Consider the following 227,890-nt stretch of genomic DNA (forward strand, 5'->3'; position numbering starts at 1 on the left):
GTCGCTCCCTGCCGTCTGAACGGAGATCCGTTGATCGACAGCCAGCCATACGAACCGACGGTCAGGAATGCCCTTCGATCGCCGAAGCTGCTGCGCGTTGAGGTACTGGCGGGCCTGGTGGTTGCTTTGGCGCTGATCCCGGAGGCAATTTCGTTCTCGATCATCGCTGGCGTCGACCCCCGGGTGGGGCTGTTTGCCGCTTTCACGATGGCTGTGTCGATTTCATTCCTTGGCGGCCGTCCAGCGATGATCTCGGCCGCGACCGGTGCCGTCGCGTTGGTCATCGCGCCGGTCATGCGTGATCATGGTTTGGATTATTTGATTGCGACCGTGCTGCTGGGTGGTGTGATTCAGATGCTGCTGGCGGCCGCTGGGGTAGCCAAGCTGATGCGGTTTATCCCGCGCTCGGTCATGATCGGGTTCGTCAATGCATTGGCGATCTTGATCTTTTTGGCTCAGGTCCCCTACCTGATCGACGTGCCATTCCTGGTCTATCCGATGATCGTGGTTGGGATCGGGGTGATGGTGCTCCTACCCAAACTGACCGATGTCGTACCCGCGCCGCTGGTCGCGATCGTCCTGCTGACCGCCTTCACACTGATTGCAGCGCTGAACGTCCCGAACGTTGGCGATGAGGGCAAACTGCCGGACAGCCTTCCCACGCTGCAGTTGCCGGCCGTGCCGTTTTCCTTGGAGACCTTCAAGATCATCGCCCCCTACGCATTAGCGATGGCGCTGGTCGGCCTGCTTGAGTCCCTCATGACGGCAAAGTTCGTCGATGACATCACCGACACCCATTCGAATAAGGTCCGCGAGGCTTGGGGACAGGGCGCGGCCAACCTCATCACCGGATTCTTCGGCGGTATGGGCGGCTGCGCCATGATCGGTCAGACCATGATCAACGTGAAAGTCGCCGGCGCGCGGACCCGTATCTCCACGTTCCTGGCTGGCACGTTTTTGCTGATCTTGGTTGTCGGTTTCGGCGACGCGGTGGCCGTGATCCCGATGGCGGCCCTCGTTGCGGTCATGGTCATGGTGTCAGTCGGCACCTTCGATTGGCACAGCATCAAACCGTCGACCCTTCGGCGGATGCCTAAGAGCGAGACGACGGTGATGGTGTCGACCGTTGCGGTCGTGGTCGCGACCCACAACCTGGCAATCGGTGTGGGCGTCGGTGTTCTTGTTGCGATGACGTTATTCGCCCGCCGGGTGGCACACCTCGCAACGGTCGAACGGGAGCTTGTCGGTCTAGCCGACGGCACCGAGACCGCCGTGTACACGGTGTATGGGGAACTGTTTTTCGCCTCCAGCAACGACCTCTATACGCAGTTCGATTATGCCGGTGATCCAGAGCGAGTCGTCATCGACCTCACCGGCTCACATGTTTGGGACGCCTCGACGGTTGCCGCATTGGACAGCATCACCACTAAATACGAAGGCAAGGACAAGAGCGTCGAGATCATCGGCCTCAACGCCGCCAGCGCGACGATGCATGCCCGTCTCACCGGCCAACTTTCCGCACCTTGATGGGTGGCCACGTAATTTCACCTGTGGGAATCCGATTGCGCGGGCGAAGACAAACTGATCTGTGGATTCTTACCCAGACTTCTGGATTGGGCAGTAACGTAGACACTTATCCACCACATGTACTACCGAAACTCTGGGAGACCCCCGATGCCGGCGCCCTTGGACTCTCGTCTTCGTGACGATCAAGCACTGACCGAAATTGAATTGACAAGCGATCTCATGATTGCCGTGAGCGGCTACGACAAGCATTTGACCGAGGTCGAAGTCGACCAGATCCTCGGTGTCGAGGCGATCTGAAAGCTGCCGTAGTAGGACGGCGATTAACAGCCGTCGATGTTGACCCCCTAGCATGGTTCTGGCCATCTCAATGTCGACAGGAGTTCGTCGTGCGGTTTCGCATACGACCGGTTGAAACAACGTTTTACGATCTGTTCTCCGAAGCAGCCGCACATCTCGTGGATGGGTCTAACCTGCTGGCGCTGATGCTTGCGACCGATGCGGACCGGGCTGAGATCGGTGTGAAGATGCGTGAGGCCGAACATCAGGCCGACGAAACGACACACAAGATCGTCCGGCGAGTTAATAGCACGTTCATCACGCCATTCGACCGTGAAGACATCTATCGATTGGCCAGCAGCCTCGACGATGTCATGGACTTCATGGAAGAGACCGTCGATCTGATCAACCTGTATGAGGTTGATGAGTTGCCCAAGGAATTCGCCGCCCAGGTTGAGGTGCTCCAGCGCGCCACCGAACTCACCGCAGATGCGATGCCCGGGCTGCGGACGATGAAGGGTCTCGAGGAATATTGGATCGAGATCAATCGCCTGGAGAACCAGGGCGATCACATCTACCGGCGAATTGTCGCCAAGCTCTTCAGCGGCAGCTATAAGTCGCTCGAGGTACTCAAACTCAAGGACATCGTCGACTCGCTCGAACATGCCATAGATGCATTGGAAACGGTCGCGAATACGGTCGAACAGATCGCCGTCAAGGAGTCCTGAGTAGTGAGTCTCACAACGGCGCTGGTGATCACGGTTGTCGCCATTGCACTGTTTTTTGATTATACCAACGGCTTCCACGACGCCGCCAACGCGATTGCCACCTCGATTTCGACGCGGGCGTTGACCCCCCGGATCGCGCTCGCCATGGCGGCCTTCTTCAACTTCGTCGGCGCCTTTCTTGGACTCGGTGTCGCTAAAACGATCAAGGAAATCTTGGTCGGTTTCAATCCCGATAACCTCGGCTCCGAACATGCTTTGACGATCGTGCTCGCGGCCCTGGTGGGGGCAATAATTTGGAACCTCATCACCTGGTATTTCGGCATACCTTCTTCTTCTTCGCACGCGCTGATCGGTGGTCTGATCGGTGTCGGGCTTGTCTCCGGTGTGCGCGTCGACTGGGACAAGGTCGTCGACAAGGTTGCGATCCCGATGATCGCCAGCCCGCTCATTGGTTTCGTTGGTGCTTTCGGTGTCATGACCGCGATTATGTGGCTCTTTCGCAAGGGCCGACCAGAGCGGGTGAATCGTGGCTTCCGGCATGCGCAAATTGCCTCGGCCGCCGGGCTCTCGCTCGGCCACGGCCTGCAGGACGCACAAAAGACGATGGGCGTCATTGTCTTGGCGCTGATCGCCGGTGGCTACAACGATCCAGATCAGTCGATCCCGTGGTGGGTTGTTGCGGCGGCCGCCTCGGCCATCTCGCTCGGCACGCTTTCGGGCGGTATGCGCATTATGCGTACGCTTGGCCGCCGCATCATCGCGCTCGACCCGCCACGCGGCTTCGCTGCCGAGGCAACGGCGGCGGTCGTCCTGTATGGAATGGCAATCGGTCTGCACGCACCGGTGTCGACAACCCACACGATGACCTCGGCGATCATGGGCGCCGGTGCGACCAAGCGATTCAGCGCCGTACGGTGGGGCGTCGCGCGGGGGATTATCACCGCCTGGGTGCTGACGATTCCGGCTGCGGCCGCGATGTCCGCGATCACCTATCTTTTGGTCAGTAACCTCATCCCGCAATAGTCGCATTTGGGCGACCCGTCATGTCTCGCCCACCGATTGCGCAATGACATCGATGACGGTCCGCACGCCGGGCTGTGGTTCGGGCTGGCTCCGGTAGGCGAGCACCAGTTCGCGTCGCACGTCCTCGCGTAAAGCCACGGTATGAATGCCTTTCCCGCGCAGCGCCAACATCAGGTCGGTCACCGGCGCAATGCCGAGATTGCCGGCAACCATTGCGAGCGACGACGCCGTGTCCGTGACCTCATGTTCGACAAGTGGCTCAAAGCCGGCACGCCGACAGGCATGCCGCATCGCCAGACCATATTGCGTATTCGCCGGTGGCAGGATCCAGCCCGCGCTGGCGAATTGTTTCAGTGCCACCGGGCTGTCGAGGACTGGTAGCCGACCCGAGACGGCGATCAGGAAGCGTTCGCTCTTGAGCGGTTGAAGCTCTACCATCGGCCGGCGTGGAATTGGTGCATCGGAATAGTCGACCCCAAAGGCTAGGTGAACCGCGCCCGATTCGACCGCCGATGTTGCTTCGTCGACGTCCACTTCGAGGGTGCGAATTGTCAGACCGGTGTGGAGTTTCTGCAGTCGTTCGAGTGCTGGCGGTAGCAGTTCGGCCGCGGCCGTACCGAAAACACCGATGCGTACGTGTGCCACGAGCGCACGATCATTGGCTTGTAGGGCTTCTTGGGCTTCCTGTTCGAGCGCGAGGATGCGTCCGGCGTACTCAAATAGAACCGTGCCAGCATCGGTGAGTTGAACTCGTCGGCCGATCTGTTCGAACAGGTCGACCTTCACTGTCTTCTCGAGCGCGGCCATCTGTTGGGAGACAGCACCGGTCGTGTAGCCGAGCGCCGCCGCGGCCGCCGTCATGCTGCCGAGCAGGTGGACGGCTTCGAGCGTGCGGAGTTTTGCGGTGTCGAGATGCATATAGCAATCCTAAACGGTTGGACGAAGAAAGTTTCGATAGTGCAAAACGATCTACGGGGGCAGGATTGCTATGAGACGTGGACCACATTCGATGCGGAGGAAGCTATGGCACGATCGGGCCGAACATTGCCTACTAAGGCCTCGGTGGTCATCATCGGTGGCGGGGCGATGGGTGTGAGCATTGCTTATCAGCTCGCACGAACGGGTATCACCGATGTCGTGCTGCTTGAAAAGGATGCACTCGGCGAAGGCTCGACGTGCAAGGCCGCCGGTGGCGTGCGGGCGCAGTTCTCCGATGAACTGAACATCCAGATTGGCCACAAAAGTCTAGAAGTCTTCGAGAACTTTGGGAAGATCTTCGACCAAGAGATCGATCTTCATCAGGTTGGCTACCTGTTCCTGCTGGACACACCCGAGAGCGTTGAGACCTTCGAACGCAATGTCGCCCTGCAGAACTCACTCGGTGTGTCGACCCGCATGATCAGTGTCGCCGAGGCGAAGAAACTATCACCGCACATCAGTACCGACGGCCTGCTCGCGGCGGCGTATTCGCCCCGCGACGGACATTGCACACCCGAATCAGTTGTGTTGGGTTATGCCGCTGCAGCACGCCGGCTGGGTGCCCGGCTGGTCACCGGCTGCGAGGTGACCAATATTCGGACCGTTGACGACCGAATCGTCGGCGTCGAGACGGCCGGGGGCACGATCGAGACTGACACGGTTATCTGTGTTGCTGGCGCGTGGTCACAACGGATTGGCGAGTTCGTCGGTGTCGACCTGCCTGTGACGCCGGTACGCCGGCAGATCCTGGTGACTGCCGAGGCGCCGACCTTGCAGGCCGAGATGCCGTTCACGATCGACTTTTCCACCAGCTATTACTTTCACAACGAGGGCCGCGGCTTGTTGATGGGAATGTCCGACCCGGATGAGACACCGGGCTTCAAATTGTCCCGTGACGACGCGTGGCTGCCGCGCTTCGGTGACGCGATCGCCCGTCGGACGCCGGACTTCACCGACATTGGCATCGCCAGCGGGTGGGCCGGACTGTATGAGATGACGCCCGATCACAATGCGCTGATTGGTGAGGCTCCCGGTGTCTCGCGCTTCTTGTATGCGACCGGCTTCTCCGGACACGGTTTCCTGATGGCGCCGGCAGTCGGGGAGATCATCCGCGACCTGTATCTCAACACGACGCCGGAACTGGATGTGAGCGGCCTTGATGCCCGTCGCTTCGCCGGCGCTGAAATCCGCCCCGAACTCAACATTGTCTAACATCCCATGCGCGACCAATCAAGGAGACCTTCATGACTGATATTTCCAGCACCCATATTCCCAGCGCCCGAGACCTCATCGAGCAGGCCAGCGCTACCGCAGAACGCGTCGGCGTCGATCTCAATGCGGTGAAGGGCGATACGAAGACGACGTCGCCGATCAATGGTGAGGAGTTGTTCTCGATCAATTGGGCCGACGCTGCCACCGTGGACACCGCAGTCGGGCGCGCTCAGGAAGCATTCCTCGAATGGCGGAAGGTGCCGGCCCCCTTGCGCGGCAACATCGTGAACCGGCTCGGTCAGTTGCTGCGTGAACACAAGAACGACATTGGCGATCTCATCAGCCTCGAAGTTGGCAAAATTACCTCCGAGGCACGCGGTGAAGTTCAGGAAATGATCGACATCTGCGATTTCGCGGTGGGGCTGTCACGCCAGCTGTATGGACGGACTATGACCTCCGAGCGGCCCGGCCACCGGCTGATGGAGACCTGGCATCCGCTGGGTGTCGTCGCTGTGATCAGCGCCTTCAACTTCCCGGCTGCCGTGTGGTCGTGGAACACCGCGATTGCCCTCGTGTGCGGCGATCCGGTCATCTGGAAGCCGTCCGAGGCCGCGCCGCTTACCGCATTGGCGTGTGGCCGGCTGCTGGATCAGGCAATCGCCGAGGCCGAGGCGCCGCGCTACTTGAGCCAGATCATCATCGGCGGCCCGGAGGTCGGGCAGGCGTTGGTCGACCATCCCGGCGTCGCGCTTGTCAGCGCCACCGGATCGACCCGTATGGGTAAGGTCGTCGGACCGCGCGTCGCCGACCGCTTCGGACGTTCTCTGCTCGAACTGGGTGGCAATAACGCTGCCATCATCGCGCCGTCGGCCGATCTCGAACTCGCAACGCGTGGGATCGTCTTTTCGGCCGCTGGAACCGCCGGTCAGCGCTGCACCACGATGCGCCGCGTCATCGCTCACACCGATGTCGTCGACGAACTGGTCGACCGGGTCGCGAAGGCATACGGCCGGCTCCCGATTGGCAATCCAATGACCGACGGAAACCTTGTCGGTCCGCTGATCCACGGCGGCGCCTTCTCCACCATGCAGAACTCACTACGTGCCGCCGAAGACCAAGGCGGCTCCGTTGTGGCCGGCGGCGGGCGGCGTTTCGAAGCCGAGGCGGCGAATGCGTTCTATGCCGAGCCCTCCCTCGTACAGATCGGCTCACAGACTGACATTGTCCGGCAGGAGACGTTCGCGCCGATTCTGTATGTCATGCCCTACTCGGACTTTGACGAAGCGGTAGCCCTCAATAATGGGGTTCCGCAGGGACTCTCCTCGAGCATCTTCACTCGCGACCAGGGCGAGGCCGAACGGTTTGTATCGGCCGAGGGCTCGGACTGCGGCATCATCAACGTCAACATCGGTACGTCCGGTGCCGAGATTGGTGGCGCCTTCGGTGGCGAGAAAGAGACCGGCGGCGGCCGCGAATCGGGTTCGGATGCATGGCGGAGCTACATGCGCCGGGCCACCAACACGATCAACTTCTCCGGTGAACTTCCGCTCGCGCAAGGCGTCGATTTCACGGTATAAAAACCGTGTGAGGACGATATAAGAGTTGCTTTGCAGGGCCGCACTTACGAGTGCGGCCCTGCAACTGTTTGCTTAACCCCAGGCCGTAATGGACTGAGCATTTTCGACGCCGAACACGCTGCGGACAAAGGCCTTGCCGGCGGCTTCACCGCTGATCGCGGCAAAGCCAGGGAATGCTGCTCCGTAGCCGGCCGCTGATTCTTCGACAACGGTCGCGCTGACCGCATTCATCCGAATTCCTGGGAGTTCGGGAGTGGCGGTGCGGACAAAGGCGTCGATCCCTTGATTGACAACTGCGCTGGCTGAGCCGCCGGGGAAGGCGAAGTTGCCGACGATGCCGCTCGTGAGCGTGATCGAGCCGCCGGGACTCACATGGTCACGTGCTGCGAGCGCGATCCGCAGTTGGCTGATGAGCTTGCCTTCGATCGTTGCCGTGTAGGTGTCGAGGGTCGCATCGACTGCTGAGTCCCAGCGGGCTGTCCCGATCACGCTCACTACAGCGTCGACCATACCGACGCTCTCGAAGAGTGCTGCGACACTCGCATCATCGAGCGCGTCGACCGGGTGATCGGCGGACGCGCGATGCGCCTCGATGACTTCTAACTCGCCATCGCAATAGGCGGCGTGGTGCTTGCGCAACTCAGCGACCGCATGTTTGCCGATCGTTCCGGTGGCGCCGAATACGAGAATCTTCATGGGCGGGATCCTTCTGTGGAAATCTCTCTGGCGAAATAACTGGCGAAATAACTGGGGAAATAACTGGGGAAATAACTGGGGAAATAACTGGGGAAATGACTGCGGGCGGATCCGGTGGAAGCCGTGGATCCGCCCGCGATCGGGGTGGTGAGGATCTACTTGATCAAACGCGGTGCTCCGGTGTCAGCCGCGCTGGCGTCCAATCCGTTCGCGACCAAGATTTTCTTGATCATGCCGTTTGAGTGCATTTTGGCGATATCGGCGTTGACTGCAGCCAGCAGTTTCTTATTTGACAGCGGGATAGGGAAGGACGCTTGCGCGCCTTCCTGCGATGCCGCCACCTCTGGGTTCGAGCCAGCTACCTCAACCTTCATATCCTTATTGTTGAACTTGCCCGAACCGAAACTGTCGATGCCGACCTCAATGCGCCCGGCCTTGAGGTCCTGGTTCATGTTGAGCGTTGTCGAGTAGACCTTGAGGCTGCTACCGAGGAACTTCTTCATGTCAGCAACCCACAGGTAGCCGTCGACAGTGCCGACCTTCTTGCCCTTGAGCGCGGCGATGTCGCTGATTCCGTCCTTGGAGATGATCGCCATCTGATCGGTGTAGAGCGGGTCCGACAGCGAGACGATCTTGGCCCGCTCGGCGGTGCGATACCAGTCCGCGGCTGCCAGGTCGGCGCGACCGGCCTGCACCATCGGGATGACGGCAGCGGTGGCGGCCGGCTTCGCGGTGATGGTCAGGCATTCCATCTTGGCAATCTCCTTGACCAGGTCACCGTCGACTCCGGTGATGGTCTTACCGTCGAGCTTTGAGAACGGCGGGAGGTCGTAGAGGGCAACGGTGAGCGTGCCCTTCTTGACCGTCGAGAACTCGTGGGCGGGGGTGCAATCTGAGGCGACCGTTGAGCTTGAGCCGCCGCCGCACGCTGCCATGGTGCTGGCCATAGCCACCGCAGCAGCGCAAACGAGTGTTTTACGTAGATACATGGTTTCTCCTTGGATGGGTCGTGCGGTAGGTCAGAGGTGACGGGCGAGTCGGTGCTCGACGCGCTCGGTGAGGAAGCTGGTGGGAATTGTGACCGCGAGGTAGAGCAGCGCGGCGAGAACGAAGACGCTCGTGTAGCGGAAACTCGAGGAACCGATCGAGTAGGCCTGGCTGGTGAGCTCGGGCAAGGCGATCGTGTAAGCCAACGACGTGACCTGGAAGATGAGAATGGCAAATCCCATCAATGGTGGGATGGCGATCCGAATTCCCTGCGGGATGACGATAAAGCGGAGGGTGTCGTGGCGCGCCATTCCGAGCGCTTCGGCGGCCTCGACTTCGCCCGGCGGAACGGCTTGAAGCCCGCCGCGAAGAATCTCACTCGTATAGGCCGCGGTGGTCAACGCGAATGCGAGTGCGGCCGACAGGAGCGCCGACAGGGTAAGCCCCGCGCTGGGCAGGCCGAAATAGACGATCTGCAGCATGACGAGTGCGGGCATGCCGCGGCCAAGTTCTACGAGGCCAATGACGACCCAGCGCACTGGGCGACGTTTTGTGTTCGATCCCAGCGCCAACAACAGGCCCGCTGGTAGTCCGAGCAGGAGGCTCAGACCGGCTACCCGAACGCTTACCCACAACCCGGTGAGGAGGGTCGGAAGCCAGCTGCCCCAATCAGCGAAAAAGCTCATCGGGCGACTCGTTTCTTCAGTCGGGAATCGAGTAAGCGAGATCCCCAAGCGCACGGGATGGTGATGATCACGTAGACGATTCCGGCGATGATGAACGGTGTCAGCGCATCTCGAGTTTGGTGCGACTGCTGGGTGGCCCTGAACATGATGTCGGTGACGCCAATCGTGAAGGCGACTGAGGAATCTTTCAGCAGCCCGATTCCGTAGGTTGCGGCGGCGGGTATCGAAACCCGGAAGACCTGCGGCCCGATCACCTTTGCGAGCACGGATCGGTGATTCATGCCGAGCGCTTCGGCTGCCTCCCATTGGCCGGCCGAGATGGCTGAAAGCCCGCCACGATAAATCTCGGCCATGTAAGCACAGGAGATCAGACCGAGGCCGAAGATCGATGCCATGAGGGCGGTCATCCAGGTCATGGAGGCGCCGAAGCCGAAGAAAATGAGGAACAGCCAAACCAGCGGCGGAATGCCGCGCAGAGTTTCGATGAGGAAACGCGATACGAGTCGAACTAGGAAGAATCGTGACCGCCGACCCAGGACGAGCGGGATGCCACCAAGCGCCCCAAGCGCAAGCGCCGCGACCGTCATCAACACGGTTGTTGGCACGCCAGCGAAAATGGTCAGAAACATGTGCATGCTCAGCGCTCCAGCACCGCGCGCAAGAACTGCCGGGTTCGGGCATGACTGGGCGCTGAGAAGATGTCCTCGGGTGCGCCCTCCTCGAGAATGGCGCCCTCGGCCATCACGATGAGGTGATCACAGACGTCGCGCGCAAATTGCATTTCGTGGGTGACGACAACCATCGTCATTCCTTCGAGCGCGAGCTCCTTCATGACTGCCAGCACTTCGAGCCCGAGTTCAGGGTCAAGCGCCGAGGTCGGTTCATCAAACAGCATGACTTGGGGCTCAAGAGCCAGGGCTCGGGCGATGGCGATTCGCTGCTGCTGGCCGCCAGAGCAGCGGTTTGGATATTGCTTGGCTTTGTCAGCCAAGCCGACGCGTTCGAGCAAGCCGGCAGAGACTTTATCGGCTTCCTTGCGGCCGCGGCCGAGAACGCGTTCCTGCGCGAGACTCACATTGCGCAGGACGGTCAGATGCGGGAACAGATTGAAAGACTGGAACACCATTCCGGCGTTCCGTCGCAGCAATGCAAGATCCTTCGCGCCGACGCGTTCGCCGGCGGTGATGAGAGTGTCGCCGACGGTGATGCGGCCGCTGTCAGGATCTTCCAAGAGATTGATGCAGCGCAGCAGAGTGCTCTTGCCGGCGCCACTCGGGCCAATGATGGCTGCGACTTCACCCTCACCTACGGTCAACGACACGTTATCGACGACGGTGTTGTCACCGAAACGCTTGACCACGTTCTGCAGTTGGATAACTGGCTTCTTGTCGCGAACGGTATCGGTCATGGTGTTGGCGCTCCTGATCGGTGCGGGTTGAACTTTGTCTTGCTGGCGGCCTTGCGATGTGCGGTAATTCGAACGTGACCCGCATCACGGGATTTTGGTCAGACTATGCCCGGAGCAGTGTTGGTTGAAAGGGTTACAGCGTCACTGATTGTGTCCCTGCACTAAGCAGTCCTTGCCCTGTGGTCAACCGTGTTTGTTCTGCACCGGGTCCATCGCAGTTGGAAGGAAATTCAACGGCGCCCGTATTGCTAGCGGATCGGGTCGTTCTGTGACAATCTGAGAAGAAACCAGCGAGGGGTTAATTTGCTTATGCTGAATCCAGTGCATCTGCGCACCCTTGCGATGGTTGTTTTGACCGGTTCGTTCGCCGATGCCGCGCGTCGGTTGGGTTATACCGCGTCGGCAGTTTCGCAGCAGATTGCGGCGCTCGAGCGGACCGTACGCATACCGTTGTTCGATCGGGATGCGCACAGCGTGCGCCCGACCCCGGCAGCGGAATTTCTGGTCAATCGTTCGCATGAGGTGCTGGCGGCGCTCGGCGCACTTGAAGGCGATGTGCGCGCGATGGCAGAAGGCACAATGGGCCGTCTGCGGCTTGGCAGTTTCCCCACGGCCAACGAACAGTTGTTACCGCGAACCTTGCCGAAGTTGATCTCAGACCGCTCGCAATTGGAAGTTCATCTGGACGAGGGCGAGCCAGATGAGCTGGTGCCGATGCTCATCGACCAGGAGCTCGATATCGCTGTTGTCTATCGCTATGACCTGGTGCCGCGTCGTTGGCCCAGGGGACTGCAGGCGGTCAAGCTGCTAGATGAGAGTTTGTTCTTGCTATTGCCCTCAAACCATCGGCTGGTCGGAAAACCAGTCTCATTGCGCGACTTAGAGGGTGAAAAGTGGATTTCGACGCGCGAACGCTCCGCCGGAGCAACCTCATTGCGGCGAGCATGCGCTCAGGCTGATTTCAATCCAGTCGTCGATTTTCGTAGCAATGATTACGACGTCGTGCGCGGTTTCGTTCGCTCCGGCCTCGGCATTGCTCTGGTCCCGGCGCTCGGTCACGAGGCCAGCGAGGGGGTCGAAGCAGTTTTGATCGAAGATTTGGCAGTCCGGCGCCATGTCATGGCATTGCACCGGCCAGCCAGATCCACCGGAGCCGTTCGTTCCGCAATCGTCGCGTTGCAGTCTGCTGCCGGCTCACTGGCCGACGACCTCCCCGGTCTCGACGCCTTCACAAGCTGATGCGCTGCCCCATGCCGTCGGCTTGGGCGGCTTCGAGGACAGCCTGGGCGGCTGCCGCATCTTGGATCCCGACGCCGACGCTGTTGTAGTAGATCACCTGTGTGGGGCTCGTGCGTGCCTGCTGGCGACCGATGAGGACGTCGCCAAGTTCAATGAGGTCTTCGGGCTTGCGGATCCCCGCAGCGATTGCATCGACAATCGGTCCAGCGTGCTCGATCGCGGTCGGACGGTGATCGATCACGACTGCGGCCGCCCGTTCGACAATCGCACGCGGGATCTCGAAATGGTCGGGTGCGAATGATCCAACGCTGATAATCGTTGCCCCGTCATCGATCCAACTGCTCTCCAGTACGGGTTCGAAACTTGTTGTGCAGGTCGCGATGACATCGGCCCCGCTGACTGCGGCCGCCGCGGAGTCGGCGGCGTGGACAGCAAAGTCGTATTCAGCGTCGAGGACATCGGCTAATCCTTTGCAGTTGCCCGCATCGGGGCTCCAAATGCTGACCTGAGCGAGGTCGAGCACGCGCGCAATCGCACGCACGTGGGCGGCGGCCTGAACTCCTGAACCAATCACCGCAAGTCGATTGGCGCCGGGCTTGGCCAGCGCCTCGACGGCGACCGCACTTGCCGCTGAGGTGCGGATTGTGGTGACGCTCGTACCGTCCATGATCGCTAACGGTCGACCAGTCTTGGCGTCGAGCACGGTTACCAGCGCCGAGATCACCGGCATCCCTTGTTCGCTATTGCCTGGGTTGACACTGCCGAACTTGCAGACCGCGCCGCTAAGCGGATCCAGTCGGGCGGCGTAGCAGAAGGACACCGAGTCCTCGGTACCTTCCAGCAGTAGTCGTTCGGCCAGGAGGGCGTCACCGGAAGCGAGATTGCTGAACGCTTTGCGTTGGGATTCGATCGCAAGGTCGACGGTCAGCAGCGTGCTGACATCGGTGGCGGATAAAGCGAGAAATTCGAGCGCGGAAGACATGGGACCTTGCGATCTGCTAGGCGGCTGGACCATCTCAGAATGTCTCAGCCAGCCAACAATAGCCATGGGCGGGAGCCACAGCACCTCTAATGCCAGAGCAAAATACCGCTGTGCCTTTGCCTCTGGCGCGCGGATCGAGGAGCGATGATGCTGGGTTGCATACCTACACCGAGCAAGAATCGAGCAGACCTGTGAGCCCAGACGTGTTGACACTCATCGATGAGTGGGGACCGGAGAAAATCGTATGCGTATCGGATCAAAAGACCGGTATGCGTGGAGTTTTGGTGCTCGATAACACCGCTCGCGGAATGGGCAAGGGCGGCACCCGTATGAGTCCCAGCCTGACGGTTCACGAAGTCGCCCGGCTGGCCCGGACCATGACGTGGAAATGGGCTGCGGTCGATCTGTATCACGGTGGCGCAAAAGCGGGCATTCTCGGCGATCCCAATGATCCAAACAAGGAAGCGATCCTCCGGGCATTCGCCCGCGCCTTGGTCAAAGAGGTCCCGTCCGACTATGTGTTCGGCCTCGATATGGGCCTCGCCGAACATGATGCTGCGATCTTCGTCGACGAGTTGCGCGATCACGGTGCGGCCGTCGGGCTTCCGCGATCACTCGGCGGTGTGCCGTACGACCAGCTCGGTGTGACCGGTTTCGGTGTGGCCGAAGCTGCGGACGCAGCCGCATCGACGATTGACCTCGATATGGCCGGCGCTCGCGTGGTGATTCAAGGTTTCGGTGCGGTCGGCCAGGCGGCCGCCACGCGGTTCGTCGAGCTCGGTGCTGCGGTGGTCAGCGTCTCGACTGCAGAGGGTGCTGTGCACGATGCTGATGGTCTTGATATCGCCAAACTGATTGCGCTTCGTGCTGAGCTCGGGGATGCGTGTGTTCGCGATTATGGGACGTCGTGGTCCGCCGCCGAGGATGCATTATGGCTTGACACCGATATTTTAGTGCCAGCCGCCCGCGAGGATGTCATCGGACAAGACGTCGCCAACGCGACCAAGGCGCGGCTGGTCGTCGAGGGCGCGAACATGCCAACGACCGCCGAGGCCAAGAGCATCTTGCACCGCCGTGGCGTCACGGTCGTGCCCGATTTTATTGCCAATGCCGGCGGGGTTGTCGCGGCTGCGCACTCGATGGATATGCGCTATTCGCCGTTCACGGTCGATCCGAAGGATATCTTCACGATGATTTCTGATCGGCTCCGCGCCAACACGATTGCGGTCCTTAACGATGCGCTCGCGACCGGTACGACGCCACACGAAGCGGCGCAAGCCTTGGCCCGAAAGCGAGTGTTCGAGGCCATGGTGTTGCGCGGACAGCGTTCCCGCACGGTCATCAACGCGTGAGGTCACAATGACTGAGGCAATTGATCAGCACTTTTTGGACTGGCTGAGCTTGGAAAAGCTGAGCTTGGACCGGCTCAATGGGCTGGATGATGGCACCTCGACCGCCGGCACTGCGGCCGAAGACGATGTCTCTGACGCGACGTATCTGGACTATTTTGACGCGCAATTACAGAGCCGCCATCTCGACTTCGCATCCCGATGGTTGCAACGCCAGGGTCAGGGTTTCTACACGATTGGCTCCGCTGGACACGAGAGCAATGCCGCAGTCGCGATGGCGTTGCGGCCGACTGATCCAGCGCTGTTGCACTACCGATCGGGCGGGTTCTTCGCTGCCCGGGCCGCCCAGGTGGATGGAACGAACCCGATCCGCGATGTCCTGCAAAGCATGGCTGCTGCGGTAGACGACCAGATCTCTGGTGGCCGGCATAAGGTTTTCGGGCACCATGGGTTGGCGATCATTCCGCAAACCTCGACAATCGGTTCGCACCTGCCCCGAGCGGTTGGCGTCGCCTTCGCGCTCGAGCGGTCGGCACGGATCGGCTATCAACTCAACTGGCCCGGGGATGCTGTCGTCGTCACGAGTTTCGGCGATGCGTCGGCCAACCACTCGACCGTCGTCGGAGCGATCAACGCTGCCGCCTACTGCACCCACCGCGGCTTGAAACTGCCGATCTTGTTCGTCTGCGAGGACAACGGCATCGGTATCAGCACAAAATCCCCCAAGGGGTGGATTGAATCGCTGCTATCGAGTCAGCCGGGCATTGGCTATGTGTCGGCCGACGGATCTGATCCCGCCGCAGCATTGCTCACCGCCCGCCGGGCAGCCGAAGCCGTACGAAACACGCGTCAACCGACCATCTTGCATTTGAAGACGGTCCGGTTCATGGGCCATGCGGGTTCCGATGCCGAAGTCGCCTATCGAACACCGTCGGAGATTCTGCGCGACTACGACCGTGATCCCTTGCTGGCGACCGCGAAGACCCTCATTGACCGTCAGATTCTGACCGTCGACGAGATCGGTGATCGCTATGAGTCGATGCGCGAACGTGTCATGACTGAGGCGCAAACCGTCTGCGTTTCACAGCATTTGACGACCGCCACGGCAGTGATGGAACCCCTTACCTACAGCAATCCTGAGGCTGTTCGCACCGCCGCGCTAACGACGCCATCGCCCGAAGATCGCCAGATCGTTAAGAAAGCACCGGAGGACCAGGGCCAACTGACACTTGCCCAGTCGATCAACGCGGCCCTGGCCGATGTGCTCGCCACCTGGCCGCAAGCATTAGCATTCGGTGAGGACATTGCCCTCAAGGGCGGCGTTTATGGCGTGACCCGGACGCTGAGCAAACGCTTCGGTATCGCCCGGGTTTTCGACACGATTCTGGACGAACAAACCATCCTGGGGACCGCATTGGGTGCGGCGGTCAGCGGATTGTTGCCGATTGCCGAGATCCAGTACCTCGCCTATCTGCACAACGCGGAGGACCAGTTGCGCGGCGAAGCGGCAACATTGCGCTTTTTTTCCAACGCCCAATACACCAACGGGATGGTGGTACGGGTTGCCGGTTTGGCGTACCAGCGGGGCTTCGGCGGCCATTTCCACAACGATAATTCGGTCGCTGTTCTGCGCGACATACCCGGATTGATCCTTGCTGTGCCGAGTCATCCGCAGGATGCGCCGGCGCTGCTGCGGGCGTGCGTCGCACTCGCCAAGGAAGAAGGCCGAGTGTGCGTTTTCCTTGAGCCGATCGCGCTCTACCATCGGCGTGATCTTTACTCGGCCGGCGATGAACTGTGGACGGCAGAGTATGCCGCGCCAGCCACCTGGGCCGCGGCGGCAGAAATCATTGGCCGGGTCGCCGCCCATCTCGACGGACCCGACCTGTTGATCGTCACCTTCGGCAATGGGGTCGCGATGAGTCTGCGCGCCGCGGCCGAGCTGAAGACGGCGGGAATTGATTGCACCGTGGTGGACCTGCGTTGGCTGAGTCCACTACCGGTCGATGACCTGTTGCGCTACGTACGAAAGTTCGATCGCGTCCTCGTTGTCGACGAGACCCGACGGACCGGCGGCGTCTCCGAAGGTGTCATCACGGCGCTGTCCGATGCAGATTATCGCGGTGCGGTGCGCCGGGTCGCGAGCCAAGACAGCATCATCCCGTTGGGTCCTGCCGCCGATGTTGTCCTTCTGTCCGAGGCAGACATCGTTGCGGCTGCCCATGAGTTTTTTCCCACTAACGTACCCACCAACGTGCCCACGATCAGCTTAGAAGAGGCAGCACAGTGACTACCAAAACAGTGACTATCAAAACAGCGGATACCAAAACAGGCAAAGGCAAACCCGCCTTCGAACCGCTCGATCCGGCCGGGATCGACTTGGTACTCAGCGATCAGGAGATCGCCGTTCGGGCTTCGGTGCGCAAACTTTGCGCGAGCGCGATCGACCCGCACGTCGCCGAATGGTTTGAGGCCGGCACGATCCCCGACATCCGTGGCCTCGCCAAGGAGCTCGGCTCGCTCGGCCTGCTTGGTATGCACCTTGAGGGCTATGGCTGCGCAGGCATGACCGCGACCGAATATGGCCTGGCCTGCCTTGAACTCGAAGCCTCCGATTCGGGCATCCGCTCGCTCGTTTCGGTTCAGGGCTCGCTTGCCATGTTCGCGATCTGGAAGTGGGGCAGCGAGGAGCAGAAAACCACCTGGCTTCCACGGATGGCCAGCGGGGATGCCATCGGCTGCTTCGGTCTGACCGAGCCCGATGTCGGCTCCGATCCGGGCAACATGAAGAGCCGAGCGCGGCGTGACGGTTCCGACTGGGTGCTCGACGCTCGCAAGATGTGGATCACCAACGGATCCGTGGCCGATGTTGCCGTCGTGTGGGCAATGACCGATGAGGGCGTTCGTGGCTTCGTCGTGCCAACCGACACACCCGGTTTCAGCGCGCCACTGATCAAACACAAAATGTCATTACGCGCCTCGGTCACAAGCGAACTCGTTCTTGACGGCGTACGGTTGCCGGCCGATGCAGTTCTGCCGGAGGTGACCGGCCTGAAAGGGCCACTGTCGTGTCTCAATGAGGCCCGTTACGGAATTGTCTGGGGAGCGATGGGCGCTGCGCGCTCATCCTTCCAAACAGCGTTGGACTATTCGCTGACACGCGAGCAGTTTGGCCGGCCGATCGCCGGATTCCAATTGACTCAGCAGAAGCTTGCCGACATGGCGCTCGAACTCACAAAAGGCACGCTGCTCGCGCTGCACCTCGGACGTGCGAAAGATCGCGGCACCCTGCTCCCACCGCAGGTCAGTCTCGGCAAGCTCAACAATGTTCGCGAAGCGCTCGAGATCTGCCGAACCGCCCGCACGATCCTGGGGGCAAACGGTATTTCGCTCGAATATCCGATCATCCGGCACATGAACAATCTTGAGTCGGTGCTGACGTATGAGGGCACCGTCGAGATGCACACGTTGATCATTGGCCAGGCGCTCACCGGGGAGAATGCATTTAGCTGATCCCCCGTCACGGGTTTACCACGGTCTCCCGGAGAGTTGAACCTCTCCACGGCATACTTGCCGCGTCCGGATGAGGTTTGCCGTGTGACCGTGGTAAACCAAGGTTCAGCCAAACCGTCCTTGGATGTAGGCCTCGGTGGCGGCGTCTTCGGGATTGGAGAAGATCTTCTCGGTCCGATCGAACTCGACCAGCCGGCCCGCCTTGCCAACCCCGGCGAGGTTGAAGAACGCGGTCTCATCAGACACCCGCGCCGCCTGCTGCATGTTGTGTGTGACGATCACGATCGTGTAGGACTCCTTGAGCTCCTGGATCAGATCCTCGATGACACTTGTTGAGATCGGATCGAGCGCCGAGCAGGGCTCGTCCATCAACAGGACTTCGGGTTCTACCGAGATTGCACGCGCGATGCACAGCCGCTGTTGCTGCCCACCAGACAGACCCGAACCGGGTCGCCCGAGCCGGTCTTTGACCTCCGACCACAGTCCCGCGCTGCGCAAGGACCGTTCGACGATGACATCGGCGTCGAGCTTTTTCATCCTTTTGGAGTTGAGCTTTTGGCCGGCGAGAACGTTGTCATAGATCGACATTGTCGGGAACGGATTGGGGCGCTGGAAGACCATACCGATCGCGCGGCGCACACTGACCGGATCCATGTCGCGGCCATAGAGATCCTGGCCATCGATGAGCACTTTGCCTTCGACACGCGCGCCGGGAATGACCTCATGCATACGGTTCAACGACCGCAAGAAGGTCGACTTGCCACAACCGGACGGCCCGATTATCGCGGTGACCGAACGCGCCGCGATCGCGATACTGACATCCTCGACGGCGAGGAAATCGCCGTAATAGATGTCGAGTCCGGAAACGTCGATATTTTTTGCCATGCTGAATCCTTCGCTGGTGAGCGGGTTAGCGCTCGTCCTTGGGGGAGAAGAAGTGCGCGACGAGACGCGCAATGAGATTGAGCAGCATCACGATGATCAGGAGCACGAGCGCCGCACCCCAGGCTCGGTCGATGCTGGGGCCCGGCGGGATGCCGGGATTGGTCACCGATGAATAGGCGAATACCGGCAGGGTTGCCATTCGGCCCTCGAACAGGTTGAAGTTGACCGAGTCGCTGATGCCGGCGATGACCAGCAGCGGTGCGGTTTCGCCGATTACTCGGGCGATCGCGAGCGTGACGCCGGTGACGATTCCGGCGAGCGCGGTGGGGAGCACGACCTTGAGGACTGTCCGCCACTTCGGCACGCCCAACGCGTATGCCGCCTCGCGCAGCTCGTTCGGGACCAGCTTGAGCATCTCCTCCGATGACCGTACGACGATCGGGATCATCAGCACTGACAGGGCGACCGAGCCGCCGATGCCCAGCCGGACGCCGGGCCCGAAGAAGATCACAAACAGTGCGTAAGCGAATAGCCCCGCAACGATCGACGGGATGCCAGTCATCACATCGACCAGAAAGATTATTGAGCGGGCGAGTTTGCCGTTGTTGCCATATTCGACCACATAGATCGCGGTGAGCAGCCCGATTGGCACCGAGATGAGCGTCGCGGCGAACGTAATCAATAGCGTGCCGGCCAGCGCGTGATAGATGCCGCCACCGGGGCCGACGACATTGCGCATCGAGTTGTTGAAGAAATCGACCGACAAGACTGCGGCGCCCTTGCTGATGACGGTCCACAGGATGCTGAACAGTGGGAGTAGCGCGAGCACGAATGAGCTGGTAACCAGCACAGTGACGAGCCGGTCGGTGGCTTTGCGGCGACCTTCGACGATGCGCGACCAGATCGGCAGACCCGCACCGACGAGCAACCAGCCGAGCAAGACCGACATGACCGGACCGACACCGGCGAAGTAGGCAGCGCCGCCAGCGATGATGGCGATGCCGAGCGCGGCGGCGCCAGCCCAATTGGGTAACTGGGCGCCGCGCAGGCTCTGGCCGAGATCCAGATTAGACGGCGGCGGTGGTGGTTGCGGTGTGGGCGCTAATGGCGCGAGGGTTGTGGTCATCAGTTGGCTCCGGAGAACTCTTTGCGGCGGTTGACGATTGCGCGCGCCGCGAAGTTGACGATGAAGGTGATCACGAACAGCACGAGTCCGCTGGCGATCAGGGCATTGACGCTGAGCCCGCTGGACTCCTTGAACCCGAGTGCGATGTTGGCCGCGATTGTGCTCGGGTTGGTGCTGCTGATCAGGTTGAGGGTGACGACGCCGGAGGCGGACAGCACCATCGCGACGGCCATCGTTTCGCCGAGTGCGCGGCCGAGACCGAGCATTGCCGACGAGACGATGCCTGAGCGCGCATACGGGAAAACGGTCAAGCGGATCATTTCCCAGCGGGTGGCGCCGAGGGCGAGGGCGGCCTCTTGGTGCAGGCGTGGTGTCTGCAGGAAGATCTCCCGGCAGATCGCGGTCATGATCGGCAGGATCATCACCGCGAGCACGATGCAGGCGGTGAAGACAGTCCGGCCGGTCACCGAGGCGGGGCCGGCGAAGAACGGTATGAAGCTCAGATGCGCGGCGAGGTTTTCATACAGCGGGACCATGTGACCGGCGAGGAATTGGATGCCCCACAGGCCATAGACAACGCTCGGGACTGCGGCTAACAGGTCAATCAGGTAGCCGAGGACGTGGCCCAGGCGACGTGGCGCGTAGTGCGAGATGAACAGCGCCACCCCGACCGCGACTGGCAACGCGAGCAAGAGCGCGAGGAAGCCGGACAGGAGCGTGCCGAAGACGAGCGGCCAAACGTATGGCAGGAAGTGCTGCTTGCTCTGGACTTCGGACGGATCGGCCAGGATGCCGGGGATTCCTTCGACGATGAGGAAGGCGGCCACGCCAGCGAGGATCACCAAGATCGAAACGCCAGCGCCGGTTGTGAGGCCAGCGAAAACCCGGTCACCGCGGCGGCGCACGGGGCGTTCGCTTCGTGGGGTGCGGGTTATGGTCACTTCGGCGGCCTCTCTACGGGAACATTGTGGCGAGTGGATGATGACGAGGTGGCCGCCCGGATAAGGCGGCCACCAACGTCATCAAGCAGCCGAGATCAGATCGATCGCGGCGGCAACCTTGGCGCTCAGGTCGGGGGATAGCGGAGCCGAACCGGCGTCCTTGGCCGCATCGGCCTGTCCCTCGGTGCTTGCGATGAACGTCAACCAGCTCTTGACGAGGTCAGCGGTCGCCTTGTCGGAGTACTTCTCGCAGGCGATCTGGTAGGACACCAGCACGATCGGGTAGACCCCATCGGTCTTGACCTTGCGGTCAACCGTGATCGCGATATCGCTGACGCCTCGATCCGGAACGATTGTGGAGGCGTCGAGGACGGCGGCTGCCGCCTCGGGCGAATACTCGACGAATGTCGAGCCGACCTTGACCTTGGCGACCGACAACGCCCCGGCCTGGCTGGCATCGGCATAGCCGATCGTGCCCTTGCCGCTGTTCACGGCCGAGATGACTCCCGACGTTCCTTCGGCTGCTTCGCCGCGCTTGATTGGCCAACTCTTGGTGGTGCCGCCCTTCCAAGCGCCTTCACCGGCCTGATCAAGATAATCGGTGAAGTTTTCGGTCGTACCCGAATCATCGGAGCGGTGTACCGGCGAGATCTTTGTCGCGGGCAGCGTGGCCTTCGGGTTGTCGGCGGCGATCGCTGGATCGTTCCACTTCGTGATCGTGCCTTGGAAGATCGCGCCGATCGTCTTCGGGTCGAGGTTCAGTTCCTTGACGCCGTCGAGGTTGAACACGACCGCGATCGGGCTGACATACACGGGGACTTCGACGACATCGCTCTTGCACTGGGCTTTGGCTTTTGCGAGTTCGGCGTCATCGAGGTAGGCATCGGAGCCGGCGAGCTGGAGGCCGCCGGCGATGAACTGCTCGCGGCCGCCGCCCGAACCGACCGGATCGTAGTTGACGGTCACATCGGGATTGCTGGTCTGGAACGCTTTCTTCCACGACGCAACGGCTGATTCCTGCGCGCTGGAGCCGCCGCCGTTGAGCGTTCCGGAGACGGTGTCCGAGGAGGCGCTGGTCGTACTGGCATTTTCATTTGCTGCACCACAGGCGCTGAGGCCGAGTGCGAGTGCGAGCGCTGCTGCAGCCGGAACGGCCATTCGATTGCGTTTCACTGTTAATCCCTCTCTAGGGTTTCATGACTTTTGGTTTCACTCAGACGCTAAACAGCGGAGGTGTACCAACGTGTCGAGAGAGATGAACGGAGCGTGAACGATCCTCTAACAGCTGCGAACCGGTATGTGCTCGGTCGCACAGACGGTGCCCTTACGGTGATGGACAACGAAGGATTCGCCGGGTTTGAGCGCAACCGGACCGATGCCGAGTTCGGCGCAGATGGCCGGAAGATTTGGCCGGTGGCTACAGATGACGGTTGGCTTCTTTCGCTCCAGCAATGCCACCAACGACCGGCGCAGAAGCGACGTCTTGGTGTCCTCGCCCATCCGGTCGTCGATCTCGATGAACGTGTTGATGCTGTGGGCGTACGGTTCGACGGTTTGCGCGCAACGCAGTGCCGGGCTGCTCACGACATTGCGGATGCCATAACTGGCAAGGACCGGTATGAGCGTCTTCGCGGTCGCGAATCCCACCGGATCGAGCGGCCGATCGAGGTCCTCGCCCGCAAAGCCGAAGCGGTCGACCGCTTCGGCATGGCGCTGCACGATGAGCGTCCGAGTTTTGTGCCGTTTGGTCTCGCGCAGCGTGCGGAACTCCTCGATGACAGCGCGATCGTGCGGGTACGTCAGAAGGTCGCTGACCGCGGTGCCGCCGGGTGGCTGCCCATTGCCAAGCCGGATCCAGCGGATCGCGTCGACTTCTTGGTTGGGCGTGAATCGCTCCCCGGTGGTTTCGCCGATCGGCCGCGCCACCCAATAGTCGACGAGTTTAGGGCCGGCGGCGACCCGATATTCGACCTGTTGGAGGGGGATCCCCAGGCGTACGCGCAGGCCGGTCTCCTCGAGAATCTCCCGCACGGCGGTTTCGCGCAGCGACTCGCCGGGTTCGAGTTTGCCCTTGGGTAGGGTCCAGTCGTCATACTTGGGGCGATGGATTGCGAGGACTTCGATCGAGGTGCCGTTGCCTGAAGGGCTCGTGCCTTTGCGCCACACGACGCCACCGGCGGCCCGAATCGTCTGCTCTTGTGCCATACGTCGTATTGTCCCTGTCAGAGATGAAAACCGGGTTAAGGAGACATGTCCAGTATGCGTCTTCGGACCGGCGTCATTGCCATTATTGTCATCGTGGTCGCGCTGGCCAGCGGTTGGGCGATTTCACGCACGGTCGCCGATTCCCGCGGCCACCTGACTCAGGCGCTCGATGCGCTGCCGGCCAACACCCGAATCATCGGGTTCACCGACTGGGCCAAGATTCGCGATGGGTTGGGCGTTGACGCGTCGAGCCCGACCAATGATCTGGCCGATAAGGCGTTCACCCGAGGCTTGTCCGAACGGTCGGTCCTCGCCGATGCGGCGCCGGCCATGGTTGATGCCTTCGGGTGGTCGATCGCCGATCTGGATTGGGAGGCATACGGTCAGGCCGTCGGTGGTTCGGTTTCTGCGGCCGGTATGGGGCCTGATCTCGACCGGACGATTGTTGAGCGCGGATTGAAAAAGGCCAAGTATGTCGAGCGCCGCGGCATCTGGTCCGCGGACATGTCATCGACGGCTGTCGCTGGCGGGTCGTTGCCGGCCGCGGTGACCAACGCGGCGGTGTTCGACGGGCTTGTCTATTTCGGCTCGAGCCGTGACTATCTTGCTGATGTTGTTGCCGCGCATCGCGATCGCGGGCCGACCCTCGCCGGTGTCGTCGCCGTTCGACAGGCGGCTGATCCGTTGCGTGGCGCCGCCAGCGCTTACGTCGCCGACGGGAAGGATGAGTGCAAGTCGGCCGGATTCGGCGAGCAGGACGAATCAGTACGCAACCAGGCCCGCAGCGCGGTGCAACCCTATGGCGCACTGCGCGCCTATCGGTATGCCGGTCGGGCCATCTTCGACGATGGTGATGCGAGCCGGTTGGTCTTTTCGATGACATTCGATAGTGGCGCGATTGCCAGTCGGCAGGCAGCGCTGCGGTCGCACCTGACGACCGGTCAGTTCATCGGCCGAGCCGGGTCGATGGCTGACGTCCTGAAACTCGACGCTGCCCATACCGACGGGCCGACAGTCGCGCTCGACTTCCAGTTCAATCGTTCCTACTCAGACTTCATGACCGGGGTCGGGCCCGTGCTGTTTGCTGCTTGTTCGGCGTGAGTGTGCTTTAGGTGCGGTATGCGTCGCGGCGATGCCGGATGTTCACGACATGCACCATGACCGTGTCTTCGTGGATTGAATAGATGATCCGAAACTCGCCTCTGCGAGCTGAATACAGTCCCTCCAATGGGCCGCGTAATTGCTTCCCGACCCGTTGTGGATTTCCTGCAAGTGGCCCGCTGAGGAACTCTGCACAGGCAAACGCCGCCGCGACCGGAAGATCCTCGTTGAGGGCTCGCCGGGCTTGGTGCGACAACGTCACCTGATAGGTCACTGGGCAGCGCGTCCGCGCTCCCGCATCTCGACGAGCACATCGTCTAGATCATGGGTCGCACCGGTGGCCGCCTCTGTCAGCGCTGTGTTCAATTCTCGGACTAGTTCTTTGTCGGTCAGAATTTCGACCGTCTCCAACAGTGAGTCGTAGTCATCGACGCCGAGAAGTACTGCAGCACGAGAGCCGTTGCGAGTGATCTCGATTCGCTCATGTGTCTTCATGGCGGCGTCGACATATTGGGAGAGCTGTGCCCGAGCCACGGCTAGCGGGATAGTCGTCATGTACACAATTCTAGCGTCTTATTCGCGTATGTTAAAGGCTGTCAGCCCAGGACGCGCCGTCGCGCGTGGGAGCGTTCGATGAGTTCTTGCTGGATGTCGAACGGTCCGACGTGTCGCTGCCAGGTGCCATCGCTCTGCAGATGGAATGAGGTCGTTGAATCGTCCATCATGCGTTCAAGCAGTTCACCAAGCTCATCGGTATGCGCCCGGGTGGGGATGTTGACGAGCACTTCGACGCGGCGATCGAGGTTGCGGTGCATCAGATCGGCCGAGCCGATCCACGCCTCCGGATCGCCGGAGTTCGCGAACCAGAACACGCGGCTGTGCTCGAGGAAACGGCCCACCACACTGCGTACGTGGATGTTCTCCGACAGATCGGGGACGCCGGGACGCAGCCCACAAATCCCACGGACGACCAGATCGACCCGGACGCCAGCGCGCGATGCCGCATACAGCCGGTCGATCAATTCCTCGTCGACGATTGAGTTGACCTTGATCCGGATGAGCGCGGGGCGGCCGGCACGCTGATGCTCGATCTCGCGATCAATGCGTTCGAGCAGGCCGGCGCGGAGTTCCTCGGGCGCCACCATCAGCCGTCGGTAGGTCGAGCCCTGGGCGAAACCGGACAGATTGTTGAACAGATCGGTGAGATCTTTGACGATGTCGATGTTGCTGGTCAGCAGACCGAAGTCCTCATACAGGCGCGCCGTTTTGGGGTTGTAATTGCCGGTGCCGATGTGCGCGTAGCGGCGCAGTCCGTCGGGTTCATCGCGGATGACGAGGGCCAGTTTGCAATGGGTTTTGAGCCCGACCAGCCCATACACAACGTGGCAGCCAGCACGTTCCAATTTGCGCGCCCAGCGGATGTTGGCCTGCTCGTCGAAGCGAGCCTTGATTTCGACCAAGACCAGCACCTGTTTGCCAGCACGGGCCGCGTCGACGAGGGAATCGATGATGGGGGAGTCGCCCGACGTGCGATAGAGCGTCTGCTTGATCGCGAGAACGTGTGGATCGGCGGCGGCCTGCGCAAGGAAGCGTTGGACGCTCGTGGCAAAGGAATCGTATGGGTGATGGACCAGGACATCGCGTTTGCGTAGGGCGCTGAACAGGTCCGCCGGGCGGGCGGTTTCGACTTCGGCGATATCAGTATGCGTGCCTGGGACGAAGGGCTCGAATTTGAGCTCGGGCCGGTCGAGGTCGGCGATCTCGTTGAGGCTGCGTTGATCGAGCGGGCCTTCGAGTGCGAACACCTCATCGGTGGTGATCCCCAACTCGGAAACCAGCAGATCGAGAACTCCCGGATCCATTGTGGGTTCGACTTCGAGGCGTACTGGCGGGCCGAACTTGCGCCGCAACAGCTCCTGCTCGAGCGCTTTCAACAGGTTTTCGGCATCATCCTCCTCGACTTCGAGGTCCTCATTTCGGGTGACCCGGAACGGATGCTGCGCGATGACCTCCATACCCGGGAAGAGCATGTCGAGATGCGCGGCGATGACGTCTTCGAGCGGAACATAACGCCCCGGCGACGCTGCCATCCAGCGGTTGATGATTGGCGGAACCTTGACCCGGGCGAAGTGTTCCTTGCCGGTGGCGGGATTGCGCATCGTGAGTGCAAGATTGAGCGAAAGGCCCGAAATGTAGGGGAACGGGTGGGCCGGGTCGACCGCCAGCGGGGTCAAAACCGGGAAGACGCGTTCGCGGTACAGCGCCGTGATGCCGGCCTTCTCCTCGGCGCGCAGATCAGCCCAGTGCAGGAGTTCGATGCCTTCGTCCGCCAGCGCAGGAATGAGGGTGTCGGTGAGCGCACGGCCGTGGCGCTCCATTAGTTCGTGGCTGTAAGTCAGGCTCTGCTGCAGGACTTCACGTGGGTTGAGCCGGCTGGCCGAGGGGACCGCGACGCCGGCCGCGATACGCCGTTTGAGACCGGCGATCCGCACCATGAAGAATTCGTCGAGATTGCTTGCGAAGATCGCCGAGAACCGTACGCGTTCGAGTAGCGGCAGGCTTTCGTCGCGGCTCAACTCAAGAACCCGGGCGTTGAACGCGATCCAGGACAACTCGCGATCGAGGAACCGGTCGGCAGGGAGTTCGCCCGCGGTTGAGTCGAATGGCGGGTCGACATCGAACGAGTCCGGTGACGCCGGGGCTTCCAGCTCGGCGACGTCCAGATCTTGAGAATCCATAGTCTGAGGATGACAGGTAAAAGTGAACTTTGGGTGAATCGTTTGTTTCACGATTTCGTGTGTGCGCTACGTTTGCGGCCATGATCTCCTCCAAAGCGGTTGCCATGGCGGCTAAGAGCGGCGCCATTCGTACGATCATGGCCCTGCCGAAGCCTGTCGTCCGGCGAATGGCGGGCGAACCGGTCATCGTCGACGGCAAAACGCTCGATCCGCAGGTCCAGTTGATGCTCCGATTGGAGAAGGTTGAAGGGCCATCGATCGAGACGCTGCCGATCCCGCGCGGTCGCCAGCAGCTCGCGTCGTCGGCACAGCTGGCCGGCGGGAAGCAGCCGATCGGTGCGGTTGCGGATCGTACGATTGCTGGCCCTGGCGGGCCGCTCCCGTTGCGGATTTACACGCCGAGCGGCTTACACGGCAACCTGCCCGCGCTGTTCTTCATTCACGGTGGCGGTTGGATCTATGGAGATCTCGACAGCCATGATGCGACCTGCCGGTTCCTTGCCGAACATGCGCGCGTCCGAGTCATCGCGGTGGACTATCGGCTTGCCCCGGAGGCGCCGTTCCCGGCTGCCTTCGATGACACTTTGGCGGCGTGGAAGTGGATCGTCGCAAATGCCGAGGGCATTGGGGTCGATGTCGATCGGCTCGCGATTGGCGGTGACAGCGCCGGTGGAAATCTGGCCACGATCATCGCCCAGCACGCCGTAACGGAAGGCTTCCAGGCGCCGAAGTTTCAGCTGCTGATCTACCCGGCGGTCGATTTTGTCGAGCGGGCGCCGAGCCGTGACACCTTCGCCGAGGGGTTCTATCTGAGCAAGGCGTTCATGGATCTGGCCGAGGCAAACTATATGAGTGTCGATCAGGATCGGGCTGATCCGAGGCTCTCGCCGCTGCGCCACGATGTCACTGGCGTTGCGCCGGCTTATGTGGTCACGGCCGGCTTCGATCCGTTGCTCGATGAGGGCAAGGCCTATGCCGACATGCTTCGCGCTGCCGGGGTTGAGGTGGAGTATCACTGCGAAGAGTCGCTCATCCACAGCTTCGCCAATCTCATGGGCGTCAACGCAGCCGCAAGGAAGGCCATGGCGCATGCCGCTGCCGCCCTCCAAACAGCCCTCGCCTAACCCCTAACCCTTACGCCGACGAGTCACTCACGTGCGCCGAGGAGTCGCTCACGTGCGCCGACGAGTCACTCACGTACGAGGGGGCTGTGGATAACTGACGTCAGGCTCTGCGAATTTCGGCTTGTATGCCGGTATGAACAATTTGCTCAACAACGGACTACCGTTCTTGGCTGAGGACTGCGGCGTCGTCGGCATGACCGCCAACCAGCTGTATCAGGCGCGCCGTGAAGGTGTCGTGCGCCGAATTCTCGACCGGGTCTTTGTCGACGCAGCCGCTCCTGACACTCGCGAGCTCCGCATCCAAGCGATGAAATTGATTGCCCCGTCACATGCGCTCGTAGCCGATGATTGGGCGGCGTGGATTTATGGCATCGACACGTTCGCACCGGGCAAACGTCATTCGCTCCGCCCGACCCTCGTGGTTCCACACGGGCAGAGCCGCACCCGCGTTGACGGCCTCGCATGCCGGCAAGCCCTCATACCGCTTAAAGATATCGTCGAGATTGACGGCCTGCGAGTCACGACGCCGGTGCGTACGACCTCGGATTTCTTGCGTAAAAAGTGGCGTCCGTACGCGTTGTCAGCGGCCGACTCGATGGCGCGCGCGGGGCTCGTGACGCAGGAAGAAATGATGGAGTACGACGCCCGGCTCAAGGGTTATCGTGGCATCAGGCAGGCGCGCAGCTTGGCGTTGTTGATCGAACCGCAGTGTTCTTCGCCCGGTGAATCATGGACCCATCTGCGTATGTGTGATGCTGGCTTTCCGCTGCCAGAGCCGCAATGGGAGGTTATTGACCGCGATGGCAACACCCGCTTTCTCGATTTCGCCTATCCGCACCTTCTGATCGGGGTCGAGTTTGATGGGGCCGGTTTTCATACCGCCAAATTTGACCAGTCACGTGATGCTTATCGGCGCAGGCTGCTGGAGGCACTGGGATTCCGATTGATTCTCGCGGTGTATGCCGACATCTTCGGAACCGATCCCGCTTTCGAGCAGGGACTTGGTGAACTATTGGGCATGAAGCCGCTCGGCCGCCGTTGGTGAGTGACTCCTCAGCGCACGTGAGTGACTCGTCGGCGTACGTGAGTGACTCGTCGGCTTAAGCCGAGGGGATTTTCCGATTGATCAGGATCGTCAGGACGATGAACGCAAGGGCGATGGAGATCTGGGCGCCCAGCGTGGCCGATGCCAGCAACATCGGCGCGGTCAGGAGCAGCAGGACATCGAGCCCACGCAGAACATTGCCGAACAACGACGGCGGCACCGCGCCACTTGGCGAAGAAACCAATGGGCCGGAATAGTTCGGCGGGGGCGCCGTGACCCAACGGGCGATCGCGGTGAGCGCGGCGAGACCGACGGCGATGCCCACCAACACCGCTGCGCCGGCATTGCCTTCGGCCATGGAATTCAGGTATGCCGGTGCGGACGCGAGTCCCCAAATGATCAACACGACACCCGGCACGATGAGGCCGACCTGCCGTACCGATGATGCGGGCATCGGGAAGCAGCGGATCAACCCCGGCGTTCGTGTCAGCACTCGCAATCCCGAACACAGTCCGAGACCGGCGAGGAATGCGGTGAGCGCGCCAATCGCTGGCACTGCTTTGCCGAGGTCGAGCGTCGCGGCGACATACGGCACGACGAGCGCGGCGGCGAGAACAACGACGGTATGCGCCGAGCGTCGCAGCCGAATGACATCGCGCCAGACCAACGCCCAGTTGCCCGACGGCCCGCCACGAACGGGCCGCACGATTGACCGGCTGCGCCATTTGCGCGCCAGCAGGATGTCATAGACCAGACCCAGATCAAGACCGGCGAGCGCGCCCGACAGGCTCGACAGGAATGCTCCGCCGGCGGTCACCGTCTCTTTGCGGATGCTTTCGAGCGCCGTGTATGCGCGCCAGGCCAACGCGATCGCGGCCACGGCGACGGCCACCCAAACGACAACCCCGAGTGGACCAAAGTGCGGCCGTTCGGGCAAACCGGCGGGTACGTGTCCGGCAGCAACACCGATCAAGCCGGTCCAGATCACTGCACCGAGTAGCCACAACCCGAACTGTGCGACCTGTCGTTCCCGCGCTTGGTCGAGCGCGGCGGCCATCGCCATAGCGGCACAGCCCACCACGATAATCGCGGCGAAGACGACCCCGGTCGACACATCGAAGCCGGCGATCGTGGCATCAACCGCGCCAATCAGGATGCCAGCGATCAGCGCAAGTACGGCGGCCCGTGCCAACCGCGGACGAAGCAGGACCCGCCGGTCAGCAGGAGAAGAGAGCAGCCACGATCCTTCAGCCGGGGTCGCCATCAACGGCCCCAACAGCCGGGCGAGGAGAAGAACAACAGCAAGACCACCAGCGGCAAAAACCCAGGGAAGAGAAGCCCGCGCATCCGAACAGACCGCGGACGCACATGCATCGGTCGACTCGATCCGGATTTGGCGAATCGCGTTGAACGCCATCGCGCCGAGCATGATCGTCGCGAAAATGGCGATGTAGGCATCGGCCAGCACATCGATCATGCGGGTATCGACGCGCCCATCACGCCAGTCGTGGATCTGCCGTCGGAGCGCCCGTACCTCGATCTTGGCGGTACTCATACGGCGGCGAAAGTATGTGTTTTGTCGGCAACTGCGGCGACGAGGTCCGAGTCATGGCTGGCCAGAATGATCGACAGGCCCTGTTTCTTCTCGAGATTGAGGCGCTCCACGAGCCATTCAAGTCCGCTGGCGTCGAGGCGCTGCTCGGGTTCGTCGAGGACGAGTAGGCGGCGCGGCCGTACGAAGGCGCTGGCGAGCGCGAGTCGACGCTTCTGCCCGGACGACAGCGAGCCGGGCAATTGGGCCGAGCGCGACGTCAATCCGACATCGTCAAGAACTGCGTTGACGACCTCCTCGGCATCGGGTACGCGATGCGCCATTGCGAACAGATCGAGGTGCTCGACGACGCTGAGGTCGGGGAAGAAATCGAGGTCATCCATGACGACGGCCAGATCGGCGCGGATCTTGGGGGACCGTTCGTCCATCGCGTTGCCACACAATGTGATGGTGCCTTCTGACGGCTTGTCGACACCGGTGATGCAACGTAGTGCGGTGGATTTGCCCGACCCGTTGGGCCCGACCAGTGCGAGTGCGCGACCGGCGGCGAGGTCGAAGCTGAGTTCGCCGAACACATCGTATTTGCCGAAGCGTTTACGGAGACCGGCAACGCGGAGGACGGGCTCTGCTTTGGACTTCTTCGCCATGTTCACAACGTAGTCGTACGGTCCGACATAGCGCTGAGTGACTCGTCAGCGTACGTGAGTGACTCGTCAGCGTACCTGAGTGACTCGTCGGCGGGATTAGGCGGGATTAGTGGGGCTAGAGGGTGAAGAGGGTGTCTTTCTTGAAGTTCTTGAAGCCGAGTGTTCGGTAGACGGCTAGGGCGGGCGCGTTATCGCCTTCGACGTAAAGGATCACTTCGGCTACGCCCGCATCCTGTAGATGGCGCAGACCTCGGGCGGTCAGCGCCTTGCCCAGGCCGCCGCCCTGGGCAGCGGGATCGATACCGACGACATAAACCTCGCCACGGCGCTCACCATCGGGCAGCGCCTCAATCTTGGTCCAATGGAAGCCGACGATCACACCGTCTCGCTCAGCGACAAACAGTCCCGCCGGATCGAACCAGTCCGAACTCATCCGGCGGCGCAGATCGGCCAGATCCATCGCGCCCTGTTCGGGGTGCGACGCGAATGCCCGCCCGTTGACCGCAACGATCGCTTCGTCATCGCCAGCGGCATACGGGCGCAGTTCGACTCCGTCGGGCACGACCTCCGCAGCGATCGGACCGTCGAATTCGAGCCGCAGGATCAACAACGTACGGGCCGCGGTCAGCTTGAGCTTCGCGGCGAGTTTGACCGCGCCGGGCAGCTCGCCGTGCGCCCAGAATGAGGTTTCGCCCTCGTCCAGCGCCGCCTGAATGAGCCGGGTTCCGAACCCGCCGAGCCGAAAACGTGGATCGACCATCGCCTCGACCGGCGCATCGCCGAAGCCGACAGCGGCCGCCAACATGGTGCCGTCGGGCGCTTCGAAGCGGATGTCGACACGCGGCTTATCGCCAGCCGCCAAGGCCAGCAGGGTCGACTCGTTGAGGGGTTCGACATGGTCGAACGCGGTCACGCGCTCGGCAAGATCCAATACGCTCACGCCAACGAGCGTAGCTGCGCACCCACTTCGGCCGCGATCGCGCGTGCGAATGCTTCCGGGGTGTCGTCGTCATGCTCGGGGACGATGTGGTCGACGAGGCCGGACTCGAGCAGGTCGAAGGAGCGTATGCGTTGGGCATTCGCCATCTCGGGCGCATGCTCGATGTCGCCGTAGACGATCGCGCTGGCGCCCTCGGGCAGCAGCGGCGCAAGCCAAGAATGTTCAGCGGCAATCGTGCGGGCTGCCGGCAACAACGCGAGTGCGCCACCACCGCAACCTTCGCCGAGCAAGACCGACACCGTCGGAACCCGCATCGTGGACATGTTCGCGATGCAGCGCGCGATCTCACCGGCGATTGCGCCCTGCTCGGCCTCGGGGGAAAGCTCAGCGCCGGGCGTGTCGATGAAGGAGACAAGCGGGATCTGCAGCTCATTGGCCAACCGCATGCCGCGGCGCGCCTCACGTAGCGCGGCCGGGCCCATCGGAGTGGCGGGGGTCTGCGTCGTGCGGTCTTGGCCGATGACGACGCACGGTTGTCCGTCGAGTCGGGTCAGTGCCACGAGTAGCGCGCTGTCGCGCTCACCCTCGTCGGTGCCTTGGAGCCGAATCGTTCCGGTGCCGCCATAACGGATGACCTCGCGTACGCCGGCCCGCGTGTCGGTGCGGGTTCGCTGGATCGAGTCCCACGCGTCGCCGGTACGTTTGGCGGTTCCGGTGCGGTGTGCGAGTACGGGTTCTGATGGCGGATCGATGAGGATCGCGAGCGCCCGGTCGAGCATGCCCGGCAGTTCATCGGGGAGGACAACTGCGTCGATAATGCCGTGGCGGGTGAGGTTTTCCGAGGTCTGGATACCCGGCGGGAAGGCACGGTTGTTGAGCAGTTCATAGACCTTCGGGCCGAGAAACCCAACGAGCGCGGCGGGCTCGGCGACGGTGATGTGGCCGAGTGATCCCCACGACGCGAACACGCCGCCGGTGGTCGGATGGCGCAGATAAACGAGGTAAGGGAGTCCAGCGGCCTTGTGGTCCATCAACGCCCGGGAGATGTCTATCATCCGCACGAACGCGGGCGTGCCCTCCTGCATACGGGTGCCGCCCGATGCCGTGCCGGCAAGGATCGGCAGACCCTCGGCGGTAGCTCGGCGTACGGCCGCGGTGATGCGCAATGCGGCAGCCTGACCGATCGAGCCAGCCAGGAAGCGGAATTCGTTGGCGATCAGGGCTACCGGACGGCCGCGGATCAGCCCGCGGCCGGTGATGACCGATTCATCGGTGCCAGCGCGCTCGGCGGCACTGACAAGGGCGGCTTGATAGTCGGCCGAATGCCCCGAGATGTCTACCGGATCGTCCCAGGACTCGTAGGAATCGGTATCGAGGACTAGATCGAGCAGGTCGTGTGCCGATTGGCGGGTGTTCATGAATCCTCTTTCAACCAGTCGCGGATGATCGCGCCGTCTGAATTGAGTACCGGGAGCGTCAGTCGGCCCAGCGTCTCATGTTCGACTTCATTTAGTAGGTTTTGGCTCGTGGTCTGTTCCCCTGCGTAGACCTCGACGAGGTCCATCCCGGCCAGAGCCTGGGCGTCAGGCCGCGTACTCACGAGTCGTCCGCTCCCGAGTTCTGAACTGTCTCGACCTCATCCAGCCAGGCACGAACGCTGGCGTCGTGTTGCCCGAGGGTTGGCGGCGCAAGGTTTTGCTCGCGGCCCCCCGCGTAGGCGTTGTCGTCGAACCGCAACGGCGGTCCGGGCAGCCGGATCGGGCCAGCGGTCGGATGTTCGACCTCGATCAGCAGCCCTTGGGACAGGGTTTGCTCCCAAGCATAGACCTCGTCGAGCGACCGCACTTTTCCGGCGGGCACCCCGGCATCGTCGAGACGCTGCAGCCACACCTCGGCACCTTCGGACGCGAACACGTTTTCGATTTCGGCAATCAATTCGACCCGATGCGCCACCCGGAGCTCGTTGCTGGTGAACCGCGGGTCGGCTACGTCGAGCTCGGCTACTGGGGCGAACCGGCGCCAGAGCGCGTCGCTCCCGACGGCGAGTTGGACGGCTGCGTCGGCAGTTTGGAACAACCCGTACGGCGCTATCGAGGCATGCTGGTTGCCAATTGCCCGCGGGGTCTCGCCGGCAACGGTGTGGCGGGTGCCTTGGAACGCGTGGACACCGATAATGCTGGCAAGGAGGCTGGTGCGCACGACACGGCCCCGACCCGTCTGGTCGCGCTCGTGCAGCGCAGCGAGGACGCCGTACGCGCCATACATTCCTGCCAGTACGTCGCCTATTGGCAAGCCAACCTTAGTTGGCTCAGCGGGCCCCGAACCGGTGAGACTCATCAGTCCGGCCTCGCCCTGAGCGATCTGGTCGTAGCCGGCGCGACCGCCCTCAGGTCCGTCGTGACCGAAGCCGGTGATTGAGAGCACAACCAGCCGCGGGTTGATCGTGTGCAATTCCTCGACGGAGAAGCCAAGCCGGTCGAGGACTCCGGGCCGGAAATTCTCCATCAGCACATCGGCCTGACGCACCAGGCGGCGGAGGAAGTCTTTGCCCTCGTCGCTTTTGAGGTCCGCGGTTACCGATTCCTTGTTGCGGTTGCACGACATGAAGTACGTCGACTCGCGTTCGTCCGCCGCACCGATGAAAGGGGGTCCCCATGACCGCGTGTCGTCACCCGTACCGGGCAGCTCGACCTTGATGACGCGAGCCCCGAGGTCGCCCAGCATCATCGCCGCGTGCGGACCTGACAACGCGCGGGTGAGGTCAGCGACAAGTACATCGGATAGCAGTTCCATCGAACGAGTCTCCCTTGGCTCAGTGGCTGAGTCTCCTGAATACTGGACCTCCGTTACACTCATGTCAAATATGGCCGCCCAGCGAGCCGCCCGCGAGAAAGGAAGTCTCATGGAAGACCCACCTGCGCCGTCCAAGGGAGGCGACCCGGTCGCATTTGCGCTCCGGCCGATGCACCGGTCTCGGCTGTACGAACAGCTTGTGGAACGGCTGTTATTGCTGATTCGGGAGCTCCACTTGTCAGCCGGAGATTGGCTTCCTCCTGAACGTGAACTCGCAGCCGGACTCGGCGTCAGCCGCACTTCCGTGCGCCAAGCGTTAGTGGTGCTCGAGGTCCAGGGACTGGTCGAAGTTCGTCACGGCGAGGGCACGATTCTGATGGGTTCCCGCGCCGACTCGGCGGTTCTGTCGGCGGTCCAGGCGCACACCCGACGGCTACCGGAGATCATCGAAGCCCGCGAGGCGCTCGAGGTCAAGATTGCGAAGTTGGCCGCGATACAGCGCACCGACGAAGATTTGACGCGGATTGATGCCGCGTTGGCTGTCATGGAACGTGACATCGACGCAGGCGGGCGCGGCTTGGAGGGTGACGAGCTCTTCCACCGCGCGGTTACCGCGGCGGCGCGGTCGTCGTTGCTTACCGATCTGATGGCGGCGATCTCGACGGCTATTCACGAGAGTCGATTGGAGTCGTTGTCCCAGCCAGAGCGTCCGGAGCAATCCTTGGCCGGTCACCGGGAGATTGCGGATGCAATCCGCGCCCAGGACGAGGCGGTCGCGGGAGAAGCGATGGCTGAGCACCTTCGTATGGTGAGCGACGTTGCGCTCTTGAGAGACGCAACGCTGACCGGAGAGATAATTCGCGAACTAGATGAATGACGTCATCCTGCTGTTCGTCGCCGGTATCGCAGCTGGTTTGGCGAGCAGCATCGCTGGCCTTGCTTCTTTGTTCAGCTACCCGGCCCTCCTCAGCGTGGGATTGGCGCCCGTCGCTGCGAATGTGACCAACACCGTGGCCCTGCTTGGCGGCGGGGTCGGTGCCATCTTGGGGTCTCGACCCGAGTTGCGTGGGCAAGCTCCCCGGCTGCGGCGGCTTGGAACCTTGGCGGTCCTCGGTGGCGCCTCGGGTGCAGCGTTGCTTCTCGTGTTGCCCGGTGGATCGTTCGTCGTAGTGGTTCCCTGGCTCATTGGGTTTGCGTCGGTGATGATTTTAGTGCAACCACACCCCTCATTCCTCCGGACGCTCGCGCACGGCGGCGACAGCTTAGGGATGAGCGTGGGCATCTTTTTGGTGGCTATGTATGGGGGCTACTTTGGTGCTGCCGCAGGAGTGCTGATCCTGGCTCTGCTCGTCGCCGCCACCGACGGCAACCTTCCCCGTAGCAATGCGTTGAAAAATCTCCTGTTGATGCTCGCCAACGGAGTCGCCGCTCTGGCCTTCGTAGTACTCGCTCCGGTGGCCTGGGCCGCAGTGGTGCCGCTCGGTATTGGCAGCCTAATTGGCGGCCGCATCGGGCCGATCGTCGTACGTCACGTGTCCGCCCAACTGTTGCGTACGTTGATCGGACTCGCCGGCATCGCACTGGCAATCAAGCTCGGGATCGACGCGTACTTCTGATCAACACCCCAGCACATCGGCCAGTTCGAGCAGGCCGGTCACTTCCTGCGTAGGCCTCGGCCCACTGGAAGCCAACTGATGACCGGGCCGCAGCAGACGCACCGCGTCGATCCCCGCCGCTAAAGCTCCCCGTACGTCGCGCGCCGACGTCGCGATGTGCAAAAGGTCGCCAGCGCACGCTGCTTTAGCCCGCTCGTAAATCCTTCGATCTGGTTTGTAAGCTCCAAGCCGCTGCGAAGTAAGTATGAGCTCCGGGGGAACAACGCGGCTCCCCCGGTGCGGGAATCGGTCAGGGCACTGAATAGATCGAAGGTGATGACTGGCGCAGGCAAAGTCTCCAAGGCGGCGAACTGATCGCACTAATACAACATGTTCGGCAGCCAGGTAATGACCCCCGGGAAGATCGAGAAGAGCACGATCGCTGCGCCGAGTACGAACGTATAGGGCAGCGCGCCCATCAGGATGTCCTTGAGCGGGACGTCGCGTACGACCCCATGCAACACGAACAGGTTGAGCCCGACCGGCGGCGTGATCAAACCGATCTCCATATTGATCGACATGATGATGCCGAACCAGATCGGATCGAAGCCGAGTCCAATTATGAGCGGGTAGAGGATCGGCGTGACCATCACGATGATGGAGACGGGCGGCAGGAAGCATCCCATTACCAGCAACACAAGGTTGATGATCACCATGATGACCCATCGGTTCAGGTCCATATCGGTGACGATGCTCGCCAATTCCTGCGGCACACGAAGGAAGCTGAGCACGGTCGCGATTACGCCGGAGAAAGCCACAATCATCAGGATCATCGTGCTCTGGTTCGTGGTTTCCAAGAGCACCTGAGTCAACTGTTTGCGACCGATACCTCGGTAAACAACACCGATGAGGATCAGCACGAGGACGACGCCGACTGCAGCAGCCTCGCTGGGGGTAGCGACGCCCGCGTAGAGCACTCCCAAGACCGCCACGATGAGCAGCAAGAATGGGATTACTTTGACCAGCGAGAAGAACCGCTGTGGCCAAGTGAATTCCGGAGCTTCGACAACCGTGCTTCCGCCTGTCGCTGGGGGCATCGTCCCGTCACCGGCCGCAACTAGCTCGGCCTTGCGTGCGAGCCGACGATCCTCAAGTTGGGTGCCGAAGTAGATCCAGATGCAAAAAAGAATCGTGATGACAATGCCTGGCACGATGCCAGCCGCAAATAATTTGCCAATCGACTCTTCCGACGCAATGCCATAGAGAATCAATGTCACGCTGGGCGGGATGAGGATGCCCAGCGTGCCGCCGGCTGCGACCGCTCCGGTCGCGATCCGGGCTGACACACCGCGTTGCCGCATCTCTGGTACTGCGACGTGGCCGATCGCAGCAGCGGTGGCCGCGCTCGATCCGGTCAATGCCGCGAAGATAGAGGAGGCCATCACGCTGCTCATCGCAAGCCCGCCGCGGATCCGCGACAGCCAGGCTTCCCCTGCTTCAAAGAGGTGCCTGCTGACGACCGACCCGCCGAAGAGGTTGCCCATCAGTACGAACAGCGGGATCGCCAGCAGGCCGAAGTCATTGGTCGAGTCAAAGACGAACTTGGCGAACAGGTCGAATTGAGATGGCCCCAGGAAGATCAGGATCGAAAGGATTGAGGTCATGCCGAGCGCGAAAGCGATCGGCATGCCGATGAGGAAAAATATGAGGGCCATCGCGGCGATGATGGCGCCCTGAGCGAGCGGATCCACGTCAAATTCCTCGGTCAGTCAGGGTTGGTCGGGCAGTCGCCACACCAGAAGTCTCAGCTGCGGTTGGCTGGTCGTTTTCGAGCGCTTCATTGGCGCGCAATTCTGGATTCTGCTGTTTTAGCAGAGCGACCTGGTCCAGTGGTTTCTTACCCAGCAGACCAAGTACTCCCTCGATGATGAACGCGAGGTACTGGCAGGCGACCAGCAGCATGCCGAGCGGCAGGATCGCGTAGACGATCGATAGTGGGGCAGCCCAGACGGTGGACGTGGTCCACCCATTCTGGGCTGCCTCCCACCAGATTTTCGTCGCGGTCCACAGCACCACCAGCACAACGAAGAGCGAGAGAATGGCGGCGACCAAACGCATTATGAGCTGCGGTCGCACGGACAAAGCTTCCACCACGATGTCGACGCCGACGTGAGCGTGGTGGCGAAGGCCGTAGGCGCCGCCGACGAAGGTGACGAACAGCAATAGGTACACGCTCAGCTCGGTCTGCCAGATGGTCGGGTGTCCGAAGAAGTACCGGGACATCACGCCATGCACGGTTGAGAACGTCGCACCAAGAAGCGCCAGACCGCTCAGGTAGCCGGTGACCTCCGAGGTCAGATTCGCCCATCTGAAGCTCAGGAAATATTTTAACGCGGTCATGAGGCAGACGGGTCTACAGCTGTGGCCATGTCGAGCAGGTTCTGACCATCGTCAACCGATGAAGCGAACTTCTTCCACTGCTTCTTGGCGAGCTTCTCCCACTCAGCAAAGTCTGAATCGTCCATCTGTACGACGTCCACCCCCGCCTTGGAGAAGACCTTCTCGACGCGTACATCGTCAGCTGCGGATGCCTTGTTGGCGAAATCCTGCAGGCCCTCGCCGACCGACGTGACGGCTTCCTGCTGCTTGGGGCACAACTTGTCGAAGGACTTATTACTGATGATCAGCGGCTCGAACATGAACCAGAACGTGTTCTTGGTGGGTGATGTGTATGAGTCGACCTGCTCCTGCAAGTTATACGACGCAAACGAGCCTGTGGAGGTCACCGCAGCGTCAAGGACGTGCGTCTGCATCGCAGTATAAATCTCGCTCGAGGGAAGGCTGGTGATTCCGGCGCCGGCGTCCTTAAGCATTTTCTCGACGTAACTTCCGGCCGCTCGCATCGTCATACCGGAACGAACATCAGCGGGCGATTGGATCGGCTTGCCCTTGACGCCTACGGCACCTGCGTTCCAGATCCAGACGAGCGGCTTAGATCCGGCCTTGTCCATGATCTCTTCGACCTTCTTACCGATCTTGGCGTCCTTCCACGCCTGCGCCTGCTTGTGGTTGCGTACCAATGCGGGCATCAGCGTGATACCGAACGCGGGTACCCGCCCGGAGGCGTAGTCCAGCGGAAAGACCGACATGTCGATCGCACCCTGCTGCATAGCGTCGTACTGCTCGGTGGCCCCGACTAGTGAATTGTTGGGATAGATCTGCACCTTGACCGAACCGTCTGTCTCCTTTTCCACCCCGTCGGCGAATTTCTGGGCGACCTGAGAGCGAAAGTCTCCGCCGCCGCCGGAGGTGGCCTCGGGCCATTGGTGGGATAGACGCAGCGTTACGTCTTCGCAACCACCGGCGGCGGAACTGTTGCCGCTTCCCCCACCACATGCGGTGGCGGCGAGCAACGGCAGCACGGCAATGGCCATGACAGACAAGTGACGGCGGCGGATCATATTGAGTTCTCCTTGGTAGGGGACGTGGCAACTTAAGATCGATGAAGCAATGGTGCAGTGGCAGACTGGCTGGTCCACTGGTCCACAGTGTGACTACAGACACATGCCTGTGTCAAGAACACGAAGCGACTGATCAAAACGGTAAAGGCAGTTGCAATCGAGGAATCATTTTCGAATGCTGGCAACAAGCCGGTTATGCATTCACTGTGAGGTGGTTTCCGAAGTTTTCTGTGGCTTTTGGCAATAGGATGCTGCTATGAGTATTCAGTTGCCGTCACAGATTTACCCTGTGGCACGACCGCGTCTGTATGAACAGGTGGCTCAGCAGATCACGACGTGGATCGCTGAGAACCAACTCAAGCCTGGTGACAGGTTGATGCCGGAACGGGATATGGCGAAAAGACTAGGTGTCAGTCGGGCGACCCTGAGTCAGGCGCTGGTTGCGCTCGAGGTTATCGGCGTCGTAACTGTGCGCCATGGGGACGGAGCGGTTCTCACCGAGCGCCCGGGCTCGGCAAAGATCATGGAAAAATTGCGCGAACATGCCAACCGGATGCCCGAGATCATCGATGCGCGGGATGCCTTGGAAACCAAGCTCGCCGCACTTGCTGCGGATCGCCACACGGCGGCCGACATGGATCGGATTGACTCAGCATTGGCGGCGATGGCAACTGATCTTGAGGCTGGCGGGCGCGGCGTCGAGGCTGACGAACTGTTCCACGCAGCGATCACGGCGGCCGCGCATTCGAACCTGCTGGCAACGATGATGGCCGAGATCAGCCACCTCATCTTGGAGACGCGGATCGAATCGCTGTCCCAGCCGGGTCGTCCACGCATCTCGTTGGCATTGCACGCGCAGATTGCCGATTGCATCAGGGCACGTGACGCTCTTGGCGCTGCGCGGGCTATGCACGAGCACGTCGAAGTGGTCGGCAACGTAGTTGCGTTGCACAGCTGAGGTTCACCTAGGCGAGGCTCAAGCCTTGACGTCGGCATCGGCAGTAGGCTCTGTTTCCCGGGCGGACTCCTTGGTGGCGACGAAGCGGTAGCCGACGTTGCGCACCGTGCCGATCAGCGTCTCGTTCTCAACTCCGAGCTTGGCACGCAGGCGGCGTACGTGAACGTCGACCGTACGTGTGCCGCCGAAGTAGTCATAACCCCATACCTCGTGCAGCAACTGCTGACGGGTGAACACCCGGCCGGGATGCTGAGCCAGGAACTTGAGCAGCTCGAACTCCTTGAAAGTCAGATCGAGGCTGCGATTCTGCAGCTTGGCGGTATAGGCCGCATCGTCGACGACAAGTCCGCTGGTGGAGATGAGGTGGCTGTCATCCTCGCCATCGGCTGCGGCGGCGAGCCGGCCGGTGCAGAGCCGTAGCCGTGCTTCCAATTCGGCGGGCCCCGCAGTCGTAAGAATGATGTCGTCCATGCCCCAGTCGGTCGCGACAACGGCCAAGCCGCCCTCGGTAACGACCAGCAACACCGGGCATTCGACGCCGGTCGTGCGGATAACCCGGGTGAGGCTGCGCGCCTGAGCGAGGTCATGGCGACCGTCGATGATCACGGCATCACAAGGCGGCGCGTCGATCAGCGCCGCGGCCTCTGCAGGGAGGATTTTGACGTGGTGCGGAAGGAGCGCGAGCGCAGGCAGCACCTCGACCGAGGACTGCGTGCTTTTGGTGAGTAGGAGCAGGTGCGACACCGTGCTACCTCCAGGCGGTGATTACACGTTAAGGCCATGGTGAGTCCACCGTGGCCTCATTGCATAGGCCAGAATACTGCATATGGATGACGCGGCGGCAGGCATACTCAAAGACATGGGCAACGTCACAGTGCATTATTGGGCCTCGGCTAAGCAGGCCGCGGGCATCGCAGGCGAGCAGGTTGAGGCCACCACATTGGCTGAATTGCTCGATGAGATCGACCGTCGTCACGGCGGCCAGGGCCGCTTCCGCGATGTGATCAGCACCTGCTCGATCCTGATCGGCGAGACCCCGGTTGGCGCCCGCGAGCCCGCGACCGTTGAGCTCCAGGACGGCGACACGGTCGAGTTCTTGCCGCCATTTGCCGGTGGTTGATTTATCGTATGTGATAAAAGTATGATGGCTGCCGGTCTCGAGCCAACTTGTCCGGCAATTGGGAAATCCGCGGCCTGCGGACACGCGCACGCTCAAGAGTCTGAGCGGCTACAAAGGCCTGGATGAATATTGGCAGGACTGGGATCACGTCACTGTTGCGTGCCGACAGATTGCGGCGCTCATGGTGACGGCAAGCGGAAAGGAGTGAGCCGACGATGGCATTGGTGTTTCGCAATCTTGATGTTGCGCCGTCGGATCCGGTCGGAACCTGGGGATTCGAGGGTCTTCTTGCCGCCGTCGATCGGGGCGGTCTGCACGACTGGCGCCGGATCACCGCAGCGGTTCGTCACGAACCGTGGGGTGATGTGGCTCAGGCCCTGGCACAGGTGTTTGAGGTCGCCGAAGATTCTGGCGTTGTTGGCGCGCTTCGTCAGTCGGTGTCGAATATCCGTCGCGATGCTGAGCGTTCGGAGCGCGCCGAGGTCGTCGAGACGATTCAGCAGCTGGTCGCTGCGTCCGGACTGGGTAAGGCCGAATTCGCTCGGCGGGTAGGTACCTCGGCGTCTCGCATGTCGACCTACCTTTCGGGCAAGACCGTTCCATCGGCGGCTCTCGTCGTGCGCATGAGGCGTTTGGCGACGCGCGACACGGTCGAGTTCTTACCGCCATTTGCCGGTGGTTGATCGCTACTGGCACGATTCGCATGTGCCCCGTGTCCAGTCGACCGCCCTGTCAATCGCTCTTGCCGGCGTATTGACCCTCGCCGCCTACACCGGCGAGTACTTCGTGGCGGCCGTCGTGCTTGTCACGCAGTGCCTGGTCGCGGCCGCGCCGACCCCGGCCGACGCTACTGGCCATTCGACCAACTCGCCCCGCTTCGCCGCGGCCGCCGTGGCAGGTTTGATCGCGACCGTCATCACGATCCATCCACAGCTGTTGATCGGCGCCAAGGGTACGACGTCGGGCACGATCGGTGCGGTCGACTCGGGCGTTTTCGCCGGTATGCTGCCCGCTGTCGCCGCGGGTGTCATCATCACCTTGATCGCGCAGATACTCCGCAAAGACGGACGCAGTGCGTTGATCCTCACCACCGGGTATGCGGTCACGATCTGTGCTTTCTCGGCCGTAACAGTCGGCTGGATCGGCGCTGCGCAATCGGTGGGCAGTGCGCCGGCCGTTGCCGTGTGTGCGATCGCGTTGAGCGTTGCTCTTCTTGTCTGGCTACTGCCGTGGGACCGTTGGATCATCGGCTGCGCCGCAGTGTCAGCCGGAGGTATCAGCGCCGGAATCTCAGCCGAATTGATCAACCACGGCACGACCATGAATTGGGCCTACGGTGCGATCGTCGGCGTTGCCGTCGCGCTGTTCGCCATCTTGGGTCAGATCCTCGGGCGGGCCTGGGGCGAAGGTCGGCGGCATGCGTCGTCGGGTTGGGGCTTCCCCGGCGCGATGTCAATCGTCTTGGTCTCACCCGTCGTTTTCGTCGCGGCGCAGATGGTTGGTCTGACGATCACCTTGCAATGAGGTCCGTTGCCGGCGAGTCGTATTCTTCTGTTGTGACCGGTTTCTTCGTCCTCCTCGGAGCGCTTGCTGCAACCGGGCTGGTTGCGTGCGCGATGGCGAAGAAGAATGGCTCATTCAAACAGCGCGATGACGCCGAACGGTTGAGCGCTGAGGACATTGGTGGGGTCTTGGGGGAGCGGGCGACACTCGTCCAGTTCTCCAGTTCATTCTGCGCACCGTGCCGTGCGACGCGAATCCTGCTCAACGATGTCGCGGGCAAGGTCGACGGTGTCACCACGGTCGAGGTCAATGCCGAGTTGCAGATTGATCTGGTGCGCCGACTCAACATCATGCGTACGCCGACGGTCCTCGTCCTCGACAAGGATGGCATCATCGTCCAGCGCGGATCCGGTCTGCCGCGCAAGGACAATGTGTATGCCGCGCTCGGCGAAGCGATCCCCTGAGTCAGCTTTTGTGCTGACCGAATCGCTGGTAAGCCGCTTGCCGGGTCGTGTCCAGTGCCGCGCCGATTATGGTCCATGAATCACCATGTTGACGCGCTTCAGCCACCGCTTGTCGTAGCGCAGCTTCAGCTTCAACCACCTGTTCACGAGCGGCAATAATCCCGCGGAACGAGCTTGCGTCGCGGCCAGTGTCCACTGCGGGATCCAAAGCGTCCAGAGCATCCTCAAGCGGATGGGCCACGGATATTTTGCTCATTTTGTTCACCTCAGATAGTTGTAAAATTTGGGTCGCAGCCGGTCGGAATGAATGATCGTGATGGGACTTGAGCTGGGGACTGCTACAAGTTCCAACATTCGGCCACTACGGTCCGGGCCAATGACCAGTAGTCGTTGCTCATGGTCGTATTCGAATTCGATGATGCGGATCGCCTGGCGAAATGCATGCATGGTGTCTGCCGCCAACACCCCATGTTTGAAGGCTGAATGCCGCAACTCCATTCAGGACTCCCATGCCGTAAAGATTACCTTTACAAAGGCCGTTCGTAAAGGGGCCCTGCCGACCGCACGTTTGTGGTTTTGCAGTCCGAGTTCAGGCCTAATATCAATGGTGGCAGGAGGGTCTGACAGGCATCGCCGTGCCGCCTTTAACGGCGCTGTCGGGCAGCGGTGATCCCTCGTACTGGCGGGCGGGGAGCGCGTTTGTGCTGGTCACGCTGCCTTCGTCTGATTGGCCAGCCCGCGACGAACTCGGGCGCGTTCGGCAGGGGTGAGTAGGCCTTTGCGCCATGCTTCTAGTGCTCCGTCCCGGAGGCGTTCGCGCATGGCGATGCCGCGACAGTCGAGTAGGGCGCGGGCCACTGTGGTGCTTCGTAGTCCCTCATAGATTGTGATTTCGCTTTCGGGGACGTGAGCGTCGACAAGGTGGATGAAACTAGGGAGCTGGGTTCTGGTGCGATGTGGAGTGCCGACGCTGATGCTCCGCGGGTTGACCTGGGCGAGATCGTGCAGGGCAAGCACCGCATCGGCGACTAGGTAGGCGCCGTCCCCTACACGTAGGAGCGCTTCGGCGAACTGGTCACGCTCTGTTGGCGGCACGTCGTTGAACCGATAAAGACCGTAGGCGAGGTTGGTGAGCGCTCCGCGGGCGGCGAGTTTGCGGAGCTCCACGGCGGGAATGGCGGAGTCGGCTGCGTCTTTGGTGGTGACGTAGCCGTGCTGGTCGTACGCGATGTCGCGTACTTGGTCACGATAAGTCATTGATGGCCTCTTCGCTCTGTGACCCAAACGTACCGTTTTCGGTACGGTTCGACCATCATTTAGGCTTGGATAGATTGCATTGTGTATGCAAGGGACTATCAACGTTGTGACGGCCTAGATCAAATCGTCTACGGCGATATGTGGGTATCGCTGCAGAAGTAAAACTGTCCCTCTATGGCGAATCGGCGCGACAGGAGTGCTTCGAGCGGCTGCTACCCGCACTCGAGCGTGGTGAATGCGGCGACGACCCTGTGAATCGCCAGCCGACGAACATCTTCTCTGGCTACCGGACACGGTTTGCTATGCCGTGCGGCGTCAGGTCATCTCGAAGAAGGCGGATCTTTTCGCGGCAATCGAATCCAAGATTATGCGGGCCTAGAACAAAAGCAGCCCCAGGTTGCCGTGGCTACACCTGAGGCCAGGCCAGCAACATCGATCACTCGATATGGCCAGCGTCTTGCTCGTATAGAACTTTACCCAATTTCTCCCAGCCACGCCGAGCCGAAGATTTTTCTCTCTAGTTCCGCGTCACCCCGAGCCGAGAGATGACAGACTCTCCGACTGTGGCTGACTTCGGATCGTCGTTGTAGATGACCGACCTACTGACGGCCGAGACCGTGAATCTGCTCATGGTGAGTTTCGGCGTCGGCATCGTTATCGGCTTGACTGGCATTGGTGGCGGCGCGTTGATGACGCCGGCCTTGATCTTCCTCAACATTCCGCCCGCAGCTGCGGTTGCGAATGACCTGGTTGCCGCCGCAGTCAACAAGTCGGTAGGGGCATTAGTCCACTGGCGACAGGGCTCGCCCAACCTCCGCCTGGCCGGCTGGTTGATCGCCGGTTCGGTTCCGACGGCCTTCGCCGGTGCCTTCATCGTTGACGCGCTCGGTACGAAGGATGAGCAGGCATCCTTCCTGAAGGCTGCGATTGGCGTGGCACTCCTGTTGGCTGCCGCGACGTATGCACTCCGCGCCTACCTGTCACGCCGGCGGAACAACGACGAAGGGACGGCCGTCGACGTGACGGTCCGGCCGCTGCCGACCTTCCTGCTCGGTGCCGTCGGCGGGTTGCTCGTCGGCCTGACCTCGGTCGGCTCGGGCTCGGTCATCATGGTCGTGTTGTTGTTGATGCATCCGCGATTGTCGCCGGTGAAACTGGTTGGCACCGATCTCGTCCAAGCCGTCCCGCTGGTCGCCTCGGCGGCATTGGGTCACCTGATCGTTAGTGGCGCTGATCTGGCAATCCTCATTCCGTTGATCATTGGCGGCAGCCCGGGCACATTCCTCGGCGCCCGGCTGGCCAATCGGGTCCCGCAACAGATGATCAGGCGCGCGGTGGTGATTGTCCTCTTTCTAACCGGATTAGGACTACTCAAGGTGCCGCCGGTGGCAATCGCAATCATCGGTGTGGCGATGCTGATGCTCGAGTCGATACGCCACTCTATGAGACGAAAGTCCATATCCTGAGACCTGAGATAGGCCCTTCGGTAGGGGTCGTATTCTTGAGCCATGTTCCAAACGACACACCTCACGCGACGCCGGGCAGTGGACAACTGCCGTACGCGTTCCGCGCTGTGTCGAATGCGCTGATTCATCACATCCGCCCTTGTGGCACGTCCATGACCTTGTGAATTTCTGACTTCAGCGTTGGAGCAACCCCATGTCTCACCCCACTCACGTGGATCCTCGCGGCCTGCGTTTCGGTGCCGCCATCACCTCAGTCGTTCTGGCTGTCTCGTTGGTAGTACCGGTACGCATCGCCATATCGCTCCTGACAATCCAGGCGATCGTGTTTGCCCTCGGCGCGTTCGGCGGTCTGCACACCGCGCCGTATGGGTTGCTGTTCAAGCAGGTCATACGCCCACGAATCGGCGCGCCGACTGAGTTCGAAGATGCTCGGCCACCACGGTTCGCTCAGCTCGTCGGCCTGCTGTTCTTGGTCGTCGCACTGGCCGGATTTGCCGGTGGCGTGGACCTCATCGCCTACATCGCAACGGCATTCGCGCTCGTCGCGGCATTGCTCAACGCATCTGTCGGCTTCTGCCTCGGCTGCGAAACCTATCTCATCTTGCGCCGGCTAACCCCGGTCAAGGTTGCGGCATAACCCATACCCATCACTCATACGAACAACCGCCCACACGGGCACTAACCGGAGGTACACCATGAGTCGCGATACAGCGCTCGTCAGCACGGAATGGGCCGAGCAAAACCTCGGCACCGACAAGATTGTTTTCGTCGAGGTCGACGAGGACACCGAAGCGTACGACAAGGGCCACCTGCAGGGCGCCATCAAGCTCGACTGGCGCAAGGACCTGCAGGACCCGATCCGCTTCGACTTCATCAACAAGGACGACCTGGAAAAATTGCTGAGCGCGAAGGGTGTCGCGAATGACGACACGATCGTGTTCTACGGCGGCAACAACAACTGGTTCGCGGCCTACGCCTACTGGTACCTCAAGTTGTATGGCCACAAAAGCCTGCGCCTCGTCGATGGTGGCCGTAAGAAGTGGGAGCTCGAGAGCCGCCTGTTGACCGACGAGGCCACGATCCGTCCGGCCACGACCTACACCGCGCAGGAGCCGGATACCTCGATCCGCGCTTTCCGTGATGATGTTGTCGCGGCGATTGGCACGCAAAACCTGATCGACGTCCGTAGTCCCGATGAGTTCGCTGGTCGACTGTTGGCGCCAGCACATCTGCCGCAGGAGTCGGGCAAGATCGGTGGTCACGTACCCACCGCCGGCAACGTGCCGTGGTCCAAGGCAGCCAATGATGATGGCACCTTCAAGAGCGATGAAGAACTCAAGACTCTCTATGGGAATGCGGGCCTCGACGAAGGCAAGGACACGATCGCCTATTGCCGTATCGGTGAGCGCAGTTCGCACACCTGGTTCGTATTGTCCGAACTCCTCGGCCTCAAGAACGTCAAGAACTATGACGGCTCGTGGAGCGAGTACGGTTCGCTGCGCGGCGTCCCGGTTGCTATTGGCGACGAGCCGGGTGTCGCCTGATGTGCGGCGCGATCAAGGGCGGCCCGTCGCTCGACGGTGTCGATGTCGAGAATCAGGCAGTCATCCAAGGATTCGTGACTCGCGATGGCGAAGCGGTTGCAACGGCGTATGTGCGCCTGCTCGACCGCACCGGTGAATTCACCGCCGAAGTTCCAGTGTCGGTGACCGGCCAGTTCCGGTTCTTCGCAGGAGACGGGGAGTGGACGTTACGCACGCTCGCCCCCGGAGCCGACCCGACTGATCGCAAGGTCATCGCCAAGGTCGGCACCGTCGTCGACCTAGAGATCGAGATCGCGAAGCAACCCTCGCACGCCTAAACAGTGCACCAAAGACGCTGACGCCCAGATTTGTTCGAATCTTGCCCTTCCCATTTCCTTGAGTTCAAGGAGTCGACGCAACACTCTGAATTTTGGAGTGCTGTATGGGCCGTTTCCCTGATGTTGATCGTCAGCGTGGGTTTTGGATTCGGGTTCGTGAGGGCTTGTCGACCGCGGAGGCTGCTCGGGCTGCGGGTGTGTCGGTTGAAACGGCCAAGAAGTGGGTGCGCAAAGGTGGCGGTATGCCGCCAATGTCGCTGGTCCTGCCCGCAACGAGTCGTTATCTGAGTGTTGCCGATCGCGAGCGGATTCACGCCGGCCTGCATGCTGATGAATCGATCCGATCGATTGCCCGGTCGATCGGCCGGGCGCCCTCAACGGTGCTACGTGAATTGCGGGCGAACATGTATCACCAGCAGTACCGGTCCTTGGCTGCGTTGAACCCGTCAGTTGCGGGTCGTCCGAGAACCAAGGGCTGGAAATATTCCCCGTCGAAGGCCCACCGGCGTGGTGTTGCCAGACGGGCGCGTCCCAAGCCAGCGAAGTTGGCGACGAACCAACGGCTTCGTGATGAGGTCCAGTTCCGGCTCGAGAAGAAGAAGCACTCGCCCGCGCAGATTGCGAACCGGTTACGGTTGGATTTTCCCGATGAGGCGGAGATGTGGGTGTCACACGAGACGATCTACCAGTCGCTCTATGTCCAGGGCCGAGGTGCGCTCAAACGTGAGCTCACTACCTGCTTACGAACCGGTCGAGCGGTGCGCAAACCCCACCGCAAAGAAGGCCGGCGACAGACCCGGATCAAGGACATGGTCAACATCAGCGAACGACCTGCCGCAGTCGAAGACCGGGCTGTTCCGGGTCATTGGGAAGGCGATCTGATCACCGGTGAGCTGAACAAGTCCGCGATCGGAACGTTGGTCGAACGCAGCACAGGTTTCGTGATGTTGCTTCATCTGCCCGAGCGTCACGGCGCTGAGGAAGTTCAGGACCAGATGATCATCCAGATGGGAAAACTATCCACACAGTTACGCGGATCGGTGACCTGGGACCAAGGCATCGAAATGTCCAACCACAAGGCAATCTCCACCGCTTTGGACATCGACATCTTCTTCTGTGACCCACATTCACCATGGCAGCGGGGCTCGAATGAGAACACCAACGGGCTGCTGCGTCAGTACTTCCCCAAAAGCACCGATCTATCGGGCTACCACGCGGACTATCTCGAGTTCGTCGCGAACCAACTCAATGACCGGCCACGCAAACGCCACCAATGGCGCACCCCCAGAGAAGTCCTCGCCACACTAGTCTGGGACCACGCAAATCAACCCGGTGTTGCGCCGACCGATTGAATCCACCTTCATCAAACGGGCAGAATTTGAACAAATCTGGGCGTTTTGTTGTCACCGGTTTGAGCGACTTAAGCTTCCCGGTCCAATAACTCGAGTAGGTATCTCCCGTAGCCACTCTTGACTAGCGGCTCGGCGCGTTGGCGGAGTTCGTCGGTGCCGAGGAAACCTTGCCGCCACGCGATCTCTTCGGGACAGGCGATCTTGAGGCCTTGCCGGCGTTCGACGGTGCGGACGAAGTTGGAGGCATCATTGAGCGATTCAAATGTTCCCGTGTCGAGCCATGCTGTTCCACGCGGGAGGATCTCGACCGAAAGCTTGCCGGCGTCGAGATAGATCTGGTTGAGGTCGGTGATCTCCAATTCGCCACGATCGGACGGTTTCAGATCCGCGGCGTGAGCGACGACTGAGTTGTCGTAGAAATACAGCCCTGGCACTGCATAATTGCTGCGCGGCCGTTCCGGCTTTTCTTCTAGCGAGATCGCTTTGCCCGCGGCATTGAATTCGACGACGCCGTATTCGGTGGGATCGGCAACCCAATAGCCGAAGACTGCTGCGCCGTCGACGACTTTGAACCGTTGGAGTTGGTTGCCTAGCCCCGGACCGTAAAAAATGTTGTCGCCCAGTACGAGTGCAACCGAGTCGTCGCCGATGTGATCGGCGCCGAGAATGAACGCCTGCGCTAGGCCATCGGGCGACGGTTGTTCCCGATAGGTGATCGAGACACCGAACTGGGAGCCATCGCCGAGGAGATTTTCGAAATAGATCGCATCGTACGGCGTCGTGATGACGAGGATGTCGCGGATTCCGGCGAGCATCAGGGTCGAAAGCGGATAATAGATCATCGGCTTGTCATAGACCGGAACCAACTGTTTGCTGACGCCAAGCGTGACCGGATGCAGCCGTGAGCCGGTGCCACCGGCAAGAATGATTCCTCGCATGACTCTGATGATAGGGAGTTCGACTGAGCGATTGGTGGCAAACCCCTAAACTAGCGCCATGCGTAAACTTCTGGTGACCGGTGGTGCGGGCTTCATCGGCTCCAACTTCGTCCATTATGTTGTTGCCAACACCGAGGCGCAGGTGACAGTGCTCGACAAATTGACCTATGCGGGCAATCGGGCATCGCTGGCCGGTCTCCCAGCGGACCGAGTCAATCTCGTGGTTGGCGACATCTGCGACGCTGCGCTTGTCGATGGGCTTGTGGCTGATGCTGATGCGGTGGTGCACTATGCCGCCGAGTCGCACAACGACAATTCCCTCAACGATCCCAGTCCGTTTGTGCAGACGAATCTTGTCGGTACGTTCTGTCTACTGGAGGCGGTGCGTAAGCATGAGACGCGCTATCACCACATCTCGACCGATGAGGTTTATGGTGACCTTGAGCTCGATGACCCGCAACGGTTCACCGAGTCGACGCCCTACAGCCCGTCTAGTCCGTATTCGTCGACGAAGGCCGGCTCTGATCTTTTGGTACGCGCTTGGGTTCGATCCTTCGGCCTCAATGCGACGATCAGCAACTGCTCCAACAACTACGGGCACTTCCAACACGTCGAAAAATTTATCCCCCGCCAGATCACTAATCTGATCGACGGCATCCGGCCCAGACTGTATGGCGCAGGCCTCAACGTTCGCGATTGGATCCATGCCGACGATCACAGCGCTGCCGTCCTGACGATTCTCGACGCGGGTAAGCAGGGCGAGACCTATCTCATCGGCGCCGATGGCGAACATAGCAATCGCCAAGTAATCGAGTTGATCCTAGAATCCTTCGGTCGCCCGGCCGATGATTTCGATCATGTGAATGATCGACCGGGCCATGATCTGCGCTATGCGATCGACTCGACTAAACTGCGTCAGGAACTCCGCTGGTCGCCCCGCTACGGCGACTTCCAACGCGGACTGCTCGAAACAATCGATTGGTACAAGAACAACGAGGCGTGGTGGCGCCCACAAAAATCGGTCACCGAAGCGACCTACCAAAAGCAAGGGCAGTGAATCGGTGGTCAATGAGCTGAGCGTCACCGAAACACCAATTCCGGGACTCTTACAGATCACGCTTCCGGTTCACGGAGATCCGCGCGGCTGGTTCAAGGAGAACTGGCAGCGCGAAAAGATGATTGCGTTGGGTTTGCCAGACTTTCGTCCAGTCCAGAACAACATGTCGCTCAATGAATCGACCGGGGCGACCCGCGGCATTCACGCTGAGCCGTGGGACAAACTCGTCTCGGTCGCGAATGGCAAGGTCTTCGCTGCCTGGGTGGACCTGCGCGAGGGCGATTCATTTGGCACCGTATTCACCGCCGAGGTCGATCCAGGCACCACGATGTTTGTTCCGCGGGGGGTTGGCAATGCCTACCAAACGTTGGTCGACAACACCACTTACTCCTATTTGGTCAACGACCATTGGAGCGCCGACGCCGCCTACACGTTCCTCAATCTGGCTGACGAGACCGTCGCGATCGAGTGGCCCATCCCGCTCAGTCAGGCTGAACTATCGGATAAAGACCGTACTCATCCGCGCCTTGCGGACGTCATCCCGGTGAAGCCGCGCAAAACGTTGGTCCTCGGTGCGAACGGTCAGTTAGGGCGTGCTCTGGTCGAACGTCTCCCCAACGCGGTGGGGTGGGACCGGAAAGAATTCGATATCGCCGATCGTGGTGCTTACGCAGGCGTCAGTTGGTCCGACTTCGACACCATCATCAACGCTGCTGCCTACACGGCGGTCGACCTGGCCGAGACCGAGCAGGGCCGGCGCGATGCTTGGCGGATCAACGCACACGCAGTCGCGCTGCTGGCTGAGGCCGCACTCGCCCATAACCTGACCCTCGTCCACGTATCGAGTGACTACGTCTTCGACGGGGCCGAGGAGACCCATCGCACCGATGAACTCTTTTCACCGCTTGGCGTCTATGGCCAGAGCAAAGCCGCCGGCGATCTCGCGGTGAGCATTGTTTCCAAGCACTATGTCGTTCGGACCAGTTGGGTTATCGGCGATGGCAACAACTTCATCAAGACCATGCAGTCTTTGGCCGAAAAAGGTGTGAACCCGTCCGTCGTCGATGACCAGATCGGCCTGCTGACTTACACCGGTGACCTTGCCGACGGGATCATCAAGCTGCTTCATTCGAACGCACCATTTGGCACCCACAACATCACCAGCGGTGGAACGCCGCAAAGCTGGTACGAGATCGCCCGCGACGTTTTTGCGGCAGCAGGTCACGACCCTGATCGGGTCTCACCTATCTCAACCGAGAAGTATGGCGAAGGCAAAGACCTCGCCCCAAGGCCCAAGCACAGCACGCTTCAGCCGCCGCCGGTTGAGTAACCCGACCCCGCACAGAACAACACCATCATCCTCAATGTTGAGTAGACCGGGGTACGAGGGTGTATCGAAACCACATCTGGGCAGAGCCCTCTTGCTTATGCGGCCCAGGGGCTGGCGACGGGTATGCGTTGGTCATGCCGCAGGGGTTTCTGTTGCGGGTCGACGCGTCTTGGCGGGATGATCTCCACGACTCCGTCGACTCCCATGCGTGCGTCCCATTCACCGTCATGAAGAAGATGGTGATGGAAAAAACAGAACAGGGCACCGTTGGCTATAGTCGTCGGTCCGCCGCGTGTATGCCAGACAAGATGATGGGCTTCACACCAGGCTGGCGGCCGATTGCAATTTTTCCAACAACAGCCGCCGTCTCTTTTAGCAAGGGCGATGCGTTGGTGTTTGCTGTAGATCCGCTTTTCGGTGCCGTAATCAAGAACCTTCGACTCGCCATCCAGCACCAAGGGAATCAAATGGGCGTTGCAGGCGAACCTGCGGGCCTGGGAGGCCGACATTTCCTCGCCGGTCGACAGCGACACGGTGCCGATCTGGTCGCACAGTTGGTCGAGATCCATACTGATCGTGATTGACGCGGCCAGGCCGCCATGGCTGGGCATCGCATCGGATGGCAAATGCTCCAACAGCTCAAGAAACGCCCGCCCCATCCGTTCAGGGTGCGAAAGCCGGCCAACGGCGGCATCAGAATGCGCACCTTGTTCATTGCGTGAACCCAGTTGGAACGATTCCCGACGTGGTGAGGCGATCCCTTCGAGGCAGGCTTTCAAAATCGAGGCTTGTGCGGTGGGCAGTAGTCCGCGGATGCGGGTCATCCCATCACCACCATTAATAAGTTCAAGTTGGGTCGATCGCAGCGCTTTCTGTTCCTGCTTCTTGAGCTGTTCACCCAAATATTCATCGACACCATCGGGGTCGATGACTTCGAGGATCCGGTTCGCGAGTCGGGTGAGGTTCTTCAACCCAAACTGGCTAGCCAGCTCAAGTAGATGCTTTTCGGCGAGCGGCCGTTCAGCGCCGGCATAGTCAGGAAGATCGTTGACCGCGGTCGCAATAATCTCCGCCTGATCGGAATTGATCTCACCGGCCACCCAAGCCGCCTGCGTCGCCACCACGTTGGGTCCCAGCTGCTCGGCACGACGTACTGTCCTGCTGGCCGAATAGGGCGAGACCTTCGTCAGATTCGCGACCCACACACGCGGCGATGAATTGCCGGCCAGCCGAGGCAGACCCCGCTCCATCGCCAGGCCCGTCAACCGGGCAGCTTCAGCCTCGAGCCGAGCGATCTTGGTGAACACCTCAACGACACCAGAAGTGACCTGCTCATCGCTGAGCTGCCACCCTTCCGAATGCCTTGTGTCCACCATCATTCATCCCCCGATGCGATCCAAGTTTATATCGAACACCTGTTCGACCAACTACTTCTATCGTAGTCACAACCGGCGACAAAAACAACTACTTTTCCACAATAATCTGTTGAAATGACGGGGAATTATCGACGACACGCCTGACTGCATACAAGCCCCGTTTCAAGCCTAACCCCGGCCACTGACACCCGACATCAGCGCCGAAAACCTCGGGTCTCGATACGCCCTCGTGCCTCGGGCTACTCGACCACTGAGAGGCCCACGATGGTCGAGCGATTGCGACGACCGAGCAAATGCATCGATACCAATCGTTCCTCATTCGATTCGTCCACGCCGCCGCAGCGATCGCTGTATCGTTTTGATTTCTGCGGCAATGGCGGTGGCAAGCAGGGGGATTAAGCAGATGTCGGATCAGGAACACGTACCAAGGCTCCCGATTGGCAGGTGGGCCGGTTTCGCGTTCATCCTAATCGTCGGCCTGATTTCGCTGCTTGGTTTGATCGGCGATCCAAACGATTGGCCCAGTACTCCGTCAGCGCGGGCCCTAATCCTGCTGATCCTCGCGATTGCTTATGCGGGCCTTATTCATACTGGCGTCACGCTCCTCAGATCAGCACTTGCCGTTCATGACGCGCGGCGACGTGGCCTGTCGGAGCCGGTTTCGCACCGCTGGCTTCGCGGCTGGCTACTCGTGTATGCGGCTGTGTGCTTTCCGCTGATACCTCTCTATATCGTCGTGACAAAGCAAAAGAGTGGAGCGGCCACTATCATCGGGTGGCTCGTGTTCGCCTTTCTCTTTGCTGCCACTTGGGTTGGTTTGCAGATTTACCACGTAGTTCGCCATGACCCGAACGCGTTTGAGCGCGCACTTCACAAGCGCAGCGTGCAGCGGGCCGGCGTGATGTCAACGATCTTCGTCGTACTGCTTGGCGGCTACGTCGTATCCACACCGGCGGTTTTCGCGCAGGAGGCGAAAGTTGTGCGAGTTGTTGACGGCGACACCATCGACGTACGTGTAGACGCAGGGGTACGCAGGGTCCGTGTGCTCAACGTTGACACACCGGAGAGCGTGGATCCCAATAAGCCCGTTGAGTGTCTTAGCAAAGAAGCGACTGAGCTCACGAGGTCGCTGCTCGCCAAAGGGCAGACAATCAACCTCGCGTATGACGTCGATCGCAAAGATGACTATGGCCGCACGCTGGCGCACATTGAGTTTGGCAACGGTCGGATGCTTTCAACTGAGTTGGCAGCGGCCGGTCTCGGCGTACCGATCGTGGTCGGCCGTAACGACGCACGGATTGGCGAGATCCAGAAAGCATTCGATTCCGCTGCTAAGGCAAAGCGCGGCTTCTTTGATCCGAGTCAGAAATGCACCTTTGCGGCACGTACGACGAAAGTCGGCGAAGCGACAACCGAAGCGCTGGCCGTTGACAAGGGGATGTCTGCCGCAGAGGCGCTTGCAGCCGCAGCCACTCTTGCGGTTGTCGTGAAAACGTACGCAGTCTTGCGTAAGGAGATCGCCGCCAAGTCATCGCTGCCAGTGAGGGCCGTCCTTGCCTCGCCGGGCTCGAGCGCTGTCAGGCGGGTGGCTGCACAATTGCAATCGGTGGACGATCGCGAGGCCAAACTGCGCAGTGTGGCCGCCAAACGCAATGTCGCGGAGAAGAAGGCCCGGGTCAAGTTTGCTGAGCAGGCGGCAATCGCTGACAAGCGCAGGAAGGTCGAGGAAGTGCAGCGTAAGGCTGCTGCCAAGCTAGCGGCCCAAGAGGCTGCTCGACAGCGTGCTGCGAACGTGCCTAGACCCCGAGCCCCGAAGAAATCCGGCGGCAGCAAATCAGGCGGGAAGTCGACCCCGAGCAATCCCTATCCGGGATACACCGGGCCACGCTGTTATGCGCCGGGTGGCAAGACGTGGCGCCCTTGTTGAAGTAGTAGCAGGAACTTGGTGCGGAAGCTTCGGAGCGAATCGAGGGTACGCGCAAATCATCAGGATTTTGAACGGTAGGATCAGGGGCTGGAGCAGCTCGACCGGCCACCCGATAACGACGGGTGGGTTGCGGAGCCCGCTTCTTCTCAACTAGGAAAGTGACTGGCTTACTGCAATGACCTTGGACCTCGCGAATGCACGGATCGGCATCATTGGGCTGGGCTACGTGGGTCTTCCCCTCGCGGTCTCGTTTGCTAGCAAGTTCGACGTCATCGGTTGCGACATCAAAGAGTCGCGCGTCGCTGAGCTTTCCGAGGGTTACGACCGGACCCTTGAGGTTGAGGAAGCCGACCTTAAGCAGGCAGAGCGCCTTCAGTTCACGAGCGACTCCAATGACCTGAGCGATGTAAACGTCTACATCGTCACCACGCCAACGCCGATCGATGACCATAAGAATCCCGACATGGGCGCGGTCCTCTCAGCAACTCGGAGTATTGGCGCGACGCTGACCCGCGGTGACGTTGTTATCTATGAGTCCACGGTCTATCCGGGAGCCACTGAAGAGGAATGCGTTCCGGTCCTAGAAAAAGTCAGTGGATTGACCTTCAACGAAGATTTCTATGTTGGTTACAGCCCCGAACGGATCAATCCCGGCGACAAAGAGCACCGCTTCGAAAACATTCTAAAGGTCACTTCAGGTTCGACTCCCGAGGCCGCTCAGTTCGTTGACAGCCTCTACAACACGGTCGTGACCGCCGGAACTCATCTGGCTCCGTCCATCCGTGTCGCAGAGGCTGCCAAAGTCATTGAGAACACCCAACGCGACATCAATATCGCACTGATCAATGAGCTCGCCATCGTTTTTAACCGCCTGGGAATCGATACCCAGGATGTGCTGACGGCAGCCGGCACGAAGTGGAATTTTTTGAAGTTCCAGCCAGGCCTCGTCGGTGGCCATTGCATTGGTGTTGATCCCTATTACCTGACATATAAGGCAGAGACCATTGGTTACCATCCAGAATTGATTCTGGCCGGTCGGCGCCTGAACGATGGGATGGGCGCTTATGTTGCGTCGCAACTCATCAAAACCATGATTCACAAAGGCATTGACCTACGTGGGTCGCGTGTCTTGATCCTTGGCCTTGCCTTCAAGGAAAACACTCCCGACCTGCGAAACACTAGGGTCGTCGACATCATCTCCGAACTTGAGGGCTACGGAATCAGTGTTGATGTTTATGACCCATGGGTGGATTCAGCGGAAGCCAAACACGAGTACGGCTTGGACATGATCGAATCACCTGACTCAGGCATATACGACGGAATAGTCCTTGCGGTGAGTCACAGTGGTTATCGCGATCTTGGCGAGGCTGGCATTCGTAATTTCGGCAAGACGAGCCATGTCCTGTATGACCTTAAATGTGCTCTTGCGAAGGGCGAAGCAGACTTACGCCTCTGATGTTGGGCCACTTACCTGTGTGGGGCGGCCTTAGTTATTGGCGCACTGTCGCTGGTACTCCGGCGACAGTCGCGCCAGCCGCCACATGCTTAAGAACAACTGCTTGGGCCGCGACTGTCGCACGGTCACCGATGGTTATGTCGCCAAGAATTACGGCGCCCGCGCCGATTAGCACATCCGACCCGATCCGCGGATTTGCTCGCACTCCACTTCGGCCGCCGATAGTGACGTTCTGGAGCACCTTTGTTCTTGGGCCAATGACGGTGTCGTGACCGATTACGACACCGAGCCCACGATGCACGAAGATCACGGATGAGTCGATGTCAGCAGTATATGGGATTTCGCACGAGTAAAATAGACGCGTAATACGTCCTAGAATGCGCGGCAGAAGTGGAATTTTAGCTAGGTGCAACGATCGTGCCCAGTCGAGAGTCCGTATGTTCGTCATGCTTGCTTCCGCTCTAATCTTGATCTCATATCGTGAATGTCTTGACGACTAACCAGGATGACCTCCCGGATGCGTAGTCCTTTGATCCTGCTGAAGTAGATCACAAAAGCTCCGCCCGTCAGCGTGTATGAAACGACCGTGGCCCACGCCGCGCCGTCTGCACCAAATTTCGGGATAACGGCCAGGTTCACCGCGATATTCACCGACACTGCAATTGCCAAGATAGAGAAGTAAAAGAGCCGACGGCCTTCCACAAGCATCACCACTCCAAGAATTTTATAGTAGATCATGCTGACAACGCCTATCGACAAAATCGCGCAGAGCCGATATGAGGGTAGGAACTCTGCGCCAAAAAGCGCTTCGATTGCAAATCGGCCTCCAGCAACAACTAACCCGATGCTTCCGATACCAAGAACCACCGCTGCTTTTAGCGGCAGGAGGACTTGTCTGACGTCGTCCGATCGGGCGACGCGAGATACCAAAACTTCCTTGATCGCATCTGGAATCACCCACAGATAGACGGCAATCCCGGCCGCCACGGCGTAATAGCCGAGATCTAAAGGTTGACCGAGCCACTTCAGCATCAACGTATCGACGTTGTAGTTCGCAACAGTCAGCAGCGAAGTGAGCATCGGAAGCCAACTGAAACCAAAAATGGATCGAACCTGTTTACGCTGGAGCTGCCGTCGGGATACGCCGCCTAAGGCCACGAGGTAGGTGCAGACTGCCAGTGCCCACACTGCGCAGTAGATCAGCACCGGCCAAAGCAGGTTCGTAGGAAGCCAGACGAACATAAGTACATGCAGGAGCACACGCACTACGGAAATAACCAAGTTCGTAAGTATCTTCAGCCGTATTTTGTGCACGGCCATGAGACTTTCCATTTGTTGATACATCAGCGTGATGACAGCCAAGAGCATCAGGTACCGAATGGAAGTGTCGTCTACAAGTATCGCGAGCACAAGCGCGATTACCCCAAATATCGCGGACTGCAGCAAGACCAACTTGACAAAGACGTCGAGGATGTCCCTGTGGGGAGCTTGGCGGTAGAAGTATGGGAACGACTGATTCAGCCCGAGACCCATTATTATGGCCATGAGCCCTGCGGTCTGTGTTATGAAGGCTAATTCACCGCGAAGTGCGACTCCGAGATATCGGGCAATAATCACTGAAGCAATAAGCCCCGATATTGTTGATAGTCCCTTGTTGATGAGGTTGAGTCGGTAGTCTTTCACGCAGTTCCAACCAGATCGTGTGGGATTTCGCCTCGAGATAAGTGACGAAGCAGCCGGTTAGGATCGCATATTTCGGAGCCGTATTCTAGTTTTGCTTGCTCGCCGAGGCGCTGTCCCAGTGCTGGATCCAAGATCAGCCGCTCAATAGCGTCTGCGATACCAGAGGCGCTGATCTCGCAAACGATACCGGTTCTTCCATCTCTGACCTGCCCGGAAACGGTCTCGTAGGCCGTTGCGATAATTGGTTTGCCAAGTGATCGAGCCTCCTCCACCGCATTGGATCTGCCTTCGGCACGAGATGGATGAACGAACAAATCAACGGCTTTGAGATAGGGGGTCGTGTCGAGCACGCTCCCTGGGAATATGAATGATTGTTCAACCCCTTTCTCAAGCGCAAGTTTTTCTAGGTTGTCGCGCTCTGGCCCATCGCCCAATACGATCCAGCGGATTCGATAGTCGCGTGCCAGAAGTTCAGAACATGCCGCGATTGCAAGATCAATGCCTTTCAGACGATCAAGTCGCGAAACCGTAAGAATGGTCCACACCTCCGGGTCAACACGTAAAACGTCAAGATTACTGTCGTTAGCCAGTTCCAGACTCCGCGGGATATCGTTCTTGTAGACTGTCACCTTCCCTTGTGTGCTGGGGTACATCTCTTGGAAGATTGCCGAGCATTCGCCGGACACCGATATCGCTCCGCTGAGTTTTGTGAAGTAAATCTCTTCTATTCTTCGATCTCGATTCAACATTCGGGTATCGCTGCGGATCCAGTGATATCTGAACTTTGCATCAACGAGATCTACGACTGCGTAAGTCGAGAGTCCAAGAATGCCGATTGCTGCATCATATCGGTCGGGCAATCGTGGTAAGTCGGGACTGACGCATTGCCAGACTTGCTGACGGACAATTTGCCATCCATGCCGCGCGCGCAGCCCTTTCAGAATTTCCAGCATGAGTCTTGGCCGCTTGCGTCGCGTTACAGTGTGAAACAGTGTTCGTGCTGCACGAACAAAATGGTTGCGCGGCAAGGTTGCTGCAGCTAGTTCGCGGGAGGGTTGCAAAAGTCGGGGTCCGGCTGGAACCCAGGAATACAGGTCGCCGGCCTGCCCGTTGAGCACCAAAAGGTCGACCGAAAATGATGTGTAGTCTACTCGTTCCAGTAAGCCGATAAGGCTCTTCTGAGGACCTCCTATGTTCATGGAACTTACGACAAACAGGATCTTCTTGTGAGCCCGGTCAGGAACCATTGTGACCGTCCTTGCTCCGCTCACGCCGGCCACGAAACCTATTCGCGAACATTGAAACTAAAAGTGCAGGCAGCAGGATATAGCGAACGAGAAATGGCACTGTGAAGTTGAAGGAGCCACGAACTGAGAAGCCAAGCAGCGCAAACGAGGCCAAGCAAATCGCAGTCCGTAATGGCCATGAGGCCGATTGTCGGCTTGGCAGCCGTAGCAGCCAAGCAAAGCCTGCACCATAACTAAACATTGCGATACAACCTCCCCACCAACCGAAGTTCATGTACGCCTCCGCGAATGGGGTGAAGCCCGGTCCATATGAGAGCCCTAGGTAATGCATCAGCCATGTAGCCGGACTGCTGTAGACAGGGTCAGTGGCGAGGTTCAGCAGCGTGCCTGAAAAAATTGCTCTGGGAAACAAATGCAAAATGCCACTTGCATAGGTTCCGCCCATCGTGAATTGGACCGCATCCGGAACGGCTTGCATCACATTTACCAAGGGGAACAGGGTTCCGCCCATCGTGCGTAGTGTTCCCTGTATCGGACTCTGTTCGCTCAATGCCGCGCTGAAATCTAGACCATTGGCGCCAAAAGACTGGCGCAGGATCCCGATAGCAGGTATCGCGATTATTGCGAAAACAATGAGCAAAGCTGCGAGAAACCGCGGGGTTTTCTTGCTCTTGCCGAACTGTGACTTGAGCAGAAATGCGGTCAGCAGATAGATCAAGCCTTCACCGCGATCGCCTGCCACCAATCGCATTATCGCGATTGCAACGAAAGCTCCGGTCGCGAGTTGGTAGGCGGTCACGTTACCTGAACAAGCTACAAGGACCAACCCAGTGATGAAAAGGAACGAAAGGCTGAGCAACGGAGAGTCAAGGCGCGAGTCCCCGCTGTAGTAGCTTGAATATCCCTGACTAAAGATCACACGAAGGTTGTGAAAGTTAGTCACCATGAATGGGACCGCCCCGATCGTCAAACAGACAGCACCGACTGACAGCAGACTGCGACCCCACTCATGTTGGTTGGGTTGTGAATCGTGATGTGTCTGCGTCGTTCGAACGAATCGATTCGAGATCAAACAGCCTGAGCAGAAGAATGCAAAGGCTGTGAGGTAAAAGGCCGTCGCTGATGCGATGGACGAGTGGTCCTCTCTGAGCACAACATCGGCACCACTAGCCGTAATACCAAATGAAAATAAGATCAATTGACCTGTTGTGAATAGTGAGAGGAAGACTGCAAAGAGCACAATCGGTGAAAGGAGCGATCCAAATGATTTGCGTAACAGTAAAATTTCTGCGACCAGGAGAAAGTTATTGAGCCAACATAGCCGGAACAGGCTCTCACCAGATGTACCTTTTGGCGAGGCACCGATGAATATGTAGACGCTGACAATCACACCCAAAACAATCAACGCCTGAGTAAAAAGCATCCACGTTGTTGTACGCCGCGGGCCTGATTCGAGTAGGACAGTCTTCTCATCGCAAACTGGCTCGTTTTGGTTCTGACCACCGCGCGGATCGGGCCAATTCTGTGCACCGCCATCTGTAGGGCTCATCAAGCGCTTCCGGCTGCCATTGCAGAGTCAGTTCCGTGTTTCCGAAGCCAATACTTTGCTAGCAAGAAACCCGCAATGGATGTGAGGGGGCTCCCTCTCAGATGGTCATGCTGAGTCGTGAGGATGGCATTCTGCGCATAGGCGAGCCGTTGATAAGCCCGAAACATCGTCGAGTATTTCAAGCGCACGGGCAATGATTGAGCTTGCTCTAGTTGGAGTCGTGAATATTCCATCATTCCTAACGGGTTCCTCATTCGGAGCTGCCGTCCGCTTGATGTCAACCCCCCCGGTTGGTATTCAGCAATCCCAACGATGGAATCAGTGAAACTTATCTTGTACTGGGGCGCCATTCTTAGCTGCAGAACTGTCGGCCCCAGATACGTTTCTGCGGGATACTCGGGATATCGGTAGGAGAGGACTACGCGACTGAAGTAACCGACAGCACCGTCGTACTTGCCATGCTGAGCGTCGTGGTCGGCGCGTGTCATCACTAGGTCTTTCCCAAGGTGGCCAGAGGCGCCCAATACATGACCATCGCTGTCTTGGTAACTGAAAAAAATAGCGCCGACTTCCTCGTGCTGCCGGTATTGCTCAACTTTTGCGCGAACGAGTGCAAATCCATTCGATTTCAGTTGATCATCGCTATCGATGACTAGGTAGAAATCGCAATCGACCTCTGCAAATGCTCGGTTCAGAGAAGCACATTTGCCTCGATTTGTCTTGTTTTTTAGGACAATGATTGGGAACGGGCTGCGCCGGTTCTGTTGTTGCTGTGTTAACCAATCCAACGTGCCATCGGAGCTGTTGTCATCAACGACGATCCAAGAGAACTCTTGGTCCTGCTGTGCGGACAAACTGCTGTGCAGGCGACCGAGCAAGCCCACGCGGTTCCATGTAGTTGTGACGACTCCGACCCGTGGACGCTTGGAAATCTGAACTGATTCGTCACTGGCCACGATGATCGTCCCCTCGAGACCTTATAAATCGTGCGGGTGAACCTGCGACAAGGACTCCGGGTGCAACATCACTGGTCACTACAGAATTCGCGCCAATCACGCTCCCGTCGCCAACGTGGACTCCGGCGACGATCACTGACTGTGCCCCTATCCAGCAATTGTCGCCGATTACGGTTTTTGCCGCCGTTACACCCTGATCATTAATCGGCGCATCAAGTCGCTCAAAATTGTGCGAAGTAGACATGATGGTGGTGCCGTGTGCTACGGAAACGTTGTCGCCCAGGGCCACACCTCCGGAAGCATCAATATAACAGCGGGGATGCACGCTGACATTTCTCCCGATACTCAGACCACGGATATTCAGAAGGTAGACGTCTTCATGTACTGAGACATTGGGCTGATTGGTGATATCCAGAGATACCAACACTGCGTAACGAACACCTATGCCTAGCAGCCCCTTCCAGGTTCGCACGCTTAGAAGTATTCGTTTACGCACGGACCGCGGGGTAAAGCGCATGATTGTGGTCATAGCAATGAGCAGGGGTTCAACCCGATCAAATAGTGCGCGACCACGGATTCGCACAGCAGGCTGATGATCCGGCTCAGGCAACGTCATGAGGTATTCCTTGCAGATGTCGGGGGCATAGTGCTTACAGCGAGTCATCTAGCTTTCTCGAGATAGTCCCGCATCCACGCTACGGTGTTTGTCAGGCCTGTTTTCAACGAAACGGGGGACATGTCTGGAAACAAAGTCCGTAAAGCAGAGTTGTCTGCTTGAGAATGTTGAACGTCGCCGGGGCGCGGGTCTTTGAAAACCACGTGTGGATTATCTGATAGCTCGGCGCCGATGAGTTGAACCAACTCATTTAGCGTTGTTCGAGTTCCGAAGGCAAGGTTGGTGGGCGAGTTTGTGACACCGCCCAGAAGTGCCTGAGTGATCGTTTCAACGACTGTTCCCACGTACGTGAAGTCGCGGCTCTGCGTGCCATCCCCGTTGACTGGCAGCGCTTTACCGCTCAATGCGGCCTCAAGAAATACCGGAATAACCGCTGCATAGACGTGGCCCGGCATCTGTCCAGGGCCGAACACGTTGAAGAAGCGAAATGGGAGTACCGGAAGGTCGTAGCATTGTGCATAAGCCATTGCGTACTGCTCGGTCGCTACCTTTGAGACTGCGTACGGGCTCATTGGCATTAATTGAAGCGTCTCAACCTTGGGTATTGCGGGATTTGCGCCATACACCGAGGATGATGACGCGAGCACGACGTGAGCATTGTTATTGTTACGAGCTGCTTCGAGCACCATGATCGTGCCGGTTGCATTCGCGGTGTGGCTTGCCAGTGGATTCACGATACTGCGAGGCACGGAGCCCAACGCGGCTAAGTGCACGATGGCGTCGCAGCCGTCGGCTGCGTGACGGAGTGCCTCTTTGTTGAGGATGCTGGCCTCAACGAATTCCACCTTCAATCCCTCTAAAGCAGCCATGCGGCCGCTTGAGAGATCGTCAATAACCCGCACCTCCTCGACATCCGCTTCGTTCAATAGCCGTCGACAGAGATTGCCGCCGATGAAACCTGCTCCACCTGTAACCAAAACACGCATCAGATAAGTTCTTCCTCTTTATTAGCCAGACCCGCCTCATGACGAAAAAATTCGGCGGTTTGTGCCCACACGATCGTGCGCTCGAAGTTGACGGTGACATGCTCTCGGGCCAACCGGCCAGCTTCACTTCGCTGAGCTGGACTTTCTGTCACGAGACGCAATTTGTTTGCGAGATCATTGCTGTCGCCCATTTCGAATAGCCACCCAGTCTTGCCGTCGATCACTGAGTCAACTGCTCCGGTCACGTTCGAGACAAGCGCCGGAATTCCTTGTGCCGCGGCTTCCAAAACAACGTTCGGAAATCCCTCACGACGTGTTGGGAGACACAGCAGATCCATTAATTGGTAATACGGTCGGACGTCCGCGACGACTCCAATCCAGGTAATAGCGCCATTGTCTAAGCCGGACTTCGAGAGTGTTGCGCTCAGCGAACCAGCGGGTTCCTCGGGGCCTATTAAAAGCACTTGAATCTGAGATCCGCTTTCACGGATTTGACGCACAGCAAGTAATAGCGTGCGCAGGCCCTTGTCTTCGGTCAGACGGCCAACGAATCCTACGATAGGAATGTCGGGTTCCAGGCCGAGCAAACCTGCGGTGTCTGCGGGTAACTTTGTCATCTGAACAAGGTCGACACCGTTAGACGAGCCGTTTCCTAGGACGACAATCTTGTCAGGCGCGCACAAGCCTAGGTTGATGAATTCATCGCGAAGGCTGTTGCTAACGGATTGAACCCTCGTCGCCAAGCGAGCCGAAATCCATTCAGTTGCCCAGAGGATCCGGCGCTTGATCCCGTTTTCGGTCTCCAGCCGGAGCCCTCGAAGAAGGTAGACCCGTGTTGGAACCCTGACCGCAAACGCACTGATAGTGCCGAGGAGTCCCGCCTTTGGTGTCCCGACGGAAACCAGGTCGGGTTTCAACTTACGGACAATCCTGATCCATTCAATCAGTGCACACAGGTCATGGAGCGGAGAAGGTTGTCGTTTCATTTGGATCGGATGGGTCGTGACTCCTTGAAGTTCCGCTAGCTGCTGGAGTCTTGGGCCCGATCCACTGACCACGTGGACATCCCATCCACGGGACACAAGATACTCCGGGAAGCCGTTGAGAAACTGCAAAGAGTCGTCAATAGTGACGCCCAAGAGGATACGTTTAATGCGCATGGTTCAGCCTTTTGACACTGCGGGCGATTCCTACTTCTGCACTTTGTGCCGGGCTCCAGTCGAACTGCGGCGCATCTGACCCGACGTTAATTTCCAACGACGACACTAACCGGTCGATAGAATGCGTTTGTCCCAGTAAAAGAGCGAAGAATCTCAGGATAGGAACCGGGCAGGGAATTAATCGCGCCTTCTTTCCCAAGCCCTTGCTGATGGAGCGGATCAATTCGCCGGTCGAGAGGCTGTTGCTGTCACCTGCGAGGATGATTTGGATGCTTGTCGCTGGCCTATCTAGGAGATACGTTACGAGATCCGTGAGGTTCCAAATAGAAACCATCGTGCGCCGGTTCTTCACGCTCGCAAGTGGTAGAGGTACTCCCTTAGCTACGAGCTTGGTTAGTTTCAGGAAATTTCCGCCTGCGCCGGGGCCATAGACCAGCGGAGGGCGAATGATGCTGAATGAAGTATTCGAGGTCTTGGATATCTGAATGAGTCCAAGTTCTGCCTCGAATTTGGACACGGCATAGGGGTCGATTGGATCAGGGCGGCTCTGGACGCTGAATGGGTCAATGGCGGTGGTCTCACCGTTCACTTTGATTGAACTGAGGAATACGAAGTTTTGGATTCCTGCCTGATGGGAGGCGCGTGCGAGTACTAGTGTTCCCTCTGTGTTCACTCGCCGAAACTCTTGGAGTGGATCTGTCGCGGTGTCGTGCATAACGTGCACTCGCGCTGCTAGATGAACCACTGCTTCCTGATTCTGGAGCGCGTCAGTCCAAGTGGTTTCTGGTCCTATGTCCCCGATGAGGAACTCTTCAGTTCCAGTTGGAGCTGACCCCACAGTTCTGACAACCGCACGCACATGGTGGCCCCGATTCAGAAGCTCTGAGCAGATTGCGCTCCCGATGAATCCGTTGGCGCCAGTCACAAGAATCTTCATAGATCACCCTTAGCAAGAGATACCGGATTGCTGGATGCACCGATTCTGAAACGGCCAACGGTATAGATGATGACGGTGGAAATTCCAACAAGGATGAAGGGCGTGCGATGCCATCCGACGCCCTCTGATGCCGCGATTCCGGTTGCTGCCGCAAGAGTGCTTGCGGCAGCCACGATGGATGACACCGCCATATGTGACAGGCCTCGGCGGTTCATCCGTTGGTAGGTGTGATCTCGATGTGCTTCGTACCAGTTTTCGCCCGCGAGAACTCTTCCAACAAGCGTGACGCCGGTGTCAGCAACGTAGATAGCCATTGGCGCAGCGAGCGCATAGATTGCTATTCCCTGCATCCAGCCGAGCACAATGATGATTCCGATTGTGCCGCCGAGTAGGTAGCTGCCTACATCTCCTAGAAATATCGAGCCGTTGAAGTTCCAGGGCACGAACGCGGCGAAGGCTGAGGCGAGAATTGCGCCGGCCACCATCATCCAGATTGCATCGTTGAGGTTGCCGATCACGATAAACGAAACTCCCGCGACGATACCGTGGAAGGCGGAAATTTCGTTCACGCCATCCATGAAGTTGACGACGTTAATGAGGCCAATCAAGGCGATACCGCCAAGAAATCCCCAAAAGATGTTGTGACCTAAATGAGCAGCTAGAGCGCCTGTGACTATCGCGCCGATGGCGAACTGTGTTCCTGCGCGAACCCCGATCTTCACGCCTCGGAGGTCTTCGGCCCACCCAAGCGCGGCACTGGCCATGGCCGCCACAACCACGGCTATTAACCAAGGTCTTTCGTGGGAGTCGATTAAGGCCAGCGCAATTAGCAGTCCGATGGCGATGCCCGCAGTTTGCGCGATACCGCCTCCACGTACCGCTGGCACTTCGTGCGAAGACCGTTCATTCGGGATGTCGAGCATTGCGGCTTTTGTGAGAAACGGTTTCAACGCGAAGGGTGCAAGTGCCGCAACTATGAAGCCCACCAGCGATGGCAGCCAATAGACCAGACTCAAAGCACGCCTTCGTTCGCGAAGTTGACCGCCATCACTTCACACAAATCCTTGATGGCATCGGTGTTGGCCTCATTATCGCGACCACGCGGAAGGCTAGTCGCGATCTCGCTGGAGATCGGCATGACCTGGACATGGGACACAAGCGGGTGAGCAGGTCGTTCATCGACTTCATGCGCGCCGATCAACACCTCATGCATCTTCTCGCCTGGTTTGAGACCGGTGTAGATGATGCTGATTGGTTGGCCGGATTGTTCGATGACCTGGTGGGCGAGATCATCGATCTTGACTGGTGTGCCCATGTCGAGCACCAGCGCCTCGCCATCGCGGCCGATCGCGGCAGCCTGAATGACCAACTGCACGGCCTCTTGGATCGTCATGAAATAGCGCGTGACATTGGGATCTGTGACAGTGACCGGTCCACCCTTTTTGACCTGAGCGGCGAAGGTTTTGAGCACAGAGCCTCGAGTGCCAAGTACGTTGCCGAAGCGGACACTCAGGAACGTGCCACTTGTGGTTGAAGCGAAGGCTGAGGTCAGTCCCTCCGCGATGCGTTTGGTGTAACCCAGCACGTTTTCAGGGTCGGCGGCCTTGTCCGTCGAGATATTGACGAAGCGCTCGACCCCGACAGATGCGGCTGCCTGCAGGACATTCAGACTGCCAAGTACATTGGTTTGAATGCCCTCGGCAGCGTGGTTTTCGAGCATGTTGACATGTTTGAGCGCTGCGGTGTGGAACACAACATGAGGCTGATGATCCTCGAAGACCTGCAGCATACGGTCAGCTTCACGAATGTTGGCGAGGATGATGTTGGAGGACTCGAGATCGGCGCGACCATTGAGTGACAGCGTCAGTGCGTGGAGCGCTGACTCGTCGCGGTCCAGCAACAATAATTCGGCAGGGGCGAACTGAGCGATCTGCCGGCACAACTCGGAGCCGATCGAACCACCGGCGCCGGTTACCAAAACGCGTTTGCCGTGAAGGTAGCCAGCGATCGAGGCCAGATCGGTATCGATCGGTCGTCGGCCAAGCAAATCCTCAGGTGAGAGGTCACGGACTGCGGTGTAATCGATGCTGCCGAAAAGCTCGTGAACGCCGGGCAGCACTTTGACGCTGAGTTCTGCAGCACGGGCAATCCTATTGATCCGGTTCATTGTCTCGCCGCTGGCACTGGGCATAGCGATGACGATGGTGTCGACGCTCGTCTTGATTGCGGCTCGGCCGAGGTTGTCGATCCGGTCGATCATCGGAACGCCACAGAAGCGGAAGTGGCGCTTGCGCGTGTCGTCATCGACAAAGCCGACTGGTCGCCAGGTTTGGCGTGGATCGCGCTGCATTGACTGCACCAGCTGCCGGCCGCCTTCGCCGGCACCAACAATGAGAACCGGCGTGGAAACGATGCCAAAACGATTGGGTTTGGCCTGCTGCACGAGGATGCGCCACAGCCCGCGCGGCCAAGCGCAGAGCAGCAGTGCCATCGCGGCGGCTACGACTGGCGTGGTGCGCGGAAGATATGGCTCAGGCGCCATTATATTGGCGACCGTGATGACAGTGCCGACCACGAAGATGATGCTGACGAGGACGAAGATTTCTTCAAAGCTTCCGAGTTTGGAGCGCCCCTGATGCAGGCGAGTCACCCACGCCAGCAGACAATGCAGGACGACTGCCGCGCCAGCAACCGCCAACACCCCATAGATTGGAACGGAACCGGCGGAGTGGCTGAGAAATAATTCGGGGCTGAGATTAATGGTCGAGAGCCGCAGTGAGGCGGCAATGAACACCGCCGCTACCCAGGCCACCGTGTCGGTGAAGAGTAGGACGGGGACGCGATGCGCACGAAGAAAGCCAACAACAGCGGCGCGCAAGCGAGATACTCCAGACTCCGAGAGGGGTTCGATGAAAATGCAACCTCAGTGTAACTTTTCACAGACTCAGTTGTTGCCAAAATCCATACTTTGGTTATCGTAATTTTCGATGACAACCCAAGTTGAGCCTATACGGTTTCCTCGCAAGAGTTCTCACGCCTGGAATGGCGCAGCTGCAGCGCAAATTGCTTGCCGGCCGATACGATGAAGCGCACTCACTTGGGACCTAAGGACGGTAGGCGTGATCCAGCGGTTAAAGTTTGCGGCCTTTGCCGTGTTTGTGCTTGTCGATGTAGCACTTATCGCTTTACTGCTGCAGCACGTGAATCAAAACAAAGCCGCGCAAGATCAAACGTCGAATGTGACGCCGGCGGCCACCTCGGCAGCGCCCTCGACGGCCTCGACCGAGCAGCAGCCCAATGGCGCATGGTCACTGACCATGGCATCAGATGGCGCGCTGTTTCGGAGCGCACGCGGGTCCTGCAATGACAACGGTCGTCCCTATGTTGAAGTCTCGACCGATCGCGGGGCACACTTCTCTGAGCTCGCATTGCCGCTGCTGAAGGCCGCGGATGACACGCAGCCTAATTCTCGGTCGCAGACCGTAAAAACGGTGCTGCGCATTGCCGCCAAATCGTCCACCGAACTCACACTTGTAGGCAATGACGCCAACTGTGACGCCCATACCTACTCGACCAAAGATGGCGGCGAGAGCTGGACGACGGCTGCGTCCGACGCGCATTGGTATGTCAACGCCTCGGTCGCCGAGGTGGTCTCGCCCAGCCAGGCGAGTGAGCCCGGCTGCGATGTCATCAGCCTGTCGGAGCTCAGCGATCGCAATGTCAAGGTGGCGTGCACCGATGGCTCAATCCGCGGCACCGACGACAGCGGGGACGAGTGGGTCAGGCTTGGCGACCTTTCCGGTCTCGAAGCCGCGACCTTCGTTGACCTGCGACAAGGATTTGCCGTTGCTGCGACAGCAGATTGCAAAGCGCGTGCCTTTGTGACTGCAAATGCTGGGCTCGGTTGGACTGCTGCTGGTTGTCTGGGCAAGGCTCCAGCCGTGTCGATCGTGGGCACGGGCCCAGGCCAGCTCGCTGCGCTCCTGACGACCGATAACCGATCGGTCGTGAAGACCAGCGTTGATGGCGGCGCCAGTTGGAAGAACGCCGCCTAGTAACTAGGCGCGACGGTCTGGATTGTTCCTTGGTTTGTTCATCGCGTCCCTGCCGCGCTGCATCGACGTCTCAGCCGCAGCGCGAGCCTCGGAATAGGTAATGGGCCGCGGCGGGTTGGCCGGCATTGATGTGGTGTTTGGTTTGGCAACGGGTTGGACCGGGGCTGTCACGGGCTCGGTGGCCGGCTCGGAATGCTTATGATCGCGTTTACGTTGTTTCTGTTTCTGCTTCGGCGCTGTGTCCGAATCATCGGGCTTGTCCGAGCGCGCACGGCCCGGCTCAGGGGCGTAGCCGTAGCCGTATCCATAACCGTATCCATAGCCATAGCGGCCACGCTTGGGTTGCGGCGACATATTGACAATCGTGCCGACGAGACGTGCGTCGACCGATTCGAGCCGGCCCAGGCAGGAACGGATCTGATCTTCGGTGGTCTTGCCGTGGTGGATCACTAAGATTGCGCCATCGGACTCTGCCGCGAGGATCGCCGCATCGGTCACCGGCAGCAGGGGCGGCGCGTCGATGAGCACGACGTCAAAGTCATTGCGCAATTGATCGAGTAGCCGTTTCATGCCTGCCGACTGCAGGAGCTCGGCCGGGTTGGGCGGCGTGGAGCCACTTGCCAAGATCGAACCGCCTTGACCAATCGGCTGCAGCGCATCAGCCAGCGAGACCTTGCCGACCAACACCGTCGTCACACCAACGGTGTTGTCGAGATTGAAGAATGATGTTGCCTTCGGTCTGCGCAGATCGGCCTCGACCAGCACTACTTTTTGACCTGCCTCGGCCATCGACAATGCGAGGTTGGCCGCAGTCGTTGACTTGCCTTCGCCGGGGACCGCGCTCGTGATGACAAAAACGTTGCTCTTGGCGTCGACATCGACGAATTGAAGGTTGGTGCGCAGCACCCGGAAGGATTCGGCGCGTGGTGAGTGGGTGCTTAGCGAGGTGATCAGTGGGTGCTTCGGTGCACTCTTGTCGAAATGAATATTGCCCAAGACCGGTGCGTCGCCCGAGGCTTCGGCGAGCCGTTCGGCCGACGAGATTGACGTGTCCTGGGTGTCGCGGAGCACCGCTGCCCCGGCACCGAGTAGCAGACCGAGGATCGTGGCCAGCGCAATATTGCGCAGTGGCTGCGGTGACACCGGGGATCCTGATAGCGATGCGCTGTCAACGATCGATGCCTTGATCGGCGCGGTTGACTTGCCCGGCGGAGTTTCGAGCTCGGCCACATAGGAGACGAACACCTTTGCGACGGTCTGGGTCAGCAGCTGTGCTTGCTTGGCCGAAGGGTCGGTAACCGAGATTGATAGCACAACTGTGTCGGGCTGAACCGTCGCCGTGATGCGTTGGGCGAGTTCACGGGGGTCCTCATTGAGTTTTAACTCATCGACAACACGACGCGAAACTTCCTCGCCGGTCAGTAGATCAGCATACGACTTAACCCGCTGCTGAGAAAATGCGCCGCCCTGGAAAGCGTCGGCACCATCGCTTTGTGACGTGGTGACGAACAGCCGTGCCGAAGACTGATATTGCGGGGTCGCTTGCAGCGTCAACACAACACCGATCGCGATCGCGCCAAGCGTTGTCAGACCAATAAGTAGCCAACGCTGACGGAGAATCCGCAGATAGTCCTTCAGTTCCATGTGCCTACCGATCGCGTGATTTTGGGTGCTCTGAGGTTGCTCAGCCCTTGGGAGTCTAATCGTTGTGGGTCAGGAAACATTGTTATTGCCGCCCAAAAGCCACTTCGGATTGTTTTTGACGAACTGATCGATCGTGCCGTCCTTGATTGACTGCCACAACTCGGCGTCCTTGGTTGGATCGATCTTGACGATGCTGCCAGCAATCGGATCGCTCGCCGTTCCCTTGGTGGGGATCGTCATGAACGTGACGTCGCCGGGGCGCATTGAGCGCATCGACAAGGCGAGCGAACGCATCGCTCCGGCCGTCCAATCATCGTCGACCGCCATGCTGCCACTCATGGCATTGACGGTCTTGACCAGCTTGATTGGATTGGCCAGCGTGCCCTTGTCAGCGAGTTTGGTCATCACCGCGCGTAGGAAGTTCTGTTGCCGCTTGACGCGGTCGAAATCGCCGTTGGGCAGGTTGTGGCGCTCGCGCACATACTTCAGTGCTTCGGTGCCGTTCATATGGGTATCGGCCCGGCCGGCGATGCTGATGTCGACGCCACCAACCGCATTGGTGATGCTGGTGAAGTTGTCCCAGTCGATCATCGCGAGATGGTTGATCCGCAGCCCGGTGAGATTTTCCACTGTCGAGACTGCGCCGTTGGGTCCATACAACGACAGTGCGGCATTGATCTTGGTGTTGTCCCGCGCCGCGCCAGTGCTGTCGTAGACCTTCACATAGGAATCTCGTGGGATCGAGATGACGTAGGCCTTCTTCTTGTTCGCCGTGATGTGGACAAACATCGTCGCGTCGCTGCGATATTTGCCCGTCGGCCAGTTCTCGGAAGCCGCATCCTTGAGAATCGAGGTGCCCTTGCCATTGCGGGTGACACCTGCGTCCGCGCCAAGCATCAGAATGTTGAGTGCTTTGGTGTCGGTCTTGGCCGGTCGAGCGCTCTCGTTGATGGTGCTGGGGACCTTCGCGATATTGCCCAGGCTGTGGTTGATGACAAAGACGAAACCGATGATCGCGATCGCGAGGATCCCGATCAAACTGATGAAGGCGATAACGGCTGCGCGGTGGCGCCTGAAGAAGCGCGGTTTCTTTTCTGCTGGTTCCTGCAGGTCTTGATCGGTCGCCAGATAATCAGGGGTCGTTTTGCGACGTTTTCCCACAGGTATGAATCGCTTTCTAGTGAACGTTCTCGGGGGCTTTGAGGACCGAATCAGGGTACTTCTTCAGATAGCTCTTGACTGAATCATCGCGCAATGCGGTGAACAGTTCCTGCGATTTCATGGGATCAATGTTGACGACACTGCCATAGGTCGGGTCAGTGGAGGTGCCAAGGATCGGAACCGTCATGAAAGTTACGTTTTTAGCTTTGGTTCCACGTAGCGAGAGTGCGAGGCCACGCATGTCGCCAGGTGACCAGGCCGCATCGACTGTGAGATTGTGGGTAAGCGCCTCGAGCGTGTTGTTGAGCCGGATCGGGTTGTGCATCGTGCCGGCGTCGAGGATCTTCTCCATCAGCGCACGCAGGAAGTTCTGCTGCCGGGCGATGCGGTCGAAGTCGCCGTTCTGAAGGCCATGGCGCTGGCGAACATACTGCAGGGCCTTCTTGCCCTTGAGCACATAATTGCCCTTTTTCCATTGGACTTTCTGGGCTTCGTCGTAGGTGGAGTCAGGGATATAGACCGGAACCCCGCCGACTGCCGTCGAGAGGTCCTTGAAACCAGCCCAGTCGATGATGGCCAGATGCTTCATCCGCAGGTCGCTGATGTGTTCGAGCGTCGCGACGGCGCCGCTCGGGCCGAAGTAGGAGAAGGCGGCATTGACCTTTTCCTTATGCGTCGCATTGCCCTGCTCGTTATAGAGCGTCACAAAGCTGTCACGTGGGATCGAGACGAGATAGACATGCTTACGGTTAGCCGAGATGTGCACGATCATGATCGTGTCGCTGCGATATTTTCCAGCCGGCCACTTCGCCGCCTTGGCGTCCTCAGCGAGGTTGGTTTTCGCGCTCTGACCCGGTTGGGCTTCGCCCTTATCTGAGCCGAGCAGCATGATGTTGAGGGCATTGCCCTTGTCCGGATCGGGGCGGTCCTTGTTCTTGAGCTTGACGCTGACCTTGTCGATGTTCTTGAACTTCGAGTTCAGCATGTAGGCGTAGCCAGAGCCTGCGGCACCGATGACAAGAAGCGCGACCAGTGCGATTACGATGGGAAGACGGTGTCTACGATAGAACGATGGGCTGCGCCAGCGCCGTTTGCCCGCCTCCGGGTTTCGCGAGGTTTTGCCTGCCATCGTTCTCCAAAGCTGTTATAGACCGAAGGCTATTCTGCCCTGTGAACAGGGATGAGCCAACTTGAATTTGGTCACAAGTCCAGAATAAGGGTCGTTGGACCATCATTGGTGAGTTGAACTGCCATGTCAGCGCCGAAGCGGCCGCGGCCAACCGTGGCACCCAGAGTCTCGAGTTCGGTGCAGAACTTCTCATACAATGGCTCTGCGATCGGGCCCGGCGCGGCGTTCGACCAGGTAGGGCGGCGGCCCTTGCGAACATCGCCATAAAGCGTGAACTGGCTGATCACCAGGATGCCAGCGTTCAGGTCCTCGGCGGACTTTTCCTCGCGCATGATGCGCAGGCGCCAGATCTTGGCGGCGAGGGTTTTGGCCTTGGCCTCGGTGTCGTCGTGAGTGACGCCGAGCAGGACGACCAGGCCGGTGTCGATCGAGCTGATGATCTCGTCGTCGACCGTGACCGAGGCGTGGGTGACTCGTTGAATGACAGCGCGCATGTGATCAGTCTTTCAGGCGTTTGGGTTGGTCTCGATATTCCCGCTCGTGCCTCGCGGGAACTCGACCGGCGAGGGGGTTCGCAAACACTCGACCGGCGAAGGCTTGCCGATTGAGTAGCAGCGTTCTTAGCTGCGTATCGAAATTCCGGGCCGCTCAGTGTGGCGGGACGATGAGCGGGTGTTGTGCCCGACCGGTCGCTAATTCGTAGACGCGTTCATCAAGCTTGCCGATGTCTGACTTCAACTCGGTGCGGGTTGCTTCAAGTTTGCTGTCGATCTTGTCGATCCGGACGACGAGTTCGTCGCGGAGGCCGTTGATCCTGGTGCCAACTTTGTCGAACTTTTCGTCGACCTTTTCGAATTTCTTGTCGAGGTAGGTGAACAGCGCGATCGCGAAGACCGCCATGGTTGCGATCGACACCCACGTTTGCAGATCCACGGCGATCATCTTCCTATTGTGCACGGCTCGCTTGGCTAATGCCAACAATCTAGGGTGGATGTGGCGCCGCGATAAGAGGTGTTCGTCAATCTGTGGACAATGCGCAAGGCGCCGAGAGTCTCTCCTCAACGGGAGGTGCTGGCGGGTGCTGGTGGTAGCCGGGTGGAGATGTCGTAGGTGCGGGACTCGATTGCGGTCAGTCTGTCTTCGACTTTGCCGATGTCGGTCTTGAGATCGATGTGAGATGCGGCGATCTCGTTCCTGAGTTCGGTCCGCATTCCGTCGGTCTTGGTGTCGAGTGCAGCGATGTCGGTTTTGAGCTCGGCCTGTACACCGTCAATTTTGGTGTCGAGCCGGTATTCGACCTTGCCGATTGTGGTTATCAGGTCGCGCTTCATGCTGCCGAGGTATCCCAGCAGTACGAGGGCCAGGCTGGCGAGGCCAGCTAGCGTCGTCCACGTCTGATGGTCCACGGTGATCATCCTCCAAGTATGCACATCGGGTCTGACTGATGCCAATAATCTAGGGCGGATGGGGCGCCGACGTAAGGGGTGTTCGTAGATCTGTGGATAACGAGCGAGAGGTTAGGTGATTGAGTAGCAGCGGTCTTTGCTGGGTATCGAAATCCCGGGCCGCTCAGTGTGGCGGGACGATGAGCGGGTGTTGTGCCCGACCGGTCGCTAATTCGTAGACGCGTTCATCAAGCTTGCTGATGTCTGACTTCAACTCGGTGCGGGTTGCTTCGAGTTTGCTGTCGATCTTGTCGATCCTGGCGACGAGTTCGTCGCGGACGCCGTTGATTTTCATGTCAAATTTGTCGAACTTTTCGTCGACTTTGGTGAACCGTTCGTCGACCTTCTCGAATTTCTTGTCGAGGTAGGTAAACAGCGCGATCGCGAAGACCGCCATGGTTGCGATCGACACCCACGTTTGCAGATCCACTGTGACCATCTTCCTATTGTGCACGGCACGCTTGGCTAACACCAACAATCTAGGGTGGATGTGGCGCCGGGGTAAGGGGTGTTCGTCGATCTGTGGACAACTGGTGCTACTCGGGCGGGAGTGCGGACAGGTAGTCGGCGATGGTTTGTGTGATGGGGTATTCGGGCGACCAGCCGGTGTCGTCGCGCAATCGCGAGCTGTCACCCACGATGTCGAGCGGATCGGTCGGACGGATTCGATCCGGATCGGTTTCGGTGCTGATGTGATCGAGATCGAGGGCCTTGGCGAGTTCATCGAGGAGCTCTTGGCCGGACCGGCTTTGACCTGAACAAATGTTGTAGATCTCATGGTTGAGGGTTGGCTGGGTCGACAAGAGCCGATAGGCGCGGGCGACATCGCGTACATCGGTGTAATCGCGGCGAGTCGCGAGGTTGCCGGTTTTGATGGGGCTATCAGAACGGCTTCGACCGGCGACGGCTTGGGCGAGGTCGGGGAGCAGGAAGCCGGGGCCTTGGCCGGGACCGATGTGGTTGAACGGTCGGGCGACGACGATGTCGAGTCCACGACTGCGGTAGTAGGCCGCCTGGTGTTCATTGAGCAGCTTGCTGACCGCATACGGCGACGTCACGGCAATGGGGGAGTCCTCAGCGAATGGGAGCGGCGAAGAGCCGTCGTAGATCGCACCGCTGCTGATCAAGACAATTCGCGTCGACGTGCCAATCAGCGCTTCGCCAAGGTTCGTCACGATCGAACTGTTGACATTGAGATAGTGCTGCGGATCATCAAATGACGGCCCCACCGCGGCAAGCCCGGCCAGATGGATGACCGCATCGACGGACCCGATCGCCGGCCACGCCGCGACGAGATCGGCAGCGACATACGAGTCGAGGCTCACTGCGGCGTCAGTCTCCATGCCGATCCCGACGACCTCGATGTCGTGGCGTGCCAACTCGGCAGCAACGTGCCGCCCGACAAAGCCATTGACCCCAGTGACACAAATGCGCATGTGGGAGACCTCAGGACTCATGTGACTCGAGCGCGATGTCGTGCTCGACCATGCGTTTGACCAGTCCCTCGAAATTGAGCTCGGGAGTCCACCCCAACACGCGCCGAGCCTTGCTTGGGTCGCCCAACAGGATGTCGACCTCGGCGGGGCGCATGAACTCGGGGTCCTGACGAACGTAGGGTTTCCAGTCGTCGATACCGATCTCGCCGAACGCAGTGGTGAGGAAGTCCTCGATCGAGTGGGTCACGCCAGAGGCGAGCACGAAATCATCGGGCTCGTCCTGCTGCAACATCATCCACATGCCGCGGACATAGTCACCGGCATAACCCCAATCACGTTTGGGCCACAGATCGCCGAGCGTCACGGACTCCTGCTTGCCCAGGTGAATCCGAGCGACGGCGTTGGTGATCTTACGGGTCACGAACTCAAGGCCGCGCCGTTCACCCTCGTGATTGAACAGGATGCCGCAGGAGACATACATGCCATAGCTCTCGCGGTAGTTGCGCGCAATCCAATGGCCATAGAGCTTCGCGACACCGTAGGGGCTGCGTGGATGAAATGCCGAATCTTCGTTATAGCCCGCGCCTGGCCGGTTGTAGTCGAGGCCGCCGAACATCTCCGACGTCGAAGCCTGATAGAAACGTGTCGTTTCGGCCAAACCGTTGATGCGTACTGCCTCCAGCATGCCCAGAACGCCCTTGGCCGTGACATCGGCGGTCAGGATCGGGTTGCGGAAGGAATAGCCGACGTGGCTGATCGCAGCAAGGTTGTAGATCTCATCGGGCTGGGACGTCTCGATCGCCCGAATGAGCGAGGACTGGTCCATCAGGTCGGCCTCGATCAGCTGGACATACGGGAATTCGTTGAGGAGCGCTTCGCGCCGGGTGTTGCGCTGGCCGCGGAGCAATCCATAGATTTCGTAGCCCTTGGAGTGGAGAAGTTCAGTCATGTGGCCGCCGTCCTGCCCGGTGATCCCGGTGATGAACGCGCGCTTCTGCTCAGTCATATAGCTGCTTCCCGTCGAGGAGGTACGAGCCGAGCATATTAGGCAGAGATTGCTGCTAGCTGGCGCATGGGTGGCGTTTGCATTATTTGCCCTGAGGCCGCCCCGTTAGACTCCCAGTATGGCCTTTGAAATTCCCAGCGACCTGCACAGCGACATGATGCCCTTTGCGTGGCTCTTGGGCGCGTGGCATGGCGACGGCAAGGGCGATTATCCAACGATCGACGCGTTTTCCTTCGAGCAAGACATCGCGATCACCCACGATGGTCGACCCTTCTTCCACTATTTCAGCCAGGCTTGGATCACCAATCCCGCCGGCCAGCGGCTGCGACCAGGAGCGCTCGAAACTGGCTTCCTGCGGCCTACACCGGCGGCTGACGGGGTCGAAGGCGTCGGCGTGGAAATGGCGCTCGCGCATCCCACCGGCTACGCCGAAATTTGGTACGGCAACATCGACGGTCCACGTATGACGTTGGCCACCGACGTCGTCGCGCGTACTCAAACGGCCAAGGAATACACCGCCGGCCATCGCATGTATGGCCTCGTCGACGGCGACCTCATGTGGGCCTTTGACATGGCGGCCATGGGTCAACCACTTCAATCTCATCTTTGGGGGCAACTCAAACGTGTCTGACAAAAGTCCACTCCTCACCCTGCCCGGAGCAGTCGAAGCAGATGCGCCCGATCTCGGCGTCGCGGCGCACTACGGCAGCATCGCCGCCGAGCAGAAGCGCCTCATCGCTGGCGAGACGTTCGTCGACTTGTCGCATCGTGACGTCATCACGGTCAGCGGGGCGGATCGGCTTAGCTGGCTGCATTCGCTGACGACGCAATCACTCGAAGGTCTCGCGCCGGGCGTCACGACCGATGTGTTGATCCTTTCGCCACAGGGCCGCGTCGAGCACGCATTCACCGGCACTGATGACGGCGAAACGTTCTGGGCACACACCGAGCCCGGCGCGGGCGCCGCATTGACGACGTACCTCGACTCGATGCGCTTCATGATGCGGGTCGAGGTCACCCTCGCCACCGACGACTGGGCCGTGCTCGGCCTCGCCGAACACACCTATGAGCTCGTGCCGCGGGCCGAGCTGGCCAAACAGCCGGCATTGCACGGTGATCCCGTCGGCACCTGGGCATGGGAGGCGCTGCGCATCGAAGCCGGCCACCCACGGCTCTGGCTCGACACCGACGAGGTGTCGATCCCCAATGAGCTCGGCTGGATCGAGTCGGCGGTTCACATGAATAAGGGTTGCTACCGCGGACAAGAGACCGTCGCGCGCGTCCATACCCTCGGCAAGCCCCCGCGTCGATTGGTCCAATTGCTCCTCGACGGGGGCGAACGACTTCCCGAACATGGCGCAGACGTCATGCTGGGCGACAAACGAGTCGGCTTCGTCGGCTCGGTGGCCCGTCACTACGAGCTCGGCGCGATCGCCTTGGCCATGGTCAAGCGCAATACTCCCGTCGATGCCGTGCTGACCGCCGACGGCATCGCGGCAGCCCAGGAAGTCATCGTCGACCCCGATGCCGGACTGCATTTCCGTCCCAACCTCAAGGCCTGACTTGATGCAGCACCGGTTTGCGATCCTCGCCGTGTGTACGGCAAATATTTGCCGTTCGCCGCTGATGGAATTGCTGCTGCGACAACGCCTCGACCGCGACCGGTTCGAGGTCGCCAGCGCCGGAATTCGCGGCTGGAAGCGCGCTCCGATGGATTCGATGGCCGCGATGGAGGCCATGCGGCTCGGCGCTGACCCGAATCATTTTCGCGCCCATGCGATCGACAGCTATCTGATTGATTCAGCCCAACTCGTGCTGGTTGCGACCAGAGAACATCGCTCTGCTGTTCTTGAGATCAACCCGCAGGCACTGCGGAAGACGTTCACGCTGCTGGAGTTCGCCGGACTCGCATCAGTGGTCGATGCTGATGATCTGACCGATCTGGTCAGGCAAGCAGCGCTGATCCGGAGTCAGGGACCGGCTGAAGCCGATATCGGCGATCCTTACCGACGTGCGCCCGAAGTGCATCGCACAACCGCCGATCAGATCCTGGTTGCGGTGGAGTCGATCAGCAGCATCCTGAACCGGGTCGCCCACTCCGCGCCCACGCCGGTCGAATAACCCACCTGGTCTCGAGACCCGAGATTTCGTCGCTAATGTCGGGTGTCAGTGGTCGCGGTTAGGATTAGAACGAGGCTCGTATGCAGCCGGTCGTGTGGTCGATAATTTACTGTCTTTTCGGTGGATTGTTTCCGGACTTTGGGTTGTTGCTGTCGGTGGCTGCGCCTAGGATAGAAGCAGTTCATCGAACAGGTGCTCGATGAAAGATCTTGAGGGCATCGGGGGATGATGGTGGACACGAGGCATGTGGAGGGGTGGCAGCTCAGTGATGAGCAGGTCACCACCGGTGTCGTTGATGTCCGGATGCAGATCTCTCGCCTTGAGGCCGAGGAAGCCCGACTCGTAGGTGTCGCGATGGAGCGGGGTCTGCCTCGTTTGGCCGGCAATTCATCGCCGCGTGTGTGGGTCGCGAACCTGACGAAGATCTCGCCGTATGCGGCTTCCAGGACCGTTCGTCGGGCCGAGCAGTTGGGTCCGAACGTGGTGGCGACGCAGGCGGCTTGGGTGGCCGGTGAGATCAATTCCGATCAGGCGGAGAATTGCGACCGCGGTCAACGATCTTCCCGACTACGCGGCTGCTGAGCGGCCGCTCGCCGAGAAACATCTGTTGCAATTATCTGGCCAGTTTGGGTTGAAGAACCTCACACGCCTCGCGAATCGGATCCTCGAAGTCATCGACCCTGATGGTGTTGATGAGTATTTGGGCGAACAGCTCAAGAAGCAAGAACAGAAAGCGCTGCGATCGACCCAACTTGAACTCATTAATGGCGGCGATGGGATGACGCGGATCCGCGGACTCCTACCGACCGCGCAAGCCTCTATTTTGAAAGCCTGCCTCGAAGGGATCGCCTCACCACGGCGGGAATCGTTCCAACTGGGTTCACGCGATGAACAAGGCGCCCACTCTGATGCCGCCGTTGGACGCTTGTCGCACCCTGAACGGATGGGACGTGCGTTCCTCGAACTCTTGGAGCATCTGCCGTCCGATGCGATGCCCAGCCACGGCGGCCTGGCTGCATCAGTGACGATCAGCATGGACCTTGACCAACTGCGCGACCAGATCGGCACGGTGTCACTCTCGACCGGCACCGAAATGTCGGCCTCCCAGGCGCGCAGGTTCGCCTGCAACGCCCAACTGATCCCCATGGTTCTTGATGGCGAGTCCAAAATTCTTGATTGCGGCACCGAAAAGCGGATCTACAGCAAACACCAACGCATCGCCCTCGCCAAAAGAGACGGCGGCTGTTGTTGGAAAAATTGCAATCGGCCGCCAGCCTGGTGTGAAGCTCATCATCTGGTGTGGCATTCACACGGCGGCGAAACCACCCTCGACAACGGTGCACTCTTTTGCTACTTCCATCACCACCTGCTTCATGACGGCGAATGGGACGCCCGAATGGGCACCGACGGAGTCGTCGAAGTCATTCCACCACGACGGATCGACCCGTTCCAGAAACCCCTACGCCACGAAGAGCGAATACCCATCGCCAACCCCTGGGCAGCATAAGCAGGAGAGATCTGTCCGAATCTGCAAAACTGATGCATGCCCTACCGCCATATCGTTCTCTTTCGCATGTATGACAGCTGCCAGCCGGCCGATATTGCGGCGGCGGTTGAGGGCTTGGAAGCGTTAGGCGAACTGCCGGGAATCCTGGAATGGACGATCCGACGTTCTAAGGACGAACGCAAAGGGATCGTCATCGTCGAGAACGCGCTGTTCGATTCACGTGAGTCACTCGCAGCGTTCTCGGGTCACCCGGCACATCAGGTGTCGGCGGCACGCCTAGCCCAGTTAGCTGACTGGTCGATCGGCGATTATCGAGAAGAGTGACCGCTGATCAACGACCCGCGACCGACTAGTTGGAACTGCAGGCGCTGGGTGAAACCTTGACGTGGACGCCTGACTCAACGCTCGGCGTCGAACGAACCTTGATTGTCTCGGTCTGTCCGGGACCGGTATAGAACATGATGTCGATCCACGTTCGATCACCTGGTGCAAGCTCGGACGGGATGCTGAGTACGTCGTGGCCCTTGTGCCGGCGAGTCGTCGTCGGGAGTTTGACGTGAGGGGTTTTGGCGCTCATCAGGCTTGCGCCGGTTGGAAGGTAGAACTCTGTGTTGACGACCATGTTCCCCTTCTTAACGCCGTAAACGTCGGTCACGATCGACTGCGGCAATTTGGCGGCATCCTTGGGGGCGTAGGAGGCTAGATCGATCCGTGCCTCGACGAGTTGCGATCCGTCGTTGCGACACTGCAACGACCGAACGTTCGTTGCGTAGCGGAGGTAGTACTCCAATTTGGTGCCGGTCGCGTCATTGAGATAAATCCCCAGCGTCGGATGTGTATCGCTGTCGGATTTGAGCGCCCCGGCAACCGCCATCGAACTGAGTTTTGCCTGTTCGGCGGTTTTGTCCGACCAAACATAGATTCGCCGCTCCTTGGCAGCGCGAACGAATCCACGGATCGTCTGACCCGCGTCGCCATTCCCATCGGTGACGTAGTCGAACAGCTTCGCGGCCGCATCTTTGAAGAAATCATCGGATTCGTTCTGTTGCGGGAAGCGCAGATAGGACTGATTGAGCAGTTCACTCACTGCGTTCTGTGCAGTCAGCACCGTCCCGTCGGCCAACGTCACGGGCCCGGTGCCAGCTAAGAGGTAAGACATCGCAACCGGGTCGACGGAGACCACGCCGTCAACGTTCGTCCCGGTTTCGGATTTGATGATGGACTTCATGATCTGCGCAGTCCGCGGGAACTCGGGGGTCAGATTCGAGTCGATAAAGTACTTTGCCAGATCATCGGTGTAGATCTGTTTCTCTTCTTTGGTCAACGCGATCGCCGTGCTGGAACGTTTGCCGAAGTCGGAGCCCGTGCCTTGCTTCCCGCGGGTGATCTTGCCGTTGTCGACGTGCGCGATCAGGTAGGAGCCAGGGAGCCCACCGGTTGCCCGGATTTCAGCATTATTTTGAAACACGATCAAGTAGGTACGTTTTTGGTCGCCGAGCATGGTCGGTATCAACTCGAGCGCATCGTGGGCAATCTGGGCCGCGTCGGCCGCCGTATTGATCTTGTCGACGAGCAAAGTTACCGGGCTACGTACTGGACCGTTCAGCGACGACAGTTCGATTGAGTCGAGCATCTTTGCCTGCCGTGCGAGCAACGAATTAAATTCTTTGACCGGTGCATTGAGTCGGGCCAATCCTTTGAGATCAACCTTGCCGCTCTTTGGACTGAAGTGGTTGAGGTTCAGTTGCGTCGAGATGTCGACAACGGGCGGCAATGCATTGGCCGAGACCGTATCAAGAACCCTGGCTACCGTGCGGACAGCGGCTATGTCATCGCCGATGAACGGAACGAACGTGCCAAGCTTCCACAATGGACCATTGGTATGCCCGTGAGCGCTACTCGCGGAATCTTGCAATCGGTCAAGCGCTTTAGCTGCAAGCTCTTTGTTGCCGTCAGCGATAGCAGCTTCCAACGTGATTGCGCTCGACTTGGCCTGCTCAAGATTGTTGCGAGCCAGCCACGCCTGAATCGTTACGGTGAGGCCGATAACGACCGTGACGGTAAGCAGCGACCCAATAAGCAATTGTCGTCGTGGTGTGCGCCGCCACTTGCGCTGCAGGCGCCTTTTCCAGCGACGTGTCCGCTTGGACACATCAACTCAGAGCGACTTGTGGATGCTGCGACGTCCACGGGCCATCACGGTGATGCCAGCGCCCATCGCAAGCAGCGCCGCGCCGAGAACGATGTACCAAGCGTTGGTGCCACCGGTGTTCGGCAGCACGCCCGAAGCATTATCGCCATTGTTTGGACTGCAGCCAGGGTTCGCCGGGGCGAGTGTCACTGTCTTCGAAACCGAGTTGCTTTTGATTTTAGTGGCCAATGCTGAAGCGTCGAAACTTGCCGGCGTCACCTGAACCGCGCCAGTCGACAGCGGAGCGTTCGCGGGGCCAATTTTGGACTGCGGGTCGGGCACGAATGTCGCAGTGACCTTGAACTGGGTATTTTTGGTGACCTTGCTGGTCTGGTAAGTCGCCTTCAGATCGGTGCCGCGTTTGGTGTAGGTCTTGTCCGCGATCTTGATCGTCATCGTGCCCTGAAGCTTCAAATTGCCAGCAGCCGCATGAGCATGCACGGTGATCGGCGTGCCACCGATGTAGCAGTGGTTCACGTTCATGGAGATCTGCGGAGTGATCGGAGCGGGATAGGCGGACGCAGCCGACGGCAGTAAGCCGAGGCAAACGGTGGCTGCCGCCGCAATTGCGACGGATAGCTTGCGAAACCGCAACATGGAAGACCCTTATCTATTGGTGTTATCTACTACAACGATGCAGTAGTGATGAGGTTACCGCTGCCAGCGACTAATTTTATGCAGTTGTCCCTCAACGCGCTGCGAGCGCGCCATTGATGACGTCAACGAATTGGTCGGTGATTGGCTCGATACCGAATTTCTCCTCGGCCAGGGTTCGTGCCGCGAGACCGATGTGTTCGATCCGATCGGGATCGATTATCAACGTTTCGAGCCATTCGGCCGATTGCGCCACGCCCTGTTGGTCGGGCTTAGCAATGAACCCGCCGGTTGCCGTGATGTCGGCGGCTGCCGGGTTGTCCTGCGGCATGAGTCCCAGAATTGGCCGGCCAGCCGACAGATAGGACAACACCTTGCTCGGAATCGAGAATTTCGATGCCTCTGGTTCGAGGATCGCAACGAGTACATCGCCCGACCCCAACACAAGCGGCAGATCTGCGGCGCTCTGGAATGGCAGGACCGTGATGCTGGAATCGGCTCGATCGGCTGCGGCGGCACGGATGTGATCGGCGCCGTCGCCCTCGGAGACCACGATCAGTTCAGCTTTTGTTTCGGTTCCACGAAGTTGGTCGAGCAGGTCGATCAGGAGTTGTGGATTGTGTTTGCGGCCGAGCATTCCGGCATACACGAGCCGCAGATCGCTGCCGCCGGTGAGATGCTCCAATGCCCAAAGATTATTGCGTTCGAGTGGTTTGATGTCCTCGATCGGCGCCCAATTGGGAATGATGTCGATTGTGCTGGCCGGGATGTCCCAGTCGGCATACAGCCGACCAAATTCGTCGCCGATTGCGACGACATGCGAAGCCGATGCGACTGCTTTGCGTTCACGTGAGGTGAAATAGGTGCGCCCCAACCGCGCCAACGGTTTAGGAAAGCGTCGATCGAGCTCATCGCCCATTGCCCGGCTGAAGATGTCTTGGTGCCACAGAACCCACGGCTGTTTTTTGCGGCCGGCCCAACTGCGGAACCGATTGAGGGTCAACAGCGGAACATTGCAGGCGAATACGACATCGGGAGCAGTGACCGCGATGTGTCGGGTCCACGCCCTCGCATAGGCCAACTCAAAGCGCGCCCGCCCGGTGGTCGAATATTTGTCGAATTTGGCGTCGACCGTGATCGGGGTGAAGGTCAACGTGTCCGGGTCGCCCGGCTCGCGCTGGAGTCGACCTTTGCCACTTTGGTACTGACCGGCGAACACGTGGTCGACTCGAAAGCCGCGCCGGGCCAACTCACGCGAAAGATCCGCCTGGAATGGATGCCCTGCGAAGTCGTGGACCTGGATCCGGGCAGGCTCAGTGGCCATTGCTCTTGAGCTCGTTGTAAATCCATGAATAGGTCTTCTCAAGACCCTCATGCAAGCTGATCGATGGCTCCCAGCCATAGACGCTGTGGAACAAGGTGTTGTCGCTGTTGCGGCCGCGGACACCCTGCGGTGCATCAAGGTTGTATTTGCGTTCGACCGTGACGCCGGAGATGTCTTCGAGAATGTCGACCATCTGGTTGATCGACACCAACTCGGACGAGCCGAGGTTGACCGGCTCGACGAAGTCGCCAGCGAGGATCTCTTGCGAGCCGCGGATGCAGTCGTCGATGAACATGAAGCTGCGAGTCTGCTCACCGTCGCCCCAAATTTCGATCAGGTTGTCGCCGGTGAGGCCAGCCATCGCGATTTTGCGTGACAGCGCGGCGGGAGCCTTTTCGCGACCGCCGTCGTAGGTCCCTTCGGGGCCGTACACGTTGTGGAACCGGGCGATGCGGGTTTCGATGCCATAATCCTCGCGGAAGTGGCGCGCCATCCGCTCGCTGAACAGCTTCTCCCAGCCGTAGCCGTCCTCGGGGTCGGCGGGGTAGGCATCGGATTCCTTGAGTGCGGTCAGATGCGGATCAGTCTGCGCCGCACCGTTGTAGACACAGGCCGAACTGGAATAGAAGAAGCGTTTGATGGCATTGTCGCGGGCGGCAATCAGCATGTTGGTGCTGGTCAACACGGACAACATGCATTCGGCCTTGTTATTTTCGATGAAACCCATGCCGCCCATGTCGGCCGCATAGTTGAAGACCCCGTCCATGCCAGCCGAGATCGCGTGCGCTGTGGCCGGGTCGGAGCAATCTCCGACGATGTTCTCTGCCGCTCCATGCGCCTGGTGCCATTCGTCCTGCGGCTTGATGTCCACTGCGCGAACGGCCTGACCTTTCGCGAGCAGGTCTTTCACCATATGGCCGCCGATGAAGCCACCCGCTCCAGTCACCAGAATCGTCATGAGGTTCCCTTCATCTACTGATTCGCTCCTAGGCGCGTATGCGACTTCGTGTGGAGCACGTTCACAGAATTCAACGAGTGATGCTCATCGTAGTCACGGGCAATGTGGTTTGTCCTAGGTCTACCTCGCGCGGAAGGTCCGCGCAGCTGAACCGCAAAATTGATCGAATACCCATGCGTAACTTCCCAGCGCATATGTCGTTACTCTCAGTAACCATCTTATTGACCGCGGAGTAGACATGACCCAACTGCGAGTGCGCTGGAGCAGCGTTCTGTTCGGTTTTGGTATGACTTTTGTGGTGGCAATTATGCCGATCGTTTATATCCTCATCGCGAGTCCTACGCCGGACGGAAAAACGCGTGATATCGCCGCCAGCCCGGATGCGATGGGGATGTCGGTGAGCGGCATCAGCCCGATTGACGGAGTGCCGCTGGCGCTGCTCATCGGGGCGATCGCCATCATGGTGATCATCGGTGTGATCACCGTATTTTCGCGGTCACAACGCTACACTGTATGACCGTTCCCGATACGCTCAATGGTGTGACACTGCCCGCCGACCCGCATCTTGAATTCCCGCCGCGGCGTACCTCGTGGGCGCGGCGTTACAGCCGCAGATTATTGGTCAGCGATTTGGTCGTTTTGGTCTGGACCTTCACCGCCACCCACATCGTCTGTGCCAGCCTGCCCAGGTGGTCGGCCGATCATGCGCCGTACACCGCTCCATGGATCGCGGCGTCGATCATGGTCATTGCATTTTGGTTCCTAGCACTCACTGTCACGGACAGCCGCGAGACTCGAGTTGTGGGGGCTGGCCCGTCGGAGTACAAGCGCGTCATCAACGCGACCGTGACGACTTTCGCCTCGATCGCCTTCGTTGGGTATGTGTTCCAGTCGACCGCGCCGCGAAGTTATGTACTGGTCGCGATGGGCCTCGGCACAACCCTCCTTATTTTGAGCCGTTGGAGCTGGCGTCAATGGCTTAATGTGAATCGGCAGAGTGGCCGGATGACGACCAGCGCGGTTGCCGTCGGTAGCGAGTACTCATTGCGTGAACTGATTGCCAATCTCCATTCAGCGCCGCACGCGGGCTATCGAATCGTCGGCATCTGCCCCAGCTCTCCGCTCGAAGAACCCTCAATTGCCGGCATCCCGGTCATCGCGTCATTCGAAAATGTCGTGGCGGAGACCGCTCAGATTGGTGCTGAAGTCATCATCATTGCGGCCTCAGATGCCACCCATCCGGGAATGGTGCGGCGGCTGGGCTGGGAGCTCGAAGGCTATGACATCGACCTCATCCTTGCGCCAGCGCTGGCAAATATCGCCGGCCCGCGCGTGCACATTCGTCCGGTCGCCGGGCTCCCCTTGCTGCATGTCGAGCGGCCGGCATACAAAGGGGCGCAGCGCTGGGCCAAAGTGCTGTTCGACCGATTTGGTTCGCTCGCCTTGATCGTCCTGACCATGCCGATCATGATCCCGGCGGCAATCGCTGTCGCGGTGACCTCCAGAGGGTCGATCATCTATCGGCAGGAGCGCGCAGGCAGAGACCGACAGACGTTCCGCATGTTCAAGTTCCGCACGATGGTGGTCGGCGCTGACGAGATGATCGGTCAACTTGATCTGCAACCTGATGCCGGCAACGAGATGCTGTTTAAGATCCGGGACGATCCACGCGTGACAAAGGTCGGGTGCTTCTTACGCCGCTACTCGATCGATGAGTTGCCGCAATTGTTTAACGTGCTGATCGGCGAGATGAGTCTTGTCGGCCCGCGCCCGCCGCTGCTGCGCGAGGTGTCGGCCTATCAATATGAGGATCACCGCCGGTTGCTCGTACGGCCTGGCATCACCGGACTCTGGCAGGTCTCGGGACGATCGGATCTGAACTGGGAAGAAACCATCCGACTCGACCTCTATTACGTCGAGAATTGGTCCTTGATGGGGGACCTCGTGATCCTGTGGCGAACGGCACGTGCCGTGCTGAGCTCCCAGGGCGCATACTAGCGGCCCGAACCGGTAGTCTTAATCTCTTATGACTGACGAAAACCAGGTCACGTTTGCCGATCTCGGCATCGATGACCGCCTGCTTAGCGTGCTGCGCGACGTGGGATACGAAACCCCATCACCCATTCAAGCGGAAACGATCCCGCTGCTCATCGAAGGCAAGGATGTCGTCGGTCTTGCTCAGACCGGCACCGGCAAGACCGCCGCCTTTGCGCTCCCGATTCTCGGCCGGATCGACGTGTCCAGCAAAGACACGCAGGCACTTGTGCTCGCACCGACCCGTGAGCTCGCGCTCCAGGTCGCGGAGGCCTTTGCCTCGTATGCCGCCAACTTGCCCGGGCTCAACATCCTGCCGATCTATGGCGGCCAAAACTACGGCGTTCAGCTCGCCGGTCTGAAGCGTGGCGCGCACATTGTCGTCGGAACCCCCGGACGTGTCATCGACCACCTCGACAAGGGCAGCCTGCGACTGGGCAACCTCGAATATCTCGTCCTCGATGAGGCCGATGAGATGCTCAAGATGGGCTTCCAAGAAGACGTCGAACGAATCTTGTCCGACACCCCTGAATACAAGCAGGTGGCGCTGTTCTCGGCCACGATGCCGTCGTCGATCAGGCGGATCTCCAAGCAGTACATGCACGATCCGATCGAAATCCTGATCAAGAAGAAGACCATGACGGCGGCCAACACCCGCCAGCGCTGGCTCTCGGTGTCGCAGGGGCAAAAGCTCGATGCGCTGACCCGCATCCTCGAGGTCGAGGACGGTGACGGCATGATCATCTTCGTCCGCACCAAACAGGCCACCGAAGAGCTCGCCGAGAAACTTCGCGCTCGCGGCTATAACGCCGCCGCAATCAATGGCGACCTCGCCCAGCAGCAGCGTGAACGGACCATCAACCAGCTCAAGACGAGCAAACTCGACCTGCTGGTTGCCACCGATGTTGCCGCGCGCGGACTCGATGTCGACCGAATCAGCCACGTCATCAACTACGACATCCCGCACGACAGCGAGGCTTACATCCACCGCATCGGCCGTACCGGTCGCGCGGGACGCACCGGCGAGGCGATCCTGTTCGTCACTCCGCGTGAACGTCGACTGCTGTCGTCGATCGAGAAGATGACCCGTCAGCCGCTGACCGAAATGCCGCTTCCTTCGGTCGAGGATGTCAACGCCCAGCGCGCTTCCCGCTTCGCCGAGACGATCACTGCGAGCCTCGGTTCGCCGCAATTCCACCAGTTCCGTGGCCTGATTGAGCAGTATCACCGCGATAATGAGGTCCAGATGGAGGACATCGCGGCCGCGCTGGCTGTCATGAGCCAAGAGGACAAGGAATTCTTCCTCAGCCCCGAGGATCCCAAACGCGAACGTGCTCGCTCGGCAGAACGCAACCGCGAAAGCCGTGAGACCCGGTCGAATGGGCCGCGTGAGCGTCGCTCGAGCGAAGGCTTTGCCACCTATCGGCTGGCCGTCGGCAAACGGCATCACGTCGGCCCGGGCTCGATCGTGGGTGCCATCGCAAATGAGGGCGGGCTCAAACGCGCCGATTTCGGCAATATCAGCATCCGGCCCGATCACAGTTTGGTCGAACTCCCGCAGGATCTGCCGCAGCGCGTGTTCGATGCACTCAAGGCCACGCGGATCTCCGGGCAGCTGATCCACCTACAGCCCGACACCGGGCCGCAACCGCAGACCCGGGAGCGGAGCAGCCGCAAGCCGGACAAGTACAAGTCCGACAAGCCTAAGTTCGACAAGCCCAAGTCGGGCGGCTACAAGTCCGACGGTCGCAAATCCGAAGGGCGTAAGTCCGACAGCGCGCCGAGTTCGAATGGTCGCAAGCCGCGCCACCGCTGAATCCTCACCGGCCAATCATTACCGGCCAGTACAGTGAATGCGTTGTTGCACTCTGTCGAAGGACTGGTCCATGTTCCTATTGAACAACGCCACGCAGGCGTATGCCTGGGGATCGCGCTCGGCGATCCCGACCTTCCTCGGCCGAGACGGCGCTGACCGGCCGGTCGCGGAGATGTGGATGGGCACCCATCCGCTCGGACCGTCGAAGGTTGAGGCGGCGGTCGGCGTTGCCGTGCCGCTCACCGAAGTGGCCGGCGAGCTGCCGTTCATGATGAAGATTCTGGCCGCGGACCAGCCGTTGTCACTGCAGGTTCACCCGGGGCGCAAGGTTGCCGCTGCCGGTTTTGCTGATGAAGAGACCTCCGGTAAGCCGATCACCGCGCCGGATCGATCTTTCAAGGATGCCAATCACAAGCCGGAGATGGCTTACGCGCTAACCACGTTCGATACGCTCGTTGGCTTCCGCCCGACCGCGGAGATCTTGCGCATTCTGGCCGCAATCGACTCGCCATTCACCGAGGGCCTTGTGACCGCGCTTCGCGCCGAGCCTGGCTTCGACGGCATTGTGCACCTCGTCGAACAGCTGCTCTGCGATCCGCCAGCGGCCGATGAGATCGCGTCGATCGTGGCGGCCTGTGGGATCCTCGCCGAAGCTGGCCTGGACATTCGTCGGGCCTACGCCACGGCGGTGGAGATAGCCCAATATTTCCCCGACGATGTTGGTGTCGTGTTATCGATGTTCCTCAACCGCTTCACCCTCCAGCCGGGCGAAGCGATCTTCCTGAGCACCGGAATCATCCATGCGCACCTGCGCGGCATGTGCATCGAGGTGATGGCGGCGTCGGACAATGTGCTCCGCGCGGGTCTGACCTCGAAGTTTGTCGACCCGGCCGGAATGGTGCGTTGTCTCAGGCAGGGCATGTCGCGGGCAGCGCGTGTCACGCCGGACGCCTTGGGTCTGTCGACCGAGGTTTTCAGTCCCGATGTTGAGGAGTTTGCGCTCTCCATCACCCAGGCTTCCTACGCCGAGCCGGACGGAGCGGTGCTGCCCAATCAGGGTCAGCGGATCATCATCTGCACCGGCGGCGAGGTCGCCCTTGTTAATGAGCAGGGCAGTAGCTTCAAGCTCAGCCGGGGCGATTCGGTGTATGCCGGGCCCGAAGACGGCGTCTTACGAATCCTTGGATTGGGCGAGGTGGCTCAGGCGTACGAACCGACCAAGCGCACACCGCAAAGCAAGATGGTCGACCTCGTGCTCCCATTCGACGCTAGATCAGGTCTTCGCGGCCACGACGCTGCCACCCCGCAGGAGCTTCCTTGACCCGCTGAGCATGCTCACGGGTCGTCACGAGGAGCGCATCGCCAGTATCAATCACGACCGCATTGCGTATCCCAATGACGGTGACGGTCTTGCCTTCGAGATGGCGTACGAAGCCGGTGGCATCGATGAATAACGCATCATCGCCGTCAGTCAGATCGGCAAGCGCGGCAAAGTCGCCAAGATCGCTCCAGTCGAAGCGGCCAGGTACGACGGCCATGCCGCCACGATCGGCAACTGGCTCAGCAATTGCGTGGTCGATGGCAATTTTGGGCAACCCCGGCCATACCGATTCGAGCGTGGCAGCGCGATCATCGGCATCCCACGACCGGGCAATTGCCTCGAGGCCGGCGTGCATGGCCGGTTGCAGTTGGACGAGCTGGTTGAGCAGGACGTCAGTTCGGGTGACGAACATGCCGGCATTCCACAGGTAACTGCCGGTATCGACATACTGCTGGGCCGTGGCAGCATCGGGTTTTTCGACGAAGCGTACGACTTCCCGTGCGTCCGGAGCGCCGTCGGCTTCAAGCCGGTCGCCGGTCTGGATATAGCCGAAGGCAGTCGAAGCATCCTCGGGCGTGATGCCGATTGTGCAGATTTTGCCGGTCTGTGCGACGGCGACCGCTTGGCGTACATCGGCCCCGAACTGCGTGCTGTCCGCAATCACGTGATCGGCGGCGAAGGAACCGATGACGGCATCGGGATCTCGCTGAGCGATGATTGCTGCGGCCAGCCCGATCGCTGGCATCGAATCACGCGGCGACGGCTCGACGATCAAGTTGGTCAATTGGGGGAGCTGCGCGGCGACTGCCTCGGCATGGGCAGCTCCGGTCACCACGTGGATGTTGTTGGGTCCAACCAGCGGCACCAGCCGGTCCCACGTTTGTTGGATAAGGGTCCGGCCGCTGCCGGTCAGATCGAGCAAAAACTTGGGGCGCGTCGAGCGGGACAACGGCCACAGCCGGGTGCCGGCGCCGCCAGCAGGAATGACGGCGTGGAAGGACGCGAGCGGTGAGTCAGACACCCGGTCATCGTAGCCGGAGCTCCGCCGCCAATGCGGTGGTTGGCGGCCGGGTCGTAGGCTAATCGCGTGGAGATTCTTGCGGAGGTTGTACGTTCTGGATTCGTCGAGGGACGGCACTGCGGGGCGGTGGTGCGAACGAATCCCGCCGGCGAGGTCGCTTGGTCGATTGGCGACCCAGACACCGTTATTTTCCCGCGCTCATCGAATAAGCCCATTCAGGCGCTTGGGATGCTGCGCGCCGGTCTGCCGCTCGAGGGCTCGTTGCTTGCCTTGGCGTCGGCAAGTCATTCGGGCGAGGCCATCCATCTGGCCGGCGTACGCGAAATTCTTGACCTTGCTGGCTTGGACGAATCGGCATTGCAGACACCGCCGAGCTATCCCTATGACCCAGAGGTGCACGCCGACTGGCTGCGCGCGGGCGGTGCCCCGGCGCCAATTTTGATGGACTGCTCGGGCAAGCACGCCGCGATGCTGTTGACCTGCGTGACCAACGGCTGGCCGATCGAAAACTATCTCGACCCCGAACACCCGCTCCAGGTTGAGATTGACAAGACGTTCACGGAGTTGACTGGTGAGCCGGCGGCCGCGGTCGGCATCGACGGTTGTGGCGCGCCGCTCCTGGCGACCTCGCTGACCCGGCTAGCGCGGGCAATTGGCTCGTTTATGACGGCTCCGGCCGGCTCGCTTGAGCGCAGACTGGTCGACGCGATGGTCGGCTCACCTGAATTCGTGAGTGGCACAACCCGCGATGAGGTGTTCATGATGCGGGCGTTTCCCGGCGCGATTGCCAAGGCCGGTGCCGAAGCGGTCTATGTCGTCGGTATGCCCGACGGCACGGCGTTCGCACTTAAGCTTGCTGACGGCGGCGATCGGGCCCGGCCGGTAGTTATGGCCAGGGCGCTGACGCTCGCCGGCTACGAGCATGAGTTCCTCCAACAGGAGTCGCTGATCCTTGGCGGCGGGCTGCCAGTTGGCCGCATACGCGCGGCGTTTTAGCAGGTCAGGGGCAATATGTGATTCAAATCGCAAGCTGCTGGCTTGCATTTGCTAACTTTTGCAAGCACACTTGAGACATGGCAAAGCTCAACCTCAACAAGACCGCCGAAGCACTCGGCGAGTACTTGCGTGAACAGCGGAGCCTGGCGCAAATGTCGCTTCGACAACTGTCCGAATTGGCGGAGATTTCCAATCCGTATCTCAGCCAGATCGAACGCGGATTGCGCCGCCCGTCGGCCGAAGTCCTTCAGCAGATCGCGAAAGCGCTCCGGATTTCAGCCGAGTCGCTCTACGTACGCGCCGGGATTCTCGATTTGGATGAATCGCGAACCCGAATGGTCGAAGACGCGATCGACTTTGACCCGCTGCTGACGGAACGACAGAAGAGCGCACTTCTCGACATCTACCGATCATTTGTCGGAAGCGATGCGGTCTCAGTTGACGAACTTTCCACCGAGCACCCAGCGGTGCCAAAACCCAACCCAATGGAGAAAAAATGAGCATTACCGATTCCATCAACGCCCAGTTCAAGTCCATCGTCGAAGACGTTAAGGGCCTCCCCGCTTCGTTCAAGAAGGTCGACGTTAACGACCTCAAGAAGCAGGCCACCACGTTTGCGCAGGGCACTCTCGACCAGGCCACCAGCGTCTACACCGATCTCACCAAGAGGGGCGAAGGACTCGTCTCGAAGGCCAAGGGCCTCAAGGTTGACGACGTCAAAGCTGATGCCCTGAAGGTTGCTACTGACCTCTTGGAAAAGGCCGAAACTGTTGCCGATGACGCCAAGGACAAGGCCGAAGGCGTTATTGCTGAGGCCAAGGTGACCGTCAACAAGGTCACCAAGAAGGCTCCTGCTGCCAAGCCGGCCGCGAAGAAGAAGCCGGCCGCGGCGAAGAAGCCGGTTGCCAAGAAGGCTCCTGCCACCAAGACCGCTGCGGCGAAGAAGCCTGCTGCCAAGACCGCGACCAAGCCGGTCACCAAGAAGGCTCCTGCGACTAAGCCTGCTGCTGCCAACAACGCCTGAAGTTAGGCCACTCGAGCCGGGTTCTCTCCACGGAGGGGGCCCGGCTTTCGTGCGTCCACTATCCTTGAGCAGTGCTTGATCTCTTTTCTGCGCAGAATGGTGTTCTGCTGATTCTCGCGTTTGTCCTTTTCGGGATCAAGGCGATTGCGCTCATCGACTGCGCTCTCCGCAATGAGGGCAAATTTCATGCCGCTGGCTCGATGCCGAAGCGCTCGTGGCTGGTCCTGCTTGGCCTCGGGCTTGCAGTCAATTTGGTCAGTTGGTACCCGCTCGGGTTGCTCAACCTCGCCGGCACCGTACTCGCATTGGTGTATCTCGCCCAGTTGCGTGGCTCCGACTGACGTACGCCCCTTGGGTTCTCCTGTCGGGGTGGTGGGTCAGCCACCGTGCTGAGCGCCCATACGGTGGCTGAGGCACCACCCTGGGGGATTGGCGAGATATGCACAGGTGACGGCGCTCGGCCTGACCTCGCGCATTCTCGACAGTTATCGATTCCTGCGAATCTTCCCCGCGGTGTATGTCCTGCGCGGGGTGAAGCTGGATCAACTGGGCTGGATCGAGGCGGCGATGCTGGCAACTCCAAAGGACGCGTGTGTCAGCCATATAACCCGGATCCAGTTGCGCGGGATTGATCTGGGTCGCCGGCGGCCATTTCACTTCCTGATCGGTCGGGATCTGCACCGTGACATCGCCGAGATCCGGTTGCACCGCACGACCAGAATGCCGCAGAGTTTCGGGCGACTCGTGAGTGTCGAAGCGGCCTTCGCGGGTTCGGGTGCGTATGCACCGTTGCTCCACCTGGTCATGATCGGGGACTGGTTGTTGCGTGATGGCCATACGACGGTCGAAAATTGGCTGCTGAGGTCAGATCCGCGCCGGCCCGCCCGGGCGATCCCAATGTTGCGGATTGCTGCTGAATCGCCGAAGGAAACTGAGCTCCGTTGCGTCATTGTGAGCGCTGGACTGCCGGAGCCGCAGTTGAATGTTGACGGGGCGGACGCGCAGGGATGGGTCGAGCGAGGCTATCGGGGCCGGCCGCCCAATTTTGCCCAAGCATGGAGACTACTTTTCAGCTGAAGGGTGGTGCCTCAGCCACCGTGCTGACCGGCCATACGGCGGCTGAGGCACCACCCCGCCCGGGGGTTTAGGTTGGCTCAAACACCGGGTCGCGCTGGTCGCACATAGCGCGAGATGATGAGCCGCATCGTGGCGATCTCGGTGTCCGGGTCGAGGCTTGTATGCTTCGCGATCAGCGTGCGGTATGCGCACACGAGTGCAAGAATCCAGCGCGCGGTGGCCTCAATGTGGAGTTCACGGTCAATCAAGTCCGCATCAGAGGCTGCCATGATCAGGCTCGAGAACCCTGACTCGATATGGGCATCAATGTCGAGCTCGCGGTCCGTGGTCAGGTCATCGACGACCGACCAGATGGCAGCCCAAGGATCTGCCGCAGAGCGCGCTTTATCGATCACGGAATCATTCACAGACCCATTGTGCGTCAAAGCGTTTTGCTTTGGTCAGGTGCCGCTCAATCGGGCGCGTCCCGTATAGGTTGGATTGCATGACCGATGTGATTACGATCGCCGATCTACACAAGAGTTTTGGCACAACACGTGCCCTCGACGGGCTCAACCTCACCGTCGCTGCGGGTGAAGTACACGGTTTTGTCGGCCCCAACGGAGCGGGCAAGTCCACGGCGCTCCGAGTCCTGCTCGGACTACTGCGCGCCGACCGTGGCGAGGTGCAGCTGTTGGGTGGGGATCCTTGGACCGACGGTGCGGCGCTGCACAAACGGCTCGCGTATGTCCCGGGCGACGTCAACCTTTGGCCGAATCTGTCCGGCGGCGAAGTTATCGACCTGCTCGGCCGGCTGCGCGGTGGTCTCAACGAGTCGCGTCGCGCTGAACTGATCGAGCGCTTCGAGTTGGATCCGACCAAGAAGGGGCGCGCCTATTCCAAGGGTAACCGGCAGAAAGTCGCCCTTGTTGCCGCGCTTGCCAGTGATGTTGATCTGCTGATCCTCGATGAACCGACGTCGGGGCTCGATCCGATCATGGAGTCGGTGTTCCAGGACTACATCGACGATTTCAAAGACGAGGGGCATGCGGTCTTGTTGTCCAGTCACATCCTCGCCGAGGTTGAAGCGTTGTGTGATCGGGTCAGCATCATCCGGGTCGGCAAGGTCGTCGAGTCCGGCACATTGGCGGAGTTGCGACACCTGACCCGTACGTCGATCGCCGCCGAGTTGTCTCGCCCGCCGACCGATCTCGAGCGACTCGATGGCGTTCATGGCCTGATCGTCGAGGGCAATCGTGCGACCTTCGAGGTCGACACCGTTCGGTTGGGTGCTGCGCTGTCAAAACTGGGGGAGTTCGACATACAGAGTCTGACGAGTCAGCCGCCAACACTCGAGGAGCTCTTCCTGCGTAACTACGGCGATGAAATCGCGGCCGATCCCGCATGAGCTCATTCACCGGGACCGGGATTTTCGTCCGGTTCTTCATACGTCGCGACTGGTTCTCGTACGTGTGGTGGTTCCTCGGCACGGTCGTGCTCTATTGGTCGCAGGCGGTCAGCGTCAAAGGCCTGTATTCGACCCAGGCTGAGTTCGACCAGGCTGCTGCGTCGATGCAGGGCAACGCGGCCTTCATCGCGATGGCTGGGCCGGCCCGTGCGCTCAACACGATCGGCGGACAGGTGGCCTGGCAAGCGAGCGCATTCGGGGCGATCGTCGCAGGGCTGATGGCGATGTTCTTGATCGGCCGGCACACGCGTGTCGAGGAAGAGAGCGGGCGTGAGGAGCTCCTGCGTGCTGACGCTATTGGCCGGTATGCGACCGTCGCCGCTGCAGTCATTGTCGTTGGGCTGCTCGAACTTGGTCTCGGTGTGGGTATCGCAGTCGTATTGATCACGTACGGGCTGCCGGTTGTCGGCTCGGTGTCACTCGGCGTGGCATGTGCGCTAGCCGGGCTGGCGTTCATGGCGGTGGCTCTGCTCGCGGCACAACTCACCGAGAGCGCCCGCGGCATGTACGGCATCACAGGGGCCGTTATCGGCTTGGCGTACGTCTTGCGCGCGATCGGTGATATCGGCAATCCGTTGTTCTCGTGGTTGTCGCCGATCGGTTGGGGACAGGCAATGCGGGCCTACGCTGGCGAGATCTGGTGGCCGGCCCTGCTCTCGGTCGGCTTCGCTGTCGTCGTCGCATACGGCGCCATCCGCATCCTCGGTCGGCGCGATGTCGGCGCCGGTGTGTGGGCGACTCGCTCAGGTCCGGCGCGCGGGTCGTTGCGCAACTCGTACGGGCTTTCGTGGCGGCTGCAGCGCGGCAGCGTTATCGGCTGGACCGGCGGGATGTTCCTCATGGGTGTTGCCTACGGCTCGATCGGTAAGGACATCGGGGACGTGATCGGTGACTCGCAGTTCTCCAAAGACGTTTTCGCGCGCGGCGGTGGTGACCTCGTGGCGTCGTTCTATTCGACGACTGCGCTCATGCTGGCCTTGATAGGGACGAGTTTCGCGATCTCCTCGGCACTGCGAATGCGTTCGGAGGAGACGTCGGGGCGGGTTGAGCCGTTGCTGTCGACCGCGCTGACCCGGCGCACGTGGGCGTTGAGCCATCTCGCCGTCACGTTGTTGGGAACGGTCATGGTGGTCGTGGCGGCTGGGTTCGGCACCGGGCTCGCCTACGGCCTGATCTCCGGTGACGGGTCGCAACTTTGGCGACTGACACTGGCTGCGCTCGCGCATCTCCCGGCGATGATGATTCTGGCCGCCTTCGCTTATGTGCTGATCGGCTTCGTGCCACGGGCGGGGTTCTTGGCGTGGATCCCGCTTGCGTTCTGCTTCGTCGTGATGCTGCTCGGCGCGGCGTTGAGGCTGCCGACCTGGGTCATGAATCTCTCGCCGTTCACGCATGACCGGTTGTTGCCCGCGGCTGATTTTTCGGCGACTTCGTTTTTGGTTGAGTCCATTGTCGTTGTGGGGATGGTGTTGGCCGCATACGTCGGACTTAGGTCGCGGGACATCAGGCAATAGAACAGCTGTTCGAGTATGCTTGGTTGATGGAGTTCTTCCAGGGATCGCTGCTCGACGCTGAAGTGTCGCCCGAGTTGGGTGCGCTGCGGCCAGGCCGGACGGTGCTCGCGCATGGTGCGTGGGTCGATGTGCAGCCCGGCTGGGTCAGCGGATCGGACGAACTGTTTCTTCGGCTTCGTGATGAGGTGCCGTGGCGGGCTGAGCGGCGCGAAATGTGGGACAACATCGTGGATGTGCCTCGGTTGTTATGCCAATATGGCGCCGATGACATACTGCCCGATCAGGTTCTGGTCGACGCGCGCGAGCGGTTGTCCGAACATTATGCGGATGAGTTGGGGGAGCGGTTCGCGACCGCCGGGTTGTGCCACTACCGCGATGGGCGTGACAGCGTCGCATGGCACGGTGATCGCATCGGCCGGGGCCGCTCAAACGACACGATGGTCGCGATCATCTCACTCGGCGCAGCCCGTCGGTTGTCGTTGCGGCCTCGCGGTGGCGGCGACCAAGTCGGCTTCGCGCTCGGCCACGGCGACCTCATCGTCATGGGCGGTTCGTGTCAACGTACGTGGGATCACGCGATCTTGAAGACGGCACGACCAGTCGGCCCACGCATCAGCGTCCAGTTCCGTCCCCGCGGCGTCCTCTGACCAACCTCCCCTCACACTCCTCCCGCCGATGGGCGGTGCCTCAGCAACCTAATGAGGCACTTAGGTTGCTCAGCCACCGCCCGATGGGGATAAGCGGGTTGTCCACAGGATCTTTGGACGATGAATTGTCCACAGCCGACAAATTGGTCCCGGCGATCGAGGGTCGGCGGGATCAGGCTGGAGGAATGGCGCGACCTCCACGCATACCCAAACGACTCAGGAACACTCCATTCTCTCGAGAACAGGCGCTCGCCGAAGGTATGACAGCTCGTCAGCTTCAGAGCATGTGTTTGCTACGACTATTTCCTTGTGTGTACGTCCTGAGATCTCATGTTATGACCGATCTCGACTGGATCAAGGCCGCAACCCTCGCCATGCTGAACCGTGCGCGCTTGAGTCATATCAGCCGGATCCGCGCCCTGGGTTTGGATTATGGCCCAGCCTTTCCGGTCGAATTCACAATCCCGACCGATCTGCATCTGGAGATGGATTCGGTGTTTCTGCATCGGACCGAAGTCCTCCCGCCCGCCGACGACATCGCCGTTTCACCGGCCGCCGCGTTCATCGGTTACGCTGCGACGGCCCGACTGATTGACCTCATCAAGGTCGGTGACTGGCTGCTACATGAGGGCCACATGACCCGAAACGAATTGGCCGAATTGGCCCGTTTCCAATTGTGGCGACCGGGCGCGAAGCAGGTCCTAAGGGTGCTGCCACATCTCGACGGCCGGTCGAGATCGCTCAAGGAGTCTGAGACCCGGGCGATTCTGTGTTTCGCCGGGCTACCGCAGCCGGAGGTCAACGTCGACATCCACGAAGACGGCGTGTTCCTGGCTTGTGTTGACCTGTTGTACCGGGCATGGCGGCTCATTGTTGAGTACGAGGGCCGCCAGCACGCGCAGGATCCCCGCCAGTTCAACCACGACATCGGCCGATATGCGGGTTTACGAAGTGCCCGATGGGACTACTTTCAAGTCACCCAAGAACTGCTCGTCCATCCGCGGAGGTTAGCTCTCCGCATACACGCCAAACTCGTCGAACGGGGATACGACGGTCCTGAGCCCGAGTTCGGGGCCCGATGGCGTGCGCTCTTCGAACCCGTCAGAGTCGGTGGCTCAGCAACCTAACGCGCCGAGCGGCGGTGCCTCAGCAACCTAATGAGGTGGGATTAGGTTGCTGAGGCACCGCCCGGTCACGAGATAGGTTGCTCATCCACCGCCTGGTCGGTCGGGCGGGCTATTTTTTGCCGCGGCCGGCGCGGTTGCGCTCATTCGCGTCGAGGATGACCTTGCGGATACGCACCGCTGTCGGGGTGACCTCGACGCACTCATCTTCGCGGCAGAACTCAAGCGACTGCTCCAGCGACAACCTGCGCGGCGGGACCAGCTTCTCGAACAGATCCGAACTCGCGGCGCGGACGTTGCTCTGCTTCTTCTCGCGGACGATGTTGATGTCCATGTCATCGGAGCGGGAGTTTTCGCCGACGACCATACCTTCGTAGACCTCGGTGGTCGGTTCGACGAAGAGCGTGCCGCGTTCTTGGATGTTGGTCATCGCGTATGACGTAACAGCGCCGGCACGATCGGAGACCAGCGAGCCCGACGAGCGTGTGACGATCTCGCCGAACCACGGCTCGTACGCCTCAAACACGTGGTTGGAGATGCCGGTGCCGTGGGTATCGGTGAGGAACTGCGTGCGGAAACCGATCATGCCGCGGGCGGGAACAAGGAACTCCATCCGGACCCAGCCGGTGCCGTGGTTGACCATTTGTTCCATACGGCCCTTGCGGGCGGCCATGAGTTGGGTGATGGTGCCGAGGTACTGCTCGGGGGTATCGATTGTGAGACGTTCGACCGGCTCATGAAGCTTGCCGTTGATCTCACGGGTGACGACCTGGGGCTTGCCGATCGTCAGTTCATAACCCTCGCGGCGCATCTGCTCGACCAGAATCGCCAGCGCGAGCTCACCGCGGCCTTGGACTTCCCAAGTATCGGGGCGTTCGGTCGGGAGCACCTTCAGCGAGACATTGCCGATGAGCTCACGGTCAAGGCGTTCCTTGACGAGCCGCGCGGTGACCTTGGTGCCCTTTTCGCGACCCGACAGCGGGCCGGTGTTGGTGCCGATCGTCATCGAGATCGCCGGCTCATCGACCGTGATCAACGGCAGTGCGATCGGGTTGTCTGGATCGGCCAACGTCTCGCCGATGTTGATGTCGGGGATACCTGCGATGGCGACAATATCGCCGGGACCGGCGACTTCACCCGAAACGCGTTCGAGCTCTTCGGTGACGAGGAGTTCAGTGATTTTCACTTTTTCGACCGAACCGTCGCGCTTCATCCAAGCGACCTGCGCACCCTTGCGGAGCTCGCCTTCATGCACACGTACGAGCGCAAGCCGGCCGAGGAACGGCGAGGCGTCGAGGTTGGTGACGTGGGCCTGGAGCGGCGCGCCCTCGGTGTAGGTCGGGGCCGGGACGGTGTCCAAGATGGTCTGGAACAGCGGAATCAGGTTTTCGCCATCGGGCATTTCGCCATCATTTGGCTGCGTCAGCGAAGCACGGCCGGCTTTGCCGGAGGCGAACACGACCGGGAAGTCGAGGGCAGCATCGCCGTGGCTGTCGTCGATCAGGTCCATGAAGAGTTCGTAGGTTTCTTCGATGACCTCAGCGATGCGGGCGTCGGGACGGTCGACCTTGTTGATGACCAAGATGACCGGCATTTTGGCGTTGAGCGCCTTGCGCAGTACGAAGCGGGTCTGCGGCAGTGGGCCTTCAGATGCGTCAACGAGCAGGACGACGGCATCGACCATGGACAGGCCGCGTTCGACCTCGCCACCGAAGTCGGCGTGCCCAGGGGTGTCGATGATGTTGATGACGACGGTGCCGTCGGCGCCCGGGCCGGAATATTTGACCGCAGTGTTCTTGGCCAGGATCGTGATGCCTTTTTCGCGCTCCAGATCACCGGTGTCCATCGTGCGTTCTTGGAGCTGGTGATGTTCGTCGAAGTGGCCCTGCTGCTGGATCATGGCGTCAACGAGGGTGGTCTTGCCGTGGTCAACGTGAGCCACGATCGCGACATTTCGGCGGTCATTGCGGATGCTGGACATGAAGAAGTACGAGTCCTTGAAATTGAAAGAGGCGCCCGCGAAATGCGGGGCCGATCAATTCTATGGGAAACGCACCGTCTAGCGTGAATCGCACCCCTGAGTCCCACGTCACATTGGTCACATTTGTGCAATGGTTGCATGGAAGTTACTATTTTTCCCGTGCAAGAAATACATCCGGATCAGTTGGCCACGGCGCTTGGGGAATTCGTTAAGCGGCTGTTCAGCATGGCCGAATCCGAGAGTTTTGATGCCGTCACGGGTATGGATCTTTCGTTCTCACAAACGCGTACGATTTTCGTCCTCGCGTGTTCTACCGCGCCTGTCCCCATCAATGAAATCGCCGAAAGCCTCGGGCTTTCGGTCGCGGCAACCGGTCGCAACGTCGATCAACTCGTGCAGCTCGATCTAGTCGAGCGATATGAGAGTCCCACCGATCGACGGGTAAAACTCGTGTCGTTGTCCGAAAGCGGTGAGAAAATTGCTCTGTCCCATATGGAGACAAAACTCGCGGCAATCCGTGACTTTGCGGCTCAGCTTGAACCCGACGTAAGAAAACGTCTTTTCGACGCGCTTCAACCCATACTTGACGGGGACGCCTTGTGCCCCAAGAAGCTGGAGAATTCCATATGACCACCCCTGCAATGCAGGGCGAGTTGCCCGACAAGATCGACGGGACGGTCCTCAAGATCGCCGGCGTCGTCGTCATCGGATCGATCATGTCGATTCTGGACATCACTGTCGTCAATGTCGCACTGCCCACATTCCAACGAGTTTTTGCCACCGGTGGCGAGGAACTCGCATACTCCACCGTTGCCTGGACCGTTACCGGCTATACGTTGGCATTGGCCACCGTCATTCCGCTGACCGGTTGGGCTGCTGATCGCTTCGGCACCAAGCGGCTCTACATGGCTGCGATCGCGCTCTTCACACTCGGCTCGATTCTGTGTGCGACGGCTTGGGACATCAACTCATTGATCACGTTCCGCGTCATCCAAGGTCTTGGCGGCGGCATGCTCATGCCGCTCGGTATGACCATCATGACTCGCGCTGCGGGCCCGCACCGGATCGGCCGTCTCATGGCCATCCTTGGTATCCCCATGATGCTCGGCCCGATTCTCGGGCCGATTCTCGGTGGTTGGCTCATCGACGCCGCATCGTGGCACTGGATCTTCCTGATCAATGCTCCGCTTGGACTCATCGCGCTTATCTACGCGCGCTTCGTGTTGCCCAAGGACTCTCCGGTTCCCTCCGAGTCGTTCGACTTCCTCGGTATGTTGCTGCTGTCGCCAGGTCTTGCCGCGTTCCTTTATGGCATCTCCTCGATCCCCGGCGAAGGCACTGCGGCCTCGGTCAAGGTCTTGGTCCCGGCGATTCTCGGTCTCGCGCTGATTATCGCGTTCGTGTTCCATGCCTTCCGGCCCAAGCACCCGTTGCTTGACCTGCGGCTGTTCAAGAATCGCAACCTCACCGTTTCGATCATCACGATGTTCCTGTTTGCGGCTGCGTTCTTTGGCGGACTGCTGCTCGTGCCGACGTACTTCCAGCAGGTTCGGGGTGAATCGACCACGATGGCCGGTGTGCTCATGATCGCGCAGGGGCTCGGCGCAATAGTCACGATGCCGATTGCCGGTGCGCTGGTCGACCGTATTCCAGTTGGTCGCATCGTCCCGGTCGGGCTTGGGCTGATCATTGTGGGCATGTACCCCCTGACGCAGCTCACGGCCACGACGTCGTACGGGGTTATTGTCCCGGCGCTGTTCGTCATGGGCCTGGGTATGGGTGCCACGATGATGCCGTTGTTCACCGCCGCGCTCAAGACGCTGACCGATCATGAGGTGGCGCGCGGTTCGACGCTGCTCAACATCACGCAGCAGATCGCCAGCTCGATCGGTGTTGCGGTCATGTCGGTCATCCTGACCAATCACCTCAACAGCTCGCCGGTCGTCAGCGGAACGAAGGGTCTACCGGGCCTGCCCGACGGGCTCACCGAGGCCGCGTCGGCAATCGCCTCAACGACCAAGAGCGGCGCCGAGATGATCGCAAAGATTGGCATCCCGCAGCCGATTCTCGACAGCGGTTTCGTCCAAGCAGCGGATTCGTTTGCGTCGACCTTCTGGGTCGCGTGGTTGCTGGTCGTTCTGACCCTCGTACCGGCGTTCTTCCTTCAGCGTAAGCGCGAGGTATCGCACCTTCTTGATGATGAAGCGGACCCCAAGCCGCCCGTCATGGCCCACTAACGCCGAGGAGTCACTCACGTACGCCGAGGAGTCACTCACGTACGCCGAGGAGTCACTCACGCCCCGAATAATCGGTGGCCGGGTGGCTCCTTTGCCGTGTGTGAACGACTCGCGGGCGCACGTGAGTGACTCTTTCCCCCTACTCGCTGCGCTCGTGGGAGGACCCCCTGCGGGAGCGGTGGACCTTGTGGGCAGCGGCCTGGGCGATTGGCTTGACCACCAAAAGGTCAATGTTGACGTGCTGCGGACGCGTCACGACCCATGCAACTGCATCGGCGATGTCCTCGGCCAACAACGGTTCGTCGACCCCGGCATACACCGCATCGGCTTTGGCCTGATCGCCAAGTCGTACGAGCGAGAACTCCTCGGTGTGGACCATGCCGGGCGCAATCTCGGTGACGCGCACCGGCTTACCGTTGAGCTCGAGGCGAAGCGTTTCGGTGACCGCGACCAGTGCATGTTTGACCGCTGTGTAGCCACCCCCGCCCTCGTACGACACGTGTCCCGCGGTCGAACCGATGTTGACGAGCGTGCCAGCACCCGATGCGATCAACGCACCGATAAGCGCCTTGGTGACCTGCATCGTGCCGACGACATTGATGTCATACATGCGTCGCCATTGTTCGGGATCGCCCTCGATGACCGGATCCGAACCGAACGCGCCCCCGGCGTTGTTGACCAACACATCGAGTCGCGGACCGACTGCTTCGGCCAGCGCCTTGACGGCGGCGGCGTCGGTGATGTCGCAGGTCACCGCAGTGCCGTTGATCTCAGCAGCAAGCGCGGTGATGCGCTCGGTACGCCGCGCAGCGCAAAAGACGTGGAAGCCTTCGGCGGCGAGGGCGCGGGCGGTGGCGGCGCCGATGCCACTGCTGGCACCGGTTACAACAGCGATCTTGGAGGTCATGACTTCATGTTCCCAGATGCCCGGGCGCGTCCGCGCTTTGCCGTCAAGGTCATAATGGAGCAGGAAAGGCGCGGTGGTCATGCTTAAGCGAATCGCGATGCTCTCAGCACACACCTCACCGCTGGAGCAGCCGGGCAACGGCGACGCAGGCGGCATGAATGTGTATGTGCTCGAGTTGGCCAAACAACTCGCCACGCGCGGCATTGAGGTCGAGATCTTCACCCGCGCTACGTCCTCGCATCAGCCGCCGGTCGTCGACGCCTTCGACGGAATACTCGTCCATCATGTTGCGGCCGGACCTTTCGAGGGCTTGCAGAAAAATGACCTGCCCGCCCAGCTCTGCTCGTTCGTTCGCGATGTTTTGCGGGCCGAGGTCGAGCGCGAGCCAGGCTACTTCGACCTCGTCCATTCGCACTATTGGTTGTCGGGGCAGGTGGGTACGGTCGCGCGCGAACGGTGGCACGTCCCACTCGTCCACTCGATGCACACGATGGCGAAAGTCAAGAACGCCTCGCTCGCCGCAGGCGACACCCCCGAACCAATCGGCCGCATCCTCGGTGAAGACGAGATCGTTCGGCTCGCCGACATGCTGATCGCTAATACCGCGGAGGAGCGTAGCGATCTGATTGACCTGTACGACGCCGACCCTGACGGCGTGGCGATCGTGCACCCGGGCGTCGATCTCAGCGTGTTCCGACCTGATCGCCAAGCGGAGGCACGCGCAATGCTCGGCATCGATCCCGAGGCGCAGTTGTTGCTTTTCGCCGGCCGCATTCAGCCGCTCAAGGCTCCCGACATGCTGATTCGCGCGGCCGCTGAACTCCTTCGGCGCGATCCGGCGCTCCGCTCCCGGCTGGTCGTCGCGGTTGTTGGTGGCGCATCGGGCACCGGGCTGGACCACCCCGATTCGCTTGTCGATCTGACCCACCGACTCGGCCTGGACGGCGTCGTGCGGTTCGAGCCGACCCTCGATCAGGCTCATCTGGCCGATTGGTATGCCGCTGCGACTGTGGTGTGCGTGCCCTCATACAACGAATCCTTCGGGCTGGTCGCGATTGAGGCGCAGGCCTGCGGGACCCCGATCGTGGCTGCGCGGGTTGGTGGCTTGCCGACCGCGGTGTCTGATGGCGTGACCGGGATTCTTGTCGATGGGCATGTTCCCCACAGCTATGCCGATGCGCTAGCCAGGATCATCAATGACCCAGAGTTACGCGATGCGATGAGCCGCAAGGCGGTTCGCCATGCCGAATTATTTGGCTGGGATGTGACCGCCGACCGTACGCTCGAGGTTTATCGCCAAGCCGTCGAAGCCCACCGAAAGGCCCAAGCATGACCAATAACGATGTTCGCTCAACGATCATCGAGGCGCTCGAGGCATCCGAGATTGAGTACTCCGAACACGGCCCCACGGTCATCGAGGCGTCGCTGCCAGGGACCCGCAAACTCAAAACGGCATGCCGTCTTGAGATCGGCCGGCACGCGCTCGGCATCCACGCTTTCGTCGCCCGCAACCCCGATGAAAATCACGAGGGGGTCTACCGCTGGCTGCTCGAACGCAATCTCAAAATGTTCGGCGTAGCGTTCGCGGTCGACAGCAACGGCGACATCTATCTCGACGGGCGACTGCCGCTGCACGCCGTGACGGTTGAGGAGATCGACCGCATCCTCGGCGCGGTGCTTACCTACTCCGACGACTCGTTCAACACCATCCTCGAGTTGGGCTTTGCTTCGTCGATTCGTAAGGAATATGAATGGCGCAAGGAGCGGGGCGAGTCGTTGCGCAATCTTGACGCCTTCCGCGGTTGGCTCGACAAGGACGTCTGACCCCAGATCGGGAAGGAATCATTCCCGACCCGATACGGTTGTGGGCATCATGAAGGTCCTGATCTTTTCCGATGTCGTCTGCCCTTGGTGCTACCTCGGCGTCGTACGTTTTGAGCGCGCCGCGGCCCTGCATACGATTTTGACCGGCGAGGCCGTCGAGATCTCGCTGCGCGCGTTTCAACTCGATCCCGAGGCGCCGGCCGACGCGGTTCCGTTATTGCCGTATTACGAAACGAAGTTCGGCGGCCCCGAAAGCGCCAAGGCCATCGTCGACCGTATTGTCTCCGCGGGCCGTATCACCGGCCTCGAGTTCAATTTCGCTGAGGCGGTGCGCGGCAACACCATGGACGCACACCGTTTGCTGACCTGGGCCGACGGTCAAGGCGAAGGGATGCAGCGCGGCTTGGCGCACGAGTTGTGGCGGGCTTATTTCCTTGAAGGCGCGGACATCTCTGATCACGACACATTGGCCGCCCGTGCCGGCGTTGTGGGACTCGACCTGACCCGCGCCGATGAGATCCTCGCCGGCGATGAGTTCGCGGCCGAGGTGCAAACCCAACTTGATACCGCGCACGCCTTGGGGATTTCCTCGGTGCCCACAATCATCGTCGATGGAACGCATTCGATCAGCGGCACACAAAGTCAGGATGACTACGTTCAGGCGCTGGCGAACATACGGGCCGAATCGAGTGGAAGCGCAAGTAGCGGCCCCGAATCGACTGAGTAGGATCGCAGACATGAGCGCCCCTTACACCCTGATCCTGCTCCGCCATGGCCACAGCGAATGGAACGAGAAGAATCTGTTCACCGGCTGGGTCGATGTTGACCTCGCACCACAAGGCGTCGATGAAGCTGAGCGTGGCGCGACGCTGCTTGCCGACGCTGGCCTGCTGCCCGATGTCGTGCACACCTCGCTGTTGCGGCGAGCGATCCGGACTACCGAGATCGTGCTCGATGGGATCGACCGGCACTGGATTCCGGTGCGCCGGTCGTGGCGGCTGAACGAACGCCACTATGGCGCGCTGCAGGGCAAGGACAAAAAGGCGACGCTCGCGGAGTACGGCGAGGAGCAGTTTATGACTTGGCGCCGGTCTTTCGATGTGCCGCCGCCGCCGATTACTGCCGACGACGAGTTCAGCCAAGCTGGCGATGCACGGTATGCCGATCTGCCGCCGGAGCTCCAACCGGCCACGGAATGCTTGGCCGATGTCATCGACCGCATGCTGCCTTATTGGTATGACGCGATCGTTCCGGATCTGCGCGTCGGCAAGGTCGTCCTCGTTACCGCCCACGGCAACTCGTTACGCGCATTGGTCAAGCACCTCGACGGCATCAGCGACGACTTGATCACCGGCCTCAACATCCCCACCGGGATCCCGCTGCTCTACGAACTCGACGAACAGATGCGCCCGCTCACCAAGGGCGGAAAATACCTCGACCCAAAGGCAGCAAGCGACGCCATCGCCGCAGTAGCCAAACAAGGCCGCTAACCCCACGATTTGAAGCCTTGCGGCGGTTCCCTGCGACTGTTTAGCCACACAAGGCTTCAAATCGCGGGGTCAAGGCTTCATATCCACAGGCGGCTCGGCTGCGCGGTTGTCCACAGCTTGCGGATTTCATTCGTTCAGTTGGGCCTGCCACTGCGCAGGCTGGTTGGATGCCGAAGAAACGGATCATTCCTCCAGAGCTCATGTGCGGGCCCTTCACCGCCGTATTCGCAGCATCGCTCGGCGTCACAATCGCCGTTCTGCGCGGACCTCAGTTCGTCCGGTTGTTCCGCGGCGTCTATGTCTCCGCCAGCGTTCCGTTGACCTTGCGGGTCTGGATTGAGGGGGCGCTGCTCGTGCTGCCCAAGGATGCAGTCGTCAGTCATGTGAGCGCGTTGTGGCTCTACGGGATAGAGATTGGGCCGCAGTGGCCATTGCATTTTTCGACCAACACGGTGTTGGTCTCCAAGCACCGGCTGCTCGACCTGCACCGGCGGATCGGGCGGCTCACCGACCAGGGCCACGGCAAGATCCCGGTGCTCGGCCCCGACCGTACGTTTGTCGATGCCTCGCCAAGTCTCTCGATCGTGCAGATGTTGCAAGTGGCCGAAATGTTGCTCAACTTCAAGCTGACGACGCTTGAAACATTGTGGGAGTTCGTGCTGTCGCAGCATATCGATGGTGTCGTCCGCGCACGGAGAGTTCTCCTGTGGGTTCGCGAAGGGGTCGAGTCCCCGATGGAGACCGTCGTCCGTCTGATGATCGTGTTCGCGCGGCTGCCTGAGCCCGAATGCAATCCCAACATCTTCGACGCCAACGGGAACTTCGTCGCGCGTGGAGACATGGTCTATTTCCGCTGGAAGGTTGTCGTCGAGTATGACGGTTGGCAGCATGAACGCGACGCCAAACAGCGACAACGTGATCGTGAACGACGGGAGCTCCTCGAGGGTCTCGGCTGGCGGGTCATCGTGATCACCTCCGAGGACCTCAAAGACAAGCGGGAGGTCGTACGCCGGGTCCATCGGGCCATCGACGCCAGGGGCTACGCGGGATCCGAGCCGAGCTTCAACGACTCCTGGGATCGGTGGTTCGCCGCGATTTGAAGCCTTCCTCACTCGATTTGAAGCCTTGTGTGGCCAACGGCCCCGGGAAGCCCCATAAGGCTTCAGATCGCGGGCTCAGGGCCTACGGCCTCTAGTCCTCGTATTTGTAGCCGAGGCCTCGTACGGTTGTGAGTCGTTTGGGGTTGGCGGGATCGACTTCGACTTTGGTGCGGAGCCGTTTGACGTGAACGTCGAGAGTTTTCGTGTCCCCGACATAGTCCGCGCCCCACACCCGATCGATCAGCTGGCCGCGCGTGAGCACCCGGCCGGTGTTACGCAGGAAGAACTCGAGCAACTCGAACTCCTTGAGCGGCAGCCGCACCTCGGTCCCGTCGACAGTGACGAGATGCCGGTCGACATCCATCCGGACCGTGTCGACCTCAAGGGCAGCGAGATCATCGCCTAACTCAGCCGCACCACGGCGAAGCACAGCACGTATTCGGGCCACCAATTCACGCGGACTGTATGGCTTCGTGACGTAATCGTCGGCGCCGAGTTCGAGGCCCACAACCTTGTCGATCTCGGAGTCCTTTGCGCTGACCATGATGATCGGGACCTGCGAAGTCTGCCGGATCTGCCGGCATACTTCGGTTCCGGAGAGACCCGGCAACATCAGATCCAGCAGCACGATATCGGCGCCGCCGCGATCGAATTCGGTCAGCGCGTCGGGGCCAGTCTCGGCGATTGCAACCTCGAAGCCCTCCTTGCGCAGAACGTACGACAGGGCCTCGCTGTAACTTGTTTCGTCTTCGACTACCAGGACCTTGGTCACGGACTCTCCTCGGGTTCGGGGCGGAAGGCCGGCAGGATCAACGTGAAGGATGACCCTTCGCCCGGCTCACTCCATATGGAGACGCGGCCGCCATTGCTGGCCGCGACATGTTTGACAATCGACAACCCCAAGCCCGTGCCGCCGGTGGAGCGGGCCCGCGCGGGGTCGACGCGGTAGAACCGTTCGAAGATCCGATCGATCTCCTCAGTCGGTATGCCGACGCCGTGGTCGCTGACCGTGATGTGAATTTCGTCGTCAAGTGTTGTGGCTGTGATCGTCACCTTGGAACCCTCGGGGCTGTAGGTCACGGCGTTCTCGACGAGATTGGACACGGCGGCATGAACTTGAGCCCGGTCGCCCAGCAGGAACAGATCAGGTTCGGCCCGGCTGGTGACCTCGATCTGTTTGTCCTCGGCGTCGGTCCGGCTGTGCTCGCAGGCCTCGGCGACCAGGTCATCCACGTTGAGCACCGCGGTGTCGTCGCTGTTGACATCTTGTTGGAGACGCGACAGGTCGATTATTTGTTGGACCAACCGGGTAAGCCGTTCGCTTTCGGTGGTCATCCGTGCGGAGAACCGGGTGACGGCCGCTGGATCGTCACGCGCCTCACCGACGGCCTCAGCGAGCAGTTGAAGCGCACCGATCGGAGTCTTCAACTCATGGCTGACATTGGCGACGAAATCGCGGCGGATCGATTCGAGTCGATGCTCGCGCGTATGGTCGTCGGCCAGAATCACGATGAGGCGGGAGGTGAGCGGAGCGACCCGGGCGAAGATGTGCAGTGGCGCAGTCCGTTTCTTCGGAAGCGTGAACTCCAGCTCACGCACTTGACCGTCGCGGCGGACTTCGTGGACCAAAGTCAGCAACTCCTCGGGTGCTAATAACCGGTCGCCGCTGACGATGTCGAATGCGTATGCCTGAGCGGTTGCCTTTACGACAGTGTCTGAGTCGTCAATTAGCACGACCGCCGACGATAGGACTGAGAGGACTGCCTCGGCGCCGGCCGGAATAATCGATACTGGCAGTTCGGGCCGCTTGACCCGTTGCTTCTCGCTAAACATCCAATAGAACGTTATGGCAGCACCGGTGATGGCCCCGAACAGGCCGACGAGGAGAAGCTGCACGTTGAGTTCCACGACACTGATCGTACGCAGGACAACTGCCGGACATGGCATCCGCTCGTGCCATCTGCGCACAGATTCTTGTGCTGTTCACCATGCGTTCACAACAGGCCGCCTGCCGTTCACCTGAGTTGCCTAACGTGGGCGACATGCGAGATCAGTATTACGAGCAACTTGATGCCATTGTCACCGACTTGGTCGACCTCACCAACAAGGTCCGGCAGGCGGTTGGCGCGGCCACTACAGCGCTCCTTGAAGCCGATGGACAGCGTGCCGAAGCGGTTATCGCCGGCGATAAATTTATCGACGAGTCCACTGAACTGATCGAGGAGCGCACGCTCCTGCTATTGGCGACCCAACAACCGGTCGCGACCGATCTGCGCCAACTCGTTGCAACGCTGCGTATGGTGGCCGACCTTGACCGGATGGGCGACCTGGCCGTCCACATCGCGAAGGTTGCGCGCAGACGGATGCCCGATGTGGCGGTTCCTGAACCGTTACGACCGTCGATCCTGCAGATGGCGGTCGTGGCCGATCAGATGGTTGAGGCGGCAGCACGCATCGTGGCCAACCGGGATGTCGTTGCCGCTGCACGGCTGGAGGACGAAGACGACGAAATGGACCAACTCCGGCGGGGCCTGTTCCGTGTGCTGCTCAGCGACGATTGGGATCATGGCGTCGAGCCGGCGGTCGACATCGCTCTCATCGGGCGTTATTACGAACGTATCGGCGACCATGCCGTCTCAATGGCACGCCGGGTCGTCTACCTGGTGACTGGCGAACTCAGCGCCTGAAACCTTTGCATCAATGCCATCGGGCCCCTTCGCATACGCTGCGAAGGGGCCCGATGGCCGGTATGAGTTCAGGCCGCCGGTGTTGACTCGACCGGGCCGGGGCCGGCTGGTTTCGGGGTAGGCGTCCCGGTAACGATGCCGTCGTACATCGCGGTGCGGCGAACGACGGGCACGCTCATTGTGACCGGTGCAGCCTTGTCGAAATTGAAAGTGATTTTGACATTGTTGCCGACTTTGAAGTCGCCGGTTAGAACGATCTCGCCAGCGGTGCCGGGCATGTAAGACTTCGCCATCGTGAGGTCGACTGGGCCCAGGAATTTTGAGGCCAACGGTTGTCCCGATTGGGTTGTTGTCTCGACCGTGGTCAGTTTTTCCGGCGCTTTGAGTTGGTTGATCAAGGCTGCAGAGAGTGTCGCAGTGCTGTCGCCATTGTCAACGAAGAGGGCGCCGAGTACGTAGACCGAGGCGTCACGCTCGTCCGTTCCGATGCCAGCCTGGTACTGCTGATTCGTTTGGGTACCAAAACCGGTCGCACAACCGGTCAGGGCGAAGGTCGCTGCGACTGCGGTACCTACGGCCACAATGCGACGACGTCGAACTGAGCTCACAACATGCCTGCTTTCCTGCCGGTCGGATCAACATGCTGATCGTACCGAAACCCGATCGAGTTGGGTGTTTCGGCCCATGTCTACACCCTTTCGTCACAAAGGAGGGGCCAAGTGCTGTCAGTAAAACGTGTTAGACTGGTCACCTAAGAAAGGTACTTTTTATATGACTTTCGCTGTTGGCGAGACCGTTGTTTATCCCAATCACGGTGCTGCAGTAATAGAAGATATTGAGACCCGCAAGATCAAAGGCGAGGATCAAGATTATTTGGTTCTACGCATCGTTGCACAAAACGATTTGATCGTCCGGGTCCCTGCCTGCAACCTCGACCTAGTAGGTGTGCGTGACGTTGTTGACGAAGAAGGCCTCGAGAAGGTTTTCGGCGTCCTGCGAGCCGAGCACGTTGAGGAGCCGACCAACTGGTCGCGCCGCTACAAGGCCAATCTGGAGAAGTTGCATTCCGGCGACGTGATGAAGGTTGCTGAGGTCGTTCGCGATCTGTGGCGTCGCGATCACGAGCGCGGATTGTCCGCTGGCGAAAAGCGTATGCTCGCCAAGGCCCGACAGATCCTCGTCTCGGAGCTCGCGCTGGCTGAGCACACCAATGAGGATAAGGCCGAGATTCGGCTTGACGAAGTTCTCGCCTCCTGAATTGAATATGACCCTGAGTTGAATATGACCCTAGGTTCGATTTGACCCTAGGTTCGATTTGACCCTAGGTTCGATTTGACCCTAGGTTCGATTTGACCCTAGGTTCGATTTGACATAATGCCCCCGCAGCACGCCGGTCGGGGGCGTTGTCATGCCCGCCCCGGATGGGCGGGGTCTGAGCAACCTAACCCCTCAGGCGGCGGTGTCTGAGCGACCTAATGGCTCAACAATTAGGTTGCTGAGCCACCGCCCGCGGGGTTGGTCACAAGGGTATGAGTAGGGCAGTGGCAATCGCCGCGACGCCTTCGCCCCGACCGGTGAGGCCAAGGCCGTCGGTCGTGGTCGCGGACAGACTGACCGGGGCGCCGATGGCGGTGCCAAGAACCTGCTCGGCCTCATCGCGGCGCGGTCCAAGTTTTGGCCGGTTGCCGATCGCCTGCACGGAGACGTTGCCGATCTCAAAGCCGGCGGCCCGAACACGGGACGCGGCTGCCAGCAAGAAGGTGATCCCGGACGCGCCAGCGAACGCTGGATCGGCGGTCCCGAAATTGCTACCGATGTCACCGAGCCCGGCGGCACTCAGCAGGGCGTCGACGATCGCATGCGCGACGGCATCACCGTCAGAATGTCCTTCAAGTCCCTCGGCTGCATCGGGCCATTCGAGGCCAGCCAGCCACATCGGCCGACCGGCGACAAGGCGATGGACGTCGGTGCCGATCCCGATACGCGGTGTGTTCACGGTTCGATCATGCCTTATCGAGAGGCGGTATTTGTGAGCCCGGGAGACGATGGGGGAGTGATCCATAAGTATTCGCCGGCTTTCGCTGGCATCGTGGCAATTGGTGCTGGCCTCGCCAGCACCGAATTGCTTGCCGGCTTGCTTAAAGTCCGGGCCTCTCCCGTTGTGGCGTTGGGAGAAACCGTCATCGCCTGGACGCCCGGTGTGATCGCGCACAAGATTATTTCGCTTGTCGGTCACGCAGACAAAACGCTGGCGATTGCGAGCGTCGTCGTTGTGATCGGTCTCTTTGGGGCGTTACTGGGGACGCTCTGGATGCGCAGCCGAAAGCTGGCTCTGCTTGGAATACTCCTGCTTTCAGGCGCCGCTATGGCGATGGTGCTCAGCCGCCCGGACACGGGAACCCTGGTCGGTCTGCTCTGCCTAGTTGGTGGCGCGGTCACGATGGCTGGTTTGGATTCATTGACCTGGGGCCAGGCCCATGACCCCGATGGCCAGTCGCGCCGCAAATTTATCCGCAACGCCGGCATTGTTGCGGTGGGTTCAGTCGTGGCAGTCGGGATTGGCCGGTTGGCCGGTCATACCCGGGTGGTGGTCGAGAACGCCCGTGCCAAAATCAAGTTGCCGACCAGCAAGAGCGCGACACCGGCGGGCGCCGAGCTTGCCGTCGAGGGTCTGCAACCATGGCGCACTCCGCCCAAGGATTTCTACCGGATCGACACGGCACTCACGGTTCCGCTCATTGAGCCCGACAGCTGGCGGCTGCGAATCCACGGCATGGTCGACAAGGAATTGACACTCACCTATCAGGACCTGCTTGATCGCGGTTTGACCGACGCCTGGGTGACGTTGGCCTGTGTTTCGAACGAGGTCGGCGGCAACTTGATCGGCAACACGATGTGGAGCGGGGTTCCGATCAAATCGATCCTTGATGAGGTCGGCATCCAGGCCGGTGCCGACGCGCTCCTCTCGACCTCTCAGGACGGCTGGACCGCTGGCACCCCGCTCGCCGCACTGACCGACGGACGCAATGCTCTGCTTGCAGTCGCTATGGATGGCGAACCGCTGCCGCTCGAGCACGGTTTTCCGGTACGACAAGTGGTGCCTGGTCTGTATGGCTATGTGTCTGGGACCAAGTGGGTAACCGATTGGGAGATCACGAAGTTCTCCGACTTCAGGGCGTATTGGACCGACCGCGGCTGGTCAGCGAAGGGCCCGATCAAGACCGAGTCGCGGATCGACACCCCGGTCCGGCGGGCCAAGGCAGGCACCGTCAAAGTTGCCGGGTCCGCATGGGCGCAACACCGCGGAATCAATGCTGTCGAGGTGCGGGTTGATGGCGGGCCATGGTCGCAGGCAGAGCTCGCAAAGGTCCCGAATCTCGACACCTGGGTTCAGTGGGTATGGGACTGGGACGCGACTCCCGGTGATCATCGACTTGAGGTTCGCGCGACGGATGCGACCGGCACCCCGCAGACGTCACAACGTGCCGACGTCGTGCCCAATGGGGCAAGCGGCTACGACGGTCGAGTCGTGACGATCACGACCTGATTGGTCGCAGCTCGGCCGGAGGGTGCGACGCATGTTAAGGGTGCGGTATTTTTCCCGATACCCTTGACCTGTGACTCTGCGCCTCTACGACACCGCTTCGAAGGAAACCCGCGACTTCGTCCCGCTCCGTGCCGGACACGTGGGGATCTATCACTGCGGGCTCACGGTTCAAGGTCCGCCGCACATCGGCCACATCCGCAAGGAAGTCGTCTTCGACGTGCTGCGTCGCTGGTTCGAATCCAACGGCTTCGAAGTCACTCTTGTTGCCAATGTCACCGACATCGAGGACAAAATCCTCGCCAAGGCGGTCGAGCAGGACACTGAATGGTGGGCCATCGCTTATGCCAATGAGCTGGAACTCCACAGCGCATACGCGACGCTCGGCTGCAAACCGCCGACGTATGAACCGCGCGCGACCGGTCACATCCCAGAAATGATCGTAATGATCGAGACCCTGATCGATAGGGGGCATGCCTATCCGGCCGCGAACGACTCCGGTGACGTCTACTTCGATGTACGCTCCTGGCCCGCATACGGCGAGCTGTCACACCAATCGATCGACGACATGCTGCCGGCCGACGATGCACCCCCGGAGGGCAAGCGCGATGCTCGTGACTTTGCCCTATGGAAGGGGCACAAAGCCGGCGAACCCGAATCGGCTGCCTGGCCGACTCCGTGGGGGCGTGGCCGGCCCGGCTGGCATCTGGAATGCTCCGCGATGGCAGCCAAATATCTCGGTGTTGAGTTTGATATCCATGGCGGCGGACTCGATCTGCGTTTTCCGCACCACGAGAACGAACTCGCCCAGTCACGTGCCGCCGGGCAACCGTTCGCACGGTTGTGGATGCACAACGCGATGCTGAATCTGTCGGGACAGAAGATGGCCAAATCGGTCGGCAACACGATGATGGTCAGCGAAGTCGTCAAGCGGGTACGACCGATTGAATTGCGCTATTACCTGTTGGCCGCGCACTACCGCTCGATCATCGAATACTCCGAAGAATCGCTCAGCGAAGCGGCTGTGGCGTTCTCACGGATCGAAGGATTCGTGCAGCGGGCCACCGAGGTCACCGCAGATGTGGATGTCTCGCAGGGCATTCCGTGTGCCGATTTCGTTGCTGCGATGGACAATGATCTGGCCGTTCCAGCCGCTCTGGCGGCGATCCAAGAGGTGATCAGCGAGGGCAACAAACTCCTCGCGGCGGGTGACTCCCCGGCCCTTCGGGGTGCGCTCGGATCGGTTCGGGCAATGCTCGACATCCTCGGGATCGATCCGCTCGACCAGGTCTGGGCCGGCGCAGAGACCGACAACTCATACAAAGAATCGCTCGACGTCCTCATCGGGGGACTGCTCGAGCAGCGCCAGCAGGCGCGTGCCACCAAGGACTTCGAGTCCGCCGACCGCGTGCGTGACCAGTTGGTCGCCGCCGGCGTCGAGATCGAAGACACAGCACAGGGACCGCGTTGGTCCGTGGGAGGAAAGAACTGATGGCCGGCAATAGTCAGCGTCGTGGTGCGATCAAGAAGACCGGCAAGGGCAATCCAACTGCCGGTTCGGGTGGCCGCGTTCGTCGCGGTCTTGAGGGCAAGGGCCCCACGCCCAAGGCCCACGAGCGACCCAATCACAAGGTTTACAAGATGAAAACTGCCGCCGAGAAGCGCGAGGCGGCTAAGCCCAAACGCGGCAAAGGCGAGCAGGCTGAATGGGTCGCCGGACGCAACTCCGTCGTTGAGCTTTTGCGCGCCAACGTCCCAGTCCGCACGCTGTATGTCGCCGAGGGCACTGACCGTGATGAGCGGATTCGCGAGATCTTCCGGCTTGCCGCTGACCAGCACGTTTCACTGTTGGAGATTGGCCGGGTCGAGCTCGACAAACTCACCGGGGGAGCAGTTCACCAGGGCATCGCGGCCAAGATCGATCCGTACGAATATGCGCATCCCGATGAATTCATCAAGGCCGCACATGATCTCGAACAGGATCCACTGATTGTCGTACTCGATAGCGTGACCGATCCGCGTAACCTCGGCGCGATCATCCGCTCGGCAGCCGGTTTCGGCGCGCATGGCGTTGTGATTCCGGAGCGCCGGTCCGCCCAGATGACAGCGTCGGCTTGGAAGGCGTCGGCCGGTGCCGCGGTGCGGGTGCCGGTGGCGCGGGCGACCAATCTGGTCCGTCAGATCAAGGCTTATCAGGATCAGGGCCTCATGGTCATCGGCCTTGCCGCCGATGGCGAGGTGTCGTTGCCTGATCTGGATCTCGCCGATGGGCCGCTCGTGGTCGTCGTTGGCAGTGAGGGCAAGGGAATCGGCCGGCTGGTCTCAGAGAATTGCGATCTGCTGGTGTCGATCCCGATGGCTTCGACGCTCGAATCGCTCAACGCCGGTGTCGCGGCGGGAATCGCCCTCTACGCGATTGATCAAAAACGCCACTGACCCATCTCGTCGATGGGCGGTGCCTCAGCCTGAATCCACCGATGTTGATCTGGGGTTGAGTGCGTCGTAACACGAGAATGCCCTCGTGTTGCGGGAAAATTGGAGCTGCTTAAGGTTCCAAATTCCGCGACACGAAGGACATCTCGTAAATGCAACTCTCTCATAAACGCCACGCTGTTTCAGCCTCGTTCGATGATCCGAATCTCGTGTCGGCCGCAGGTCTGGTCCCGGTTGTCAGGTTGGCCGAATCGGCGGGGCTTCGTGATCTGGCTGACAAACATCTGAGTGTTCCCACCGACAAGGGCGCAAATGCGGGTCTGAAGGTCATGTCTTTGGTTGCGGGGATGGTCGCCGGGGCTGACTCGATCGATGACATGGGTGTCCTTCGCCACGGCGGCATGAGGCGCCTGTTCAAGCATGTCTATGCGCCGTCGACGTTGGGGTCGTTCCTGCGAACGTTCACCTTCGGTCATGTCCGCCAACTCGACGCGATTGCCTCCCGCTTCCTGAAGGCACTCGCCACGAAGACGCCGCTGATCGCTGGTCTCGACGATGGCGACGACTATGTGATGGTCGACATCGACGACACCATCGTCGAGGTCCACGGCTATACCAAGCAGGGTTCTGGTTACGGCTATTCCGGTGTCCGCGGGCTCAACGCAGCAATCGTGACAGTGTCGACGAAACTGGCCGCACCTGTGATCATCGCCCAACGCATGCGCAAAGGCGCCGCGAACTCTGCGCGGGGTGCATCCCAGTTGGTCGCCGAAGCCATGTCAACCCTGAAGAAGCTCCAGAGGGCAGACACTCCGGGCAAGGTTTTGCTGCGCGCCGATTCAGCATTCTATGGCCATCCGACAATCAGTGCAGCGATCAAAACCGGCGCCGATGTGTCGGTCACGGCCAGGCTGGACCCGGCCGTCAAGGCCGCGATCACGGCCATCGGTGAGACCAACTGGCAGAAAATCGAATACACCCACCCGGTCTTCGACCAAGACACCGGCGAATGGGTGTCGCGGGCTGAGGTCGCCGAAATCGAATTCATCGCTTTCGCGTCACAGAAGAAAGCCCGCCATATTGCCGGGCGGCTCGTGGTCCGCCGAACCCCCACCCTCAACACCCAGGCCAAGAACGGCCAGTCCACGCTGTTCGACAGTTGGCGGTTCCACGCCTTCTTCACCACCAGCGATCTGGGAACCGTGGACGCGGACAAGACCCACCGCCAGCACGCGATCATCGAGCAAGTCCACGCCGATCTGAAACACTCGTCGCTGGCTCATCTGCCGTCAAAATCGTTTCCCGCGAACAGCGCCTGGCTGGTCCTGGCCGTGATCACATTCAACCTCACCCGCGCATCCGCAACCCTCACCGGACCGGGCCTGGCGAAAGCGACCACCGCCACGATCCGACGCAAACTCATCACGGTTCCGGCCCGAATCGCTTCCTCGGCCCGACGGATCGTGCTGCATTTGCCCGAAGGTTGGCAGTGGGAAACGGCCTGGAACGAACTACACAATGCCATCGGCTGCGGACCGCCAACACCGGCCGCTGCCTGACCATCCAGCCAACCGGCGCGACACGAAAACCCAGTGGACAACACGGACAACGAGGTCCGCCAGCCCCTCCTGCCCAAACGTCGACCCCGTCACCAAAATCAGAACCGACCACTCAAACGATGGGCATCGGTGGATTCAGGCTCAGCAACCTAATCGATGCGAATTACGTTGCTGAGGCACCGCCCAGACGGGTTAGCCGAGGATTCGGTCGAGATAGGCGTTGCTGAATAGTCGCGTTGGATCCAATTGATCGCGGATGGCGACGAAATCGTCGAAGCGGGCATAGCGGTCACGGAAATAGTCGGCGCCGAGGGTATGCAGTTTGCCCCAATGCGGACGACCCTCATGCGCAGTGAAGATCGACTGGGCGGCATTGAAGTAGCGGGTGTAGTCCGAGCGGAAGTATTGGTGCACCGCGACATAGGCGTTATCGCGCTCGTGCCCGGCCGACATCCAGACATCATCGGCGGCAGTGAAGCGCACTTCGATCGGGAAGCTGATCTGTTCGTGGCCGGCATCGAGCCAGCTGCGTAATTCACTCAGCACGTCCACGAGCGAATAGCGCGGCACCGCGAACTCTGACTCGCGGAACTTGACCCGCCGTGGTGACACGAACACCTTGTAGGAGTCGTCGGTGTATTCGCGGGCCGACAACATCGACCCAGAAAAGTTGTTGATTTGCGGAATCAGTGTCGGCCGGTGGCGCCCAACCCGGTTGATGACATCGAAGGCTTCGTTGCTGAGGAATTCATCGTCGAGCCAATGCTTGAACCGGCCGATCGGCTGCCGCTCGGTCCCGCCGGGCACGCGGTTGTTGCGTTTGATGAGTGCCTTCTCCGTGTGCGGGAACCAATAGAACTCGAAATGATCATTGTCGGCGATGAGTTCATCGAGCCGGTCGAACACTTCGGGAAGCGCCATCGGTTCCTCGCGGGCATGCAGCAAGAACGCGGGTACGCATTGCAGCGTCACTTCGGTGATGATGCCGAGTGCGCCGAGCGTGACGCGGGAGGCGCCGAAGAACTCATGTGATTCGTCGATTTCCAGAACATCGCCGGTTGCGGTGACCAGTTGGACGCCGACGATGGCCTTGGCGATGCCGAACAGTTTACCGCCGGTGCCATGGGTCCCGGTGGAGACTGCGCCAGCGACTGATTGCGGATCGACATCGCCGAGATTGGGGAACGCCAACCCGTGGCCCTTCAAGATCGGGTTGAGATCGCGCAGCGAGATGCCGGCCTGCACTCGTACACGATTGTGCTCAAGGTCCCAGCCGATGACATTTCGCATGCGATCCAAATGCAGCAGCACACCATCGGTCACGCCGATCGGGGTGAATGAATGACTCGCCCCGACGGCTTTGACTTTGTGACCAGCGGCAGCCGCGGCGCGTATGAGCGCAACGACCTCGGCGGTGCTGGCCGGGTGGGCCTCTGAGACGGGGTTGGCGGTGGCGCATTGGCCCCAATTGGTCCAGCTGGTCATCCGAAATTTTTTCCTTCGCCGCGGTAGGTGGGAGTCGTCGTTCGCGTGCCAGCAGCATCGATCAACTCGACCGAGTTGAAACGCTCGCACATTTCGCCGGCCTTCGCGTAGCGCATCCAGACGTGATCGCCGATCGACAGGGCTTTTGCTGCCTTGCCTTTGACCGGGGTTTGGACCTCGCCGCCGCCCTCGGTGCCGATCAGTGTCAGCCCGGCGGGCCAGGTCGGTGCCGGTTGACGATTCTTGTTGGTCGGGCCAGAGGCGATGTAACCACCAGAGAACAGCGTTGCGATGTTTTTGGCCGGTTTGCGTACGACCGACAGCGCGTAGAAAGCGGCGGCGCGTGGTTCCCAAGCGTCATAACCGTCAAACAAAGTGGGGTTGAAGAAACCGGATCCGGCGGTGAGTTCGGTGATCACCGGATCGGCGCCGGTGACCTCGAGGCTGCCGGTCCCACCGGCATTGATGATCTCGAGATCGGCGTGTTCGCGGACCGCGGTGATGACCTTCGTACGACGTTCGAGCAGTTCGGCGCCGGAACGGGACTTGACCAGCTTCACGGCCTTCGACGAATCGGGGAGACCAGCGATCTGTGCGTCGTAGAACATGACGCCGATGAGGTCGAAGCCGGCCCGTTTGGCGATCGCGGTGGCCAGTTTGTTGACCTGTTTGACGCTGTGGACGGGGGAGCGGCGAACGCCCAGGTGGAGTGGGCCGATTTTGAGCGAGCAATCGACGTCGAGGCAGACTCGAATCGGCGGGTGATTCGCGCCGATCACACGGTCGATAAAGTCGAGCGAATCGAGGCTGTCGACCATGAGCGTGATGGCGGCCCGGCGCTGGTCAGTCGCGATCAGGTCCTGGAGTCCCGCGCGATGGGTGGTCGGATAGGCCAGCAGGATGTCGTCGATCCCGTTGTCGGCGAGCCAGATTGATTCGGCCAGTGAATAACTCATGACGCCAGCGAAACCGTCGCGCGCGAGCGCCCGCTCGATGATCGAGCGCACCCGTACCGACTTTGAGGCGATACGAATCGGCACGCCACCGGCACGTCGTACGAGATCGTCGGCATTGGCCCAGAGCGCTGGTTCGTCGATGACGGCGATTGGTGTGTCGAGGTCGGCGATGGCCTGGTCCAGGCGAGCGAATACGTCTTTCATATGGCCAGTATGCCGTGTGATGGGCGGTTTATGGGGCTATCTCCTGCTATGTTGGTCTTCTGACTAGGACAATTGACCAAGATCGTAAACCTAGCATGCGGCGGCCGGGTAGGGGAAGCATTTAGATGGCGCGGATGACCGTGGATGAGCGTCGTACCGAACTGGTCGAGGCCGCGTTTCGGGTTATGGCGCGGGAGGGTGTTTCGGCCGGTACAACGCGCGCCATCTGCGAAGAAGCCGGCATGGTGCTCGCCACCTTCCATTATTGTTTTCGTTCGCACACCGAAATGCTCCGCGAGCTCATGGCCATGCTCGCCGCGAAGGAACGCATTGCTGCCGAGGGTGCGATGCAGCCGGGCGCAGATCTGGTCTCGGCACTTCGCCAGGCCGCGCACGGCTATCTGGCTCATCTCGAGCTCGATCCGGGCCACGAACTCGTCCTATTCGAGCTCAATCACCATGCGCTCCGTACCCCGGAACTGCGCGACTTGGCCGACGAGCAGTACCGCCGCTACTACGAATCAGCGACCAATATTTTGCAGACCGCGGCGGACATCACAGGTTTTTCGTGGCAGCTTGAACTGCCGGCGCTGGCCCGACTCGCCGTGTCAATGATTGACGGGGTCACCACGACGTGGCTCGTTGATCATGATTCTGCTGCGTCACTTGAGGTCATCGATGGCTTTGTTTCATACCTCGCAACGATGGCGATTTCGAACCCGGCTGATCCTTCGTTAGGATGACTGCGCGGCTTCGGTCGCACGCCTCTGTAGCTCAGTTGGTAGAGCGCCATACTTGTAATATGGATGTCGCGGGTTCGAATCCTGTCGGAGGCTCCAAGTGGCTGGAACTCAAGCGCCGGGAATCGATCGTTCGTCCGTAATTGATCCATGCGCGGCCACATGCCGCCGGTGCCGATGCCACAGAAGCAGCCCGCCGACAATGAAGATCGCCAGCAGTGCGGAGCTGGACCGGCCCAGCCACGTGGCGGTCTGCTGGTAAGAGTTGCCGGCCTCGTAGCCGATCAGGGTGACACCGAGTCCCCAGATAAGCCCGCCGGCGGCGTTGAAAAGGAAAAAGCGCCGCCACGGCATACGGCTCAAGCCGGCAAGTCCAGGCATCACCGCACGCAGAAAAGCGGTGAAACGGCCAAGAAAGACTGCCCAACCGCCGCGCTCGCGCAGCCGTTCCTGTGCGGCAGTCAGCCGTTCGACATGCCGTCGGAGGATCCTAAAACGCAAGATCTGCGGGCCGAACTTCACGCCGATCCAGTAGCCGGCCCCGTCGCCAATGATGGCGGCGGCGACCACGATGAACCACAGCGTGGTGAGCGAAATCCCGCCCGTGGAGGCAAGCACGCCGCCAAGGAACACCGCGGTCTCGCCCGGCAGCACAAAGCCGACGAACAATGCCGCCTCGGAGAAAACGAGCAGCGCAATCAGCCCATAGGCGAGCGGAGCGGGTACCGATAGGAGCAGCGAGTGAACGCTGCTCATCAGGCGTCCACGCGAGCTCTGCTCATGTTCGCAATTCTAGGGCGCGGCACCTGAGTAAACGCTGCGAACGAAGCGCAATTCCATAATTAGTTGATTGCGGCAACTAAGTGATATGGTTGACTTCGGCAACCAATTGGGTTTTGACTCGTCGAGTTGCCAACCAATCTTTTGCAATGTCTTCCGAGGAAAACTCCGTATGAGCACTGAACTCCAAGAGCAAGCCGAGCCGCAATCGGCCACAGGCTCCGTGTCGATGACGCACCGCGAGGTGCTGTTGGCACTGTCTGGCCTGATGTTGGCAATGTTCGTCGGCATGCTGTCGTCGACCGTTGTCTCGACCGCACTTCCTAAGATTGTGGCCGATCTCCACGGCAGCGAATCTGGCTACACCTGGGTCGTGGTGGCTTCGTTATTGGCGATGTCGGCCACGACGCCGATCTGGGGCAAACTCGCCGATTTGTTCAGCAAGAAGGCACTCACCCAGGTCTCGCTGCTGGTGTATGTCGGCGGCTCGATCCTCGCCGGCCTCGCTCCGAACATGGGCGTCTTGATTGGTGCTCGGCTGCTCCAGGGTGTCGGTATGGGTGGCATCATGGCACTCGTACAAATCGTCATCGCCAGCATGGTCACCCCACGTGAACGCGGGCGCTACTTCGGCTACATCGGCGCAGTCTTCGCGGTCGCGACGGTCAGCGGGCCGCTCCTCGGCGGTCTCTTGGTTGATGCGACCTGGCTAGGCAAGATCCTGCCAGGATTTATGGCGGGTGACGCCTGGCGCTGGTGCTTCTATGTAGGCATTCCATTCGCAGTCGCCGCGTTTATCGTGCTTCAGAAGACGCTGCATTTGCCGACGATCAAGCGTGACGTCGCGATCGACTATGTCGGCGCCACCTTGATCACCAGTGGCGTGTCGGTGCTGTTGATTTGGGTCTCGCTCGCCGGCACGCAGTTCGGCTGGGGTTCGTTCACCACCGTGTGGATGCTTGCGCTGAGCGCAGCGCTGCTGGTCGGCTTCGTATTCGCCGAACTGCGGGTCAAAGAGCCCATCATCCCGATGCACCTGTTCAAAGACCGCACGATCAGCCTCGCGGTGTTTGCCTCGATCATGGTCGGCGTCGCGATGTTTGGTTCGACGGTGTTCCTCGTCCAGTACTTCCAGATCTCGCGCAGCATGTCGCCCACCCACGCTGGGCTCATGACCCTGGCATTGGTCGGTGGCCTACTCGTCTCCAGCATTGTCTCGGGCCGAATGATTGCCGCGACTGGCAAGTGGAAGCGCTACCTCGTCGGCGGCAGCACGTTGATGGTGATCGGCATTGCGCTGCTGAGCACGATCGATCCGCAGATTGGCCTGTTCCGTGTCGGCGTCTACATGGCGATCCTCGGAATCGGTCTCGGTTCGGTCAACCAGAACCTCGTCCTCGCGGTCCAGAACAATGCGGCTCAGGCAGACATTGGCGCGGCCAGCTCATTGGCGGCCTTCTTCCGTACGATGGGCGGTTCGATTGGCGTCTCGGCGATGGGCACAGCATTGGGTCACAAGGTCAGTTCCGGTACCGCTGAGGGCTTCGCTCGGCTCGGCATAACCCCGCCGAAGGGCACCGGTGGCAGCAAAATCCCGGATATGGAGACATTGCCAGACAAGGTCCGGCCCATCGTCGAGACCGCATTTGCTAATGCGACGGGACATATCTTCTTACTTGCCACGCCATTCGCCCTGCTCGCGTTGATCGCGATCCTGTTGATCCACGAGGTACCGCTGCGCGACACGATCGAACGTGCGGATGAACTCCAACCGCAGCGCGTCGACGTCACCGGCGAGCAGGCCACGAGCTGATCGGTATGACTGAGCTCATCGGTGTGACTGCAACGAAGGTCGAGACGATGCGCGGCCTCGAGCGTGAGGTTCGGGCGTTGATCGTGCGGATTCGGCGCAAATCGTTGGCGAATGCCCGAATTATCCATCCCGATTTGCAGGCTTCCGCCTATTCGGTCCTGCTCTTCATCGCCGAGAATCGGTTGACGCGGGCATCGGAAGTGGCCGAGGCGCTCGATTTGGATAAGGGTGCAGTCAGCCGCCAGATCGCGCACCTGCAGGAGTTGGGGCTCGTCGCACGTAACTGCGATCCAGCCGACCGTCGAGTTCAGACTCTGCAACTCACCGCCAGTGCGCAAACGCGAATAGATGCGATGACCGAGCACCGTAAGAGTGAGATTACACGTCGACTCGATGAGTGGCCCGCGGGCGATCTGGCCGATTTTGTCGTAAAGCTGGGCCGCTTCAACACCGCGTTCGAGCAGTAAGTGACCAGCCGCAGGCTCTGATTGCGTGCGGCCACATCCCAATGGCACACTAATACCAACCGTTCGTTCAGTAATTGAAGGATCGTTGCCGTTGGGGGCCGATGACTGTCACCGCCGAGTCTGAGTTGCACGACCATTTCGATGCGACGATTGCTCGCAGTCAGCGGATCGAGCCGCGTGATTGGATGCCTGAGGGCTATCGCAAGATGCTGAGTCGGCAGATCGCCCAGCATGCGCATTCGGAGATTATCGGGATGCAGCCTGAGGGGGCGTAGATCACCAGCGCGCCGTCGTTGCGGCGCAAGGCGATCTTGTTGGCGAAGGTGCAGGATGAGGCTGGCCACGGCATGTATCTCTATTCGGCCGCCGAAACCCTCGGCGGCTCGACGGCCTGCAAAGCGTTGTATCGCTGCGCCGGATGATCGATGGCCGCGACCATCGACGCAGCTATTCGATCTGTGCACCGGCAAGTCAGAGCCCGAGAATCGGTGTTCGCGAGGTCTCAGATGGAATGTCTTCCCGCTGGCTCGTCCGAGACCTCAAGGTCGGCGACGAAGTCGAGGTCCAACGACCGACCGGCGCCTTCCCCGCGGACCCGCAGCCGTCGGTCCGCCATGTCATGATCGCGGCCGGCTCCGGTGTCACCCCGATGCTCTCAATCGCGGCCTCAGTTCTGGCCAATGAAGGTACCCAGGCGACGCTGTTCTACGGCAACCGCAAGTCGAGCACGGTGATGTTCGCTGAGTCGCTGGCTGAACTTGGCGTGCCTGAAGAGCACATCCACCGGGAACTGTTCTACGTCGATGAGCCACCGCCCACGCTGCGCCACCAAGATGTGGCAATTAGCGGCGACACGAGCGATGTCACGATCATCCTCGAGGGCGAGGTTGACATGCGCCGCAACTATGCCCTTGAGAAGGCGGAGGTCGCCGAAGGCTTCATCCTGACCTGCCAGTCGTTTCCTTGCAGCAATAACGTCACCGTCGACTTTGACCGTTAATCGCGTGGGCTCGTCGTCGCTGTCAATCCGTCGAAGGCCAAAGCGGTCAGCGCTTTGGCCACCGAACGCGCATCCTGATCGCCGTTGGGGCGGTACCACTCCGCGAGTGAGTTGACGAGACCCAAGAGCAGTCGGGAGATAAGTTCGGGCTCGATATCGCTGCGTAACGACCCCTCATCAACAGCGGCCTTGACGAGCGTTGCGAGCTCGGCGTCGATTGCGCGGCGGCGACGAAGCGCGGTCAGTTCGACATCGCTATTGCCGCGGACCCGCAGCAGCAATGTCACCGACGGCAAATGTTCGATTAGCACTTCAACGCTTTCGGTGACGACCGTGCGCAGTCGTTCATACGCACTGGAAGCGTCGGCCGCTGAGCGTGCGGTCTCGACCAGCTGGGTCAAACCGTCGAGCGCATCGTCCAGCGCGGCTTCGAGTAGATGCTGCTTGCTGGGCACATGGTGGTAGATCGCCGACTTGGTGAAGCCGAGTTCCTTCGCGAGATCTTCCATGCTCGTACCGTCGTAGCCGCGCCGGTTGAACACCTCGATCGCGGCCTTGACCACGGACTCTTGGTCACGACCCGGACGTCCACGACGGGCGGGCGGTTTCTCGTCAGGACTCATGGGCCAAGAATCCCACACCGAACGATGCTCGTGCACATACTTACCAAATGGTCAGTAATCGGATTATGCTGGCGCCATGTATGACCTTGCGCCCAACCCCAGCGATCTTGAGCCGATCGAGACCGCATCGATCGATGAGTTGCGTTCGCTACAACTGGAACGCATGAAGTGGTCGCTGCACCATGCATACGATCATGTCGATCATTATCGGCGGGCGTTCGATGCGGCGGGAGTGCATCCAGATGACTGCCGCGAGCTCGCTGATCTGGCGAAGTTTCCCTTCACGACCAAGGCTGATTTGCGCGATAACTATCCGTTCGGGATGTTCGCGGTGCCGCAAGATCAGGTGGCGCGGATCCACGCGTCCTCGGGTACGACCGGCAAACCGACAGTCGTGGGCTACACCGCCGAGGACATTGCGACGTGGTCGAGCCTGATGGCGCGCAGCATCCGTGCTTCGGGCGGACGGCGCGGTGACACCGTTCAGGTGTCCTACGGCTACGGATTGTTCACCGGGGGACTTGGCGCGCATTACGGTGCGGAGGCATTGGGCTGCACGGTCATACCGGTCTCGGGCGGGATGACCGAACGGCAGGTGCAACTCATCACCGATTTCAAGCCGGACATCATCATGGTGACGCCGTCATACATGCTCAGCATCATCGACGAGATGGAGCGGCAAGGTGTCGACCCGCGGACGACCTCGTTGAAGGTGGGGATTTTTGGGGCTGAGCCGTGGACAAATGACATGCGGCTCGAGATTGAAGGGCGCCTCGACATGCATGCGGTCGACATTTACGGTCTGTCTGAAGTGATGGGCCCGGGGGTTGCAAATGAGTGCGTCGAGACGAAGGACGGCCTGCATATTTGGGAAGACCATTTCTATCCCGAGATCATCGATCCGGCCAGCGGTGACGTGGTGTCCGACGGTGCGGATGGTGAGTTGGTTTTCACCTCGCTGACGAAACAGGCGATGCCGATCATCCGCTATCGGACGCGTGATCTGACCCGGTTGCTGCCCGGAACGGCACGCACAATGCGCCGGATGGAGAAGGTCACCGGCCGCAGCGATGACATGATCATTCTGCGTGGCGTCAACCTCTTCCCGACGCAGATCGAGGAGTTGATTCTGCGAACGCCAGAGTTGTCGCCGCATTTCCAGTGCGTTTTGACGCGGACCGGCCGGATGGACGATCTGACGGTGCTGGTCGAACGGCGCGAATCGGTAGCAATGACCGCGGCTTCAGCGGCCGGCGAAAGGCTCCGGCGACTAGTCAAGAGTGCGATCGGCGTTACCGTGATAGTCGATGTTGTGGACGTCGGTTCGATTGAACGCTCCGTCGGCAAGATGAAACGCATCGTCGACAATCGGCAAGCTCGATGACCGGGGTCGGCCCCCGCGCCTGGCTGGTGCGCCGGTTCGCGTTCGGCTGGCGGGCATAGAATGGTTTGCGGGCTGGCCGATCCCCGCCCTATTTTATGACCGCGTCGGGAGGACAATTGTTACTCGGCAAGACAGTTGCCGCGATCTTCGCGACCGGAACTCTCATGGCGGCATGTAGCCTCGCCACCGGCAGTGATCTCGACATACAGGCCTCGACCCAGACCGTTGGTCCGGGGCAAGCAATTACCGGAAAAGTCCTCAACCCCAGCGGCAAGATCGTCGTTGCCATGCAGGATTTCGCTACCCACGAGATTCTGACCTGCAACTACCGCTCGAACAAGAAGACTTTTTCTTGCCCGACGCCAGCCAATCAGCAGGGGTTGTTTGTCATTGGCGCCACCGATACTGGGCAGCGGAAGCAGAAAACCGCGAAGGTTCCCGTCGCAGTAACGGCAATTCGGGACTATGCGCCGCAGGTATCTGTGCAGAGCAAGGCCAAAGCCGGTCAGGACGTGGTTGTTTCGCTGTTGATGTGGGGCCCACGTCGTGGCGTGACGGTTAAGGTCTTCGACGCATCGCACAACGAAGTCATCAATCGGCGGGTCACCACAGATGCCTCGGGAAAGGCGTCGGCAGCATTGGCCAATCTGGCCGCCGGCGACTATCAACTGGAAGTGAGCGACAGCCTCTGGACCGTGGGCGGAACGTTCGGCCCGAAGGTCAGCCTCAGCGTCGCCGGTTGACTCAGCCCACCGCGTCCACTTCGGCCGCAGTAGCGTCCTCATACGGCGCGTCCTTATCCACGCCGGCATCGATCCGTTCATTGATATAACGCAGCAATTCGGCGACCGACGCGGCGACGGGAACGGCTAAGAAAGCGCCGGTAATGCCGAATAGCGTGCCACCGGCAGTGACCGAAAGCAGGACGATCCCGGCATGCAGATTCATCGACTTGCCCTGCAGCCACGGCGACAAGACATTGCCTTCGAGTTGCTGCACGGCGATCACGACAAGCAGGACGATTATGGCGTCCTTGGGGTCATTTGTCACCAGCGTGACGAGCACCGCCAGCGCGCCGCTGACGAACGCGCCGACAATGGGAATGTAGCCACCGAAGAAGGTCACGACGGCTAGCGGAATCGCTAATGGGACGCCGACGATGACCATGCCTGTACCGATGATGAGCGCATCGATGAGAGCGACGAGTGATTGTGTGCGGATGAAGCCACCAAGCGTGTTCCATACCCGGCTGAACACCTCAACGGTATGGTCGCCGGCGCGCTGACCACTGAGGTTTCTGAGCCAGGGCAAGAACCTGTGGCCGTCCTTGATGAAGAAAAACGTCAGCATGAGGATCAGGACCAGGTTGACGATTGCGGACGTCGCGGCACCGATTGTGGAGAATACGCCAGTTCCGATCGTCGTGGCGCTGGACTGGATCTTGTCCTGCAGCGCGGTGATTGCGCTGCTGATCTGTCCGTCGGACAGGCCGAGCGGACCATCGGTGAGCCAGTCGCGGACTTTTTGCAGTCCGTCGGAAGCGCCGCTTGCGATCTCTGTGGACTGACCGGCGACCTGCGGGGTGAGAATCGCAATCACGCCGACGAGCATTCCGATGAAACCGAGGGCGACAGTTGTGGCAGCGACGGCGGAGGGCCAACCCTTTTTGCGCAACCAGGTGACCGGCGGGGCGAGCAGCGTTGACACGATCAAGGCCATAGCAACGGGAAAGAAGACCACCCACATGTGGCCAATGGCCCACGCGAGGATGAAGATCGCTGCCGCGATCGCCACGATCCGCAAACTCCAGCGCTGCATGTAGGCGAAGCCGTCGTCAATGACGACGGCCCGGTCGCGTGTCTTCTTCTGATCAGTCACACGGGTTAGCCTAACGAGTTTGCTCAACTTTTGATGCTTTGACGCCGACGTCGTTGGCGCTAATCAGAGTGCCCAGTCGATCGGCTGGGCGCCTTGCTCGACAAGGAGTTGGTTGGCGCGGCTGAACGGCCGCGACCCGAAGAACCCCTTGGTTGCCGACAGCGGACTGGGATGCGGCGATTCGATGCGCGGAGTGTTGCCGAGCATAGGTGCAAGACTTTGTGCATCACGGCCCCACAGAACCGCGACGAGCGGCTGCTTGCGGGCAACTAGGGCACGGATTGCCTGCTCGGTGATGGCCTCCCAACCCTTGCCGCGGTGGCTGGCTGCTGCGCCGGGGCGAACGGTGAGCACCCGGTTCAGCAACAAGACACCCTGCTTTGCCCACGGGGTCAGATCACCGCTGACCGCTGGCAGTAGGCCGAGATCGTCGTTCAATTCGCGGTAGATGTTGGTGAGACTTCGCGGTAGCGGTCGTACATCCGGCATTGTCGAAAATGACAAACCCATGGGGTGTCCCGGGGTGGGATACGGGTCCTGGCCGGTGATCAGAACTTTGACGTTAGCCATCGGCTCGGCAAAAGCACGCAAGATCGCCTCACCTGCTGGGAGATAGGCATTGCCGGCGGCGATCTCGGCGCGGAGAAATGCACCCATTTTGGTGATGCCGTCGGCTACCGGCGCGAGTGCTTCGGCCCAGTCAGGGGCGACGAGGTCGGGCAGATTCATACCGTCGTCTCCTTCGCCGCTCGGGGTCGCAATGCGGTTGGCGCAAGCAGACCACCGGCCAAGCAACAAATTATCGGTACAACGAAGGCAGTCGTTAACGGAACCCAATCGGTGAGAATGCCAATGATCGCTGGTCCGGCGAGCAAGCCGACATAGCCGAACCCGGCGACTCTGGCGAGGTATGTTCCCGAAGCTGATTGATCAAGGTTGCCGGCGGCGCTAAAGAACTGGGGGACACAGCCAGCCAGCCCGATACCGAACACCGCCCAAGCGGCAATCGCCAGCGGAGCGGTGGGGGACAACGCGACGCCGATCATGCCTGTGGCGCCGATCAGTGCGGCGATCTGGACATAACGCGCCGGGCCGATCCGGTGGACGATCCGGTCGGCGATCAATCGGATCACCGTCATGGTGATCGCGAAGGCGCCAAACGCCCAGGCCGCGATCGTCTTCGAGGCGTTGAGCGAATCGTGCAGATGGACCGTGCTCCAGTCGTATGCGACCCCTTCGGACAACATCAGCGCGAACGCGAGGAGGCCGAGGATGAGCACCCTGCTCGTCCACGGTGCCCGCAGTCCTTCGTGCTCGGGCGTAACCGTGCCGACCTGCAACAGCGAACTCTGTACCAGCAGGATCACGACGATCCCTGTGAGCGCCGCAGCCGATAGCGACACCCTGATGTCGACACCCAAGCCAATCATCACACCGCCGACGATTGCGGCGAGCAGATTGCCGAGGGAAAAGAAGGCGTGGAAGGCGCTCATGATCGGTCGAGCGAAGGTGCGTTCCACCTCAACCGCCTGCGCATTCTGGGCGATGTCGATCATGCCATTGCAGAAACCGAGTAGACCGAGCCCGATCGCCAACGGTATGAGGCTCTGTGCGAATGCGGGGCCCAACAGCGTGAGGCTCAACAACACCCCGGCGGCTGTCGAGACGGCGCGGCTGCCGAAACGGTCAGTCAGGCGGCCAGCCAACTGCATACCGACCAGCGCGCAGACCCCAATCAGCAATAACAGGTAGCCGAGAACGGTGGTGCTGATGTCGGCCCGCTCACGGATCTCGGGGATATTGACGACCCACATGCCGAGTACGAATCCGTTCAGGACGAATAGCGCAAAGGTCGCCTTTCTCGCTCTCGTGTTCGGCACAGGGTGAGCGTAACTCGCTGCGCGACTTGGCCACTAGACTGTCTCAAAGTGTCAGCCATTGCCTCCTACCGCGAACTCATGCGGATCACCGGACCCGCCTACATCGTCGTAGCTTTCCTCGGGCGGATTCCGCTTGCCATGAGCCAGATGGGCACACTTATTCTGCTCAGCACGACGACCGGCCGGTATGCGCTCGGCGGCGCTGCGGCCGGCGCATTAGCCGTCGCAAATGCCGTTGGTGCTCCGCTCGCCGGCGGGCTTGCCGACCGCATTGGGCAACGCCCGGTGGTGCTCGTTCAATCCATCCTCGGTGGGCTGGGACTGGTCGCGTTAGTTGTGTCGGCACATGAGTCTTCCGCGCCGGTGTCAATCGCGATTGCCGCTGCCGCGGGTTTCGCGATGCCGCAGGTTGGTCCGCTGGCACGCGTGCGTTGGCAACCGATCACGCGCGATGCTGGTGATCAACGGCGACTCGTCGATGCTGCATTCTCGTATGAGGGTGCAGCCGATGAGGCATCATTCGTGCTCGGCCCGGCGCTGGTCGGTGTCCTCGCAGTCCTCGCCGATCCGGGCGCTGCGCTCATCATCGCCGCGGTAATGGTGATCGCTTTCGGTTCGTGGTTCGCGATTCATCCGACTGCGGATCTGACGTATCAACAATCGAAGGGACAGATCAGCACAGGTGCGGTCGTCACGCTCGCTTTTGTGGTCCTGCTCTTCGCTCAAGTTTTCGTCGGCATGATTTTCGGTGCAACCCAGACCGGCGCGACGGTCCTGGCCACGAGCGAAGGGCAGCCGGGCCTCGCCGGCATCATCCATTCGACGCTGGGGATCGGGAGTGTGATTGCCGGGCTTGCCGTCGCCGGGCTGCCAGCTTCAATTGGCTATGAGAAGCGTGCGCTGGTGGCCGCCGCAGGGCTGTTCGTATTGTCATCGCCACTGCTTTTGGTCGACACGATCGGGCCGCTCATCGCGGCCGTCAGCTGCATGGGCTTCGCGGTGGCTCCATATATGATCAGCAACTTTGCGCTCGGCGGAGCCATCGTCCCGGCCTCTCGGGTCGGCACAGCGATGACCCTGTTGGCCGGAGCGACCGGGGTCGGGTACGCGCTGGGGTCTTCGATTGCCGGTCGATTGGCCGATGGCGGTGGGCATACTCCGGCTTTTGCCGTGACCGTCGTCGCCGGTGGCCTGGCCTTCTTCTCCTCGCTGGCATTTCAAAAGACCTTGCGGAAAGCCGCTCTCGCCTGCGTCAGCGCCTGAGCCTCAGCGCACCGCAGTCAGAGCCTCTTTCGCAGCTGGCCACTCGTCGTCGAGCATCGAGTAGGTGACGGTGTCGCGCCAACTCCCGTCGGGACGGATGCGGTGTTTGCGCAGGACGCCTTCGCGTTGAGCACCGAGGCGTTCGATCGCGGCCTGACTGCGGGTGTTGTTGATATCGGTGTGCCAGACCACGCGGGCGGCGTTGAGCGTCTCGAAGGCGCGGGTCAGGAGTAGCAACTTTGCCTCGGTGTTGAGACCGGTCCGCCAATAGTCGCGACCCAGCCAGGTGCTGCCGATCGCAACTGTGCGGAGTTCAGGACCGATGTCGTAGTAGGTCGTTAGGCCGGCCACCTGATTGCGTCTCTTATCGATTTGAGCCCAGACGATCGACTCCGGATTGGCGAGATAGTGCTCGACGAGAGCCTCGGCGGCGGCGAGGTCGTGCGGCCGACCAAATGGCAGCCAGTCGAAGACTGCATCGTCATCAGCCGCGGCAAGAACACCGACGGCATGGTCGGCGCGCAACGGGACGAGTCGGACTAGATTGCCGGACAATTCTGGTCGATCGAACCATTCGCTGTTGCGCATACCTAAAACGTAGTCGATGGCTCAGCGGGTCAGTCGATCGAGGAAAGCGATCAGCAGAGCCTCGCGCAGTTGCGGCGGCGCGACATCGAGCAGCGCGTTGACCGGTGCCATTCGCTCCGGTGCAGTCACCTCGCCACCGTCGCCACCTAATCCGGCCATGTGCAGCAGTCCGTCGAAGGCGGCATCGTCAAGCGTCGCCGGATCGATCGCCTGTGCCGCGGCGGCAAGTTCGGGCGCGACTTCGATCGGGCCGACGGTCACGGCGGCGGCAACCGATTCGGTCAGCGCATCCAAGAACTCCGGGACGCTATCGGCGGTTGCGGCGCATACGGTCAGGTGAAGTGAGGCCGGCATGCCGCGGAAACTCATTTGTGGTTGCACGAACCAGCCGCGGTCCAGCATCAGATCACTGATGGTGAAGACATCGCAGCTGGTATCGGCCGACAATGTGACAAGTGTTGTGTCGGGACGCACGACCAGTGCCACATGCTCAATCGCGGCGATTCCATCTGCGAGTTGGCGTGTGCCGCTGATCGTCTTGGCCACCAGACTGCGGTAGCCGTCGATGCCGATCAGATTGACCACGGCCCAAGCGGCCGCCAGCGGGCCGCCGGATTTGGTCGACTGCGTGGTGGCGTTGAGCATTGTGTAGCCGGGCCAGTCGGCGCTTGCGAAGAACTGCGACCGACGGAGTTCGGGCGATCGGTGCAACAGCAGGGATATGCCCTTGGGCGTGTAGGCGTACTTGTGTAAATCCGCCGAGATGCTGGTGACGCCGTCGACAGCGAAATCCCAAGCGGGCGCGCTGTCGACCCACGGCAACACCCAGCCGCCGATGCAGGCATCGACGTGGAAGCGAAGTCCGCGGGCCGAGGTCACAGCCGCCAGTTGTTCGATCGGGTCGATGACGCCTTGTGCGTATGAGGGTGCTGACGCCGCGACAAGGACAACGCGCCCCTCGTATGCGTTGATTGCCGTTGTCATGGCAGCGACATCGGCCCGATAGGTCACCGGATCGACATCGACGGAGATTCGCTCGACACCGAAATAATGTGCGGCCTTGTTGAAGGCTGCGTGGATGGTCGTCGGCACGATCATGACCGGGCTGGTGATGTCGGGATGGGCATCGCGCGCGGACTGGACCGCCAGCAGGATCGACTCGGTGCCGCCCGATGTCACGGTCCCCACGACGCCATCGGGGGAGTGGAACAGCGGACGAGCGAACGCAATGAGATCTTTTTCCATGGCCAACAGACTCGGAAAGGCAGTTGGGTCGAGACCGTTCGTTGATGAATACATCGCAAGCGCCTGCTTGCCGAGCGCATCGGCCTCGGCGAGCCCGGAGTCGTACACATACGCGAGCGTGCGGCCACCGTGCGTGGGTAGGTCGTTGGCACGCAGGGTTTCGAGGCGGGCGAGTAGGTCTTCAGTGCTCATTCGGTTCCCTCTGGAGTTCGGCGTCGAGTTGATAATTTCTTAATACGAGGAGGCTGAGCGCGATTAGGACGGCCGGCAGGATCGAAAAGCCGATACTGATCGCGGTCAATGCGCTGTCGGGTTGGGCGACCGCATCGCCGGTCGAGGAGACATAACCGCCCAGGGCCAGAATCAGTGCGAAAATACCTGGCCCAAGCGCCATACCGAGGGTTTCTCCTGCGGTCCAGACCCCGGTGAAGACGCCGATGCGGTTCTCGCCCGAACGGCGGGCGTCGTCGGCGGCCACATCGGGCAGCATGGCGAGCGGAAAAACCTGCGCACCTGCGTACCCGATACCGGCGAGGGCGGCCGCGACATACACGCCAGCGACGAAGCCGCCGTATGCGGAGAACAGCCCGAGGGCACCGGCCACCAGGAATCCCGACGACAAGAAATAGCCGGACCTCTTCCCACGAGTCTGGGCGAAACGCTCCCACAGCGGCGTGACCAAAAGCGCTGGTGCGATGAATGCGACGAACAGAATCGTCGATGCCGCTGCAGAATCAAGCAGATCTTTCGCGACGTAGGCAACGCCCGCGAGCATTGCACCGACACCGAGTGCCTGAAGGATGAACGTGCCGAGCAGCATGCGAAAGTGACGCGATGCCGACACAACGGACAACTGTTGGCGCAGGGAACCGGTTGCGGTCGGGGCGACGTGCTCGGGGGCTTTCGCCGTGCCGAAATAGGCGCCGAGCGTCCCGACGACGAGGAGCATGGCGATGTAGATCCCCATCAGCCGATAGCCGCGAGCAGTCGGATCGCCGCCGAATGCGTGCACGACGATTGGCGCGGTGGCGCCCGAGACCAGGATCGCCAGCGCCAAGATGACGACACGCCACGTCATGAGTTTCGTGCGTTCGGCGTAGTCAAGGGTCAGTTCGGCCGGCATCGCGACGTAGGGGACCTGAAAGAACGCGTATGCCGTCGCGCACGCCAGGAACAGGACGACCACCCAGATGCCGCCAGCGACGGGCGAGCCGGTCGGCCCCGCGAACAACAATGCAAAGCAGATGGCGAGCGCCAGTCCGCCGCGCAGCAGGAACGGTCGGCGTCGTCCTTGTGGCGACTCGCTTCGGTCGCTGATCCGGCCCGCTATCGGATTGAGGATGACGTCCCAGGCCTTGGGCACGAACACGATAAAGCCGGCAACGACGGCCGCGATGCCGAGGGTATCGGTCAGATAGGGCAGGAGCAGCAGGCCTGGAACGGTGCCGAAGGTTCCAGTCGCGACGCTGCCAAGGCCGTACCCACGCCGGACCCGGCCGGTCAGTTCTTCGCTCACCCGGTCACTCAATCACGTTCGCAGGTCTTTGTCGGCCGGAACTGGTCCCGACATGCCTATGGGAGTTGCTCCCGTGGGCGCAGGGCGGTCTGTTCAGCGGAGCTTAGACCGGGCGGAGACGCTTCTCGTGCGGGTCACGTTCGGCGGTCAGTTCGGAGAGGAAGTTATCGGCCCACCGGTCGATGTCATTTTCGATGACCTGCTTGCGCATCATTTTCATCCGCCGGCGGCGTTCGCGATCGTCCGAACGCATTGCCTGGAGCAGAGCACTCTTGGTGCCGTTGATGTCGTACGGGTTGACCATGTAGGCGCCCTTGAGTTCGGCCGCAGCGCCAGCGAACTCGGACAACACGAGGGCGCCGTCATTGTCATAACGGCAGGCGACGTACTCCTTCGCGACGAGGTTCATGCCGTCGCGCAGCGGGGTAACGACCATGACATCGGCGGCGCGGTAGAGCGCGGCCATCTCGTTGCGCGGATAGGAAGCGTGCAGATAGGTGATGGGCTGGCGGCCGATCGTGCCGACCTCCCCGTTGATGCGGCCGACAAGACGGTCGATGTCATCACGCAGGATCCGATATTGGTCGACTCGCTCACGTGACGGGGTTGCCACCTGGATGAATACCGCGTCTTCGACGTCGAGATGGCCATCTGCGATGAGTTCGCCGAACGCACGGAGCCGCTGGCGTAGGCCCTTTGTGTAGTCGAGCCGGTCGATCCCCAGGAGCACGTGCTTGGGGTTGCCAAGACTGCGTCGGATCTCGGCCGCGCGAGCATTCGTTTCGGGCCGGCGGGCCAACTCCTCGAAGCCCGAAGCATCGATCGAGATCGGATAGGCCTTGGCCAGAACCGATCGGCCGTCCGGCAGGTAGACCGTGTCGCGATGCGTCTTGTAGCCGACGCGTTGGCGTACGAGGCGCACGAAGTTCTGCGCTGCACCCGGCAACTGGAAACCGACGAGGTCCGCGCCGAGCAGTCCCTCAAGAATCTGGCGGCGCCATGGAAGTTGCTGGAAGAGTTCAGTTGGCGGAAACGGAATGTGTAGGAAGAAGCCAATCCGCAGGTCGGGCCGCAATTCGCGCAGCAGCTTCGGCACGAGTTGCAATTGGTAGTCCTGCACCCAGACGACGGCCCCCTTGGCAGCCACCTGCGCGGTGCGTTCAGCAAAGCGTTTGTTGACTCTGACGTAGGCATCCCACCACTCACGGTGGAACTCCGGGTGCGCCACGACATCGTGATAAAGCGGCCACAGCGTCGCGTTGGAAAATCCTTCGTAGTATTCCTCGATTTCAGACGCGGTCAGATGGACCGGTATGAGGTCGAGGCCATCGTACTGGAATGGCTCCAACTTCTCGTCGGGCTGACCGTGCCAGCCAATCCAAGCCCCACCGTTGCGTTGCATGACCGGTTCGAGCGCGGTGACCAGGCCGCCGGGTGACTTGCGCCATTGGACGGTGCCAGCTTCGCTGATGTCACGATCGACCGGAAGACGGTTGGCAACGACGACGAATGACGCACTGCGCGGCTTGGTCCGGCGACGTGATGATTTGCTCGCGGGCGTGGCGGCGGCCGGACTCATACTCCGATCCTAGTGGCAGCGCCGTGACAAGTGCGAAAAACCTGCCCGTGAGCGATGTGATCGATCAAAAGTGGGCACGAATTTCGTCCAGCTGTTCCATGATCGTGAGTGTGCCGTGCAGCGGCAGAAGAGGCGACTCCGTTCGGCCGGCACGTAAGCATTCGCCGACCTCAATGATCTCGTGCGCGTAACCACGGCCGATGATCGGATCGGCGAACTCGTCGAGTTCAGCGCCGTGGGCATAGGAGAATCCTTTAGCCTCATGGAAGCGCGAAGGAATTTCGATTCGGCCGGTGTCGCCGGAGATCGCGGCGCGGTTGTCCGACCAAGCGACCTGCGTCCAGGCAATGCTGGCGACCGATCCGCTCGGGTAGGTCAACGTGGCGCCACCGTTGATGTCGACCCCGCGATCTGAACACACGGCGCCTGCGCTGATTTTGCTTGGCGGACCGAGGATCAGATTGGCAAAAGTCAGCGGATAGATGCCGACGTCGAGGAGTGCGCTGGCACCGAGCGCTGGATCCCAGAGTCGTCCAGGTCCAGGCTCAGCGACGAAGCCGAGTTCGGCGCGCAGCTGGCCGACCGTGCCAAGCGCACCGGCCGCAACCATCGCTTGGATCCGTCGGACATTGGGATTGGTCCGCATCCACATCGCCTCGGCGAAGAACAATCCGCGTGACCGGGCCGCTTCGACCAGAGTTTTGCTGTCAGCCGCATTGAGCGTCAGCGCCTTCTCGCACAGGACTGCCTTGCCGGCCTCGAAACAGGTCATAACATCATCGAGATGGCGGCTGTGCGGCGTGGCAACATAGATGACATCGATATCGGGATCAGCGGCCAGTTCCGCATACGTCCCGTATGCGCGCTCGGCCCCGTGCTGGGCGGCAAATGACGCGGCGTTGCTGAGGTCGCGCGAGCCGACGGCGACGAGTTGTGCGGCCGGCACCAAAGCGAGATCGTCGGCGAATTTCTTCGCAATTTTGCCCGTGGCCAATATCCCCCAGCGAATCGGAGCGAGCGGCGCCAAAAGATTTTCCATGAATCCATCATCTCAAATGACATGTTTGTTATTCATGCTCTAGGATCCCTTGTATGAACGCTGTCGAGAAGCCGAAGTCGGGAACGGCCACCGCCGCAGAGTCCCTGTCCGAGCGCGATCGGGAGATCCTTTCACTTGAACGCCTTTGGTGGCAATACGCCGGCGCGAAGGAGCAGGCGATCCGCGACAAGTTCGACATGTCTTCGACTCGTTATTATCAGGTCCTCAACGCCCTGATCGACCGGGAAGAAGCACTTGCCTTCGACCCACTGTTGGTCAAACGCCTGCGTCGCCTGCGCGACAAACGTCAGCGCAGCCGATCGGCTCGCCGACTGGGCATCGAGCTCTGACCGGTCCGGCATTGTGGATCACCGCAGGACACCAGCTGGCAAGTCACTGACGCTGCCGGGCTGGGCGATCATCGTCAGCGCGCTCGTGTGCATTGCAGCTGCAGCGTTCTATGTCGTCTTGTTGATCGGGGGATCGGTCACCACCAGCACGACGGAAAGCGATAAGCCAACGGCGAAGCCCTCGGCGACCGTTGCACCAACCACCGCGGTGCCGTCAACGGCCCCGACCGCGACGCCATCTGCGCCGAAACCATCTGCGCCGAAACCATCAGCATCGGCGACGACCGGTCGGCCGGCCGATGATGTCGCACGAGACATTCCGATCGGGGTCTACAACAACACGTCAACTCCAGGCCTTGCCCGGACCGTGGCCGCCAAGGCAGAGGCGGTTGGCTGGCAGGTCAGCCGCACGACAAACTGGCGCGGCCAGATTCCGGCGAACACGGTCTACTACCCTGCGGGCTATGCAAAGCAGGCCGAACTCTTGGCGAAAGACCTTGGTTTCAACCGCGTGCGGCCAGCCACCGAGACGATGCAGGGCGACCAACTGACGCTCGTATTGTCCGGCCAGCAATAATCATGCCTATGCCGCAACAACTTGCTGTCCGTAATGCGATTATCGCCGAACCTGGCTCGACCCTTCTGGCCTTGGATTTCGACGGCACGCTGGCGCACATTGTCGATGATCCGACGCAGGCGTATGCCCATGAGCGCGCGGTTGAGGCACTCGGCCGATTGGGCAAACAGCTCGGCTACCTTGCGATCATCACCGGACGACCGGTCGAGCAGGCCCTTCAACTCGGCGGCTTTGCCGGGCGTGACGGATTGGAACGGCTGCAGATTTTTGGTCAGTACGGGCTTGAACACTGGGACGCCAGTTCCGGCACCGTGGTCAAGCCGCCCCGGCCTGATGTCATGGCCGAACTTGCCAGCGCGCTCCCTGTCTGGTTGGCCGACCACGAGGCTGCCGACGTACGAATCGAGGACAAGGGCCTTGCGATCGCTCTGCATACGCGCGGTCTCGACCCGGCCGTGCTGAATCGGTTATCGCCGGAGTTAGCGGCGCTGGCGGCGCATTTCGGTCTTGACCTCGAACCGGGGCGGCAGGTCGTTGAATTGCGTACGGCAGTGATCGACAAGGGTGATGTGTTGCGCCAGCTGGTTGTGTCGACAGGCGCCCGGCACGTCATCTTCGGCGGCGATGATCTCGGTGATCTGCCGGCGTTCCGCGCTGTTCGTGAGCTCGAAGACAGCGGCATCACCGGTTTGCTGCTGTGCTCGGCCTCGGGTGAGCAAGATGCGCTGATCGACCTGGCCGACATTGTCCTCGACGGGCCAGATGCCGTAGCCGTGTGGCTTGAGACCCTGGCCGATGAGCTTTAAATAGCGCCAAACGCCGCTTACGTCATAACGATTGAGGCCTATGGCCCGATGTCCACAGGGTTGAGACTTAGGGGTTTCGGTTCGGCTGAATCGTCGACACGATGAGAGTATGTCGGCCCGGATCCTACGCACCGTGCGCGAATTGGCTCATGCTCAGAGTGGCGTGGTCTCACGGCGCCAGGTCCTAGCCGCCGGTATGACCCGCTGGCAGATCCTGGCCCAACTCAATGCCGGCCGATGGAAGGCGCACGGCCGCCAGACGATCGCCGCGCACACCGGGGATCTCGATGCGGCCGCGATGCGCTGGTTTGCTGTCTTTGAGGCCGGGCCGCGTTCTGCTATCGACGGGGACAGCGCGTTGGTTGCGGCTGGTCTGGTCGGGTGGACGGCTGACCTGATCTGCGTATCGGTGCCACGCGGGGCTCCGGCCGTGCGGCGCAACCGACTCATGGTTCGACAGACGCGGCGGCTCCACCGCGATGACATTATCGGTGCAGGTGTTCCGCGCGTCCGGCCACCGGTCGCTGCGGTCAGAGCAGCACTGTGGGCGCGGAGCGATCGGCAGGCGGCAACAATCCTGGCGATGACGGTTCAGCAGCGCATCACGACCGCCGAATCGATCGGCGTCGCCTTGTTGGCGGTCAAGCGTCACAAGCGATTGAAAATGTTGCGCGCTGTGATCCTCGATCTGATGGGCGGCAGCGAGTCGCTTGGGGAGTTGGATTTCCTACGACTCTGTCGACGTAATGGCTTGCCGACACCAGATCGTCAAGTGATCAGGAAGGGCTCATCGGGAAGCTATTACCTCGACGTCTATTGGCTGGCATTTCGGCTGGTCGTCGAAATCGACGGGATTCACCACCTGTCGGCCGGGGCGGTCGTGGCCGATGCCATACGGCACAACGACATCACGCTCGATGCCGATGTGGTGCTCCGGATCCCGCTGCTCGGGATGCGCGTCGCCGAAGCTGAGTTCATGCGTCAGATCCGGCAAGGGCTTACAGCCGGCGGTTGGCGATCGTCGCTTGCGTCATAACGATTGAGGCCTATGGCCCTCGTTCTTTATGACGTAAGCGAGGGTGACCACGATGTGGACCGTGCAGATGCATCGTGAGACGACGGCTAATGTTGATCTTGCTCATCACGAGGGGTAGAGGGATACGGCCCGCTGAAACCCCAGCAACCAGTCCGAGACCACATGTTTCGGACAGCAGGTGCTAATTCCGTCCCGGACGATCGTCGATCCGGGGAAGATGACGAGGAGGCTTCGTGAGCATCAACACCACAGAACGCACATCGACCAAGTCCGCACCACGCACAGGCGCTTTCGGCAATGCCCGGTCACTTGTCTGTCGGGCCTGCGGAGCGCAGCAGCCGCTCGGCGCCTTTTATGCCTGTCTGGAGTGTTTCGGCCCGCTCGAGGTCGCGTACGACTTCCCGACCATTACGCGCGAACAGATCGAAGCTGGGCCGAAGAGCATTTGGCGTTACCAGCCGCTGCTCCCTGTCGCGGCCGACGTCGGGAGCATCCCCAACACTGACCCCGGCTTCACCCGGCTGGTCAAGGCCGACAATCTGGCCAAAGCGCTTGGGATGAAGAGTCTCTGGGTCAAGGACGACACCGGCAACCCGACCCACTCATTCAAAGACCGGGTAGTCGCGGTCGCACTCGCCGCCGCCCGTGAGCTCGGCTTCACAGTGCTGGCTTGCCCGTCGACCGGCAACCTTGCCAACGCGGTCGCTGCCGCCGCAGCCCGCGCCGGCATCCGCAGCGTGGTGTTTGTGCCGGAGAATCTCGAACCGGCAAAAATCATCACGACGGCCGTCTATGGCGGCACCCTCGTCGCGGTGCAAGGCAACTACGACGACGTCAACAAGCTTGCAAGCGAGATTGCTGGCGAACAGCCCGACTGGGCCTTCGTCAACGTTAATGTTCGGCCCTATTACGCGGAGGGCTCCAAGACGCTCGCCTATGAGACCGCCGAACAGCTCGGCTGGCGGATCCCGGCCCAGATCGTTATTCCAGTGGCTTCGGGCAGCCAGTTGACCAAAGTCGACAAGGGTTTTGGCGAGCTTGCTGAGCTCGGTCTGGTCGAAGCAAGTCCCTACAAGATCTTCGGCGCCCAAGCCACGGGTTGCTCGCCGGTGGCGGCAGCGTTCCGTGCGGGCTCCGATGTCGTACGGCCGGTTAAACCTGACACGATCGCCAAATCGCTTGCGATCGGCAATCCGGCCGACGGCCCGTACGTCCTCGACACTTGCCGACGTACCGGGGGAGCAGTCGAGGACGTCAGCGATGACGAAGTGCGCGACGGGATTCAGTTGCTCGCCCGGACCGAAGGCATTTTTGCTGAAACCGCGGGTGGCGTCACCGTCGCCAATCTTAAGAAACTCCTCGCTACGGGCCAACTCGATCCGGCGGCTGAGACGGTCATCTTCAACACCGGTGATGGCCTCAAGACACTTGATGCGATCTCGGGACGGGTGGGACCGACCGCCAATATCCCGCCCACCTACGATGCCTTCGTCGCCGCTGGCATCACGGCCTGAGCAGCCCGATTGAGTGTCGTAGTCCGCATCCCGGCGGTTGCCGGGGGCTGACGCCGAGAACCGACCGGGGTATAAGATCGAGATCAGCACGGTGGCCCGGGCCGGGGGTCGCCAGGAGCGCGCAGGAGTAATACATGGTGCAAGGCACCGTCAAATGGTTCAACGCTGACAAGGGCTACGGCTTCATCGAAGTCGAAGGCGAGGATGATGTCTTCGTCCACTGGTCGAAGATCAAGACCGAGGGCTACAAGACTCTTGACGACGGACAAAGCGTCCAGCTCGAGGTGATCGACGGGCCGAAGGGGCGCGAAGCGCAGGACGTCGTGTGACCCAAGACCGACGCTCAACAACTTTGAGCTGATCTTGCTGGCGTCCAAGGCGAACGTATGGTCGGGACATTCGGCCACGACCGCCCAGATTTCCAGTAGCATCGCGGCACAGGAAGCCCCGAGCTCAAAGGCAAAAATACTCACATGACCCCGGTCGGAGAACAACTGCTCGCCAACCATGCGGTGCTGCTCGCGATTCCGGCGTTCATTCCCGTCATCGTGGTCGTCGGGGTCGTCCTCTACATCGCCCGCAAGGATCGGCTCGATGAAGCACGCGAACAACCTGAGGCCGATTCGACGACCGAGGAGAATCAATGAAACGACTTGTTTTGGCCGCAGTAATGGTCCTCGCGCTCGCTGGCTGTGGCTCAACCGAGAAGATGTCGAACTCGCCGAGCGCGCCGCCCAAAGTGGTCAAGATCGTGATCAAAGATGGTGCAGTGACACCCCAGGGCAAGCGGATCAACGTTGAGGTCGGCCAGAACGTCACTTTGAATGTGACAAGTGATGCCGATGATGAGGTTCACGTCCACTCGACGCCCGAGCACGAGTTCGAGATTAAAGCAGGCACGGCCAGCAAAGACTTCACCTTCGTCGTCAAAAACCTTGGCCAAATTGCGGTCGAATCGCACCATCTCGAGGTCACAATTCTGCAGCTTGTCGTTCGCAAGTGAAGCTGCCCGCCGGGGACGATGAGCTCCTCGCGCATGGGCTGAGTGGCGCGACGGATCTGCCGATCCCGTTCGTATATGCGATGGTCGGCGCGACCTGGGCGCTGACGATCTCCTTCGCCGTACTCGCCTTGGCTTGGAAGGAACCCCGCTTCGGCGGGGAGCCAGACCCTGCACCCGAGCCGCCGCGTCGGCAGTGGTTGGCCGCGATCGGGGGCATTCTGGTTCTCTATACCCTCGTCGCGCTGTATGCCGGGCCGTCAACCAGCGCGAACGGCGGGCTCGGAGCGTTCTACGTCCTGATGTGGGTCGGGCTCGTGCCACTGGCACTGCTGTTCGGGCACGTGTGGCGGGATCTGTCGCCATGGCGGAGCCTCCAAGCGGTGTTCGGGCGGGTCGCCGGTCGACCGAATGGGTTTATCCCTTATCCGGCACGACTTGGCTACTGGCCGGCCGCAGTCGGGCTATTCGCCTTCGTTTGGCTGGAGCTTGCATCACCTGATCCGGGTTCGGTGTCGGCCGTACGCATCTGGGTGAGCGCATATGCGGCGGCCATGGTCGCCGGTGGCATGGTGTTCGGACCACGATGGTTCGATCGCGCCGATCCATTCGATGTCTACAGCGCTATCGTCGCCCGGCTGTCACCATTTGTGCGCGACGGCCGGTGGCAGCTGCACAATCCGCTTCGGTCGTTACCGTCAATTCCAGTTGATCGTGGACTGATTGCCGTACTCGCCACGTTATTGGGCTCAACCGCATACGACAGCTTCTCCGCGTCGGCGTTCTGGCAATCCAAGACGCTGTCAGGTTGGGTGCATTCGCTGACGCTCTTGTTGTTCGTTGGCGTCGTTGCCGGCTTGTTTGTGCTGGCGGCGCGATCGACCGGCGGGATGTCAGCGACGGAGCGCGCGCAATTGCCGGGTCTGATGGCGCATTCGCTCGTGCCGATTGTGGTTGGCTACATCTTTGCCCACTACCTGACCTACCTTGTCGAGAAGGGGCAAGCCACAGTTATCGCGCTCGGCGACCCCTTCGGACGTGGGTGGTATCCATTCGGCGATGCTGCGCCTGACCTCTGGCTGTCAAATCATTCGGGGATTCTTGCCGCGCTGAAAGTTGGCTTTGTGTTGGCCGGTCACGTAGTTGCAGTGATCGCCGCGCATGACCGAGCTCTGGTTCTGCTGCCGCGTGAACATCGACTCAGCGGACAGTTAGCAATGTTGCTGCTCATGGTGGGCTACACATTCACCGGCTTGTTCCTGCTGTTTTCGGTATGAGCCGGTTGTTGGCGCACTTGCACTCTCGCACCCCGAGTGCCAATATTTGATTAGCACTCGTAGTATGAGAGTGCTAGACAGCACCTTTAAAACACTGATCGGAACGATGAGGTTGTGTGCCGAGGCGAGAAGGGTTCGCCGAAGGCTTCAGCCGTCCGTCGCGGGCATCGCCCGATCGTCCAACTTCGACGCGAACGCGGAGAATCCCAAAACATGGCAAAACTTATTGCTTTTAATGAGGAAGCCCGTCGCGGCCTCGAGCGGGGTATGAACCAACTCGCCGATGCCGTCAAGGTCACCCTCGGCCCCAAGGGCCGAAATGTCGTCTTGGAGAAGAAGTGGGGAGCCCCCACGATCACCAATGACGGCGTCAGCATCGCCAAAGAAATCGAACTCGAAGACCCGTACGAGCGCATCGGCGCCGAACTGGTCAAGGAAGTCGCCAAGAAGACCGATGACGTTGCCGGTGACGGCACGACGACCGCCACGGTTCTCGCCCAGGCACTCGTACGCGAAGGCCTGCGCAATGTGGCTGCCGGCGCTAACCCGATGTCGCTCAAAAAGGGCATCGAAGCAGCGGTTTCGGCCATCAGCGAGCAGCTGCTTGCCTCGGCCAAGGACATCGAGACCAAGGAGCAGATTGCTTCGACCGCCTCGATTTCGGCCGCTGATCCCACGGTCGGCGAGATCATCGCCGAAGCCATGGACAAGGTTGGCAAGGAAGGCGTCATCACCGTCGAGGAGTCGAATACGTTCGGCATCGAGCTTGAGCTCACCGAGGGTATGCGTTTCGACAAGGGCTACATCTCGCCGTACTTCTGGACCGATCCAGAGCGTATGGAAGCAGTCCTCGAAGATCCTTACATCCTGATCGTCAACTCCAAGATCAGCAGCATCAAGGATCTTGTCCCCGTTCTCGAGAAGGTCATGCAGTCGGGCAAGTCGCTCGTCATCATCGCCGAGGACCTCGAGGGTGAAGCACTCGCAACACTGATCGTCAACAAGGTCAAGGGCACGTTCAAGTCAGTTGCCGTCAAGGCTCCGGGCTTCGGCGACCGTCGCAAGGCCATGCTGACCGACATCGCCATCCTCACCGGTGCCGAGGTCATCAGCGAAGAAGTCGGCCTCAGCCTCGAGAACACCGATCTGACTCTCCTCGGCACGGCCCGCAAGGTTGTCGTGACGAAGGATGAGACCACGATCGTCGAGGGTGCAGGAGACGCCGATCAGATCGCCGGACGGGTCAGCCAGATCCGCGCCGAGATCGAGAAGAGTGATTCGGACTACGACACCGAGAAGTTGCAGGAACGTCTGGCCAAGCTGGCCGGAGGCGTTGCTGTCATCAAGGTCGGTGCCGCAACCGAGGTTGAACTCAAGGAGCGCAAGCACCGCATTGAGGACGCTGTCCGCAACGCGAAGGCTGCTGTCGAAGAGGGCATCGTTGCAGGTGGTGGCGTCGCACTCGTGCAGGCGGCTGCCATTGCGTTCGAGAAGCTCGAGCTTGCAGGCGACGAAGCAACCGGTGTGGCAATCGTCCGCTCGGCTATCTCGGCTCCGCTCAAGCAGATCGCGATCAACGCGGGTCTCGAAGGTGGAGTTGTCGCTGAGAAGGTTGCCGGACTCGAAATCGGTTGGGGCCTCAACGCCGCAACCGGCGAGTACGTCGACATGATCGCCGCCGGCATCATTGATCCGGCCAAGGTCACGCGTTCGGCACTGCAGAATGCTGCGTCGATCGCCGCTCTGTTCCTGACTACCGAGGCTGTCGTCGCCGACAAGCCCGAACCGGCTGCGGCCGGCGGTGCTCCGGACATGGGTGACATGGGCGGCATGGGCTTCTAATCCCACGCACCAGCTGAAGTGAGGGCCCCGGATCGCGTCAGCGGACCGGGGCCCCTCTGCATCCCGACCAGTTCCGCCGAGTGGCGCAGATTCGGGGTTTCTTGCCTCCAAAAACCCCGAATTTGTGCCACTCGCTCACGAATTTGCGCCACTCGCGGGGGTGGGGTTGGGGGACTGGTGGGAGAGTTCGCGTATGGGTTCGGCAGTCGGATTGTTGTTGGCGGCAGGAGCAGGTCGCCGGATGGGTATGCCGAAGGCACTCGTCCGGGGAGAGAATGATGTCCCCTGGATCGTGTCCTCGGCCCGTACGCTGATCGCCGGTGGTTGCGCCGACCCGACCGTTGTCATCGGCGCCGAAGCGGACGCGGTACGACCGCTGTTGGCCGGTATGTCGGTCCAGATCATCGAGGCGACCGACTGGGCAACGGGCATGAGCGCCTCGCTGGCCGCCGGACTGAGTGCGATCACCGGCACTGATGCCGACGCCGTCCTGATTCACCTGGTCGACTTGCCCGATGTCGGTGCGGACGTGATCGCGCGGCTGCTGACCCACTCGACACCGGATGTGCTGGCCCGCGCGGCCTATGGGACTGGCCCCGGTCACCCGGTTCTGATCGGCCGTGAGCATTGGGCCGCGATCATCGCTGAATCCGGTGGCGACCGTGGTGCGCGTGGCTATCTCGGCCGGCATGCCCCAGTCGAGATCGATTGCTCTGATCTGTCAACCGGTCGCGACGTCGACACCCCCACACCTATGCTGGAACCATGACTGATGTGAGTGACGCCACAGAGGTCGCCAAGCGGCTGGCCGCGGTGGGCTATCTCGCCGACGAGGGTTTGGCGACGACCACCTATCTTGCGTTGTCGATGGAACGACCATTGCTACTTGAGGGCGAGCCAGGCACTGGCAAGACTGCCCTCGCCGAGGCGTTGGCCGAGTCTTTCGACATTCCGCTGATCCGGCTGCAGTGTTATGAGGGCATCGACTCGACTCAGGCGCTGTATGACTGGGACTTCACCCGGCAGATCCTTCACCTGCGCACCGTCGAGGCGACCGGTTCGAGCGAAGGTACCGATGCGCTCGAGCAATCCCTGTTCGACGAGCGGTTTCTGTTGGCCCGACCGATCCTGCGGGCATTGCAGGAGAGCCCTGCGGTACTCCTGATCGATGAGATCGATCGCGCTGATGACGAGTTCGAGGCATTCCTGTTGGAGGTGCTCTCAACCAATCAGGTGACGATCCCCGAGCTTGGGACGATCACCGCTAAGACAGCGCCGATCGTCATCCTGACCTCGAACCGAACTCGTGAACTTCACGACGCACTCAAACGACGCTGTCTCTATCATTGGATCGATCACCCGGGGTTGGCGCGCGAGATCGAGATCGTCCGTACCCGGCTCCCCGACGTCAGCGCCACGCTCGCCGAACAGGTCGTGACTGTTGTCCAACAATTGCGCGACGGCAATGAAATGCTTAAGCCGCCGGGCGTCGCCGAAACCCTCGACTGGGCGCGCGCGCTGGACCAACTGGGCCGTGAGGATCTGGATCTTGCCTCGGCCGCCGCGACAATCGGCGCAATTTGCAAATATCGGGAGGACACCGAACGCGTCAGGGCCGCACTCGACAAGATGTTGACCACGTGACATGAGCACTGCTGAGCTGAACGCGACCGGAATCTTCCTCGGGTTCACCCATGCCCTCCGGGCGGCGGGCCTCACGATTGGTCCCGATCGGGCGCAGGTGTTCTTAGCTGCGGTGGCCCAGCTCGATGCCGGTCAGCGCCGACAGGTTTACTGGGCTGGCCGATCCACGTTATGCACCGGACCGGATGATTTCGCGCCCTACAACAAAACCTTCGAACGTTGGTTCAGCGGTGAATTGCCGGGCACCGGAGCGCCACCAGCCGCGCAACGGAACATCACCCAGGCGTCGCTGGAAGGCGACGAGGGCGACTCATCTGGCGGCGATGGTGAGGAGCGCAACATCGCGGTGCTGGCCAGCGCGGAGGAGTCCTTGCGGCACCGAGATGTCGCGAGCCTGTCCGCGTCCGAACGGCGTCATCTCGCGCGAATTTTCGCCGGCCTTCAACTTGAAATTCCATTGCGCAGCAGCCGCCGCAAGCGGCCGCATCGCCATGGCGAGATTGACCGCGCGCGTACGATCCGCGACCAACTGCATCGGGCCGGTGAGCCGGGACCATTGCGTCATCGGCGGCCGCAACAGCGGCCGCGACGCATTGTCATGCTGATCGATATTTCCGGTTCGATGGAGTCGTATGCAGACAGTTTACTCCGGCTGGCGCATCGGATTGTCATGGCGGCACCGCATACGACCGAAGTGTTCACGCTCGGCACCAGGCTGACCCGGGTCACGGCCGCGATGCGAGTACGGGATCCGGAGCAGGCGCTGCGCGTCGCCGGTGAGACGGTGCCGGACTGGTCCGGTGGCACCCGGCTCGGCGAGGTTTTGCGTGCCTTCAACGACCGCTGGGGCCAACGTGGCGTCGCACGTGGCGCGGTCGTCGTCATCGCGAGTGACGGGTGGGAGCGCGGTAGCCCCGAGCTCTTGGGCGAACAGGTCCACCGATTGCAACGGCTCGCGCACTGCGTCATCTGGTCGAATCCGCATCGCGGCAAGGCCGGCTACGCCCCGATCCAGGGCGGCATCGTCGCCTCCCTGCCATACGTCGACCAATTGGTCGCAGGCCACTCATTGGCCACTTTCACCGAGTTGTTGGAGTTGATATCCGATGCGTGACATTCTGACCGAATTGGTTGAGTCGTGGGAGAACGGAGAGACGGTCGGGCTGGCAACAGTCGTCCAGGCGATCCGCTCGGCGCCACGGCCACCGGGAGCCTCAATGATGGTGGCGCCCGACGGTTCGGTTGCCGGTTCGGTTTCGGGTGGCTGCGTCGAGGGTGCGGTCTACGAAATGTCAGAGCAATCGGTCGCTGACGGCCTACCGGTCTTGCACCGCTTCGGCTTCAGCGACGATGAAGCATTCGCGGTCGGCCTCACCTGCGGGGGCATCATCGACGTCTTTGTCGAGCCGGTATCGCGACAAACTTTTCCTGACCTCGATGTGATTGCAGCGGATATCACCGCGGGTCGGCCAGTCGCGGTGGCGACCGTGATCGAACACACCGATCCCGAATGGCTGGGGCGCCGGTTGGTCATACGGCCCGATTCAGTCAGCGGGACGCTTGGACTCGAACGCGCCGACCATGCTGTCGGCGACGATGCTCGCGGGCTGCTCGAGTCCGGCAGCACAGCGATTCTGACCTTCGGGACCCAGGGCGAACGGATGGACACCGGTATGCGCGTGTTCGTTGCCTCCTATCAACCCAGGCCGCGGATGCTGGTATTTGGCGCGATCGACTTCGCGGCCGCGGTGGCCAAGCAGGGGCACTTCATCGGCTATCACGTGACGGTCTGCGATGCGCGTCCGGTTTTCACCACGCGAGCGCGCTTCCCGGTCGCCGATGATGTCGTCGTAGCGTGGCCGCATCACTACCTACAGAAAGAAGTTTCTGAGGGCCGCATCGACAACCGAACAGTGATCTGCGTCCTGACCCATGACCCCAAGTTCGATGTGCCGGTGCTTGACATCGCGTTGCGACTCGAAGGCACTACCAAGCCCTTTTACATCGGTGTCATGGGCTCGCGCAAAACTCACGAGGATCGACTCGTGCGGTTGCGGGAAGTTGGGCTGACCGATGAGTATCTGACGCACATGTCCAGCCCGATCGGGCTCGACCTCGGTGGCCGAACACCTGAGGAGACCGCCGTTTCGGTCGCTGCTGAGATCATCGCGCTGCGGTGGGGCGGCACGACGGCACGGTTGGTCGATACCGGCCGTGACGTCCATCAAAGTGGCGGTGGCGACGATGCGGATGCCTTCCCGCCGGAATCGGCCAGCGCGCGGTGAGCACCGCCGAGCGAGAACCTCAGCTGACCCTGATCGAGGGAGTCGTCCTCGGGCTGTTGGTTGAGGCGCCGCGCCACGGCTTCGTGATCGCCAAGGAGCTTGGCGCCGGTGGCTGGCTCGGCAACACGTTCACCGCTCATCGGCCGATGGTCTACCGCGCGATCCGCACGCTTACGGCTAAAGGATTCCTTGCCGACGGCCATATCGAGGTGACGGCCGCAGGTCCTGAGCGAGTTGTGGAGCGCGCCAATGCGAGCGGCCGCGCCGAGTTTTTGCGCTGGCTTGGGACACCACTCCCACACATGCGCGATATCCGTGTCGACTTCTTGGTCAAACTCGCGCTGCATAATCGTCTGGGTATGGACCCCGAGCCGTTGCTCCGGCGCCAGCGCGATGTGTTGGAGCCGATCTACAAATCGCTGCGTACTCCCGATGATCAAGCCGAAGGGTTTGACCGGACACTGGCGCTGTGGCGGGCAGAGAACTCTGAGTCGATTATGCGATTCCTCGACCGATTGACGTCGGAGGGCGGGCACTGAAATCGCGGTCAGTAGTCTCACTGATACTACCTGACCTGCGCAAATGCAACCTGCGTGCAACGTTCGCGACCGTATTGTGACCGGCATCACAGCGGTGTATACCTAGGGTCAGAGCACCTAGAGCGAATGGGAGAAATTCATGGCGGGCACGAGCATTTCGGTACGAGTCGATGATGTCGAATACAGCGATGACGTGGAGCCCCGAATGCTCCTGGTCCAGTATTTGCGTGAACGACTTGGCAAGACCGGCACCCTAATCGGCTGCGACACCAGCAACTGCGGTGCGTGCACGGTCCATGTCGACGGGGTGAGCGTCAAGTCCTGCACGATGCTCGCGGTTCAGGCCGATGGCCACGAGGTCACGACGATCGAAGGGCTTGCCCACGATGGTGAATTGCACCCAATGCAGGCCGCGTTCCACGAATGCCACGCATTGCAGTGCGGCTACTGCACACCGGGCATGATCATGCAGTCGATCGACGTCCTCAACGAGCACCCCGATCCGGACGAGCAGACCATCCGTGAAGGCCTCGAGGGCAATCTCTGCCGATGCACGGGATATCAGAACATCGTCAAGGCCGTGCAGACAGCGGCGAAAGCCTCGAACGAAGCAGGTGTGGCATGACCATCACCGAGAGCAGCCCAGAAATCGGTAGAGCTCGCCGGCGCAAGGAAGATCAACGGCTCATCACCGGCCGCAGCCGTTATACCGGCAACATGACGCCCAGCGGCACGCTACATCTGGCGCTCGTACGCAGCCCGTATGCGCATGCGACGATCACCGCGATCAATGTCGATGCGGCGAAGCGGTCGCCAGGCGTCCTCGCGGTGATGACCGGCAAAGATGTTGCCGAGATCCAGGGCAGCCTGCCCTGCGCTTGGCCAATCACCCCCGATCAGTTGGCGCCACCGCATCCATCGATCGCGGTCGACCACGTGGCGTTCTCCGGCGAAGTGGTGGCCTGCATCATTGCCCGCAGTCCGGCTGCGGCGCGCGATGCCGTCGAACTCGTCGATGTGGATTATGACGAATTGCCGATCGCACTGGACCTCGAAGAAGCCTATGACGACAAGATCCTCGCGCACCCCGAACTCGGTACCAACCGGTCGGCACGATGGATCTTCGATTCGGCCGAGGCGGGCACCGGTGGCGATGCGGTTAAGGCGATCGCCGACGGCGAAGTCGTCATCGAACGGACCTACTACCAACAGCGCGTCATCCCGGCGTTCATGGAGCCGCGTTCGGTGCTTGTCGATCCGACGGGAGACCAGATCACGATGTGGTCGGCCACCCAGATCCCGCACATCCTGCGGCTGATGCTGGCGCTGACGCTCAACCTGCCCGAAGCGAAGGTGCGGGTTATCGCCCCCGATGTCGGCGGCGGTTTTGGCGGCAAACTTCAGGTGACGCCCGAAGAAGTTATTACGATGCTGGCGGCACGCCAGACTGGCAAGCCATGCAAGTACACCGAGACCCGCAGCGAATCACTGATGGCAGCCCACCACGGTCGCGCTCAGGTCCAGCGGCTCAAGCTCTCTGCGACCAAAGATGGCATCCTCACCGGCCTCAGCGTCAACCTGATCGCTGACATGGGCGCCTACCTCGCACTCGTCGGACCGGGTGTCCCGATCCTCGGTGCGTTCATGTATCCCTCGATCTACAAGATCCCGGCCTACCGCTTTGAATGCAACAACGTGTTCACCAACAAGGCCTGGACCGACGCCTATCGCGGGGCTGGTCGGCCCGAGGCGACGTACGCGATCGAGCGGTTGATGGACGATCTGGCATACGAACTCAACATGGACCCGATCGAGTTGCGCGAGAAAAATTGGATCAAGCACGAAGAGTTCCCGTTCACGACCGTGGCTGGGCTTGAATATGACTCGGGCAACTATGAGGCTGCGACCACGAAGGCGCTCGAAATGTTTGGCTACGACGCACTGCGCGCCGAGCAGAAGCAGCGCCGAGACGCTGGCGATCGGGTTCAGCTCGGCATCGGCGTTTCGACGTTCACCGAGATGTGTGGCCTCGCACCATCGCGTGTACTCGGCTCGCTCGACTACGGTGCTGGTGGCTGGGAGTATGCGCAAGTGCGCGTCCTGCCGACCGGCAACGTCGAGGTCGTCACGGGCATCAGCCCACATGGGCAGGGCCACGAGACCTCTTTTAGCCAGATCGTCGCTGACCGATTGGGCGTGCCATACGAGAGCGTCGAGATCCTGCATGGCGACACCCAGGTCGCCCAGAAGGGCATGGACACCTACGGCTCACGCTCGCTCGTTGTCGGTGGCATGGCGATCGTCGCCGCAGCCGACAAGGTCATTGAGAAGGCTCGAACGGTCGCGGCACATCTGATGGAGGCCAATCGTGACGACATTGAATTCGCAGCGGGCACGTTCAGCGTGAAGGGCACTGACAAGGGCATGACGCTGGGCGAGATTTCGCTGGCGACCTTCGCGGCGCACAATCTGCCAGATGGCTTCGAACCGAGCCTCGACTGCGATGCGACGTTCGACCCGGTCAACTTCAACTTCCCGCATGGCACCCACCTAGCGGCGATGGAGATCGACACCGAGACCGGCGAGACGACCGTACGAAAGTATGCGTGCGTCGACGACATCGGCAATGTCATCAATCCGATGTTGGTTGATGGGCAGGTCCATGGCGGTCTGGCGCAGGGCATTTCGCAGGCGCTGTTCGAAGAGGCGATTTACGATGAGTCCGGCACGCTGGTGTCGGGATCATTCGTCGACTATTTGGTGCCGAGCGCACCGGATCTGCCGCATTACGACACCGACCGTACCGAGACGCCATGCACGACCAACGCACTCGGTGTGAAGGGCGTTGGCGAGGCCGGCACGATCGCGTCCACGCCCGCAATCGTCAACGGTGTGGTCGATGCGCTGCGCCACCTCGGGGTCCGCGACGTACGGATGCCATGCTCGCCGTTCCGCGTATGGAGCACCTTGCAGGAGGCCGCGGCGAGCGGTTCCTCAACTGGCGCGGCCGGTGATCCGCCGACTCAGGTACAGCCGACCACGGCGGCACAGGTCGACACAAATACTAGTGGTTCCCTTCCGACAGGAGATGCCTCATGATCCCCACAGCATTCGACTATGCGGCCCCCGCGACGATCGAGGAAGCATTGAATTTGCTGTCCCAGGCCGGCGATGAAGGCAAAATCTTGGCGGGTGGCCAGAGCCTCATCCCGGTGCTCAAACTGCGCCTTGCCGCGCCCGAGCACCTGATCGATCTGGGTAAGATCGACGGGCTGTCCGGGGTGAGTGAGGACGGTGACTTTGTCGTCATCGGCGCAATGACACCGCATCAAGTTGTTGCCAATGATCCACTGGTCGCAAAATATGCCAGCTTGATCAAGAAGGCGACCGATACCGTCGCCGATCCGCAAGTGCGGCATCGCGGGACGTTCGGCGGTGCGCTGGTCCACGCCGATCCTGCGGGTGATCTGCCGGCCCCGGCCTTGGCGCTTGACGCCGAGTTCGTGATCGCTGGCCCGGGGGGCACCCGCACAGTCGCGGCGGCCGATTTCTTCGTTGATTTGTTCACTACCGCGGTGGGGGAGGACGAGATTCTGACCCAAGTCCGCATACCCAAGCGGGAAGGTTGGGGGACGGATTATCAGAAATTCGTCCGCGCGGCTCAGCAGTGGTCGATCGTCGGGGTTGCGGCCGCGATCCGCACCGAAGGTGGCTCGATTGCCGAAGCTCGAATTGGTCTGACCAACATGGGTTCGGTGCCGATTCGTGCGACCGCCGTCGAACAGGCGCTGGTCGGTTGTGCTCTTGACGAAGCGGCGGTGAAGGCCGCGACCCTAAATATCGGTGATGGCACCAATCCGCCCAGCGATCCCAATGGTGATCCGGCCTACCGCCGACATCTTGCTGGTGTACTGGCCGCTCGTGCGGTCATGGCAGCGGGTGCAGCCTGATGGAACTCGTCCACAAGTTCAATGTGCCCTCGTCAATCGATGTCACGTGGGCTGCCTTCAACGATCTTGAGCGGGTCGCACCGTGCTTCCCTGGCGCGACAATCACCTCAATCGAGGGCGATAGCTTCGCTGGTTCGGTCAAGGTCAAACTCGGTCCGATCGCGATGCTCTACAACGGCACCGGCAGTTTCACCGAGCGCGATGAGGCCAATCGTCGGGCCGTCATCGTGGCCAAGGGCAAGGACAAACGTGGCAATGGCACCGCCGGAGCCACGATCGTCGCGGTGCTCACGCCCGACGGTTCGGGCACTGCGGTCGAGGTCACGACCGATCTCGCGATCACCGGCAAACCGGCACAGTTCGGGCGCGGCGTCATACAAGATGTCAGCGATAAGTTGCTGGGGATCTTTGTGGAGTGCATCGCGGGCAAACTGGGATCAGAGGAGCCAGCAGCGCCCGAGGCCGCCGCAGCTGAGGCGGCTGGGACTGGCCTCGCTGCTGACGCCGAACCGGTTGCGGACACCAAGCCCAAGCCTGCGACCGATGGCACTCATGTCAGGGAACCGGCTGTCGAACAACCGTCGCCGCCTCCGCCGCGGCTGGCAAGCGTGCCGGTGGACGCGCCGGACATCAACATGATGCACATCATCGTGCCGTCATTGCTCAAACGGTTTGCATTGCCGATTGTTGGAATTGGCGTGCTCGCGGCAATCATCTGCTGGGTCCGGTCCAAACGCTGACCCGCCGAGTGGCGCACGGATGACAGAATCGGCGCCGGTTTCCGTCATCCATGCGCCACTCGATGTCATCGCTGCGCCACTCGCGGGGTCGGGTCAGCTGCCGATATGAGTGCGTACCTCGAGGAGTTCGGGGAAGAAGGTCAGGTCCAGCGCCTTCTTCAGGAAACTCACGCCGCTTGAGCCGCCAGTGCCGCGCTTGAAGCCGATGATGCGCTCGACCGTTTTCATGTGCCGGAAGCGCCAGAGCTGGAAGCTCTCCTCGACATCGACGAGCTCTTCGCACATCTCGTATGCCGCCCAATGCGAATCCGGGTCGTCATACACGGTCTTGAATGCGGCGACAACGCCGTCATTGCGCGAATACGGCTGGCTGAAATCGCGATCGATGGCCTCGGCCGGTATGGCATAGCCGCGCCGGTCGAGGTAGCGCAAAAACTCCTCATACAGGCTCGGCGCAGCCAGATCGGCGGCCAGCGCCGAGTGCCAGGCTTCGTCGTGCGCGAAGACCTTGAGCATTGAAGCGTTCTTGTTGCCTAGGAGAAATTCGACCGTCCGATACTGCGGCGATTGGAAACCGGAGGCTTTGCCGAGTTGATCGCGGAACTGCGCATACTCGATCGGCGTGAGCGTTTCGAGCACCGACCATTGCTCGAACATTTGGCGTTGGATCGTTTTGACCCGCGCCAGCCTTTTGAGCGCTGGTGGCAGATCATCGGCTGCGATGAGTGCGATCGCTGACCGCAATTCGTGGATCAGCTGTTTGAGCCACAGCTCGGTCACGTGGTGCTGGATGATGAACAGCATTTCGTCGTGATTCTCCGAGACCGGCTGTTGTGCGGACAGCAGGGTGGAGAGTTGGAGATAACTCGCGTAGGTCATCTCGTCGCGTAAATCGGTCGCGACACCGTCTTCAATTGGTCGGTAGGACTCAGTCATTGCTCCACCGTATGTGCCGCAGTCCGCATCGGTTGGCTCAACTCGGCAGATCGACTGCTTCGAGCGCAAACAGCAGGCTGCCGATCGCCGAAGATTTGGCGCCCAGCGCGGCTGGCACGACTTCGACGGTATGCGCGACCGGTTCGAGCGCGTGTCGACGGATTCCGTTGCGTACGCCGTCAAGCAGCAGGTCACCCGCGTCGACCATGTCGCCGCCGATGACGAGAAGTTCGAGCCCGAGAACATTTGCGAGTACCGCGGCGGCGCGACCGAGGTAGCGTCCGGCATCTTCGATCAGACGTTGCGCGCCGATGTCCCCGCCGACCGCCAACGCGATCAATTCGGGGCCACTGAGACCGGCCTGAATCGAAGCGAATTGTTTGGTCAGAGCATCGGCGCCGACGTACGCTTCGAGGCAGCCGCGACTGCCGCACCGGCAGAGCGGGCCATCGTCGTCGATCGTGAGATGGCCAATCTCCCCGGCTGTGCCAAGCCCGCCGCGGAACACCTTGCCGTCCAGCAACAACCCGCAACCGACCCCCGACGAAATTTTCAGATAGGCCATCGACGCGTGGCCGATGCCGGCACCGAGAATTGACTCGGCCAGCGCACCAAGATTCGCGTCATTGTCGACGACCGTGCGAACGCCAAATGCTTGTTTGGCCGAATCGGCCGCGTTGATGCCGACCCAACCAGGCAGGATCGAGCCCGAATCGAGGACGCCCGAAGCGTTGATCGGCGCCGGCAACCCCATACCGATTGCCTTGAGCGCCCTACGGTCACAACCCTCGGCGGTCAACAACGCGTCGAGTAGTTCGCCGGCAAGCTTCAACCCAACCTCGTGGTCGTGTTCGCCAGTGAGTGGTTCGGCGATTGTCGAGATGACCTCGCCGGCTAGATCGCCGAGCGCGATCTGCAGATGGGAGTGGCCGAAATCAACCCCGGCAACGAGGCCTGCGCCGCGCGAAATCTTGATGACGGCGCCGCGGCGACCGGAGCCGCTCTCGAACTCGAGGAATCCCGCAGCCGACAACCCTTTGACGATATTGGACACCGTGGCGGGGGCAAGCTCGGTGCTGCGCGCGATCTCGGCCTGACTCAGTGCGCGCCCCGGGGCAGCACGTAGCGCCTTCACGACACGGCGTTGGTTGGCCGTGCGAAGGGTGGCGGTGGAGCCGGGAGCGGGCATACCGAAACAGTAGAGAGCGCATCGGTAGACGTCAAGACATGTGGGTAAATATCCGAGTAAATACAAATTGATGTCTTTTTACGTTCAACACTTGACGATAAGCTTGTGAGGTACAACACTTGCAAGCAACGATCGGCGCGGGCACCGCGTCGCTGCCACTGGAGGAAATGTGAAGAGAATTACGCGCGTAGCCATTCTGGCTATCGCTGCTGGCACCGGCTTGGCGGCACTCACCGCCTGCGGTTCTAGCAGCAACGACAAGAGTGATTCGGGAACGTCAGCGAACAGCAGCAAAACGATTGCACTGCTCCTGCCCGAAACCAAGACCACTCGCTACGAGGCGTTCGACAAGCCTTTGTTCGAGGCCAAGGTCAAGGAACTTTGCGCCAGCTGCAAGGTCAACTACCTCAACGCCGATCAGGACACCGCGAAGCAGCAGCAGCAGGCACAGTCGGCGATCACCAACGGTGCCTCGGTGCTCGTGCTCGACCCGGTTGACGGCAAAGCCGCCGCTGGCGTCGTCAAGTCGGCTCAGTCCTCGAAGATTCCGGTCATTGCGTATGACCGCTTCGTTGAAGGCGCGGACTACTACCTGTCGTTCAACAATGAGAAGGTCGGCGAACTGCAGGCCACCTCGCTGGTCAAGGCGACTAACGACAAGGGCAAGATCTTGATGCTCAACGGCTCGCCGACCGACCCCAACGCAGCTGACTTCAAGGCTGGTGCGCACAAGGTTCTGGACGCCAGCAACTTGAAGATCGCCGCCGAGTACGACAACCCTGACTGGAGCCCGGAGAACGCACAGAAGTTCACCAGCAGTCAGCTCAACAACATCAGTCCTGCCGACCTTGCCGGCGTCTATGCCGCCAATGATGGCCAGGCCGGTGGCGTTGTCGCCGCGCTCCGCTCCGCTGGCGTCAAGAAGATGCCGCCGATCACGGGTCAGGATGCCGAACTCGCTGGGATCCAGCGCATCGTGTCAGGTGAGCAATACATGACGATCTACAAGTCGATCAACACCGAGGCCAACAAGGCCGCCGAGGTTGCCGTCGACATCGTCAATAAGAAAGACGTGACTGGGACGACTGATTTCAAGGGCGTCAAGTCCTTCATCTTCGATCCGATCGCGGTCACGAAGGACAACATCAAGGACACCGTCGTCAAGGACGGTTTCTACAAGGTCAGCGATATCTGCACCGGTGGCTTCGCCGCCGCTTGCAAGAAGATCGGCCTCAACTAGAACACCCTTGGCCGGATGGGGGCGAGAACGACTCGTCGCCATCCGGCCTTGTTCATGTCCACGACGCGGAAATCGGAATAAGGTCGCCACATGGTCACAGCTACTGCACCGGTGCTCACACTCGCCGGAATCGATAAGAGGTTTGGCGCAGTCCAAGCGCTGAAGGATGTCTCAATCGAGGTATTTCCCGGTGAAGTCGTTGCCTTGGTCGGCGATAACGGTGCCGGCAAGTCGACGCTCGTCAAGATCATGGCCGGCGTCTATCAACCGGATGAAGGCGACATGATCTTCGACGGCAACCCCGTGACGGTCAATGGCCCGCGACAGGCCCAAGCGCTTGGTATCGCGACCGTGTTTCAAGACCTTGCTCTGTGCGACAACCTTGATGTGGTGGCGAATCTCTATCTCGGCCAAGAGCTCACCTCAGGTGGTGCGCTCGATGAGGTCGAAATGGAGAAGCAGAGTTGGACGCTGCTGCGCCAACTGTCGGCCAAGATTCCCTCGGTACGCATTGCGATCGCTTCGCTGTCCGGTGGGCAGCGCCAAACGGTAGCGATTGCCCGCAGCCTCGTCGGCAATCCCAAGGTCGTCATGCTCGATGAGCCGACCGCCGCACTCGGCGTGGAGCAGACAGCCGAGGTCCTCAACCTTATCGAGCGCCTGCGCAGTCGCGGTCTTGGTGTCGTGCTGATCAGCCACAACATGGCCGACGTGCAGGCCGTCGCCGACCGGATCTATGTTCTGCGTCTCGGCCGCAATGGTGCCGAGTTCAAAATTAACGAGGTCACCACCGAACAACTCGTTGCCGCGATCACCGGCGCCTCTGACAACGTCGTCACCCAGCGCGCTGGGCGCGCCCATGAGCATGAACCGTTGCCCATTCAGCCAGTCGAGCTGGACAAAGGAGTGGATGAATGAGCGACAACCACAGCCTTTCTGACAGGTCCGACGAGCGACTCGTCCAGAGCGCGACGCCGAAGGCCATGTTCGGCGACTTCATGCGCAAGGTCCGTTCCGGCGACCTCGGCATGGTGCCGGTCATCACTGGACTCATCGTCATCTGGATCGTGTTCCAAACCCAGAACGACAAGTTCCTGTCCGCGCGCAACCTCGTCGAGCTGAGCCTAGACTCAGCCACGATCGGCATGATCGCGGTCGGCGTGGTGCTGATCCTGCTGCTCGGCGAGATCGACCTGTCGATTGGCTCGGTCAGCGGTGTCGGCGGCTCGATCCTCGCGGTGCTGTTGGTCTATCACGGCTGGTCGCTGCCAACTGCGCTGCTCGCCGCCCTTGCTGCGGGCGTTGCGATCGGCGTGTTCTACGGCCTGCTCTATACCGCATTCGGCGTACCCAGCTTCGTGATGACGCTTGCCGGGCTGATGGCATTTCTCGGTCTGCAGTTATTCGTCCTGGGCAAGCGGGGCACCGTCAACCTGCCGCTGAACTCCTATCTGATCGACTTCGCCAACTTCAAGTTCCTGTCGCATCTGGCGTCATACATTCTTGCGGTGCTGGCTGGCGGCATCTATTTTGCCTTCCGCGCCTGGTCGATCCGCAAACGTACCGCGGCCAATCTGTCGGCGCCCTCGATGCTCAGCGTCGCGATCCGTGCAGCTTTGATGATCGCCGGGCTTGTCTATCTGGCGTACTACCTCAATCAGGACCGTGGCATCGGCTACATGCCGTTGTTCTGGGTCCTGACCGTTGTTGTGGTGGATTTGTGCTTGCGCAAGACCACCTGGGGACGGCACGTATTTGCTGTCGGTGGCAACGAGGAAGCAGCACGCCGATCGGGCATCGCGGTCAAGCGAACCTATCTGTCGGTGTTTGCGCTCAGCTCGGGATTCGCTGCGCTCGGTGGGCTGCTGGCTGCCGGACGGCTCCAGTCGGTGGCGCAGACCAGCGGCGGCACCGACACCAACCTCATGGCGATCGCGGCTGCGGTTATCGGCGGCACCAGCTTGTTTGGTGGCCGTGGTTCCACCTACGCCGCGCTGTTCGGCATGCTCGTGTTGCAGTCGATCACCAGCGGTTTGAACCTGATCGGGGTTAATGCCAACGTCCGTTACATGGTCACCGGCGCAGTGCTTCTCCTAGCGGTCACGATCGATTCACTGTCGCGACGGGCACGACAATCCAGCGGTCGAGCCTGATCCAGTGGCAGAGGTCACATTGCCCGGTAGTCTGGCGCGATGGGACGCCATGATTTCGCCACCTCGCAGGACGCCGATCCGGCTGCGCTGACGCGATTCCTGTATGCGGTGCACGATGAGTTTGTCGCCACTGGCACGACGAGCCCTGGCGTTCGCCAGATCGTCGCTGAATCCTGGCAGCGCGGGCTCGACCTAGGGCTGGATCCTGAGCGGGTTCAGGCGCCAATCCGTCTGGATGAAGATGCGTTGGCTGAGGTTCGGGCGGCGCACCCGTTGGCAACGGTCATGCCGGTGATCCGGCGATTGCTGGTGGAGAGTGCCGCCGAAGCCGGTCACGTTGTCGCGGTCAGCGATGCGGCCGGACAGTTGCTGTGGGTTGAAGGTTCAGCGGGCCTTCGTACACGTGCCGAGGCGATGCATTTCGTTGAGGGAGCAGATTGGAGCGAACACGTCGTTGGCACGAACGCTCCGGGCACTGCGCTCGAGCTCGATCAAGCCGTAAGGATCTTTGGTGCGGAGCATCTGTCGCGACAGGTCACCCCCTGGAGTTGCTCGGCCGCCCCGATCCACGACCCCGATACCGGCGCGATCCTCGGCGTACTCGACCTGACCGGCGGCCACGAGGTCGCGTCATTGCAGAGCCTTTCGTTGGTACGAGCGACAGTCGCAGCGGCCGAGGCCGAACTCCGCCTGCATCGGCTGACCGGGCAGATCAGCCAGCGCAAAATCGCGACGTCGGGTTGGACCGGGCCGCGGCTTGACGTGCTGGGAAGCCATGCGGCGACGCTTCGGTATGCCACGACGACGACCCGATTGAGCCTTCGCCACAGTGAGATCCTGTTGTTGCTGTCCGATTCTGAGCAGGGGCTGACCACGGGCCAGCTGGCTGTCGCGCTCAGCGATGAGGAACAAGCAGCGGTGACGATACGTGCCGAACTTTCGCGGCTCCGCCAGATTCTCGGACCGGTCGAATTGTTGTCTCGGCCCTACCGGCTTGGCAATGCTGTCGACAGCGACGTCGCACGCGTACGCGATGCCCTCGGTTCGGGGCAGATCCGGCGAGCGGTCGAGGCCTATCGCGGTCCCGTTCTGCCAATGTCGGTAGCGCCAGGGATCGAGCAGCTCCGCGCCGACCTGCATCTGCAACTACGTTCGAGGTTGCTTGCCGATCGCGATGCCGATGCGATGCTGACCTTTGCCGACACGGCCCACGGGCGTGATGATTATGAGATTTGGGCAGCGATCAGAGACATCCTGCCTGAAGGTTCGCCACGCTACGCGCAGGTCGTGGCGCATTGCGACCGACTCGATGTTGACCTCGGCTGACGGGGCTAGGTGCAAATCGCTGTTACAGTTTTGTCGACATTCTGTGCGCGATAACGTCGAGCACGGTCGAAAGGTGAACTGGAGGACGTATGGGTGATTTGGGATATTCGGTCAAAGTCTTCCGCCAGATCGGACTCTTGAAGCCGCAACTACCGCATCGGCTGCTTGCCGCCGGTCTTGAATTGCGCAAATGGGGTCCCGGCTTTCCGTCCGCCGTAGGTGCCGCTGCCGCTCGCTTCCCGCAGCAGACTGCGATCATTGACGACGCCGGTGAATTGACCTGGCGCGAAGTCGCTGACCAAGCAAATCAGCTCACTCAGGGTTTGAAAGACCGTGGCCTTGAGCCCGGCGATTCGGTTGCGCTGCTTGCCCGCAATCACCGTTACATCGTGATTGCTGCGGTGGCGATCATGCAGGCCGGCGGACGTATTCTCCTGCTCAACACGATGGCGAGTGCCTCGCAATTGGGCGATCTCGTCAAGCGCGAGGACGCGAAGTTCGTTGTCCTCGATGAGGAGTTCCTTTCGGTCGGTGAGAAGGTCGACCGCGAGAAGTTGATCCTCGGCTGGGTCGATGCACAAAAGCCGGCAGATCTGCCAAGCCTTATCGAGTTGTCGGAAGACCAGCCGACGAAGAAACACCCCAAACCCGCGCGTCACGGCTCGATCATCATCTTCACCTCCGGTACGACCGGTCTGCCCAAGGGTGCCAAGCGTGAAGAGCCGGAGAACCTCAAGCCGCTGTTGGCGTTCTTCGGCTCGATTCCCTATCGCGGCAACAAGACTGTCGTTCTGGCGGCGCCGTTATTCCACTCCTGGGGACTCATCAACTTCGGCTTCGGCTTGTCGACCGTCCCGACGTATGTATTGCGTCGCCGTTTCAATGCGGTGCAGACGATCAAAGACATCGAAACGTACAGGGCTGATGTGCTGGTTGTCGTGCCGCTGATGATCCAACGGCTTGTCGACATCGATCCAGAGATCCGAAAGGCCACCGACACGAGTTCACTGCGGGTCACCGCCAGTAGTGGCTCGGCACTCGCCGGTGAGTTGGCGACCCATTTCATGGACCTTTACACCGATTCGATCTACAACTTCTACGGCGCGACCGAGACCGGCTGGGTCACGATTGCTTCGCCTGAACAGTTGCGTGCTGCGCCGGGCACCGCGGGCACGCCGCCGTACCGGACGACAGTCGTGATTCTCGATGCGGACGGTAATGAGATGGCGCAGGGCGAGACCGGGGTCATCCACGTCGGCAACGACATGCCATTCGGCGGCTATACCGATGGCAATACGAAGGCGTTTGCCAATGGCCTGATGAATACCGGCGACCTGGGCTATTTCGATACCGAGGGGCGACTGTTTGTGTCGGGCCGCGATGACGACATGGTTATTTCCGGCGGTGAGAATGTCTTCCCGCGCGAGCTCGAGGACGTGCTGATCGACCATCCGTCGGTTGCCGATGTCGTCGTGGTCGGCGTACCGAACAAAGATTGGGGACAATGCCTTGCCGCCTACATCGTCGTACGCGAGGGGCGGACGATCACCGAGGCCGAAATCATTGAGTATGCCAAGCAGCGGGTCGCTCGTTTCGCCGTCCCGCGCAAGCTGTTGTTCCTCGACGACCTGCCGCGCAATCCAACCGGCAAAGTTATGAAGCGAGAACTGCCAGAATTCAGCTAACCTACCGAGCATTCGGGCACGATTGTGGCAGGCTAACCTTCGTGGACACAACGTATGCGCCCAAACCGGACGATCAGCCCGATCCCGGCGAAATCGTTTGGGCTTGGGTTCCCTACGAGGATGATCCATCCCAAGGCAAGGACCGGCCGGTGCTCATCATCGCCAGAGACAATGATCACCTGATCGGACTGATGTTGACCTCGAAAGACCATGATCGCGATCAGGATCAAGAGGAACGTTCCGGTCGTTATTGGTGCGATATCGGCTCGGGTAGCTGGGATTCCCAGGGGCGGCTCAGCGAGGTCCGGACCAATCGCTTGATCCCGCTTGACCCCGCCGCGATCCGGCGGGAGGGCGCGGTTCTTGACGAAGCGCGCTATGACACCGTAATCGCCGAGGTGCGTCGTCGAACACCTGAAGTGTTCGATGTCCAGCGAAATTAAAGCCGTCGAAATTAACCCGGTCGACCGCTTCCAGCGCAACCACCCAGTGCTCGGCTTCCCGATCGCGGTGATCTACAAATACTTTGACGACCAAGGTGCTTATCTAGCTGCGATCATCACCTATTACGCCTTCATCGCGATCTTCCCGCTGCTACTCCTGGGCTCCTCGATCCTTGGATTCTTCCTGCAGAACGATCCCGATCTGCGTGATCGGTTGCTCAACTCTGCGCTCAGCCAGTTCCCGATCATCGGCGATCAGCTCGGCCGGCCCGAGGGGCTGAACGGCAGCACCACCGCGATCGTCGTCGGTGTTGTCGTTGCGACCTATGGCGCTATGGGGCTCGGCCAGGCGTGCCAGAACGCGGCTAACGTGGCGTGGTCGGTGCCACGCAACAGCCGGGCCAATCCTTTCCTTATGCGCTTCCGCTCGATCATTTTCCTCGTCATCGGTGGGGTCGGGATTCTCGCCGTTGCGATCGTGACCTCGTTGTTGGCCAATCCGGGCAGCTTTGGCGGCGGCATGTCGAGTGAACTCGGTATTGTCATCCGGTTCGCTGGCTTCGTTCTGAGCGTCGTGATCTTCGTCGGCCTGTTTCGGCTGGTCAGTTGGGGGCGGGCCGGCATCCGGTCGGTCTTCCCCGGTGCCTTCGCCGCAGCCGTCATGTGGCAACTGTTGCAGTTCATCGGCAACACCTACGTCACGAATGTGATTAGCAAGGCCAATGAGATGAATGCGACCTTCGCGCTCGTCCTCGGCCTTATCGCGTTCGTCTATGTCGCGGCGGTCATGGCGGTGTTGGGTTTGGAGCTCAATGTGGTGCTTCGGCGCAAGCTCTATCCACGGGCACTGCTGACCCCGTTCACGGACAATGTGTCGCTGACTGCGGCCGACCAGCGGGCTTATTCGAGCTATGCCAAGTCCCAGCGGCACAAGGGTTTCCAGTCCGTCGAGGTGAGGTTCGACAAAGCGGAGCAAGAACCGCCCGAGGCTCCGCCAAAATGATGCTTGCACTTTGACTACATACTCGGTATACATAGTAGGCGTATACCGAGTATGTAGGAGTTCGTTGTGTCAGTTCGTTCCGGAATTTTGGCCCTTTTGAGTGAGGGCCCGATGTATGGCTTTCAGCTGCGCTCGGAGTTTGAGAAGCGCACCGGCGGCACCTGGCCGCTCAATGTCGGGCAGGTCTACACAACCCTTTCGCGGCTGCAACGCGATGGTCTGGTTCTCACCGCCGGTGAGCCCGATGCAGAGGGCCGTATCGCCTACCAGCTGACCGGCACCGGTGCTGGCGAGGTGCGCGATTGGTGGCGCTCGCCGGTCGATTCGGGCGACGACTCGCGCGACGAGCTCGCGATCAAGCTGGCGCTCGCCGTGTCGCTCGCTGATGTTGATGTCAAGGACATCATCCAGACGCAGCGCGTCACGACAATCCAACACCTGCAGGATCTCACCAAGCTCAAGAAACAGGCCGAGGCGGAGGGTGATCTTGCGTGGCAGTTGGTCGTCGACAAACTCTCCTTCACCGCCGAGGCCGAGACCCGGTGGCTCGATCACGTGGAGACGATCGTCAGCAAAGCCGCCGCACAACGCACTTCGGGGGCGAAAGCATGAGCAATCCAGTCATCCAGATGATGAAGGCCGGCAAGTCGTACGGCGATGGGGCCACCCGCGTACGTGCACTGTCGGACATCGACCTGACCGTCTCCGAGGGTGAACTTGTTGCCATCATGGGGCCTTCGGGCTCTGGCAAGTCGACCCTGTTGACGCTGGCCGGCGGTCTGGAGCAGCCAACCGGCGGTGAAGTCATGATCCTTGGCCAGTCAGTGACTGGACTCGGTGCTGCCGCGCTGGCCAAGCTCCGTCGGCGCAGCCTTGGCTATGTCTTCCAGGATCTCAACCTGATCCCCTCGCTGTCCGCGGTGGAGAACGTCGCTCTTCCGCTTGAGCTCGACGGGACCGGCACCCGTGCGGCCCGGGATGAGGCGATGGTGTCACTCAGCAGTGTTGGCTTGGCTGACCTCGCTGGCCGTTTCCCCGATCAGCTCTCGGGCGGACAGCAGCAGCGAATCGCGATCGCACGGGCACTTGTCGGGCCTCGCAAGGTACTGCTGGCCGATGAGCCCACCGGCGCGCTCGACTCACAGACCGGCGAGTCGGTACTCAAAGCGTTGCGCGAACGCATCGACGCAGGCGCAGCCGGCATCCTCGTCACGCACGAGGCTCGCCATGCAGCGTGGGCCGACCGCGTGATCTTCTTGCGTGACGGTCAGGTCACCGATTCGACACATTCGTCGGGGGAGACTGGCAGGCCAGTCCTGAGCATCAAGTCGGAGACGGCATGACCAGGTTCATTCCGGTCTGGCGGGCTTCGCTGCGACTCGCGGTTCGCAGCATTACCCGCGCCAAGGGGCGGAGCGCTCTCGTCGCGGTGATGGTTGGCGCCCCCGTGCTGCTGACGGTGATGGTGACGACGCTTGTTTTGACGAGCGAGATTTCGCCGCGCGAGAGCATCGCGTCGACGATGGGGTCGACCCAAGCCAGCGTGATCTATCAGTCGACCAAACCGATCAGTCAGAACGACCGCGGCGATTTGCTCTCAATGCAGAACAACAGCACCCCGTCCGAACAGCAGATCAATGATGTCGGAGAAAAATTGGCTCAACTGGCCGACGCTTCGGTGATTCCGGTCAACAACACAATTGTCAGAGTCAAAGGCAGCGATGATGGCCGCTTCGGTGTTCTTCAGGTCGACTTGACTCGACCCGGCACCCGCGGACTCGTCACTGCGGACGACGGTCGTCTGCCAGCAGCCGCGAACGAGGTGATCGTCAGCCGAGCCATCGCCGCCGATCCGCACTATGGTATCGGTGACAAGATTCAGCTTGATAACGGCACAAATCTTACGATCGTGGGAATTGGCCGGATCGAGTCACCGGTTGAGAACTCGGGTGAATTCGATGCCGCCGTGCTCCCGACGACGGCGCTCGCGGCGACACCCGGCCGGACTTATCCGCAGAGTGTGCAATTTCTGATCGATCGCAAGGCCCCGGTCACGCGCGATCAAGTCAAAGCACTGAACCAACAAGGCTTTCTCGTCGCCTCGCGTGCACTGTTCGACAACTCCCCGGCTATCGACCTCGGCCCTAATGCCGCCCTCGTTCGCATCATCGTTATCGCGATCATGATCGAGGTGGTGCTGCTAGCCGGGCCGGCGTTCGCCGTCGGGGTCCGACGCCAACGCCGTGAGCTGGCTTTGATCGCGGCGGCGGGCGGATCTCCGCGTGATATCCGTCGCGTCGTCATCGCCCAGGCAGCAGTTCTTGGCCTGGGTTCTGGCGTCATCGGCGCTGCCGCTGGCCTTGCGGTCTCGAGAATCATCTATGGGCTGGGCATTCCGGCCCTGCGGGATGCATTCGGCCCGTTCGAATGGTCCTTCCTGTTGTCCGTGGTGACGGTCCTGCTCGGCGCTACTGCCGCGATGATCGCCGCGTACGCTCCGGCGCGTCAGGTGAGCCGCGAACCGCTCCCGACCGTGTTGGCCGGCCGGCGGATCGAGGCCGGTGCACGATCGGGCTGGCCCCTCTTCGGACTGATTCTGACGATCGCTGGCGTGTATGTGTCGCTGCGTGCCTCACGCGGTGACAACACCGAGACGGGTATCGCTTATGGCGCGATCTTGGTCGTGGTTGGTGTTGTGTTCCTGACCCCGACGCTGATCCGCCTGATCGCCAGGCTGGCTCCGACACTGCCCTTGTCGTTGCGTCTCTCGCTGCGCGACACCGCACGGCACACTGCACGAAGCGCTCCGGCGATCGCTGCGGTCATGGCTGCCGTGGCGGGCGTCGTTGCGCTTGGCATCGGCGGAAGCAGCGACGACCAGCAAAGCCGGCAGGATTATGCCTACTCCGTGCCCAATGGCGTCGGCGTGATTTATATGGGCGACGATTTTGGGTCGGTCAGTGCGAAAGTCCAATCGATCATCCCAGGCCGCACCCTGACACCGCTGCTCACTGCCGGCGCGAGCGAAAACCAATCGGTCGATGTCCGTAAGCCGGGCTGTACCAATTCTGATGATTGCGACTGGAAGGGGCTCTATTCCTACGATGCATCATTCGTGGACCGCAACACGGTCGCGCAGATCGCGGTGGCAGATCCAGCAACTCTTCAAGCCTGGGGTGTCGATCTGACTGCGGCCCAGACCGATGCGCTGATGCACGGCAAAGCTCTGGCCGCTACTACCGAGGACACTGGCCCGGGGCATACGCTCGCTGTTCGCGTCATCTCGTCAGACTCACCCGATGGCGCGAGCGAGGACGAAGTTGGCAAGACGCCGGCCCATACGGTGGAGGTCGTTAAAGCCAATCTTGGCCTCGGCAAGACACCGACCGGACCTGAACCAGTTGCCGCTGATCTCGTGCTCTCTCCAGCGACGGCCAAGGCTTTTGGGATCGAGCCGGCACCCTACGAGGCACGCATCAGCGGAACAGTCACTCCCGCGCAAGAAAAGCTGCTCAAATCAGCCTTCGCGCCCGCCTCCAGCTCGGTGACTCGGTCGGTGAGTTCATTCACCATTGAGCGGGGCTACGAAAGCTCGAATAACGTGGTGCTGCTTGTGCTTGCTATCGCGGGCGGACTCGCCGTTCTGATCGGGACATTGAGCGCGACGGGTCTGGCACTCAACGACGCTCGCCCCGATTTCGCGACGCTCAACTCGATCGGTGCCGCACCGCGTACGAGGCGGCTCATGGCCGCGGCCCAGGCGCTTACGATCGCCGTCATCGGCGTGCTCCTTGGTCTTGCGGTCGGGCTCCTGCCCGGAATTCTTGCGGCCCGATCCCTGACCTACAACGGGGGCAACGGGACGAATGTGATCGTCCTGCCGTGGGCCCTATTCGCCGTGCTTATGGTGCTGGTTCCGCTGCTCGCGGCTGGCGCGTCGGGGCTATTCATCCGCAACAATCCGATCACGATTCGCAGACTGGCCGACTGAAAGCGATCCAGGGGGAATCCATGACAATGAGAGTCAATCGTCGAATGAAATTGCGCGCCAAACGAGCGCTCCTCGTGCTAATCGACGAGCGCCGAGCCGATCGGGCGCGGCGTGAAGCGCGGAGTGGAATTCGGTCCGCGCGAGGTTCACACTAGTGTTGTCCCTGCAGGGAGAAACCGTGCTGAACACCGAGAAGAGGAACGCCATGCCCACGGGCCAAGTGAAGTGGTACGACGCCGACAAAGGATTTGGCTTTCTGAGCCAGGAAGACGGTCCGGACGTCTACGTACGCGCTGAGGCGTTGCCGGCCGGAACAGCTGCGCTCAAGGCTGGCGCTCGCGTCGAATTTGGCATTGTCCAAGGCCGCAAGGGTGATCAGGCTCTGCAGGTGCGGCTGCTTGATCCGGTTGCTTCGGTGTCCAAATCGCAGTCCCAAGCGCGACGCAAATCGCCCGAGGACATGGCCGTCATCGTCGAGAATTTGATCGTGTTGCTCGACGGGGTCGGCGAAGGCTACCGACATGGCCGGCACCCAGAGAAGAGGGCCGGGAAGCAGACTGCGACCTTGCTGCGCGCACTCGCGAGCGAACTCGAACTCTAACTCCACTCCCCAAGATTTGGCGGGAATCATCCCGTTTTTGCTTAAAAAATCACGGGAAATGGCGCTTTATCCACCAAATTTTGGGGACTGGGTTGCTGGCGTTTGCAGTCGTATGCGGCTGAGCACAAAAGCCAGCCAGCCGAGAAGGATCGCGGCCATCAAGAGCAGCCCGATTCGTGGACCGGCGTTGATCGTGAACAGGCCAATTCCGATGAGTCCGCCAACGACCCAGAACAATTGCAGCAGGGTTTCGGAGCGGGCGAACATGCTGGTGCGGACATCTTCACGAACATCACGCTGGATGAGCGCATCGAGGCTGAGTTTGCCGAGCGATTGACACAATCCGACGGCCAGCCCAAGAATCACGGCGGTCCACCAGGTGAAGAAAATCGCGACGATCGTGACGACTGCGGCGTCCAGAATCAGCACCGCAGCCACGACGCGCTCAGGCCGACGCGGCTTAGCCACCGAGCCGATCAGTGTGCCGATTGTGCTGCCCGCTCCGGCGCCACCAATCACGAGGCCGAGCAGGATGGTGGCGTTGCCCGACCAGCCGACCGAAGCAGGTGGCTCGCGCAAGGTGAACGCCATAAAAATGGTCAGGAAGCCAGTCAGTAGCCGCAGGCCAGCATTGCTGCGGAGTGCGTTGACAACCGGATGGCTGATCACGAGTCCCTTGCGTGGTGCATCAATCAGGTCAGACATTTCGATCTGCTCTTCACCCTGACTCGAATCGACCCGGGCTGGCAGCAGAATCGCCAAAATAGTGCCGAGGACGAATAACAGTGCGGCATAACGCAGCGCCCACGGCGCACCGATTGCGGCGGCGCCGATCGCAAGTGGCGCCGAAATAGCGGCTGCCGCAGTCCCGGTGAGCGAGATGCGAGAGTTTGCCTTGACTAAGGTGAACTCATCGGGCAGCAACCGAGGCACGGCGGAGGCGCGGGTGACGCCGTATGCCTTGGACGAGACCAGACAACCGAGGGCGGCAAGATAAAACGTCGCAGATTCATCGACGACCGCGCCAGCTAATACCCAGCAGCAGAACGCGCGTAGCGCGAGCGTCGCACCGATCGCCCAGCGTCGGCCGCGCCGGAAACGGTCAAGGAACGGCCCGATCAACGGTGCGACGATCGCGAACGGCAGCATCGTCAGGACGAGAAAAAGTGCGACCTGACCGGTGGCATCATCGGTTGGCACGGTGAAGAACAGCGTTCCGGCCAGTGAAATCGCGACCGCGGCGTCGCCGGCGGTGTTGAACGCGTGCAGTTCGAGGAGGCGAGAAAATCCGCTCTCGCCAGCACCACCGGAATGGGTGAATCGGCGGGCGCCAGTGAACGCAGCATTGCCGCCACGAGCGATCACACGGCCCGTTCCCGAAGCGGCTCGGCGCGCGGTATTCGCTTTTGTTGGCTTGGGTGGAGCGACCGGACCGGTTGACTGCTGCTCGGGCTCCTCCATGTCTCTATCCTGCACCAGAACAAGCGGTGAGTTGTCGCTACCTCGCCGGTGATACCCCACACACTCCAATGACACCGACATGCGCGACAATTGAACCATGCCTGCTTCCGCCGATTCCGTCCTCGTTGCCGCGACCGAACTCGCTCGCGCGACGGTCCTCGACGCCGCTGGCCACGCCTCGGTGGGCGAGCCACTCGGCGTCACTGACGACGGCGGACGCTTCGCCTCACACCTTTTTGCCTGCACGAAGCCGGGCTATGTCGGCTGGTATTGGGCCGTAAGCATCACGCGTACGCCCGACAGCGATCACGTCACGATTAACGATGTCGTCCTTCTTCCCGGTAGCGAAGCGATCATCGCGCCGGTCTGGACGCCATACAAGGATCGGATCAAGCCGGGCGATCTGAGCCCGGGCGACGTTCTCCCACCCGAGGCTGATGACGTCCGACTGGTGCCGTCTTGGTCCGCTGGTGACGACGATGACAATCCGGCGGACCGCGCTGCAGCCAAAGAGATCGGTATCGGACGGCCACTCGTACTCTCGATCCTCGGTCGTGAGCAGGCCGCCGACCGCTGGTATGACGGTGATCAAGGACCCAACACACCGATCGCCCAACAGGCACCCGGCTTATGCCGAACCTGTGGCTTTCTGGTCCGTATGGCGGGCCCGTTGTCCTTGAACTTCGGTGTATGCGCCAACGCGATGGCCAATGATGACGGCCGAGCGGTCGCCTACGCACATGGGTGTGGTGCACATTCGGGCGCAAAACTCAGCAAATCGGCAGCGCCGCAGGTGTTGACCCCGCCGGTGCACGACACGCTCAGTATCGACGAAATCAACTGATCTCGCGCTCGACTGGAGCGAACCTCAGCGATGGCGGCGGCGCCGACCCGGTGTCATGTGAATCGCGTTGCGGCGGCGTCGACAATATTCGAGCCCGATCAATCCGAGCCCGAAGCCAGCGACGGCGGTCCACATCCACCAGGTCCGGCCGTCAGCTTCAAGATTGCCGAGAAATGGCAGTAGCGCGACGGCGACAACGCCCCAGATTATCGTCCCGACGGTCATGGTGCGAACGCCATCGACATCCATCGGTTGGACTTCGGCGACGCGGTGGGTCGTCTTACCTAATTCGATCTCGGTGAGTTCGGGCCGGCCGAACTCATGCCGCCGAGCAGCGCGCTGAAGCCGTTCCTGCTCGCGATGGCCCATTTTGCGCTCGATCGTCGCAGGCCCGTCCGTGTCGTGGATCTTCCAGTCCTCGTGTTCGCTCACACGATCAGCGTACCTGCCAGGCCGGTGCCGGGCGCATACTGCTTGCTTAATGCTGGCATGCTGAATCGCGATGAATCCCCGCTATCGTCGAGTGCTTATTCCAGGACTGCTGATCGTTCTGGTGGTCGTTGTCGTTCTGACCTCGTTGGCGCGCGCGGCGAGGGGTGCCGAGTCCGATGGTCCGGCGACAGGGACGACGGTCAGTACGATCACCGACCCGCGTGTGGCTGAAGCCAGCGGACTCGCGCTGAGCATTGCGCATCCGGGTCTTGCTTACACGATCAATGACTCCGGCAATGCCCCGATCGTGTATGCGGTGCAGGTCGAGAGCGGGAAAGTTATCGGCGCCACGACCGTCGGCGGTGGCGTGCTGCGGGACACCGAGGCGCTGTCGATCGATCCGGAGGGAAATCTCTGGATCGCCGACACCGGCGACAATTTGGCCAACCGGCAGGATCAAGCGCTCTATTCGCTACCTGAACCAGGGCCCGGCGATCATAGCGTCATGGCGACGCGATACCCCGTGACCTATCCCAGTGGCGCCTCGCACAATGTTGAATCCCTGCTGATCAATCCCCGCAACGGCGACAAATATCTCGTGGGTAAGCAGGGTGCAAAAGCGCCGCTGTTCCGCATCACGGTTGAAGGGACGTCGGCGACAGCGGTTCGAGTCAAGGGTGCGGTGATGCCGGCGATTGCAACCGATGGCGCATTCACTCCCGATGGCCAATTCGCGGTGGTGCGGTCATATTTCGCGATGACTGTCTATGCCGCGAAGACGTGGCAGCTCGTACGCTCGACCGTCCTTCCATTGCAGCGGCAGGGCGAGACCTTGGTCGTTGAGCCAGATGGGACAAGCGTTCTGATCGGCAGCGAGGGCAAGAACTCCCAACTGGTCCGGGTCGCTCTGGACACCTCGGCCGTGAGTAACACCCAGCGAATAACTGCGGACAAAGGCGATGACGGGGCGGGGACAGCGGTTGACAACCACGTCTGGTGGTACGGCGGCGGCGCGCTCGTGGCGGCGATCGCGGTGGGCGCGGTATTGGCGACACGGCGCCGCTGACAGCAGTATAGATCGGGGTTAACGTCATACGTCTGCCCACGTTCTGGCATGCTGACTTGACGACAGCCCCGTACATTTTCCCGCAGGAGAGCCATGTCGTTGACGTTGGACAGTTATTTCAAGATCACCGAGCGGGGGTCATCGGTCGCGAAGGAAATCCGCGGCGGTGTCGTGACCTTCCTGACGATGGCGTACATCATCGTCCTCAACCCGTTGATCCTTGGTTTCGTCAAGGATGCCGACGGAAACTTCCTCGGCGGCGGGCAGGGGCCCGATTTGGCGAAGATCGCGGCGGCCACGGCATTGGTCGCCGGTGTCATGACGATCCTGATGGGTCTTGTCGCAAACTTCCCGCTCGCACTGGCCACTGGGCTCGGGCTGAACGCGTTCCTCGCATACTCGGTCGCCAATCAGATGACCTGGGCCGATGCGATGGGTTTGATCGTCCTTGAAGGGCTGATCATCTTGATATTGGTGCTCACCGGCTTCCGAAAGGCAGTCTTTGATGCGGTCCCGCGTCAACTCAAGACCGCCATCGCAGTCGGCATTGGGCTGTTTATCGCATTGATCGGACTGGTCGATGCAGGCTTCGTTCGCTCAACCGGTAACCCATCGCCGCCGGTCGGTATGGGCATCGGCGGGACGCTCGCCGGCTGGCCGGTTTTGGTCTTCTCACTTGGTTTCCTGCTCATGATGGTTCTGCACGTCAAGAAGGTTCCCGGCGCGATCCTGATCGGTATTGTCGTGACCACGGTGCTCGCGGTCATCGTCGAAGCGATCGTCAAAGTCGGCGTGATTACGGTCAACGCGGACGGCGTTCAGGAGAACCTGACCGGGTGGAGCCTCAACAAGCCCGCACTGCCTGATTCGCTGGTCAAGTTGCCGGACTTCGGTCTGCTCGGACAATTTTCGCTCTTCGGGTCCTTCGAACGAGTTGGCGTCATCAGCGTGTGCCTGTTGGTGTTCACGCTTCTGCTCGCCGACTTCTTCGACACGATGGGCACAATGACAGCGATCGGTGCCGAGGCCGGGCTCAATGATGAGGACGGCACACCGATCGGTGCGCAGCGGATTTTGATCGTGGACTCGATTGCTGCTGCTGCTGGTGGCGCTGCTGGTGTCTCGAGCAACACGTCCTATATCGAGTCGGCCGCCGGCGTCGGCGACGGCGCGCGTACCGGTCTTGCTTCCGTCACGACTGGCGTACTCTTCCTACTTGCGACGATTTTCACGCCGATTGTTGACCACATTCCGAGTGAAGCTGCCGTTCCGGCGCTCGTACTCGTTGGTTTCTTGATGATGAGTCAGGTGGCCGATATCGATTGGCGCGATGATGAGATCGCGCTGCCGGCGTTCCTGACGATTGTGCTCATGCCGTTCACTTACTCGATTTCGGCCGGCATCGGCGCGGGCTTCATCGCGTTCGTCGTGCTGAAAGTGGTCAAGGGCAAGGCCGCGCAGGTCCACCCGATCATGTGGCTGGTTTCGGTGCTGTTCGTGGTCTACTTCGCGATCGAGCCCATCTCGCGCTGGGTCAGCTAACCCAGCGCTGGGGCGGCTCGCAACCATCATGGCTGCGAGCCCGCTCCGCGTTGTAGGTTGGCCGCATGAAGATTTCGCTTGGAACCAAGACGCCTCAGGTGGCCGACAGCGCGTGGATCGCACCGAACGCAACCCTTGTCGGATCGGTTGTCGTCGGTGATGGGGCCAGCATTTGGTATGGCACCGTCCTGCGGGCCGATAACGAACCAATCACGATCGGCGCTGGCTCGAATGTGCAAGACAATTGCGTCTTCCACGTCGACGTAGACAAGCCTGCAACCCTCGGTGCGGGTGTCTCAGTCGGACACGGAGCGATCATCCATGGCGCGACGATTGAGGACAATGTCTTGGTCGGTATGGGGGCGATCATCATGAACGGTGCGATCATCGGCACTGAGTCACTCATCGCCGCGGGTGCGTTGATTCCCGAAGGCGCCGTCATACCCCCGCGTTCACTCGTTGCCGGGGTGCCGGGCAAAGTCCGACGCGAACTCAACGACGACGAGGTCGCAAAGATTTATCACAACGCAGAGACATATGCACGGCATCGCGATCTGCATCGGCAGGGAACCCATCCTGAGTGACTCCTCGGCGCACGTGAGTGACTCGTCAGCGCACGTGAGTGACTCGTCAGCGGGAGTGGGCTACGACGTAGTCGATTGAGCGGGTGAGTTGGGTGATGTCGTCGGGATCGATTGCGGGGAACATCGCGACGCGCAGCTGGTTGCGGCCGAGGCCGCGGTAGCCGCCGACATCAAGGATGCCGTTGTCGCGCAGGGTGGCAACGACCTCGGCAGCGTCGACGCCTTCGAGATCGATCGTGCCGATGACATGCGAGCGCTCGGCCGGATTGGGCACGAAGGGCGTCGCAAATGGCGAAGCCTCCGCCCAGGCGTAGAACCGCGCGGCTGAGTCGGCGGTGCGAGCGCTCGCCCAGTCCAACCCACCTTGCGCATTGAGCCAGCGGACCTGCTGATCGAGCAGGAACAGCGTCGCGAGCGACGGGGTGTTGTAGGTCTGGTCCTTGCGCGAGTTATTGATCGCGGTGACGAAGTCGAAGAACGGTGGAATGTAGCGCTCGCTGGCCCCGATCTCCTCGGCGCGGGCGATCGCGGCGGGGGAGAAGCTAGCAATCCAAAGCCCGCCATCGGAGGCGAATGCCTTCTGTGGGGCAAAGAAATAGACGTCGGTCTGGGCGATGTCGACTGCGAGACCACCGGCCGCGGAGGTTGCGTCGATGATCATGAGCGCACCATCATCGGCGCCGGCAACTCGTTCGACCGGGGCCATGACACCCGTCGACGTTTCGTTATGCGCCCACACGTATGCATCGATGCCGGCTTCGGCGACCGCGACCGGGTGGGTGTTGAAATCGCTCTCGAGGACCGAAGGGTCGGCGAGAAATGGTGCTGCCTTGACCGACTTGGCGAACTTCGAGCTGAACTCGCCGTGGACGAGATGTTGGCTTCGTGACCGTATGAGCCCGAAGGTCGCGGCGTCGAAGAACGCGGTCGCGCCGCCTACACCGAGGACGACCTCGTAATCGCTCGGAAGCGACAGCAGATCGGCGATTCCCGAACGTACATTGCCGACCAGGTCTTTAACCGGCTTCTGCCGGTGGGAGGTGCCCATCAGCGCGGTGCCGGAAGCGGCCAGCGCATCGAGAGCCTCAACGCGTACCTTCGACGGTCCTGATCCGAATCGACCGTCGGTTGGCAGTAACTCTGCAGGAATCTTCACGGGTACAGTTTGGCAGGTCGCTCGATGTGCACTGAGTCACGTTCCTCACACCTTGTGGCAGAGCGGTGGTGATACTCCGTACGATGCGTGTCATGGCAACAGATTCTTCGGCGCCCAAAGTGGCGCTCGCAACCGGCAGCCCGCACACGGTTGCCGAGTGGGAGAAAGCGACCGCAGCGGTACTGCGCAAGTCGCGTTTACTCTCCGACGATGCTCCCGATCATGATGTATGGGACAAACTGGCAAGACGGACATTGGACGGAATTGCCGTGCCGGCATTGGGCACCGCAGCGCTCACCGCGGACCTGCCGGCGACCGGGCTGCCGGGTCAGGCGCCCTACACCCGCGGCACGACGGCGGTTCGAGAGCTGCAGGCGTGGGACATTCGCAGCCAGTTCGCTGATCCAGATGGCAAACTCACTGCCGAACACGTTCTTGGTGATCTCGAAAACGGTGTGAACTCGCTATGGCTCGAAATCGGTCCCGACGCGATCGCCCTTGACGACGTCCCCCGAATCCTCGACAAAGTGTTGCTCGATCTGGCTCCGGTGGTGCTGTCGGCGCCGCATGATCCGCTGGCTGCTGCCCGCCGGTACGCCGAGACTGTCAAGGCCATGGACATCGAACCGCACCCACACTCCAACCTGGGTGCTGACCCAATCGGCAACTCGCTGCGCGCCCGAGGCGAGACGTCGACCGATATCGTCAGCCAAATTGCCGACATCGCGATGGCGCTCAAAATTCGTGCCATTGTGGTCGATGGGACAGCTGTTCATGACACTGGCGGCTCCGATGTGCAGGAGCTTGCCTATTCGCTTGCCGCCGGCGCTGCCTACCTGCGGCTTCTTATCGCGGCCGGACATAGCGTCGACGAGGCCGCGAATCTTCTTGAGTTCCGCTATGTGGCAACTGACGAACAGTTTCCGACGATCGCAAAATTCCGTGCTGCGCGCCGGCTCTGGCATCGCGTCGCCGAACTCAGCGGCGTCAGCGAAGCCGCACGGGGTCAACTCCAACACGGTGTGACGTCGCGCCCGATGATGAGCAAGTACGCGCCGCAGGTCAACCTGTTGCGCACAACGCTCGCCGCATTCGCTGCTGGCGTCGGTGGGGCCACCTCGGTGACAGTGCTCCCGTTCGATACCGTGCTTGGTCTGCCGGAGGCATTCAGCCGTCGCATCGCCCGCAATACGTCATCGCTCCTGATCGCCGAGGCGCATGTCGCCAAAGTCACCGATCCTGCGGGCGGCTCCTATTCGGTGGAGAAGCTGACTGACGATCTTGCTCGTGCTGCGTGGGCGGAGTTCGGCGCGATCGAAGCGGCCGGTGGTATCGCCGCTGTCATCGCCGACGGCAGTCTCATGACCCGCATTGCGGCAACGGCCGAGGAACGCAAACAGCAGATCGCAACCCGCAAACGCCCATTGACTGCGGTCACCGAATTCCCCATTCTGAATGAAGTTTTGCCCGAGCGTCGGCCGTATCCCGATGGGGTTCTCGAGGTCGTCCGTTATGGTGCCGACTTTGAGGCGCTTCGTGATGAGCCCGCCGCGACGACGGTGTTTTTAGCAACGCTCGGTTCGGTCGCCTCGTTCACCGCACGGGTGTCCTTCATGGCCAACCTGCTCGCCGCTGGCGGCATCGACACGACGTTAGCTGGGGCGACAACCGATGTGGCTGAGCTACTCGCGGCCTATGACGGCTCGCCGGTGGTATGCCTTGCCGGCGCCGATTCTACCTACGCCGAATGGGGTGCCGCCGCAATCGACGCGCTCCGTACGGCCGGAGCCCATTGGATCATCCTCGCCGGCAAGCCGCGCGACCTTACGGTCGACGATTCGGCTGCGATGGGTGTGGACGCACTCGCCTTCCTGCAGCGCACCCGAGAGAAGTTGAGCAAATGACAGTCCCCGAAAGCTTTGCCGGATTGCCACTCGATCCCGAACAGCCCTATACAGCCGACCCGGTAGCATTCGCCGCGGCAACTGATGACGCCGAATCGTGGGCAGCGCCCGAAGGTATTGAGATCAAGGGGCTTTATGGCGCCGAGGATCTCGACGGCCTCGACGCGCTCGACACCTACCCAGGGCTCGCGCCATTTCTGCGTGGACCGTATCCGGCGATGTACGCAACTCAGCCGTGGACGATCCGCCAGTATGCGGGCTTCTCGACCGCGGAGGAATCCAATGCGTTCTATCGGCGCAACCTCAAAGCAGGCCAGAAGGGTCTGAGCGTCGCTTTCGACCTCGCCACGCACCGCGGCTATGACTCGGACAATCCGCGGGTCGTCGGCGATGTCGGTATGGCCGGCGTCGCGATCGACTCGATCTACGACACCCGCAAACTCTTCGAGGGCATTCCACTCGATCAGATGAGCGTCTCGATGACGATGAACGGCGCCGTGCTGCCGGTGCTGGCGCTCTACATCGTGGCTGCCGAAGAACAGGGTGTTCCGCCGGAGAAGTTGTCCGGGACGATCCAGAACGACATTCTCAAAGAGTTCATGGTCCGCAACACCTACATCTATCCGCCGGCTCCATCGATGCGCATTATCAGCGACATCTTCGCCTATACGGCGGCCAAGATGCCGCGCTACAACTCGATCTCAATCTCCGGCTATCACATCCAAGAGGCCGGAGCGACGAATGATCTCGAGTTGGCTTACACGCTCGCCGATGGCATCGAATACATCCGCGCTGGACTCGATGTCGGCCTCGACATCGACGCCTTCGCCCCGCGACTGAGCTTCTTTTGGGCGATCGGCATGAACTTCTTTATGGAGGTTGCCAAACTACGTGCCGCTCGCGCATTGTGGGCCAAATTGGTTGCCGACTTCGACCCGAAGAATCCGAAATCTTCGAGCCTTCGCACCCACAGCCAAACATCGGGCTGGTCATTGACTGCGCAGGACGTCTACAACAATGTGGGGCGCACCGCGATCGAAGCGATGGCAGCCACCCAAGGGCATACCCAGTCGCTGCACACAAATGCGCTCGATGAGGCCATTGCGCTGCCGACCGACTTCTCGGCCCGAATCGCCCGCAACACTCAGTTGCTGCTGCAGCAAGAGTCGGGCACGACCGAGATTGTCGATCCGTGGGCTGGCTCCTACTACGTGGAGAAGCTGACTCACGATCTCGCTAACCGCGCCTGGGCTCATATCCAGGAGGTCGAGAAGGCCGGCGGCATGGCCAAGGCAATCGAGGCCGGCATTCCCAAGATGCGCATCGAGGAAGCGGCCGCCCGCACCCAAGCCCGCATCGACTCAGGCACGCAGGCAGTCATCGGCGTCAACACCTACCGGCTTGCCGACGAGGACCCCGTCGAGGCCCGCCGAGTAGACAACAAGGCCGTGTATGCCGCGCAGATCGACAAACTCAAGCGGCTGCGTGCCGAGCGCGATCAGACCGAAGTGGATCGAACCCTCGCGGCACTCACCGAAAGCGCGGCGCGTGGGGCCGCGACGGACGGTTCGCTTGACGGAAACCTGCTGGCGTTATCGATCGACGCTGCACGTGCCAAAGCCACGGTCGGCGAAATTTCTGACGCGCTCGAGAAGGTCTATGGCCGGCATAAGGCAGTCATCCGTACGATCTCAGGTGTGTACCGCACCGAAGCCGGACAGGCCGGCAATGTAGCCAAAGCGATCGAAGCCACTGACAAGTTTGAAAAGGCCGAAGGTCGCCGCCCCCGCATCCTGGTTGCCAAGATGGGCCAAGACGGTCACGACCGCGGCCAAAAGGTCATCGTGACAGCGTTCGCGGACATGGGCTTCGACGTTGATGTGGGCCCGTTGTTCTCCACGCCCGAGGAAGTCGCCCAGCAGGCGATTGACGCCGACGTTCACATTGTCGGTGTGTCCTCGCTCGCGGCTGGCCATCTGACGTTGCTGCCGCAACTGAAAGAAAGCCTGGCCGAGCTGGGCCGGCCGGACATCATGGTCGTCATCGGCGGTGTGATCCCGCCCGATGACGTGCAGACGCTCAAAGATATGGGCGCGGCTGCGGTGTTCCCCCCTGGAACTGTTATCGCTGATTCAGCGCTCGGACTGCTCGACCAGTTGACGACGAGCCTGAAGCACTGATGGCTCCCGACGTCGCCCAACTCGTCGAGGGCGTGCGCGCCGGACGACGGGCGGCGATCTCGCAGGCCATCACACTGGTCGAGTCGAGCCGCGCCGATCATCGCGCCGCCGCGCGCGACATGCTGGCCCAATTGACGCCCGATGCGAACGGGACACGGTCAGTTCGCGTCGGCATCTCCGGGGTTCCCGGGGTCGGGAAGTCCACGTTCATCGAGGCGCTGGGGATGCACCTCGTCGGCGATGGCCACAAAGTTGGCGTGCTGGCCGTCGATCCATCGAGTGTACGCACCGGCGGCTCGGTGCTCGGCGATAAGACCCGCATGGTCGAACTTGCGGCAAGCGCGGAGGCCTACATTCGCCCCTCGCCCACCGCAGGCACTCTTGGCGGTGTTGCCCGGGCGACGAGCCAGTCGATCATGATTCTCGAAGCGGCCGGCTTCGATGTCATCTTGATCGAGACGGTCGGCGTCGGACAGTCTGAGGTGACTGTCGCCGGGATGGTCGACACGTTCCTGTTCTTGACGATTGCCCGCACCGGTGACCAGCTGCAGGGCATTAAGAAGGGCATCCTTGAGATCGCTGATGTCATTGCCGTCAACAAGGCCGATGGCGACCGGGCGATTGAGGCCAAGGCGACTGCCAAGGACATGGCGGCAGCTTTGCGTTTGGTCTACGCCGGTCCCCCACGGACTGCGTCCGCGGGAGGTACCCCCACCCGTGGCTGGGTCCCTCCTGTTCTCACCTGTTCGGCGCTCGACGGCACCGACATCGATACCGTGTGGAACCGCGTGATCCGGCACCGGGAGTTTTTGGGCCATCGCGGGCTCACCGACAAGCGTGCAGAGCAACAACTTGAATTCACCTGGGCCCTCGTACGCGACGAGCTTGACCAACGGTTGCGCAACAATGCCGCAGTGATCGCCGTCCGTGCCGAGATTCGTGCCGAGATCTTGGCCGGCGAGTTGCCTGCGGCCGCCGCAGCCGACCGAATCTTGGCCGCATACGACGCGCCCGCCGCAAACTAGTCAAGTTCTGGCTAGTCAAACTTTCGTCGGGGTCGTTGCAAGGGGTCGCCACTGCCGACGTCTTGCTCTAGGATGCCGATAGGAGGGAACAACCGGCGTCTCGGCGCCAGGGGAGTTGTTCCATGCGTTCGAACCGATTTCGGTCCTTGACCATGCTTGCTGTCGCGGTTGCGACCGGCGCGGCGATGGTAGGTGCGGGGCCGGCGACAGCTGCCGAGAGTCCCGCAGTGGCTGACATCAGCTCATCAGCGCAATCGACTGCTGTATCCCACTGGACGCCGCAACGATTGGCTGCTGCACGTCCCGGTGATGAACTTCTACTCGGGCGGACGATCAACGAGCTCCTCGGCGCAGTGGCGGTGGGCGTCCCGCAATTGGTTCAGGGGAGGCAGGCAGGCCTCGATCTCGGCGGCCTACTTGGTAGCGGTGGACTTGGCGGCTTAATGGGCAATGGCGATCTGTTGGGTGGCTTGCTTGGTGGTAGCGCGGCGGCCACCAACGGTGGCCTGTACTCCGGTGGCGGACAGGTAGTCAAGACGACCGGCAAAGTCTTCTTCACGATGGGCGGCGAGGACTTCCAATGCTCGGGGAGTTCGGTCAAGGCAGCGGCCAAGGACCTCGTGGTCACTGCCGGGCACTGCGTCAATCAGGGTCCCGGGGCTTTTGCCACGAATTTCGTCTTCATTCCCGCCTACAACAATGGGAAGGCTCCTTACGGCACGTTCCCGGCACGAAAGCTGACAACGACCAACCAGTTCAAAAAATCCGGTGACCTCAACTACGACGTCGGTATGGTCGCGGTGAACAAGGTCAAAGGGCGTCATCTGAGCGACCGGGTCGGAGCCCAAGGAATCGCCTTCAATCAGGCACGTGGCGCGACAACGTACGCGTTTGGCTACCCGGCTGAAACTCCATATGACGGCTCAAAAATAGCGTGGTGCCACGGCAAGACCGTTGCTGACACCGTCGGCAACAGCCAGGATCAGGGGCTTAACTGCAACCTGACCGGTGGGGCATCGGGCGGCCCATGGTTGATGAAATACAACGAGTCAACCGGGCTTGGCGTCGCGAACTCAGTCAACAGCTTCAAGTACGAGAGCGGCGGCGTGCTGGGGCTCGGCGCACGCAGTGGCGCAGAGATGTATGGGCCGTATTTCGGCAGTGTCGTCCAGTCGTTGTATGCCACCGCCCAGCGCATGTGAGTTGGCCAGTCTGAGCTGGTTGGTTTGGGCGTGGACTTGCCAACCGGGGGGCAGTTACTGCTAATCTCCGATATAGTTCTTTATGACTAGTTGTGAATAGTCGTCAATGACTATGAATTTCATGCCATTGGCGGTCAACGGAATTCAATACGGTGCGGACGTCCTCGGGGGGGACGCCCGCACCGCTGCACGTCAGACGGTCGTGCGGGGGCCTATTTGGCCCAGTCGCTGTTCCAGCCTTCGACCTCATCGGCTGGACGCGGGCCGGGGCCGACATACAGTGACGACGGACGGATCAGACGACCGGTTTGATACTGCTCAAGGATGTGCGCGCTCCAGCCGGCGGTGCGGGCCGAGGTGAACATCGCGGTGAACATGTTGGGCGGAATCTCGGCGAAGTCGAGAACAATCGCGGCCCAGAACTCCACATTGGTTTCCAAGACACGATCGGGACGACGCTCACGGAGTTCCTTGAGCGCGGCCTTCTCGAGCGCTTCAGCAACCTCAGCGCGCGGCGCCATGAGTTCCTTGGCGGTGCGACGGAGCGTGCGCGCACGCGGGTCTTCGGCGCGATAAACGCGGTGCCCAAACCCCATGAGACGTTCGCCCGAGTCGAGCAACTTCTTGACGTACGCGGTGGCGTCGCCGGTCTTCTCAACCTCGTCGATCATGTGCAGGACCCGTGACGGTGCGCCGCCGTGCAGTGGGCCTGACATCGCGCCGACCGCACCGGAAAGGGCGGCAGCGACATCTGCGCCGGTCGAGGCAATGACGCGGCCGGTGAAGGTCGAGGCATTCATCCCGTGCTCAGCGGCCGAGACCAGATAGGCGTCGATTGCCTTAGCGTGTGCGGGGTTGACCTCGCCGCGCCAGCGCATCAACATGCGCCCGATGATGGTGTCGCACTCGTCGATCTGCGATTGCGGAATCATTGGCCGGCTCACGCCGCGGGCGGCCTGTGCGACATAGGAGAGCACCATGACGGCGGTGCGGGCGAGGTTGTCACGGACCTCTTCATCGGTTTCGATGTCGTAGAGCTGGCGCAGGCCCCACGCCGGTGCGGTCAGGGCGATGGCGCTCTGGACGTCGGCGCGGATGTCGCCGGAATGAACCGGGATCGGGAAGGGCTCGGCAGCGGGTAGGCCGGGCTCATATTTTCCGTCAACGAGTAGACCCCATACCTTTTCGAAAGGTACACGGCCGACGAGGTCATCGATGTCGACTCCGCGGTAGCGGAGGGAAGAGCCTTCTTTGTCGGGCTCGGCGATTCGGGATTCGAACGCAATAACGCCTTCAAGGCCATGGTGAACTTCAGTCATGTGCGTCATTCTGCCCTGCGGGCGTTATCGTGTGTTCGTGGACCCAGACTTGGAGCGGATGCGAACGGAGTATGCGCAGGTAGGACTCGTGGAGGCGGCCGCTGGCGACGATCCAGTCGCGTTGTTCGGGCGTTGGCTTGCCGATTCGATCGCTGCCCGGATCCCTGAACCTAATGCCATGGCACTCGCGACGACGACCGCGTCGGGTCTTCCATCGGTCCGGATCGTGCTGCTGAAGGGGCTCGATGAACAGGGGTTGGTGTTTTACACCAACTACAATTCGCGCAAAGGCGGCGAGTTGGAGGCCAACCCGCATGCGGCCGCCGTCATGTTGTGGCACCCCTTGCAACGTCAAGTCAGAGTCGAGGGGCCCGTGACCCGTGTGTCGGACGCCGAATCGGATGCCTATTTCGCATCGCGGGCGCGCGGTTCCCAACTTGGTGCCGTTGCCTCGCCGCAATCCGAGCCGATCATTGGTCGATCCGAGCTGGAGACGCGCTTCGACTTCACCGAAAAACATTTCAGCGGCCGAAACATCGACCGGCCACAACATTGGGGCGGCTACCGCATCGGCCTGCATACGATCGAGTTCTGGCAGGGCCGGTCGAATCGTATGCACGACCGCGTTCGCTTCACTCAGGCCGCGGATGACTGGGCGGTTGAGCGGCTCGCACCCTGATCTGACTGGACCCAGAATGGGCCGGTTCAGCGGAAGACGAAGAAAGCACCGATCAGCGCTGGAACCATTCCCAGCAGCAGCAGCGGAGTCAGCAGCGATCGTTGGTGGGCGATCCGCATGCCCGCAACTGCGATGATCCCGATGACACCAGACATGATGGCCAGACCGATGGCAGATCCGGTGCGGTCCTGCTTAAGTACCGCATGGCTCAGGCCGATCAATCCGCCGACGGGAAATGCGCAAAGTACGAAAATCAGGAGTGAGATGATCCACCGTTGTACCTGGGTCAGTGACATTTCTTGCCGTTGCGGGCTCGGTCGAGTCGTGTCGGGGGAACTCATGACCCCAGCATGACAGCCCGACGAGCCGTGAAAAGTCCGGTCGGCCTGTGCTCCACATTTGCCGAGTGGTATGTACTACGTGCCCCCGACCCCGCCGAGTGGCACGTACATGGGCCGGGGCGGCCCGTTTGAGCCCAGCTACGCACCACTCGGCGGTCTCAGTTAGACCGGACGGGGCGGGGGAGTTTTGGGGGCGGGGGTTTTGGGGGTGTTGGGGGTCGGTTAGCGGAATTTTTCGAGGTCAATCGCGATCCAGATCTGTTCGGCGCGACCAAGCAGTTCACCGTCGAGCGAATACAGCGCAGTGTTGGTGAAGTATTTTCGACCATCTTGTCGCTGCAGGCCACCGACCGAGATGTATGGCGTCTGGGCGACCGGAAGCGTGAGAATCTCTGCGGTCATACGGCCTAGCACAATCGGAGTCTTGGAGAAGTCGGCTGCCCAGCCACCCGGACAGTCGAGCGCAGCCCAGGTGATCGGGACACTTAGCCTGCCGTCAGAGCCACCGAATGCAGCATGGGGCGTCCACGGTGCGGCGACGGTCGTGTCATTGATCGGCCCCGTAAACAGTCGTAGCCCGTCGCCTTCTTCGCGCGCAGTGCCGCAAGTGAAGCAACGATCGAAGGGATGCTTAATGAAACCGCGATAGGCGGCATGGCCTGCGGCGGCCTGCTCGGCGGTCGGACAATCAAGCGGCGCCTCAGCGAACGTCCCGGTGCTCGAGGTGCCGACCACCGCGCCCGCTGCATCGACCAGGCTGACTGATTCGTCATCGGATTGCCAGGTCAGCGGCACATCAAGCGGGGGCGGAACGTTGAGCTGCGAACGACGGACGACGGCGCCGCCTGCCAACTGTTCGGCGATGAGCCCAGAGACATAGCCGCCATTGCCGGAATGGTCTGGCCCGTTGTATTTCCGTTCGATCGTGATCGAGTCCATCACGTCACCGTAACGTCACCGAATCTCCGCAAGTCGACGGAGTGCCTCGTGCCGTTCTTCCGCGTGGTCAACCAGTGGGGGCGGATAGTTGGCCGGCGGTTCGTGCAATAGCCACGGTTCGTGAATTTCTGCGGCAGGCAGGCCAGCAAGTTCGGGCACGAAACGGCGGACGTAGTCACCGTTGGGATCGAACTTCTTGCCCTGAAGCGTCGGGTTGAAAATGCGAAAATATGGCGCAGCGTCGGTGCCGCAACCAGCCACCCATTGCCAGCCGTGCTGGTTCGATGCAAGGTCGGCGTCGACCAAATGTTCGAGAAAGTGGCGAGCGCCATGCTGCCATTCCAGATGAAGATCCTTGACCAGAAAACTGGCCACGATCATCCGCACTCGATTGTGCATCCAGCCCTCTTTCAGCAACTGGCGCATCCCGGCGTCAACAATGGGGAATCCAGTTTGACCTTCTTTCCAGGCGTCGAATTCAAGGCCGGGGGAGTCATAGCGCATCTTTTCGAATGCCGTGTTGTAGTAGCCCCATGCTGTCCAAGAACGATGGAACAGCGCATCCGCATAAAACTCGCGGAAGGCCAGTTCTCGCCGGAATGTTGAATCGTCGGGCCCGAGGTCGGCGAGCAACGTCCGTGGATGAAGCTCGCCGTGAGCGAGTGGGATCGACATACGAGAAGTTCGGTCGATCCCCGGCAGGTCGCGAACTTCGGCATAAATCTCAAGGTCTTCGTCGCGGTACGCCTGCCAGCGTCGTACGGCTGCGAGTTCTCCGGCCGAAGGAAGACCGACTTTATGGGCGGGCTGAAGGTCCGGAAGCGATTCGCCTGCTTCGGGCAACAGCCAGCGAATATCGGTAGCGGCCAACGGCGCCCGCCAACCGTGTTCGAGCCACGCCTTGTAGAACGGGGTGAACACCCGGTAGGGCGAACCATCAGGTTTAGTGATTCGACCCGGCGGAACGGCGTAGGGGCTGCCGGCAACTTCGAGCCGTGCGAGTTCGGCAACCGCAGCATCGCGGGCAATGCCGTAGGGCGTAAAGTCGGCGCTGACGTGAACGGTCGCGTTGTGTGCGGCAGCCAGCGTGGGCACCGCCTGGATCGGGTCTCCGTTGACAACGAGGAGTCCACCGACCGCTTTGTTCAGCGCTTCGAGGCTTGCCTTCCTATAGGCCAATGCTGGCGTCGCTAACCCGCCCCATTCGACGGGGTCGACGACATATATCGGGATCACGGAACAGGAGCCATCGCTAGCGGCCGCGACTAACGCTGGATTATCGGCGAGCCGCAGGTCATGCCTAAACCACATTATCGATCGGGTCACAGCTCCATTCTGCGGGTTGGTTCGAATTAAGTGCGGAGATGGGACAGAATAGGGTTCGTGAGCGACCTCATCGACACCACAGAGATGTACCTCCGCACGGTCTACGAGCTGGAGGAGGAAGGCATTATTCCGCTGCGCGCGCGGATTGCCGAACGTCTTCACCAGAGTGGGCCGACCGTGAGCCAGACCGTTGCGCGGATGGAACGGGACGGATTGTTGAGCGTTGAGGGCGACCGTCACCTGGAGCTTTCGACGAAAGGCCGACAACTCGCCACCCGAGTCATGCGCAAGCACCGGCTGGCCGAGCGGCTGCTGACCGATGTGATCGGTCTCGAGATCGAGTACGTTCACGAAGAGGCCTGCCGCTGGGAACATGTGATGTCCGAGCAGGTTGAACGCCGGATCTTCGACCTTCTGGGCAAGCCAACCCAATCACCCTATGGAAACCCGATCCCGGGACTGTCTGAGTTCGGCAACACTGACGTCGACCAAGACTTCCTTGAGGGGGTCCAACCGCTTGTGCGTGTTGTGCGCGCGGCCGATGAACCGCAGCGCGTCGTGGTTCGCCGGATCAGCGAGCCGTTGCAAACCGACACTGCGGTGATGTCGGTGCTTCGCCGCGTGGGTGTCCTCCCAGGCAACGATATTTTGGCATCGTTAGGGCACGATGGAATCATCGTGGCTCGACAAGGCGAAACAGCGGAGATCGATGCAGATGCCGCCGTGCACATCTTTGTCTCAGCCTGACTCGCCACGACAGACAGCAGAGAAACCCATCGTGAACGGTGCCGGATTCAAAAACTGGCTGACTAACACTGGCTCATTTGTTCTGGGCTGGTTCTTTGTGATCGTGGGCATTCCGCTGCTGCCGCTTCCTGGCCCCGGGATGATTGTGATCGTGGCCGGAATCGCGCTGTTATCGCGGCATTACGTCTGGGCGCAACGGATACTCGATCCATTGCGGAAGAAAGCGATCGACGCGGCGAAAGTCGGCGTCGAAACCTGGCCGCGCATTACGGGAAGTGCGCTGGGCGGCCTATGGCTGTTCGGTCTTGGCGTTTTGTGGTTCGTCAGCCCCGAAATTCCTGAATTCGATGTGATTGGAGTCCATTTCGGTCCGCACCTTCCGTTCGCCGGCTGGGCAGCGGCATTCGGTTTGATAACGTCCGCTGTCGTTGGTTGGGGATTATTGGCTTACAGCGTTAAGCGTTGGCGTTGGGGCGGCTAAAAGCCTACGAATATCGGAATCTGCGGCTAGTGTTGGGGATTCTTGTTGAGCGAACGGATACGTGTGAAAATACTGGCGCTTCTCCTCGGAGTCGTCCTGGCTTTAGCATTGCTGCCGGGAACGGCGCAGGCCTCCGACCCAGTTCCGACGTGGGCGGTCAGAACCGCAAGCGTCAATGCCGCTCCAGACGCGGTCGTCGATACCGCGCCTAGCGATGCACCGCTCAACGTTGTCATCACCCGACGGACTGCCAGCGGTCCGTCATTTGAAACCGTGCCGGTGGCATCGCACAAGGCTGCCGAGAAAGTCGTCGACCGGGCGCAGGACGAGGCTTCAACGATCGCAGTCTCGATGGCCCAGCCGGTCCGCATGGCCGCCACGAAGGTAGATCCCTGGCGTAAGTCGCAGTGGGCTTTGGACACGTTGCGGATCTCGACCGCGTGGAAATCCTCGGTCGGCAAAGGCGTGACCGTCGCGGTCGTAGACACGGGCGTTCTGGCGACGCACGCGGATTTGGTCGGCAAGGTCCGCAGGGGCAAAGATTTTGTCGGCAAAGACAGCAACGCGACGGATCTGAATGGTCACGGTACCCACGTCGCCGGCATCATCGCCGCCGTCGCGAACAACGGCAAAGGGATCGCGGGGATGACCCGCAGCACATCGATCCTGCCGGTACGGGTGCTTGATCGCAACGGGCAGGGGGACACCGGGATGCTCGCCAGTGGAATTCGCTGGGCGGCTGACCACGGTGCCAATGTGATCAACCTGTCGTTGGCTCTTGTCGGTACCAACGATGATCCGGCGGTCACAGCGGCGATCAAATATGCCAGATCAAAACGGGTGGTGCTGGTAGCGGCAGCTGGCAATGGCGAGCCAAAGTACCCCTGCCCGACCAGCAGTTCCGGGGAATTGGTTTTCCCGGCCAGTGAACCCGGCGTTGTCGGCGTCGGATCGATCGATCGCGCTGGGCCGATTGCCCCATACTCTTGCACCGGCCACTGGGTCGACGTGGTGGCTCCCGGCAGCCGTATCGTGTCGACGATGATCGGCACATCTCGCGGTTTGGGATGCGCCAAGGGCAGCAGCACCAACAACTACTGCACCATGTCGGGAACCTCGATGGCAACTCCTTATGTTGCTGGGGCAGCTGCGCTTGCGATCGAAGAAGTTGGCTCAAGCTGGACGGTCGCGGGGATCGAAAGCCTGCTGCAGAACACGGCAACCGATCGGGGTGTTGCTGGTCGAGATACAACCTATGGAGCAGGGCTCATCAATCCGGGGCTGATGCTCAGCCGGATCAATACCCATTTCACGCTGGCGACGCCGGCGGACACAATCGTTGCCGGCAACTCGCAGACATTCTCCGGCCGGTTGCGGTACTCGGACAAAACGGCGGTCGCTAATGCCCGCGTGAGGTTATCGCTCACCAAGAAGGGCAAGATCGAAACGCATACGGTGACGACAGATTCGACCGGCGCGTTCTCGAGCACGATCCGGCTCATCCACAACGCGACCATCACCGCGAAGTTTGCAGGAACCGGATCCCAGGACAATTCGAGCGGCAAGATCACCTATCGTCGTGTGGTTCCCAATTGGACGGTCACGCATACCGCCTCGAAGGCCGCGGTCACAAATTATTCGGTTTACCAGCAGACGATGAAACTGCAGAAGCTCACGGGCACGAAATGGGTGACCAAGAAGAGCGTCAAGGTCAAGTCCGCCAAGTGGAGCGCAAAGGCAGGCAAGGGCACCTGGCGGATCTATTCATCAGCAAACTCATTGCTTGCCGCCCGCACCTCGCCGACGTGGAAGAACTGAAGTAGCCCACTCAGACGGGGTCGTGAAGCTTCAACGACAGCAACAGCCCGAGCAGCGGCAGCACCAGAAGGGTCGACAGTGCCGTATGCAGGCTTGTGTGGTCGGCAAGGAGACCCAGCAGCGGGCTGACCAGGCCGCCGGCGCTGACCGCGAGCCCGACGGTGACGCCGCTGGCGGTGCCAATGCGTTGCGGAAGGTAGTCCTGGCCGAGCATCACGAAGACGCTGAATGGCATGTAGAGCGAGATGCCGAGTACTGCGACGCTGACCAGCGCAGTGCTGGTGTTCGGTGACGTCAACAGGCCCAGCAGCGCAGGTATGGCCAGCGCGAAACCGATCCGAATACTCAAGAGTTTTCCGTGACGGTCAGCAAGCATGCCGCCGAAAAGAGTGCCGATGATTCCCGCCACCAAAAATGTGCTCAGTGCGGCGGCCGCGGTCGTGGGGGAGGCAGCGAAGGCGTTGATGAAGTACAACGCAAGGAAGGTCGTGATTCCGAAGAACAGAATCGATCGGGCGATGACCACGCCGGTTAGCCAGCCGAACGCGATCCAGTCATCCTCGCCGGTGGGGAGGAGCCGGGCGCGTGGCCGATCGGCCGGCCCATCGAGAATTGGGGTGAGCGTTGTGATCAGAATGATTGCCATGACGGCCGCCGGCAATACCAACAGGGCCGTGCCATGGAGGCCGAGCGCGATGATGATCGGCGTCGCGATCAGCGGGCCGACCGCGTAGCCCACGTTGCCGCCGACGGCGAAGATACTCATCGCGCTGGTGCTGTTACCGGCCGCCTGGCGGGCAGCGCGAGCGGCTTCGGGGTGGAATGCAGCAACCCCAATTCCCGAGACAGCAAGCGCGAGCCAGGTGAGTAGATAAGTTGAGCTCAGCCCAGACAGGGCAATGCCGATGCCAGCCATCGTCATACCGACCCAGATCAGCCAACGACGCGATCGTCGATCGGCCCACCAGCCAAAGATTGGCTGCGCTACCGACGAGAAGATCGTCGCGGCGAGCACCAGGCCCGAAACTGCTGCATACGAATACTGCCGCTCAGCAACGAAGAAGGGCAGCAGTGCCGGTACGACTCCTTGATAAATGTCATCGACGATGTGCGCCGAGGCCATGATGGCGATACCCGGTCGATTGGTTGTCGGCGGGGCTGCCGAGAGTGGAGCAGTCACTTCCTGAGGATAGAGCCGGTGGCAGCCTTCCGCGTCGAGGAGGTCCACACCGCGGCATGAATCTCGGATCGTATGAATCGGAGAGGTGAGTCACAGATTTCGTGATTACTGGGTTTTGTATGCCATGCTGGACAGTTACCGGATCAACCAAATAGTTGAGTTGGCTGGCGTTTCGGACCTGGGGGTGCGTGATGGAGAAGGCCACGACTCCGGTTCGCACTGCTTCAGGACGTATTTCGTCCGGGCAGGCGCTGCGAGATGGCTGAGCACAGGCTTGCGCGTCGCAGCAACATCCGGCAACGGATCATCTCGTTCCGTCCGTCCCGAGTGCGCGGCCGCAGCTTAGGTGGGGCGGCGCTGTCGATCTTGCTGGGGCTCATCCTGCTCACCAGCGGTCTGGGAACCTGGAGTTCCTGGCAGAGTCAGGTCACTGTTCCAGGCGGTCAGTTTTCCTCCGGTTCGGTCGACCTGACCGGGACGCTCAAGGTGGCGTTGCTCTCGCGTCAGGACGTAGGCAAGCGGACTTATGCGTCAGGGGTGATCTGCACAGCGGCGACGCCGTACAAAGAGTGTCGCGACGTGACCGCGACGCTCACTAACGAGCGGTTGATCCCCGGTGACACGCTCCGGGTCGAGCGGGGTATCACGCTTACCGGCCAGGGCGACAACCTCAAGGGAAACCTCACCGTCGATGCGACGGCGCTGCTCGATCAGAGTTCGGGGGCTTCAGCCTTTGCCAAGAAGGCCGTCGTCTCGATGGTCGTCACCAAGCCGGGCGGCAGCACAGTCACGGTCAACGGGCCCGCGCCCACCTGGACCATCCCGGTGGCGCTCAAACCGCCCAGCACCTTCGGCACCTACACCGCCGTGGTCACCGTGGCTACCCCAGCGAACAACGCCGGTAACCGCTGGGATAACACTCTGCAAGGACAGACGCTCGACCTGGGCGCGCTGACCGCAAACTTCACCCAGACCAACTAGACCGAGACCGGAGGAGAGAGGAATGTCGAGACTTCGGATCGTCCTGCTGGTAGCTGCGGCCGCCCTCGTGGGTCCGGTCCTGCTCGTCCCCGCCCAGACCACCGGCGCCTATTGGAGCAAGCAGTTCACCACGACGCTGCCCGATACGCAGAGCGACGGTTTTGGGATCACGACGGCAAATGTCACTACCGGCGTCGATCACAGCCAGGCCACGCCCACCGTTGTTGCCAACGCACCTGGGGTGTCGATCAAGAACAACTCGACGAGTCACAGCTCCTGGATCGACGTCGTCAGCACCAAGGTAACCATTCCGGCCAGCAACACCACCACCACACTGCTCTCCAAGGTCAACTTGGACTACGCCGTCAGCAACACCTGTACGACCGGGCTGATCGATCCGGTGTATTGGGGCGTGAACGGCGGGGTCGGTGGGGTCACCGTCGCCGGCTCACCGTACCCACGGACGTCCGCTGCGGTGACGGGCGCTGACTTGGCGCCGGGGCAGACGCGGGCGGTATGCCCGTGGGTCCGGCCGGACTACGCGCTGTCGACCGCGAACGGGCGTCGGGACTTCCTGTTCGCCCACGCTGGCCGGCAGCTCGACATCGCGACTACCCTGCAGCAGAAGTCCTTCGACGCGGGCACCTGGACGTCGAATCAGGCCGTCGTGGATACCCGCTACCAGGTGAAGCTGCCCCCGCCGACCCGCCGGTCCCAAGACAACGTCGTGTGTGCCAGGACGACTTTGGGCGGCGTCTTTTCGAGTCTGGGTCTTTTCGGCCGCCTCTACTGGGCGTGGCCGTTCGCAGCCGACGGGGAAGGTTCGGCCAACCTCAGCTCATCGGTGGCGATCAACCGATTTGAGTTGATCCGCTCCACCGACAGCGGCGCAACTTGGACACCTTTCCGCAAGAGCCTCAACCAGACCAGCGGCGCGGTGTATACGACAGCTGGAAGCCCCAGTGGCACGATGCGATTGTCCGAGAGCATCAACAGCGACTACCTGAATAACAACACCTCGAACCCGGTCTTCCTGTCGGTGCGAGCTTTCCCGTATGCCGGTACTGCGGTTTATGTCGACGCAGACTGGATGGTGGAGGTCAGCGAAGGCAAAGTCCTGTTGAGCGACGCTTTTTCTTGCCGGTCCGGTGGATTGCTGAGCGATACAGCGCCCGGGGTCAACCGAACGCCCTCACCAGCACCGGTGGGATTGAACTGACGTGGTCGGTCTCCGGCGCGCGAGACGTCTCGTCGCGTGGGCCGTGGTCGCCGTGTTCGCCGCCGTCCTCGTCGCGGTGTGGGTGGTGCCCCAGGCAAAAGGATGGACTCCGTTAACTGTGCGCTCAGGCTCGATGGCGCCGGCGTACCCGGTCGGCAGCCAAGTCGTGATCTCGCCCGTAGGGGGTAACGTGGATCGGCTAGGAGTTGGCGATGTGATCACCTTCCGGCCACCCGATGAGGACACCAACGTTGTCACCCACCGCATCGTCAACAAGACGCATCGCCCGGACGGGGTCGCTGTGTTCACCACACGTGGCGACGCCAACAACGTTGATGACCAGTGGCAGTTGACCAACGCGCAGATCTTCGGAAAGGTCGAATATCACGTTCCCTACGTCGGGTACGTTGCCTCCTGGTTGTCGCCACAGGCGAAGGCCGGGGGCGTCCTCACCCTGGCCGTGGGATTGCTCGGGTACGGCGCTTGGCAGCTTGTTCAGTCCGGCGGCGCCCGGGGCCGTCCGGACCGAGGTGCTGGACGGCATCAGAAGGCAGATCGATAGCCGATGTCGACCGCAATCGGCACGTACACCTAACAGTGTGCCCCCGGCATGATTCGAACATGCGACCCACGGTTTAGGAAACCGTTGCTCTATCCCCTGAGCTACGGGGGCCAGGGTGTCGATTAAGGCTATCGGGTCGACCATGCTTGCTGGCATAGGGGACAAGGACCGTCGAGCGTTTGCGTGGTGCGCGGCAATGTCTATCCCGGGCCCCTCCGACGGCCTCCGCCGGAGGTTGAAAGCTGGCCGCTCTTGCGCAATTGTTATCATTTTGTAATCATTCGGGACGCAGATCCGTACCGAACGGAGAACGGACCGGCTAACCCTGCGGGTCCTGCAAGGAGTGAAAGTGAAAGTTTTCCTCACTGGTGCTACCGGTGTTATGGGCCGATCGGCCATACAGGCGTTGCACGAGTCAGGTCACACGATTGTCGGCTTGGTTCGATCGGCCGAGGGCGCTGAGCGCATTTCACAGTTGGGCGTCGAACCGCATCGGGGCGATCTTTTCGATGCCGAGCAGCTTCAGGCCGGTATGCATGGCTGTGACGCGGTAGCCAATCTTGCCACCAGCGTTCCCGTTGGTGCGGCGCAGATCTATCCGGGCGCTTGGCGCCTTAATGACCGAATTCGCACCGAAGGAGCGCGCACTGTGGTGGCGGCGGCACGTGCGGCCGGCGTTGGACGAGTCATCCAGCAGAGTCTTAGTTATGTCTATGGCGATAACGGCGAGGACTGGATCGACGAGAGCAGCCCGATTGACATCACCAAATATGTCGAGCCGGTGGTGGTCGCCGAGGCGCAGGCCGAAGCGTTCGGGCAGAAATATGGTGACGGAGTTTCATTACGGTTTGGGCTGATCACTGGGACCGACCGGCAATCGACGTTCCTGCTGAAGCGGGCGCGCGCTGGCAAGGCCACCGGCATGGGGTCACCCGTCGCTTGGTGTCATGTGATTCATCCCGATGACGTGGGCAGCGCGGTGGTTGCCGCATTGAGCGCGCCGAGTGGCATCTACAACGCTGGCGCTGAGCCGATCCGACGCGGCGATTTGGCCGATGTCGTTGCTCACGTTGCCGGGCGCAAAGAGGGGACCTTCCATGGTCCGTTGTTCATGAAGCTGGTCGGCAAGAAAGTCGAATCTTTTACCCGCTCGCAGCGGGTAAACTCCAGCCGGTTGAGTGATCGCACCGGTTGGCATCCCGCACACCCCGAGGTCACACCGGAATGGTTCGCCAGCGATGAACAGGTCAGCGATGAATGAGTCAGCACAACCCCAACAGCCACCGAAGAAGCCTGCCGAGTCGGAATCAGATCAGAAGGAACGGGCCCGTCGTATGCGAGCTGCTGAGTTGCTCGGTGACCTCATCCCGACCAAGTCAGCCGATCAGACTGACGAAGGCTGGAATGAAAAAGGCGGCGCCTCACGCGATGAACAATTCTTGCGTGATGTGCCGCCCCATCATGGCTAATCCCGGTCACCCGGGACCAGCGTGGATCAGCGGTTGGCGAGCGAGTCGCGGATTTCGCGCAGCAGCGCGATATCTTCGCCGACCGTCTCCGCGTCGGCTGGCTTGCCAGCATTGACGCGATCCATGACCTTTTTCATTGGTACGACCACGGCGAAATAGATCACAGCCATCGTCACGACGAAGACGATCAGCGCGTTGAGCAAGCCGCCGATGTTGATCAGGGTGTCGGGGTTGTCCGTGATAGTGAAGCCGAAGCCCTTGGAGCTACTGCCACCAACCGCAGTGATCAACGGTTTGATGAAATTGTCACCAAACGCGCCGACGAGTGCCGTGAACGCCACGCCGATAGCGATGCCGACCGCGAGGTCGACAACATTGCCGCGCAACAGAAAGTCTTTGAAACCTTTAATCATCTTTTCCCCGTCTGTAGGTTTGGACGGAATTACTCTATCGGCAGAAACCGGCTGTTCACGAGACCGTGAGCACGCTCATTCGGGCTCGTGTCGCGGCCGTGGCGATCGCCAGGCCGGTCTTTTCCTCGACCACAACCACGATTGAAGGCGACGCGTCGCGACTTTCATTGCGCGACAAGGAAACAATCGCCGCCCTGCGGGCAACGATGGTCGCCGTCGAATCGCCCTCCGGAGCGGTGGCAAGAACGTTGACATGATCACCAACTCGCAGTGAGCCCAGCTCGGTGGCATCGGCGATACGGATCGTCGACAGGACGAAGCCGTCGCCATAGCCGGTGAGAAGTCCGGGCTCAAGCACCCGAAAATCGGTCAGCACTTCGCCTTTGCGCATCGGTGCGGCTACGCGCCGGCCCGTGAAGTCCGATTTGGCCGTCGTGGAGTGTGCCGGGCGGGCCGCTGGCGGGATGCGAACTGTTGTCAGGTCGCCGCTCGTGATGGACGTGCCTGCCCGAAGGTCGTGGCCGGCGACGATGATGCCGACTGACACGTCAGTAGGGCGCAACGAACCAAGTGCGAACACGACTGCCAAGCCCGCGAAGGCGGCGGCCAAAAGACGCCGATGGACGAGGATGAAGCGACGGATGGACTGCGCGTCGAGGGTGGCCATTTCGCTACGGTACGGCGAGTTGCCCGCGACCGTCGGCCGTTATCCACAGCCGTCAGGCGACGGTCCCGGCGCCCGAGGTTTTCTTGGTCGATGCCGACGTAGTCTCAGTCTTCGCTGGTTTGGAATCGGACTTCGACCCGGACTTCGTGTCCGCTTTAGTCTCAGCTTTGGACTCGCCGGAGTGTTCACTTGCAGCGGGGCTGCTGGCGGTCTGCTTCGCGCGGCTGTCGGTTGCATAGAAGCCCGAACCCTTGAACACGACGCCGACGGCATTGAATACCTTGCGGAGCCGTCCCTCACACTCAGGACACATCGTCAGCGCGTCATCGGTGAAACTCTGATGGACTTCCAGCGCGTGACCGCATTCGGTGCATTGATATTGATAGGTGGGCACTGGCGACTCCTGCTCGATCTGCTTAGCACCTCAAGGGTACAGTTGCCGAACCGTGACTGATCCTGTCCCTCGTGGAGCGCCGCGATGACCGAATGGCTCCTGCTCATTCTCTCGGTCATCTTGATGCTGGCCTGCGGTGTCTTCGTGGCCGCCGAATTCTCATTCGTGACGGTCGATCGCTCCAGTGTCGAGCGTGCTGCGGCACAGGGCAGCAAGCGCTCGGCCGGGACGCTCAAAGCACTCCAGTCGCTGTCGACCCAACTCAGCGGCGCACAGCTGGGCATCACGATCACCAACTTGGGCATCGGGTTCCTTGCCGAGCCCGCGCTCGGCAAGTTATTGCACGATCCGCTCCATGCGATCGGGCTTGAGGGCGGCACCGCGCGCGCGGCGGCATACGGCATTGCGCTCGTGTTGAGCACCTTCGTCACGATGCTGGTGGGGGAGTTGGTGCCCAAGAACATCTCGCTCGCACTCCCCATCCAGACCGCTGAATTCACGCAACTGCCGCAGCGGGCCTTCACCAAGGCGATGGCCTGGCCGATCGGATTGCTCAACGGGTGCGCCAATGCGATCCTTCACTCGATGGGGGTCGAACCGCAGGAAGAACTCCGCTCTGCGCGCTCCCCGGTCGAACTGCGTTCATTAGTGCTTCGTTCGGCCAGAGAGGGCGCCCTCGAGGGTCAGACCGCTGAACTCGTCGCCCGCAGCATTGCGTTCGGCGATCGGACCGCCGCCGATGTCCGCACCCCGCGGGTCCGCGTCACGTTCCTCGACGCGAATGACACCGCATATGACGTTATTGCCGCTGCGCGCAGGACTGGCCACTCGCGGTTCCCGGTCATCGGTGACGGTCCCGATGATGTCGTTGGGATTGTGCACGTCAAGCAAGCGGTCAGCGTGCCGTCCGATCGGCGTCGCAGGGTCCGTCTTGCCGACATTGCGGACCTGGCCACGACCGTCCCAGACAGCATCGAACTCGATCCGTTGTTGACGTTGTTGCGCGAGCAGGACATGCAGATGGCGATCGTGGCCGATGAGTATGGCGGCACCGACGGCGTCGTCACGCTCGAGGATCTGGTTGAAGAGATCGTCGGTGATATTGCCGATGAACATGATCTGCTGTCGGCACGGAGCCAACACCGCTTCGACGGTACGTGGTCGCTGTCGGGGCTGCTGCGACCCGATGAAGTGCTGGAACAAACCGGTCTTAGCCTCCCCGAGGACGATGATTACGAAACGATCGCCGGACTGATCAATCAATATTTGGGTCGGTTGGCTCAGCGCGGTGATGTCGTACGACTAACGCTCCCGCTGCCGCCTGAGATCGAGGCCGAAGACACCGAGCGCGACATCGTCAGCCTGTCGGTCGATCGTATGGATGGCCGTCGCATCGACCGGGTCACGCTGACCGTCGAGTCGGGTCCCGATGTTGCCCAACCGATGGGCGGTGCGCTCTCATGAGTCCTATTCTCGGGATCGTCGTCACGGTCCTGCTGCTGGCTTTCAACGCGCTGTTCGTCGCGGCTGAATTTGCGTTAATCTCGGCTCGACGTACGCAGATGGAACCACGTGTGGCTGAAGGTTCGCGCACTGCGCGGCTTGCCCTGACTGCGATGGAGAACATCAGCCAGGTCATGGCCGCGGCCCAGCTCGGCATCACTATCTGTTCATTGGCGCTCGGCGCTGTTGGCGAGCCAGCGATTGCGCATCTGTTCGAGCCGGTCTTCGGATGGCTCACGGTCCCACAAACGATGGTGCATCCGATCTCGTTCATTCTTTCGATGACGATCGTCGTGTTCGCGCATGTCGTTCTCGGTGAGATGGTGCCGAAGAACTTGGCGTTGGTCGGGCCGGAACGGGCCGCGCTAATACTAGGGCCGTTCATGCTGGCAGTTGTCGCCATATTCAAACCGTTCGTCGTCGGCCTCAACGCGGTCGCGAACCTGATCGTTCGGATGTTGCGAATCGACCCCAAAGACGAGGTCGCGTCGACCTTTGGCCATGACGAAGTCGCCGGATTGGTCGAGGAGTCGCGGCGTGAAGGGTTGCTCGATGATGACGAATATGAGCTCGTCTCGGGTGCGCTCGACTTCTATGCCGGCACAGTTGCTCAGGTTCTGTTGCCGTCGGATGGACTGGTCATGATCCCGCCCACCGCGACGCCGATCGACGTGGAGAAGGCGTGCGCTGATACCGGCTTCTCGCGTTTCCCCGTCGTTGACTCCGGCGGCACGATTACTGGCTACCTGCACATCAAGGACGTGCTTGAAACCGATGACGATGCGCGTACGGACATGATCGGCGACAAGTGGGTACGCCCGCTCGCGACAATCGCGGTGACATCCAACCTCTATGACGCGTTGCGCACGATGCAAGCACGCGGTTCGCACATGGCACGAGTCGCTGGCGAAGACGGGGACATTCTCGGTGTCATCATGCTCGAAGACGTGCTCGAGGAGCTTGTCGGTGAGATTCGTGACTCCAAGCGTCGGGCCTGACCAGGCGAGGGTGCAGAATGGCGCAATGCGTCGCATCCTCAAAGTTCTCGCGGTTCTGTTCGCGGCAGTGCTCGTCGCGAGCCTGATTTTCGTTGTCGTCACGGTGCGGCAATCCTTCCCTGACACCTCCGGGACGGCAACGATCGAGGGGATTCATCATCCGGTCGACATTCATCGCGATGACAAAGGAATCCCACAGATCTATGCTGATGATCCCGAAGATATTTTCTTCGCGCAGGGCTACGTGCATGCCCAAGATCGTTTCTTCGAGATGGATTTTCGTCGACACGTCACATCGGGCCGGCTGAGCGAACTGTTCGGCAAGTCCGCGCTCGGCACTGACAAGTTCGTACGGACGCTTGGCTGGCGGCGCGTTGCGGAGAAAGAGGTCGAACAACTCGATCCGCAGACCAAATCACTCCTTGACGCGTATGCACGTGGCGTCAATCAGTACATCGACGGCAAATCGAGCAGCAAACTCTCGCTCGAGTACGCGGTGCTGTCGTTGACCGGGCCGGACTATCGCCCGGAGCCGTGGACAGCGGCGGACTCGGTGGCGTGGGTCAAGGCGATGGCCTGGGATCTGCGCAGCAATATGAGCGATGAAATCGATCGGACCCTTGCGGCGGCCAAGCTGCCGATGAAACAGGTCAACGAGCTCTATCCAGAGCAGCCTAAGGACAATCCGCCCATCGTCACCGACCCCGAAGCCAATGTTTTTGCTGGCAAGTTCCAGCAGAACGGATGCACAGGCGTCGAGCTGCAACAGCCTGCCGCGGACTGCTTCGACCCGGGCCTCGCTCGTACCGCGGTGGCATCGCTCAAATCCGCAGCCAGTGCTGCTGACAAACTTCCCACACTGTTGGGCACCGGCGAAGGTATTGGCTCCAACTCCTGGGTCGTCGACGGCAAGCATTCGGCTACCGGCAAGCCCATCCTGTCCAATGATCCGCATCTGGCTCCATCGATGCCGGGCATTTGGTACGAGGCCGGGCTCCATTGCCGGACGGTGTCAGCGGCCTGCCCGTATGACGTTGCCGGTTTCTCATTCTCCGGATTGCCGGGGATCGTCGTCGGCCACAACGCCAAGATCGCCTGGGGCGTGACAACGATGTATGCCGATGTTGCCGATCTCTATCTGGAGAAGGTCACGGGCGACACCTACCTCTACGACGGCAAGCAGAAACCGTTGACTAAGCGCACCGAGAAGTTCAAGGTTGCTGGTGGCGCGACCCAGACGATTACGGTGCGCTCGACCAAACACGGACCGATCATCTCCGGCGTCGATGACGAACTGTCCGATGTTGGCAGTCAAGCGGTTGCTGGCAATCAAAAGGGCGGCTATGCGGTGTCGTTGCGCTGGACGGCCTTGACGCCGCGGCCGACGATCAAGGCGGTCTTTGCACTCGACACGGCGCAGAACTGGGATCAGTTCCGTGCTGCCGCCAAATTATTTACAGTGCCCTCGCAGAATCTTGTGTATGCCGACACCGCCGGCAATATCGGCTACCAGTCGCCGGGCATCATCCCCATTCGCGGCAAGGGTGACGGGCGGATGCCAGTGCCGGGTTGGGATAGCGCTTATGAATGGAAGGGCTCAATTCCGTTCGACGCGCTGCCGTCGGTCTATAACCCCAAGTCAGGGGTTATCGTTACGGCCAATCAACAGGTCATCGGCGATCAGTATCCGCTCAATCTCGGTAAGGACACCGCACCTGGCTATCGGGCAAAACGGATCACCGACCTGCTCAAGGCGAAGAAGAAGTTGACCGTCGCGGACATGACGAAGATCCAGCTCGACACCAAAAGCGCCAATGCGCAGCAGTTAGTGCTCAGACTGTTGGAGGTTAAGCTCGAGTCGGGCTATTACCGCCAGGGCCAGGACACGCTGAAAGGTTGGGATTTCCAGCAGGGTGCGGATTCGGCGGCGGCCGCCTACTTCAACACGGTGTGGCGCAATCTCCTCAAACTGACCTTCCATGACGAGTTGCCGAAGGCCCAATGGCCCAATGGCGGCGAACGCTGGTTCAACGTCCTGCGCACCATCATCGATCAGCCGACCAGCCACTGGTGGGACAACATCGACACGACCGACAAGATCGAATCCCGCGATGAAATTTTCGCTGAGGCGATGCGCCAGGCGCGTGATGAGCTCACCCGCCAGCAGTCACGTGATCCCAAGAATTGGCGCTGGGGCGAGCAGCACACGTTGTCGTTGGTCAACTCGACGCTTGGTGATTCTGGCGTCGGTCTGATCAATTCGATCTTCAACCGCGGCGCCTATGAAGTCGGCGGCGGCGGCGGTCTTGTCGATGCCACCGGCTGGGATGCGACCAAAGGTTATGAGGTCACTGCGGTTCCATCGATGCGGATGGTGGTTGATCTATCGAATCTGGACGCCTCGCGGTGGATCCAATTGACCGGTAACTCCGGTCACGCTTTCAATAAGCACTACACCGATCAGACGAAGCTCTGGCTTAAGGGCGAGACGATGCCGTGGGCGTTCAGTCCAAAAGCGGTCGACAAAGCCAGTAAGGACACGCTGAGGCTGAAGCCACGTGCACCTCGCTGATTGAGTAGCCGAGGACCGTACCGAAACCGTTCGGCGCATATTGTGAACGCGACACGCCGATAATTCCAGCGCGACACGCCGTGTGATGGAAGTTATTTCTGTGACTGGTGTTCCTTTTGAGGCGTTTGAGGATTACGGTGGCAGTCATGCGTGTCTTCCCCACGCCGATGCGGGCGCTTGCTCTTGCCGGTGCTTTGAGTCTGGCCCTCGCCTCCGGCGCGGTGGCGGTTGACGATGGCCCGGACTCGGCAGCCGCAATCCAGATCAAGTTGGTTCAGGGACGGCAGAGCCTCAATGCGATGTACGGGCGTGCCGCCGTCGCATCCGAGCAACTCAATGGTGCGATCTATCGAGCCGCGCAGGCAAAGGCCGAAACGGCGCGCAACAAGGTCGAAGTTGCCAGCGCCGCCAAGGGTTTGAAGATCCAGCGGGATGCGGTGGCGATGCTCACGGTCCAGGGTCTGCAGTCCGGCACCGGTATGGCAAAACTTGGCTCGTTGTTCCAATCCGACGGCCCAACGCAACTGCTGGATCGGGCATCGGCCTATTCGAGTACGCAGGAAGCAATGGCCGCGCACATCGATTCGCTCACGGCGAGCACCGTCGTCTACGATTCCGCGATCCACCGGGCTGACAAAGCTGCCGCCGCTCAACGTACGGCGCTCGCCGATCAGGTTGCGGCCAAAGCTGCGATCGATCGAGAGATTTCTGGGGCCGAGGCGGCACAAAAGACGCTGTCCACAGAACGTACGCATCTGCTCGCCGAACTGGCTGCCGTGCAGAGGATTTCGGTCAAGGAAGTAACCAAGCGACAGAACCAGATTGACCAAGAACTTGATCGGCAGGGCGGGACACCACCGGCAGCTGACCCGAAAGCAGCCGATCCTAAGTCGGCTGATCCGAAGCCTGAAGTGCCCAAGCCAACTACCCCGCCGAAGACAACACCGCCGCCGGCCTCGTCGAGCAAAGTCGAGACGGCGATCGCCTTCGCCAAGGCGCAACTTGGTGATCCCTACAAATGGGGCGCCGCCGGACCGAGCTCGTGGGACTGTTCGGGGCTCACGATGAAGGCGTATGCGGCCGCCGGTGTCAACATTCCGCACTATGGCGGAGCGCAGTACACCTCAACCAAGCATGTCCCGATGAACCGCATCAAACGCGGTGATCTGCTGTTCTGGAGCAACGGCTCAGTTGGTTCGATCTATCACGTGGCGTTGTATCTCGGTGGCGGCAAAATGATCCAAGCTCCGCGTACCGGGCGCAATGTCGAGATCATGCCACTGAGCTACTGGATCCGCCCAGACATGGCCTCCCGACCAGGCTGATGTTACGAAGTTAGCGCGCGACCTCGGCCAGCGATGCGTCGACGAGCCATTCGACGGGCGCTTTGTCATCGGTATAGATCGTGCCGCCGGTGAGTCCTGGACGCAGCCGCGCGGCGGTCGACTTGCCCACCGCAGCAAGATCATCAGGCCAACCGACGGCGGCCGATTCCAATGCTGCGCGCGGGTCAGAATGCGTCGTACCGATCAGCATCGTGTTGGTGGCGTCGAATGGATCACGCCATACCCCGTCGCTGCCGAATGCCGTACGCATCGTCGCACTCAATACTTTCTCCAACGTGGCGGAGCCTTCGGGGTGGCCAACGTTGACGATGACGACGCCGCCAGGACGAAGATGTTCCTTCACAAGGGCGAAAAATTCCCGCGTCGTCAGGTAGAACGGAATGTATGGCTGCCGGTAGGCATCGACCAGAATCGCGTCGAATTTGTCATCAGATGCCCTCAACCATGGCCGCGCATCAGCAGTGTGGGTATGCACATTTGGTCCACTGAGGTCGAAAAGTTCGCGGCCCACGGCGGTGACATCAGGATCGATTTCGACGGCATCGACGCGCACCTGTGGCCAAAAATGGGCGACCGCACGGGCGGTCGTGCCGGCGGCGCTGCCGAGAATTGCAATCTTCGCGGGCTTTGCCGCACCGGCGAACGGCAGCACCAGCATTTCGTCCCAGTAGCCGTCAGTCAGATACTCGCCGGCCCGGTAGGTCGAGTGCACGGCCTGGCCCTCGTTCAGTTCAAGCGTCCGTGTGCCAGCGGGGCTCTCGACGACCCGGGCGTATTGATATTCGGTCTCGTGCTCCCAGATCACTTTGCCGCCGGCGGCCTCCGACTTGGTCAGCCCTTCGGGCAGCAGGATGAGCCCGATGATTGCGAGCGCAACGGCGCCGGACAGCATACGGGTCCGGCCCCCGCGCAGGCCCGGAAGGGAGACGAGCGCGAGTGCCAGCGCGAAGACCAAGAAGGTGCGATGCGAGCCGACATACGGAATCAGCAGCAGCGACGCCAGGAAGGTGCCGGTTAATGAGCCGACCGTGCCGATTGCATAAAGCCGTCCCGAAACTCGACCGGCATCCTCAACGTGCTCGACTTTGAGTCGCACAGCATATGGCGACACCATGCCCAATAGCAGGACCGGAACCGCGATGAGCACGCCGACTCCGACGAGTGAACCAACGAAGATGCCGGCTGACAGATCCTCAAACGCTGTTGTCGAAGCGTGCAGGAATGGTCCGCTGATGAACGGGACGATCGCGAGCATGATCGCAGCGCCGAGGACGATGCGGGCCAAGCCGTGAATGGTGGGATCTCGGTCCGCGATGCGACCACCGATTGCATAGCCGATCGAAAGCGCAACGAGAACGATTGCGATCGTGTTTGCCCAGACGATCGTGCTGGCCCCGAACCATGGCGCAAGCAATCGAGCCGCCGCGATCTCGGAGCCGAGACTGGCCGATCCAACGACAAACACAAGAACTTCAAGCGAGAACAGCCGACGGGTCATTGGGCGAACATACCCGGTGCCCGTCTAACGTCATCCCGAATGAACCGTATGGAGTACGAGCGGGATGACGTTAGGGCGCAGTGAGGGGTTAAGGGACGCGGAACACGCCGGTTGGCGCGACCGCCATGTGGACGGGTACGTCAAAAGAGTCGTGCGGGAGTTCGTCGACAATCTCGCCAGCGAACAACAATGCGCACCGAATGGAAGACGATCGTTCGAGCGCACGATCGTAGTAGCCGGCGCCGCGGCCGAGACGGTTGCCAGCGACGTCGACGGCGAGTGCCGGAACGATCACGAGATCGGCTGTGTCGAGCGCATCCACACCGAGTCGAGGGGCATCAGGTTCAGTGACGCCGAGCGATGTGACCTGACCGGAATCGCCGGGTTTGTAGCTGACCCAGTCCAAACTCAGGTCCGGCAGACTGATCGGCACGATGACCTCGATGCCGCGATCTATCAGGCCCTGGATCGTCGGCGCGGTGCCGGGCTCGGATCTCATTGAGACGTAGACAGCGACGCGTTTAGCCGCAGTGAGGATCGGCTGGGACAGCAGATGAGCCGCGATTGCCTCGGCCGCGAACGCCTTGTCCTGATCGCTGAGCGATCGCCGCCGAGCCAACGCCGCGGAACGGTAGTCGGCTTTGTCCATGGAGCGACGCTAACCTATTGCCCATGAGCGCAGCAGGATTGGCCGAAGCGATCCACCGCATGTCCGCCGTTGGTGTCCACCAACGCGCGATTGACGTGTTCACCTATTACTACGGTCAGATCGAAGCTGGCGCGACCGGCATGATCGCCGAAGCCGATGTCGAGCCGCTCGACAATCTCGATCACGCCTCAGCGCTGACCATCAGCCATGCCGACCAGATTGCGGCGGCCGATCGAACGGCGATCATCAAACTCAACGGCGGCCTCGGCACGTCGATGGGAATGGATCACGCGAAGTCGTTGCTCGAAGTCCGATCTGGGCTGAGCTTCCTCGACATCGTGGTCGGGCAGGTTCAACAGGCCCGTAAGGCCACCGGATCGCGGCTTCCGTTGCTGTTGATGAACAGTTTCCGTACGCGCGAGGACACGTTGGCGGCGCTCGCGAAATATCCCGATCTCGCCGTCGACGACTTACCGCTCGACTTTTTGCAGAATCAGGAACCGAAGCTGCGGGTGGATACGTTGAGCCCGGTCGACTGGCCCGCGGATCGATCGCTCGAGTGGTGCCCGCCGGGACACGGAGACCTCTACACCGCGCTTGAGGTCTCCGGAGTGCTTGACGCTTTGCTCGATCAAGGTTTCGCTTATGCGAGCGTGTCGAATGCGGACAACCTTGGGGCATCGCCCGACGTCGCGATGATGGGCTGGTTCGCGGCCAGTGGAGCGCCATATGCCGCTGAGGTCTGCGTACGTACGCCCGCCGATGTCAAGGGCGGCCATCTCGTCGTTCGGCGAAGCGACGGGCGACTCATGTTGCGAGAAACCGCGCAGACCCGTGCCGAAGATGCCGATGCGGCGGCCGATCGGCACCGCCACCGCTACTTCCACACCAACAATCTGTGGTTCGACCTGCGTGCGCTCAAGGCAGCACTCACCGAACGCAAAGGGGTACTGGGACTTCCGCTCATCCGCAACGAGAAAAGTGTCGATCCTACCGATCCGTCCTCGCCACGCGTCGTGCAACTCGAGACGGCAATGGGTGCGGCGGTCGAGGTGTTCGACGGGGCGCGGGCGATCGAGGTCGACCGCACCCGATTCCTGCCGGTCAAAACCACCGACGACCTGCTGCTCGTCCGCTCAGATGTTTATGACCTGAACGACAATTTTCAGCTTCGGACGCACCTGTCCGACCCGCCGATCGTGCGTCTGGACCAACAGTTCTTCCGCACGATCGGTGATTTTGAAGCACGTATGCCGAGTGTCCCTTCACTGCTCAAAGCCGATTCCTTGACGGTAAGAGGAGATTGGACTTTCGGTGCTGGGGTCGCTGTCGTCGGTGCGGCTGTGCTCGAGGATCAGGGGCGCCCTGAGAGCGTCGCTCCGGCAGCGACGCTTGGACCGCGTTAGTCTGAGTGCCATGCCCTCGGATTCCAACGACATCGATGCGGAGCAGAGCATGTTGCCGCTTGATCCTCATGGGGACGTCGAACCCACCGAAGTAGTCGCGATGGACAGCGAAGTGAAGCCGGAATCCGAACCACCTACTGCCGCGCCAGCCGAGCCTGCGCGGCATGCTGCGACCGAGGCATCTGCTGAGTCGCCTGCGGCCACCCCCGCTCCTGTCGAGTCGCCTGCGGCCGCGGACACGCAGGCCGCAACTCCGTCGACGGCCGCTGCAGCGCCTGAAGCTCCCGCGCCACCGGCTGCGAAGCCAAAAGCGACCCGTCCGCGTGCTGCCTCGATCCCCGACAACATGCTGAGCGTTGAGCAGCACCTCGAACGAATCTTGCGCGGTATCGGCCCGTTGGAGGCCTACGATCAGCCGTTGGTCGAGTCGCTCGGGCTGCCGATTCACGAAGATTTCGTCAGCGCGATCGACCTGCCACGCTTCGATAACTCCGCGATGGACGGTTATGCCGTGCGGTCGCAGGACGTCATTGAGGCGACCAAATCTCATCCCATCACATTGCCGGTGGTCGGCGAGATTGCCGCCGGGTCGGCGCGGCCATTCGCGATCAGTGCCAACACTGCGGTCAAGATCATGACTGGCGCGCCGATTCCACGTGGCGCTGATTGCATCGTGCCGATTGAGGCGACCGATCGCGGCAACGCGCGTGTTGTCATCTATGCCGGCGGTCCTGTTGGGCGGTCGATCCGGCCGCGTGCCGACGATGTTAAGGCCGGCGACATGGTGCTTCCCGCCGGTACGGTCCTCGGCCCACGCGAGATCGGACTGCTCGCATCGCTTGGTGCCGGTCGGGTCAAATCCCGACCGCGGCCACGCGTCGTAATCATGTCGACCGGTAGCGAATTGCGTGAACCCGGCGCCCACCTCGACTACGACTCGATCTTCGATGGCAACAGCTTCATGCTCGCCGCAGCCGTGCGCGCGGCCGGCGCAATTGCCTATCGGGTGCCCGCCGTGACCGATAATCCGAAGACGTTCCGGCGGGCGCTCTCCGATCAACTCGTTCGCGCTGACCTTGTTGTGACCAGCGGTGGTATCAGCAAGGGCGATCACGATGTCGTTAAGGAAGCGCTCTCACCGTTGAGCACCATGACGTTTAGCCAAATTGCGATGCAGCCTGGCAAACCGCAGGGTTTTGGCACCGTGTTCGATGAGCAGACGCCGGTGATCACCTTGCCTGGCAATGCTGTGTCGGCCTACGTGTCCTTCGAGGTTTTCGTGCTCCCGGCCATCCGCCGGATGATGGGGTTGACGCCATACCGTCGGCCGATGGTCCACGCCGTACTCGCTGCAGATGTGCAATCGATACCTGGCCGGCGCCAGTATTTGCGTGGCATCTTCGAGGTCACTCATCGCGGTGCCAAGGTCACACCGATCGCCGCGCCGGGTTCACACCTCGTTGGCGACCTTGCCAGGGCCAATGCCCTGATCGTCGTCGGCGAGGACGAAACTGCGTTGAATATGGGCGATACCGTCCGTACCTTGGTGCTCGATCGGCCATTCTGATGGCCGACAAACTGACTCATGTCGACGCCAGTGGCCATGCCCGTATGGTCGACGTTACCGCCAAAAACATCACCAGTCGTGTGGCCACGGCACAGGGTCGAGTGGAGATTAGTGCCACGGTCGTTGACCTATTGCGCGGCGAAGGAGTGCCCAAGGGTGACGCATTGGGCGTTGCCCGAGTTGCCGGCATTATGGCAACCAAGCGCACCCCGGATCTGATCCCGCTGTGTCACCCACTCGCGATCGGTGGGGTTGAAGTTGATCTTGTCGTCGTCGACGATGCGGTGGAAATCATGGCGACCGTCCACACCGCGGACCGCACCGGCGTCGAGATGGAGGCGTTGACCGCCGTCAGCGTCGCGGCACTCACCGTGATCGACATGGTCAAAGCAGTCGACAAGCACGCACGCATCACCGACATTGAAGTCGTCGCAAAAGCGGGCGGCAAGAGCGGCGACTGGACCAGCCCAAACCGGTGGGAGCGGTGAAAGCGGCGGTTGTCGTCGCGTCCAACCGGGCGTCCGCGGGCCTATATGCCGATATCACCGGCCCACTCATTGTTGAGACGTTGACCGCCTGGGGCTTCGATGTTCCACCGCCCAATGTTGTTCCTGATGGCGATCCGGTCGCCCAGGCGATCTCGGCCGCGCTCGCTGATGAGGTTGCCGTCATCCTCACGACCGGCGGCACCGGCGTCAACCCGACCGACCGCACGCCCGAAGCGACCAAACCGTTCCTCGAACGCGAATTGCCAGGTGTCGCCGAAGCGATTCGTGCCTATGGAGTGTCCGGCGGAGTGCCGACGGCGATGCTGTCGCGCGGTCTTGCTGGGGTTGCGGGCAACACCGTGATCATCAATTTACCCGGTTCTCGTGGTGGGGTGAAGGACGGGCTTGCAGTGCTTGATGGTGTTCTCAAGCACCTCGTTGACCAGATCGCCGGCGGCGATCATGGAGGCCACGAGTGAGTGCTGGGTGGCCCGTAACCCTGGCGCATGGGCGGATCGGCATACGACCGCTTGTCCTGAAAGATGCGTCGCGTTGGTCTGCGCTGCGCGACGCCAATGCTGCGTGGTTGTCACCATGGGAAGCGACGGTTCCGCCCGGCTCAGGACGGGGCATCGCCTCCTACCGCGAGATGATTCGTACTTTGCGCGCCCGCGCCCGACGGGGTCAGACGATGCCGTTCGCGATCACCTATGACGGCAAGATGGTTGGCCAGTTGACGGTCAGCGGCATAACCCAGGGCTCGGCCCGTTGGGGAAGCATCGGTTACTGGATCGCCCGTGACCATGCGGGGCTGAACATCACGCCAACTGCAGTGGCGTTGGTATGCGATCACCTGCTGTTCACGGTGGGTCTACACCGGATTGAGATCGCGATCCGGCCCGAGAATGCCGCCAGTCTTCGCATCGTCGAGAAGTTGGGGTTCATCGAATACGGTATGGCGCTGGGTTATCTTCACATCGCGGGGGACTGGCGCGATCACCGGCTGTTCCAGATCCTTGCCGAGGATGTCCCGGAGCGACTCATTTCGCGACTGCCGGCCGCCGAAACCTCATAAGTCACATCCGTCACAAAGTTCTCGGCCGACACACCGCCCGTCGTGCCGCGTTTCAGGGCTCCGACCGCATACGGTTTTGCTTGTGGGCAATGGGCTGATTTTCGCGTTCGTCGTCGCCTTGTGGGCGGCGTACTTCGTGCCGCTTGCCGTCCGCCGCTACGACGAGGCTTCGAAGTCCGGTTCGATCGAGAAGTTTTCCTCTCTCAGCCGGGTGATTCCACACCAGCGGAACGTCGTGGAGGAGGAAGTCGTCATGGCTCCAGAGCCCGAGATTGCTCGCCCAACAATTGCTAAGACATCGAACCGCCCGGCGGCCCGACTGGCTGCGCGTCGGCGCCGTCGCACACTCCTTACGTTGCTCGCGTTGGCGGCCATCGTCACGACGGTCTCGGTGATTGGCCTTCTTCCGCTCGGCGCAATCGGCGGCCCCGCAGCGCTGATCGTGGCATGGCTCGTGGCCTGCCGGATTCAAGTCCGTGGCGAGCTTGGTATCACGCGCAAACCTCGTGCGGCCCGCAATGCCAAGAAGAATGCCAAGAAGGCCGACAAGCATGATGACGGCGAAGACACCATCATCGTTTCCGGCCAGTTCGAGGACATCGATCCCAATCGCAAGCACTCGATGGAAAAAGTCGAGCTTGAGATCGATGCGCTTGACGAGAAGATTGAGATCGCCGTTCCCGTCGGCACCATTGCCGGAGCAGCAACCTGGTACCCGTTGCCGGTCACGCTTCCGACTTACGTCACCAAGCCACGTGCGGGTCGCACTGTTCGGACTATCGAGTTCGGCGAGCCGGGGGCCTGGACATCGGGCCACATCGAGGGCGAAGATGTCGAGCTGCCGTCCCGCAAGGGCACCGGCGAAGATGATCAACGTCGCGCCGTCGGCAACTGATCCACGGTTTACCACGGTCACACGGCAAACCTCATCGGTCCACGGCAAATTTGCCGGGGTATGCCATGGTTTGCCGTGGTATGACAGGTGGTAATCTCGACACTTGTTGAGGGGCATTGGCGCAGTTGGTAGCGCGCTTCGTTCGCATCGAAGAGGTCAGGAGTTCGAATCTCCTATGCTCCACCAATCGGTTCTTAGTCGAACCCATCATCTGAACAACGCCAAGCGTTAAGATTCCGGCGGGCCCTACGGGGTCCGTTTTTCTTCGAGTGTGGCGAGGACTAAACGGCGGCTTCCGTAGAAAGCTGCTGCGATGGGTGTGTATTCACCGTGACAGTCGAGATCGGCTGCCGGGGCGGCCAGTCTTGGATCAACGTGTATCCGAGTGGACTGACCCGTTTCGCGTGTGAGCGAATTGTGAGCGGCTCCTGTAAGAGTGTGCGGATGTTCTGTTCTCGCGCACTCGGTCTGCGTGCATACAGCGATGCTTCGTCGGGGTGGAGTCCCCAGAGCAGAAGGAAAGCCGGGTTCGCCAAGAACATCCCGCGCTGGAATCAGCCAGAGCTGTCGTCGGCGACAGTGAAATTTCAAAAGTGAAAGCGGAGGCCGCAATGGCACGAATGTTCGAAAATAAACTCAGATCGTTCGCGCGACTGAACTTCGCATTGGCATTGGCGGTGGTCCTGGTCGCGGCGTCCGCGCTGACAGTATTCGCGCCTCAAGCGGCTCATGCCGATGCCGTCAACAACACCGATTTCGTCACCACCTGGAAGGTCGAGGCCGGCGACACAAGCATCACCATCGATGTCAACACCCTGTTCACATCGACGCCGTTCAACTACAGCGTCGACTGGGATAACGACGGAACACCCGATGAGTCTGCGCTGACCGATGCGGTGACTCATGATTTCGGTGCGACCGGCACGTACACGGTTCGGATCAGCGGTACGTTTCCAGCAATTGAAATGAAAAATGCCGGTAACGCGGCCAAACTCATCAGTATCGACCAATGGGGCGACAACGAGTGGGAATCGACATTGCGTGCCTTTAAGAATGCGGTCAACATGACGTATAACGCGACTGATGCACCAGACCTGTCCAATGTGGCCAGTATGGCCGCAATGTTCGAGGCGGCAACTAGCTTCAACGCTGACCTGTCGAACTGGGACACCTCGAACGTAAGAGTGATGAACTCGACTTTTAAGGGCGCCACCGCTTTTGATGGTGACATCACCACCTGGGACACCGATAACGTCGAACAGTTAGTAGACACGTTCAATGGTGCGACGTCGTTTAACCAAGACATCTCTGGTTGGAGCACCAGCAACGTGGTACTTATGAATCGCACGTTTATGGGTGCGTCGTCGTTCAACCAGAGCCTCGGTGACTGGGATTTGTCGAAGGTGACGGGACTCCTCGACTTTTTCGATAGCACTGCTCTTTCCGTCGCCAACTATGACGCCACACTGGCTGGCTGGGCCGCGCAGAGTTTGCAGCCGGACTTGGCGCTTGGCGCAGACGGCCTGACCTACTGTGACCAAGACGCGCACGATGCGCTCACTGGTGCTCCGAACAACTGGACGATCATCGGTGATTCGCTTGATCTCAGCTGTCCGGCGGCACCGATCTCGTTCAGCATCGACGTCGACGGCACTGACGCTACGACTGGCAACGCTGCTATGAGTCAGACCCCGACCTTCAGTGGCACCTACGACCCGGACTGGACAATCGATGTCCTGGTTGACGGCCAGCTGGTGTGCACGGCAACGGTCGATTCCAATGGCGAGTGGACGTGTAGCCCTACTGATGAGATTGCTCCGGGTAGCCATCAAGTCACTGCTGACGTTAACTACTTTGGCGACAACACAGAGTCATTCGGTCCGTATACGGTCACGGTTGAAGGTCAGACCGGCGATACTGACAATCCGGCCGACGAAGAAGAAGTAGTCCCCGCCGGTGCCGTTGACGAAGGTGCTGCTGAATTGCCTGACACAGGCGCAGCGCCCATCGTTCTCCCAATCGGTCTGGGCGCGCTGCTGCTCATCGCCGGAGCCGGACTGGTGTATTCCGGGCGCTTCCGTCATTCCAGGACACAGGAGAGCTGACCTATTGGCAAGACTTGCGTATGGGCAGCGGCGCGGGGTCTGCCCATACTTAGGTCGGGGATGCTCGTCGCATTCTGCTGCCGGATGTCTTGAGAATTGCGCGTATTGTCATGCGATAGCAGCCATATTCGGTTGCGAGTTCGTAGACCGTACTTCCCAATCGGCAGCTGATCTGACGACGCGGCACGAGACCTTGAGCGGTTGCCAGAACGCGATCGTGAGCGTGCTTGGCGGGGTGACACTGGTAACCCCGCCAAGCAGAGCCACATCTCGCGCCGCAGAACTTATTCCAGCAGCCCGCGTATGTCGGCGGGCGTGAACTTGCCGGTGGCGAGCTTGGCGTCGCCGATCACGCTGTCGAACAGTTTCGCCTTGCCGGCCTTGAGCGCCATGACCTTTTCCTCGATCGTGTCCTTGGCAACCAGCCGGTAGACCATGACAGTGCGGTTCTGGCCAATGCGATGGATACGATCGACGGCTTGGGCCTCGACCGCTGGATTCCACCAGGGGTCGACGAGGATGCAGTAGTCGGCCTCGGTGAGGTTGAGCCCGAACCCGCCAGCCTTGAGGCTGATCAGGAACACCGGCGCAGTGCCCTCACGGAACCGATCGATGACCTGCGTGCGGCGTTTGGTCGTGCCATCGAGATAGCAGTGCTCGATCCCTTGCGCGTCGAGCCGATCGCGAATCCGGCCAAGCACGCCGGTGAACTGGCTGAACACCAGCACTCGGTGACCCTCCGCGATGGCCTCGTCAAGCAGGTCGGCGAGCACGTCGAGCTTGCTGGCCGGCACCCCGACGTATGCGTCATCGATCAGACTGGCATCGAGGCTGAGCCGCCGCAGCAGCATGAGAGAGCGGAAGATCTCGAAGCGGTTGCCATCGAAATCCTCCATGAGACCGAGCACTTTCTGGCGTTCGCGGTTGAGATGCCGGTCGTAGACGACACGATGCTTGGCGGCGAGTTCGACGGAGATGATCTGCTCCTGCTTGGCCGGCAGGTCGAGCGCCACGTCGTTCTTGGCCCGGCGCAGCATGAGTGGCCGGAGCCGGCGATGCAACTGGGCGAGACGTTCCGCATCGCCATTGCGCTCGATCGGCGTGCGGTAGTAGTCGGTGAACTTCTTGGGCGACGGGAACAGCCCGGGTGCGACGAGGCCGAGCAGCGCCCAAAGCTCCATCAGATTGTTCTCCATCGGAGTGCCCGTGACTGCGATCTTGATGCCGGCCCGCAACCGCTTGGCGCAGCCGTACGTCTTGGACTGATGGTTCTTGACGAATTGGGCTTCATCGAGCACGAGGCCCGCCCACTCGATCTCATCGTAGCCGTCGAACTCGAGTCGCATCAGGGTGTACGACGTGATGACGATGTCCGATCGAGACGCAATCGCTGCGATCTCCTCGCCGCGCCGGGCACGAGTCTGGTCGATGACGTGGACTCGAAGGTCGGGTGTGAATCGGGCGGCCTCAGCCAGCCAGTTGCCGGCGACACTGGTCGGTGCGACGACGAGGAATGGTTGCCCATTTGGCTTGTGCTCGTGGAGCCGCTGGATCAGCGCTAACACCTGCAACGTCTTGCCCAAGCCCATGTCGTCGGCAAGTATGCCGCCGAGGCCGGCGGAATGGAGCCGGCTGAGCCAGGCAAAGCCGGAGCGCTGGTACGGCCGCAGGGTCGCATGAACGCCGGCCGGAACTTCGATATCGGCGGATTCATCGTCGCTGGTCGGCTCGAGTCCGCGCAGCGTCGCCACCGCCGCACGCCACTGCTCCGCCTGCTCGGTGACGACACCGAGGGCTTCGAGTTCGGACCACAGGCCGACCTGAAAGCGGCTCAGCCGGAGCGGCCCCGATGGGGCATCCTGCAGCGAGCGGGCCTCGTCGATGAGCGCGAGCAACTGTTGCAGCACCGGATGCTCGAGCGACAGACACATACCGCTCGGCAGTATGAAGACTGGCTGCCGGCGGACGATTGCGGCTAGAAGCTGGTCGATCGGGACGTCCTCGCCCTCGATTGTGACCGTCACCGACAGGTCGAACCAGTCCCGACTGTCCGGCGATGCGGCCGTCGCCAGCGAGACCACCGGGTCTTCGAGCGCGTGGCGGTAGTCGGGGAGTTCGCCGCTGATGCTGACTTCGATAGCGGCTAACTCTTGTAGCGCAGGCAGCGTTGTCATGACGAATTCGGCTGCCTGCACGCCGGTCAACATCGCCGCGTCGTGATGCGGAGCCAGCAGCCCGTGCGGGACGAGGAGCGGGCGCACCGCTGAAACAATTTGCGTTTCGGCGTCGGCATCGCGGTATGTCTGCTCGCCCGCCGCCGGCGCCAGCGGGAGTTGCGTGGCGAGGATCTGGTCGCCGTGGACGGCGCGGTAACTCCAGTGCAACTGCAGGCCGAGGTTGTGGTCGGCACCAGGGTGCAGCGACAGCAGGAGGCTGGGTTCGGGCAGACCGGGGAGCTCCACGGAGCCATCGGGCGACCGGACCGTCATCCGGCCAGCAAGCTTCGGGTAGTAGCCGAGCAGAAACTCATCGGCATCGTCGGCAGGTAGGCGTACCGGCATGCCCGCGGCAACCAGTGTCGTCAGCGAGGCGTCGAGTGGCGCATCGAATGGTGCCATCTTGACCAACCGATTCTTCGACGACGGCTGTTCCGCATCATCTTCGGTCCACCAATAGAGGCCGCTGGCTTCAGCGCCGCCGATCAGCTCGAACCGATCAGCCGTGAGCGGTGTCCCATCGACACTGACGGTCGGCGCGACGACGAGCCCGTTCCCGTCCCGGCTGATGTCCAGCGCTGCCTCGGCCGATTTTGCCTGGTGGATCGGAGACCCGTTCTTGGCAGCGTTGATCAACGCCAAGCCACTGTGCTCTGCCTGATCGAGCAGGCTCCAGATGCCCGAACCCGTCAACTCATCGACATACATGACGGTGTCGCTCTGGCCGTAGTAGTACTGCATACCGCGGGACGCCGTGCGCAACGATTGGATACCCACCAAGACCTGCCACTGCCGTGGATCGATCTTGTGGGTCACCGCGGCGTAGGCAAGATCCCGCCACGAGATTTCTGAGCGGATCCACTTGCCGGACTTGCCACGCGTCACGGGTCGTATGGTCATCCGGAAGGCTGGCGCTGCGGACTGGTGGGCGTTCTTGTTGGCGATCAACTCGAACTGCAGGGCGGCTTCGAGCGGTGGGGCGGCTGTCGCGCTCATACTCAGGGCAGTATCGAACGCACGACGCCAGGTCGGCGCCTGCGGTGTCGTCGCCGGATCGGCACGGGCAGTCAACAGCAGTGCTACCGCATGTTTGCAGTAGCCGCCGAGCGGACAGCTGCACCAGTTGCCGAGCAGTTCGAGGTCACCCTCTCGGGCAACGTCGAGATCGACCTCGGTGACATACGGCGTGCGACTATTGCCGGCCACGATGCCCGACAGCGTAAGGGTTTCGGGATCCCACTCGTGGCTTCGAACCCGGCCCTGGCGTGCGTAGGCGCGCCCACGTTCATATGAACCGGAGTCGAAGTTTCGTCGGATCTGCGTTTCGCTGATCACGGGGCCATCGTTGGACGAACCGTGGGCCTGAGGGTTATTGGGGAATGCCACGTAGTGAAGTCTATGAAGCCGCGCTGACAGACCAATCTCTTGATGCCTGGTGGATGATTCAGGATCGACTGAAGACTCGACGTCCAGCCCAGAAAACCGCGCCGAGCACCAGCAACGCGCCGAGCCAGGGGAGCAGGACTCCCAACGCCGTCACCGCACCGTTGATCGTTGCGACCAGACCATTCCAGCCGTCAATAAGCCCGCCGCGGAAACCCGACGGTGAAACGTCTTTGGCGGTCGAGCGGGCGGTGAGATCGATCTGAATCGAGGACATCGATACCTGATCGGTCAGGCCTGAGCGTTGGGCTTTCAGGCTGTCCAGATCGGCCTGGCGTTTGGTGAGCGCGTTCTCGGCGCTGATCACCGCAGCGGTCGACTTGGCGTTGCGGATGATGTCTTCGAGCCGGTCGACCGAGACGCCGAGTGCCTTGATGCGAGCGTCGAGATCCTGGCCTTTGAGCGTCACGTCCTGATCAGCGAGGTTGACCGATTCAACGGTGCCGTAGCCGCGGAGTGTGTCGATTGCGCCGGTGACTTTCGTCTGCGGGATGCGTACAACCAGATTGACGCTGCCACCACTGCCCTTCGAAGCCGCGTTCTCATCACGCGAATCGATCCGACCGCCCAGCCCCTCAACGTATGTCGAGATTCTCTGTGCGCTATCGGCTGGCCGGGCAACCCGCATTGAGATTGAACCGGTCGTGATGATCTCCCGCTCGGTTTCGAGGTTGGTCAGTGATTTGGAGCCAGATGCGTCGTTTTCCTGGCCAGCGACGCTTTTAGCGGAACCGCTGGAATCGCTGGCAGCGTCGGAACTCATCGAGTTCGGGCCGTCATACGAACCGACTACGGTCGTACCGATACCGCCGATCGCGACCACGCAGGCGGCGGCGAGTACGACTTTGCGGTAGCGGCGGGTCTTCTGTTGGGACGAACGCATGGCAGTGCTCATAATTGTTCGACGCATTGATTCGATCTGCTCGTCGTTCAGTTCGGGGAGAGTGTTCATGCTGTGCCCCTCAGGACGTTGATGTCGGCGCGAAGTCGTTGGCGGATACGGGCGACCCGGTTGCGGACCGAGCCGTGGGTGACGCCGAGGTTGGCCGCTGCCTCGGCATACGTGCGGTTGTCGTTGATGCACAATTCGTAGATTCGGCGATCGACGTCGGAAAGGGCGGCGATGCTCTTCTCGACCCGTCCGACGAGTTCTTCTTGGATGGCGGCTTCCTCGGCGGAGCCGGACGGATCGGCGAGTTCACCTTGGAGGCCCTGGCTTCGTGCCGCGTCACGTTGTGTCTGCCGGCGCCGATTGAGTCCGGCATATCGGGCGGTGACCAAGAGCCACGGCAGTAGTGAGCTATCGGCAATCTGAATCGTTTGGATCTTCTTCCACGCGGTGATGAACACGTCTTGGGTCGCGTCTTCGGCATCGTGCGCATTGCCGACCACCGCGTATGTTTGCCAATAGACCGGCCGGACGTGGCGCCGATAGAGGTGGTCGAAGGCGAGCCGGTCGCCCGTCGCGGCGCGGCTGAGGAGGTCGCGGTCGTCCGGCAACGGATCACTCACCGCTGGCTCCTTCTGATTGGCTTCCACACCCATATATGTCACCCGGTGCCCAATCGTCTCGCATGAAGTTAGAATTGTTTTGAGTTATGGCTTGGAAATCTGGTCGTATGAGTTGAGGGGCGGGTTGATGCGAGTTCGTTGGCTTATCGCGGTCGTCCTCGCTCTCGTGACTGTTGGGTTGCTTTCACCGCAGGCTTCGGCGTCGTCCGATCAAGGTCTGCGCATGGCACGACTGCCGCAAGTCCTGAGGATCATCCCGCCGGCGCCGAGTTTTGAGCGCCAGATGGCCACGATCACAAACCTTGACCACGTGACCAAAGCGCTCGACGAATGCGATGGCCCGGTCGCTGTGCCGTTGCCTGGCCAGAGCACAGTTCTGGTTGCTGAGCACGACTATTGCGGTGGCTCGGCGTGGATCAGCCGGTTGCATCGGGGGCAGGCGATCCGGCTTTCCGGTCCGGGCGTGGAGCCAGGGATCTACATGGTCGGTGAATCTAGGCATGTGGTGCGCGGCGAGGCCCGAGTTAGGGACATGCCAGACGCCAATGTGGTGCTTCAGACCTGCATCAGCAAGACGAAGATGGTGCTTGTCGGTATGACGCTCGTGGGCGCTTGATCCGGAGCTAACCATTTTCTCCATTTGCCTCATGCGTGACTGAAATCCGTGCTAACTTCAGCGATTGAGACTGGTCGAAATGGGAGTTCGACCGGCTCGAGGGAGCGAAGCCCGAGAAATTGTCGGTAAACGTTTCGCAACTAAAGGGAGAGAGTTGTGAGATACGAAAAGGCAGGTCCGCGCGGCAGGCGCGAGGGTGGTGTCGCCATGGTCGAGTTCGCGCTTGTACTTCCTATTTTTCTTGCACTGGTTTTCGGCATCATCAGCTATGGCTACATGCTGAGTTACCGACAGGCGATGAGCCAGGCCGCAGGTGAAGTTGCACGGATCGTTGCGGTATCGACTGCTCCGAATTTGGATACTCAAATCGACGAGGCCTTCGACAATGCGCTTTCGGGTTACAAGGTTAAGTGTCAAGGTGGGTCGCTGATTTTTGACGGCAGATCTGTCGGCACCTGCACGGTCGAGCGAAATGTCCTGTGCGCAACTGCGGCTGATGCAAACAAATGTGCAAAGGTGACGCTGAAGCAAAATTATCGGGCAAACCCCCTGATCCCGTCGTTCCCTGGATTGGGGATTACCCTGCCGGATAATCTTGAGTTCAACGCTGTCGTCAAGGTTGCATCGTGAAGCTCCGCACTCGTGAAGAGCGAGGCTCGATTCTGCCGATGACAGTTTTGCTCATGGTCACGCTTCTCACCTTCACTGCTTTTGCGGTCGATATCGGTATTCAACGAGTCTCGCGCAGCGATATGCAATCGCTGGCAAATGTCGTTTCGTTGGATCTCGTACGTCATCTCGAAGGACGGAGCGTGAACGATATTCAAGGATCGTCGTGGGATGCTTTGAAACAGCAAAGTATCGAGCGAAATCGCCACACGGTTGGGAAACTCGAGTCGGTAACGCCGATACTGGGGAAGATTCAGCCGGACGGCAGTTTTGTGGCGGTCAGTGGGGCGGATATTCCTACCGCAGTTAAAGTGATTGCAGCATCGAGTGTGCAGTATTCATTCGTTCCCGGTGATGGTCAGGCAGCGCGCTCCGCAGTTGCGACCGTAGATCCGTACATGTGTTTTTCGGTTGGAGCGTTCGCGGCATCACTTGAGACTCCGGGCTCTCCGCTACTCCAAGTTTTCAAAGATGCACTTGGCATCAACCTGAAGGCCGTCGGAAGCGGTGGGGTGGCTGATCTGAAAGACGTCAGCGTTCCGCTTGCTGCCTTGGCGTTGAAACTCAATGCTGGCACCCCCAACGATCTTGTTGATTTTGATACAACTGCGGTGGGCTTTCTCGATGCCGCGGCCCAGGTCCTCAACGATCAGGGCGATACCGCTGCCGCTGGCGTGCTTAACGACGCAATCCTGACGAAATTGCGACTGCTGCCTGCAGTTCCGTTCAAAGTTGGCGACTTGTTGAGCATTAGTGCGGGGGCAGGGTCGGCCGCGGACCTTGGTGTCAACGTCCTTGACTTAATTGCCGCTCCACTTCTGTTGGCGTCCAAGGGCCATGCTGTTTCCTTGCCGAACACACGAATCATTTTGCCGCTGATAGCGGACTTGGGCGTAAAAGTGACAATTATTGAACCGCCTCAGATTGCTTGTGGTCGGCCGGGGCAGGCTGTCGCACGTTCGGCCCAGGCAAAGATAAATCTGCAAGGCGATGTTCTGGCGTCGCTCAGTGGGGTTACCAACCCAAAGCTTGATGTTGCACTCGATCTGGCGAAGGCCAAAGGCACGCTTCGGTCGATCACCTGCACTCCTGGGGCTGGGAACAGAGCTACCATTGATACCGAGTCTGGGGTGATTGACACGGAAGTCAATCTTAAGTTGGATCTGAAGATTTTGTTCTTAGGAATCGCTAAGGTCAACATGCAGGTGGGCCCAACCACCGTCGGGTCTCGATCCGCGCCGCTGGACCTCAACTATCCGCCACCGCCATCGACTGATCTTCCATCTGCGACGACGCCGGGGCAGCTGACATCGCTGGGTTTGGCTGGGACGGATCCGAAAATTACCGGGAGTCTGTTGGGTATCATTCCGCTCGGTGGTCTGGACAGCATCACTTCGGATTTGTTGAATCCGATCCTGGCTTCCCTAGACAGCACCTTAGCGACACTTTTGAACCCGGTGGTGTCCCTGTTAGGGCTGAACCTTGGGGGCGCAGACGTTGCTGCAATAAGCCAGTCGCGATGTGACAGCCCTAGCCTTGTCGGCTGAGCTTCACGTGGCAAAATCTGCATGTGGCCTCGCGGCACTTCTCCTCGCGGCCTTGACCTACGCTCTGGGGTTCCCATGGCTATTGCCGCCCGTTGTGGTGGGCTTGGTTGTTTTGGCCTGCATCACTCGAATGTCGTGGGGCTTGGCACTCGCTTTGGCAACGATCGTGCCATTCGTCGCGCTCGCCGGATCCATGGCGTTGTTCCCGTTATTGGGGATTCCGCTGGTGTCAGGGCTAGTTGGTGCCATGATCCTGGTTGGACTGGTGTCGATCGGTATGTCGGTACGCAGCGGTTGGGCATCCCTGCCAGATTCGAGTGGCAGGTTGTTGCTCGGGGCGTCGCTGGTTATTCCGGCGGCAGTTGGGCTGATCTCTATCGTCGCGGGGAAGGTGATGAACGTTGGTTCGTCTTGGGCTTTGTGGAATGATGCGCTCCCGCACCTTTTGGAAACGCGCGGCTTTATTGAAAACGGTGGATTAGTTGCGGGCGGTGCGCGCGACCCGCTAGTCGGCGAGTTCCTTGCGGTCTTCATGGCGCCGGGCAGAGGCCAAATTGAGGCTCAAAGCCTCTTACAGTTCGATACCAACCGCCAAGCCTTGACAATCTTGCTGATCTTGGCGTGGATGAGCATCCTGTTCTCTGCGTTCGTTGCCGCGGCGGTCCCCAAGTCGCATCCTCGAGTGCGTGCGGGAGTCGCTCTGCTTGCCGGTATTGCACCCTGGACGTGGTTCATCAGCGGATTCGCATTGCGCTTTGGCTATCTGAATGCGCTGGTCTCGATGGTGCTCTTGTTGGCAACGGCTCTCATTTGGGCCGACTGGAGCGACTCGCCGACTCGAGCCTCAGCGATATTCATGTTATCGGCGACAGTGCTGCTTGCTTCATGGGCAGTTTTGGCCGTCATTCCGATAGTGTGGGGCCTGTGGGTGATTGCGCGAAATCTTCGACGGCATCTCCAACTCCGAGGTAGGCACCTAGGCCTGTGGCTCGCATGCTTTGCAGTCTCGGCATCCTATGCATTGCGGGTGACCTTGCCCAGCTTAAAACCTAACGGCGAAATTGGTTTAACTGCGAATGCGCAGTTCTTTGGCTTTGCCCCATTTCAGCCAATCCTCATCATTACTGTTTTAGCGCTCTTGGCCGTCATCGCGGCAAAGAGCCAGCATCAGTGGAGCGAAACCGTTGGAATTCTTGTCTTTATCATCGGAGCGCTGCTGGGCGTGGGGTTGTTACTTGCTCAACGAACAGGATCAGGTGTTGACCTGTGGGGCTACTATCCGCAGAAGTATTCGTGGATTGTGAGCGTAGCTGCAATTGCAATGATTGGCCGGCTGATGGCGACGGCCGTTTCCACCGACCTGCGGCGCCGCCGCGACCGTATCGTCGCACCGTTTGTCG

At 60.8% G+C, this 227,890-nt stretch carries 220 protein-coding genes, 3 tRNA genes, 2 pseudogenes and 1 riboswitch (2 of these 226 only partly in view); of the genes and pseudogenes, 133 read left to right on the top strand and 92 right to left on the bottom strand.

Translation table 11 applies throughout. From position 1 onward, the window contains the following. The 4 genes from AC2YB9_RS02950 to AC2YB9_RS02965 form a co-directional block, all read left to right on the top strand. Nucleotides 1-1,527 carry the 3' portion of a SulP family inorganic anion transporter gene (locus AC2YB9_RS02950; RefSeq protein ID WP_487267266.1) on the top strand. The gene continues 60 nt to the left of window position 1, outside the view, so the window shows 1,527 of its 1,587 coding nt (coding positions 61-1,587); its start codon lies beyond the left edge, outside the window; it ends in the stop codon at nt 1,525-1,527. A gap of 147 nt (nt 1,528-1,674) precedes the next feature. Then, nucleotides 1,675-1,824 (top strand): hypothetical protein, encoded by a 150-nt coding sequence (locus AC2YB9_RS02955; protein ID WP_487267267.1) that lies wholly within the window; start codon nt 1,675-1,677, stop codon nt 1,822-1,824. Between the two features lie 89 nt (nt 1,825-1,913). Continuing rightward, the gene (locus AC2YB9_RS02960; protein WP_487267268.1) at nt 1,914-2,531 is read left to right on the top strand and encodes a DUF47 domain-containing protein; all 618 of its coding nucleotides are present in this window, start codon (nt 1,914-1,916) and stop codon (nt 2,529-2,531) included. Nucleotides 2,532-2,534: 3 nt separating this feature from the next. Further along, a complete protein-coding gene (locus tag AC2YB9_RS02965; RefSeq protein ID WP_487267269.1) occupies nt 2,535-3,554 on the top strand; it encodes an anion permease in 1,020 nt (339 codons plus the stop codon). 18 nt (nt 3,555-3,572) lie between these two features. Here the strand turns inward: AC2YB9_RS02965 and AC2YB9_RS02970 are convergent, their stop codons facing one another. Further along, nucleotides 3,573-4,472, bottom strand: a complete 900-nt coding sequence (locus AC2YB9_RS02970; RefSeq protein ID WP_487267270.1) for a LysR family transcriptional regulator — start codon at nt 4,470-4,472, stop codon at nt 3,573-3,575. A 105-nt stretch (nt 4,473-4,577) separates the two neighbouring features. On the opposite strand from AC2YB9_RS02970, the gene AC2YB9_RS02975 reads away from it, so the two are divergent. Both AC2YB9_RS02975 and amaB read left to right on the top strand, forming a co-directional pair. Then, nucleotides 4,578-5,744: an NAD(P)/FAD-dependent oxidoreductase gene (locus AC2YB9_RS02975; protein WP_487267271.1), complete on the top strand. Its 1,167-nt coding sequence runs from the start codon at nt 4,578-4,580 to the stop codon at nt 5,742-5,744. A gap of 32 nt (nt 5,745-5,776) precedes the next feature. Beyond that, nucleotides 5,777-7,321 (top strand): L-piperidine-6-carboxylate dehydrogenase, encoded by a 1,545-nt coding sequence (gene amaB / locus AC2YB9_RS02980; RefSeq protein WP_487267272.1) that lies wholly within the window; start codon nt 5,777-5,779, stop codon nt 7,319-7,321. 72 nt (nt 7,322-7,393) lie between these two features. On the opposite strand, the gene AC2YB9_RS02985 is transcribed toward amaB, so the two are convergent. From AC2YB9_RS02985 to AC2YB9_RS03005, 5 genes are all read right to left on the bottom strand, one after another. Continuing rightward, nucleotides 7,394-8,017, bottom strand: a complete 624-nt coding sequence (locus tag AC2YB9_RS02985) for a short chain dehydrogenase (RefSeq protein ID WP_487267273.1) — start codon at nt 8,015-8,017, stop codon at nt 7,394-7,396. A 155-nt stretch (nt 8,018-8,172) separates the two neighbouring features. Beyond that, a complete protein-coding gene (locus AC2YB9_RS02990) occupies nt 8,173-9,006 on the bottom strand; it encodes a substrate-binding periplasmic protein (RefSeq protein ID WP_487267274.1) in 834 nt (277 codons plus the stop codon). Nucleotides 9,007-9,036: 30 nt separating this feature from the next. Further along, nucleotides 9,037-9,690, bottom strand: coding sequence for an amino acid ABC transporter permease (locus AC2YB9_RS02995; protein ID WP_487267275.1), 654 nt, complete (start codon nt 9,688-9,690; stop codon nt 9,037-9,039). Then, nucleotides 9,687-10,319 carry an amino acid ABC transporter permease gene (locus AC2YB9_RS03000; protein WP_487267276.1) on the bottom strand — a complete coding sequence of 211 codons (633 nt, stop codon included), beginning with the start codon at nt 10,317-10,319 and terminating at the stop codon, nt 9,687-9,689. Before AC2YB9_RS03000 ends, AC2YB9_RS02995 begins: the two co-directional genes overlap by 4 nt. 8 nt (nt 10,320-10,327) lie before the next feature. Continuing rightward, complete coding sequence (locus AC2YB9_RS03005; RefSeq protein WP_487267277.1) at nt 10,328-11,098, bottom strand: amino acid ABC transporter ATP-binding protein; 771 nt, start codon at nt 11,096-11,098, stop codon at nt 10,328-10,330. Nucleotides 11,099-11,407: 309 nt separating this feature from the next. Between AC2YB9_RS03005 and AC2YB9_RS03010 the strand changes: the two genes are divergently transcribed. Continuing rightward, on the top strand, nt 11,408-12,337 hold the full coding sequence (locus AC2YB9_RS03010) for a LysR family transcriptional regulator (protein WP_487267278.1): 930 nt from the start codon (nt 11,408-11,410) through the stop codon (nt 12,335-12,337). Here the strand turns inward: AC2YB9_RS03010 and AC2YB9_RS03015 are convergent. Beyond that, complete coding sequence (locus tag AC2YB9_RS03015; protein ID WP_487267279.1) at nt 12,327-13,319, bottom strand: ornithine cyclodeaminase family protein; 993 nt, start codon at nt 13,317-13,319, stop codon at nt 12,327-12,329. The genes AC2YB9_RS03010 and AC2YB9_RS03015 overlap by 11 nt on opposite strands. Nucleotides 13,320-13,429: 110 nt before the next feature. Between AC2YB9_RS03015 and AC2YB9_RS03020 the strand changes: the two genes are divergently transcribed. Genes AC2YB9_RS03020 through AC2YB9_RS03030 form a run of 3 tightly spaced genes read left to right on the top strand, consistent with a single transcriptional unit; the run spans nt 13,430 to nt 18,181 of the window. After that, nucleotides 13,430-14,671, top strand: coding sequence for a Glu/Leu/Phe/Val family dehydrogenase (locus AC2YB9_RS03020; RefSeq protein ID WP_487267280.1), 1,242 nt, complete (start codon nt 13,430-13,432; stop codon nt 14,669-14,671). Between the two features lie 7 nt (nt 14,672-14,678). Beyond that, complete coding sequence (locus AC2YB9_RS03025) at nt 14,679-16,958, top strand: thiamine pyrophosphate-dependent enzyme (protein ID WP_487267281.1); 2,280 nt, start codon at nt 14,679-14,681, stop codon at nt 16,956-16,958. 17 nt (nt 16,959-16,975) lie between these two features. Beyond that, nucleotides 16,976-18,181, top strand: coding sequence for an acyl-CoA dehydrogenase family protein (locus AC2YB9_RS03030; RefSeq protein WP_487268557.1), 1,206 nt, complete (start codon nt 16,976-16,978; stop codon nt 18,179-18,181). A 105-nt stretch (nt 18,182-18,286) separates the two neighbouring features. Here AC2YB9_RS03030 and pstB read toward each other — a convergent pair whose 3' ends face one another. The 5 genes from pstB to AC2YB9_RS03055 form a co-directional block, all read right to left on the bottom strand. Continuing rightward, a complete protein-coding gene (gene pstB / locus AC2YB9_RS03035) occupies nt 18,287-19,066 on the bottom strand; it encodes a phosphate ABC transporter ATP-binding protein PstB (protein ID WP_487267282.1) in 780 nt (259 codons plus the stop codon). 25 nt (nt 19,067-19,091) lie between these two features. Next, nucleotides 19,092-20,192 carry a phosphate ABC transporter permease PstA gene (gene pstA, locus AC2YB9_RS03040; protein WP_487267283.1) on the bottom strand — a complete coding sequence of 367 codons (1,101 nt, stop codon included), beginning with the start codon at nt 20,190-20,192 and terminating at the stop codon, nt 19,092-19,094. Next, complete coding sequence (gene pstC / locus AC2YB9_RS03045; protein ID WP_487267284.1) at nt 20,192-21,133, bottom strand: phosphate ABC transporter permease subunit PstC; 942 nt, start codon at nt 21,131-21,133, stop codon at nt 20,192-20,194. The genes pstA and pstC overlap by 1 nt, the downstream gene beginning before the upstream one ends. Nucleotides 21,134-21,214: 81 nt before the next feature. After that, the gene (pstS, locus tag AC2YB9_RS03050) at nt 21,215-22,306 is read right to left on the bottom strand and encodes a phosphate ABC transporter substrate-binding protein PstS (RefSeq protein ID WP_487267285.1); all 1,092 of its coding nucleotides are present in this window, start codon (nt 22,304-22,306) and stop codon (nt 21,215-21,217) included. Nucleotides 22,307-22,411: 105 nt separating this feature from the next. Then, nucleotides 22,412-23,338 carry an NUDIX hydrolase gene (locus AC2YB9_RS03055; RefSeq protein WP_487267286.1) on the bottom strand — a complete coding sequence of 309 codons (927 nt, stop codon included), beginning with the start codon at nt 23,336-23,338 and terminating at the stop codon, nt 22,412-22,414. 45 nt (nt 23,339-23,383) lie between these two features. On the opposite strand from AC2YB9_RS03055, the gene AC2YB9_RS03060 reads away from it, so the two are divergent. Next, on the top strand, nt 23,384-24,439 hold the full coding sequence (locus AC2YB9_RS03060; RefSeq protein ID WP_487267287.1) for a hypothetical protein: 1,056 nt from the start codon (nt 23,384-23,386) through the stop codon (nt 24,437-24,439). 7 nt (nt 24,440-24,446) lie between these two features. On the opposite strand, the gene AC2YB9_RS03065 is transcribed toward AC2YB9_RS03060, so the two are convergent. From AC2YB9_RS03065 to AC2YB9_RS03075, 3 genes are read right to left on the bottom strand one after another with little or no spacing between them, the layout of a single operon-like run. Then, nucleotides 24,447-24,713 carry a type II toxin-antitoxin system RelE family toxin gene (locus AC2YB9_RS03065; RefSeq protein WP_487267288.1) on the bottom strand — a complete coding sequence of 89 codons (267 nt, stop codon included), beginning with the start codon at nt 24,711-24,713 and terminating at the stop codon, nt 24,447-24,449. Then, entirely contained in the window at nt 24,710-24,994 is a 285-nt protein-coding gene (locus AC2YB9_RS03070) for a type II toxin-antitoxin system Phd/YefM family antitoxin (RefSeq protein WP_487267289.1), read from the bottom strand. Before AC2YB9_RS03070 ends, AC2YB9_RS03065 begins: the two co-directional genes overlap by 4 nt. Nucleotides 24,995-25,035: 41 nt before the next feature. Continuing rightward, entirely contained in the window at nt 25,036-27,177 is a 2,142-nt protein-coding gene (locus AC2YB9_RS03075; RefSeq protein ID WP_487267290.1) for an RNA degradosome polyphosphate kinase, read from the bottom strand. Between the two features lie 80 nt (nt 27,178-27,257). On the opposite strand from AC2YB9_RS03075, the gene AC2YB9_RS03080 reads away from it, so the two are divergent. Together AC2YB9_RS03080 and AC2YB9_RS03085 are read left to right on the top strand one after the other, a co-directional pair. Continuing rightward, nucleotides 27,258-28,301 carry an alpha/beta hydrolase gene (locus AC2YB9_RS03080; protein WP_487267291.1) on the top strand — a complete coding sequence of 348 codons (1,044 nt, stop codon included), beginning with the start codon at nt 27,258-27,260 and terminating at the stop codon, nt 28,299-28,301. Between the two features lie 133 nt (nt 28,302-28,434). Beyond that, nucleotides 28,435-29,346, top strand: a complete 912-nt coding sequence (locus tag AC2YB9_RS03085) for a type IV toxin-antitoxin system AbiEi family antitoxin (RefSeq protein ID WP_487267292.1) — start codon at nt 28,435-28,437, stop codon at nt 29,344-29,346. 55 nt (nt 29,347-29,401) lie between these two features. Here the strand turns inward: AC2YB9_RS03085 and AC2YB9_RS03090 are convergent, their stop codons facing one another. From AC2YB9_RS03090 to AC2YB9_RS03115, 6 genes are all read right to left on the bottom strand, one after another. Next, nucleotides 29,402-30,901, bottom strand: coding sequence for a DUF6297 family protein (locus tag AC2YB9_RS03090; protein WP_487267293.1), 1,500 nt, complete (start codon nt 30,899-30,901; stop codon nt 29,402-29,404). Further along, nucleotides 30,898-31,545, bottom strand: a complete 648-nt coding sequence (locus AC2YB9_RS03095; RefSeq protein ID WP_487267294.1) for an ABC transporter ATP-binding protein — start codon at nt 31,543-31,545, stop codon at nt 30,898-30,900. The genes AC2YB9_RS03090 and AC2YB9_RS03095 overlap by 4 nt, the downstream gene beginning before the upstream one ends. A gap of 115 nt (nt 31,546-31,660) precedes the next feature. Beyond that, nucleotides 31,661-32,485: a mycothiol synthase gene (mshD, locus tag AC2YB9_RS03100; protein ID WP_487267295.1), complete on the bottom strand. Its 825-nt coding sequence runs from the start codon at nt 32,483-32,485 to the stop codon at nt 31,661-31,663. Then, nucleotides 32,482-33,903 carry a carboxyl transferase domain-containing protein gene (locus tag AC2YB9_RS03105; RefSeq protein ID WP_487267296.1) on the bottom strand — a complete coding sequence of 474 codons (1,422 nt, stop codon included), beginning with the start codon at nt 33,901-33,903 and terminating at the stop codon, nt 32,482-32,484. Before AC2YB9_RS03105 ends, mshD begins: the two co-directional genes overlap by 4 nt. Then, nucleotides 33,900-34,085: a hypothetical protein gene (locus AC2YB9_RS03110; protein ID WP_487267297.1), complete on the bottom strand. Its 186-nt coding sequence runs from the start codon at nt 34,083-34,085 to the stop codon at nt 33,900-33,902. The genes AC2YB9_RS03105 and AC2YB9_RS03110 overlap by 4 nt, the downstream gene beginning before the upstream one ends. Further along, nucleotides 34,082-35,278, bottom strand: a complete 1,197-nt coding sequence (locus AC2YB9_RS03115; RefSeq protein WP_487267298.1) for a CaiB/BaiF CoA transferase family protein — start codon at nt 35,276-35,278, stop codon at nt 34,082-34,084. The genes AC2YB9_RS03110 and AC2YB9_RS03115 overlap by 4 nt, the downstream gene beginning before the upstream one ends. 109 nt (nt 35,279-35,387) lie before the next feature. On the opposite strand from AC2YB9_RS03115, the gene AC2YB9_RS03120 reads away from it, so the two are divergent. Both AC2YB9_RS03120 and AC2YB9_RS03125 read left to right on the top strand, forming a co-directional pair. Further along, nucleotides 35,388-36,155 (top strand): FadR/GntR family transcriptional regulator, encoded by a 768-nt coding sequence (locus AC2YB9_RS03120; RefSeq protein ID WP_487267299.1) that lies wholly within the window; start codon nt 35,388-35,390, stop codon nt 36,153-36,155. Then, nucleotides 36,148-36,894 carry a sulfite exporter TauE/SafE family protein gene (locus AC2YB9_RS03125; protein WP_487267300.1) on the top strand — a complete coding sequence of 249 codons (747 nt, stop codon included), beginning with the start codon at nt 36,148-36,150 and terminating at the stop codon, nt 36,892-36,894. The genes AC2YB9_RS03120 and AC2YB9_RS03125 overlap by 8 nt, the downstream gene beginning before the upstream one ends. A 359-nt stretch (nt 36,895-37,253) precedes the next feature. Here AC2YB9_RS03125 and AC2YB9_RS03130 read toward each other — a convergent pair whose 3' ends face one another. The 3 genes from AC2YB9_RS03130 to dctP are packed head-to-tail and all read right to left on the bottom strand — an operon-like array spanning nt 37,254 to nt 40,334. Beyond that, complete coding sequence (locus AC2YB9_RS03130) at nt 37,254-38,624, bottom strand: TRAP transporter large permease (protein WP_487267301.1); 1,371 nt, start codon at nt 38,622-38,624, stop codon at nt 37,254-37,256. Between the two features lies 1 nt (nt 38,625). Then, a complete protein-coding gene (locus tag AC2YB9_RS03135) occupies nt 38,626-39,273 on the bottom strand; it encodes a TRAP transporter small permease (RefSeq protein ID WP_487267302.1) in 648 nt (215 codons plus the stop codon). After that, complete coding sequence (gene dctP, locus AC2YB9_RS03140; RefSeq protein WP_487267303.1) at nt 39,270-40,334, bottom strand: TRAP transporter substrate-binding protein DctP; 1,065 nt, start codon at nt 40,332-40,334, stop codon at nt 39,270-39,272. The genes AC2YB9_RS03135 and dctP overlap by 4 nt, the downstream gene beginning before the upstream one ends. A 256-nt stretch (nt 40,335-40,590) precedes the next feature. Between dctP and AC2YB9_RS03145 the strand changes: the two genes are divergently transcribed. Further along, nucleotides 40,591-41,292, top strand: a complete 702-nt coding sequence (locus AC2YB9_RS03145; protein WP_487267304.1) for a FadR/GntR family transcriptional regulator — start codon at nt 40,591-40,593, stop codon at nt 41,290-41,292. A gap of 18 nt (nt 41,293-41,310) precedes the next feature. Here the strand turns inward: AC2YB9_RS03145 and AC2YB9_RS03150 are convergent, their stop codons facing one another. Next, a complete protein-coding gene (locus AC2YB9_RS03150; protein ID WP_487267305.1) occupies nt 41,311-42,036 on the bottom strand; it encodes a winged helix-turn-helix transcriptional regulator in 726 nt (241 codons plus the stop codon). Nucleotides 42,037-42,118: 82 nt separating this feature from the next. On the opposite strand from AC2YB9_RS03150, the gene AC2YB9_RS03155 reads away from it, so the two are divergent. The 4 genes from AC2YB9_RS03155 to AC2YB9_RS03170 all read left to right on the top strand — a co-directional run bounded on the left by AC2YB9_RS03155 (nt 42,119) and on the right by AC2YB9_RS03170 (nt 44,379). Further along, nucleotides 42,119-42,412: a MoaD/ThiS family protein gene (locus AC2YB9_RS03155; RefSeq protein WP_487267306.1), complete on the top strand. Its 294-nt coding sequence runs from the start codon at nt 42,119-42,121 to the stop codon at nt 42,410-42,412. 215 nt (nt 42,413-42,627) lie between these two features. Continuing rightward, complete coding sequence (locus AC2YB9_RS03160) at nt 42,628-43,095, top strand: helix-turn-helix domain-containing protein (protein WP_487267307.1); 468 nt, start codon at nt 42,628-42,630, stop codon at nt 43,093-43,095. 22 nt (nt 43,096-43,117) lie between these two features. After that, nucleotides 43,118-43,936, top strand: coding sequence for a hypothetical protein (locus AC2YB9_RS03165; protein WP_487267308.1), 819 nt, complete (start codon nt 43,118-43,120; stop codon nt 43,934-43,936). A gap of 32 nt (nt 43,937-43,968) precedes the next feature. Beyond that, a complete protein-coding gene (locus tag AC2YB9_RS03170) occupies nt 43,969-44,379 on the top strand; it encodes a TlpA family protein disulfide reductase (RefSeq protein ID WP_487267309.1) in 411 nt (136 codons plus the stop codon). A 1-nt stretch (nt 44,380) separates the two neighbouring features. Here the strand turns inward: AC2YB9_RS03170 and AC2YB9_RS03175 are convergent, their stop codons facing one another. Further along, entirely contained in the window at nt 44,381-44,635 is a 255-nt protein-coding gene (locus AC2YB9_RS03175; protein ID WP_487267310.1) for a hypothetical protein, read from the bottom strand. Between the two features lie 452 nt (nt 44,636-45,087). After that, the gene (locus tag AC2YB9_RS03180) at nt 45,088-45,636 is read right to left on the bottom strand and encodes a type IV toxin-antitoxin system AbiEi family antitoxin domain-containing protein (RefSeq protein ID WP_487267311.1); all 549 of its coding nucleotides are present in this window, start codon (nt 45,634-45,636) and stop codon (nt 45,088-45,090) included. 590 nt (nt 45,637-46,226) lie between these two features. On the opposite strand from AC2YB9_RS03180, the gene AC2YB9_RS03185 reads away from it, so the two are divergent. The 5 genes from AC2YB9_RS03185 to AC2YB9_RS03205 all read left to right on the top strand — a co-directional run bounded on the left by AC2YB9_RS03185 (nt 46,227) and on the right by AC2YB9_RS03205 (nt 50,315). Then, nucleotides 46,227-47,102, top strand: a complete 876-nt coding sequence (locus AC2YB9_RS03185; RefSeq protein WP_487267312.1) for a sulfite exporter TauE/SafE family protein — start codon at nt 46,227-46,229, stop codon at nt 47,100-47,102. Nucleotides 47,103-47,295: 193 nt separating this feature from the next. Further along, a complete protein-coding gene (locus tag AC2YB9_RS03190) occupies nt 47,296-47,739 on the top strand; it encodes a DUF4395 domain-containing protein (protein ID WP_487267313.1) in 444 nt (147 codons plus the stop codon). 58 nt (nt 47,740-47,797) lie between these two features. Further along, nucleotides 47,798-48,646 carry a sulfurtransferase gene (locus AC2YB9_RS03195; protein ID WP_487267314.1) on the top strand — a complete coding sequence of 283 codons (849 nt, stop codon included), beginning with the start codon at nt 47,798-47,800 and terminating at the stop codon, nt 48,644-48,646. Next, a complete protein-coding gene (locus AC2YB9_RS03200) occupies nt 48,646-48,963 on the top strand; it encodes a DUF1416 domain-containing protein (RefSeq protein WP_487267315.1) in 318 nt (105 codons plus the stop codon). Before AC2YB9_RS03195 ends, AC2YB9_RS03200 begins: the two co-directional genes overlap by 1 nt. Nucleotides 48,964-49,067: 104 nt before the next feature. Further along, on the top strand, nt 49,068-50,315 hold the full coding sequence (locus tag AC2YB9_RS03205; protein ID WP_487266578.1) for an IS30 family transposase: 1,248 nt from the start codon (nt 49,068-49,070) through the stop codon (nt 50,313-50,315). 68 nt (nt 50,316-50,383) lie between these two features. On the opposite strand, the gene rfbA is transcribed toward AC2YB9_RS03205, so the two are convergent. Continuing rightward, nucleotides 50,384-51,253, bottom strand: a complete 870-nt coding sequence (gene rfbA, locus AC2YB9_RS03210; protein WP_487267316.1) for a glucose-1-phosphate thymidylyltransferase RfbA — start codon at nt 51,251-51,253, stop codon at nt 50,384-50,386. A gap of 58 nt (nt 51,254-51,311) precedes the next feature. On the opposite strand from rfbA, the gene rfbB reads away from it, so the two are divergent. Together rfbB and AC2YB9_RS03220 are read left to right on the top strand one after the other, a co-directional pair. Beyond that, entirely contained in the window at nt 51,312-52,310 is a 999-nt protein-coding gene (gene rfbB / locus AC2YB9_RS03215; RefSeq protein ID WP_487267317.1) for a dTDP-glucose 4,6-dehydratase, read from the top strand. 4 nt (nt 52,311-52,314) lie between these two features. Continuing rightward, the gene (locus AC2YB9_RS03220) at nt 52,315-53,640 is read left to right on the top strand and encodes a sugar nucleotide-binding protein (protein WP_487267318.1); all 1,326 of its coding nucleotides are present in this window, start codon (nt 52,315-52,317) and stop codon (nt 53,638-53,640) included. 95 nt (nt 53,641-53,735) lie between these two features. Here AC2YB9_RS03220 and AC2YB9_RS03225 read toward each other — a convergent pair whose 3' ends face one another. Continuing rightward, nucleotides 53,736-55,019, bottom strand: a complete 1,284-nt coding sequence (locus tag AC2YB9_RS03225; protein WP_487267319.1) for an HNH endonuclease — start codon at nt 55,017-55,019, stop codon at nt 53,736-53,738. 400 nt (nt 55,020-55,419) lie between these two features. Between AC2YB9_RS03225 and AC2YB9_RS03230 the strand changes: the two genes are divergently transcribed. Both AC2YB9_RS03230 and tviB read left to right on the top strand, forming a co-directional pair. After that, on the top strand, nt 55,420-56,943 hold the full coding sequence (locus AC2YB9_RS03230; protein WP_487267320.1) for a thermonuclease family protein: 1,524 nt from the start codon (nt 55,420-55,422) through the stop codon (nt 56,941-56,943). Nucleotides 56,944-57,118: 175 nt separating this feature from the next. After that, a complete protein-coding gene (tviB, locus tag AC2YB9_RS03235; protein ID WP_487267321.1) occupies nt 57,119-58,399 on the top strand; it encodes a Vi polysaccharide biosynthesis UDP-N-acetylglucosamine C-6 dehydrogenase TviB in 1,281 nt (426 codons plus the stop codon). Nucleotides 58,400-58,433: 34 nt separating this feature from the next. Here the strand turns inward: tviB and AC2YB9_RS03240 are convergent, their stop codons facing one another. The 11 genes from AC2YB9_RS03240 to AC2YB9_RS03290 form a co-directional block, all read right to left on the bottom strand. After that, on the bottom strand, nt 58,434-58,709 hold the full coding sequence (locus tag AC2YB9_RS03240; RefSeq protein ID WP_487267322.1) for a serine O-acetyltransferase: 276 nt from the start codon (nt 58,707-58,709) through the stop codon (nt 58,434-58,436). Between the two features lie 134 nt (nt 58,710-58,843). Then, nucleotides 58,844-60,082 carry an oligosaccharide flippase family protein gene (locus AC2YB9_RS03245; protein ID WP_487267323.1) on the bottom strand — a complete coding sequence of 413 codons (1,239 nt, stop codon included), beginning with the start codon at nt 60,080-60,082 and terminating at the stop codon, nt 58,844-58,846. Further along, complete coding sequence (locus AC2YB9_RS03250) at nt 60,079-61,329, bottom strand: glycosyltransferase (protein ID WP_487267324.1); 1,251 nt, start codon at nt 61,327-61,329, stop codon at nt 60,079-60,081. Before AC2YB9_RS03250 ends, AC2YB9_RS03245 begins: the two co-directional genes overlap by 4 nt. After that, entirely contained in the window at nt 61,319-62,878 is a 1,560-nt protein-coding gene (gene wzy / locus AC2YB9_RS03255; protein WP_487267325.1) for an O-antigen polysaccharide polymerase Wzy, read from the bottom strand. The genes AC2YB9_RS03250 and wzy overlap by 11 nt, the downstream gene beginning before the upstream one ends. Continuing rightward, nucleotides 62,878-63,834, bottom strand: a complete 957-nt coding sequence (locus AC2YB9_RS03260) for a glycosyltransferase family 2 protein (protein WP_487267326.1) — start codon at nt 63,832-63,834, stop codon at nt 62,878-62,880. The genes wzy and AC2YB9_RS03260 overlap by 1 nt, the downstream gene beginning before the upstream one ends. Continuing rightward, on the bottom strand, nt 63,824-64,450 hold the full coding sequence (locus AC2YB9_RS03265) for an acyltransferase (RefSeq protein WP_487267327.1): 627 nt from the start codon (nt 64,448-64,450) through the stop codon (nt 63,824-63,826). The genes AC2YB9_RS03260 and AC2YB9_RS03265 overlap by 11 nt, the downstream gene beginning before the upstream one ends. A gap of 44 nt (nt 64,451-64,494) precedes the next feature. Then, nucleotides 64,495-65,436: an NAD-dependent epimerase/dehydratase family protein gene (locus AC2YB9_RS03270; protein WP_487267328.1), complete on the bottom strand. Its 942-nt coding sequence runs from the start codon at nt 65,434-65,436 to the stop codon at nt 64,495-64,497. Further along, nucleotides 65,436-66,596, bottom strand: coding sequence for a glycosyltransferase family 4 protein (locus AC2YB9_RS03275; protein ID WP_487267329.1), 1,161 nt, complete (start codon nt 66,594-66,596; stop codon nt 65,436-65,438). The genes AC2YB9_RS03270 and AC2YB9_RS03275 overlap by 1 nt, the downstream gene beginning before the upstream one ends. Further along, nucleotides 66,586-67,533 carry an NAD-dependent epimerase/dehydratase family protein gene (locus AC2YB9_RS03280; RefSeq protein WP_487267330.1) on the bottom strand — a complete coding sequence of 316 codons (948 nt, stop codon included), beginning with the start codon at nt 67,531-67,533 and terminating at the stop codon, nt 66,586-66,588. The genes AC2YB9_RS03275 and AC2YB9_RS03280 overlap by 11 nt, the downstream gene beginning before the upstream one ends. Next, on the bottom strand, nt 67,530-68,549 hold the full coding sequence (locus tag AC2YB9_RS03285) for an MraY family glycosyltransferase (RefSeq protein ID WP_487267331.1): 1,020 nt from the start codon (nt 68,547-68,549) through the stop codon (nt 67,530-67,532). Before AC2YB9_RS03285 ends, AC2YB9_RS03280 begins: the two co-directional genes overlap by 4 nt. After that, entirely contained in the window at nt 68,546-70,411 is a 1,866-nt protein-coding gene (locus tag AC2YB9_RS03290; RefSeq protein WP_487267332.1) for a polysaccharide biosynthesis protein, read from the bottom strand. The genes AC2YB9_RS03285 and AC2YB9_RS03290 overlap by 4 nt, the downstream gene beginning before the upstream one ends. Nucleotides 70,412-70,652: 241 nt before the next feature. Here AC2YB9_RS03290 and AC2YB9_RS03295 point away from each other — a divergent pair, with 241 nt between their 5' ends. Beyond that, nucleotides 70,653-71,588, top strand: a complete 936-nt coding sequence (locus AC2YB9_RS03295) for a WD40/YVTN/BNR-like repeat-containing protein (protein WP_487267333.1) — start codon at nt 70,653-70,655, stop codon at nt 71,586-71,588. A 3-nt stretch (nt 71,589-71,591) separates the two neighbouring features. Here the strand turns inward: AC2YB9_RS03295 and AC2YB9_RS03300 are convergent, their stop codons facing one another. The 9 genes from AC2YB9_RS03300 to AC2YB9_RS03340 form a co-directional block, all read right to left on the bottom strand. Then, on the bottom strand, nt 71,592-73,232 hold the full coding sequence (locus tag AC2YB9_RS03300) for a tyrosine-protein kinase domain-containing protein (protein ID WP_487267334.1): 1,641 nt from the start codon (nt 73,230-73,232) through the stop codon (nt 71,592-71,594). Between the two features lie 69 nt (nt 73,233-73,301). Next, nucleotides 73,302-74,393, bottom strand: a complete 1,092-nt coding sequence (locus AC2YB9_RS03305; RefSeq protein ID WP_487267335.1) for an LCP family protein — start codon at nt 74,391-74,393, stop codon at nt 73,302-73,304. Nucleotides 74,394-74,409: 16 nt separating this feature from the next. Continuing rightward, nucleotides 74,410-75,522 (bottom strand): LCP family protein, encoded by a 1,113-nt coding sequence (locus AC2YB9_RS03310; protein WP_487267336.1) that lies wholly within the window; start codon nt 75,520-75,522, stop codon nt 74,410-74,412. A 71-nt stretch (nt 75,523-75,593) separates the two neighbouring features. Beyond that, the gene (gene dtd, locus AC2YB9_RS03315; RefSeq protein ID WP_487267337.1) at nt 75,594-76,016 is read right to left on the bottom strand and encodes a D-aminoacyl-tRNA deacylase; all 423 of its coding nucleotides are present in this window, start codon (nt 76,014-76,016) and stop codon (nt 75,594-75,596) included. A 154-nt stretch (nt 76,017-76,170) separates the two neighbouring features. Continuing rightward, on the bottom strand, nt 76,171-76,464 hold the full coding sequence (locus AC2YB9_RS03320; protein ID WP_487267338.1) for a hypothetical protein: 294 nt from the start codon (nt 76,462-76,464) through the stop codon (nt 76,171-76,173). Between the two features lie 116 nt (nt 76,465-76,580). Then, the gene (locus AC2YB9_RS03325; protein ID WP_487267339.1) at nt 76,581-76,937 is read right to left on the bottom strand and encodes a hypothetical protein; all 357 of its coding nucleotides are present in this window, start codon (nt 76,935-76,937) and stop codon (nt 76,581-76,583) included. Between the two features lie 154 nt (nt 76,938-77,091). Beyond that, entirely contained in the window at nt 77,092-77,406 is a 315-nt protein-coding gene (locus tag AC2YB9_RS03330; RefSeq protein WP_487267340.1) for a hypothetical protein, read from the bottom strand. A gap of 97 nt (nt 77,407-77,503) precedes the next feature. Further along, a complete protein-coding gene (locus AC2YB9_RS03335; protein WP_487267341.1) occupies nt 77,504-78,403 on the bottom strand; it encodes an NAD-dependent epimerase/dehydratase family protein in 900 nt (299 codons plus the stop codon). 10 nt (nt 78,404-78,413) lie between these two features. Continuing rightward, nucleotides 78,414-79,409, bottom strand: coding sequence for a GDP-mannose 4,6-dehydratase (locus tag AC2YB9_RS03340; protein ID WP_487267342.1), 996 nt, complete (start codon nt 79,407-79,409; stop codon nt 78,414-78,416). Between the two features lie 118 nt (nt 79,410-79,527). Between AC2YB9_RS03340 and AC2YB9_RS03345 the strand changes: the two genes are divergently transcribed. The 5 genes and pseudogenes from AC2YB9_RS03345 (at nt 79,528) to AC2YB9_RS03365 (ending at nt 83,361) form a co-directional block, all read left to right on the top strand. After that, nucleotides 79,528-80,040 carry a heme-binding beta-barrel domain-containing protein gene (locus AC2YB9_RS03345; RefSeq protein ID WP_487267343.1) on the top strand — a complete coding sequence of 171 codons (513 nt, stop codon included), beginning with the start codon at nt 79,528-79,530 and terminating at the stop codon, nt 80,038-80,040. After that, nucleotides 80,033-80,971 (top strand): CAF17-like 4Fe-4S cluster assembly/insertion protein YgfZ, encoded by a 939-nt coding sequence (gene ygfZ, locus AC2YB9_RS03350; RefSeq protein ID WP_487267344.1) that lies wholly within the window; start codon nt 80,033-80,035, stop codon nt 80,969-80,971. The genes AC2YB9_RS03345 and ygfZ overlap by 8 nt, the downstream gene beginning before the upstream one ends. A 4-nt stretch (nt 80,972-80,975) precedes the next feature. Continuing rightward, a complete protein-coding gene (locus tag AC2YB9_RS03355; RefSeq protein WP_487267345.1) occupies nt 80,976-81,530 on the top strand; it encodes an arsenate reductase/protein-tyrosine-phosphatase family protein in 555 nt (184 codons plus the stop codon). A 354-nt stretch (nt 81,531-81,884) separates the two neighbouring features. Then, nucleotides 81,885-83,037, top strand: a pseudogene (locus AC2YB9_RS03360) (HNH endonuclease). A 36-nt stretch (nt 83,038-83,073) separates the two neighbouring features. Then, a complete protein-coding gene (locus AC2YB9_RS03365; RefSeq protein ID WP_487267346.1) occupies nt 83,074-83,361 on the top strand; it encodes a Dabb family protein in 288 nt (95 codons plus the stop codon). Between the two features lie 25 nt (nt 83,362-83,386). Here AC2YB9_RS03365 and AC2YB9_RS03370 read toward each other — a convergent pair whose 3' ends face one another. The 4 genes from AC2YB9_RS03370 to AC2YB9_RS03385 all read right to left on the bottom strand — a co-directional run bounded on the left by AC2YB9_RS03370 (nt 83,387) and on the right by AC2YB9_RS03385 (nt 88,104). Further along, nucleotides 83,387-85,189 carry a DUF4012 domain-containing protein gene (locus AC2YB9_RS03370; RefSeq protein WP_487267347.1) on the bottom strand — a complete coding sequence of 601 codons (1,803 nt, stop codon included), beginning with the start codon at nt 85,187-85,189 and terminating at the stop codon, nt 83,387-83,389. A gap of 6 nt (nt 85,190-85,195) precedes the next feature. Beyond that, complete coding sequence (locus tag AC2YB9_RS03375; protein WP_487267348.1) at nt 85,196-85,825, bottom strand: LPXTG cell wall anchor domain-containing protein; 630 nt, start codon at nt 85,823-85,825, stop codon at nt 85,196-85,198. 91 nt (nt 85,826-85,916) lie between these two features. Then, nucleotides 85,917-87,146 (bottom strand): glycosyltransferase, encoded by a 1,230-nt coding sequence (locus AC2YB9_RS03380; protein ID WP_487267349.1) that lies wholly within the window; start codon nt 87,144-87,146, stop codon nt 85,917-85,919. Continuing rightward, nucleotides 87,136-88,104 (bottom strand): NAD-dependent epimerase/dehydratase family protein, encoded by a 969-nt coding sequence (locus AC2YB9_RS03385; protein ID WP_487267350.1) that lies wholly within the window; start codon nt 88,102-88,104, stop codon nt 87,136-87,138. The genes AC2YB9_RS03380 and AC2YB9_RS03385 overlap by 11 nt, the downstream gene beginning before the upstream one ends. 238 nt (nt 88,105-88,342) lie before the next feature. Here AC2YB9_RS03385 and AC2YB9_RS03390 point away from each other — a divergent pair, with 238 nt between their 5' ends. The 4 genes from AC2YB9_RS03390 (at nt 88,343) to manA (ending at nt 93,275) form a co-directional block, all read left to right on the top strand. After that, complete coding sequence (locus AC2YB9_RS03390) at nt 88,343-88,621, top strand: hypothetical protein (protein ID WP_487267351.1); 279 nt, start codon at nt 88,343-88,345, stop codon at nt 88,619-88,621. Continuing rightward, entirely contained in the window at nt 88,618-90,102 is a 1,485-nt protein-coding gene (locus AC2YB9_RS03395; protein WP_487267352.1) for a sugar transferase, read from the top strand. The genes AC2YB9_RS03390 and AC2YB9_RS03395 overlap by 4 nt, the downstream gene beginning before the upstream one ends. 28 nt (nt 90,103-90,130) lie before the next feature. After that, on the top strand, nt 90,131-91,954 hold the full coding sequence (locus AC2YB9_RS03400; RefSeq protein ID WP_487267353.1) for a DEAD/DEAH box helicase: 1,824 nt from the start codon (nt 90,131-90,133) through the stop codon (nt 91,952-91,954). Nucleotides 91,955-92,024: 70 nt separating this feature from the next. Continuing rightward, complete coding sequence (gene manA / locus AC2YB9_RS03405) at nt 92,025-93,275, top strand: mannose-6-phosphate isomerase, class I (protein WP_487267354.1); 1,251 nt, start codon at nt 92,025-92,027, stop codon at nt 93,273-93,275. Here manA and AC2YB9_RS03410 read toward each other — a convergent pair. Then, nucleotides 93,223-94,296, bottom strand: a complete 1,074-nt coding sequence (locus tag AC2YB9_RS03410) for a mannose-1-phosphate guanylyltransferase (protein ID WP_487267355.1) — start codon at nt 94,294-94,296, stop codon at nt 93,223-93,225. The two genes, manA and AC2YB9_RS03410, sit on opposite strands and share 53 nt — an antisense overlap. A 66-nt stretch (nt 94,297-94,362) precedes the next feature. Here AC2YB9_RS03410 and AC2YB9_RS03415 point away from each other — a divergent pair, with 66 nt between their 5' ends. The 5 genes from AC2YB9_RS03415 to AC2YB9_RS03435 all read left to right on the top strand — a co-directional run bounded on the left by AC2YB9_RS03415 (nt 94,363) and on the right by AC2YB9_RS03435 (nt 97,393). Continuing rightward, nucleotides 94,363-95,292 (top strand): asparaginase, encoded by a 930-nt coding sequence (locus tag AC2YB9_RS03415; protein WP_487267356.1) that lies wholly within the window; start codon nt 94,363-94,365, stop codon nt 95,290-95,292. A 77-nt stretch (nt 95,293-95,369) separates the two neighbouring features. After that, entirely contained in the window at nt 95,370-95,792 is a 423-nt protein-coding gene (locus AC2YB9_RS03420) for a helix-turn-helix domain-containing protein (protein WP_487267357.1), read from the top strand. Continuing rightward, nucleotides 95,789-96,316, top strand: coding sequence for a hypothetical protein (locus tag AC2YB9_RS03425; protein WP_487267358.1), 528 nt, complete (start codon nt 95,789-95,791; stop codon nt 96,314-96,316). The genes AC2YB9_RS03420 and AC2YB9_RS03425 overlap by 4 nt, the downstream gene beginning before the upstream one ends. Before the next feature lie 71 nt (nt 96,317-96,387). Beyond that, nucleotides 96,388-96,657, top strand: coding sequence for a DUF2516 family protein (locus tag AC2YB9_RS03430; protein WP_487267359.1), 270 nt, complete (start codon nt 96,388-96,390; stop codon nt 96,655-96,657). Nucleotides 96,658-96,745: 88 nt separating this feature from the next. After that, nucleotides 96,746-97,393: a hypothetical protein gene (locus AC2YB9_RS03435; protein WP_487267360.1), complete on the top strand. Its 648-nt coding sequence runs from the start codon at nt 96,746-96,748 to the stop codon at nt 97,391-97,393. A gap of 77 nt (nt 97,394-97,470) precedes the next feature. On the opposite strand, the gene AC2YB9_RS03440 is transcribed toward AC2YB9_RS03435, so the two are convergent. Further along, the gene (locus AC2YB9_RS03440; RefSeq protein WP_487267361.1) at nt 97,471-97,800 is read right to left on the bottom strand and encodes a hypothetical protein; all 330 of its coding nucleotides are present in this window, start codon (nt 97,798-97,800) and stop codon (nt 97,471-97,473) included. 77 nt (nt 97,801-97,877) lie between these two features. Between AC2YB9_RS03440 and AC2YB9_RS03445 the strand changes: the two genes are divergently transcribed. The 4 genes from AC2YB9_RS03445 to AC2YB9_RS03460 all read left to right on the top strand — a co-directional run bounded on the left by AC2YB9_RS03445 (nt 97,878) and on the right by AC2YB9_RS03460 (nt 102,128). Then, nucleotides 97,878-98,780: an ABC transporter ATP-binding protein gene (locus AC2YB9_RS03445; protein ID WP_487267362.1), complete on the top strand. Its 903-nt coding sequence runs from the start codon at nt 97,878-97,880 to the stop codon at nt 98,778-98,780. Beyond that, the gene (locus AC2YB9_RS03450) at nt 98,777-100,354 is read left to right on the top strand and encodes an ABC transporter permease (protein WP_487267363.1); all 1,578 of its coding nucleotides are present in this window, start codon (nt 98,777-98,779) and stop codon (nt 100,352-100,354) included. Before AC2YB9_RS03445 ends, AC2YB9_RS03450 begins: the two co-directional genes overlap by 4 nt. 26 nt (nt 100,355-100,380) lie before the next feature. Further along, nucleotides 100,381-101,001 (top strand): alpha-ketoglutarate-dependent dioxygenase AlkB, encoded by a 621-nt coding sequence (locus AC2YB9_RS03455; protein WP_487267364.1) that lies wholly within the window; start codon nt 100,381-100,383, stop codon nt 100,999-101,001. A 335-nt stretch (nt 101,002-101,336) separates the two neighbouring features. Beyond that, nucleotides 101,337-102,128 carry a hypothetical protein gene (locus AC2YB9_RS03460; protein ID WP_487267365.1) on the top strand — a complete coding sequence of 264 codons (792 nt, stop codon included), beginning with the start codon at nt 101,337-101,339 and terminating at the stop codon, nt 102,126-102,128. A gap of 109 nt (nt 102,129-102,237) precedes the next feature. On the opposite strand, the gene typA is transcribed toward AC2YB9_RS03460, so the two are convergent. Next, complete coding sequence (typA, locus tag AC2YB9_RS03465) at nt 102,238-104,106, bottom strand: translational GTPase TypA (RefSeq protein WP_487267366.1); 1,869 nt, start codon at nt 104,104-104,106, stop codon at nt 102,238-102,240. Nucleotides 104,107-104,265: 159 nt separating this feature from the next. On the opposite strand from typA, the gene AC2YB9_RS03470 reads away from it, so the two are divergent. Both AC2YB9_RS03470 and AC2YB9_RS03475 read left to right on the top strand, forming a co-directional pair. Beyond that, nucleotides 104,266-104,736 carry a MarR family winged helix-turn-helix transcriptional regulator gene (locus tag AC2YB9_RS03470; RefSeq protein WP_487267367.1) on the top strand — a complete coding sequence of 157 codons (471 nt, stop codon included), beginning with the start codon at nt 104,266-104,268 and terminating at the stop codon, nt 104,734-104,736. Beyond that, a complete protein-coding gene (locus AC2YB9_RS03475; protein WP_487267368.1) occupies nt 104,733-106,343 on the top strand; it encodes a DHA2 family efflux MFS transporter permease subunit in 1,611 nt (536 codons plus the stop codon). Before AC2YB9_RS03470 ends, AC2YB9_RS03475 begins: the two co-directional genes overlap by 4 nt. Nucleotides 106,344-106,482: 139 nt before the next feature. Here the strand turns inward: AC2YB9_RS03475 and AC2YB9_RS03480 are convergent, their stop codons facing one another. Further along, nucleotides 106,483-107,250 carry an SDR family NAD(P)-dependent oxidoreductase gene (locus AC2YB9_RS03480; protein ID WP_487268558.1) on the bottom strand — a complete coding sequence of 256 codons (768 nt, stop codon included), beginning with the start codon at nt 107,248-107,250 and terminating at the stop codon, nt 106,483-106,485. Between the two features lie 79 nt (nt 107,251-107,329). Here AC2YB9_RS03480 and mshA point away from each other — a divergent pair, with 79 nt between their 5' ends. The 5 genes from mshA to AC2YB9_RS03505 all read left to right on the top strand — a co-directional run bounded on the left by mshA (nt 107,330) and on the right by AC2YB9_RS03505 (nt 111,664). Beyond that, nucleotides 107,330-108,583 (top strand): D-inositol-3-phosphate glycosyltransferase, encoded by a 1,254-nt coding sequence (mshA, locus tag AC2YB9_RS03485; protein ID WP_487267369.1) that lies wholly within the window; start codon nt 107,330-107,332, stop codon nt 108,581-108,583. Then, nucleotides 108,580-109,074, top strand: coding sequence for a type III secretion system chaperone family protein (locus tag AC2YB9_RS03490; protein ID WP_487267370.1), 495 nt, complete (start codon nt 108,580-108,582; stop codon nt 109,072-109,074). Before mshA ends, AC2YB9_RS03490 begins: the two co-directional genes overlap by 4 nt. 49 nt (nt 109,075-109,123) lie before the next feature. Next, a complete protein-coding gene (locus AC2YB9_RS03495; protein WP_487267371.1) occupies nt 109,124-109,801 on the top strand; it encodes a DsbA family oxidoreductase in 678 nt (225 codons plus the stop codon). Between the two features lie 10 nt (nt 109,802-109,811). Then, nucleotides 109,812-110,564: a phosphoglyceromutase gene (locus tag AC2YB9_RS03500; RefSeq protein WP_487267372.1), complete on the top strand. Its 753-nt coding sequence runs from the start codon at nt 109,812-109,814 to the stop codon at nt 110,562-110,564. Nucleotides 110,565-110,731: 167 nt separating this feature from the next. After that, nucleotides 110,732-111,664, top strand: a complete 933-nt coding sequence (locus tag AC2YB9_RS03505) for a DUF559 domain-containing protein (RefSeq protein WP_487267373.1) — start codon at nt 110,732-110,734, stop codon at nt 111,662-111,664. A gap of 91 nt (nt 111,665-111,755) precedes the next feature. Here AC2YB9_RS03505 and AC2YB9_RS03510 read toward each other — a convergent pair whose 3' ends face one another. Both AC2YB9_RS03510 and AC2YB9_RS03515 read right to left on the bottom strand, forming a co-directional pair. Further along, a complete protein-coding gene (locus AC2YB9_RS03510; protein WP_487267374.1) occupies nt 111,756-112,436 on the bottom strand; it encodes a response regulator in 681 nt (226 codons plus the stop codon). Then, nucleotides 112,433-113,572: a sensor histidine kinase gene (locus AC2YB9_RS03515; protein ID WP_487267375.1), complete on the bottom strand. Its 1,140-nt coding sequence runs from the start codon at nt 113,570-113,572 to the stop codon at nt 112,433-112,435. The genes AC2YB9_RS03510 and AC2YB9_RS03515 overlap by 4 nt, the downstream gene beginning before the upstream one ends. A 32-nt stretch (nt 113,573-113,604) precedes the next feature. On the opposite strand from AC2YB9_RS03515, the gene phoU reads away from it, so the two are divergent. Then, the gene (gene phoU / locus AC2YB9_RS03520) at nt 113,605-114,351 is read left to right on the top strand and encodes a phosphate signaling complex protein PhoU (RefSeq protein ID WP_487267376.1); all 747 of its coding nucleotides are present in this window, start codon (nt 113,605-113,607) and stop codon (nt 114,349-114,351) included. A gap of 68 nt (nt 114,352-114,419) precedes the next feature. Here phoU and AC2YB9_RS03525 read toward each other — a convergent pair whose 3' ends face one another. Then, a complete protein-coding gene (locus AC2YB9_RS03525) occupies nt 114,420-114,959 on the bottom strand; it encodes a hypothetical protein (protein ID WP_487267377.1) in 540 nt (179 codons plus the stop codon). 163 nt (nt 114,960-115,122) lie between these two features. Here AC2YB9_RS03525 and AC2YB9_RS03530 point away from each other — a divergent pair, with 163 nt between their 5' ends. Next, nucleotides 115,123-115,608: a CarD family transcriptional regulator gene (locus AC2YB9_RS03530; RefSeq protein WP_487267378.1), complete on the top strand. Its 486-nt coding sequence runs from the start codon at nt 115,123-115,125 to the stop codon at nt 115,606-115,608. A gap of 262 nt (nt 115,609-115,870) precedes the next feature. Here AC2YB9_RS03530 and ispF read toward each other — a convergent pair whose 3' ends face one another. Beyond that, nucleotides 115,871-116,347: a 2-C-methyl-D-erythritol 2,4-cyclodiphosphate synthase gene (gene ispF / locus AC2YB9_RS03535; RefSeq protein WP_487267379.1), complete on the bottom strand. Its 477-nt coding sequence runs from the start codon at nt 116,345-116,347 to the stop codon at nt 115,871-115,873. Nucleotides 116,348-116,380: 33 nt separating this feature from the next. Between ispF and AC2YB9_RS03540 the strand changes: the two genes are divergently transcribed. The 4 genes from AC2YB9_RS03540 to AC2YB9_RS03555 all read left to right on the top strand — a co-directional run bounded on the left by AC2YB9_RS03540 (nt 116,381) and on the right by AC2YB9_RS03555 (nt 121,887). Continuing rightward, nucleotides 116,381-117,898, top strand: a complete 1,518-nt coding sequence (locus AC2YB9_RS03540; protein ID WP_487267380.1) for a molybdopterin-dependent oxidoreductase — start codon at nt 116,381-116,383, stop codon at nt 117,896-117,898. Between the two features lie 70 nt (nt 117,899-117,968). Further along, nucleotides 117,969-119,387 carry a cysteine--tRNA ligase gene (gene cysS, locus AC2YB9_RS03545; protein ID WP_487267381.1) on the top strand — a complete coding sequence of 473 codons (1,419 nt, stop codon included), beginning with the start codon at nt 117,969-117,971 and terminating at the stop codon, nt 119,385-119,387. After that, nucleotides 119,387-120,331, top strand: a complete 945-nt coding sequence (rlmB, locus tag AC2YB9_RS03550; RefSeq protein WP_487267382.1) for a 23S rRNA (guanosine(2251)-2'-O)-methyltransferase RlmB — start codon at nt 119,387-119,389, stop codon at nt 120,329-120,331. Before cysS ends, rlmB begins: the two co-directional genes overlap by 1 nt. A gap of 149 nt (nt 120,332-120,480) precedes the next feature. Continuing rightward, entirely contained in the window at nt 120,481-121,887 is a 1,407-nt protein-coding gene (locus AC2YB9_RS03555) for an IS1380 family transposase (protein WP_487267148.1), read from the top strand. A 192-nt stretch (nt 121,888-122,079) separates the two neighbouring features. On the opposite strand, the gene AC2YB9_RS03560 is transcribed toward AC2YB9_RS03555, so the two are convergent. Both AC2YB9_RS03560 and AC2YB9_RS03565 read right to left on the bottom strand, forming a co-directional pair. Further along, entirely contained in the window at nt 122,080-123,372 is a 1,293-nt protein-coding gene (locus AC2YB9_RS03560; RefSeq protein ID WP_487267383.1) for a D-arabinono-1,4-lactone oxidase, read from the bottom strand. Next, nucleotides 123,369-124,532 (bottom strand): amino acid deaminase/aldolase, encoded by a 1,164-nt coding sequence (locus AC2YB9_RS03565; protein WP_487267384.1) that lies wholly within the window; start codon nt 124,530-124,532, stop codon nt 123,369-123,371. The genes AC2YB9_RS03560 and AC2YB9_RS03565 overlap by 4 nt, the downstream gene beginning before the upstream one ends. Before the next feature lie 134 nt (nt 124,533-124,666). On the opposite strand from AC2YB9_RS03565, the gene AC2YB9_RS03570 reads away from it, so the two are divergent. Beyond that, nucleotides 124,667-125,275, top strand: coding sequence for a TetR/AcrR family transcriptional regulator (locus tag AC2YB9_RS03570; protein WP_487267385.1), 609 nt, complete (start codon nt 124,667-124,669; stop codon nt 125,273-125,275). Between the two features lie 20 nt (nt 125,276-125,295). Continuing rightward, a tRNA-Thr gene (locus AC2YB9_RS03575) sits at nt 125,296-125,371 on the top strand. Between the two features lie 12 nt (nt 125,372-125,383). On the opposite strand, the gene AC2YB9_RS03580 is transcribed toward AC2YB9_RS03575, so the two are convergent. Continuing rightward, the gene (locus tag AC2YB9_RS03580; RefSeq protein WP_487267386.1) at nt 125,384-126,028 is read right to left on the bottom strand and encodes a DedA family protein; all 645 of its coding nucleotides are present in this window, start codon (nt 126,026-126,028) and stop codon (nt 125,384-125,386) included. Nucleotides 126,029-126,224: 196 nt separating this feature from the next. Here AC2YB9_RS03580 and AC2YB9_RS03585 point away from each other — a divergent pair, with 196 nt between their 5' ends. The 4 genes and pseudogenes from AC2YB9_RS03585 to AC2YB9_RS03600 all read left to right on the top strand — a co-directional run bounded on the left by AC2YB9_RS03585 (nt 126,225) and on the right by AC2YB9_RS03600 (nt 129,332). Further along, a complete protein-coding gene (locus AC2YB9_RS03585) occupies nt 126,225-127,865 on the top strand; it encodes an MDR family MFS transporter (protein WP_487267387.1) in 1,641 nt (546 codons plus the stop codon). A 5-nt stretch (nt 127,866-127,870) separates the two neighbouring features. Then, nucleotides 127,871-128,332 carry a MarR family winged helix-turn-helix transcriptional regulator gene (locus tag AC2YB9_RS03590; protein WP_487267388.1) on the top strand — a complete coding sequence of 154 codons (462 nt, stop codon included), beginning with the start codon at nt 127,871-127,873 and terminating at the stop codon, nt 128,330-128,332. A 101-nt stretch (nt 128,333-128,433) separates the two neighbouring features. Continuing rightward, a pseudogene (locus AC2YB9_RS03595) lies at nt 128,434-128,754 on the top strand (Phenylacetic acid catabolic protein). Between the two features lie 89 nt (nt 128,755-128,843). Further along, nucleotides 128,844-129,332, top strand: coding sequence for a 1,2-phenylacetyl-CoA epoxidase subunit PaaE (locus AC2YB9_RS03600; protein WP_487267389.1), 489 nt, complete (start codon nt 128,844-128,846; stop codon nt 129,330-129,332). Here AC2YB9_RS03600 and AC2YB9_RS03605 read toward each other — a convergent pair. Continuing rightward, complete coding sequence (locus tag AC2YB9_RS03605) at nt 129,329-129,955, bottom strand: TetR/AcrR family transcriptional regulator (protein WP_487267390.1); 627 nt, start codon at nt 129,953-129,955, stop codon at nt 129,329-129,331. The genes AC2YB9_RS03600 and AC2YB9_RS03605 overlap by 4 nt on opposite strands. A 76-nt stretch (nt 129,956-130,031) precedes the next feature. Between AC2YB9_RS03605 and paaK the strand changes: the two genes are divergently transcribed. Then, nucleotides 130,032-131,339, top strand: coding sequence for a phenylacetate--CoA ligase PaaK (paaK, locus tag AC2YB9_RS03610; protein WP_487267391.1), 1,308 nt, complete (start codon nt 130,032-130,034; stop codon nt 131,337-131,339). A 95-nt stretch (nt 131,340-131,434) separates the two neighbouring features. Further along, nucleotides 131,435-132,082, top strand: coding sequence for a hypothetical protein (locus tag AC2YB9_RS03615; protein WP_487267392.1), 648 nt, complete (start codon nt 131,435-131,437; stop codon nt 132,080-132,082). A gap of 1 nt (nt 132,083) precedes the next feature. Here AC2YB9_RS03615 and AC2YB9_RS03620 read toward each other — a convergent pair whose 3' ends face one another. The 3 genes from AC2YB9_RS03620 to AC2YB9_RS03630 form a co-directional block, all read right to left on the bottom strand. Next, nucleotides 132,084-133,217, bottom strand: a complete 1,134-nt coding sequence (locus tag AC2YB9_RS03620) for an AI-2E family transporter (RefSeq protein ID WP_487267393.1) — start codon at nt 133,215-133,217, stop codon at nt 132,084-132,086. Between the two features lie 63 nt (nt 133,218-133,280). Continuing rightward, complete coding sequence (locus tag AC2YB9_RS03625) at nt 133,281-133,946, bottom strand: uracil-DNA glycosylase (RefSeq protein ID WP_487267394.1); 666 nt, start codon at nt 133,944-133,946, stop codon at nt 133,281-133,283. Next, complete coding sequence (locus tag AC2YB9_RS03630) at nt 133,943-135,097, bottom strand: MFS transporter (RefSeq protein ID WP_487267395.1); 1,155 nt, start codon at nt 135,095-135,097, stop codon at nt 133,943-133,945. The genes AC2YB9_RS03625 and AC2YB9_RS03630 overlap by 4 nt, the downstream gene beginning before the upstream one ends. 48 nt (nt 135,098-135,145) lie before the next feature. On the opposite strand from AC2YB9_RS03630, the gene AC2YB9_RS03635 reads away from it, so the two are divergent. Continuing rightward, complete coding sequence (locus AC2YB9_RS03635; protein ID WP_487267396.1) at nt 135,146-136,360, top strand: MFS transporter; 1,215 nt, start codon at nt 135,146-135,148, stop codon at nt 136,358-136,360. A 3-nt stretch (nt 136,361-136,363) separates the two neighbouring features. On the opposite strand, the gene AC2YB9_RS03640 is transcribed toward AC2YB9_RS03635, so the two are convergent. From AC2YB9_RS03640 to AC2YB9_RS03660, 5 genes are all read right to left on the bottom strand, one after another. After that, complete coding sequence (locus AC2YB9_RS03640; RefSeq protein WP_487267397.1) at nt 136,364-136,948, bottom strand: GNAT family N-acetyltransferase; 585 nt, start codon at nt 136,946-136,948, stop codon at nt 136,364-136,366. Between the two features lie 21 nt (nt 136,949-136,969). Beyond that, nucleotides 136,970-138,385, bottom strand: coding sequence for a pyridoxal phosphate-dependent decarboxylase family protein (locus AC2YB9_RS03645; protein ID WP_487267398.1), 1,416 nt, complete (start codon nt 138,383-138,385; stop codon nt 136,970-136,972). After that, nucleotides 138,375-139,709, bottom strand: coding sequence for an MFS transporter (locus AC2YB9_RS03650; RefSeq protein ID WP_487267399.1), 1,335 nt, complete (start codon nt 139,707-139,709; stop codon nt 138,375-138,377). Before AC2YB9_RS03650 ends, AC2YB9_RS03645 begins: the two co-directional genes overlap by 11 nt. A 103-nt stretch (nt 139,710-139,812) precedes the next feature. Next, nucleotides 139,813-141,288, bottom strand: coding sequence for an alpha,alpha-trehalose-phosphate synthase (UDP-forming) (locus AC2YB9_RS03655; protein ID WP_487267400.1), 1,476 nt, complete (start codon nt 141,286-141,288; stop codon nt 139,813-139,815). A 64-nt stretch (nt 141,289-141,352) separates the two neighbouring features. Then, complete coding sequence (locus AC2YB9_RS03660) at nt 141,353-142,327, bottom strand: Gfo/Idh/MocA family protein (protein ID WP_487267401.1); 975 nt, start codon at nt 142,325-142,327, stop codon at nt 141,353-141,355. Between the two features lie 53 nt (nt 142,328-142,380). On the opposite strand from AC2YB9_RS03660, the gene AC2YB9_RS03665 reads away from it, so the two are divergent. The 19 genes from AC2YB9_RS03665 to AC2YB9_RS03755 all read left to right on the top strand — a co-directional run bounded on the left by AC2YB9_RS03665 (nt 142,381) and on the right by AC2YB9_RS03755 (nt 159,887). Next, complete coding sequence (locus AC2YB9_RS03665) at nt 142,381-142,677, top strand: DUF3263 domain-containing protein (protein ID WP_487267402.1); 297 nt, start codon at nt 142,381-142,383, stop codon at nt 142,675-142,677. Between the two features lie 13 nt (nt 142,678-142,690). Beyond that, a complete protein-coding gene (locus AC2YB9_RS03670) occupies nt 142,691-143,254 on the top strand; it encodes a LytR C-terminal domain-containing protein (protein WP_487267403.1) in 564 nt (187 codons plus the stop codon). Between the two features lie 8 nt (nt 143,255-143,262). Further along, nucleotides 143,263-144,060 (top strand): trehalose-phosphatase, encoded by a 798-nt coding sequence (gene otsB, locus AC2YB9_RS03675; RefSeq protein ID WP_487267404.1) that lies wholly within the window; start codon nt 143,263-143,265, stop codon nt 144,058-144,060. A 109-nt stretch (nt 144,061-144,169) separates the two neighbouring features. After that, nucleotides 144,170-145,096 (top strand): hypothetical protein, encoded by a 927-nt coding sequence (locus AC2YB9_RS03680; protein ID WP_487267405.1) that lies wholly within the window; start codon nt 144,170-144,172, stop codon nt 145,094-145,096. Nucleotides 145,097-145,195: 99 nt separating this feature from the next. Beyond that, nucleotides 145,196-145,320: riboswitch (SAM riboswitch) on the top strand. 9 nt (nt 145,321-145,329) lie between these two features. After that, a complete protein-coding gene (gene thrC, locus AC2YB9_RS03685) occupies nt 145,330-146,610 on the top strand; it encodes a threonine synthase (protein WP_487267406.1) in 1,281 nt (426 codons plus the stop codon). Between the two features lie 134 nt (nt 146,611-146,744). Beyond that, nucleotides 146,745-146,939: a cold-shock protein gene (locus AC2YB9_RS03690; protein ID WP_487267407.1), complete on the top strand. Its 195-nt coding sequence runs from the start codon at nt 146,745-146,747 to the stop codon at nt 146,937-146,939. A 144-nt stretch (nt 146,940-147,083) separates the two neighbouring features. Next, nucleotides 147,084-147,257, top strand: coding sequence for a hypothetical protein (locus AC2YB9_RS03695; RefSeq protein ID WP_487267408.1), 174 nt, complete (start codon nt 147,084-147,086; stop codon nt 147,255-147,257). Further along, entirely contained in the window at nt 147,254-147,613 is a 360-nt protein-coding gene (locus AC2YB9_RS03700; protein WP_487267409.1) for a hypothetical protein, read from the top strand. The genes AC2YB9_RS03695 and AC2YB9_RS03700 overlap by 4 nt, the downstream gene beginning before the upstream one ends. Continuing rightward, the gene (locus AC2YB9_RS03705; protein WP_487267410.1) at nt 147,610-148,887 is read left to right on the top strand and encodes a hypothetical protein; all 1,278 of its coding nucleotides are present in this window, start codon (nt 147,610-147,612) and stop codon (nt 148,885-148,887) included. Before AC2YB9_RS03700 ends, AC2YB9_RS03705 begins: the two co-directional genes overlap by 4 nt. 213 nt (nt 148,888-149,100) lie before the next feature. Beyond that, nucleotides 149,101-150,729, top strand: a complete 1,629-nt coding sequence (groL, locus tag AC2YB9_RS03710; protein WP_487267411.1) for a chaperonin GroEL — start codon at nt 149,101-149,103, stop codon at nt 150,727-150,729. A gap of 193 nt (nt 150,730-150,922) precedes the next feature. After that, complete coding sequence (locus tag AC2YB9_RS03715; RefSeq protein WP_487267412.1) at nt 150,923-151,498, top strand: nucleotidyltransferase family protein; 576 nt, start codon at nt 150,923-150,925, stop codon at nt 151,496-151,498. Continuing rightward, nucleotides 151,495-152,373, top strand: coding sequence for an AAA family ATPase (locus tag AC2YB9_RS03720; protein WP_487267413.1), 879 nt, complete (start codon nt 151,495-151,497; stop codon nt 152,371-152,373). The genes AC2YB9_RS03715 and AC2YB9_RS03720 overlap by 4 nt, the downstream gene beginning before the upstream one ends. A gap of 1 nt (nt 152,374) precedes the next feature. After that, nucleotides 152,375-153,487 (top strand): vWA domain-containing protein, encoded by a 1,113-nt coding sequence (locus AC2YB9_RS03725; protein ID WP_487267414.1) that lies wholly within the window; start codon nt 152,375-152,377, stop codon nt 153,485-153,487. Continuing rightward, nucleotides 153,480-154,658 (top strand): XdhC family protein, encoded by a 1,179-nt coding sequence (locus tag AC2YB9_RS03730; protein ID WP_487267415.1) that lies wholly within the window; start codon nt 153,480-153,482, stop codon nt 154,656-154,658. Before AC2YB9_RS03725 ends, AC2YB9_RS03730 begins: the two co-directional genes overlap by 8 nt. Beyond that, on the top strand, nt 154,655-155,197 hold the full coding sequence (locus AC2YB9_RS03735) for a PadR family transcriptional regulator (RefSeq protein WP_487267416.1): 543 nt from the start codon (nt 154,655-154,657) through the stop codon (nt 155,195-155,197). Before AC2YB9_RS03730 ends, AC2YB9_RS03735 begins: the two co-directional genes overlap by 4 nt. Before the next feature lie 139 nt (nt 155,198-155,336). After that, nucleotides 155,337-155,822: a (2Fe-2S)-binding protein gene (locus tag AC2YB9_RS03740; RefSeq protein ID WP_487267417.1), complete on the top strand. Its 486-nt coding sequence runs from the start codon at nt 155,337-155,339 to the stop codon at nt 155,820-155,822. Further along, entirely contained in the window at nt 155,819-158,296 is a 2,478-nt protein-coding gene (locus AC2YB9_RS03745; RefSeq protein ID WP_487267418.1) for a xanthine dehydrogenase family protein molybdopterin-binding subunit, read from the top strand. The genes AC2YB9_RS03740 and AC2YB9_RS03745 overlap by 4 nt, the downstream gene beginning before the upstream one ends. After that, nucleotides 158,293-159,147, top strand: a complete 855-nt coding sequence (locus tag AC2YB9_RS03750) for an FAD binding domain-containing protein (RefSeq protein ID WP_487267419.1) — start codon at nt 158,293-158,295, stop codon at nt 159,145-159,147. The genes AC2YB9_RS03745 and AC2YB9_RS03750 overlap by 4 nt, the downstream gene beginning before the upstream one ends. Beyond that, on the top strand, nt 159,147-159,887 hold the full coding sequence (locus AC2YB9_RS03755; protein ID WP_487267420.1) for an SRPBCC family protein: 741 nt from the start codon (nt 159,147-159,149) through the stop codon (nt 159,885-159,887). Before AC2YB9_RS03750 ends, AC2YB9_RS03755 begins: the two co-directional genes overlap by 1 nt. A 93-nt stretch (nt 159,888-159,980) precedes the next feature. Here AC2YB9_RS03755 and kynA read toward each other — a convergent pair whose 3' ends face one another. Together kynA and AC2YB9_RS03765 are read right to left on the bottom strand one after the other, a co-directional pair. Beyond that, a complete protein-coding gene (kynA, locus tag AC2YB9_RS03760; RefSeq protein WP_487267421.1) occupies nt 159,981-160,823 on the bottom strand; it encodes a tryptophan 2,3-dioxygenase in 843 nt (280 codons plus the stop codon). Between the two features lie 37 nt (nt 160,824-160,860). Continuing rightward, the gene (locus AC2YB9_RS03765; protein WP_487267422.1) at nt 160,861-162,012 is read right to left on the bottom strand and encodes an ROK family transcriptional regulator; all 1,152 of its coding nucleotides are present in this window, start codon (nt 162,010-162,012) and stop codon (nt 160,861-160,863) included. Nucleotides 162,013-162,181: 169 nt separating this feature from the next. Here AC2YB9_RS03765 and AC2YB9_RS03770 point away from each other — a divergent pair, with 169 nt between their 5' ends. The 11 genes from AC2YB9_RS03770 to AC2YB9_RS03820 all read left to right on the top strand — a co-directional run bounded on the left by AC2YB9_RS03770 (nt 162,182) and on the right by AC2YB9_RS03820 (nt 174,454). Then, a complete protein-coding gene (locus AC2YB9_RS03770) occupies nt 162,182-163,252 on the top strand; it encodes a sugar ABC transporter substrate-binding protein (protein ID WP_487267423.1) in 1,071 nt (356 codons plus the stop codon). 90 nt (nt 163,253-163,342) lie between these two features. Next, nucleotides 163,343-164,170, top strand: a complete 828-nt coding sequence (locus tag AC2YB9_RS03775; protein WP_487267424.1) for an ATP-binding cassette domain-containing protein — start codon at nt 163,343-163,345, stop codon at nt 164,168-164,170. Then, complete coding sequence (locus tag AC2YB9_RS03780; protein WP_487267425.1) at nt 164,167-165,405, top strand: sugar ABC transporter permease; 1,239 nt, start codon at nt 164,167-164,169, stop codon at nt 165,403-165,405. Before AC2YB9_RS03775 ends, AC2YB9_RS03780 begins: the two co-directional genes overlap by 4 nt. Nucleotides 165,406-165,444: 39 nt before the next feature. Further along, the gene (locus AC2YB9_RS03785) at nt 165,445-166,731 is read left to right on the top strand and encodes an AfsR/SARP family transcriptional regulator (protein ID WP_487267426.1); all 1,287 of its coding nucleotides are present in this window, start codon (nt 165,445-165,447) and stop codon (nt 166,729-166,731) included. A gap of 89 nt (nt 166,732-166,820) precedes the next feature. Continuing rightward, on the top strand, nt 166,821-168,416 hold the full coding sequence (locus AC2YB9_RS03790) for an AMP-binding protein (protein WP_487267427.1): 1,596 nt from the start codon (nt 166,821-166,823) through the stop codon (nt 168,414-168,416). 41 nt (nt 168,417-168,457) lie between these two features. Further along, nucleotides 168,458-168,859, top strand: a complete 402-nt coding sequence (locus AC2YB9_RS03795) for a type II toxin-antitoxin system PemK/MazF family toxin (protein WP_487267428.1) — start codon at nt 168,458-168,460, stop codon at nt 168,857-168,859. Further along, complete coding sequence (locus AC2YB9_RS03800; RefSeq protein ID WP_487267429.1) at nt 168,843-169,862, top strand: YihY/virulence factor BrkB family protein; 1,020 nt, start codon at nt 168,843-168,845, stop codon at nt 169,860-169,862. The genes AC2YB9_RS03795 and AC2YB9_RS03800 overlap by 17 nt, the downstream gene beginning before the upstream one ends. Before the next feature lie 66 nt (nt 169,863-169,928). Then, nucleotides 169,929-170,474, top strand: coding sequence for a PadR family transcriptional regulator (locus tag AC2YB9_RS03805; protein ID WP_487267430.1), 546 nt, complete (start codon nt 169,929-169,931; stop codon nt 170,472-170,474). Then, nucleotides 170,471-171,205 (top strand): ABC transporter ATP-binding protein, encoded by a 735-nt coding sequence (locus tag AC2YB9_RS03810; protein WP_487267431.1) that lies wholly within the window; start codon nt 170,471-170,473, stop codon nt 171,203-171,205. Before AC2YB9_RS03805 ends, AC2YB9_RS03810 begins: the two co-directional genes overlap by 4 nt. Next, entirely contained in the window at nt 171,202-173,853 is a 2,652-nt protein-coding gene (locus AC2YB9_RS03815) for an ABC transporter permease (RefSeq protein WP_487267432.1), read from the top strand. The genes AC2YB9_RS03810 and AC2YB9_RS03815 overlap by 4 nt, the downstream gene beginning before the upstream one ends. A 205-nt stretch (nt 173,854-174,058) precedes the next feature. Next, complete coding sequence (locus tag AC2YB9_RS03820; RefSeq protein ID WP_487267433.1) at nt 174,059-174,454, top strand: cold-shock protein; 396 nt, start codon at nt 174,059-174,061, stop codon at nt 174,452-174,454. A gap of 66 nt (nt 174,455-174,520) precedes the next feature. On the opposite strand, the gene AC2YB9_RS03825 is transcribed toward AC2YB9_RS03820, so the two are convergent. Further along, on the bottom strand, nt 174,521-175,915 hold the full coding sequence (locus tag AC2YB9_RS03825; protein WP_487267434.1) for an MFS transporter: 1,395 nt from the start codon (nt 175,913-175,915) through the stop codon (nt 174,521-174,523). Nucleotides 175,916-176,012: 97 nt separating this feature from the next. On the opposite strand from AC2YB9_RS03825, the gene AC2YB9_RS03830 reads away from it, so the two are divergent. Then, a complete protein-coding gene (locus AC2YB9_RS03830) occupies nt 176,013-176,759 on the top strand; it encodes a DUF3027 domain-containing protein (protein WP_487267435.1) in 747 nt (248 codons plus the stop codon). Between the two features lie 24 nt (nt 176,760-176,783). Here the strand turns inward: AC2YB9_RS03830 and AC2YB9_RS03835 are convergent, their stop codons facing one another. Then, nucleotides 176,784-177,191 (bottom strand): DUF2530 domain-containing protein, encoded by a 408-nt coding sequence (locus tag AC2YB9_RS03835; RefSeq protein ID WP_487267436.1) that lies wholly within the window; start codon nt 177,189-177,191, stop codon nt 176,784-176,786. 70 nt (nt 177,192-177,261) lie between these two features. On the opposite strand from AC2YB9_RS03835, the gene AC2YB9_RS03840 reads away from it, so the two are divergent. The 3 genes from AC2YB9_RS03840 to AC2YB9_RS03850 all read left to right on the top strand — a co-directional run bounded on the left by AC2YB9_RS03840 (nt 177,262) and on the right by AC2YB9_RS03850 (nt 180,383). Then, nucleotides 177,262-178,257 (top strand): hypothetical protein, encoded by a 996-nt coding sequence (locus AC2YB9_RS03840; protein ID WP_487267437.1) that lies wholly within the window; start codon nt 177,262-177,264, stop codon nt 178,255-178,257. 93 nt (nt 178,258-178,350) lie between these two features. Beyond that, the gene (locus tag AC2YB9_RS03845; protein ID WP_487267438.1) at nt 178,351-179,799 is read left to right on the top strand and encodes an NCS2 family permease; all 1,449 of its coding nucleotides are present in this window, start codon (nt 178,351-178,353) and stop codon (nt 179,797-179,799) included. A 65-nt stretch (nt 179,800-179,864) separates the two neighbouring features. Next, a complete protein-coding gene (locus AC2YB9_RS03850; RefSeq protein ID WP_487267439.1) occupies nt 179,865-180,383 on the top strand; it encodes a gamma carbonic anhydrase family protein in 519 nt (172 codons plus the stop codon). Between the two features lie 46 nt (nt 180,384-180,429). Here AC2YB9_RS03850 and serC read toward each other — a convergent pair whose 3' ends face one another. Further along, complete coding sequence (gene serC / locus AC2YB9_RS03855; protein ID WP_487267440.1) at nt 180,430-181,539, bottom strand: phosphoserine transaminase; 1,110 nt, start codon at nt 181,537-181,539, stop codon at nt 180,430-180,432. Between the two features lie 92 nt (nt 181,540-181,631). Here serC and AC2YB9_RS03860 point away from each other — a divergent pair, with 92 nt between their 5' ends. The 4 genes from AC2YB9_RS03860 (at nt 181,632) to AC2YB9_RS03875 (ending at nt 187,850) form a co-directional block, all read left to right on the top strand. After that, nucleotides 181,632-183,443 (top strand): methylmalonyl-CoA mutase family protein, encoded by a 1,812-nt coding sequence (locus AC2YB9_RS03860; RefSeq protein ID WP_487267441.1) that lies wholly within the window; start codon nt 181,632-181,634, stop codon nt 183,441-183,443. After that, nucleotides 183,440-185,623, top strand: a complete 2,184-nt coding sequence (gene scpA / locus AC2YB9_RS03865) for a methylmalonyl-CoA mutase (RefSeq protein ID WP_487267442.1) — start codon at nt 183,440-183,442, stop codon at nt 185,621-185,623. The genes AC2YB9_RS03860 and scpA overlap by 4 nt, the downstream gene beginning before the upstream one ends. Next, nucleotides 185,623-186,648, top strand: coding sequence for a methylmalonyl Co-A mutase-associated GTPase MeaB (gene meaB / locus AC2YB9_RS03870; protein ID WP_487267443.1), 1,026 nt, complete (start codon nt 185,623-185,625; stop codon nt 186,646-186,648). Before scpA ends, meaB begins: the two co-directional genes overlap by 1 nt. Before the next feature lie 122 nt (nt 186,649-186,770). After that, the gene (locus AC2YB9_RS03875) at nt 186,771-187,850 is read left to right on the top strand and encodes a trypsin-like serine peptidase (RefSeq protein WP_487267444.1); all 1,080 of its coding nucleotides are present in this window, start codon (nt 186,771-186,773) and stop codon (nt 187,848-187,850) included. A 212-nt stretch (nt 187,851-188,062) separates the two neighbouring features. Here AC2YB9_RS03875 and AC2YB9_RS03880 read toward each other — a convergent pair whose 3' ends face one another. Continuing rightward, nucleotides 188,063-189,169, bottom strand: coding sequence for a citrate synthase 2 (locus AC2YB9_RS03880; protein WP_487267445.1), 1,107 nt, complete (start codon nt 189,167-189,169; stop codon nt 188,063-188,065). A gap of 37 nt (nt 189,170-189,206) precedes the next feature. Between AC2YB9_RS03880 and pdxH the strand changes: the two genes are divergently transcribed. Continuing rightward, complete coding sequence (gene pdxH / locus AC2YB9_RS03885) at nt 189,207-189,848, top strand: pyridoxamine 5'-phosphate oxidase (protein ID WP_487267446.1); 642 nt, start codon at nt 189,207-189,209, stop codon at nt 189,846-189,848. A gap of 26 nt (nt 189,849-189,874) precedes the next feature. Here the strand turns inward: pdxH and AC2YB9_RS03890 are convergent, their stop codons facing one another. The 3 genes from AC2YB9_RS03890 to AC2YB9_RS03900 all read right to left on the bottom strand — a co-directional run bounded on the left by AC2YB9_RS03890 (nt 189,875) and on the right by AC2YB9_RS03900 (nt 192,454). Beyond that, a complete protein-coding gene (locus tag AC2YB9_RS03890) occupies nt 189,875-190,189 on the bottom strand; it encodes a hypothetical protein (protein ID WP_487267447.1) in 315 nt (104 codons plus the stop codon). Between the two features lie 222 nt (nt 190,190-190,411). Beyond that, nucleotides 190,412-191,128, bottom strand: coding sequence for a hypothetical protein (locus tag AC2YB9_RS03895; RefSeq protein WP_487267448.1), 717 nt, complete (start codon nt 191,126-191,128; stop codon nt 190,412-190,414). A 15-nt stretch (nt 191,129-191,143) separates the two neighbouring features. Continuing rightward, the gene (locus AC2YB9_RS03900; RefSeq protein ID WP_487267449.1) at nt 191,144-192,454 is read right to left on the bottom strand and encodes a cryptochrome/photolyase family protein; all 1,311 of its coding nucleotides are present in this window, start codon (nt 192,452-192,454) and stop codon (nt 191,144-191,146) included. A 57-nt stretch (nt 192,455-192,511) separates the two neighbouring features. On the opposite strand from AC2YB9_RS03900, the gene AC2YB9_RS03905 reads away from it, so the two are divergent. From AC2YB9_RS03905 to AC2YB9_RS03915, 3 genes are all read left to right on the top strand, one after another. Next, nucleotides 192,512-193,201: an iron-dependent transcriptional repressor DtxR gene (locus tag AC2YB9_RS03905; protein WP_487267450.1), complete on the top strand. Its 690-nt coding sequence runs from the start codon at nt 192,512-192,514 to the stop codon at nt 193,199-193,201. A gap of 31 nt (nt 193,202-193,232) precedes the next feature. Beyond that, the gene (locus tag AC2YB9_RS03910) at nt 193,233-193,682 is read left to right on the top strand and encodes a PGPGW domain-containing protein (protein WP_487267451.1); all 450 of its coding nucleotides are present in this window, start codon (nt 193,233-193,235) and stop codon (nt 193,680-193,682) included. A 63-nt stretch (nt 193,683-193,745) separates the two neighbouring features. Beyond that, nucleotides 193,746-195,500: a S8 family serine peptidase gene (locus AC2YB9_RS03915; protein ID WP_487267452.1), complete on the top strand. Its 1,755-nt coding sequence runs from the start codon at nt 193,746-193,748 to the stop codon at nt 195,498-195,500. Between the two features lie 10 nt (nt 195,501-195,510). Here the strand turns inward: AC2YB9_RS03915 and AC2YB9_RS03920 are convergent, their stop codons facing one another. Continuing rightward, entirely contained in the window at nt 195,511-196,680 is a 1,170-nt protein-coding gene (locus tag AC2YB9_RS03920; protein ID WP_487267453.1) for an MFS transporter, read from the bottom strand. Nucleotides 196,681-196,938: 258 nt separating this feature from the next. Between AC2YB9_RS03920 and AC2YB9_RS03925 the strand changes: the two genes are divergently transcribed. Genes AC2YB9_RS03925 through AC2YB9_RS03935 form a run of 3 tightly spaced genes read left to right on the top strand, consistent with a single transcriptional unit; the run spans nt 196,939 to nt 199,442 of the window. Next, a complete protein-coding gene (locus AC2YB9_RS03925; RefSeq protein WP_487267454.1) occupies nt 196,939-197,661 on the top strand; it encodes a SipW-dependent-type signal peptide-containing protein in 723 nt (240 codons plus the stop codon). A 22-nt stretch (nt 197,662-197,683) separates the two neighbouring features. Then, a complete protein-coding gene (locus tag AC2YB9_RS03930; RefSeq protein ID WP_487267455.1) occupies nt 197,684-198,880 on the top strand; it encodes a hypothetical protein in 1,197 nt (398 codons plus the stop codon). Nucleotide 198,881: 1 nt separating this feature from the next. Next, nucleotides 198,882-199,442 carry a signal peptidase I gene (locus AC2YB9_RS03935; RefSeq protein ID WP_487267456.1) on the top strand — a complete coding sequence of 187 codons (561 nt, stop codon included), beginning with the start codon at nt 198,882-198,884 and terminating at the stop codon, nt 199,440-199,442. Between the two features lie 38 nt (nt 199,443-199,480). Here AC2YB9_RS03935 and AC2YB9_RS03940 read toward each other — a convergent pair. Continuing rightward, nucleotides 199,481-199,553, bottom strand: a tRNA-Arg gene (locus AC2YB9_RS03940). A 238-nt stretch (nt 199,554-199,791) separates the two neighbouring features. Between AC2YB9_RS03940 and AC2YB9_RS03945 the strand changes: the two genes are divergently transcribed. Next, nucleotides 199,792-200,703, top strand: a complete 912-nt coding sequence (locus AC2YB9_RS03945) for an NAD-dependent epimerase/dehydratase family protein (RefSeq protein ID WP_487267457.1) — start codon at nt 199,792-199,794, stop codon at nt 200,701-200,703. After that, nucleotides 200,696-200,911 carry a hypothetical protein gene (locus AC2YB9_RS03950; protein ID WP_487267458.1) on the top strand — a complete coding sequence of 72 codons (216 nt, stop codon included), beginning with the start codon at nt 200,696-200,698 and terminating at the stop codon, nt 200,909-200,911. The genes AC2YB9_RS03945 and AC2YB9_RS03950 overlap by 8 nt, the downstream gene beginning before the upstream one ends. A gap of 26 nt (nt 200,912-200,937) precedes the next feature. Here AC2YB9_RS03950 and mscL read toward each other — a convergent pair whose 3' ends face one another. From mscL to AC2YB9_RS03965, 3 genes are read right to left on the bottom strand one after another with little or no spacing between them, the layout of a single operon-like run. Beyond that, complete coding sequence (gene mscL / locus AC2YB9_RS03955) at nt 200,938-201,324, bottom strand: large conductance mechanosensitive channel protein MscL (RefSeq protein WP_487267459.1); 387 nt, start codon at nt 201,322-201,324, stop codon at nt 200,938-200,940. Between the two features lie 55 nt (nt 201,325-201,379). After that, the gene (locus AC2YB9_RS03960) at nt 201,380-201,991 is read right to left on the bottom strand and encodes an SAF domain-containing protein (protein WP_487267460.1); all 612 of its coding nucleotides are present in this window, start codon (nt 201,989-201,991) and stop codon (nt 201,380-201,382) included. Nucleotides 201,992-202,043: 52 nt separating this feature from the next. Next, complete coding sequence (locus AC2YB9_RS03965; RefSeq protein WP_487267461.1) at nt 202,044-202,385, bottom strand: FmdB family zinc ribbon protein; 342 nt, start codon at nt 202,383-202,385, stop codon at nt 202,044-202,046. Between the two features lie 84 nt (nt 202,386-202,469). Between AC2YB9_RS03965 and AC2YB9_RS03970 the strand changes: the two genes are divergently transcribed. The 4 genes from AC2YB9_RS03970 to AC2YB9_RS03985 all read left to right on the top strand — a co-directional run bounded on the left by AC2YB9_RS03970 (nt 202,470) and on the right by AC2YB9_RS03985 (nt 208,783). Next, entirely contained in the window at nt 202,470-203,849 is a 1,380-nt protein-coding gene (locus tag AC2YB9_RS03970; RefSeq protein WP_487267462.1) for a hemolysin family protein, read from the top strand. Next, complete coding sequence (locus tag AC2YB9_RS03975; protein WP_487267463.1) at nt 203,846-204,886, top strand: hemolysin family protein; 1,041 nt, start codon at nt 203,846-203,848, stop codon at nt 204,884-204,886. Before AC2YB9_RS03970 ends, AC2YB9_RS03975 begins: the two co-directional genes overlap by 4 nt. A gap of 25 nt (nt 204,887-204,911) precedes the next feature. Further along, entirely contained in the window at nt 204,912-207,458 is a 2,547-nt protein-coding gene (locus AC2YB9_RS03980; protein WP_487267464.1) for a penicillin acylase family protein, read from the top strand. Between the two features lie 146 nt (nt 207,459-207,604). After that, nucleotides 207,605-208,783 carry a C40 family peptidase gene (locus AC2YB9_RS03985; RefSeq protein ID WP_487267465.1) on the top strand — a complete coding sequence of 393 codons (1,179 nt, stop codon included), beginning with the start codon at nt 207,605-207,607 and terminating at the stop codon, nt 208,781-208,783. A gap of 10 nt (nt 208,784-208,793) precedes the next feature. On the opposite strand, the gene AC2YB9_RS03990 is transcribed toward AC2YB9_RS03985, so the two are convergent. Together AC2YB9_RS03990 and AC2YB9_RS03995 are read right to left on the bottom strand one after the other, a co-directional pair. Then, nucleotides 208,794-210,302: a spermidine synthase gene (locus AC2YB9_RS03990; protein WP_487267466.1), complete on the bottom strand. Its 1,509-nt coding sequence runs from the start codon at nt 210,300-210,302 to the stop codon at nt 208,794-208,796. A gap of 88 nt (nt 210,303-210,390) precedes the next feature. Further along, nucleotides 210,391-210,951, bottom strand: a complete 561-nt coding sequence (locus AC2YB9_RS03995; protein WP_487267467.1) for a 5-formyltetrahydrofolate cyclo-ligase — start codon at nt 210,949-210,951, stop codon at nt 210,391-210,393. A 23-nt stretch (nt 210,952-210,974) separates the two neighbouring features. Between AC2YB9_RS03995 and AC2YB9_RS04000 the strand changes: the two genes are divergently transcribed. The 8 genes from AC2YB9_RS04000 (at nt 210,975) to AC2YB9_RS04035 (ending at nt 218,487) form a co-directional block, all read left to right on the top strand. After that, complete coding sequence (locus AC2YB9_RS04000; RefSeq protein ID WP_487267468.1) at nt 210,975-212,357, top strand: UTP--glucose-1-phosphate uridylyltransferase; 1,383 nt, start codon at nt 210,975-210,977, stop codon at nt 212,355-212,357. 10 nt (nt 212,358-212,367) lie between these two features. Further along, nucleotides 212,368-213,924 carry a molybdotransferase-like divisome protein Glp gene (glp, locus tag AC2YB9_RS04005; protein WP_487267469.1) on the top strand — a complete coding sequence of 519 codons (1,557 nt, stop codon included), beginning with the start codon at nt 212,368-212,370 and terminating at the stop codon, nt 213,922-213,924. Further along, a complete protein-coding gene (gene moaC / locus AC2YB9_RS04010) occupies nt 213,924-214,412 on the top strand; it encodes a cyclic pyranopterin monophosphate synthase MoaC (RefSeq protein ID WP_487267470.1) in 489 nt (162 codons plus the stop codon). Before glp ends, moaC begins: the two co-directional genes overlap by 1 nt. Further along, nucleotides 214,400-214,891, top strand: coding sequence for a MogA/MoaB family molybdenum cofactor biosynthesis protein (locus tag AC2YB9_RS04015; RefSeq protein WP_487267471.1), 492 nt, complete (start codon nt 214,400-214,402; stop codon nt 214,889-214,891). The genes moaC and AC2YB9_RS04015 overlap by 13 nt, the downstream gene beginning before the upstream one ends. Continuing rightward, nucleotides 214,888-215,487: a GNAT family N-acetyltransferase gene (locus tag AC2YB9_RS04020; protein ID WP_487267472.1), complete on the top strand. Its 600-nt coding sequence runs from the start codon at nt 214,888-214,890 to the stop codon at nt 215,485-215,487. The genes AC2YB9_RS04015 and AC2YB9_RS04020 overlap by 4 nt, the downstream gene beginning before the upstream one ends. Before the next feature lie 82 nt (nt 215,488-215,569). Then, the gene (sepX, locus tag AC2YB9_RS04025) at nt 215,570-216,382 is read left to right on the top strand and encodes a divisome protein SepX/GlpR (RefSeq protein ID WP_487267473.1); all 813 of its coding nucleotides are present in this window, start codon (nt 215,570-215,572) and stop codon (nt 216,380-216,382) included. A 110-nt stretch (nt 216,383-216,492) separates the two neighbouring features. Further along, nucleotides 216,493-216,568 (top strand) — tRNA-Ala (locus AC2YB9_RS04030). Between the two features lie 425 nt (nt 216,569-216,993). Beyond that, on the top strand, nt 216,994-218,487 hold the full coding sequence (locus tag AC2YB9_RS04035) for a BspA family leucine-rich repeat surface protein (protein WP_487267474.1): 1,494 nt from the start codon (nt 216,994-216,996) through the stop codon (nt 218,485-218,487). 284 nt (nt 218,488-218,771) lie between these two features. Here the strand turns inward: AC2YB9_RS04035 and AC2YB9_RS04040 are convergent, their stop codons facing one another. The 3 genes from AC2YB9_RS04040 to AC2YB9_RS04050 are packed head-to-tail and all read right to left on the bottom strand — an operon-like array spanning nt 218,772 to nt 223,658. Then, entirely contained in the window at nt 218,772-222,089 is a 3,318-nt protein-coding gene (locus AC2YB9_RS04040; RefSeq protein ID WP_487267475.1) for a DEAD/DEAH box helicase, read from the bottom strand. Nucleotides 222,090-222,147: 58 nt separating this feature from the next. Next, on the bottom strand, nt 222,148-223,098 hold the full coding sequence (locus AC2YB9_RS04045; RefSeq protein ID WP_487267476.1) for a DUF4349 domain-containing protein: 951 nt from the start codon (nt 223,096-223,098) through the stop codon (nt 222,148-222,150). Further along, nucleotides 223,095-223,658: an RNA polymerase sigma factor gene (locus AC2YB9_RS04050; RefSeq protein WP_487267477.1), complete on the bottom strand. Its 564-nt coding sequence runs from the start codon at nt 223,656-223,658 to the stop codon at nt 223,095-223,097. Before AC2YB9_RS04050 ends, AC2YB9_RS04045 begins: the two co-directional genes overlap by 4 nt. Nucleotides 223,659-223,785: 127 nt before the next feature. Here AC2YB9_RS04050 and AC2YB9_RS04055 point away from each other — a divergent pair, with 127 nt between their 5' ends. From AC2YB9_RS04055 to AC2YB9_RS04070, 4 genes are all read left to right on the top strand, one after another. Continuing rightward, entirely contained in the window at nt 223,786-224,274 is a 489-nt protein-coding gene (locus AC2YB9_RS04055; RefSeq protein ID WP_487267478.1) for a hypothetical protein, read from the top strand. Between the two features lie 156 nt (nt 224,275-224,430). Then, nucleotides 224,431-224,904, top strand: coding sequence for a TadE/TadG family type IV pilus assembly protein (locus AC2YB9_RS04060; protein WP_487267479.1), 474 nt, complete (start codon nt 224,431-224,433; stop codon nt 224,902-224,904). Further along, the gene (locus tag AC2YB9_RS04065; RefSeq protein WP_487267480.1) at nt 224,901-226,490 is read left to right on the top strand and encodes a pilus assembly protein TadG-related protein; all 1,590 of its coding nucleotides are present in this window, start codon (nt 224,901-224,903) and stop codon (nt 226,488-226,490) included. Before AC2YB9_RS04060 ends, AC2YB9_RS04065 begins: the two co-directional genes overlap by 4 nt. Before the next feature lie 154 nt (nt 226,491-226,644). After that, on the top strand, nt 226,645-227,890 hold the 5' portion of the coding sequence (locus tag AC2YB9_RS04070; protein ID WP_487267481.1) for a hypothetical protein. The gene runs 461 nt beyond the window's last position; 1,246 of the gene's 1,707 nt are visible here — the first part of the coding sequence; the start codon lies at nt 226,645-226,647; the stop codon falls past the right edge of the window.

It is taken from the genome of Aeromicrobium changchenzhani, assembly GCF_057586615.1.

What these genes read in the sequence shown, in the direction of transcription:
- AC2YB9_RS02955 (WP_487267267.1), top strand. Translation starts at nt 1,675, where the DNA reads ATGCCGGCGCCCTTGGACTCTCGTCTTCGTGACGATCAAGCACTGACC.
- AC2YB9_RS02970 (WP_487267270.1), bottom strand. Translation starts at nt 4,472, where the DNA reads ATGCATCTCGACACCGCAAAACTCCGCACGCTCGAAGCCGTCCACCTG.
- AC2YB9_RS02975 (WP_487267271.1), top strand. Translation starts at nt 4,578, where the DNA reads ATGGCACGATCGGGCCGAACATTGCCTACTAAGGCCTCGGTGGTCATC.
- amaB (WP_487267272.1), top strand. Translation starts at nt 5,777, where the DNA reads ATGACTGATATTTCCAGCACCCATATTCCCAGCGCCCGAGACCTCATC.
- AC2YB9_RS02985 (WP_487267273.1), bottom strand. Translation starts at nt 8,017, where the DNA reads ATGAAGATTCTCGTATTCGGCGCCACCGGAACGATCGGCAAACATGCG.
- AC2YB9_RS02990 (WP_487267274.1), bottom strand. Translation starts at nt 9,006, where the DNA reads ATGTATCTACGTAAAACACTCGTTTGCGCTGCTGCGGTGGCTATGGCC.
- AC2YB9_RS02995 (WP_487267275.1), bottom strand. Translation starts at nt 9,690, where the DNA reads ATGAGCTTTTTCGCTGATTGGGGCAGCTGGCTTCCGACCCTCCTCACC.
- AC2YB9_RS03000 (WP_487267276.1), bottom strand. Translation starts at nt 10,319, where the DNA reads ATGTTTCTGACCATTTTCGCTGGCGTGCCAACAACCGTGTTGATGACG.
- AC2YB9_RS03005 (WP_487267277.1), bottom strand. Translation starts at nt 11,098, where the DNA reads ATGACCGATACCGTTCGCGACAAGAAGCCAGTTATCCAACTGCAGAAC.
- AC2YB9_RS03010 (WP_487267278.1), top strand. Translation starts at nt 11,408, where the DNA reads ATGCTGAATCCAGTGCATCTGCGCACCCTTGCGATGGTTGTTTTGACC.
- AC2YB9_RS03015 (WP_487267279.1), bottom strand. Translation starts at nt 13,319, where the DNA reads ATGTCTTCCGCGCTCGAATTTCTCGCTTTATCCGCCACCGATGTCAGC.
- AC2YB9_RS03025 (WP_487267281.1), top strand. Translation starts at nt 14,679, where the DNA reads ATGACTGAGGCAATTGATCAGCACTTTTTGGACTGGCTGAGCTTGGAA.
- pstB (WP_487267282.1), bottom strand. Translation starts at nt 19,066, where the DNA reads ATGGCAAAAAATATCGACGTTTCCGGACTCGACATCTATTACGGCGAT.
- pstA (WP_487267283.1), bottom strand. Translation starts at nt 20,192, where the DNA reads ATGACCACAACCCTCGCGCCATTAGCGCCCACACCGCAACCACCACCG.
- AC2YB9_RS03055 (WP_487267286.1), bottom strand. Translation starts at nt 23,338, where the DNA reads ATGGCACAAGAGCAGACGATTCGGGCCGCCGGTGGCGTCGTGTGGCGC.
- AC2YB9_RS03060 (WP_487267287.1), top strand. Translation starts at nt 23,384, where the DNA reads ATGTCCAGTATGCGTCTTCGGACCGGCGTCATTGCCATTATTGTCATC.
- AC2YB9_RS03070 (WP_487267289.1), bottom strand. Translation starts at nt 24,994, where the DNA reads ATGACGACTATCCCGCTAGCCGTGGCTCGGGCACAGCTCTCCCAATAT.
- AC2YB9_RS03075 (WP_487267290.1), bottom strand. Translation starts at nt 27,177, where the DNA reads ATGGATTCTCAAGATCTGGACGTCGCCGAGCTGGAAGCCCCGGCGTCA.
- AC2YB9_RS03080 (WP_487267291.1), top strand. Translation starts at nt 27,258, where the DNA reads ATGATCTCCTCCAAAGCGGTTGCCATGGCGGCTAAGAGCGGCGCCATT.
- AC2YB9_RS03085 (WP_487267292.1), top strand. Translation starts at nt 28,435, where the DNA reads ATGAACAATTTGCTCAACAACGGACTACCGTTCTTGGCTGAGGACTGC.
- AC2YB9_RS03090 (WP_487267293.1), bottom strand. Translation starts at nt 30,901, where the DNA reads ATGAGTACCGCCAAGATCGAGGTACGGGCGCTCCGACGGCAGATCCAC.
- AC2YB9_RS03095 (WP_487267294.1), bottom strand. Translation starts at nt 31,545, where the DNA reads ATGGCGAAGAAGTCCAAAGCAGAGCCCGTCCTCCGCGTTGCCGGTCTC.
- AC2YB9_RS03105 (WP_487267296.1), bottom strand. Translation starts at nt 33,903, where the DNA reads ATGAACACCCGCCAATCGGCACACGACCTGCTCGATCTAGTCCTCGAT.
- AC2YB9_RS03115 (WP_487267298.1), bottom strand. Translation starts at nt 35,278, where the DNA reads ATGGAACTGCTATCCGATGTACTTGTCGCTGACCTCACCCGCGCGTTG.
- AC2YB9_RS03120 (WP_487267299.1), top strand. Translation starts at nt 35,388, where the DNA reads ATGGAAGACCCACCTGCGCCGTCCAAGGGAGGCGACCCGGTCGCATTT.
- AC2YB9_RS03125 (WP_487267300.1), top strand. Translation starts at nt 36,148, where the DNA reads ATGAATGACGTCATCCTGCTGTTCGTCGCCGGTATCGCAGCTGGTTTG.
- AC2YB9_RS03135 (WP_487267302.1), bottom strand. Translation starts at nt 39,273, where the DNA reads ATGACCGCGTTAAAATATTTCCTGAGCTTCAGATGGGCGAATCTGACC.
- dctP (WP_487267303.1), bottom strand. Translation starts at nt 40,334, where the DNA reads ATGATCCGCCGCCGTCACTTGTCTGTCATGGCCATTGCCGTGCTGCCG.
- AC2YB9_RS03145 (WP_487267304.1), top strand. Translation starts at nt 40,591, where the DNA reads ATGAGTATTCAGTTGCCGTCACAGATTTACCCTGTGGCACGACCGCGT.
- AC2YB9_RS03155 (WP_487267306.1), top strand. Translation starts at nt 42,119, where the DNA reads ATGGATGACGCGGCGGCAGGCATACTCAAAGACATGGGCAACGTCACA.
- AC2YB9_RS03160 (WP_487267307.1), top strand. Translation starts at nt 42,628, where the DNA reads ATGGCATTGGTGTTTCGCAATCTTGATGTTGCGCCGTCGGATCCGGTC.
- AC2YB9_RS03175 (WP_487267310.1), bottom strand. Translation starts at nt 44,635, where the DNA reads ATGAGCAAAATATCCGTGGCCCATCCGCTTGAGGATGCTCTGGACGCT.
- AC2YB9_RS03180 (WP_487267311.1), bottom strand. Translation starts at nt 45,636, where the DNA reads ATGACTTATCGTGACCAAGTACGCGACATCGCGTACGACCAGCACGGC.
- AC2YB9_RS03185 (WP_487267312.1), top strand. Translation starts at nt 46,227, where the DNA reads ATGACCGACCTACTGACGGCCGAGACCGTGAATCTGCTCATGGTGAGT.
- AC2YB9_RS03190 (WP_487267313.1), top strand. Translation starts at nt 47,296, where the DNA reads ATGTCTCACCCCACTCACGTGGATCCTCGCGGCCTGCGTTTCGGTGCC.
- AC2YB9_RS03195 (WP_487267314.1), top strand. Translation starts at nt 47,798, where the DNA reads ATGAGTCGCGATACAGCGCTCGTCAGCACGGAATGGGCCGAGCAAAAC.
- AC2YB9_RS03200 (WP_487267315.1), top strand. Translation starts at nt 48,646, where the DNA reads ATGTGCGGCGCGATCAAGGGCGGCCCGTCGCTCGACGGTGTCGATGTC.
- AC2YB9_RS03205 (WP_487266578.1), top strand. Translation starts at nt 49,068, where the DNA reads ATGGGCCGTTTCCCTGATGTTGATCGTCAGCGTGGGTTTTGGATTCGG.
- rfbA (WP_487267316.1), bottom strand. Translation starts at nt 51,253, where the DNA reads ATGCGAGGAATCATTCTTGCCGGTGGCACCGGCTCACGGCTGCATCCG.
- rfbB (WP_487267317.1), top strand. Translation starts at nt 51,312, where the DNA reads ATGCGTAAACTTCTGGTGACCGGTGGTGCGGGCTTCATCGGCTCCAAC.
- AC2YB9_RS03225 (WP_487267319.1), bottom strand. Translation starts at nt 55,019, where the DNA reads ATGATGGTGGACACAAGGCATTCGGAAGGGTGGCAGCTCAGCGATGAG.
- AC2YB9_RS03230 (WP_487267320.1), top strand. Translation starts at nt 55,420, where the DNA reads ATGTCGGATCAGGAACACGTACCAAGGCTCCCGATTGGCAGGTGGGCC.
- tviB (WP_487267321.1), top strand. Translation starts at nt 57,119, where the DNA reads ATGACCTTGGACCTCGCGAATGCACGGATCGGCATCATTGGGCTGGGC.
- AC2YB9_RS03250 (WP_487267324.1), bottom strand. Translation starts at nt 61,329, where the DNA reads ATGGTTCCTGACCGGGCTCACAAGAAGATCCTGTTTGTCGTAAGTTCC.
- wzy (WP_487267325.1), bottom strand. Translation starts at nt 62,878, where the DNA reads ATGAGCCCTACAGATGGCGGTGCACAGAATTGGCCCGATCCGCGCGGT.
- AC2YB9_RS03265 (WP_487267327.1), bottom strand. Translation starts at nt 64,450, where the DNA reads ATGACGTTGCCTGAGCCGGATCATCAGCCTGCTGTGCGAATCCGTGGT.
- AC2YB9_RS03270 (WP_487267328.1), bottom strand. Translation starts at nt 65,436, where the DNA reads ATGCGTGTTTTGGTTACAGGTGGAGCAGGTTTCATCGGCGGCAATCTC.
- AC2YB9_RS03275 (WP_487267329.1), bottom strand. Translation starts at nt 66,596, where the DNA reads ATGCGCATTAAACGTATCCTCTTGGGCGTCACTATTGACGACTCTTTG.
- AC2YB9_RS03280 (WP_487267330.1), bottom strand. Translation starts at nt 67,533, where the DNA reads ATGAAGATTCTTGTGACTGGCGCCAACGGATTCATCGGGAGCGCAATC.
- AC2YB9_RS03300 (WP_487267334.1), bottom strand. Translation starts at nt 73,232, where the DNA reads ATGGAACTGAAGGACTATCTGCGGATTCTCCGTCAGCGTTGGCTACTT.
- AC2YB9_RS03310 (WP_487267336.1), bottom strand. Translation starts at nt 75,522, where the DNA reads ATGGCAGGCAAAACCTCGCGAAACCCGGAGGCGGGCAAACGGCGCTGG.
- dtd (WP_487267337.1), bottom strand. Translation starts at nt 76,016, where the DNA reads ATGCGCGCTGTCATTCAACGAGTCACCCACGCCTCGGTCACGGTCGAC.
- AC2YB9_RS03320 (WP_487267338.1), bottom strand. Translation starts at nt 76,464, where the DNA reads ATGATCGCCGTGGATCTGCAAACGTGGGTGTCGATCGCAACCATGGCG.
- AC2YB9_RS03325 (WP_487267339.1), bottom strand. Translation starts at nt 76,937, where the DNA reads ATGATCACCGTGGACCATCAGACGTGGACGACGCTAGCTGGCCTCGCC.
- AC2YB9_RS03330 (WP_487267340.1), bottom strand. Translation starts at nt 77,406, where the DNA reads ATGGTCACAGTGGATCTGCAAACGTGGGTGTCGATCGCAACCATGGCG.
- AC2YB9_RS03335 (WP_487267341.1), bottom strand. Translation starts at nt 78,403, where the DNA reads ATGCGCATTTGTGTCACTGGGGTCAATGGCTTTGTCGGGCGGCACGTT.
- AC2YB9_RS03340 (WP_487267342.1), bottom strand. Translation starts at nt 79,409, where the DNA reads ATGACTGAGCAGAAGCGCGCGTTCATCACCGGGATCACCGGGCAGGAC.
- AC2YB9_RS03345 (WP_487267343.1), top strand. Translation starts at nt 79,528, where the DNA reads ATGGCCTTTGAAATTCCCAGCGACCTGCACAGCGACATGATGCCCTTT.
- AC2YB9_RS03355 (WP_487267345.1), top strand. Translation starts at nt 80,976, where the DNA reads ATGCAGCACCGGTTTGCGATCCTCGCCGTGTGTACGGCAAATATTTGC.
- AC2YB9_RS03365 (WP_487267346.1), top strand. Translation starts at nt 83,074, where the DNA reads ATGCCCTACCGCCATATCGTTCTCTTTCGCATGTATGACAGCTGCCAG.
- AC2YB9_RS03375 (WP_487267348.1), bottom strand. Translation starts at nt 85,825, where the DNA reads ATGTTGCGGTTTCGCAAGCTATCCGTCGCAATTGCGGCGGCAGCCACC.
- AC2YB9_RS03380 (WP_487267349.1), bottom strand. Translation starts at nt 87,146, where the DNA reads ATGGCCACTGAGCCTGCCCGGATCCAGGTCCACGACTTCGCAGGGCAT.
- AC2YB9_RS03385 (WP_487267350.1), bottom strand. Translation starts at nt 88,104, where the DNA reads ATGACGATTCTGGTGACTGGAGCGGGTGGCTTCATCGGCGGCCATATG.
- AC2YB9_RS03390 (WP_487267351.1), top strand. Translation starts at nt 88,343, where the DNA reads ATGACCCAACTGCGAGTGCGCTGGAGCAGCGTTCTGTTCGGTTTTGGT.
- AC2YB9_RS03395 (WP_487267352.1), top strand. Translation starts at nt 88,618, where the DNA reads ATGACCGTTCCCGATACGCTCAATGGTGTGACACTGCCCGCCGACCCG.
- AC2YB9_RS03400 (WP_487267353.1), top strand. Translation starts at nt 90,131, where the DNA reads ATGACTGACGAAAACCAGGTCACGTTTGCCGATCTCGGCATCGATGAC.
- manA (WP_487267354.1), top strand. Translation starts at nt 92,025, where the DNA reads ATGTTCCTATTGAACAACGCCACGCAGGCGTATGCCTGGGGATCGCGC.
- AC2YB9_RS03420 (WP_487267357.1), top strand. Translation starts at nt 95,370, where the DNA reads ATGGCAAAGCTCAACCTCAACAAGACCGCCGAAGCACTCGGCGAGTAC.
- AC2YB9_RS03425 (WP_487267358.1), top strand. Translation starts at nt 95,789, where the DNA reads ATGAGCATTACCGATTCCATCAACGCCCAGTTCAAGTCCATCGTCGAA.
- AC2YB9_RS03445 (WP_487267362.1), top strand. Translation starts at nt 97,878, where the DNA reads ATGACCGATGTGATTACGATCGCCGATCTACACAAGAGTTTTGGCACA.
- AC2YB9_RS03450 (WP_487267363.1), top strand. Translation starts at nt 98,777, where the DNA reads ATGAGCTCATTCACCGGGACCGGGATTTTCGTCCGGTTCTTCATACGT.
- AC2YB9_RS03455 (WP_487267364.1), top strand. Translation starts at nt 100,381, where the DNA reads ATGGAGTTCTTCCAGGGATCGCTGCTCGACGCTGAAGTGTCGCCCGAG.
- AC2YB9_RS03460 (WP_487267365.1), top strand. Translation starts at nt 101,337, where the DNA reads ATGACCGATCTCGACTGGATCAAGGCCGCAACCCTCGCCATGCTGAAC.
- typA (WP_487267366.1), bottom strand. Translation starts at nt 104,106, where the DNA reads ATGTCCAGCATCCGCAATGACCGCCGAAATGTCGCGATCGTGGCTCAC.
- AC2YB9_RS03475 (WP_487267368.1), top strand. Translation starts at nt 104,733, where the DNA reads ATGACCACCCCTGCAATGCAGGGCGAGTTGCCCGACAAGATCGACGGG.
- AC2YB9_RS03480 (WP_487268558.1), bottom strand. Translation starts at nt 107,250, where the DNA reads ATGACCTCCAAGATCGCTGTTGTAACCGGTGCCAGCAGTGGCATCGGC.
- mshA (WP_487267369.1), top strand. Translation starts at nt 107,330, where the DNA reads ATGCTTAAGCGAATCGCGATGCTCTCAGCACACACCTCACCGCTGGAG.
- AC2YB9_RS03490 (WP_487267370.1), top strand. Translation starts at nt 108,580, where the DNA reads ATGACCAATAACGATGTTCGCTCAACGATCATCGAGGCGCTCGAGGCA.
- AC2YB9_RS03495 (WP_487267371.1), top strand. Translation starts at nt 109,124, where the DNA reads ATGAAGGTCCTGATCTTTTCCGATGTCGTCTGCCCTTGGTGCTACCTC.
- AC2YB9_RS03500 (WP_487267372.1), top strand. Translation starts at nt 109,812, where the DNA reads ATGAGCGCCCCTTACACCCTGATCCTGCTCCGCCATGGCCACAGCGAA.
- AC2YB9_RS03505 (WP_487267373.1), top strand. Translation starts at nt 110,732, where the DNA reads ATGCCGAAGAAACGGATCATTCCTCCAGAGCTCATGTGCGGGCCCTTC.
- phoU (WP_487267376.1), top strand. Translation starts at nt 113,605, where the DNA reads ATGGCATCCGCTCGTGCCATCTGCGCACAGATTCTTGTGCTGTTCACC.
- AC2YB9_RS03530 (WP_487267378.1), top strand. Translation starts at nt 115,123, where the DNA reads ATGACTTTCGCTGTTGGCGAGACCGTTGTTTATCCCAATCACGGTGCT.
- rlmB (WP_487267382.1), top strand. Translation starts at nt 119,387, where the DNA reads ATGGCCGGCAATAGTCAGCGTCGTGGTGCGATCAAGAAGACCGGCAAG.
- AC2YB9_RS03555 (WP_487267148.1), top strand. Translation starts at nt 120,481, where the DNA reads ATGCAACTCTCTCATAAACGCCACGCTGTTTCAGCCTCGTTCGATGAT.
- AC2YB9_RS03560 (WP_487267383.1), bottom strand. Translation starts at nt 123,372, where the DNA reads ATGACCAGCTGGACCAATTGGGGCCAATGCGCCACCGCCAACCCCGTC.
- AC2YB9_RS03565 (WP_487267384.1), bottom strand. Translation starts at nt 124,532, where the DNA reads ATGAAAGACGTATTCGCTCGCCTGGACCAGGCCATCGCCGACCTCGAC.
- AC2YB9_RS03570 (WP_487267385.1), top strand. Translation starts at nt 124,667, where the DNA reads ATGACCGTGGATGAGCGTCGTACCGAACTGGTCGAGGCCGCGTTTCGG.
- AC2YB9_RS03580 (WP_487267386.1), bottom strand. Translation starts at nt 126,028, where the DNA reads ATGAGCAGCGTTCACTCGCTGCTCCTATCGGTACCCGCTCCGCTCGCC.
- AC2YB9_RS03585 (WP_487267387.1), top strand. Translation starts at nt 126,225, where the DNA reads ATGAGCACTGAACTCCAAGAGCAAGCCGAGCCGCAATCGGCCACAGGC.
- AC2YB9_RS03590 (WP_487267388.1), top strand. Translation starts at nt 127,871, where the DNA reads ATGACTGAGCTCATCGGTGTGACTGCAACGAAGGTCGAGACGATGCGC.
- AC2YB9_RS03600 (WP_487267389.1), top strand. Translation starts at nt 128,844, where the DNA reads ATGTCTTCCCGCTGGCTCGTCCGAGACCTCAAGGTCGGCGACGAAGTC.
- AC2YB9_RS03605 (WP_487267390.1), bottom strand. Translation starts at nt 129,955, where the DNA reads ATGAGTCCTGACGAGAAACCGCCCGCCCGTCGTGGACGTCCGGGTCGT.
- paaK (WP_487267391.1), top strand. Translation starts at nt 130,032, where the DNA reads ATGTATGACCTTGCGCCCAACCCCAGCGATCTTGAGCCGATCGAGACC.
- AC2YB9_RS03615 (WP_487267392.1), top strand. Translation starts at nt 131,435, where the DNA reads ATGACCGCGTCGGGAGGACAATTGTTACTCGGCAAGACAGTTGCCGCG.
- AC2YB9_RS03625 (WP_487267394.1), bottom strand. Translation starts at nt 133,946, where the DNA reads ATGAATCTGCCCGACCTCGTCGCCCCTGACTGGGCCGAAGCACTCGCG.
- AC2YB9_RS03640 (WP_487267397.1), bottom strand. Translation starts at nt 136,948, where the DNA reads ATGCGCAACAGCGAATGGTTCGATCGACCAGAATTGTCCGGCAATCTA.
- AC2YB9_RS03645 (WP_487267398.1), bottom strand. Translation starts at nt 138,385, where the DNA reads ATGAGCACTGAAGACCTACTCGCCCGCCTCGAAACCCTGCGTGCCAAC.
- AC2YB9_RS03655 (WP_487267400.1), bottom strand. Translation starts at nt 141,288, where the DNA reads ATGAGTCCGGCCGCCGCCACGCCCGCGAGCAAATCATCACGTCGCCGG.
- AC2YB9_RS03660 (WP_487267401.1), bottom strand. Translation starts at nt 142,327, where the DNA reads ATGGAAAATCTTTTGGCGCCGCTCGCTCCGATTCGCTGGGGGATATTG.
- AC2YB9_RS03665 (WP_487267402.1), top strand. Translation starts at nt 142,381, where the DNA reads ATGAACGCTGTCGAGAAGCCGAAGTCGGGAACGGCCACCGCCGCAGAG.
- otsB (WP_487267404.1), top strand. Translation starts at nt 143,263, where the DNA reads ATGCCGCAACAACTTGCTGTCCGTAATGCGATTATCGCCGAACCTGGC.
- AC2YB9_RS03680 (WP_487267405.1), top strand. Translation starts at nt 144,170, where the DNA reads ATGTCGGCCCGGATCCTACGCACCGTGCGCGAATTGGCTCATGCTCAG.
- AC2YB9_RS03690 (WP_487267407.1), top strand. Translation starts at nt 146,745, where the DNA reads ATGGTGCAAGGCACCGTCAAATGGTTCAACGCTGACAAGGGCTACGGC.
- AC2YB9_RS03695 (WP_487267408.1), top strand. Translation starts at nt 147,084, where the DNA reads ATGACCCCGGTCGGAGAACAACTGCTCGCCAACCATGCGGTGCTGCTC.
- AC2YB9_RS03700 (WP_487267409.1), top strand. Translation starts at nt 147,254, where the DNA reads ATGAAACGACTTGTTTTGGCCGCAGTAATGGTCCTCGCGCTCGCTGGC.
- groL (WP_487267411.1), top strand. Translation starts at nt 149,101, where the DNA reads ATGGCAAAACTTATTGCTTTTAATGAGGAAGCCCGTCGCGGCCTCGAG.
- AC2YB9_RS03715 (WP_487267412.1), top strand. Translation starts at nt 150,923, where the DNA reads ATGGGTTCGGCAGTCGGATTGTTGTTGGCGGCAGGAGCAGGTCGCCGG.
- AC2YB9_RS03720 (WP_487267413.1), top strand. Translation starts at nt 151,495, where the DNA reads ATGACTGATGTGAGTGACGCCACAGAGGTCGCCAAGCGGCTGGCCGCG.
- AC2YB9_RS03725 (WP_487267414.1), top strand. Translation starts at nt 152,375, where the DNA reads ATGAGCACTGCTGAGCTGAACGCGACCGGAATCTTCCTCGGGTTCACC.
- AC2YB9_RS03730 (WP_487267415.1), top strand. Translation starts at nt 153,480, where the DNA reads ATGCGTGACATTCTGACCGAATTGGTTGAGTCGTGGGAGAACGGAGAG.
- AC2YB9_RS03740 (WP_487267417.1), top strand. Translation starts at nt 155,337, where the DNA reads ATGGCGGGCACGAGCATTTCGGTACGAGTCGATGATGTCGAATACAGC.
- AC2YB9_RS03745 (WP_487267418.1), top strand. Translation starts at nt 155,819, where the DNA reads ATGACCATCACCGAGAGCAGCCCAGAAATCGGTAGAGCTCGCCGGCGC.
- AC2YB9_RS03750 (WP_487267419.1), top strand. Translation starts at nt 158,293, where the DNA reads ATGATCCCCACAGCATTCGACTATGCGGCCCCCGCGACGATCGAGGAA.
- AC2YB9_RS03755 (WP_487267420.1), top strand. Translation starts at nt 159,147, where the DNA reads ATGGAACTCGTCCACAAGTTCAATGTGCCCTCGTCAATCGATGTCACG.
- kynA (WP_487267421.1), bottom strand. Translation starts at nt 160,823, where the DNA reads ATGACTGAGTCCTACCGACCAATTGAAGACGGTGTCGCGACCGATTTA.
- AC2YB9_RS03765 (WP_487267422.1), bottom strand. Translation starts at nt 162,012, where the DNA reads ATGCCCGCTCCCGGCTCCACCGCCACCCTTCGCACGGCCAACCAACGC.
- AC2YB9_RS03775 (WP_487267424.1), top strand. Translation starts at nt 163,343, where the DNA reads ATGGTCACAGCTACTGCACCGGTGCTCACACTCGCCGGAATCGATAAG.
- AC2YB9_RS03780 (WP_487267425.1), top strand. Translation starts at nt 164,167, where the DNA reads ATGAGCGACAACCACAGCCTTTCTGACAGGTCCGACGAGCGACTCGTC.
- AC2YB9_RS03785 (WP_487267426.1), top strand. Translation starts at nt 165,445, where the DNA reads ATGGGACGCCATGATTTCGCCACCTCGCAGGACGCCGATCCGGCTGCG.
- AC2YB9_RS03790 (WP_487267427.1), top strand. Translation starts at nt 166,821, where the DNA reads ATGGGTGATTTGGGATATTCGGTCAAAGTCTTCCGCCAGATCGGACTC.
- AC2YB9_RS03800 (WP_487267429.1), top strand. Translation starts at nt 168,843, where the DNA reads ATGTCCAGCGAAATTAAAGCCGTCGAAATTAACCCGGTCGACCGCTTC.
- AC2YB9_RS03810 (WP_487267431.1), top strand. Translation starts at nt 170,471, where the DNA reads ATGAGCAATCCAGTCATCCAGATGATGAAGGCCGGCAAGTCGTACGGC.
- AC2YB9_RS03815 (WP_487267432.1), top strand. Translation starts at nt 171,202, where the DNA reads ATGACCAGGTTCATTCCGGTCTGGCGGGCTTCGCTGCGACTCGCGGTT.
- AC2YB9_RS03820 (WP_487267433.1), top strand. Translation starts at nt 174,059, where the DNA reads ATGCCCACGGGCCAAGTGAAGTGGTACGACGCCGACAAAGGATTTGGC.
- AC2YB9_RS03825 (WP_487267434.1), bottom strand. Translation starts at nt 175,915, where the DNA reads ATGGAGGAGCCCGAGCAGCAGTCAACCGGTCCGGTCGCTCCACCCAAG.
- AC2YB9_RS03830 (WP_487267435.1), top strand. Translation starts at nt 176,013, where the DNA reads ATGCCTGCTTCCGCCGATTCCGTCCTCGTTGCCGCGACCGAACTCGCT.
- AC2YB9_RS03840 (WP_487267437.1), top strand. Translation starts at nt 177,262, where the DNA reads ATGAATCCCCGCTATCGTCGAGTGCTTATTCCAGGACTGCTGATCGTT.
- AC2YB9_RS03845 (WP_487267438.1), top strand. Translation starts at nt 178,351, where the DNA reads ATGTCGTTGACGTTGGACAGTTATTTCAAGATCACCGAGCGGGGGTCA.
- AC2YB9_RS03850 (WP_487267439.1), top strand. Translation starts at nt 179,865, where the DNA reads ATGAAGATTTCGCTTGGAACCAAGACGCCTCAGGTGGCCGACAGCGCG.
- AC2YB9_RS03860 (WP_487267441.1), top strand. Translation starts at nt 181,632, where the DNA reads ATGGCAACAGATTCTTCGGCGCCCAAAGTGGCGCTCGCAACCGGCAGC.
- scpA (WP_487267442.1), top strand. Translation starts at nt 183,440, where the DNA reads ATGACAGTCCCCGAAAGCTTTGCCGGATTGCCACTCGATCCCGAACAG.
- meaB (WP_487267443.1), top strand. Translation starts at nt 185,623, where the DNA reads ATGGCTCCCGACGTCGCCCAACTCGTCGAGGGCGTGCGCGCCGGACGA.
- AC2YB9_RS03875 (WP_487267444.1), top strand. Translation starts at nt 186,771, where the DNA reads ATGCGTTCGAACCGATTTCGGTCCTTGACCATGCTTGCTGTCGCGGTT.
- AC2YB9_RS03880 (WP_487267445.1), bottom strand. Translation starts at nt 189,169, where the DNA reads ATGACTGAAGTTCACCATGGCCTTGAAGGCGTTATTGCGTTCGAATCC.
- AC2YB9_RS03890 (WP_487267447.1), bottom strand. Translation starts at nt 190,189, where the DNA reads ATGAGTTCCCCCGACACGACTCGACCGAGCCCGCAACGGCAAGAAATG.
- AC2YB9_RS03895 (WP_487267448.1), bottom strand. Translation starts at nt 191,128, where the DNA reads ATGGACTCGATCACGATCGAACGGAAATACAACGGGCCAGACCATTCC.
- AC2YB9_RS03925 (WP_487267454.1), top strand. Translation starts at nt 196,939, where the DNA reads ATGGCTGAGCACAGGCTTGCGCGTCGCAGCAACATCCGGCAACGGATC.
- AC2YB9_RS03930 (WP_487267455.1), top strand. Translation starts at nt 197,684, where the DNA reads ATGTCGAGACTTCGGATCGTCCTGCTGGTAGCTGCGGCCGCCCTCGTG.
- AC2YB9_RS03950 (WP_487267458.1), top strand. Translation starts at nt 200,696, where the DNA reads ATGAATGAGTCAGCACAACCCCAACAGCCACCGAAGAAGCCTGCCGAG.
- mscL (WP_487267459.1), bottom strand. Translation starts at nt 201,324, where the DNA reads ATGATTAAAGGTTTCAAAGACTTTCTGTTGCGCGGCAATGTTGTCGAC.
- AC2YB9_RS03960 (WP_487267460.1), bottom strand. Translation starts at nt 201,991, where the DNA reads ATGGCCACCCTCGACGCGCAGTCCATCCGTCGCTTCATCCTCGTCCAT.
- AC2YB9_RS03970 (WP_487267462.1), top strand. Translation starts at nt 202,470, where the DNA reads ATGACCGAATGGCTCCTGCTCATTCTCTCGGTCATCTTGATGCTGGCC.
- AC2YB9_RS03975 (WP_487267463.1), top strand. Translation starts at nt 203,846, where the DNA reads ATGAGTCCTATTCTCGGGATCGTCGTCACGGTCCTGCTGCTGGCTTTC.
- AC2YB9_RS03980 (WP_487267464.1), top strand. Translation starts at nt 204,912, where the DNA reads ATGCGTCGCATCCTCAAAGTTCTCGCGGTTCTGTTCGCGGCAGTGCTC.
- AC2YB9_RS03985 (WP_487267465.1), top strand. Translation starts at nt 207,605, where the DNA reads ATGCGTGTCTTCCCCACGCCGATGCGGGCGCTTGCTCTTGCCGGTGCT.
- AC2YB9_RS03990 (WP_487267466.1), bottom strand. Translation starts at nt 210,302, where the DNA reads ATGACCCGTCGGCTGTTCTCGCTTGAAGTTCTTGTGTTTGTCGTTGGA.
- AC2YB9_RS03995 (WP_487267467.1), bottom strand. Translation starts at nt 210,951, where the DNA reads ATGGACAAAGCCGACTACCGTTCCGCGGCGTTGGCTCGGCGGCGATCG.
- AC2YB9_RS04000 (WP_487267468.1), top strand. Translation starts at nt 210,975, where the DNA reads ATGAGCGCAGCAGGATTGGCCGAAGCGATCCACCGCATGTCCGCCGTT.
- glp (WP_487267469.1), top strand. Translation starts at nt 212,368, where the DNA reads ATGCCCTCGGATTCCAACGACATCGATGCGGAGCAGAGCATGTTGCCG.
- moaC (WP_487267470.1), top strand. Translation starts at nt 213,924, where the DNA reads ATGGCCGACAAACTGACTCATGTCGACGCCAGTGGCCATGCCCGTATG.
- AC2YB9_RS04035 (WP_487267474.1), top strand. Translation starts at nt 216,994, where the DNA reads ATGGCACGAATGTTCGAAAATAAACTCAGATCGTTCGCGCGACTGAAC.
- AC2YB9_RS04045 (WP_487267476.1), bottom strand. Translation starts at nt 223,098, where the DNA reads ATGAACACTCTCCCCGAACTGAACGACGAGCAGATCGAATCAATGCGT.
- AC2YB9_RS04055 (WP_487267478.1), top strand. Translation starts at nt 223,786, where the DNA reads ATGCGAGTTCGTTGGCTTATCGCGGTCGTCCTCGCTCTCGTGACTGTT.